194 protein-coding genes, 8 tRNA genes and 1 other RNA gene (2 of these 203 cut by a window edge) are annotated in these 230,686 nt (G+C 41.8%); 93 read left to right on the top strand and 110 right to left on the bottom strand.

Translation table 11 applies throughout. From position 1 onward, the window contains the following. Window positions 1-596, top strand: the 3' portion of a protein-coding gene (locus tag B9Y69_RS04335) for an HlyD family secretion protein (RefSeq protein ID WP_085471745.1). 364 nt of this gene lie to the left of the window's left edge; the window shows 596 of its 960 coding nt (coding positions 365-960); the start codon falls outside the window, past its left edge; its stop codon occupies window positions 594-596. 141 nt (window positions 597-737) lie between these two features. Then, the gene (locus B9Y69_RS04330; protein ID WP_085471744.1) at window positions 738-1,895 is read left to right on the top strand and encodes an ABC transporter permease; all 1,158 of its coding nucleotides are present in this window, start codon (window positions 738-740) and stop codon (window positions 1,893-1,895) included. Between the two features lie 11 nt (window positions 1,896-1,906). Here B9Y69_RS04330 and B9Y69_RS04325 read toward each other — a convergent pair whose 3' ends face one another. Beyond that, window positions 1,907-3,232, bottom strand: a complete 1,326-nt coding sequence (locus B9Y69_RS04325) for a hemolysin family protein (protein WP_085471743.1) — start codon at window positions 3,230-3,232, stop codon at window positions 1,907-1,909. Window positions 3,233-3,593: 361 nt separating this feature from the next. Between B9Y69_RS04325 and B9Y69_RS04320 the strand changes: the two genes are divergently transcribed. Further along, complete coding sequence (locus B9Y69_RS04320) at window positions 3,594-4,706, top strand: phosphotransferase enzyme family protein (RefSeq protein ID WP_085471742.1); 1,113 nt, start codon at window positions 3,594-3,596, stop codon at window positions 4,704-4,706. A 10-nt stretch (window positions 4,707-4,716) separates the two neighbouring features. Then, window positions 4,717-5,358, top strand: a complete 642-nt coding sequence (locus B9Y69_RS04315; RefSeq protein WP_085471741.1) for a carbohydrate-binding family 9-like protein — start codon at window positions 4,717-4,719, stop codon at window positions 5,356-5,358. Between the two features lie 13 nt (window positions 5,359-5,371). Here the strand turns inward: B9Y69_RS04315 and B9Y69_RS04310 are convergent, their stop codons facing one another. After that, window positions 5,372-6,274 carry a 1-aminocyclopropane-1-carboxylate deaminase/D-cysteine desulfhydrase gene (locus B9Y69_RS04310; RefSeq protein WP_085471740.1) on the bottom strand — a complete coding sequence of 301 codons (903 nt, stop codon included), beginning with the start codon at window positions 6,272-6,274 and terminating at the stop codon, window positions 5,372-5,374. 52 nt (window positions 6,275-6,326) lie between these two features. Between B9Y69_RS04310 and B9Y69_RS04305 the strand changes: the two genes are divergently transcribed. Beyond that, window positions 6,327-7,373, top strand: coding sequence for an RluA family pseudouridine synthase (locus B9Y69_RS04305; RefSeq protein ID WP_085471739.1), 1,047 nt, complete (start codon window positions 6,327-6,329; stop codon window positions 7,371-7,373). An 8-nt stretch (window positions 7,374-7,381) separates the two neighbouring features. Beyond that, window positions 7,382-8,239 (top strand): aminotransferase class IV, encoded by an 858-nt coding sequence (locus B9Y69_RS04300; RefSeq protein ID WP_085471738.1) that lies wholly within the window; start codon window positions 7,382-7,384, stop codon window positions 8,237-8,239. A 1,227-nt stretch (window positions 8,240-9,466) separates the two neighbouring features. Here B9Y69_RS04300 and B9Y69_RS04295 read toward each other — a convergent pair. Next, the gene (locus B9Y69_RS04295; protein ID WP_085471737.1) at window positions 9,467-10,351 is read right to left on the bottom strand and encodes a DMT family transporter; all 885 of its coding nucleotides are present in this window, start codon (window positions 10,349-10,351) and stop codon (window positions 9,467-9,469) included. Window positions 10,352-10,729: 378 nt separating this feature from the next. Between B9Y69_RS04295 and B9Y69_RS04290 the strand changes: the two genes are divergently transcribed. Next, a complete protein-coding gene (locus B9Y69_RS04290) occupies window positions 10,730-11,323 on the top strand; it encodes a hypothetical protein (RefSeq protein WP_085471736.1) in 594 nt (197 codons plus the stop codon). Between the two features lie 274 nt (window positions 11,324-11,597). Here B9Y69_RS04290 and B9Y69_RS04280 read toward each other — a convergent pair whose 3' ends face one another. The 5 genes from B9Y69_RS04280 to B9Y69_RS04260 all read right to left on the bottom strand — a co-directional run bounded on the left by B9Y69_RS04280 (window position 11,598) and on the right by B9Y69_RS04260 (window position 18,460). Further along, window positions 11,598-14,081 (bottom strand): S9 family peptidase, encoded by a 2,484-nt coding sequence (locus tag B9Y69_RS04280; protein ID WP_085471734.1) that lies wholly within the window; start codon window positions 14,079-14,081, stop codon window positions 11,598-11,600. Between the two features lie 101 nt (window positions 14,082-14,182). Continuing rightward, a complete protein-coding gene (locus B9Y69_RS04275) occupies window positions 14,183-14,593 on the bottom strand; it encodes a hypothetical protein (RefSeq protein WP_134432736.1) in 411 nt (136 codons plus the stop codon). Window positions 14,594-14,653: 60 nt separating this feature from the next. Continuing rightward, complete coding sequence (locus tag B9Y69_RS04270; protein ID WP_085471733.1) at window positions 14,654-16,165, bottom strand: SulP family inorganic anion transporter; 1,512 nt, start codon at window positions 16,163-16,165, stop codon at window positions 14,654-14,656. A 48-nt stretch (window positions 16,166-16,213) separates the two neighbouring features. Next, complete coding sequence (locus B9Y69_RS04265; protein ID WP_085471732.1) at window positions 16,214-17,524, bottom strand: ABC transporter permease; 1,311 nt, start codon at window positions 17,522-17,524, stop codon at window positions 16,214-16,216. A 12-nt stretch (window positions 17,525-17,536) separates the two neighbouring features. Next, the gene (locus B9Y69_RS04260; RefSeq protein ID WP_234991091.1) at window positions 17,537-18,460 is read right to left on the bottom strand and encodes an ABC transporter ATP-binding protein; all 924 of its coding nucleotides are present in this window, start codon (window positions 18,458-18,460) and stop codon (window positions 17,537-17,539) included. A gap of 106 nt (window positions 18,461-18,566) precedes the next feature. On the opposite strand from B9Y69_RS04260, the gene yihA reads away from it, so the two are divergent. From yihA to cmk, 5 genes are all read left to right on the top strand, one after another. Continuing rightward, on the top strand, window positions 18,567-19,187 hold the full coding sequence (gene yihA / locus B9Y69_RS04255; protein WP_085471731.1) for a ribosome biogenesis GTP-binding protein YihA/YsxC: 621 nt from the start codon (window positions 18,567-18,569) through the stop codon (window positions 19,185-19,187). Between the two features lie 3 nt (window positions 19,188-19,190). Next, window positions 19,191-20,045 carry a 4-hydroxybenzoate octaprenyltransferase gene (locus B9Y69_RS04250; protein ID WP_085471730.1) on the top strand — a complete coding sequence of 285 codons (855 nt, stop codon included), beginning with the start codon at window positions 19,191-19,193 and terminating at the stop codon, window positions 20,043-20,045. Between the two features lie 98 nt (window positions 20,046-20,143). Then, complete coding sequence (gene topA, locus B9Y69_RS04245; RefSeq protein WP_085471729.1) at window positions 20,144-22,528, top strand: type I DNA topoisomerase; 2,385 nt, start codon at window positions 20,144-20,146, stop codon at window positions 22,526-22,528. Window positions 22,529-22,605: 77 nt separating this feature from the next. After that, a complete protein-coding gene (locus B9Y69_RS04240; RefSeq protein WP_085471728.1) occupies window positions 22,606-23,019 on the top strand; it encodes a hypothetical protein in 414 nt (137 codons plus the stop codon). Next, window positions 23,019-23,702 (top strand): (d)CMP kinase, encoded by a 684-nt coding sequence (gene cmk, locus B9Y69_RS04235; RefSeq protein WP_085471727.1) that lies wholly within the window; start codon window positions 23,019-23,021, stop codon window positions 23,700-23,702. Before B9Y69_RS04240 ends, cmk begins: the two co-directional genes overlap by 1 nt. 5 nt (window positions 23,703-23,707) lie before the next feature. Here the strand turns inward: cmk and B9Y69_RS04230 are convergent, their stop codons facing one another. The 7 genes from B9Y69_RS04230 to B9Y69_RS04200 form a co-directional block, all read right to left on the bottom strand. Further along, window positions 23,708-25,084 (bottom strand): exonuclease domain-containing protein, encoded by a 1,377-nt coding sequence (locus tag B9Y69_RS04230; protein WP_085471726.1) that lies wholly within the window; start codon window positions 25,082-25,084, stop codon window positions 23,708-23,710. A 44-nt stretch (window positions 25,085-25,128) separates the two neighbouring features. Further along, window positions 25,129-25,860 carry a tRNA threonylcarbamoyladenosine dehydratase gene (locus B9Y69_RS04225; RefSeq protein WP_085471725.1) on the bottom strand — a complete coding sequence of 244 codons (732 nt, stop codon included), beginning with the start codon at window positions 25,858-25,860 and terminating at the stop codon, window positions 25,129-25,131. Next, window positions 25,857-26,519 carry a TatD family hydrolase gene (locus tag B9Y69_RS04220; protein ID WP_085471724.1) on the bottom strand — a complete coding sequence of 221 codons (663 nt, stop codon included), beginning with the start codon at window positions 26,517-26,519 and terminating at the stop codon, window positions 25,857-25,859. The genes B9Y69_RS04225 and B9Y69_RS04220 overlap by 4 nt, the downstream gene beginning before the upstream one ends. A gap of 208 nt (window positions 26,520-26,727) precedes the next feature. Next, entirely contained in the window at window positions 26,728-28,011 is a 1,284-nt protein-coding gene (locus B9Y69_RS04215) for an anthranilate synthase component I family protein (RefSeq protein ID WP_085471723.1), read from the bottom strand. A gap of 8 nt (window positions 28,012-28,019) precedes the next feature. Beyond that, window positions 28,020-29,291, bottom strand: a complete 1,272-nt coding sequence (locus tag B9Y69_RS04210) for an adenylosuccinate synthase (protein ID WP_085471722.1) — start codon at window positions 29,289-29,291, stop codon at window positions 28,020-28,022. A 130-nt stretch (window positions 29,292-29,421) separates the two neighbouring features. Further along, a complete protein-coding gene (locus tag B9Y69_RS04205; protein ID WP_085471721.1) occupies window positions 29,422-29,919 on the bottom strand; it encodes a Fur family transcriptional regulator in 498 nt (165 codons plus the stop codon). Between the two features lie 79 nt (window positions 29,920-29,998). Next, a complete protein-coding gene (locus B9Y69_RS04200) occupies window positions 29,999-32,206 on the bottom strand; it encodes a RelA/SpoT family protein (protein WP_085471720.1) in 2,208 nt (735 codons plus the stop codon). A gap of 190 nt (window positions 32,207-32,396) precedes the next feature. On the opposite strand from B9Y69_RS04200, the gene B9Y69_RS04195 reads away from it, so the two are divergent. From B9Y69_RS04195 to B9Y69_RS04175, 5 genes are all read left to right on the top strand, one after another. After that, window positions 32,397-32,999: a DUF4294 domain-containing protein gene (locus B9Y69_RS04195; RefSeq protein WP_234991089.1), complete on the top strand. Its 603-nt coding sequence runs from the start codon at window positions 32,397-32,399 to the stop codon at window positions 32,997-32,999. Between the two features lie 15 nt (window positions 33,000-33,014). Beyond that, window positions 33,015-33,506, top strand: coding sequence for a glutathione peroxidase (locus B9Y69_RS04190; protein ID WP_085471718.1), 492 nt, complete (start codon window positions 33,015-33,017; stop codon window positions 33,504-33,506). Between the two features lie 47 nt (window positions 33,507-33,553). Further along, complete coding sequence (gene bshB1 / locus B9Y69_RS04185; RefSeq protein ID WP_085471717.1) at window positions 33,554-34,276, top strand: bacillithiol biosynthesis deacetylase BshB1; 723 nt, start codon at window positions 33,554-33,556, stop codon at window positions 34,274-34,276. After that, window positions 34,276-34,668: an SMU1112c/YaeR family gloxylase I-like metalloprotein gene (gene gloA2, locus B9Y69_RS04180; protein WP_200811745.1), complete on the top strand. Its 393-nt coding sequence runs from the start codon at window positions 34,276-34,278 to the stop codon at window positions 34,666-34,668. Before bshB1 ends, gloA2 begins: the two co-directional genes overlap by 1 nt. 169 nt (window positions 34,669-34,837) lie before the next feature. Continuing rightward, complete coding sequence (locus B9Y69_RS04175; protein ID WP_085471716.1) at window positions 34,838-35,713, top strand: OmpA/MotB family protein; 876 nt, start codon at window positions 34,838-34,840, stop codon at window positions 35,711-35,713. A gap of 164 nt (window positions 35,714-35,877) precedes the next feature. On the opposite strand, the gene nhaA is transcribed toward B9Y69_RS04175, so the two are convergent. The 5 genes from nhaA to B9Y69_RS04150 form a co-directional block, all read right to left on the bottom strand. Then, window positions 35,878-37,053: a Na+/H+ antiporter NhaA gene (nhaA, locus tag B9Y69_RS04170; RefSeq protein ID WP_085471715.1), complete on the bottom strand. Its 1,176-nt coding sequence runs from the start codon at window positions 37,051-37,053 to the stop codon at window positions 35,878-35,880. Window positions 37,054-37,155: 102 nt separating this feature from the next. After that, window positions 37,156-38,622, bottom strand: a complete 1,467-nt coding sequence (locus B9Y69_RS04165) for a RagB/SusD family nutrient uptake outer membrane protein (RefSeq protein WP_085471998.1) — start codon at window positions 38,620-38,622, stop codon at window positions 37,156-37,158. An 18-nt stretch (window positions 38,623-38,640) separates the two neighbouring features. Further along, window positions 38,641-41,823 (bottom strand): SusC/RagA family TonB-linked outer membrane protein, encoded by a 3,183-nt coding sequence (locus B9Y69_RS04160; protein WP_085471714.1) that lies wholly within the window; start codon window positions 41,821-41,823, stop codon window positions 38,641-38,643. A gap of 159 nt (window positions 41,824-41,982) precedes the next feature. Next, on the bottom strand, window positions 41,983-43,029 hold the full coding sequence (locus B9Y69_RS04155) for a dipeptide epimerase (protein ID WP_234991087.1): 1,047 nt from the start codon (window positions 43,027-43,029) through the stop codon (window positions 41,983-41,985). A gap of 22 nt (window positions 43,030-43,051) precedes the next feature. Beyond that, window positions 43,052-44,278 carry a C40 family peptidase gene (locus B9Y69_RS04150; protein WP_234991085.1) on the bottom strand — a complete coding sequence of 409 codons (1,227 nt, stop codon included), beginning with the start codon at window positions 44,276-44,278 and terminating at the stop codon, window positions 43,052-43,054. Between the two features lie 295 nt (window positions 44,279-44,573). Here B9Y69_RS04150 and B9Y69_RS04145 point away from each other — a divergent pair, with 295 nt between their 5' ends. Together B9Y69_RS04145 and msrA are read left to right on the top strand one after the other, a co-directional pair. Beyond that, complete coding sequence (locus B9Y69_RS04145) at window positions 44,574-45,563, top strand: glycosylasparaginase (protein WP_394365777.1); 990 nt, start codon at window positions 44,574-44,576, stop codon at window positions 45,561-45,563. A gap of 92 nt (window positions 45,564-45,655) precedes the next feature. Beyond that, window positions 45,656-46,174 (top strand): peptide-methionine (S)-S-oxide reductase MsrA, encoded by a 519-nt coding sequence (gene msrA, locus B9Y69_RS04140; RefSeq protein WP_085471710.1) that lies wholly within the window; start codon window positions 45,656-45,658, stop codon window positions 46,172-46,174. A gap of 238 nt (window positions 46,175-46,412) precedes the next feature. On the opposite strand, the gene B9Y69_RS04135 is transcribed toward msrA, so the two are convergent. The 4 genes from B9Y69_RS04135 to B9Y69_RS04120 form a co-directional block, all read right to left on the bottom strand. Continuing rightward, complete coding sequence (locus B9Y69_RS04135; protein ID WP_085471709.1) at window positions 46,413-49,130, bottom strand: DNA gyrase/topoisomerase IV subunit A; 2,718 nt, start codon at window positions 49,128-49,130, stop codon at window positions 46,413-46,415. Window positions 49,131-49,414: 284 nt separating this feature from the next. Further along, window positions 49,415-50,413 carry a cytochrome-c peroxidase gene (locus B9Y69_RS04130; protein ID WP_085471708.1) on the bottom strand — a complete coding sequence of 333 codons (999 nt, stop codon included), beginning with the start codon at window positions 50,411-50,413 and terminating at the stop codon, window positions 49,415-49,417. A 5-nt stretch (window positions 50,414-50,418) separates the two neighbouring features. After that, window positions 50,419-53,001, bottom strand: coding sequence for a DUF5686 and carboxypeptidase-like regulatory domain-containing protein (locus B9Y69_RS04125; RefSeq protein ID WP_085471707.1), 2,583 nt, complete (start codon window positions 52,999-53,001; stop codon window positions 50,419-50,421). 167 nt (window positions 53,002-53,168) lie between these two features. Then, window positions 53,169-54,998 (bottom strand): RluA family pseudouridine synthase, encoded by a 1,830-nt coding sequence (locus B9Y69_RS04120; protein ID WP_234991083.1) that lies wholly within the window; start codon window positions 54,996-54,998, stop codon window positions 53,169-53,171. Between the two features lie 119 nt (window positions 54,999-55,117). On the opposite strand from B9Y69_RS04120, the gene B9Y69_RS04115 reads away from it, so the two are divergent. The 5 genes from B9Y69_RS04115 to B9Y69_RS04095 all read left to right on the top strand — a co-directional run bounded on the left by B9Y69_RS04115 (window position 55,118) and on the right by B9Y69_RS04095 (window position 58,737). Then, window positions 55,118-55,831: a hypothetical protein gene (locus B9Y69_RS04115; RefSeq protein WP_085471706.1), complete on the top strand. Its 714-nt coding sequence runs from the start codon at window positions 55,118-55,120 to the stop codon at window positions 55,829-55,831. Between the two features lie 89 nt (window positions 55,832-55,920). Continuing rightward, window positions 55,921-56,877: an aldo/keto reductase gene (locus B9Y69_RS04110; protein WP_085471996.1), complete on the top strand. Its 957-nt coding sequence runs from the start codon at window positions 55,921-55,923 to the stop codon at window positions 56,875-56,877. Window positions 56,878-56,894: 17 nt separating this feature from the next. Continuing rightward, a complete protein-coding gene (locus tag B9Y69_RS04105) occupies window positions 56,895-57,368 on the top strand; it encodes a Dps family protein (RefSeq protein WP_085471705.1) in 474 nt (157 codons plus the stop codon). 100 nt (window positions 57,369-57,468) lie between these two features. After that, window positions 57,469-57,888 carry a DoxX family protein gene (locus B9Y69_RS04100; RefSeq protein WP_085471704.1) on the top strand — a complete coding sequence of 140 codons (420 nt, stop codon included), beginning with the start codon at window positions 57,469-57,471 and terminating at the stop codon, window positions 57,886-57,888. Window positions 57,889-57,912: 24 nt separating this feature from the next. After that, window positions 57,913-58,737, top strand: a complete 825-nt coding sequence (locus B9Y69_RS04095) for a sulfurtransferase (RefSeq protein ID WP_085471703.1) — start codon at window positions 57,913-57,915, stop codon at window positions 58,735-58,737. 46 nt (window positions 58,738-58,783) lie between these two features. Here the strand turns inward: B9Y69_RS04095 and B9Y69_RS04090 are convergent, their stop codons facing one another. Genes B9Y69_RS04090 through B9Y69_RS04075 form a run of 4 tightly spaced genes read right to left on the bottom strand, consistent with a single transcriptional unit; the run spans window position 58,784 to window position 62,281 of the window. Continuing rightward, window positions 58,784-59,617, bottom strand: a complete 834-nt coding sequence (locus B9Y69_RS04090; protein ID WP_085471702.1) for a phosphate ABC transporter ATP-binding protein — start codon at window positions 59,615-59,617, stop codon at window positions 58,784-58,786. Continuing rightward, the gene (locus B9Y69_RS04085; protein ID WP_085471701.1) at window positions 59,572-60,426 is read right to left on the bottom strand and encodes a PstA family ABC transporter permease; all 855 of its coding nucleotides are present in this window, start codon (window positions 60,424-60,426) and stop codon (window positions 59,572-59,574) included. Before B9Y69_RS04085 ends, B9Y69_RS04090 begins: the two co-directional genes overlap by 46 nt. Next, the gene (gene pstC / locus B9Y69_RS04080; RefSeq protein WP_085471700.1) at window positions 60,423-61,313 is read right to left on the bottom strand and encodes a phosphate ABC transporter permease subunit PstC; all 891 of its coding nucleotides are present in this window, start codon (window positions 61,311-61,313) and stop codon (window positions 60,423-60,425) included. Before pstC ends, B9Y69_RS04085 begins: the two co-directional genes overlap by 4 nt. Continuing rightward, window positions 61,310-62,281 carry a PstS family phosphate ABC transporter substrate-binding protein gene (locus B9Y69_RS04075; protein ID WP_085471699.1) on the bottom strand — a complete coding sequence of 324 codons (972 nt, stop codon included), beginning with the start codon at window positions 62,279-62,281 and terminating at the stop codon, window positions 61,310-61,312. Before B9Y69_RS04075 ends, pstC begins: the two co-directional genes overlap by 4 nt. A 171-nt stretch (window positions 62,282-62,452) precedes the next feature. Between B9Y69_RS04075 and B9Y69_RS04070 the strand changes: the two genes are divergently transcribed. The 6 genes from B9Y69_RS04070 to B9Y69_RS04045 are packed head-to-tail and all read left to right on the top strand — an operon-like array spanning window position 62,453 to window position 68,783. After that, the gene (locus B9Y69_RS04070; protein ID WP_085471698.1) at window positions 62,453-64,549 is read left to right on the top strand and encodes a HEPN domain-containing protein; all 2,097 of its coding nucleotides are present in this window, start codon (window positions 62,453-62,455) and stop codon (window positions 64,547-64,549) included. A gap of 20 nt (window positions 64,550-64,569) precedes the next feature. Further along, window positions 64,570-65,337, top strand: coding sequence for a uroporphyrinogen-III C-methyltransferase (cobA, locus tag B9Y69_RS04065; protein ID WP_085471697.1), 768 nt, complete (start codon window positions 64,570-64,572; stop codon window positions 65,335-65,337). Next, window positions 65,334-65,915 (top strand): precorrin-2 dehydrogenase/sirohydrochlorin ferrochelatase family protein, encoded by a 582-nt coding sequence (locus B9Y69_RS04060; protein ID WP_085471696.1) that lies wholly within the window; start codon window positions 65,334-65,336, stop codon window positions 65,913-65,915. The genes cobA and B9Y69_RS04060 overlap by 4 nt, the downstream gene beginning before the upstream one ends. Further along, window positions 65,912-66,613 carry a phosphoadenylyl-sulfate reductase gene (locus B9Y69_RS04055; protein ID WP_085471695.1) on the top strand — a complete coding sequence of 234 codons (702 nt, stop codon included), beginning with the start codon at window positions 65,912-65,914 and terminating at the stop codon, window positions 66,611-66,613. The genes B9Y69_RS04060 and B9Y69_RS04055 overlap by 4 nt, the downstream gene beginning before the upstream one ends. A gap of 14 nt (window positions 66,614-66,627) precedes the next feature. Then, window positions 66,628-67,518, top strand: a complete 891-nt coding sequence (gene cysD / locus B9Y69_RS04050; RefSeq protein ID WP_085471694.1) for a sulfate adenylyltransferase subunit CysD — start codon at window positions 66,628-66,630, stop codon at window positions 67,516-67,518. Between the two features lie 14 nt (window positions 67,519-67,532). After that, window positions 67,533-68,783 carry a sulfate adenylyltransferase subunit 1 gene (locus B9Y69_RS04045; protein ID WP_085471693.1) on the top strand — a complete coding sequence of 417 codons (1,251 nt, stop codon included), beginning with the start codon at window positions 67,533-67,535 and terminating at the stop codon, window positions 68,781-68,783. A 300-nt stretch (window positions 68,784-69,083) separates the two neighbouring features. Here the strand turns inward: B9Y69_RS04045 and B9Y69_RS04040 are convergent, their stop codons facing one another. Next, a complete protein-coding gene (locus B9Y69_RS04040) occupies window positions 69,084-69,737 on the bottom strand; it encodes a hypothetical protein (RefSeq protein ID WP_085471692.1) in 654 nt (217 codons plus the stop codon). Between the two features lie 205 nt (window positions 69,738-69,942). Here B9Y69_RS04040 and gdhA point away from each other — a divergent pair, with 205 nt between their 5' ends. Together gdhA and B9Y69_RS04030 are read left to right on the top strand one after the other, a co-directional pair. After that, the gene (gene gdhA / locus B9Y69_RS04035) at window positions 69,943-71,277 is read left to right on the top strand and encodes an NADP-specific glutamate dehydrogenase (RefSeq protein WP_085471691.1); all 1,335 of its coding nucleotides are present in this window, start codon (window positions 69,943-69,945) and stop codon (window positions 71,275-71,277) included. A gap of 91 nt (window positions 71,278-71,368) precedes the next feature. After that, window positions 71,369-71,614 carry a hypothetical protein gene (locus B9Y69_RS04030; protein WP_085471690.1) on the top strand — a complete coding sequence of 82 codons (246 nt, stop codon included), beginning with the start codon at window positions 71,369-71,371 and terminating at the stop codon, window positions 71,612-71,614. A gap of 186 nt (window positions 71,615-71,800) precedes the next feature. On the opposite strand, the gene B9Y69_RS04025 is transcribed toward B9Y69_RS04030, so the two are convergent. After that, on the bottom strand, window positions 71,801-72,487 hold the full coding sequence (locus tag B9Y69_RS04025; protein ID WP_085471689.1) for an SIR2 family NAD-dependent protein deacylase: 687 nt from the start codon (window positions 72,485-72,487) through the stop codon (window positions 71,801-71,803). Window positions 72,488-72,723: 236 nt separating this feature from the next. Next, window positions 72,724-73,020, bottom strand: a complete 297-nt coding sequence (locus B9Y69_RS04020) for a YgaP-like transmembrane domain (RefSeq protein WP_085471688.1) — start codon at window positions 73,018-73,020, stop codon at window positions 72,724-72,726. A 96-nt stretch (window positions 73,021-73,116) separates the two neighbouring features. Between B9Y69_RS04020 and B9Y69_RS04015 the strand changes: the two genes are divergently transcribed. Continuing rightward, entirely contained in the window at window positions 73,117-73,959 is an 843-nt protein-coding gene (locus tag B9Y69_RS04015; protein WP_085471687.1) for an ATP cone domain-containing protein, read from the top strand. A 357-nt stretch (window positions 73,960-74,316) separates the two neighbouring features. On the opposite strand, the gene B9Y69_RS04005 is transcribed toward B9Y69_RS04015, so the two are convergent. The 8 genes from B9Y69_RS04005 to B9Y69_RS03970 form a co-directional block, all read right to left on the bottom strand. Then, window positions 74,317-75,693, bottom strand: coding sequence for a sigma-54-dependent transcriptional regulator (locus B9Y69_RS04005; RefSeq protein WP_085471995.1), 1,377 nt, complete (start codon window positions 75,691-75,693; stop codon window positions 74,317-74,319). A 161-nt stretch (window positions 75,694-75,854) separates the two neighbouring features. Further along, window positions 75,855-76,230, bottom strand: an RNA gene (rnpB, locus tag B9Y69_RS04000) — RNase P RNA component class A. 38 nt (window positions 76,231-76,268) lie between these two features. After that, window positions 76,269-76,907, bottom strand: a complete 639-nt coding sequence (locus B9Y69_RS03995) for an NAD(P)H-binding protein (RefSeq protein WP_085471685.1) — start codon at window positions 76,905-76,907, stop codon at window positions 76,269-76,271. Window positions 76,908-76,916: 9 nt separating this feature from the next. Then, on the bottom strand, window positions 76,917-77,960 hold the full coding sequence (locus tag B9Y69_RS03990) for a ferredoxin--NADP reductase (protein WP_085471684.1): 1,044 nt from the start codon (window positions 77,958-77,960) through the stop codon (window positions 76,917-76,919). A 114-nt stretch (window positions 77,961-78,074) separates the two neighbouring features. Beyond that, window positions 78,075-81,155, bottom strand: coding sequence for a translation initiation factor IF-2 (infB, locus tag B9Y69_RS03985; RefSeq protein ID WP_085471683.1), 3,081 nt, complete (start codon window positions 81,153-81,155; stop codon window positions 78,075-78,077). A 193-nt stretch (window positions 81,156-81,348) separates the two neighbouring features. Further along, the gene (gene nusA / locus B9Y69_RS03980; protein ID WP_085471682.1) at window positions 81,349-82,587 is read right to left on the bottom strand and encodes a transcription termination factor NusA; all 1,239 of its coding nucleotides are present in this window, start codon (window positions 82,585-82,587) and stop codon (window positions 81,349-81,351) included. A gap of 1 nt (window position 82,588) precedes the next feature. Next, complete coding sequence (gene rimP, locus B9Y69_RS03975) at window positions 82,589-83,053, bottom strand: ribosome assembly cofactor RimP (protein ID WP_085471681.1); 465 nt, start codon at window positions 83,051-83,053, stop codon at window positions 82,589-82,591. Between the two features lie 99 nt (window positions 83,054-83,152). Further along, on the bottom strand, window positions 83,153-83,926 hold the full coding sequence (locus B9Y69_RS03970) for an XRE family transcriptional regulator (protein ID WP_085471680.1): 774 nt from the start codon (window positions 83,924-83,926) through the stop codon (window positions 83,153-83,155). A gap of 113 nt (window positions 83,927-84,039) precedes the next feature. Between B9Y69_RS03970 and B9Y69_RS03965 the strand changes: the two genes are divergently transcribed. After that, window positions 84,040-84,366 (top strand): GIY-YIG nuclease family protein, encoded by a 327-nt coding sequence (locus tag B9Y69_RS03965; protein WP_085471679.1) that lies wholly within the window; start codon window positions 84,040-84,042, stop codon window positions 84,364-84,366. A 219-nt stretch (window positions 84,367-84,585) separates the two neighbouring features. Here the strand turns inward: B9Y69_RS03965 and B9Y69_RS03960 are convergent, their stop codons facing one another. Next, entirely contained in the window at window positions 84,586-87,618 is a 3,033-nt protein-coding gene (locus B9Y69_RS03960) for a peptidase MA family metallohydrolase (RefSeq protein WP_234991079.1), read from the bottom strand. Window positions 87,619-87,777: 159 nt separating this feature from the next. Then, window positions 87,778-89,958 carry a penicillin-binding protein 1A gene (locus B9Y69_RS03955; protein WP_394365775.1) on the bottom strand — a complete coding sequence of 727 codons (2,181 nt, stop codon included), beginning with the start codon at window positions 89,956-89,958 and terminating at the stop codon, window positions 87,778-87,780. A 358-nt stretch (window positions 89,959-90,316) separates the two neighbouring features. Between B9Y69_RS03955 and rpoN the strand changes: the two genes are divergently transcribed. After that, the gene (gene rpoN / locus B9Y69_RS03950; protein ID WP_085471676.1) at window positions 90,317-91,780 is read left to right on the top strand and encodes an RNA polymerase factor sigma-54; all 1,464 of its coding nucleotides are present in this window, start codon (window positions 90,317-90,319) and stop codon (window positions 91,778-91,780) included. A 147-nt stretch (window positions 91,781-91,927) separates the two neighbouring features. Beyond that, on the top strand, window positions 91,928-92,374 hold the full coding sequence (locus B9Y69_RS03945; protein WP_085471675.1) for an SRPBCC domain-containing protein: 447 nt from the start codon (window positions 91,928-91,930) through the stop codon (window positions 92,372-92,374). An 18-nt stretch (window positions 92,375-92,392) separates the two neighbouring features. Here B9Y69_RS03945 and dinB read toward each other — a convergent pair whose 3' ends face one another. Continuing rightward, a complete protein-coding gene (gene dinB / locus B9Y69_RS03940; protein ID WP_234991077.1) occupies window positions 92,393-93,442 on the bottom strand; it encodes a DNA polymerase IV in 1,050 nt (349 codons plus the stop codon). Window positions 93,443-93,594: 152 nt separating this feature from the next. Here dinB and B9Y69_RS03935 point away from each other — a divergent pair, with 152 nt between their 5' ends. After that, a complete protein-coding gene (locus B9Y69_RS03935) occupies window positions 93,595-94,818 on the top strand; it encodes a porin (RefSeq protein WP_085471994.1) in 1,224 nt (407 codons plus the stop codon). A 16-nt stretch (window positions 94,819-94,834) separates the two neighbouring features. Here B9Y69_RS03935 and B9Y69_RS03930 read toward each other — a convergent pair whose 3' ends face one another. Genes B9Y69_RS03930 through B9Y69_RS03920 form a run of 3 tightly spaced genes read right to left on the bottom strand, consistent with a single transcriptional unit; the run spans window position 94,835 to window position 98,491 of the window. After that, window positions 94,835-95,443: a LytS family sensor histidine kinase gene (locus B9Y69_RS03930; RefSeq protein WP_085471673.1), complete on the bottom strand. Its 609-nt coding sequence runs from the start codon at window positions 95,441-95,443 to the stop codon at window positions 94,835-94,837. Then, window positions 95,443-96,039 carry a DUF502 domain-containing protein gene (locus tag B9Y69_RS03925; RefSeq protein WP_085471672.1) on the bottom strand — a complete coding sequence of 199 codons (597 nt, stop codon included), beginning with the start codon at window positions 96,037-96,039 and terminating at the stop codon, window positions 95,443-95,445. The genes B9Y69_RS03930 and B9Y69_RS03925 overlap by 1 nt, the downstream gene beginning before the upstream one ends. Before the next feature lie 16 nt (window positions 96,040-96,055). After that, a complete protein-coding gene (locus B9Y69_RS03920) occupies window positions 96,056-98,491 on the bottom strand; it encodes a bifunctional UDP-N-acetylmuramoyl-tripeptide:D-alanyl-D-alanine ligase/alanine racemase (RefSeq protein ID WP_085471671.1) in 2,436 nt (811 codons plus the stop codon). A gap of 73 nt (window positions 98,492-98,564) precedes the next feature. Here B9Y69_RS03920 and B9Y69_RS03915 point away from each other — a divergent pair, with 73 nt between their 5' ends. From B9Y69_RS03915 to B9Y69_RS03900, 4 genes are all read left to right on the top strand, one after another. Further along, the gene (locus tag B9Y69_RS03915) at window positions 98,565-99,056 is read left to right on the top strand and encodes a regulatory protein RecX (RefSeq protein WP_085471670.1); all 492 of its coding nucleotides are present in this window, start codon (window positions 98,565-98,567) and stop codon (window positions 99,054-99,056) included. Window positions 99,057-99,135: 79 nt separating this feature from the next. Further along, window positions 99,136-99,873: a DUF6733 family protein gene (locus B9Y69_RS03910; RefSeq protein WP_200811744.1), complete on the top strand. Its 738-nt coding sequence runs from the start codon at window positions 99,136-99,138 to the stop codon at window positions 99,871-99,873. A gap of 126 nt (window positions 99,874-99,999) precedes the next feature. Next, window positions 100,000-100,072 (top strand) — tRNA-Gly (locus tag B9Y69_RS03905). Between the two features lie 5 nt (window positions 100,073-100,077). Further along, a tRNA-Leu gene (locus B9Y69_RS03900) sits at window positions 100,078-100,162 on the top strand. 78 nt (window positions 100,163-100,240) lie between these two features. Here B9Y69_RS03900 and B9Y69_RS03895 read toward each other — a convergent pair. Together B9Y69_RS03895 and B9Y69_RS03890 are read right to left on the bottom strand one after the other, a co-directional pair. Continuing rightward, the gene (locus B9Y69_RS03895) at window positions 100,241-100,786 is read right to left on the bottom strand and encodes an AAA family ATPase (RefSeq protein ID WP_085471669.1); all 546 of its coding nucleotides are present in this window, start codon (window positions 100,784-100,786) and stop codon (window positions 100,241-100,243) included. A gap of 132 nt (window positions 100,787-100,918) precedes the next feature. Next, window positions 100,919-101,530, bottom strand: coding sequence for a nitroreductase family protein (locus B9Y69_RS03890; RefSeq protein WP_200811743.1), 612 nt, complete (start codon window positions 101,528-101,530; stop codon window positions 100,919-100,921). A 132-nt stretch (window positions 101,531-101,662) separates the two neighbouring features. Between B9Y69_RS03890 and B9Y69_RS03885 the strand changes: the two genes are divergently transcribed. Then, the gene (locus tag B9Y69_RS03885) at window positions 101,663-101,986 is read left to right on the top strand and encodes a winged helix-turn-helix transcriptional regulator (protein ID WP_200811742.1); all 324 of its coding nucleotides are present in this window, start codon (window positions 101,663-101,665) and stop codon (window positions 101,984-101,986) included. 630 nt (window positions 101,987-102,616) lie between these two features. Here the strand turns inward: B9Y69_RS03885 and B9Y69_RS03880 are convergent. Beyond that, window positions 102,617-103,006: a VOC family protein gene (locus B9Y69_RS03880; RefSeq protein WP_085471991.1), complete on the bottom strand. Its 390-nt coding sequence runs from the start codon at window positions 103,004-103,006 to the stop codon at window positions 102,617-102,619. A gap of 399 nt (window positions 103,007-103,405) precedes the next feature. On the opposite strand from B9Y69_RS03880, the gene B9Y69_RS03875 reads away from it, so the two are divergent. Then, window positions 103,406-104,791 (top strand): NAD(P)-binding domain-containing protein, encoded by a 1,386-nt coding sequence (locus B9Y69_RS03875; RefSeq protein WP_085471667.1) that lies wholly within the window; start codon window positions 103,406-103,408, stop codon window positions 104,789-104,791. Between the two features lie 55 nt (window positions 104,792-104,846). On the opposite strand, the gene B9Y69_RS03870 is transcribed toward B9Y69_RS03875, so the two are convergent. Beyond that, window positions 104,847-105,212 (bottom strand): YkvA family protein, encoded by a 366-nt coding sequence (locus tag B9Y69_RS03870; protein ID WP_085471666.1) that lies wholly within the window; start codon window positions 105,210-105,212, stop codon window positions 104,847-104,849. Window positions 105,213-105,471: 259 nt separating this feature from the next. Here B9Y69_RS03870 and B9Y69_RS03865 point away from each other — a divergent pair, with 259 nt between their 5' ends. Then, window positions 105,472-106,356: a cation diffusion facilitator family transporter gene (locus B9Y69_RS03865; protein WP_085471665.1), complete on the top strand. Its 885-nt coding sequence runs from the start codon at window positions 105,472-105,474 to the stop codon at window positions 106,354-106,356. Between the two features lie 79 nt (window positions 106,357-106,435). Here the strand turns inward: B9Y69_RS03865 and B9Y69_RS03860 are convergent, their stop codons facing one another. Then, a complete protein-coding gene (locus B9Y69_RS03860) occupies window positions 106,436-106,951 on the bottom strand; it encodes an OmpA family protein (RefSeq protein ID WP_085471664.1) in 516 nt (171 codons plus the stop codon). Between the two features lie 57 nt (window positions 106,952-107,008). Further along, entirely contained in the window at window positions 107,009-109,210 is a 2,202-nt protein-coding gene (locus B9Y69_RS03855; RefSeq protein WP_234991075.1) for a glucoamylase family protein, read from the bottom strand. Between the two features lie 204 nt (window positions 109,211-109,414). Between B9Y69_RS03855 and B9Y69_RS03850 the strand changes: the two genes are divergently transcribed. The 3 genes from B9Y69_RS03850 to B9Y69_RS19180 all read left to right on the top strand — a co-directional run bounded on the left by B9Y69_RS03850 (window position 109,415) and on the right by B9Y69_RS19180 (window position 109,968). Next, a tRNA-Gly gene (locus B9Y69_RS03850) sits at window positions 109,415-109,487 on the top strand. A gap of 5 nt (window positions 109,488-109,492) precedes the next feature. Then, a tRNA-Leu gene (locus B9Y69_RS03845) sits at window positions 109,493-109,577 on the top strand. Window positions 109,578-109,794: 217 nt separating this feature from the next. Then, complete coding sequence (locus B9Y69_RS19180) at window positions 109,795-109,968, top strand: hypothetical protein (protein WP_159451807.1); 174 nt, start codon at window positions 109,795-109,797, stop codon at window positions 109,966-109,968. On the opposite strand, the gene B9Y69_RS03840 is transcribed toward B9Y69_RS19180, so the two are convergent. The 4 genes from B9Y69_RS03840 to B9Y69_RS03825 all read right to left on the bottom strand — a co-directional run bounded on the left by B9Y69_RS03840 (window position 109,965) and on the right by B9Y69_RS03825 (window position 114,931). Continuing rightward, the gene (locus B9Y69_RS03840) at window positions 109,965-110,351 is read right to left on the bottom strand and encodes a hypothetical protein (RefSeq protein WP_085471663.1); all 387 of its coding nucleotides are present in this window, start codon (window positions 110,349-110,351) and stop codon (window positions 109,965-109,967) included. The two genes, B9Y69_RS19180 and B9Y69_RS03840, sit on opposite strands and share 4 nt — an antisense overlap. A 143-nt stretch (window positions 110,352-110,494) precedes the next feature. Further along, window positions 110,495-112,225, bottom strand: coding sequence for a class I mannose-6-phosphate isomerase (locus B9Y69_RS03835; protein WP_085471662.1), 1,731 nt, complete (start codon window positions 112,223-112,225; stop codon window positions 110,495-110,497). A 21-nt stretch (window positions 112,226-112,246) separates the two neighbouring features. After that, window positions 112,247-113,581, bottom strand: coding sequence for a GH36-type glycosyl hydrolase domain-containing protein (locus B9Y69_RS03830; RefSeq protein ID WP_144036495.1), 1,335 nt, complete (start codon window positions 113,579-113,581; stop codon window positions 112,247-112,249). Between the two features lie 12 nt (window positions 113,582-113,593). Next, the gene (locus tag B9Y69_RS03825; RefSeq protein WP_085471660.1) at window positions 113,594-114,931 is read right to left on the bottom strand and encodes a sugar porter family MFS transporter; all 1,338 of its coding nucleotides are present in this window, start codon (window positions 114,929-114,931) and stop codon (window positions 113,594-113,596) included. Between the two features lie 109 nt (window positions 114,932-115,040). Here B9Y69_RS03825 and B9Y69_RS03820 point away from each other — a divergent pair, with 109 nt between their 5' ends. Next, complete coding sequence (locus B9Y69_RS03820; protein ID WP_085471659.1) at window positions 115,041-115,775, top strand: GntR family transcriptional regulator; 735 nt, start codon at window positions 115,041-115,043, stop codon at window positions 115,773-115,775. A 33-nt stretch (window positions 115,776-115,808) separates the two neighbouring features. Here B9Y69_RS03820 and B9Y69_RS03815 read toward each other — a convergent pair whose 3' ends face one another. After that, window positions 115,809-117,134, bottom strand: a complete 1,326-nt coding sequence (locus B9Y69_RS03815) for a GH36-type glycosyl hydrolase domain-containing protein (protein ID WP_234991073.1) — start codon at window positions 117,132-117,134, stop codon at window positions 115,809-115,811. 226 nt (window positions 117,135-117,360) lie between these two features. Between B9Y69_RS03815 and B9Y69_RS03810 the strand changes: the two genes are divergently transcribed. Next, entirely contained in the window at window positions 117,361-119,688 is a 2,328-nt protein-coding gene (locus tag B9Y69_RS03810) for a GH92 family glycosyl hydrolase (RefSeq protein WP_085471657.1), read from the top strand. An 11-nt stretch (window positions 119,689-119,699) separates the two neighbouring features. Here B9Y69_RS03810 and B9Y69_RS03805 read toward each other — a convergent pair. Both B9Y69_RS03805 and htpG read right to left on the bottom strand, forming a co-directional pair. After that, window positions 119,700-119,773, bottom strand: a tRNA-His gene (locus B9Y69_RS03805). A gap of 121 nt (window positions 119,774-119,894) precedes the next feature. Then, window positions 119,895-121,781, bottom strand: a complete 1,887-nt coding sequence (gene htpG / locus B9Y69_RS03800) for a molecular chaperone HtpG (protein WP_085471656.1) — start codon at window positions 121,779-121,781, stop codon at window positions 119,895-119,897. Window positions 121,782-122,031: 250 nt separating this feature from the next. On the opposite strand from htpG, the gene B9Y69_RS03795 reads away from it, so the two are divergent. Then, window positions 122,032-122,364, top strand: a complete 333-nt coding sequence (locus tag B9Y69_RS03795; RefSeq protein WP_085471655.1) for a hypothetical protein — start codon at window positions 122,032-122,034, stop codon at window positions 122,362-122,364. A gap of 9 nt (window positions 122,365-122,373) precedes the next feature. Here the strand turns inward: B9Y69_RS03795 and B9Y69_RS03790 are convergent, their stop codons facing one another. The 3 genes from B9Y69_RS03790 to B9Y69_RS03780 all read right to left on the bottom strand — a co-directional run bounded on the left by B9Y69_RS03790 (window position 122,374) and on the right by B9Y69_RS03780 (window position 125,770). Continuing rightward, window positions 122,374-124,158 (bottom strand): ABC transporter ATP-binding protein, encoded by a 1,785-nt coding sequence (locus B9Y69_RS03790; RefSeq protein WP_085471654.1) that lies wholly within the window; start codon window positions 124,156-124,158, stop codon window positions 122,374-122,376. A 3-nt stretch (window positions 124,159-124,161) separates the two neighbouring features. Beyond that, entirely contained in the window at window positions 124,162-125,235 is a 1,074-nt protein-coding gene (locus B9Y69_RS03785) for a lipase family protein (RefSeq protein WP_159451806.1), read from the bottom strand. Between the two features lie 145 nt (window positions 125,236-125,380). Beyond that, window positions 125,381-125,770, bottom strand: coding sequence for a hypothetical protein (locus B9Y69_RS03780; protein WP_144036494.1), 390 nt, complete (start codon window positions 125,768-125,770; stop codon window positions 125,381-125,383). Between the two features lie 250 nt (window positions 125,771-126,020). Here B9Y69_RS03780 and B9Y69_RS03775 point away from each other — a divergent pair, with 250 nt between their 5' ends. Then, window positions 126,021-127,634 carry a DUF4139 domain-containing protein gene (locus B9Y69_RS03775; protein ID WP_085471651.1) on the top strand — a complete coding sequence of 538 codons (1,614 nt, stop codon included), beginning with the start codon at window positions 126,021-126,023 and terminating at the stop codon, window positions 127,632-127,634. 2 nt (window positions 127,635-127,636) lie between these two features. Next, complete coding sequence (gene ygiD / locus B9Y69_RS03770; RefSeq protein ID WP_144036493.1) at window positions 127,637-128,518, top strand: 4,5-DOPA-extradiol-dioxygenase; 882 nt, start codon at window positions 127,637-127,639, stop codon at window positions 128,516-128,518. Window position 128,519: 1 nt separating this feature from the next. Here the strand turns inward: ygiD and B9Y69_RS03765 are convergent, their stop codons facing one another. Continuing rightward, entirely contained in the window at window positions 128,520-129,317 is a 798-nt protein-coding gene (locus tag B9Y69_RS03765; RefSeq protein ID WP_085471650.1) for a patatin-like phospholipase family protein, read from the bottom strand. A 180-nt stretch (window positions 129,318-129,497) separates the two neighbouring features. On the opposite strand from B9Y69_RS03765, the gene B9Y69_RS03760 reads away from it, so the two are divergent. Beyond that, entirely contained in the window at window positions 129,498-130,103 is a 606-nt protein-coding gene (locus B9Y69_RS03760; RefSeq protein WP_085471649.1) for a TetR/AcrR family transcriptional regulator, read from the top strand. A 2-nt stretch (window positions 130,104-130,105) separates the two neighbouring features. Then, the gene (locus tag B9Y69_RS03755; RefSeq protein WP_085471648.1) at window positions 130,106-130,738 is read left to right on the top strand and encodes a nitroreductase family protein; all 633 of its coding nucleotides are present in this window, start codon (window positions 130,106-130,108) and stop codon (window positions 130,736-130,738) included. A gap of 63 nt (window positions 130,739-130,801) precedes the next feature. On the opposite strand, the gene B9Y69_RS03750 is transcribed toward B9Y69_RS03755, so the two are convergent. Continuing rightward, window positions 130,802-132,259, bottom strand: coding sequence for an aminoacyl-histidine dipeptidase (locus B9Y69_RS03750; protein WP_085471647.1), 1,458 nt, complete (start codon window positions 132,257-132,259; stop codon window positions 130,802-130,804). 178 nt (window positions 132,260-132,437) lie between these two features. Between B9Y69_RS03750 and B9Y69_RS03745 the strand changes: the two genes are divergently transcribed. Continuing rightward, window positions 132,438-133,028: a sugar O-acetyltransferase gene (locus B9Y69_RS03745; protein ID WP_085471646.1), complete on the top strand. Its 591-nt coding sequence runs from the start codon at window positions 132,438-132,440 to the stop codon at window positions 133,026-133,028. A gap of 84 nt (window positions 133,029-133,112) precedes the next feature. Here B9Y69_RS03745 and B9Y69_RS03740 read toward each other — a convergent pair whose 3' ends face one another. The 3 genes from B9Y69_RS03740 to B9Y69_RS03730 are packed head-to-tail and all read right to left on the bottom strand — an operon-like array spanning window position 133,113 to window position 137,664. Continuing rightward, window positions 133,113-134,795: a sodium/sugar symporter gene (locus B9Y69_RS03740; RefSeq protein ID WP_085471645.1), complete on the bottom strand. Its 1,683-nt coding sequence runs from the start codon at window positions 134,793-134,795 to the stop codon at window positions 133,113-133,115. Window positions 134,796-134,844: 49 nt separating this feature from the next. Further along, complete coding sequence (gene xylA / locus B9Y69_RS03735) at window positions 134,845-136,173, bottom strand: xylose isomerase (RefSeq protein WP_085471644.1); 1,329 nt, start codon at window positions 136,171-136,173, stop codon at window positions 134,845-134,847. Between the two features lie 6 nt (window positions 136,174-136,179). Next, window positions 136,180-137,664, bottom strand: a complete 1,485-nt coding sequence (locus B9Y69_RS03730) for a xylulokinase (protein ID WP_085471643.1) — start codon at window positions 137,662-137,664, stop codon at window positions 136,180-136,182. An 80-nt stretch (window positions 137,665-137,744) separates the two neighbouring features. Between B9Y69_RS03730 and B9Y69_RS03725 the strand changes: the two genes are divergently transcribed. Then, window positions 137,745-138,776: a LacI family DNA-binding transcriptional regulator gene (locus B9Y69_RS03725; protein WP_234991070.1), complete on the top strand. Its 1,032-nt coding sequence runs from the start codon at window positions 137,745-137,747 to the stop codon at window positions 138,774-138,776. 1 nt (window position 138,777) lies between these two features. Here B9Y69_RS03725 and B9Y69_RS03720 read toward each other — a convergent pair whose 3' ends face one another. The 3 genes from B9Y69_RS03720 to B9Y69_RS03710 all read right to left on the bottom strand — a co-directional run bounded on the left by B9Y69_RS03720 (window position 138,778) and on the right by B9Y69_RS03710 (window position 142,541). Continuing rightward, the gene (locus B9Y69_RS03720) at window positions 138,778-139,035 is read right to left on the bottom strand and encodes a hypothetical protein (RefSeq protein WP_085471641.1); all 258 of its coding nucleotides are present in this window, start codon (window positions 139,033-139,035) and stop codon (window positions 138,778-138,780) included. Window positions 139,036-139,046: 11 nt separating this feature from the next. Continuing rightward, a complete protein-coding gene (locus B9Y69_RS03715; RefSeq protein WP_085471640.1) occupies window positions 139,047-141,203 on the bottom strand; it encodes a cation:proton antiporter in 2,157 nt (718 codons plus the stop codon). Between the two features lie 123 nt (window positions 141,204-141,326). Then, window positions 141,327-142,541 (bottom strand): ABC transporter permease, encoded by a 1,215-nt coding sequence (locus B9Y69_RS03710; RefSeq protein WP_085471639.1) that lies wholly within the window; start codon window positions 142,539-142,541, stop codon window positions 141,327-141,329. 87 nt (window positions 142,542-142,628) lie between these two features. Here B9Y69_RS03710 and fmt point away from each other — a divergent pair, with 87 nt between their 5' ends. Further along, a complete protein-coding gene (gene fmt / locus B9Y69_RS03705; protein WP_085471638.1) occupies window positions 142,629-143,546 on the top strand; it encodes a methionyl-tRNA formyltransferase in 918 nt (305 codons plus the stop codon). On the opposite strand, the gene B9Y69_RS03700 is transcribed toward fmt, so the two are convergent. Beyond that, window positions 143,547-143,762 (bottom strand): helix-turn-helix domain-containing protein, encoded by a 216-nt coding sequence (locus B9Y69_RS03700; protein ID WP_085471637.1) that lies wholly within the window; start codon window positions 143,760-143,762, stop codon window positions 143,547-143,549. A gap of 341 nt (window positions 143,763-144,103) precedes the next feature. Here B9Y69_RS03700 and B9Y69_RS03695 point away from each other — a divergent pair, with 341 nt between their 5' ends. Beyond that, entirely contained in the window at window positions 144,104-144,964 is an 861-nt protein-coding gene (locus B9Y69_RS03695) for a sigma-70 family RNA polymerase sigma factor (protein WP_085471636.1), read from the top strand. Window positions 144,965-145,099: 135 nt separating this feature from the next. On the opposite strand, the gene B9Y69_RS03690 is transcribed toward B9Y69_RS03695, so the two are convergent. Beyond that, window positions 145,100-147,955: a M16 family metallopeptidase gene (locus B9Y69_RS03690; protein ID WP_085471635.1), complete on the bottom strand. Its 2,856-nt coding sequence runs from the start codon at window positions 147,953-147,955 to the stop codon at window positions 145,100-145,102. 191 nt (window positions 147,956-148,146) lie between these two features. On the opposite strand from B9Y69_RS03690, the gene xerD reads away from it, so the two are divergent. The 3 genes from xerD to B9Y69_RS03675 all read left to right on the top strand — a co-directional run bounded on the left by xerD (window position 148,147) and on the right by B9Y69_RS03675 (window position 152,202). Then, a complete protein-coding gene (gene xerD / locus B9Y69_RS03685) occupies window positions 148,147-149,040 on the top strand; it encodes a site-specific tyrosine recombinase XerD (protein ID WP_085471634.1) in 894 nt (297 codons plus the stop codon). A 474-nt stretch (window positions 149,041-149,514) separates the two neighbouring features. Further along, window positions 149,515-151,569 carry a TonB-dependent receptor gene (locus tag B9Y69_RS03680; protein ID WP_159451805.1) on the top strand — a complete coding sequence of 685 codons (2,055 nt, stop codon included), beginning with the start codon at window positions 149,515-149,517 and terminating at the stop codon, window positions 151,567-151,569. Window positions 151,570-151,584: 15 nt separating this feature from the next. After that, window positions 151,585-152,202, top strand: a complete 618-nt coding sequence (locus B9Y69_RS03675) for a hypothetical protein (protein ID WP_085471632.1) — start codon at window positions 151,585-151,587, stop codon at window positions 152,200-152,202. Window positions 152,203-152,385: 183 nt separating this feature from the next. Here B9Y69_RS03675 and obgE read toward each other — a convergent pair whose 3' ends face one another. The 3 genes from obgE to B9Y69_RS03660 all read right to left on the bottom strand — a co-directional run bounded on the left by obgE (window position 152,386) and on the right by B9Y69_RS03660 (window position 154,128). Then, a complete protein-coding gene (obgE, locus tag B9Y69_RS03670; protein ID WP_085471631.1) occupies window positions 152,386-153,387 on the bottom strand; it encodes a GTPase ObgE in 1,002 nt (333 codons plus the stop codon). Window positions 153,388-153,411: 24 nt separating this feature from the next. Further along, window positions 153,412-153,981, bottom strand: coding sequence for an adenylate kinase (locus tag B9Y69_RS03665; protein WP_085471630.1), 570 nt, complete (start codon window positions 153,979-153,981; stop codon window positions 153,412-153,414). A 73-nt stretch (window positions 153,982-154,054) separates the two neighbouring features. Continuing rightward, a tRNA-Arg gene (locus tag B9Y69_RS03660) sits at window positions 154,055-154,128 on the bottom strand. 245 nt (window positions 154,129-154,373) lie between these two features. Between B9Y69_RS03660 and B9Y69_RS03655 the strand changes: the two genes are divergently transcribed. Continuing rightward, window positions 154,374-156,443 carry a M48 family metalloprotease gene (locus tag B9Y69_RS03655; protein ID WP_085471629.1) on the top strand — a complete coding sequence of 690 codons (2,070 nt, stop codon included), beginning with the start codon at window positions 154,374-154,376 and terminating at the stop codon, window positions 156,441-156,443. A gap of 192 nt (window positions 156,444-156,635) precedes the next feature. Here the strand turns inward: B9Y69_RS03655 and B9Y69_RS03650 are convergent, their stop codons facing one another. Together B9Y69_RS03650 and B9Y69_RS03645 are read right to left on the bottom strand one after the other, a co-directional pair. Then, on the bottom strand, window positions 156,636-157,364 hold the full coding sequence (locus tag B9Y69_RS03650) for a DUF3667 domain-containing protein (RefSeq protein ID WP_085471628.1): 729 nt from the start codon (window positions 157,362-157,364) through the stop codon (window positions 156,636-156,638). A 279-nt stretch (window positions 157,365-157,643) separates the two neighbouring features. Further along, window positions 157,644-157,717, bottom strand: a tRNA-Arg gene (locus B9Y69_RS03645). 162 nt (window positions 157,718-157,879) lie between these two features. On the opposite strand from B9Y69_RS03645, the gene B9Y69_RS03640 reads away from it, so the two are divergent. After that, window positions 157,880-158,710, top strand: coding sequence for an alpha/beta fold hydrolase (locus tag B9Y69_RS03640; RefSeq protein WP_085471627.1), 831 nt, complete (start codon window positions 157,880-157,882; stop codon window positions 158,708-158,710). A 33-nt stretch (window positions 158,711-158,743) separates the two neighbouring features. Here B9Y69_RS03640 and B9Y69_RS03635 read toward each other — a convergent pair whose 3' ends face one another. After that, complete coding sequence (locus tag B9Y69_RS03635; protein WP_085471626.1) at window positions 158,744-159,352, bottom strand: WbqC family protein; 609 nt, start codon at window positions 159,350-159,352, stop codon at window positions 158,744-158,746. Between the two features lie 76 nt (window positions 159,353-159,428). Between B9Y69_RS03635 and B9Y69_RS03630 the strand changes: the two genes are divergently transcribed. The 4 genes from B9Y69_RS03630 (at window position 159,429) to dapA (ending at window position 164,378) form a co-directional block, all read left to right on the top strand. After that, window positions 159,429-160,295 carry a lysophospholipid acyltransferase family protein gene (locus tag B9Y69_RS03630; RefSeq protein ID WP_085471625.1) on the top strand — a complete coding sequence of 289 codons (867 nt, stop codon included), beginning with the start codon at window positions 159,429-159,431 and terminating at the stop codon, window positions 160,293-160,295. After that, entirely contained in the window at window positions 160,292-161,323 is a 1,032-nt protein-coding gene (locus B9Y69_RS03625; RefSeq protein ID WP_085471624.1) for a glycosyltransferase family 2 protein, read from the top strand. The genes B9Y69_RS03630 and B9Y69_RS03625 overlap by 4 nt, the downstream gene beginning before the upstream one ends. Window positions 161,324-161,446: 123 nt before the next feature. Further along, window positions 161,447-163,471, top strand: coding sequence for an NAD-dependent DNA ligase LigA (gene ligA, locus B9Y69_RS03620; RefSeq protein WP_085471623.1), 2,025 nt, complete (start codon window positions 161,447-161,449; stop codon window positions 163,469-163,471). 25 nt (window positions 163,472-163,496) lie between these two features. After that, window positions 163,497-164,378 (top strand): 4-hydroxy-tetrahydrodipicolinate synthase, encoded by an 882-nt coding sequence (gene dapA / locus B9Y69_RS03615; RefSeq protein ID WP_085471622.1) that lies wholly within the window; start codon window positions 163,497-163,499, stop codon window positions 164,376-164,378. A 98-nt stretch (window positions 164,379-164,476) separates the two neighbouring features. On the opposite strand, the gene B9Y69_RS03610 is transcribed toward dapA, so the two are convergent. From B9Y69_RS03610 to B9Y69_RS03585, 6 genes are all read right to left on the bottom strand, one after another. Further along, window positions 164,477-165,223, bottom strand: a complete 747-nt coding sequence (locus B9Y69_RS03610) for a YoaK family protein (RefSeq protein WP_085471621.1) — start codon at window positions 165,221-165,223, stop codon at window positions 164,477-164,479. Next, entirely contained in the window at window positions 165,207-165,710 is a 504-nt protein-coding gene (locus tag B9Y69_RS03605; protein WP_085471620.1) for a hypothetical protein, read from the bottom strand. Before B9Y69_RS03605 ends, B9Y69_RS03610 begins: the two co-directional genes overlap by 17 nt. After that, window positions 165,697-166,212: a hypothetical protein gene (locus B9Y69_RS03600; RefSeq protein WP_085471619.1), complete on the bottom strand. Its 516-nt coding sequence runs from the start codon at window positions 166,210-166,212 to the stop codon at window positions 165,697-165,699. Before B9Y69_RS03600 ends, B9Y69_RS03605 begins: the two co-directional genes overlap by 14 nt. 130 nt (window positions 166,213-166,342) lie before the next feature. Then, window positions 166,343-167,662 (bottom strand): HAMP domain-containing sensor histidine kinase, encoded by a 1,320-nt coding sequence (locus tag B9Y69_RS03595; protein WP_159451804.1) that lies wholly within the window; start codon window positions 167,660-167,662, stop codon window positions 166,343-166,345. A gap of 40 nt (window positions 167,663-167,702) precedes the next feature. Then, the gene (locus B9Y69_RS03590; RefSeq protein WP_085471617.1) at window positions 167,703-168,410 is read right to left on the bottom strand and encodes a response regulator transcription factor; all 708 of its coding nucleotides are present in this window, start codon (window positions 168,408-168,410) and stop codon (window positions 167,703-167,705) included. Between the two features lie 2 nt (window positions 168,411-168,412). After that, complete coding sequence (locus B9Y69_RS03585; RefSeq protein WP_234991068.1) at window positions 168,413-169,093, bottom strand: carboxylesterase family protein; 681 nt, start codon at window positions 169,091-169,093, stop codon at window positions 168,413-168,415. Window positions 169,094-169,294: 201 nt separating this feature from the next. Here B9Y69_RS03585 and B9Y69_RS03580 point away from each other — a divergent pair, with 201 nt between their 5' ends. The 6 genes from B9Y69_RS03580 (at window position 169,295) to B9Y69_RS03555 (ending at window position 176,784) form a co-directional block, all read left to right on the top strand. Further along, window positions 169,295-169,699 (top strand): c-type cytochrome, encoded by a 405-nt coding sequence (locus tag B9Y69_RS03580; RefSeq protein ID WP_085471615.1) that lies wholly within the window; start codon window positions 169,295-169,297, stop codon window positions 169,697-169,699. A 248-nt stretch (window positions 169,700-169,947) separates the two neighbouring features. Beyond that, window positions 169,948-170,226 carry an Rdx family protein gene (locus B9Y69_RS03575; RefSeq protein WP_085471614.1) on the top strand — a complete coding sequence of 93 codons (279 nt, stop codon included), beginning with the start codon at window positions 169,948-169,950 and terminating at the stop codon, window positions 170,224-170,226. A gap of 12 nt (window positions 170,227-170,238) precedes the next feature. After that, window positions 170,239-171,465 carry a metallophosphoesterase family protein gene (locus B9Y69_RS03570; RefSeq protein WP_085471613.1) on the top strand — a complete coding sequence of 409 codons (1,227 nt, stop codon included), beginning with the start codon at window positions 170,239-170,241 and terminating at the stop codon, window positions 171,463-171,465. A gap of 1 nt (window position 171,466) precedes the next feature. Continuing rightward, window positions 171,467-174,502: an AAA family ATPase gene (locus tag B9Y69_RS03565; RefSeq protein ID WP_085471612.1), complete on the top strand. Its 3,036-nt coding sequence runs from the start codon at window positions 171,467-171,469 to the stop codon at window positions 174,500-174,502. A 66-nt stretch (window positions 174,503-174,568) separates the two neighbouring features. After that, on the top strand, window positions 174,569-176,068 hold the full coding sequence (gene putP, locus B9Y69_RS03560) for a sodium/proline symporter PutP (protein WP_085471611.1): 1,500 nt from the start codon (window positions 174,569-174,571) through the stop codon (window positions 176,066-176,068). 29 nt (window positions 176,069-176,097) lie between these two features. Next, complete coding sequence (locus B9Y69_RS03555; RefSeq protein WP_085471610.1) at window positions 176,098-176,784, top strand: 2-C-methyl-D-erythritol 4-phosphate cytidylyltransferase; 687 nt, start codon at window positions 176,098-176,100, stop codon at window positions 176,782-176,784. Window positions 176,785-177,018: 234 nt separating this feature from the next. Here B9Y69_RS03555 and B9Y69_RS03550 read toward each other — a convergent pair whose 3' ends face one another. The 9 genes from B9Y69_RS03550 to B9Y69_RS03505 all read right to left on the bottom strand — a co-directional run bounded on the left by B9Y69_RS03550 (window position 177,019) and on the right by B9Y69_RS03505 (window position 184,746). After that, window positions 177,019-178,047: an NAD(P)-dependent alcohol dehydrogenase gene (locus B9Y69_RS03550; RefSeq protein WP_085471609.1), complete on the bottom strand. Its 1,029-nt coding sequence runs from the start codon at window positions 178,045-178,047 to the stop codon at window positions 177,019-177,021. A 177-nt stretch (window positions 178,048-178,224) separates the two neighbouring features. After that, entirely contained in the window at window positions 178,225-178,989 is a 765-nt protein-coding gene (locus tag B9Y69_RS03545) for an MBL fold metallo-hydrolase (protein WP_085471608.1), read from the bottom strand. Window positions 178,990-178,991: 2 nt separating this feature from the next. After that, a complete protein-coding gene (locus B9Y69_RS03540) occupies window positions 178,992-179,258 on the bottom strand; it encodes a hypothetical protein (RefSeq protein ID WP_085471607.1) in 267 nt (88 codons plus the stop codon). Between the two features lie 58 nt (window positions 179,259-179,316). Beyond that, window positions 179,317-180,312 (bottom strand): glycosyltransferase, encoded by a 996-nt coding sequence (locus B9Y69_RS03535; protein ID WP_085471606.1) that lies wholly within the window; start codon window positions 180,310-180,312, stop codon window positions 179,317-179,319. After that, on the bottom strand, window positions 180,313-181,263 hold the full coding sequence (locus B9Y69_RS03530) for a glycosyltransferase family 2 protein (protein WP_085471605.1): 951 nt from the start codon (window positions 181,261-181,263) through the stop codon (window positions 180,313-180,315). A gap of 103 nt (window positions 181,264-181,366) precedes the next feature. After that, complete coding sequence (locus tag B9Y69_RS03525; RefSeq protein WP_085471604.1) at window positions 181,367-181,996, bottom strand: DUF4199 domain-containing protein; 630 nt, start codon at window positions 181,994-181,996, stop codon at window positions 181,367-181,369. Window positions 181,997-182,003: 7 nt separating this feature from the next. After that, window positions 182,004-182,672, bottom strand: coding sequence for a hypothetical protein (locus B9Y69_RS03520; protein ID WP_085471603.1), 669 nt, complete (start codon window positions 182,670-182,672; stop codon window positions 182,004-182,006). Between the two features lie 3 nt (window positions 182,673-182,675). Next, window positions 182,676-183,944 (bottom strand): dihydroorotase, encoded by a 1,269-nt coding sequence (locus tag B9Y69_RS03515; protein WP_085471602.1) that lies wholly within the window; start codon window positions 183,942-183,944, stop codon window positions 182,676-182,678. 232 nt (window positions 183,945-184,176) lie between these two features. Further along, the gene (locus B9Y69_RS03505; RefSeq protein ID WP_085471600.1) at window positions 184,177-184,746 is read right to left on the bottom strand and encodes a UbiX family flavin prenyltransferase; all 570 of its coding nucleotides are present in this window, start codon (window positions 184,744-184,746) and stop codon (window positions 184,177-184,179) included. Window positions 184,747-185,088: 342 nt separating this feature from the next. Between B9Y69_RS03505 and B9Y69_RS03500 the strand changes: the two genes are divergently transcribed. Beyond that, window positions 185,089-185,742, top strand: coding sequence for an ankyrin repeat domain-containing protein (locus tag B9Y69_RS03500; RefSeq protein ID WP_085471988.1), 654 nt, complete (start codon window positions 185,089-185,091; stop codon window positions 185,740-185,742). On the opposite strand, the gene B9Y69_RS03495 is transcribed toward B9Y69_RS03500, so the two are convergent. The 5 genes from B9Y69_RS03495 to B9Y69_RS03475 form a co-directional block, all read right to left on the bottom strand. Further along, on the bottom strand, window positions 185,739-187,016 hold the full coding sequence (locus tag B9Y69_RS03495; RefSeq protein ID WP_085471599.1) for a DUF2851 family protein: 1,278 nt from the start codon (window positions 187,014-187,016) through the stop codon (window positions 185,739-185,741). The two genes, B9Y69_RS03500 and B9Y69_RS03495, sit on opposite strands and share 4 nt — an antisense overlap. 28 nt (window positions 187,017-187,044) lie before the next feature. Further along, complete coding sequence (locus B9Y69_RS03490) at window positions 187,045-187,836, bottom strand: SDR family oxidoreductase (RefSeq protein ID WP_234991066.1); 792 nt, start codon at window positions 187,834-187,836, stop codon at window positions 187,045-187,047. 7 nt (window positions 187,837-187,843) lie between these two features. Then, window positions 187,844-189,718, bottom strand: a complete 1,875-nt coding sequence (locus tag B9Y69_RS03485; protein ID WP_085471986.1) for an Nramp family divalent metal transporter — start codon at window positions 189,716-189,718, stop codon at window positions 187,844-187,846. Between the two features lie 74 nt (window positions 189,719-189,792). After that, window positions 189,793-191,664 (bottom strand): RagB/SusD family nutrient uptake outer membrane protein, encoded by a 1,872-nt coding sequence (locus B9Y69_RS03480; protein WP_085471598.1) that lies wholly within the window; start codon window positions 191,662-191,664, stop codon window positions 189,793-189,795. A gap of 10 nt (window positions 191,665-191,674) precedes the next feature. Next, entirely contained in the window at window positions 191,675-194,905 is a 3,231-nt protein-coding gene (locus B9Y69_RS03475) for a SusC/RagA family TonB-linked outer membrane protein (protein WP_085471985.1), read from the bottom strand. 545 nt (window positions 194,906-195,450) lie between these two features. Here B9Y69_RS03475 and B9Y69_RS03470 point away from each other — a divergent pair. The 3 genes from B9Y69_RS03470 (at window position 195,451) to B9Y69_RS03460 (ending at window position 197,262) form a co-directional block, all read left to right on the top strand. Further along, window positions 195,451-195,993 (top strand): hypothetical protein, encoded by a 543-nt coding sequence (locus B9Y69_RS03470; protein ID WP_085471597.1) that lies wholly within the window; start codon window positions 195,451-195,453, stop codon window positions 195,991-195,993. Window positions 195,994-196,119: 126 nt separating this feature from the next. Further along, on the top strand, window positions 196,120-196,767 hold the full coding sequence (locus B9Y69_RS03465) for a hypothetical protein (RefSeq protein ID WP_085471596.1): 648 nt from the start codon (window positions 196,120-196,122) through the stop codon (window positions 196,765-196,767). A gap of 114 nt (window positions 196,768-196,881) precedes the next feature. Beyond that, window positions 196,882-197,262: a hypothetical protein gene (locus B9Y69_RS03460; protein WP_085471595.1), complete on the top strand. Its 381-nt coding sequence runs from the start codon at window positions 196,882-196,884 to the stop codon at window positions 197,260-197,262. A gap of 11 nt (window positions 197,263-197,273) precedes the next feature. Here the strand turns inward: B9Y69_RS03460 and ribD are convergent, their stop codons facing one another. After that, window positions 197,274-198,335 (bottom strand): bifunctional diaminohydroxyphosphoribosylaminopyrimidine deaminase/5-amino-6-(5-phosphoribosylamino)uracil reductase RibD, encoded by a 1,062-nt coding sequence (gene ribD / locus B9Y69_RS03455; RefSeq protein ID WP_085471984.1) that lies wholly within the window; start codon window positions 198,333-198,335, stop codon window positions 197,274-197,276. Between the two features lie 64 nt (window positions 198,336-198,399). On the opposite strand from ribD, the gene prmC reads away from it, so the two are divergent. Further along, the gene (prmC, locus tag B9Y69_RS03450) at window positions 198,400-199,260 is read left to right on the top strand and encodes a peptide chain release factor N(5)-glutamine methyltransferase (protein ID WP_085471594.1); all 861 of its coding nucleotides are present in this window, start codon (window positions 198,400-198,402) and stop codon (window positions 199,258-199,260) included. 139 nt (window positions 199,261-199,399) lie between these two features. Continuing rightward, a tRNA-Lys gene (locus B9Y69_RS03445) sits at window positions 199,400-199,472 on the top strand. A 284-nt stretch (window positions 199,473-199,756) separates the two neighbouring features. On the opposite strand, the gene B9Y69_RS03435 is transcribed toward B9Y69_RS03445, so the two are convergent. Both B9Y69_RS03435 and B9Y69_RS03430 read right to left on the bottom strand, forming a co-directional pair. Continuing rightward, window positions 199,757-199,969: a hypothetical protein gene (locus B9Y69_RS03435; protein WP_085471592.1), complete on the bottom strand. Its 213-nt coding sequence runs from the start codon at window positions 199,967-199,969 to the stop codon at window positions 199,757-199,759. Then, entirely contained in the window at window positions 199,959-200,798 is an 840-nt protein-coding gene (locus B9Y69_RS03430; RefSeq protein WP_085471591.1) for a class I SAM-dependent methyltransferase, read from the bottom strand. Before B9Y69_RS03430 ends, B9Y69_RS03435 begins: the two co-directional genes overlap by 11 nt. A 1,219-nt stretch (window positions 200,799-202,017) precedes the next feature. Between B9Y69_RS03430 and B9Y69_RS03425 the strand changes: the two genes are divergently transcribed. Both B9Y69_RS03425 and B9Y69_RS03420 read left to right on the top strand, forming a co-directional pair. Beyond that, complete coding sequence (locus B9Y69_RS03425; RefSeq protein WP_159451803.1) at window positions 202,018-202,797, top strand: tetratricopeptide repeat protein; 780 nt, start codon at window positions 202,018-202,020, stop codon at window positions 202,795-202,797. A 235-nt stretch (window positions 202,798-203,032) separates the two neighbouring features. After that, complete coding sequence (locus B9Y69_RS03420; RefSeq protein ID WP_085471589.1) at window positions 203,033-204,184, top strand: SIR2 family protein; 1,152 nt, start codon at window positions 203,033-203,035, stop codon at window positions 204,182-204,184. Between the two features lie 318 nt (window positions 204,185-204,502). On the opposite strand, the gene B9Y69_RS19270 is transcribed toward B9Y69_RS03420, so the two are convergent. Further along, entirely contained in the window at window positions 204,503-204,727 is a 225-nt protein-coding gene (locus B9Y69_RS19270; RefSeq protein ID WP_200811740.1) for a hypothetical protein, read from the bottom strand. A 53-nt stretch (window positions 204,728-204,780) separates the two neighbouring features. Beyond that, the gene (locus B9Y69_RS19265; protein ID WP_200811739.1) at window positions 204,781-205,413 is read right to left on the bottom strand and encodes a transposase; all 633 of its coding nucleotides are present in this window, start codon (window positions 205,411-205,413) and stop codon (window positions 204,781-204,783) included. Window positions 205,414-205,815: 402 nt separating this feature from the next. On the opposite strand from B9Y69_RS19265, the gene B9Y69_RS03410 reads away from it, so the two are divergent. The 9 genes from B9Y69_RS03410 (at window position 205,816) to B9Y69_RS03365 (ending at window position 215,033) form a co-directional block, all read left to right on the top strand. Continuing rightward, window positions 205,816-206,013: a helix-turn-helix transcriptional regulator gene (locus tag B9Y69_RS03410; protein ID WP_085471983.1), complete on the top strand. Its 198-nt coding sequence runs from the start codon at window positions 205,816-205,818 to the stop codon at window positions 206,011-206,013. Beyond that, window positions 206,010-208,502, top strand: a complete 2,493-nt coding sequence (locus tag B9Y69_RS03405; protein ID WP_085471588.1) for an N-6 DNA methylase — start codon at window positions 206,010-206,012, stop codon at window positions 208,500-208,502. Before B9Y69_RS03410 ends, B9Y69_RS03405 begins: the two co-directional genes overlap by 4 nt. A gap of 531 nt (window positions 208,503-209,033) precedes the next feature. Then, complete coding sequence (locus tag B9Y69_RS03400) at window positions 209,034-209,312, top strand: helix-turn-helix domain-containing protein (RefSeq protein ID WP_085471587.1); 279 nt, start codon at window positions 209,034-209,036, stop codon at window positions 209,310-209,312. A gap of 308 nt (window positions 209,313-209,620) precedes the next feature. Further along, complete coding sequence (locus tag B9Y69_RS03390; RefSeq protein ID WP_085471585.1) at window positions 209,621-210,175, top strand: BfmA/BtgA family mobilization protein; 555 nt, start codon at window positions 209,621-209,623, stop codon at window positions 210,173-210,175. Window positions 210,176-210,664: 489 nt separating this feature from the next. Then, a complete protein-coding gene (locus B9Y69_RS03385; RefSeq protein ID WP_085471584.1) occupies window positions 210,665-211,711 on the top strand; it encodes a TIR domain-containing protein in 1,047 nt (348 codons plus the stop codon). A 17-nt stretch (window positions 211,712-211,728) separates the two neighbouring features. Next, complete coding sequence (locus B9Y69_RS03380; RefSeq protein ID WP_085471583.1) at window positions 211,729-212,220, top strand: hypothetical protein; 492 nt, start codon at window positions 211,729-211,731, stop codon at window positions 212,218-212,220. 91 nt (window positions 212,221-212,311) lie between these two features. After that, window positions 212,312-213,403 (top strand): SIR2 family protein, encoded by a 1,092-nt coding sequence (locus B9Y69_RS03375; RefSeq protein WP_085471582.1) that lies wholly within the window; start codon window positions 212,312-212,314, stop codon window positions 213,401-213,403. Between the two features lie 558 nt (window positions 213,404-213,961). Next, entirely contained in the window at window positions 213,962-214,600 is a 639-nt protein-coding gene (locus B9Y69_RS03370) for a dihydrofolate reductase family protein (RefSeq protein WP_085471581.1), read from the top strand. 67 nt (window positions 214,601-214,667) lie between these two features. Next, window positions 214,668-215,033 (top strand): nuclear transport factor 2 family protein, encoded by a 366-nt coding sequence (locus B9Y69_RS03365; RefSeq protein WP_085471580.1) that lies wholly within the window; start codon window positions 214,668-214,670, stop codon window positions 215,031-215,033. 104 nt (window positions 215,034-215,137) lie between these two features. Here the strand turns inward: B9Y69_RS03365 and B9Y69_RS03360 are convergent, their stop codons facing one another. The 8 genes from B9Y69_RS03360 to B9Y69_RS03325 form a co-directional block, all read right to left on the bottom strand. Further along, window positions 215,138-216,310 carry a hypothetical protein gene (locus B9Y69_RS03360; protein WP_144036492.1) on the bottom strand — a complete coding sequence of 391 codons (1,173 nt, stop codon included), beginning with the start codon at window positions 216,308-216,310 and terminating at the stop codon, window positions 215,138-215,140. Between the two features lie 11 nt (window positions 216,311-216,321). Next, complete coding sequence (locus B9Y69_RS19450; RefSeq protein WP_159451802.1) at window positions 216,322-218,070, bottom strand: BACON domain-containing protein; 1,749 nt, start codon at window positions 218,068-218,070, stop codon at window positions 216,322-216,324. Window positions 218,071-218,120: 50 nt separating this feature from the next. Beyond that, window positions 218,121-219,911: a RagB/SusD family nutrient uptake outer membrane protein gene (locus B9Y69_RS03350; protein WP_085471577.1), complete on the bottom strand. Its 1,791-nt coding sequence runs from the start codon at window positions 219,909-219,911 to the stop codon at window positions 218,121-218,123. 13 nt (window positions 219,912-219,924) lie between these two features. Next, window positions 219,925-223,215 (bottom strand): SusC/RagA family TonB-linked outer membrane protein, encoded by a 3,291-nt coding sequence (locus B9Y69_RS03345; protein ID WP_085471576.1) that lies wholly within the window; start codon window positions 223,213-223,215, stop codon window positions 219,925-219,927. 28 nt (window positions 223,216-223,243) lie between these two features. Further along, on the bottom strand, window positions 223,244-224,281 hold the full coding sequence (locus B9Y69_RS03340; RefSeq protein ID WP_085471575.1) for a nucleoside hydrolase: 1,038 nt from the start codon (window positions 224,279-224,281) through the stop codon (window positions 223,244-223,246). A gap of 11 nt (window positions 224,282-224,292) precedes the next feature. Continuing rightward, window positions 224,293-225,297: a GRP family sugar transporter gene (locus tag B9Y69_RS03335; protein WP_085471574.1), complete on the bottom strand. Its 1,005-nt coding sequence runs from the start codon at window positions 225,295-225,297 to the stop codon at window positions 224,293-224,295. Window positions 225,298-225,325: 28 nt separating this feature from the next. Next, a complete protein-coding gene (gene rbsK, locus B9Y69_RS03330) occupies window positions 225,326-226,240 on the bottom strand; it encodes a ribokinase (RefSeq protein WP_085471573.1) in 915 nt (304 codons plus the stop codon). 269 nt (window positions 226,241-226,509) lie between these two features. After that, window positions 226,510-227,523 carry a LacI family DNA-binding transcriptional regulator gene (locus B9Y69_RS03325; protein WP_159451801.1) on the bottom strand — a complete coding sequence of 338 codons (1,014 nt, stop codon included), beginning with the start codon at window positions 227,521-227,523 and terminating at the stop codon, window positions 226,510-226,512. Between the two features lie 375 nt (window positions 227,524-227,898). On the opposite strand from B9Y69_RS03325, the gene B9Y69_RS03320 reads away from it, so the two are divergent. The 3 genes in view from B9Y69_RS03320 to B9Y69_RS03310 are tightly spaced (each overlapping or abutting the next) and all read left to right on the top strand, a layout consistent with a single transcriptional unit that may run on beyond the window. Further along, window positions 227,899-228,561 carry a MarR family winged helix-turn-helix transcriptional regulator gene (locus tag B9Y69_RS03320; protein ID WP_085471571.1) on the top strand — a complete coding sequence of 221 codons (663 nt, stop codon included), beginning with the start codon at window positions 227,899-227,901 and terminating at the stop codon, window positions 228,559-228,561. Beyond that, complete coding sequence (locus B9Y69_RS03315; protein WP_085471570.1) at window positions 228,558-230,039, top strand: phytoene desaturase family protein; 1,482 nt, start codon at window positions 228,558-228,560, stop codon at window positions 230,037-230,039. The genes B9Y69_RS03320 and B9Y69_RS03315 overlap by 4 nt, the downstream gene beginning before the upstream one ends. Further along, a protein-coding gene (locus B9Y69_RS03310) for a phytoene/squalene synthase family protein (protein ID WP_085471569.1) crosses the window boundary here: on the top strand, window positions 230,036-230,686 show its 5' portion. 186 nt of this gene lie beyond the right edge of the window; only the first 651 of its 837 coding nucleotides appear in the window; it begins with the start codon at window positions 230,036-230,038; its stop codon lies beyond the right edge, outside the window. The genes B9Y69_RS03315 and B9Y69_RS03310 overlap by 4 nt, the downstream gene beginning before the upstream one ends.

Genomic DNA, 230,686 nt, shown 5'->3' with positions numbered 1-230,686 from the left:
AACGATTGGATAACCTGTTGCGTGATAGCCTGATTCCGCAGCAGAAATACGATGAAACATACGCGAAATTCCAAGGTGCTAAAAATCAATATCTAGCAGCACAAGCTGAAATTGCTGAAGCTCGGAATGGGGCGCGCTTGGAGCAACAGATCATGGCATTGGGACAAAAGGAACGCGCGCAAGGAGCTGTAGCCGAGGTAAAGGTAGCCGCAGCAGAAAAATATGTCATTGCGCCACAGGATATGAGTATCGAATCGATTAACCTAAAAGTAGGCGAGTTGGCACTTGCGGGCTATCCGATTGTTAATGGATTTCTAGAAAACTCAACCTACTTCAGGTTTACCATTCCTGAAAATAAGATTTCCTCATTGCAAAAGGGGAGCGAGGTAACGTTGACAGCGCCATACTTTAATAATAAAGTAATCAAAGGTAAGGTTGTTGCTGTAAAAGCATTGAATTCATATGCTAATATTGCCACGGCATATCCAGACTATGATAATCAGTTGGCGCTCTTTGAGATCAAAGTCGTCCCACAGGATCCAACTGCCGCAAATGAACTATTAACAAAGACATTGGTTGTTTTGAGTAATAAGTAGTTGATAAATAGTAGTTGATAGATAGTAGATGGTAGAGCCACAAGATATTGTGGCTAGTTGAAAGTATCAGCAATAGACGTAAAATCAAAACTACAAACTATAAACTACATACCATGAACTATAAACTATAAACTTTATAATTTGAAAACACTTTTAGAACTTATTGGTCGCGAGTTTACCTTATTCTACAAGAACAAGGTTTTATTGGTACTTTTCTTAGGGGCTCCGATACTCTATGGTGTATTAATTGGCCATGTGTATCAGCAGGGCAAGGTTACCCAGATGCCTATCGTTGTTGTCAATGAAGATAATGGACCGATGAGCCAAACGTTTATCGACATGCTTCGAGATAATGAAAGTATCCGCGTGGCACAAATATTACCCTCTTTATTTTCTTCGAAAGACGTGGCGCTGACACATGAAGCAACAACCATTGTGCATATTCCGCGAGATTTTAGTTCGGGCATACAGCAAAACAGACTGCCAGAACTGACCCTTTTTGTCGATGGTTCGAACACGTTGACTTCCAATACCGCAATGATGGCCGTGAACGTATGTGCAATGACCATGAAAGCGGGTATTCAAATCCAATCACAAATGAAGAAGGGCGTACCTGCATACATTGCAACACAGCAGTATGAGCCTTTTAAGACCACCATTGTAAAGCAAAATATCAGGAGCGGAAACTATCTTTATTTCATGCTTCCAGGGGTATTGATAACGGTTCTACAACAGGTATTACTACTCGCTTTAGCACTCACGTTCTCTTCTGAATTCGAGAATAATACGTTTGGGAACCTCGTTGCCAAAATGCCGAATGTTTTCGGGCTTATTATCGTTAAAATTGTTCCTTACATGCTCATGTCAGTGGGTATAATCGCATTATACTGGGGATTTGGTAAATACTACAAAATGCCTTTGTATGCTGATTTTTGGTGGTTTACCTTATGTACTTTTGTATTTATTCTAGCCGTTTGCTTTATCGGTATATTGGTAAGTGCAGTATTACCATCGCAGCTAAAAGCAACCGAAGTATTAATGGTTATCGCAACACCGGCATTCATATTAAGCGGGTTTACTTGGCCGGCAAGCTTGATGCCCACTTGGGTACAGTGGATCGCTAATGTAATTCCATCCACACACTACCTGCGCATTTTTCGTCTCATGTTCATCCAACATGGAGAAAACTACCATACAGACAAAGCATTAATTGCATTATCAATCATAGCAATAGTTAGCTTTATCCTCGTCGTTATAGTATTGGCGTGGAAGATGAAGAAAGTAAAAGCTGAAAAATAAAAGAGACGCTATTAATCTTCGTTTTCTGTGATATTGTTACCTAAGGGATTTATCTTAGAAACCAAAACTTTATCTATACGGTGACCGTCGAGGTCAATAACTTCGATACGATAATTTTTGAAAACAATGGATTCTCCTTCAAGTGGTATATGATCGAGTGTTAAAAATACAAGCCCACCAACGGTTGTGACATTGGAGAGCTCATCCTCATCATCTTCATCCAAAGCAATATCAAAGTAGGTGAAAAAGTCAGAAATATGCATCCGACCGTCCACCAAAAATGTACCGTCTTCTCGCTTTGTAATCTGCGTTTCGCCCGTATTGCGATCGATATCCAAATCACCAAACAGTGCACGTACAATATCTTTAGTTGATACGATACCTTGTGGAATACCATATTCGTCTATTACCACCGCTAACTGTGACCTTGTATTTTTAAAGATATCCAATACGCTACTTGCGTAACTATTTTCGTTCACAAAGGGAACGGGTTCGATGAGATCTTCCAAGTTAATTGTTTTCTCGTCAATATAATGTTTAAGAAAGGTTTTTACATGCACAATACCTCGGACACGATCGAAACTACCATCTACCACCGGGAATTCAGTATGCTCTGAATTACGAATAATAGCTTTGTTTTCATCGATGGTATTTTGCAAATCCAAACTGTCGATATCAGAACGGTGAACCATAAGGTTACGCGCTTTTTTGTCTCCCAATAAAAGCAAACGATCCATAATATCATGCTCAAAATCTTCAATAACACCGCTATCGACACCTTCGTCAACAAGTGCTTTAATCTCTTCCTCGGTCACTGTGTTTTTAGAGACCTTAATATTTAACATCTTCACGATGGCATCGGTGGATGCGCTAAGTAACCAAACAAATGGTTTTACCAGTTTACTTAAGAAAAGCATAGGGGCAGCAACAAACATCGCATACTTCTCTGGAATTGCCATACCGATTCGCTTTGGAACAAGTTCTCCTATAACAAGCGAAAGATATGTAATGACTAAAACAACCAATAGCACCGAAATTTGTTGACTGTAAGGAGCCAAAAAACCAATCTGATTAAATTGTTCTGCAAGGAAAGAAGATAGCGTACCGCCACTAAAAAAACCAGTTAAAATACCAATAAGCGTAATTCCAATTTGAACGGTAGACAAAAACTGATTTGGATTTTCTTTTAATGCTAGAGCTGTTTTGGCCGCCTTGTTGTTTTTATCGGCCGCTGCTTGTAGCCGTGCTTTTCGACTTGAAACGATAGAAATCTCTGAAGCAGATAGAATACCATTTAAAATTATAAGAGCAAGAATTATGAGTATCTCAGTGAGCATATAGTTGAATTTGTCTCTCTAAACTTAAAAAAAAAGGATGTAAAACCAAAATTAATATCCGTAACGGTTCATCTACTGGTGTATACCTTATGGTTCTCCTGATGACAGACCTTGGATCTTTCATGATTTCGTGAAAACAAGCCTTTGGGCTTTGGTAAAGCGTTTTATCAAAACTAAACTAAGTTTAGTATAAATACACAATAAGAGCGCGATATGTAAATTAGTTGATACAAAAAAGCGATCCTCTTTCCACGAAAAGAAGTGCAAACGTTTGTCTTTATTGTAGGCTTTTCTTTTCCATAATATTTATAGATATTGGCTTTCTGTAAGCATAAATTATGTTAATTTTTGAAAGTTTCTAATGTTTGATTATAAAAATAATATTGAATTCGTAGCGGCAAACCAGTTTAGAATTAAGGGCGAAATCTTAAATATAGATCGCTTCGGATCGGGACATATAAATGATACTTTTTGTGTTCGCACAGATGCCTCTAATGGTAAAAGCTATTTATTACAACGCATAAATCATCATATTTTTTCCAATGTGGAGGGCTTGATGCACAATACGAAAATTGTGTTAGATCATCTAAAAGCAAAACTAGCACATCTTGGTACAGAGTATGTAGAAAAAAGTACGCTAACGCTGATTCCGACAATAGGGGATGGCCTTTATCATCAAGATGAAAAAGGTGATTACTGGCGCATGTTCTTGTTATTGGAGAACACCAAAAGTTATGATATTGTGGAGACCCCTCAACAGGCATTTTCTGGAGGACAGGCTTTCGGTCAATTTCAAAAAAGACTATCAGATCTGGATGCCCGTAATTTGGTAGAGATCCTTCCCAATTTTCATAACATTGATTTTCGGATGGATAATCTCCGAAAAGCGATTGCGGACAATAAAGCAGGTCGGGTAGATGCCGTCTCTGATATACTTGCCTATATTTTCGAACGTGAAGAGCGTATGCGTAATATACTCAAAATGGCTAACGCAGGCGAACTCCCATTACGTATCACCCATAATGACACCAAATTCAATAATGTTTTATTGGACCAGGATGACAATGTACAGTGTGTAATAGATTTAGATACGGTTATGCCCGGGTATGTGGCCTATGATTTTGGAGATGCAATCCGTACGATTATCAACTCCGCTGCTGAAGATGAGGAGGATGTAACAAAAGTGGTGTTAAATATCCCGCTGTTTCAAGCATATACAGAGGGGTATCTAAGCGAGGCAAGAGAATTCTTGACTGATGCAGAGATGAATTCGTTGCTTGACGGTGTGTTTTTGCTTCCTTTCATGCAAGCTGTACGTTTCTTGACCGACTATATCGACGGTGATACATACTATAAGATACATTATCCGGAACATAATTTGGTAAGAACAAAATCACAGCTTAAATTAGTGCAGGAATTAGAGCTTCATGAAGAAGAACTAGCCGCTATACTAACAGAAAATATTACTAAATAAGCACAGCTATATGTCTATATTACATGTTCCCCAAGTCGAAGTTCAGGTCCATAATTTTGATTATCATGCCTTACAGCAGCAGTTAACTGGACAGGAATGGCATGAAATAGGACATGTAAATTGGCCTGCGGAATATCCATATAAGCCCAAGGTAGCGTTTCAGATTGTACATAATGGATCATCCATCGTATTGCACTATGCCGTTGAAGAGGATTATGTGAAAGCGCAATACATCCGTCCAAATGAGGCCGTATGGGAAGATAGTTGTGTAGAGTTCTTTCTTTCTTTGGACAATAAAGAGACCTACTATAACATAGAGTTTAATGTATTAGGTACGGGACTGATTGGTTATGGACCAGGAGTAAAGAGTGAAAGAAATCGACTTACGCAGGAAGAGATTGAGCAGGTTTCGACAGCAACTTCAGTTGTGCAAAGATCGGGTGCAAAAAAGTGGAATATGATTATGGTTATTCCTGCCCTCGTGTTCAATAAGCAAGGGGACATAACTTTGTCTGGACTTCGTGCCTTTGGCAATTTCTACAAGTGCGGCGATGCATTGCCGCAGCCACATTTTATCTCGTGGAGCCCAATCGGACATCCTACACCCAATTTTCATCTCCCTGCATTTTTTGGGGAGCTGATCTTTGAATAGTCGAAAAGTTGAATTAAAATTTATCCTGCATACCCAAAAATCCTGTTAAGCCACCTGTGTGTACTAACAGGATTTTTGATTTTGGAGCAAAGTAACCTTGCTTTGCCAGATCATAGACCGCATAAAAAAGCTTACCAGTATAGGTCGGCTCTATTAAAATCCCCGTTTCTTGTGTAAATGTTTTAATGAAATCAATCAGTTCAGGTTTCGTTTTGGCGTATCCGCCGAAATGATAATCGGTATGGAGCGTAATATGGTCTGTTGTTATGCCCAACGCCGCAACCTCGTCGCGGATAAAATCACCTCCTTTTAATACAGGAACACCATGGAGCGCTGGTGCCTCTGCTGTAGGTGCTGTATCTAAACCTGAGCCTAAACCTAGCGAAAGTCCGGCCAAAGTAGCACCGGTGCCACAAGCGCAGAACAGGTGGGTATAATTGTCTTGAAGCTCCTCGATCAGTTCACTGACACCTTCTGCCGCAGCTCTGCTATAACCACCTTCATCAATAAAATAACTCGCTGGGTCTTCACCAAAGTGTTGCGCATAAAGTAGTTCTTTGTTTTTGTATGCTTCCCGATCCACAAAGTGCAGCTGCATACCAAAGGTACGACATAAGGTTAGAACTGTGTTGTGCACTTCCTCACCGCGCACAAAGGCATGCGTCTGAAAGCCGAATTTAGCACCAGCACAGGCTGTTGCTAATAAATGGTTCGACCACGCACCTCCGAAAGTGACAAGGGTCGTTTTTCCTTTTTGGTAAGCATCTTGAAGGGGATACTTTAACTTACGCCACTTATTTCCTGATATATAGGGGTGTATCATGTCGTCCCGTTTTACAAAAAAACGGAGATCTAACCCTTGGAATAAGGTCGTCACTATTTCTTCTTCAGGACTAAAAAAATCAAATCTCAGCATATTTACGTGACCAAAGTTAGTAGATTTTAAAGGATTTCAATACTTTTGTGTGATGGTAGAAGATTTAGATTTACAAGAACAGGACGAACAGGAGTTGTTTGAGCATTTACGTATCGAAGCAGATAAAGGACAAGCTTTGTTGCGCTTAGATAAGTTCCTGATGAACAGGGTGGAAAACACTTCCAGAAACCGGATTCAAAATGCAATTGAGGCGGACAACGTTCTTGTGAATGGTAAGATCGTAAAAGCAAGTTATAAAGTTAAACCGCTGGATGTGATCACGGTAGTGTTGCCGGATCCTCCACGTGATACAGAAGTTTACCCAGAGGATATCCCTTTGGATATTACGTATGAAGATGATGATCTGCTGATTGTGAATAAAGCGCCTGGAATGGTCGTTCATCCGGGATACAATAATTATACAGGAACATTGGTCAACGCATTGACCCATCACCTTAACCAGCTTCCAACGATGCCCGGTAATACTGGACGCCCTGGACTGGTTCACCGCATTGATAAGGATACATCGGGCTTACTTGTTATCGCTAAAAATGAATGGGCGATGACTTTTTTAGCTAAGCAGTTCTTTGAACACAGCTTAGAACGTAAGTATATTGCTTTGGTATGGGGCGATATTGCGGAGGATGGAACGATTAAAGGTTATATTGGTCGCAACCTAAAAGATCGTCGTATTATGGAGCTTTATCAGGAGCCTGAGCAGGGACGATGGGCCGTGACACACTACAAAGTGTTGGAACGTTTAGGTTATGTAACGCTATTGGAGTGCGAACTGGAGACGGGACGTACGCATCAAATTCGTGCAAGCTTAAAATCTATTGGACATCCGTTATTTTCTGATGAGGTTTATGGTGGGGATAAGATCTTGAAGGGGACTGTTTTTAATAAGTATAAACAGTTTGTCCAGAACTGTTTCGAGATTTTACCGAGACAGGCACTTCATGCGAAATCACTGGGATTTATACATCCTAAAACGAAAGAAAAGGTTTACTTTGAAGAACCGCTACCGGCTGATTTCCAGGCGGGGTTAGACAAATGGCGTTCTTATGCTGCTATACTGCCATCAGATTCTAATGGTTGATTTTATCTATGTCAGTAGTGTATATAAATTTTAACGGGAAGATTATTCCCGCAGATGAAAATATTGCCACGGCCGATAACAGAGCACTCCGTTATGGAGATGGTTTGTTTGAAACGATGCTGTGGAAGGATGGTGATATCCGCTTTTTGAAATTGCATGTCGAGCGTTTGCAGCAGGGTTTGCAATTGCTGCAATTTGAAGAGTTTAGTATATTCGATACTTTTTTTATTCGCTCGAAAGCGGAGGAGCTGATCCGTAAGAACAATATGGTAGGGCAGCAGGTTCGTGTCCGCTTTATTGTATACCGCGATGGCGGCGGATTGTATGCGCCAGATTCTAATAAACCGGTATATATCCTGCAGGTCGCTCGGATTCCTGCCTCTTTACGCGATAAAAAGGTGGGGTTGATTGTGGATCTGTTTACTGGTTTTAAGAAGCCATATAGCGATCTTTCGCACCTGAAGTCGAATAATGCGTTGGTGTATGTGATGGCGGGGATCTTCAAGAAGAAATTTGACTATGATGAGGTTTTCTTACTGAATCAAGAGGGGTATCTCTGTGAAGGTCTGATCTCTAATATCTTTGTTTACTACGAGAAGACGCTTTATACGCCGGCGCTTACGCAAGGTTGTGTCGATGGTGTGATGCGTAAAGTGGTGATGGAGATTGCGGAAGCGGAAGGTATACCGGTCGTGGAAGCACAAATCAGCCCAGAGATCATGAAGCAAGCGGATGAGATCTTCTGTACCAATGCAGCGCAAGGTGTCCAGTGGGTTATGGGCTATAAGCAGAAGCGTTACTTCAATAAGATATCACGAATATTGCAAGATAGACTGCAAACTTGGTCGCTGAACGAAGGGGGGTAGTACGCTGCTTCAATTAGCGTCAGTAGAAAACTTGCGCAGCTGTTATCATACCGACGCTAGGAGGTATCTACGCACTATTTCTATAACGAGTATAACGTGCTTAGTTCGTAGATTCCTCCTCGTACCTCGTTCGGAATGACGGAAAAGCGTATGCTTGCGCTCTCTACAAACATCATTGCATGTTGATCTCTTGGTCACTATATTGACAGTGTATGTACCACTTTTCGAAGCAGTATACCTATGCTAACGCTCTTATAGTTACCGTCATACCGACGGGCTGCAGCTATGTTAAGACTTTTATGGTTGTCGTCATACCGACGCTAGGAGATATCTACACACTATTTCTATAACGGGTAAAACGTGCTTAGTTCATAGATTCCTCCTCGTACCTCGTTCGGAATGACGGAAAAGCGTATGCTTGCGCTCTCTACAAACATCATTGCATGTTGATCTCTTTATCGCTATATTGACAGTGTATGTACCGCTTTTCGAAGCAGTGTACCTATGCTAAGACTCTCATGATTGTTGTGATACCGACGGGCTGTAGCTATGCTAAAGCTCTTATAGTTACCGTCATACCGACGCTAGGAGGTATCTAATCACTATGTATAATAGCCCTTGCTGGCGCGATCCTGTGGCTCGTGTCCAATATTGGATTATCTAAAAGGGCGACCTCAAGGGTACCGTGGGCATGAATAGACATACGTAGGGGCTGGGCTTGTCCCTGCCCTTGACTTTGGCTTGTTATTACCCGCCACACATGCTTGTTTTTTGGTTTCGAAAAATTTAATCACTATGTATAATAGCACTATTTAATTGTCGGTAAACTTACGGCTAATGCCTTTGAATTATACTATTGTTCTACAGTAGTGCTACGGAATCGGTACATTAATGTACGGGTTTAGTACATCTCCCGTAGTAGGACTTCAGTACCTTCGTCCTACTAAACTAGTACATCAATGGTACATTAATAGGCCTTCAATAGTACTTTAGCATGTAAGTTAGCTGCGCTGGTCTTTGCTGAACTAGGAACAAAGCAGTCACAGCAGGACTCGCTTGCTGGCGCGAGCCTAATATTAAACATATAAGTATAAAGGCACGAGCTAAAAGCCTGCCTACCGCAGGCAGGCTCGCGCCAGCGACGGCCTTTGGCTCGTGCCCCGTGTTAGTTAAATGCTTAGCGGAAAGCTCTAGTCACCGCTATGAAGTCAATCCCCCCTAATCCCCTTAGGAGCCAAACTTTTTCGTTCCGGCGACACACAAAACCACGCCAGCTGTAACAGCAATCATATCTGTACTCACCGTTTCGTGCAGGATAGTTGCCGCAAGTGTCATCGCAAAGAAAGGCTGTAATAATTGCAACTGCCCAACCTGTGCAATTCCACCTTGCGCCAGGCCACGATACCAAAAGATAAAACCGATAAACATACTGAACATGGACACGTAAGCCAATCCAATCCATGCAGGTGTACTCACCTGGGAGAGTGTTGTCGGCCAGTATAGCCCGATAAAAGGTAACAGAAATGGTAGCGCAAAGACCAATCCCCAAGAGATAACTTGCCAACCTTCCATCGATTTAGCCAATCTAGCTCCTTCGGCATAACCTAGTCCACATAACAAGATTGCTCCCAGCATTAACAGATCTCCGACAGGAGACACCGTCAGTCCTTCCCGAATAGCATATCCGACCACTAAAAGACTCCCCAAAATGGAAAATAACCAGAAGATGGGTTTTGGTCGTTCACCACCACGTAAGACGCCAAATGATGCCGTCACCAAGGGGAGGAGACCTACAAAGACAATTGAATGCGCGGAGGTCATATGTTGTAGAGCCAATGCACTCAACAGCGGGAAACCGATGACAGCGCCAATAGTAACTAAGGATAGCGGAATAATAGCCTGCTTGTTTGGACGTTTTATACCAAAGAATGTAAGTACAGCAAGCGCCAATAACCCGGCTACTGCTGCACGAATCAGCGTCACAAAAACGGGATCCAAATCCTGCACTGCAAGCTTTGTTGCCGGAAGGGAGCCGCTAAAAAGTACAACGCCAATGAAGCCATTAATCCAACCGCTTTTGTTGCCTTTCGATACAGTATTCGTCTTATCCATTATATTTTATTCAGGAATATTAGATAACAAATCTATATCTATAAACGCAACTATAACAGACTCAGTTTTTGTGATTTTAATGGTTACAGATTGGAGATTAGACAAATTAATGCAATAAGAAAATATGATCTTGTGTAAAATTTTATTTGTTTAATCTATATATTTTAAGAATTTAATTCTGATAAATTTTGTTTTTTGATTTCAAGCTACCTATATTTACCCATAAAGCGCCTCAAATACAATACCATAAAGATGCTAGAGTTTCTTTACATTCTCTGACGTCTTTCGATTAAGAAGTAAACTATAACCCCTCTTGCTTTTCACAGGAGTATCTTGAAAATCCTTAAAGGGTAAAGCAAGTTTTTTAAAGTGATTATTATGAAAAAATTATTATTTGTATTTTTTAGTCTTTTTTTATTGTTTTCTTGTTCATCAGAAGATGATAATTTAAAGGTTCAGCCAGAACAAGAGTTAAATGAAACAGAAGTAATAGCTATTTTATCAAGTTCTATGGACGAGTTAAAAAGTAGAAAAATTCTACTTTATGAAAGCAGTGATAAAATAGATATAAAAGAGCAGTACAAATTGAACTTAGAATATCTTAAAAGTAGAACAGGAGTTGATTTAGAATATAATGAAGAAGAGTTTGATAATATGCTGAGTATATTTCAAGGAGATTTAACATCTGATTTTAAAATCAATGAGGAAAAAGTAAAGAAATATAAAGATGAACTTTATAAAAGTGGTAAAAAAGAAGTTTATGACAAGTCTTTAAAGATTCTTAATATAGTATATGCGAATGATCCTTCTAACTCAATAATTTCACCTAGAATTTCATGGGGCTGTGGGCTTGCTATTGCATCTAATGTTGGCGCAACATTAGGGTTAACAGCTTGTGTAACAGGAGTAGGCTGTCCTCTTGCTGTAGCAATGAAAGCTCTAGCTTTAGTGGCGGTTGTAGAAGCTTGCTAATAATAGAGAATTTAGATATGAAAAAAAAACATTATATATATGTATATCTTATGTTTTGTTTGCTATTACAAATTGCTTTGGTTTATTTTTACGTGATTAAAAAAATTAACACGAAGGAATTAATTCTAATAGGATGTGTTAACACAGGTGTATTGTCTGTTTTTATCTTAAACATCAAACACTTTAATAAAAATTAAATATGTAGCCTCACCATTTGGTTACTTTAACAAAGAAAGACGCCTTTCGGCGTCTTTCTTTGTTAATCTAAATACTTCTACCGTTTCAGCGGTGTTTCTCTATTAATTTCAGTCATATCGACATCGTTATACTTCGAATCACCCAAAAGGTGCTCAGAGAAGTAATCCGCCATCTTCCAAAAGAAATACTCCGTCATATTCCCGAAAGCATGACGCTGTCCTGGGAGCAATAAGAAGTCGAAACGTTTATTCGCTTTAATCAAAGCATCTACCATACGGATCGAGTTTGCCGGGTGCACATTATTATCAATATCACCCGTTGCAATCAACAACTTACCTTTCAAGTTCTTTGCCAACTCGGTGTTTTTATCAATCTGGTACGAGAATGTTGTATCACCTTTCGCGCTTACTTTCTCCACCACACCGTGGTGACGCTCACTCCACCAACGATTGTAAATGTTGTTTTCATGGTTACCAGCACCTGAAACGGCTACTTTAAAGAAATCCGGGTACACCAACATTGCAGCAGTCGACATAAACCCACCGCCGGAGTGCCCCGTGATCCCCACACGATTTACATCCAAGAATGAATAACGATTTGCCAGCTGCTCCGCTGCAACTTTTTTATCTTCCAAGCCGTAATCACGTAAGTTACCATAACCATAGGTATGGTACCATTTAGAACGCGAAGGATGCCCACCGCGGTTACCTACTGTAATCACGACAAACCCCATTTGCGCTAAACGATCGATACGATCCATGCTGCGACCAAAAGATTTATTGACAGCCTCTGTCTGTGGTCCAGGATATACGTACTCTACAATAGGGTACACACGCGTAGAGTCGAAATCAAATGGCTTGTACATCACCCCATAAAGATCCGTAATTCCATCTCCAGCTTTTACTTTGAACGGTTCCGGGAACTTATATCCAGCAGCAAAAAGTTGACTTAAATCCGCTTCTTCAAGCTTCATGATTAGCTGTCCAGAGGCACTATATAGATCAGATTTTGGTGCGGTATTAACGCGAGAATAGTTATTTACAAAGTATTTTCCACTTTCACTAACCTCCACCTGGTGGTCAAAATTACCTTTATTCAATAGTTTAGGTTGCCCACCATTAATGGATAGACTATAATGGTGCAAGTAGTACGGATCCTCATTTAATTCCTTTGCATTCGCTGTAAAGGTAAACTGCTGCGTCGCTTTATCGTAGCCCGTAATCGCCTCACAGTTAAACTCTCCGTTGGTAAGCTGGCGTACTAATTTACCCTCTTTGCTATATAAGTAGAAATGTCCCCAGCCATCGCGCTGCGACCAATGTATAAACTGACTTTCATTATTTACGAAGTAAGGTTTTTTGATGTCCTGATAGACATTAGAGCGCTCTTCCACAACGGTACGCACATCACCATTGATCGATACGGCAACAATATCGATCCGCTTTAAGTCACGACTACCGCGTGTTACATAAAACTCCTGATTGTCACCCAACCAGTAGCTTATAAAGTGTTTTCCTTTATAGCTAGATTTATCTTGATCTTTCCCATAGATGGCTACCGTTTGATTCTTAAACGCGCCAATTGATACCTGCTTAGCGTTAAAGTTTGCCGCATTAAAGATATATAACTCCGCTTCTGTAGAGTCCGTCTCTCCAGGAACAAGATACTTATACGTCTCCAATGTAGGTCTCTTCTGTCCAACATTATTGATTACCCAAAGCGGGTTCAGGTGACGGTTATCTTTTCGCGTTAGTGCAAAGTATTTACCATCTGGAGACCAGCTTAAACGAACAGGCTGTCTTTTCTTACTTTCATCTTCGTCCTTATCGTTGCCCGTTGTCACACTATATTGATCGCCTCCCCAAGCATAATACTGCATGCCATCCTTGGTTACCTGATGTTCTACAATCGTGGAATCTTTATCATCTTTGATCGCTTTTTCTAAATTTGCGCGATCCATCCAATAGATGTTGTAATTTTTGGCAAAGAAAACCTTATTGGTATCCGGAGATACCGATGCCCAGTAGGGTTTATCCTTCTCTTTCAACGTATCAGCAATCTCGCGCAGTTGTTTGGTTGCAATCGTATACTCGAGAAAATAGGTCTTTTTCTTTATGCTATCTGCTTTGTTTTTAAGCTTTGCCAACTCATCTTTGCTCTTCACGGTATCTTTTGTGCTACGCACCTCAAAACGGACGTGTTTTTCATCATCCGTAAATTTCAAGTTCTCAACAGCCAAATGCTGCGCATCAAAAGGGTTTTTGACAATCCGCGTTACCTGTGCGGCCATATCGGCATTATCAAACAAGACATAGCGACTTTTTGCTAATGGATCTACAACATACCATTTTTTACCTGTAGAGGTTTGGTATTCGTACCAAAAGCGGTCACTATGGTTGATCCAGTTTGGTTTTACTTCAGTGGTGAAGATCATTGTACGTAATTTGGAAGGCGAAAATTTCGCTGCCAAATTGTAATTCGCTTTGACCGTAGGTTGTTCGGTCTGCGCCATGCTCCCAAGGCTCGCGCCCAATAGGAGTAAAGAGAGTAATTTACGCATGAATATGAGTCAATAATATGATGCGCTAAAGTACAGAAAAGCCCTCTTAGGGAGGGCTTAAAGATTGTAATAATTTAAGGACATTATCCTTTAAATACGGTTTATTTCATGTTTATTACTTGATCGACGATATAACGTGTGTTTCCTCGCCAAGGCAAAACACCATGGTACTCCTTGTAGTGGAGGTCAAAAAACTTCCCACTATTAACTTCCAACATGTGGAAGATACTATCATTCTCAACCGAAAAAACAAACTCGTTACTAGAAATGCCTACACCAGCTTTAGCACTCCCAAACCCTTCTTGAATAAGCTTTCCTTCGTAGGTTTTAAAGAGATTTCCCTTTTTTACGGCGTAGTTAAGATATCCCGATTTTACTCCTTCTCCAAATACAAAGAAGTATTTCCAATAAACAAAGGCGCCGATTCCCAGAAAAGCAATAATAAGAAACCAACTTAAGAATTTACGAAAGCCATTGGATTTCTTCACAAGAGGATCATTTGATGTTGTCATACACGTAATTTATATGTATTAAAGATATTGTCTTTTTGTGATAAAATAAAATTTTAGTTATTAAGCATTATTTACCGGCGGGTAAAAACGAAACTTGATCTCTGATTTCTCAATCAGACGTCTACCATCGTCGTTAACCGATTCAAGGTACACTGTCTTATTTATTTTATCATAACGATCCTGAACCTTTTTAAGCGCCTCAAGGGCAGACATATCTACAATGCGGCTTTCGGCAAAATGAATAATCACCCGATCCGGATCATCGTTGTAGTCAAATTTTTCTACAAAGGCAGAGGCAGAACCAAAGAAAAGTGGCCCATGAATGTGGTAGTGCTTCACGCCATTTACATCGGTTGTTTTTCGTGCACGTATCATTTTTGCGTTGTCCCAGGCAAAGACCAGCGCTGAAATAACAACACCGGCAAGTACAGCTAAAGCCAGGTTATGCAGAAGAACCGTAATAACGGCAACTAAAACACAAACGAATACATCCGATTTTGGCATTTTATTGAGGATACCAAAGGTGCCCCATTTGAAGGTTGTAATGGCGACCATCATCATAACACCAACGAGCGCTGCCATGGGAATGCGCTCAATGACAGAACTACCAAACAGAATAATAAAAAGGATGGTCAAAGAACCAATGATGGCACTTAATCGGGCACGAGAACCTGCATTCAGATTCACAAAAGTCTGCGCAATCATTGCACAGCCGCCCATCCCTGTAAACAGGCCATTCGCCATATTAGCGGCTCCTTGCGCTACACATTCGCGGTTTGAGTCGCCCCGCGTGTCGGTAATCTCATCCACAATAGTAAGCGTTAGCAAACTTTCAATAAGTCCGACACTCGCCATCACCAAGGCATAAGGGAAAATAATGTATAAGGTCTCTAAGTTGAAAGGAATTTGCGGGATATGGAAAGGTGGGAAGGAGCCATCAATCTGCGCGATATCACGGACAGATTTTGTTGGGATACCAAAAGCCATGACCAAGGCAAAAACAACAACGATAGCAATCAGGGATGCTGGTACAGCTTTCGTTATTTTTGGCGCAATAAAAACCACTAATATCGTAAGAGCCACCAGTCCCAACATAGACCATAATTGTTCACCTTGAAGCCAAACCATCTCTCCATTATTCAAAACTTTAAACTGATCAACCTGAGCCATAAATATAATAACAGCTAAACCATTAAGAAAGCCATACATTACTGGTTCCGGGATAAGGCGAACAAACTTACCCAGCTTAAATACGCCGACCAGTATCTGGATAATACCAGCCAATAGGACCGCTGCAAAGAGATACTCTACACCGTGGCTCGCAATCAAAGCAACCATAACCACCACAGTAGCTCCGGCACCGCCAGAAACCATACCAGGGCGACCGCCCAGCACAGCCGTAACCAACCCCATAATAAATGCGGCATAAAGACCAGTTAGGGGAGCTAAACCTGCGAAAATGGCAAAAGACAATGATTCTGGAATCATGGTCATCGCCACGGTTAACCCGGCTAATATTTCGTTTTTATAGTTTACTTTCTGCTTAAAGTCAAATAAAGGAATACCACGCATCTGCTGAAAAATCTTAAAGTAGGCAAAAGTGGTTATTTTAATCCAATTTTAGCTTTTATACCTAAACCATTTTATAAGTTCTTTAAAGCTGGCTTTTTTACCGTACATCAAAATACCCACACGATAAATGCGTGCAGCAATAAATGTGGTAACTAAGAATCCCGAAATCAGTAGAACAACGGATACTATAATTTGCCAAGTGGGCACCCCAAAAGGAATACGTACGAGCATGGCAATAGGAGAGGTGAACGGTATAAAGCTCAACCAGGTAGCAATAGTCCCATTAGGATCGTTTACCAGGACACCAAACGAAAGTATATAGGTGAGGAGTAGCGGCATTGTAATAGGCATCGTAAACTGTGAGGCCTCCGTTTCACTATCCACTGCCGATCCAACAGCAGCAAACAGTGCGCTATAAAGAAAATAGCCACCTAAGAAAAAGATGAAAAAGCAAGATAACAATAAAGGGAAATTAACAGAGTCGAGTGCTGTCATCATATCAAAACCCATCTCAGATTTAGTCAATGCATCTTGCTCAATCCCACTTTGGAGAAGTTCAGTCTGTACATTAGCACCATTAAAAATGAAAGCCGTAGCCACACTGGTTAAGGCTATGGATAAGATAATCCACAATAGGAACTGTGTAATACCGACAAGACCAATACCGATAATTTTTCCCATCATCAGTTGGAAAGGCTTTACAGAAGAAATAACAACTTCCACAATACGACTTGTTTTTTCTTCAATAATACCACGCATAACCTGTGCACCATACAAGAACAGGGACAAATACACCAGTACAGATAACGCCATTGCAATTCCCATCGCAACCTCAGTATGACTTTCTTTAGCATCTCCTGTATCACTGATCTCTTTCGCTGTTACCGTTATTTTATCATCAATATTTTGAATAGCCTCAATATCCAACCCCAATCTTGCATATTTATCGTTTCGGATAATATCTTTCAATTGATTTTTAACCTCACTCTGGGTTGTTATATTGGGCTTCCCTGCAGACAGAAGCTCGATGCGCTGGCTGCTGTAAAAATCTTGGGGAATAATAAGCAGGTTATTATTGTCCTCTCCATCCTTTAGTTCACCCATTTGCTCCGTTAAGCTCTTGGCTGATACTTTATAGGTGATATTCTTGTTGCTCTTTAGTTTACCACCAATATTGCCTTCAAGATCAATAATATAAACCGTCGCATGGGAATCTTCAAAACTCTTTTTTGTTAAGAAAAATATGCCGACATACATACCAATAAAGAAAAGCGGCACTAAGAAGGTTGTTAATAAGAACGATTTTTTCTTTACTCGACTCAGGTATTCTCGTTGTATGATTAATAGTATTTTATTCATTAGGATGGTTATTTATAGGATAGCGGCACTGGTCACTTGTTTAATAAAGATATCGTGCATAGAAGGGATTACTTCAGACACTTGTTTAATGTTAACCTGCGGTATCAAGGCCAATAATAAATCATTTAGGGATTGTTCATTATCCACATGAACCGTAAGCTCATAATCATCGAGTGCAGCTTTGTTTTCTACAATTTCGAATGCAGGAGGTAAAGTTAGCGTATCTACCACATCTAGATACTGATACGTCACGATATAGGTTTGATTTCGGTAGGAGCGTTTTATATCCTTAACCGAGCCATCCAGAATTTTCTTCGATTTATTGATAAGGGCTATATTATCGCATAACTCCTCTACCGATTCCATACGGTGGGTGGAGTAAATAATGGTCGCACCTTTTTTGTTCAATTCCAGAATTTCATCTTGGATGATTTGTGCATTGACGGGGTCAAAGCCAGAAAAAGGTTCGTCGAGGATAATCAATTCGGGATCATGCACCACGGTAGCAACAAATTGCACTTTTTGTTGCATCCCCTTGCTTAGATCTTCCACTTTCTTATCCCACCAATCTCCCATGTTAAGACGCTCGAACCAATAGTTGATCTTTTGAATAGCTTCTTGTTTTCGAAGTCCTTTAAGCTGGGATAGATAAAGTAACTGTTCCCCAATCTTCATTTTCTTATACAACCCACGCTCTTCCGGGAGGTAACCAATCCGCGCGATATGTTTAGGTTGTAAGAGTTCACCATCAAAATATACTTCCCCCTGGTCTGGCGCCGTAATTTGATTGATAATACGGATAAGGGAGGTTTTGCCGGCACCATTCGGTCCCAGCAGACCAAAGATACTTCCTTTGGGTATAGTTAAGCTCACATCATCTAAAGCACGATGGTTGCTGTATTGTTTAACGATATTCTTAACAGTTAGCATTGGCATCTTTATGTTTGTTTTAAAGAAAGGAAAAAAAAGGCGCTTCACGTAACAAAACGTATAAAATAATTGTTATTCGTGATAAGAAATAAGAATTCTTTAACTTTGCCGGATGCTTATTAAAACCGCAGAATTTGTTTGTAGTAATACCAGAGTCGATTTGCTTCCAGCACCGACCCTGCCTGAATATGCTTTTATTGGTCGTTCCAATGTCGGTAAATCGTCGTTAATCAATGCGATGACCCGCAAGAAAGGATTGGCAAAAACGTCTCAGAAGCCTGGTAAAACACAACTTATCAATCATTTCGTCATCAATAGTAATTGGTATCTGGTCGATTTACCGGGATATGGATTCGCGCAGACTTCTAAGAAGAATAGAGCCGATTGGGAACGCTTTATCCGAAAATATCTCAGACAACGAGAAAACCTTCAATGTGTGTTTGTGTTGATTGATAGTCGACATGAACCACAGAAAATTGATCTTGACTTCTGCTGTTGGCTGGGAGAAGAAGGAATTCCATTTATGCTTGTGTTTACTAAAGCAGATAAACAATCGGGTGTAAAATCCGATCAGAACATTGCACATTTTAGACGCGCATTACTCAAGTGGTTCGAGGAAATTCCACCACATTTCTTGACTTCGGCCGAAACAAAGATTGGCACAGAAGACATCTTGAAGACTATTGATGAAATCAATATCAATTTTGAACCACCTACACTTGTCGAAAGTTAATACATGAAGAAATATATGTCGCTGGTGCTATTTGCACACAGCGTTTTTGCATTGCCATTCGCTGTAATTGGCTTTTTCTTGGCCATACAAACTACCGATCAACCTTTTGAATGGCAAAAGCTACTGCTCATGCTGCTCTGTATGGTCACAGCGAGAAATGCAGCCATGGCATTTAATCGTTACTTAGATCGCGATATCGATGCGATAAATCCGCGTACAGCTATGCGTGACATCCCGGCAGGTAAGATTTCTGCGAATCGGGCCTTAGCATTCACGATCGTGAACTGCTTGATTTTTATGGCAGCAACATACTTTATTAATAGTCTTTGTTTTTATTTGTCACCGATCGCCTTGTTTGTCGTCTTGTTTTACAGCTATACCAAACGCTTTACGCCTTTATGCCATCTCGTATTGGGTGTAGGATTAGGGTTAGCACCTATTGGCGCCTATCTGGTGGTAACAAATGCCTTTCATATTATTCCGGTCTTCTATGGACTGGCAGTCATGTGTTGGTCGGGTGGATTTGATATTATATATGCGATGCAGGATGAAGAGTTTGACCGTGAAAACGGACTGAATTCCATTCCGGCTTATTTTGGAGGAAAACGAGCACTCCGTATTTCGGAGTTGTTGCATGTTGCATCTTTTATCTTTGTACTACTTCCTATCTTTTATATGCCGGTTAGTTGGTTTTATTATATAGGTGTAATTTTTTATGGTATGCTGCTTATTTATCAACATCGGATTGTAAGCCCTACAGATTTGAGCCGTGTAGACCGTGCTTTCATGACAACCAATGGAATAGCGTCAGTTATCTTCGCTTTATTCTATCTATTGGATATTATTTTTTTAGTATAGTTTCATCGTTAATTAATATAGTTTTTTAATAGTAAGTAATAAAAAGTATTGCCATTCCATTTATAAATACTTTTATTTGCAGAAATCATTCAATATAAATGGCAAAAAATTTACTGATAGTAGAGTCACCAGCAAAAGCAAAAACGATAGAAGGGTATTTAGGAAAAGACTTCCTAGTGAAGTCTAGTTATGGACATATTCGTGATTTAGTGAAAACTGATGACGCCATAGATACCGAAAATGATTTTAAACAAAAATATGAGGTGCCGTCCGATAAGAAGGCGGTAGTCAGTGAGTTAAAAAAACTAGCAAAAGAAGCGGAAACGGTTTGGTTAGCGTCCGATGAGGACCGCGAGGGGGAAGCAATCTCGTGGCACTTATATGAAACCTTAGGCCTGAAAGAGGATAAAACTAAACGCATCGTATTTCATGAGATCACGAAACCAGCGATATTAAAGGCTATTGAAGAACCGCGTACCATCGATTATAATCTGGTTAACGCGCAGCAGGCTCGTCGTGTATTGGATCGTTTGGTAGGCTTCGAGCTTTCTCCTGTACTTTGGAAAAAAGTTAAACCTTCCTTATCCGCAGGACGTGTACAATCTGTTGCCGTACGATTAATTGTAGAGCGCGAACGCGACATCAATAAATTTGAGGCGGATGCTTCTTTTAAAGTGGTTGCAATCTTTACTACGGGAAAAGGAAAAGAACAATTTAAAGCAGAATTACCACAGCGTTTTGATAAAAAAGAAGAGGCAGCTGAGTTTTTGAATGCGTGTATTAAAGCGATATTCGAAGTCAGCTCTCTAGAAAAGAAGCCTGCTAAACGGACGCCATCGGCACCGTTTACGACGTCTACCTTGCAACAAGAGGCCAGTAGAAAGTTAGGTTTCTCAGTTGCGCGAACCATGCAGGTTGCGCAGCGTTTATATGAAGCGGGACGGATTACCTATATGCGTACCGACTCGGTAAACTTAAGTGATACGGCCATTCAGGCGGCTGAGCAAGAGATTGTGGGCGCCTATGGAGAGAAATACCACAAACAACGTCGTTACAAGACCAAAGCTGCTGGTGCACAAGAGGCACACGAGGCTATTCGTCCGACCTATTTTTCGGAACATACCATCGATGGCGATAATGCAGAACGTCGCTTATATGAGTTGATATGGAAGCGTGCTATTGCTTCACAAATGAGTGAAGCAGAGTTTGAGAAGACGACGGCAAAAATCAATATATCAACACGTTCTGAAGATTTTGTAGCAACAGGTGAAGTGATGAAATTTGATGGATTCCTGAAAGTATATATGGAATCTACCGATGAAGAGTCAGAGCAGACATTTGATAATGACGGAGACAATGCGTTGTTACCTCCGTTAGAAAAAGGACAGCCGTTGTCGTTGAAGTCATTGCAAGCGACAGAACGTTTCTCACGTCCGCCAGCACGCTATACAGAGGCTTCTTTAGTGAAGAAACTAGAAGAATTGGGTATTGGTAGACCGTCTACCTATGCACCTACTATATCCACGATACAGAACCGCGGTTACGTGGTCAAGGAAGATCGTGATGGAAGGGAACGGAGCTATGTGACACTCACGGTAGAACAGGAAGCCGTTGTCGAACAAATAAAAACGGAAATCACCGGTGCCGAACGTTCAAAAATGTTCCCGACAGATATCGGTGTTTTAGTGAATGACTTTTTGGTAGAGCATTTTAACGATATCGTCGACTACCATTTTACGGCAAAGGTGGAGAAGGAGTTTGATGAGATTGCGCAAGGTGACAAGGAGTGGACAGATATGCTCAAAAACTTCTACGGACCATTTCACGATGGTATTCAAGACACGTTAGAACATGCAGATCGTGCTACGCACGAACGCGAGCTAGGTGTTGATCCCGAAACGGGCAAGCCTGTAAGTGTGCGTGTAGGTCGTTTTGGACCGCTCGTGCAGATTGGTGCAGCTGATGATGAAGAAAAACCTCGTTTTGCATCGCTTCGTAAAGGTCAAATGATTGAAACCATCACCTTTGAAGAGGCTATGGATTTGTTTAAGCTACCCAAAAAAGTAGGGGAGTTTGAAGAAAAAGAAATGACCGTCGCAATTGGTCGCTTTGGTCCTTACATTCGTCATGCCAGTGCTTTCTATTCCTTACCTAAAGGTTTAGATCCGATGGATGTGACGGAAGAAGAAGCGGTACAAATTATCAAAGAGAAACGTCAAAAGGATATTGAGAAAGTTATCCGTGTGTTTGATGAGAATCCAGAAGCACAGATCGAAAATGGCCGTTGGGGTCCCTTTATCCGTCTAGGAAAACAAAATATTAAGATCCCTAAAGGAACTGAAGTTGAAAAAATAACGTACGAGGATGTTTTGAAATGGGCAGATGCGGATCCAAAAGGAAAAGCAAAGGCGAAAGCAAAAACAGCATCAGCGACTAAAACAACAAAGAAAGCTCCGGCTAAAAAAGCGGCAAAGAAGAAATAAAGCAAGAACTTAAGCAATCCCTGGCGTTTTTGATGAATGAAAAACGCCAGGGATAATGCAATATAGTAAGAATAACCATGAAGAAAGATTTACCGGAGAACGTTGTGGAGGATATCTCGATTGCTGTAGTCTTGGAGAATGAGACACCAGCAGAGAAGATATGGAACGTTTATCTAGTTAATGAGAAAGGGGTGCCTTTAAAAAATGTATTCGTCACGTCTAAAGGATACGGCAAGAAGGATGAGCGAGAGGTGAAGACAACCACATTAAGACATTTTTTGGGTGATGTGGATGCGAATAGCAGCTTAAAAATTGAAGCGATCGATACACAGGTTTTTGGTTTGACCAATGAATACTGGCTGAGCTATTATATAGGCGAAACGATATATGATAAAAAGTATATCTTCCTTCCTGAGAGTATCGTAGATGAGAACCTGATTAAAGTACCGCTTGTCGATAAGGCAGGAATTGTGATTGGAGGAAGCAAGTAATGGCGCATAAGAATTTTATTATTGCGATTGATGGTTTTTCGTCGTGCGGTAAAAGCACGGTAGCAAAGGCTTTAGCGAAAGAGCTTAATTATATCTTTATTGATAGTGGGGCTATGTATCGGGCGGTTACGCTTTATTTTTTACGTCATGCTATTTCGCTTGATGATAAGCCTGCTATTGTAGAGGCATTGGCGAATATCCATATTGATTTTATACCGAGTACGGAAAAAACACAGATTTTACTGAATGGGGAAGATGTATCGGAAGAAATTCGCCAGATGCATGTGTCGAACATGGTTAGTGAGGTTAGTGCGATTAAGGAAGTCCGGACAGCGATGGTTGCACAACAGCAGCAGTTGGGAAAAACCAAGCATATCGTGATGGATGGCCGGGATATTGGTACAACTGTTTTTCCAGATGCAAATCTTAAGATATTTATGACAGCGAGCCCAAGCGTACGTGCAGAGCGTCGTTTTGCTGAACTTGCTGCAAAAGGTGAATCGACCACGATGGAAGAGGTTGTAGCGAACTTAGCACATCGTGACCATATTGATAGCACACGTGAAGAAAGTCCGCTTAGACAGGCTGAGGATGCTATTGTTTTGGACAACTCTGACCTTACACAGGAAGAGCAGCTTCGCTTCGTAATTGATGAGGTTCAGAAAGCGAAATTAAAAGGATAGAAGGTTTACTTTTGCAACATCCGCACCTTTTCCGGATTGGTTTCCGCATAACGCAATACTAACGTTTGCATATAGTGATTACTGATACATTTGTCTTTATAAGAAACTATATCTTCAACTTCAGTCCAATCATTCAGATCGTCAATAAAACCAAAAGCGAATAGCTTTTCTTCTTTAAAGTAGATGTAACTCTGCTCTTCGTCATGTCGGCCCGCATCGGTCAAAATAAAAGAACGTTGCTGCAAACGTAAATGTTCCAGAAGCGTGTAAATTGTTTGATTGTGGTCTTCAAGGTTCGGCATTTCGACCTCATCCTTATTTGTAACCAACACTTTATCTTTCCCTCCAGGAGAGTAATAGTTACACAAAGACGGAGATAGTTGATGTTCCTGCATCAGTTTAGCGAGGAAAATATTTGCTTCACCGGCCGTTTCGAAATACTGTAAACCTTGAACACCAGCTGTACTTTTTGTTATTGCTAGGTGCTCAAAGCCGCAGATATCCTGATAGTTAAAGAGAACAAACTTAGGTTCATATTTTTTTAATGCGTTGTTATAAATAGGCCAATGCTTTTTAATCAACTGGCACTCCATCAACAACGCCATCAGTTCCGTGCCCGATTCTTCAAAATCTATATGACACACTTCATTAATAAACTGTTGCCTGCGTAAGCTGCTGTTGTTACCACTGAAATGACTAAATACTCTTTTCTTGATATTTAGTGCTTTACCTACGTATACAATTTTTCCTTTTTGATTGCGGAGAATATATACCCCTGTTGTTTCGGGTAGTTTATCGAATTGTTCTTTTGGAATATGTGTCGGAAGGCGGTGTGCGGTATTTACCTGGAGGCTTTTTTGAATATGCCCCTCATCATCCTGAGCAAGTAACAGATCAAAAAGTTTAACGGTTGCTTCCACATCCCCCATAGCACGGTGCCTATCGGTAATTTCAATGTCTAAAGCACGACATAGGTTTCCTAAACTATAGGAGCGGTGTCCCGGTAATATCTTGCGTGATAACCTGACCGTACATAGCTTTTGTGCCTGCCAATCATAACCCGACTGCTTAAGCTCCTTATTTAGAAAAGAATAATCGAAATTAACGTTATGGGCAACAAATACCTTTCCCTGTAACAGGTGAAAAATATCTTCCGCTATCTCCTCAAAGCGGGGCGCGTCTTCCACCATTTCATTGCTTATTCCAGTAAGTGTTTGGATCGCATAGGGAATGTGCACATCTGGATTAATCAGCGTATGGTAGCGCTCTATTACTTTTTTGCCATTATGAATTAAAATAGCTACTTCCGTAATCTTAGCGCCGCCGGCATGACTTCCCGTTGTCTCAATATCGACAAGTGCAAAATGCTTTTGTTTATTCACATCACAATATTACTAAATTAATTAGTAACATCAAACACTTTTGATCACTTCACTGGTGTTCCCATTAGCTCCCGTATAGCAACCGAAGCGATGGCGCCCCCGAAAGCCGCTGGAAGATAGGACATGGTGCCGTAAGCCGACTTTTTGAAGTTACTACCATCGGTATAAAGAAGGGAGTTCTTATCTGGAAGTTCTGTTGAGAATGCTACTTTAACACCATTACGAATACCATGTTTGCGCAGTTTTTTTCGGATATGTTGTGCCAGCTTACAATTATAGGATTCACCGATGTCGGCGATTCGAATTTTAGTGGGGTCCACCTTTCCACCAGCCCCCATGGAGCTCACAAATGGAATGCCTGCATCTAACGCTAAACGGATAAAGAATAATTTGGGTGTAATACTGTCTATCGCTTCTACACAATAGTTGGGTTGGAGATCCAATAGACCAGGTATCTTTTCGGGGATAATGAAATCTTGGATTACCGTCAGCTCAAGCTCCGGATTAATGGCCAGTAGGCGCTCTCGCATAATTTCTGCTTTCGCTACGCCATGATTTGTTGATAAGGCTGGCAGTTGACGGTTTCTATTGGATGGGTCGACGGTATCACCATCGATAATCGTCATCTTGCCGACTCCTGCACGGCATATAAATTCTGCCGCAAAAGAGCCCACACCACCCAAGCCCAACACCATCACGTGTGAGTTGGCCAGTTTCTCTAAAGCATCTCTTCCTGTTAAAGCTTCTGTTCTTGACAACCAAGATAAATCTTTCATCTTCCTAGCGGATAGTTAAATATATCTACGAAATTTTTATAAACCTGTTCCTTCAATAGATTAAGGTCTATTTTTTGAACGCGGCAAAAATACGTATAAATATCTACTATTTTACTAGATTTGTCGTCCGTTTCTAAGAAAATTCGATCCAACGGTATTCCGGTAATAAGACCATCCTTTTTCGTTGTCAAAAGCGAGGCACCTAGACTCAGGTAATACCCTTCACCCAACAGCTGTTCGGCAAGTTCTATTTTTTTATCAAAGCCGTGAAAGAGAACGGGGACAGCTACTTTCTCCTCCCGCAGTATACGGATGCATTCTTGGTATGCACGAACACAATGTATGATTAATGGTTTGTTAAGGCAATTAGCTATAACAATCTGTTTTCTAAATACATGCTCTTGAATATGAAATTCGGTATCACATAGTTTATCTAGGCCACATTCACCGATCGCTAAAATATTTTGTTGTTTACCATATTGATGTAACACATCAAATTGCGCTTCATAATTCCTATCTACATACCACGGATGAATTCCGAGTGTGCAAGGTTGAGGAATAAGATAATTTTTGGAAACGATAATGTTAAGAAGAGAAAACTCTTCGGCCGTGTTCTCCTTATAATGGTGGGTATGTATATTTACGAATGGAGAACGCATACTCAAACTTAAAAAACTTTCTTCGAAAAAGCAAATGATGGTATGGTTGAAAGTTAAGGAGTTAGAGGGTTAAGGGGGTGAGAAGGTACGAGGTGAATGGAGGACCTCAACATTGTTATCGCTGGCGCGAGCTTGTAGCTCGTGTCCTTTTGTATAAAGTACTGGTTGAAAACTCGTGCTAGTAACTTCGGCAAGGTCGGGGGGATATTTACGACAACGATCCGCCTAAAACGTGTACAATAGCGGAAGCTTTCAGTAAGCACTCGTCGTACTCCTTTTCGGCAACAGCATCAATGGTAATGGCACCGCCCGTATGAAAAGAAAGATATTTACTGGTTTTATTATATAGAATAGAACGGATAACTACATTAAAGTCGAAATCACCATCCGGAGCAAAGTAACCGACAGCCCCGGAGTAAACACCGCGCATACTGTTCTCGTAGCGATCACAAAGCTGCATCGCACTGATTTTAGGCGCACCTGTCATCGATCCCGGTGGAAAGGTATTCTTTATTGTCTCTGCATCTGAAAGCGCCGGATTCTGCTCGCAAACAACCGTAGAGATCAACTGATGAACCTGCTTGAAGCTATGCACCTCCAGTTTACGCTGCGCATCAACTGTCCCCGGTATGGCACTTCGTGTGAGATCATTACGCACCAAATCTACGATCATCACATTCTCAGCTATCTCTTTCGGGTTTGAAGAAAGCTCCGCAATAAGACGTGCATCTTCAGCGGCATCTCGTCCACGAGGCGCTGTTCCTTTAATAGGCTGCGAAATAAGTGTCGATCCACGTTTTGCCAGAAAACGCTCCGGCGAAGCCGACAAAATATAGCGATCATCGAGCTTGAAAAACACGGAAAATGGCGTAGGAGAGGTCTCACTCAGCTTCTCGTACACAACAAGGGGGTCAAGATCTACATCTTCTGCATAAAACTCCTGACAGAGGTTTACTTCATAGATATCTCCTTGCTGTATATGCTGCTGCATTTGCGCGAAACTTTCCATATACTCCGTTTTGGACATCCGTTTTTGCAAACTCAACGCCCCCAAAGGAGAAGAAGATGGGAGCAAGGTGGAGAGAATCTTCTCGTAAACCAATTCAGGGGCCTCGCCCTGAATCTCTACCTGACCATTCGCAAAGCGCAGAACTGTTGCTGGTACAAAAAAAGAAGATAGCGGAAAACCTAGGCGATTCGGGAATGGCGTCTTCAGGTCTTCAATTTCATCCTTTAGGTCATACGAAAAAAAGCCAAGCATCCATGAATCTGAATGCTTGGCCTTAAATTTTTCCAGCGCTTTAAAGGTATCTGAAGACGTACTACTCGTGAAGGTAGCTACAGACTCCACCGCTAAAAACGCTTCAATTTTACTGTATTCATCGTTGTACCCGTTTGATTCAAAAAAACAAACCTCCGAAAACTGCGCTGCCCATTGCAGTGCTTGTTTCTTAAAAGTAGGTATTTCGACGTCAAAAATGGCTACAGCCATGGTTTTACTTACAATTCAATAGTTTGTACACGATCTGGACCTACCGAAAGATACTTAATAGGCACTTCTAATGCTTTCTCTAAGTATGCGATATAGTTTTTCAATGCAGTCGGGATTTCACCTGGTGTACGGATACCCGTTACATCCTGGTTCCAACCTTCCACTTCTTCCAAAACCGGCTCCGCTTGGTTTGTGATAATCTCATACGGCATATAATCGATAACCTCACCGTTATACTTGTAGTGCGTACATACGTAGATTTTTTCAAACGTATCCAACACATCTGCTTTCATCATAATAAGCTCGGTCACACCGTTCAACATAATTGCGTACTTCAACGCAGGAATATCAATCCAACCTGTACGACGAGCACGGCCCGTAGTCGCACCAAACTCATGACCTAACTGGCGTAATTGCTCACCTGTTTCATTATCAAGCTCCGTAGGGAATGGTCCACCGCCCACGCGTGTAGCGTAAGCTTTGAAGATACCATATACCTGACCAATTTTGTTAGGCGCAATGCCCAAACCTGTACAAGCACCTGCCGTTGTCGTGTTTGAAGAAGTTACAAAAGGATAAGAACCAAAATCCACATCCAATAATGTTCCTTGGGCACCTTCCGCTAAAACTTTTTTACCTTCTTTGAGGTAGTTGTTCACCAAGTGCTCTGCATCCACATGAGGGATCGCTTTGATAAACTCGATAGCTTGCAAGAAAGCGGCTTCCTTTTCTGAGAAATCTGGAACCTCACCATAGTGCGATAAAATCTCCAAATGCTTTGCTTTTAGCTTTTCGTAGCGCTCTTTGAAGTCAGGCAAAGTAGTATCACCAACACGCAGACCGTTACGACCTGTTTTATCCATGTAGGTCGGACCAATACCTTTTAACGTAGAACCGATCTTACCCGCACCCATCTTTGATTCCGAAGCCGCATCCAACAATTGGTGCGTAGGAAGGATCAAGTGTGCTTTACGCGCTAATACCAATTTACCTTTTCCTACCGGATCAAATCCAGCTGTCTTTAGGTTATCGAGCTCACGTTTCAAGATAATTGGGTCAATAACCACACCGCTACCGATCAGGTTCAAGGTACCCTCATTAAATATTCCTGACGGAATAGTGTTCAATACAAATTTTTTGTTGTCAAACTCTAATGTATGTCCGGCATTAGGACCTCCTTGGAAGCGCGCGATCAAATCATACTTAGGACAAAATACGTCAACGATTTTTCCTTTTCCTTCGTCGCCCCATTGTAGGCCTAGAAGCACATCAACTTGCATAATATTCGAGATATTGAGATTTAAAATTATATGATATATTTAAAGTCTTAAAAAGCACAAAGTTCAGAAGAAATCGAGTAGCTCGATTTTTTCTGAACAAAGGTAATACAATAATCGTTCGATTATTACATTAATTTGAAATTACCGTTTCTTTGTTTTCAGCACGCTTGGCCTCAGCTTCTTTCTTTTGGCAGGCTTCACAAACGCCATATAGATTTAAGGAGTGGTGCTTGATGTCGAATTTCAAAAGATCACCCATCAAACTTTGGATTTGGTTGATACGTGGGTCACAAAACTCAACAACAGTATTACATTCGATACAGATAACATGGTCATGCTGCTTAAATCCATATGATTTCTCAAACTGCGCCATATTACGCCCGAACTGGTGCTTCGTAACCAAATCGCAGGAAACCAAAAGCTCCAAGGTGTTGTAAACCGTCGCCCGGCTCACCCGATATTTTTTGTTTTTCATGTGGATATACAAAGATTCCACATCGAAGTGATCCGAACGGGAGTATATTTCCTCCAGAATAGCATAACGTTCTGGTGTCTTTCTTAGATTTTTATTCTCTAAGTAAGCTTCAAATATCTTTTTTACCGTTTGGTAGTTTTCTGCTAAATTCATATTCAATTTTACTAATCTACAAATTTATTAAATTCTTGCTTAAAAAACGACCGTTTTCAGAAGCATAACATTGTCGTGATTAATTCTCCGCATCATAACGCGTAACACTTGTTATCCCACTGATTTCCTTGAGGTTCTTCATGAGACTTTCCAACTGTTCCGTGTTGTTGACAAAGACCATAATATTTCCTTCAAAGATACCTTCGTTGCTCGTGATAGCCAAGGAGCGAATATTCACACTAAATTCTTGAGAAATCACGTTGGTGATTTTATTCACTAAGCCTACATCATCAATACCAATAATGCGCAATCCCGTTAAGAAAGATGCCGTACTCTGTTGTGAGGCCCACTTGGCCTTTAGGATACGGTAACCGTAGTTAGCCATCAATTTGGAAGCATTCGGACAACTGGTACGGTGTATCTTAATCCCATCGTTCACCGTCAAGAAGCCAAAAATGTCATCCCCAGGAATCGGGTTACAACAAGGCGCCAGCGTGTAGTCCACTTCTTGCAAATCGTCACCAATCAAAATGGTATCAACCTCCTTTTTATTGATTTTCTCTACAAGCCCCGAAATATGGGTAGAGAAGTGACTATTACCGTGCTCTGGCTGTTTCTCACTGGCGGCATATTCCCGTAAACTTCGGGTATCAATGATGCCTTTTGCGACATTATAGAACAAGTCCTGCGAACTTGGATATTTAAAGTGGTTCGCAATCTTGTTGATATTATCTGTGTTGTACGTTATTTTAAGCGATTTCAGCTTACGTTCTAAAATCTCTTTACCATCTTCAGCAACGCGTCGTTTTTCTTCTTTTAGGGAAGACCTGATTTTGGATTTTGCTTTCGCCGTAATTACAAAGTTGAGCCAATCTTCTTTTGGTGTTTGTTTGCTCGACGTAATAATCTCCACCTGATCTCCATTTTGGAGCGGATAACTTAATGGCACCAATTTATGGTTCACCTTAGCACCAATACAAGTTGCCCCAATATCCGAGTGTATCTCAAAAGCAAAATCTAGCGCAGTAGCACCGTTCGGCAGCTGCACCAACGTTCCTTTTGGTGTAAAAATAAAGATCTCGTCCGAGAAGAGGTTCATCTTGAAGTCGTCCACAAAATCGAGTGCACTTTGTTCTTGGCTACTCAACATATTACGTACTTTCTGAATCCACTGATCCAAACCACTATCTGAATTCGATTCTTTATACTTCCAGTGTGCCGCAAAACCTTTTTCCGCAATCTCATTCATCCGCTTAGTCCGAATTTGCACTTCTACCCATTGTCCACGAGGCCCCATCACGGTGGTATGCAAAGATTCATAACCATTTCCTTTAGGAGACGAAATCCAATCTCGTAATCGATCCGGGTTTGGGCGATAAAGATCTGTGATGATAGAATACACTTTCCAACATTCCGTTTTCTCACGCTCAGTAGGAGTGTCGATGATCACACGGATAGCAAAAAGATCGTAGACCTCTTCGAAAGGAATCGATTTTTTACGCATCTTATTCCAAATCGAATGAATCGATTTCGGACGACCGAAAACATCTGCTTTTATGCCTTGCTCTTCCAATATATCTTTTACCGGAGCGATAAAATCGGCAACAAATTTCTCCCGTTCCGCTTTCTTTTCATTCAGTTTCTTCGCGATAAATTTATACGTATCGGGATCTGTATACTTCATAGACAGATCTTCCAATTCAGATTTTATAGCATACAAACCTAGGCGATGCGCAAGAGGTGCATAGAGATAGCTGGTCTCGGAGGCTATTTTAAGCTGTTTATGACGTGCCATAAATTCCATCGTCCGCATATTGTGCAGGCGATCGGCTAGCTTAATTAAAATAACGCGCACATCATCAGCCAGGGTAAGGAGCATCTTTCGGAAATTTTCCGCCTGCATTGAACTATTCGGGTCAAATATCCCTGATATTTTAGTCAATCCATCGATAATGCGCGCTACTTTTTTACCAAACTGCGTCTCAATTTCCTGCAACGTGATCGGTGTATCTTCGACTACATCATGCAGTAAGGCACACACAATAGAGGTGGTACCTAAACCAATCTCTTCCGCTGCAATCTGTGCTACAGCTATAGGGTGGTAAATATAAGGCTCGCCCGACTTACGCCGCATATCTTTGTGGCATTCCAACGCCAGGTCAAAAGCCTTTCTGATTTCTTGTTTATCTCCGCGTTGTAATGTCGGCTTACAGGCCCTCAATAATGCGCGGTATCGCTTCCTTATTTCCTTGTTTTCCGCTTCAATGTCAATCACATATTCTCCCATAAACAGGCTCCAAAAAAAATTGCTTTTAAAGTTTTTGTTCCGTATATTTATTACTGTTTAAGTTGCTGTTACATAAACAGATGCTAATAACATATAAATATAGTGATTTTTTAGGAGATTATAAAACACCGTAAGGTAATTTATTTGCGTAATGAAGTGTAGGTTATTTTTTGCTGTATCAGCCTTTCTTATGCTACCCCTGTGTAGCGTAGGGCAAGATTTGCAGGTGCCGCATTATGGAGAAGGAGAGGGAAAAGTACTGGCTAAATACCTAACAAATCGCACGGAAACAGGGGAGGTTTTACCCTGGTTTTTAATCGAAGATATTGTAGTTGTTGCTCGCCGCACATTTAAGACCGAAGAGGACCGACAACGTTACTTGCGATTAGAACGCAACGTATTACGGGTTTTACCGTATGCGATTTACGCACAAAAGCGTTATGAGCAGTTAGACCGCGAATTGGCGTTGGTATCTTCTAAAAAAGAAGAGAAAAGATTGGTAGAGGCCTGCGAGAATGAGATTAAAAGTAAATTTAATGCCGAAATCAAGAATTTAAGCGTGTCGCAAGGAAAGATTTTGATTAAATTGATTCAGCGACAAACAGGCAACACCAGTTATGAGTTGGTAAAAGAAATGAAGGGAAGTATATCAGCTTTCTTCTACCAATCTGTAGCCAAGGTTTTTGGGCACAACCTAAAATCGGCCTACGATCCAAAAGAGGATTTTGAAATAGAAAATATTATTCGTGGCTATGAGAGGCTACGACCTATAAAAAATTTGTATAACAATTAAAAAGGAAGGATAATAATGCAAACGGTTTATGATTTTCATGCGCTTCAGTTTAATGGCGAAAAGAAATCGTTGCAGGACTATTCGGGCAAAGTATTATTGATTGTAAACACGGCCAGTCGCTGCTTTTTCACGAAGCAGTTTAAAGCTTTAGAAGCGCTGTATCAAAAATATAAAGATCAAGGTTTCGAAATACTAGCTTTCCCGTCCAACGATTTCCGTGGACAGGAACCCATGACGGGCTCACAACTAGAGACTTTCTGCCGAATACAGCAACAGGTGACTTTTCCTGTTTTCAGACGCGTCCATGTAATTGGACCTTACAGTGAACCTTTATACCAATACTTGTCTGAACGTTCGAAAAATGGACGATTCGACAAGAAACCTTTATGGAATTTTCATAAATACCTGATAAACAAAGAAGGAGAGGTGGTGGACTATTTTTATAGTACGACAAACCCGACGGCAAGTCGTCTTATGACAAAAATCGAACAATTGATTTCGGAATAAAACCTTCCTTTTATCATTACCTTTGCCTTAAGGTCAATAATATAAGTATGAAGTTAGATTTAATGGTAATGACGGTACATCCGGATGATGCCGAACTCGGCGCTGGTGGTACTGTTGCTAAATATGTAGCTGAAGGTAAGACAGTTGGAATTGTGGATTTGACACGTGGCGAGCTTGGCACGCGTGGTACCGCAGAGACGCGTGCGCAAGAAGCTGCTGCAGCGGCGGCAATTCTAGGTGTGCATGTGCGTGAAAATTTGGAACTTCGAGACGGTTTTTTCCAGAACGATGAAGAAAGCCAACACGCCATTATACGAAGTATTCGCAAATATAGACCGGAAGTGGTTATCACCAATGCGTTAGATGACAGACACCCAGATCACGGACGCGCAAGCAAGTTGGTGTATGATGCGTTGTTCTTGAGTGGGTTAAGACGTATCGAGACCTTTGATGAAACGGGTGCTCCGCAAGAGGCATTCCGTCCGCGCTTACAACTTCAACTGATCCAGGATAAATACATCCAACCGGATATCATCTTAGATATAACCGACTTTTGGGATATTAAAGAACGTTCGGTCTTAGCATATACCACTCAATTTAATGTGTCAGAAGACGATAAGGAACCGCAAACATATATTTCAAACCCCGACTTTATGGAGTCGACCCGGGGTCGTGCTGCGGAATTTGGGCGCAATATACAGGTTCGTTATGCGGAAGGATTTACATCCCGAAAATTACTTGGCGTTACCGATCTCTTTCACCTTATATAGTGGGCATACAGGTCAATAAAGTTCATCATATTGCTATAATCTGCAAGGATTATAGCAGATCTTTACATTACTATACAACCGTAATTGGACTGGAACTCGTGTCCGAAATTTATCGACAAGAACGCGATTCCTACAAAGCTGATTTGGCACTTAATGGTGCTTATATTATCGAGTTGTTTTCATTTCCCGATCCACCAGCGCGTGTTTCGCAGCCCGAAGCGTTGGGCTTAAGACATCTGGCATTTGAGGTCAATGACGTCGCTCGCACGGCGCAAGAGCTTCAAGACCTCGGGCAGGCATGCGAAGCAATACGTATTGATCCAGAGACCGGAAAGCGATTTTTCTTTACAGCAGACCCGGACGGTCTACCGATCGAATTTTACGAAAAGTAAGATTATGGATCGAGATTTCAAGGCATCTAGGCTGTTGCAAATGTCTTGGTCGTAACAGTGTCAAACAAACCTATTTCACGATTGTTTAACATTAATTAGCAGTTCTATCGCTTCGGCTTTAGACTTTACTTTCGTATCTTTAGCAGTAGATACATTTAAATGTGATGGTATGATAAACAAAAGAATGATTACCCTATCAGTCTTGGCATCGGGCTTGTTCTTAAGCAGTTGCGTAAGCAATAAGAAATATGTAGCCCTTCAAACGCAACACCAAGATTTAGCAACACTTTACCAAAAAGGACAGTTAGACCTAACGGAAAGTCGTGCACGCGTAAAGAGTTTAGAAGACCAGCTGGAGTTTGAGCGCAGAAATAACGCAACATTAAAGGATGCATTAACGACGCTTCAAAATACGTTGGATAAAAGTATTAGCCAAAATACTCAGGGCAATGTTAACATTTCCAAGTTGGTGGATGAGATTAACGCATCGAACAAGTATATCCAACACTTAGTGAACACCAAAAACAAAAGTGACTCCCTTAATGTGGTGTTAACAAACAATTTGACACGTTCGCTAAGCCGCGAAGAGCTTCGTGATGTGGATGTAAAAGTACTTAAAGGCGTTGTTTACATTTCACTATCAGATAATATGTTATATAAATCAGGTAGTTATGAAATCTCGGATAAAGCAGGGGAGACGCTGAGTAAGATTGCCAAGATTATCCAAGATTACAAGGATTATGAAGTGTTGATCGAAGGTAATACCGATTCAGATCCAATCTCGAAACCGAACATTCGTAACAACTGGGATTTAAGTACGCTTCGTGCCTCTTCTGTGGTGCAGGCCCTTCAAAACCAGTATGGTGTAGATCCTAAGCGCTTAACAGCGGGCGGTCGTGGTGAATACAATCCGATAGCAGAAAATAATACACCGGACGGTAAAGCACGAAACCGTCGTACACAGATTATTATCACACCTAAACTAGATCAGTTTATGGAGTTGATCGATAAAGCACCGGAGTCTTCGAAAGAAGAAACTTTGTAGCAAGTAGTTGGGTAGATTGTAGATGGTAGTTGGGTCGTCTGTAGAGACCCAAACGCCGAAGGCCGCAGCTAGATCTTATCCCAAATATAAAAAATGAACTGCCACGTCAAGCGATAAGCGCTACGACGTGGCAGTTTTAGTTAGTAGGCTTCAAAACCTACATGTTATTTACTCGTTTTCTTACTTAGACTGGCTAAGAACATATACCCGCATAGACCAGAAAGCAATGATCCGACCAACACGGCTAGTTTAGCTTCTTCGATGTGAACAGGATCTTGAAAGGACAGCAGAGAAACGAAAATGGACATCGTAAAACCAATACCGCCTAACATGCCAACCCCGACAATATGTTTCCAATTGGATAACTCGGGAAGCTTCGCTAACCCCGCCTTCACACACAGCCAACAGGTGGTAAATATACCAAGAGTTTTACCCACAAAGAGGCCGAGAATGATGCCTAGACCCATTGGTGAAGTCAATCCACCAACCATCTCTTCGTGAAAAGTAATATTGGTATTGGCGATAGCAAATAAAGGTACAATAATGAAGTTCACGGGTTTTACCAATAGGTGCTCCAATTTCTCCAGAGGTGATTCCTTGTCGTCCACGGTGGTGGGTAATGTCATCGCGACCAATACGCCCGCGATCGTTGCGTGGATTCCGGAGTGGTGCACAAAGTACCAAATAAATACCCCCGGAACTAAGTACATCCAAATTGCTTTTACACCAAATCGATTGAAGGCAATAAGCAGGGCCATTAGCGCTCCGGCATAGAGTAGGTACGTAAAGTGTAATTCGGTAGAGTAGAAGATGGCAATCACGAGAATAGCCAATAGATCGTCGACAATAGCAAGTGCTGCTAAAAAGACTTTTAGGCTGGCAGGCACACGCTTACCCAGCATATTGATTACCGCCAGGGCAAAGGCAATGTCAGTCGCCATTGGAATTCCCCAACCGTGATGTGTTTCTTGATCGAAGTTGAAAGCGGCATAGATCAAAGCAGGAACGACCGCACCACCAATCGCGGCAAGGATTGGTAGCGCCGCTTGTTTAGGAGAGGAAAGTTCACCTTCCACCAGCTCGCGTTTGATCTCCAGACCAACCAATAAAAAGAAAATGGCCATAAGCCCATCGTTTATCCAGGCCGCAATACTATAATGGAGATGGACGCTCTCATTCTCAAACCCTAGCTGTGTGGATAAGAGTTTATTGAATGACTCTGCCAAGGGACTATTGGCAATGGTCAACGAAATAATTAAGCAGGCGAATAGTAATATTCCGCCGCCAGTACTCGAGTTTAAGAATTCCTTAAAGCTTCGTAGATTAATTAGTTTAGCCATGGGAACGAAGATATTGAAAATAGTCGGTTTTAGCCGTATAAAAGGGTGTAAATCGGTCGAAAAGGAATAAAAAAGCCCCTCTTTGCAGAGGGGCTGTATCGGTTAATAACCTGGGTTTTGTTGTGCTTTTATTGCCGGGTTTGCATTGATTTCGTCTTGCGAAATTGGCAAAATAGTACGACTAAAAGATCTATTGATGGAGGTCTCGCGTGTAGGAACACTAATTCCTGCAAACGCATCATCAAACGTGATAGTCTTGTTCAAACGAAGCATATCGAAGTAACGAAGCCCTTCACCATAAAACTCTTTACTTTTTTCCGCTAGGATTAAAGCTTCCGTAACATTTGCAGCTGTAATTGCCGGTAGATTCGGCGATCGTTTATGAATTGCCTGCGCATACGTCGCTGCTTTTGTTGGATTTGGGGTCGATGCTTTCAACGCCGCTTCTGCTGCTATTAAATAGATTTCAGATAAACGAATGACCTTAATATTTACAGCCGTATAATTGGATGATCCTTTATCACCGCTGAAGGTCGTTGATCCTAAATATTTATAACACGATCCCATTCGCTGCGTAGACGACTCATCTCGTAACATCACACCCTTTCTAACATCAGCCGCATCTTGGTTCAGCGCATTCAAAAACGGCGTTGCTGCCAAGAAGTTTCCTAAAGCACCCGTCTGATGACTTCTACGCATAAAATAGAAACCGAGTGATGCACGAGCCAAATCTGCTTGGTTCTGTTCAATTACTAATTCATAAATAGATTCCGATCCAAATTGACTTTTCCATGAGTTCACCCATTGATCGTTCTCATAAAGGGTGTAAACCTTACTATTAATAATCTCTTCGGCAGCAGCCAATGCCTTATCGAAATCGCCCATCGTTAAGTATACACGTGCTTGAATAGCTTTATTGGTATAATAGTTTAAGTAACCTTCCCGTTTCGTCTTTGGCAGGCCCGCCTCAGCCGCAACTAAGTCCGTTAGAATCTGCTTGTAGTTTTCATCAACCGTGGCACGTAAAGGTTTTTCATTATACGCTAAAGTTTGAATAACATTGGGAACACCGTACGCATTTTTATCATCCGTATATGATTTCCCATATATGCGAACAAGATCAAAATAACTTAAGGCACGAATCGTCAGTGCTTCCGATTTTGCTAAATCAAAATTTTCTGTTGTTCCCTCTGCTTTTAATTTCTCAATGTTCTCTAATAAACTATTCGCTTGGTAAATAACACCATAGATACCCGTCCAAAAAGACGAAAAACTATTCGCCTGTGGGTTATGGTTAAAGGTATAGAATTGATCTAGACCACGGCCTTGCGAGAATAAAGTGACATCACCACCTTTTACATCCCCATAACATATAAAATTACGACCATAATACGATGAACTGGTCATCTGTCGTTGAATACCATTGATTACAATCTGGGCATCGTTAGCGGTCTTGACCGCTTTATCTGCATCGGTAGCATTTGTAGGCTCTACATCGAGAAAGCCTTTACACGAAAAGCTTGTGGCTAGTACTGCTGATGCTAAGAATATATTAAAATACTTTTTCATGTTCGTACGCATTTAAAATTAAAAACTAAACTCGACACCAAATGTATAGGTCTTCCCGTAAGGCATTTCCCAACCACGTGTTCCATATTGGTTTACCTCTGGATCGGCCATTTTATACTTGCTAGCTGTCAGCAGGTTTGTTCCATTAAAGAATACACGCGCGTTGGTAATCTTTGCCTTCTGCAAAAATTCCGTTGGTATGCGGTAGGACAAGTTGATGTTTTTCAAACGTATAAACGAAGCATCGTACAAATGGCGACTACTTTGTTGTATAGCATCGGTTAAGTCGTTACCGTCGATTTTTGGTTGTGTACCTTCAGTATTATTAGGTGACCACATATTGTCGTAGTATTGTTGCGAACGAATACGCTCCCAGTAGTAGCCATCATCGTTAACATCTTTTTCGGCACCATCGTATAATTTACCCCCAATTTTGTAATTGAAGTTAAATCCTAATGAAATACCTTTGTATTCAAAATCAGTATTTAAACCGCCAGCCACTTTTGGAATTGCGCTGCCAATGATTACACGGTCTGCTTTGGTATAAGCGTAGGTGGCATTGCGTCCGTTGTATTCAAAGTCTGAAACGGCATTGTTTGTATACCATACATTTTTACCATTCTCTTTATTTACGCCTGCCCATTCATAACCAAAGTAAGATAACACAGATTCACCCTCACGATAGATAAATTCAGCACGAGCATCACCTCCGGTAGGGTCGGACCAGTTAATATCTTCACCCGCATTTAGCTTCTTAACTTTGGACGTCAAAAATGCGCCATTGACACTTGCATTCCATCTGAATTTGTCATTGGAAATGATATCACCACCTATCGTAAGCTCTACACCACGATTATTGATAACACCCACATTTTGAAGAACGGAGGTAAAACCTGTTGTACCTGACGTTGGTACATCCTGTAATAAATCTTTGGAATCTCTATTAAAGTACTCCACCGACCCCGATAGTCTGTTATTAAATAGTCCAAATTCCAAAGCTACATCATAGGTATTACTTTTTTCCCAACGAAGATCTTTATTTCCAATTCCACCACGAATTATGGCACCAGGGTTTGCTTTGTAGTTGTTGTTAAAATACATCAACGTTCGCCATCCATTCAGATCGGTAGGCAGGGTTCCATTTACACCGTATGAAGCACGTACACGTAAGCTGCTGATTGCTGGAATTTCATCCTTAATGAAGTTTTCTTTGTGCAAGCTCCAGGCTCCAGAGACGGACCAGAATGTACCCCAACGGTTATTAGGGCTAAACCGTGATGAACCGTCACGACGCAACGAAGCGCCTAAGAAATATTTCTCATTGTAGTTATAGTCGATACGCCCCAATCCTGATAACAGATTGTTTCCCCACGAATAAGCCTCCGCTTTGAAGTTCGCTCCGGTACCGATTGCTGTTGAAGAACTTGAACCTAAGTTAACGCTATTACTATATTGGTAGTCCGTTGTATTCTTTTCCGCTTCAAAACCAGCTAAGACACTGATGTTATGTAGGTCAAAGCTCTTTGTATAATTCAACGTATTCGACGATACATATTTACGAATATTGGTACTCCATTTACTGGAAGACCCTTTATCCGTTAAACCATTAAAGTGTAATGCTGAGAAATATAAATCTTCTTTAACTTCACTGTTGTCAAACGAGAAAATAGTCTTCGCTGTTAAGCCACTAACAATTTCCCAAGACAAGGACTGAATCGCTGAAAGCTTTAATGTTTTACTATTGTTATCCCATTCATTATTATAATAGTCCGAATTATAGGCTAAACTTCCATATTGCGCCGTCCATGGGTTTCCGGTTTTATAATCCGTTGGCCAATAGAAAGGAAACAACAAGTTTCTTGCTTGAAAGAAGGGATTTGACCCCGTCGACCGGGTATCATTAAAACCTGTTTTTCTTGTGTTACCAATATTTAGGTTTACATCGTAATTCACGTTATTGAAAACCTTTTGCGAAAGATTAACGCGTCCCGATACACGATCGTAATCATTCATGATAGCACGACCTTTATCTTTTGTATAAGACAACGAGGTGAAGTACTTCGTAGTTTCTGTACCGCCACTAAGCGAAAGATCATTGGTTTGAAAAACTCCGGTTCGGAATAAATAATCTTCCCAATCAAAAAACTTACCTTCTCGATTTTCAATCCCATCGGTCATTCCCAAAATATTCACATTAGACATCCGAGCGACATCATCCACAGTAAAACGATACCCATGCTTATTAAAACGATTGTTAATTTGTCCTAATGCATAAGCACTCGCTTCAGCATCCGTATAATTTACGCCGGTGGCATTGTTTTTATTGGATGTCCGGTAATCATGGAATATCTGATATTCCATATTAATTTGTGCCTGAGGATCTGCAATTTCATAGTTATCGGTTGCCCATGATGGCGTGAAACCAATAGAAGAGCGTAAATTGATCGTAGGCTTTCCTACTTTACCACGCTTGGTCTGGATAACGACGACACCATTAGCCGCGCGAGAACCGTAAAGAGCGGAAGCTGCAGCGTCTTTCAATATCGTAATAGATTCAATATCCGACGGATTCAAGGTACTCATTACATTGGAGGTGGAATAAATTTGACCACTCATTTGCCCTACGTTTCCGGAAACTACAGGTACACCATCTATTACATATAGCGGCTCATTAGATGCATTCATCGATCCAATACCGCGAACGCGAATACTAGATGTGGATCCCGCTTGTCCAGAAGTACTCGTTATCTGCACACCCGCAACGCGTCCATTTAAAGCGTTTTCGAAGGATGTAACCGGTACATCCTTAGCATCCTTACCATAATTCACTGTAGCAGCCGAACCGGTAAATGTACTTTTCTTCGCGGTACCGTATGCAACAACCATCACCTCGTCAAGAGATTGGTCGTCGCTATTAAGCGTTACATTCAACGTTTTGCGCCCAGCGAGATTAATCTCTTGCCTTTGGTAGCCTACGGCAGAGATAACAAGCGTTGCATTCGGATTAGCATTCAAAGTGAACAAACCACTCTCATTCGTCGAGGTACCCATATTAGTACCCTGTATCGTAATTGTAACACCAGAGAGGGGATTTCCACTAGAATCCGTAATCTTGCCGGCGACGGCAGATTGTTGTGCATTGACCACTTGCAGCGCACTACAAGCCATGAGGCACATGGAGGTTAGTAAATGTTTATTCATAATTCGTTGGATTATTATATACTAATATAATTCTTAAATTCCATTTGTTAAAATAATGTTAAGCAAATACCGGTCTTACTGAAATAATGTTCAGCAAAAAACCGTTTTAGCTGAATAAGACATAAAAAAAACAGCCTTTGGAGCTGTTCAATATATTGTCTATGAAGTCTTTATAACACCAATTCCCGGTCTATCCGGAAGGATACAGTGCCCATTCACAACCTGCATACCATCGTAAATATCATTCCCAATAAGCAAAGCACCATCCAGATCGGCCCAATCCACTAAGGGCCCCAATTGTGCCGCTGCGGAAATCGCACAAGAGGTTTCTGTCATACAACCAAGCATCACTTTCATATCTAAAGCACGAGCGAGTTCTGCCATTTTTTTGGCTTCACGAAGTCCGGTACACTTCATCAATTTAATATTTATCCCCGTATAGACATCCTTAAGACTAAGAATATCGCTATAACGTTGACAGCCTTCATCTGCAATGGTTGGGATAGGAGAGTGCTCGGTTAGCCACGCCATATCGTCGATCTGCTCCTTAGGCATCGGTTGCTCTAAAAATACCACACCACGCTCAGTTAGCCAGTGTGTCATTTCCAAGGCTTGTTCTTTATTCTTCCATCCCTGGTTTACATCCGCACATAATGGCACATCTGTCACCGAGCGGATGGTATCTATAATCATTTTATCGGTTTCTAAACCCAATTTGACCTTCAAAATCTTAAACTGATCTGCTTCCGCCACTTTCTGACGAATCACTTCTTCGGTATCGATACCAATCGTATACGATGTCGGCGGAACGAGCGTTGGGTTTAATCCCCAAATCTTATAGATAGGCTGTCCCATCAATTTACCTAAAAGATCATGCAATGCGATATCAATACACGCTTTGGCCGCCGTGTTCTTATCGGCAATCTGGTCTACATACTGTAGAATATCCTCCGTTTGAAAAGGCGAATTAAAAGGCGATAAATTAACCTGATTTAAAAACTTGATGACGCTCTCTTGCGATTCCCCTAAATATGGCGGCATACTCGCTTCACCATATCCAATTACACCGTCATACTCCAATTCGATCAATACAACCGGTGTAGTGGTGCGACTAAAAGAAGCGACCGTAAAAACATGGCGCATTTCAAGCGTGTACGGTATGTACCGCAAGGTAAATTTCCCCATAGAGAGGCTTGTCCATTGCATTGTGCTCATTGTAAAATAAGTCTTATTTTGTGTAATATGTATTTTCTTTTACCAATTGTATCGCACCATCTGTGCTGCCTAAATAACGACGCGCAGCCACAACAGTTCGCGTTTGGAAATCATCGTAGTTTGCCGCATCCTTTAGCATACTATTTATACGTACGGTTCCAGCAGCATGAATAAATGTTCCGTTACCAATATAAAGCGCAACGTGAGTTACCCGTGCATTTGGTCTTTTATTTTTGCCTGCAGCAAAAAATAAAAGATCCGCAGGCTGCAAGTTCTGAAGTGCCTTTTTAGCATCAAAGTTTCCATCTTTATCTAAAATATCCACAGCATCACCATGCAAGACTTGCTGAGAGGCATCGCGTGGAATAACATAACCATTCATAAAGAAAGAAGTCTTTGTAAAACCGCTACAATCCACACCCTTTACTGAAGTACCTCCCCATAGGTATGGAAGCCCCAACATAGAGTTTGCACTTTCTAAGATATTTTGAGGTGTTGGACGACGCGTGTCTATCCATTTCTCAAGCCCTGTTGCTTCTTCTTTTACAAGGTATGCAATGCGCTGATCAGGGTAAGCAACCTTGTAAAAACCTGATTCTTCACCCAATATATGTAAAATATCGCCATACACTAAATCCGAAACCCGTTGACTCTGTTTGTTCGGTGCAGAATAGGAGCGCCCAAACTCCGCGGTATAGATTACTTTTTTACCTTTCTTCCAATCGGCTATACCAGCAGCATCTAATGCGACAATGGAGGAGGTAGGTACCCATGCAATATATCCTTCCGGCGTACGCACACGATAGTCTCCGCCGTCTTTCTGTAAAATATCAACTTGTGCGCCCAAAAGTACCTGGGTAGCCATCTCGGCGGCGTGGTCTGGCTTGGTGCGTAAGTTTGCAACAGATAGATTAACTACACCGTATACCTTAGAACCAACACTTTCATCCGGTAAAAGTTTTACTAGAAAATTTCCTTGAACATCATTTAAATCTTGTGACAACAACTGTTGTATTTCTTTATCAGATGTTTGTAAGGTATAGGTATTTGTAGAAACATCGCTTTGCGCAAGCTCTACCAGCTTAAGACGTTTATCCGGTGCATGTGACGCTTTTGTTTGTTCTATAATTTTTTGCACCCGGAAATAAGTTGTTGAATCAACTTGTGCCTGCGTAAAATAGGACCCCGAAAGAAGTGCACCGAGTAGGACTGTACGTGTGAAATAATTTGTTTTCATCATAATGTCTTAGGTATCTAAACATCAACTAGCTAATGGTGATCTATTGTAGGATGCGTTTTTGATTTTGTTCTTTGAAACACCTCGAACCAATCAGCATATTGCAAACATAAACATTTCCGCCGATTTCTATAGGTAAAAAATGATATAGTTTCATGTTCTGTAGGGATCCAGTGCACGTTTGATACGGTTCGGACATATCAATCAAATTTAAGTACTTACTAAAACGTTTTTTTTGTAATATTGTGCATATACCAATGATTTCATGAGTTCGAGAAGAGATTTTATAAAACACTCCATGTTGGGAGTAGCATCACTGCATGTTGCACCGCACATAACCCAAGGCAATAGCCTTGCAAAAGGCCGAAAACCAATCGTCATTTCTACATGGGATTTTGGTGTCGCAGCAAACAAAGCTGCCTGGGAGGTTTTACGTACAAACGGTCGTGCGTTAGATGCTGTAGAGCGTGGTGTTAAGGTGGCCGAGGTAGACTTAGGAAACCCAACCGTCGGGAAAGGTGGATATCCCGACCGCGATGGTCATGTAACACTCGACGCTTGCATTATGGATGACCAAGGAAACTGCGGTTCGGTTGCTGCATTGGAACACATTGCACATCCTATTTCCGTCGCGCGCTTGGTGATGGAGAAAACCCCGCATGTGATGCTGGTCGGAGAAGGTGCGTTGCAGTTTGCCTTAGAGCAGGGTTTTGAAAAAGAAAACCTCCTTATTCCGTCCTCGGAAGCGGCCTGGAAAGAGTGGCTAAAAGAGAAGAAATATAAACCAATAATGAACATTGAAAACCGTGACTTTAGAACGGAGCGACTCCCTGGTAATCAGTACAACCATGATACTATAGGCATGTTAGCACTCGATACAGACGGCAATCTATCTGGCGCTTGTACAACGAGTGGAATGGCCTTCAAAATGCGTGGACGGGTAGGAGATAGCCCAATAATTGGTGCAGGCTTATATGTTGACAATGAAGTTGGCGGGGCCACTTCTACAGGAGTCGGTGAGGAGGTTATCCGTACGGTGGGGAGTTTTTTGGTTGTCGAACTGATGCGACAAGGATACACTCCGGAGGCCGCCTGTAAGGAAGCTGTACAGCGCATCATTAAGAAAAAACCAGCCATTGCCAAGGAAATTCAGGTGGGCTTCTTAGCCTTAAACAAGAAAGGAGAATACGGGTCCTATGCACTCCAAAGTGGTTTTAGTTATGCCGTATGCACTGCAGAGAAGCAAGATCTATTAATAAAGGGAAAGCATATTTTTCCGGCGCCTTAATTGGAATTTGACCTTATACTGGTAAAAGGTGCGCTATGGATATGTATTTTTGTAGTAAGAAACACGAAATTAAAATAACAATTCAATAGAATATGAAGGCTACATTTGGTGGAGGTTGCTTTTGGTGTACCGAAGTAATATTCCAAAATACAAAAGGGGTAAACACGGTACTTCCCGGGTACATGGGAGGAAAGAATGACAACCCGACTTATAAAGAGGTTTGCAATGGCGACACAGAACATGTCGAAGTGGTACAATTAGATTTCGATCCGACATTAGTGGATTTTAAGGATCTGCTTGCTGTCTTTTTTAAAACACACGACCCGACAACCCTAAACAGACAGGGGAACGACGTTGGCACGCAATATCGCTCTGTGGTGTTCTTTCATGATGAACAACAACAGGAAGAAGCAACAAATTTTATCGCGGCATTATCGAAGGAAGGTGTGTTTGAAAACCCAATTGTGACAGCGGTCGAACCAGCGGTTACTTTTTGGGAAGCAGAAGACTATCACCACGATTACTTCAACCAAAATCCGGGGAACCCGTTCTGTGCAGCGGTCATTGCACCGAAACTCCACAAGTTTTTAAAGAGCAATGGTAGTTTGTAGTTTGGTAGTTTTTAGGACATGACAGAGTTTGGTAGTTGATAGCTTGGTGTTTCGTGGTATAAGAGTCCGAGCCACAAGCTCGACTAGCATGTATATCTAAAAAAAGAAGTCGTCATTGCGAGGAGTGTAGCGACGCGGCAATCTTCCTTAAAAATAGCGCATTTAAAGCCATTTGAAAAGATTGCCACAGCCTTCGTACCTTGACTTCGCAATGACGACCAACTAAGATCTTAACCAGTTAGAACAAAGACGTCTGTCCTTGGTCATCTAAATTTATATCCTCTGGATTTGTAATTTCTAAACTTACATCAGAAGAAGAAGTCGTTTCTACCGAATTTATTTCCTCTGTCCCTTCAGAAGCTAACGGTGTTTCCCCCGTATCCACGGCCTCCGCTGCTTCCTCCTTTGCATCGCCTCGCGCCAAATCTTTCTCCGTAGAAAGCAGGGTCACGGCTTTCACCGTATGAAAGGACAACCTATTACCTTGTGCCTTGATCCCCTTTACATCGATAATCTCATTAAGCGGCTGCTCCATCGATTCTGGTGTCTGCGATTTCCCTTTAAGAATATCAAGCTTCACGATTGGATTATCACCATTGCTAAGCAGTATCAGCGCGGAACCAGGTGCATCGCTGATAAAGGACATTCGTTTACCGATCGGCTGGTCATCAAACGTAAACCGTTTTACATAATATGTTCCCGTCTTGCCGTCCTTATGTACGGCTGCGTAAACTTGTTTCGGTGTATATTTCTCCATTTTGACCAAGGTCGTATCAAAATGGTTGCTTAGATCAAAAGAAGAAAACTCATACGAGCCATCTGGATAAACAAGAAGAATTTTATCTTCTGCATTAAACTCACCTAAATAAACCCCACGTTCATCTGCATTAAGGCGCTTCAGCACGTCATCGAACCAAATTTTACGTCCCGCAAGTGTAGATACACCAGCGCTCTTAAAGGTTACTTTCTTCAATGGGAATTTTGAAACAATATTCCCTTGTGAAGCACGCCCTTTAATCGCTATTTCAGCAAAATCAAGGTCGAAAGTAAGCTTTCTCAGCTTTGTATGTGGTTTCAATTGAATATTTACAACCTCCGCTTCACCGTTCGGATTTGCCGAAAAATGCAAAATCTTGGTCCCTTTGCCACCTTTACCGATATCATACTCCTTATCTCGTGTAACCGCTGTTACCGAAAAGCGTTTGATAAAGCTTGTGCCCGTATCCCCATCTTTATAGATGGCATTATACACCGTTCGGTCGTCACCTTTCTTAAATACGGCGACGTGAATAATATCTTTTCCGACAAATACTTTATCTTGAATCTTGGTGACTACATATTTACCATCAGCGCGGAAAACAATAATATCATCAATATCGGAACACTCCGACACAAACTCATCCTTACGCATGCCCGTTCCAATAAACCCTTCTTCACGGTTTACATATAATTTAGCATTCGCTAAGGCTACCTGTGCGGCTTCTACCTTATCAAAAATACGGATCTCCGTTTTGCGTTCACGCCCCTTCGCATATTTGCTGCGCAGATGCTCGAACCAATTGATCGTGAATTCCGTTAAATTCTTAAGATTACGTCGCACATCTTTAATATCGTCCTCTAACGCTTTCATCTGCTCGTCGGCCTTTTTCACATCGAAACGCGTGATACTACTCATTGGCTTGTCGATCAACCGTTTATAGTCTTCTGGTTGTATTTCGCGATAAAATTGCGGGAAGAAAGGTTCAAATAAGCGATTCAAGACCTGAACTACGGTATCAAAATCACCCGCATTTTCATAATCGTTATGCTTATACATACCCTCCTGAATAAAGATCTTCAACAAAGAGCTAAAGAAAATCTTCTCTTGTAACTCATGTAGTTTAATCTCTAATTCCAGCTTTAGAAGTGCTTTCGTTTGCTTGGTATTCTCGATTAAGATATCATTCACACTCATAAAGTGTGGTTTATTATCGATAATAACACAGGTATTAGGCGATATGGAGGTCTCACAGCCGGTAAAAGCAAATAGTGCGTCAATTGTCACATCAGGTGAAATCCCTGGTGCCAAGTGCACGATAATCTCTACTTTCTCGGCGGTATTGTCCTCGATCTTCTTGATCTTAATCTTTCCCTTATCATTGGCTGCAATCACACTATCGATAAGACTTCCAGTTGTTGTACCAAAAGGGATCTCTGTAATCGCTAAGGTTTTCTTATCTCGTTCTTCAATCTTTGCACGAACACGAATTTTGCCACCACGACGTCCTTCATTATAGTTTGTAACATCAGCGAAACCTCCCGTTGGAAAATCCGGCACAAGATTGGGACGCTCTCCTTTCAGAACCTGCACAGAGCCATCAATTAGCTCCACAAAATTATGCGGCATAATCTTGGTTGCCAAACCTACGGCAATACCTTCCGCACCTTGGGTAAGTAAAAGCGGAAATTTAACAGGTAAGGTAACGGGTTCTTTATTACGCCCGTCATAGCTTAATTGCCACTCGGTCGTATCTGGATTAAAGACGACCTCGTTTGCAAATTTAGACAAACGGCCCTCAATATAACGCGGTGCTGCCGCAGAGTCACCTGTAATAGGATCACCCCAGTTTCCTTGACAATCGATCAGTAAATCTTTTTGTCCAATTTGCACCATGGCATCCCCAATAGAAGCATCCCCGTGTGGGTGGTACTTCATGGTATTACCAATAACGTTGGCAGCTTTATTGTATCGTCCATCATCCATCTCTTTTAACGAGTGAAGGATACGGCGTTGTACAGGTTTGAAGCCATCGTTAATATGCGGTACAGCACGATCTAATATAACATAAGAGGCATAATCTAAAAACCAGTTTTCATACAACCCCGATAAAGGAATCGTCGTACTGTTGGATTCATGCTCTGCACCATTTAAATTTTCGTCGTGAGATTCTTCTGAAAAGTTTGTTTCTTCGCTCATTTACCCCAAAGGTTCTTTTGTATTTTACTATTTAGCACTGAAAGTAGGTAAAAATAATAAAATTCATGGATTTTACGAAGGCAATTTTGTCCACGATAAAGCAGGAGTGGACCTTTATTGTGGCTAGTTTAAGTCTATTTTTAACGTACTAATTCGAGCGTCACTACCGTAGGTACGCTTAGGTTCAGATGTTCCGATTCCGAAAGGACCTAAAAGATAACCAGGCGTACAAGCAAGCTAGCCAACAGCTGGTGCCCACATACCTGCAGCATAAATTTTGACTATCAATAGGAACTAGTAGAAATAAAGGCTTTGTCGGAAAGTGTCTTCAAAAAAGAGATAACGGAGCTTACTTCTGAATCCGTTAGCTTTTTACCCATACCGGGCGTATTGATTGGATCACCATGAAACCGAAGGAGCCCCCGTAGATCATCAAACCGTCCGTCATGCATATACGGAGCGGAGTACTGGATGTTGCGCAGTGTGGGCGACATAAAACGGTATCGGTCTTCTTCTTTATGTGAATGAATATACATACCTAGATCCGCTCCGGATCCAGCAACGACATGCCCTGTTTGCGTGGTAAAGAAAGGTGCGGAATGGCAGGATTGACAATGTTCTTGAAAAATAGTCCAACCTTTGCGCTCTTCGCCCGAAAAGAAAGCTTTGCCCAGCATCATTTCATCGTATCTTGTATTCCATGAATTAAGGGTTCGTAGGTATTGTGACAGAACCGATAATAGGTCTGATGCTTCGATTTTTTCTCTTTTCGTAATGCGCTGAAATTTTTCCTGATAGAGATGCTGATTATTCAGTCGATCGAGGATCAGGTCGATATCACTATTCAGCTCATTGGTATCCCGAATCGCGTTTAATATTGTTTCTTTTAAGGTCGTCGCTCTCCCGTCCTGAAAGAAATAAGACTTCCAGATCAGATTCGTTAAGACTGGTGAATTGCGTGATGTCTTATGTCCTAGATCACCCACGCTGTTGCTTTTCTGCAGATCGGCATAAGCGGCACCTTGTTGATGACAGGAAGCACATGATGTCTTTTGATGGCGCGATAATATAGGATCATTGAATAATATACGTCCAAGGGAAGCACCGTGAACCGTAATCTTTCCCGTATCTAGGGGCGCACCAAAATGGGAGGGAGCTTGTATCCTGATGGACGGGTCGTTTTTTAAGAGAAAAAAACGACCCGTCAACAATAATATTACGATACCAATAATAACGAGAATAACAATCTTTCCAGAACGTTGTGTCTGCGGTTTTTGCTGCATTACAATTAGAAGTCAAAGCGTATACGCGCGCGAATACCGTGTTTTGGTGCGTCTGGCTGATCTAAATAATTCAGACGACGTACATAGTCAACACGTAATATCTTAAACACGTTTGTTAAACCTACACTAGCTTCTACATAAGGCTTGCTACCGAAACCATATGTGATTTTTTCGTGGTCCGCATTCTCTTGGAACTGGAACACCTTGTCGTTATATACCGGATTGTTTTCGTTACGCAATCCACCATATATCGCTTTTACACTAAATACCTCTCGCCATTTTAATTTTTTGATCAAAGGCATCTTATTCAGCAAGAAACCATTCATATAGTATTGCACGTTTGCTGCCACAGAATGATCACTTACAAACTCCAAGAAGTTCATCAAGTTATAGGACCGCAGCTGGTACGCATAGGTCTGATTCGCACGATGAATATTTAAGAACGGAAAAGGAATATTACTTCCGGCAATATAGTTACCTTCGATATTTACATCTGCAAATCCAAGTTGCGAGAAGTAAAAACGTTTATCAGCACCTAGTGTAAAGTTGTGGTAGTCGTATTCCCCATCAAGTATCCCTTTAATGCCTCCCACATAATTCATGTAGAAAATAGGATACTTATTGTAAATCGGTGTCCGATATAACTTCCCTTGATAAAACTCCTCATGTGGAGCATACCGCAGGCTCAGTGATACCTCCGTCGTGTTCAACTCATTAAACAATTTATTATTACCATTTTCATCCAACATTTGGTACGTTAGAATTCCCGCAGGTTGCTGTTTCCATTTGGAAATCCCCAAGGTATAGGAGAAATTGTTCTGGAATTCACGTTTATATTCTAAACGGTAAATATCATTATACAAATACCGTTCGTTCTCACCACGCTTAAAGGATAATAAGAAGTTGTCTTCTTGCACAAATTCGAGATTCTGTCCCGGAATTTTGGTATCACGCATAAACGATGCACGTAAATAATGCTGTGGAAACGTATACACAGATTTATTATTCAAGGAATAGGTACCACTTAAGAAGTACTTCCACTTCTCATCTTTGAAACCATAAGCTCCATATCCTTCTGCATAGAAACGTTTGCTCAGACGGTCTGTTGTACGTCCTCCAACGCGTAGACGAAAACCTTCGACAGGGTTAAAACTGTAAAATGTATTTACGGGCCCCAACTCAAACGGTCCTAATTGCTTATAACCTGACAGGAGCAAAGCACTGATATCCATAAAGCGTTGAAACGAAGTCATCAACTGGAGGGTATCAATATTTTTGTAGATATTAAGCTCAGTCTTTGCCAGAGGAACAGGGCGATTAGCAGACCAAAACTCACTGGTTTGAGTTCCTTCTGTCTGTTCATAAACACGAACGACCGAAGGGCCTTTATAGATACTATCAGGGCGTGCAACACCTGTTTTAAAGTCTTCAAAGGTGACTGTTCGGTTACCTTTAATACCTGTACCTTTGTCTGTCAACGAAAAATCTAAGCCTAATGAACTTGTTCGTAAATAATAACGGTTATTAAGGTCCTGTTGAAAATCCAACTTCACATCCAAATCACGAACAAAGTTTAAATTGATATCATCCGATACACTTAGCTCAGCCTTCTTAACGGCATACTTACCGTCCAGCGTAATATATAGCTTTCCCTGAAACAGGAGATCTGCTTTATTGCGTGGAAAAAAACTAAGTTCAACCAAGTAAGGTTGCTCCGTTTTGATCGTATCCGTGATATAAAAACGGTAAAAAGTAGGTGAGGAGCCCGCGATAGGGCTTAAAAACTGATTCGTTACCAACTCAATATTACTCTCGTAAATATCAATATCCTGATACAACTTGTTAAAGTAGGCACTCAAGCCACTGTTATCGACAAACTTAGGGTCGAATTGTGCCTTTTGTTCCGCTTTTATCAGCTGTTTTGTTGTATTCGGTTTTTTACGGGTATAAAACTGTGAAAGACGTTCTTCGATATACGCTGGTAGGGTATAGCTACCTGAAGCAGCCCCTTCTTCAGCATCTTCTTTCTCAAATAGGAATTGATAATTTTTAAAAATCTTACGATTCTTAAACTTTTCTGACAAGTTGCTTAAACCCAACGATATTTTTTCATATTGTTGGTACTCCGCGTAGTCGTACGCTTCAATTCGGTTTTCATCCTTATGCTCGATAACCTTACGAATCAATTCAACGGCTGGGTTATTTTTATTGGAATATTTTGACCGTCTTGGAGACTTCACCGTAATGGTCTCAATGGTGTTTTCTTCAGGCACAAGATAAACGTTCATTTCTTGATACTGGTCAGATGTAATACTTAGGTCCTGCGATTCATAGCCGACATAAGAGAAACGAATTTTAGAAAAACGCGGATCTACCTTCAAGGAAAAATTACCATTATCATCCGTAGAGGCCGCACTCGTTCCCCCGATAACAGCTACCGTGGCATAACCAATCGGTTGCTTATTGGTCACATCCATAACCTTTCCTTTCAAGAAAATAGACTGTGCAAATGCTATATGAGACAGCAGGAGAAAAACAAAAGTTATCCCTAATTGTGTCGTTAATTTGATGTAGTAATGCTTTGACATAGCGTAATGTTTTAACCAAAAACAATCATACTGACTTTTAAACCTAAAAAGTTAATCTTTTAAAAAGTCGAACAAATGTACACATAGTTTAAAAAGAAAAGAAACCCTACACAAAGCTAATTTTGGAATGTGACTTTTTCTTGATTTTTCTAGAGACGAAAAGAAAATTAAAATGGGTCAGGAACGTTAAACGTGACTTCTTGGTTCGTGAGTGGATGTACAAACTTTATATAACCCGCGTGTAAATGTAGTCTATCAGCTCGCTTTCCATACAAATCATCACCTAAAATTGGGCAATTAAGACCTAAGCTATGTGCTGCGTGTACTCTGAGCTGATGTGTACGGCCTGTGTGCGGAAAAAAATGAATCCGTGTCTTGTGTTGCTCTATGCCAACTACACGATAGCTGGTATGTACCTCTTTACCATACTCATAGCACACCAGCTGACGCGGACGGTCATCGAGATCCACACGAAGAGGAAGTTTGATTTCCCCCATTGGGTTTGTCACGACACCATCCAATAGAGCCGTGTACCTTTTTTCGATCGTATGTTTTATAAACTGCTGCTGGATATAATGATGCGCAAACTTCGTTTTTGCCAAGACCAAGATACCTGATGTTGACATATCTAGACGATGTATGATAACGGGTCCTTCAATGGTGGGATTTCGAGCAAGAATCCGTGTGTAGACAGAATCTTGAATATGTATTCCTGGAACCGACAGGAATTCATTGGGTTTGTTCACCACGATGATGGCTTCATCTTCATAAATAATCGGAAGTTCCTTGTCTAATGCAGGGTTATCCAATAAAGGATTCGGATCCACATCGATGCCCGCTAACATATGTGTCAAAATTGGCTCACATTTACTTTTACAGGCAGGGTAGAAGCTCTTGTGTGTTCGAACGGCCGACGCCGGTGAACTTCCCCACCAAAATTCAGCAATCGAAATAGGTTGAAGTTGGTGGGCAAAAGCATACTGCAAAAGCTTAGGCGCAGCACATTCTCCTGCACCGGCCGGAGGAATGATATTTCCCGCCTCTTTAAAGATCTGCAATAAACTTTTATTCGTTCCATATCCATTTAAGAATTGGTATTCATCGAACAAACGTGCTTGTAGCTTAGCCGATTTGTCTTTGCGTTGCTGTTTTAATGCATCGATCTCCGCTTGCAAGTTTTCTATTTTTGCCTGTAACGCATGAAGGCTATTCTTCCAGGTTTCCTTTAAAACGGCATGCTCATGTTGATCTCTATAACTTTGTTTAATGAGGTCTTCGATAAGCAGTGCATAAGCTTCGTCGCTTATTGTTCCTAAAACTTGTTCCCTAGTTTCTTTACGCTTTGACTTCGCGACCTTCATCGCCTCACGGCTACGCTTTAATGCCAGCTCACTTTCTATAGTCAACTGCTCCAATTCAATCTTACTGTTAGGTAATACGGCCGCCGATTCCAACGTTGCTATTTGAAAATTCAAGGCATTAATAGTTTCTTCTTCCTGCAGAAAGAAACTATCTTTTGTTAGCATATCGAATACGGGGGGGACAAAATGGGTATGTGTATTTCGACCAGCCAGTTTACCAGAGCAGGCTGCTAGATAACCTAATGCTCCATCACTGGTCGCGACGACCAGGACACCGAACATTTTGCCGATCGGTGTGCCCTCCATCGGTGTAAGTCCGAAATTATGTACAAAATCTTCCTGCTGCTCGAGGTATGTCTGGAGTTCCGCGGCCGCCAATCGACTTAATGCATCGGGCTCATAAAAGAAAGGGAAATTAAAGCGTTCTGCCTTCCCAATTTCTGAAATATCGGCTTGAAAAGAATGAAAAAAAGTCGGTAATCCTGCCCCCATAATACTGTATCCATTTTTTGTGGAGACAAAAGTACGAAGAATAATAATTATTCTACCTTCTCCTGATCTATAGGCGGAAATTGCCATTTTTAGTAAAGACAGCCCCCTTAAATATTTCATCGTAGTAAAAAAAGCCTTTGCCATGTTAATACCATCGTTCGTCGAAATATTTTTTGTAAGCCACTGTATTTTTGTAGTTTCTGTGGATTTTAAAAGAAAATTACAACGATGAATTCGTGTAACCTTCCATTAAACTATCCACTATGCTTGACAAAAGATCGAACAAAAGACCAAAGAACACATTCACCTATATTAATCAATGCACTATATACATTGCATTGCTTTTATTCTCGAACCTAGCCGCTTCTGGCCAAAAAAAGGAAAACAACAAACCTCGTCTCCCTTTTGAAATCACCTCTTCCGTTGGTGGTGAACTCAACCGATTTTCGACGTTAAAAGGGTACCTCCGTGCAAACGATATGGAATCTCCAAACTTCAGGTTATTTCATATCGGGCTTGGCGTCGCCTACAACTTTAATCCGATCATAATCGGCATCTCCTTATCAGGCGGGAATCGAGGGGGATTTGCGCAACGGAATAGTTTGCAAAGTTATCGGAGAGCGTATATATCAACCAATAAGATTCAGCACCGTAGTTTTATCATTAGTCCCGAAATAGGTATTGGGTATCAAAGGTTTTCAACATATATGGTAAAAGATGGTGGTGAAGGTAACTTTCTGGACTTTATGGAAACACGATCGAATCAGGTGAAATTAAATAACCGCGGTACAGCATTGGACTTCGCACTAGGTTTAAAGCGCATAAAAAACGACCGCATCTATCCCTTTATCCGTCTCGGTTATCGGTACGGTCTACGATCCAATCGGTGGTCTGTAGAGAATGCCCATGTCTATGATGCACCAAGCGACCGCATAAACAATGTGTACCTACAGTTGTTATTTGGTCGTGGTCGATAACGAAGTTGAATCTTTATTTGTGACATTAAAATGGATGTCTTCAAACGATAAAGCCGTAACTTGTTATCGTTAACTTTAACATGATTAAGATGGAAAAACGAAGATTAGGAAGTACTGATTTAACCATTGCGCCGCTTGTTTTTGGAGGAAATGTTTTTGGTTGGACCTTAAATGAGCACGAGTCGTTTGAGATTTTGGATGCCTTTGTTGACTATGGATTCAATGCGATAGACACGGCCAATCAATATTCGTATTGGGTTCCAGGAAATACAGGAGGGGAATCTGAAACTATCATTGGACGATGGCTAAAAGACCGAGGTAATCGTGATAAGATTGTGCTGATGACGAAAGTGGGCGGCGCATTCGCTGGTAGTCCAACACCTAATACGACAGCGAAGCATATCCACGAACAAGTAGAATTATCCCTAAAGCGCTTACAGACAGATGTAATTGATGTTTATCAAACGCATTTTGACCAAGAAGAGACGCCCGTGGAGGAGACATTGCGTGCGTATGAGGATCTTGTCAAAGCTGGAAAGGTACGTTATATTGGAGCGTCTAATCTTTCGCCAACCAGGCTGTCGGAATCGTTGACACTTGCTGATGTACACGGTCTACCACGCTATATCTCTTTACAACCGGAATACAATTTATACAGCAGGTCGGGCTTTGAATCGAATTACCAGCAAATAGCTGAAGAAAATCAACTCGCCGTCATTCCATATTACGCCCTAGCGAGTGGCTTTCTGACAGGAAAATATGTACGGGAAACAGATTTTTCAAAGTCTCCTCGCGGAGAAGGAGTCAAAAGTAAATATTGGAACCCGAGGGGAGAGCGGATTATCAAGGCGCTTACTCACGTAGCGGAAATACAGCACACCAGTCCTTCGGCCGTAGCCTTGGCATGGCTATTGCATCAACCTACTATAGCGGCACCCATTGCAAGTGCGACCAAAACATTGCACCTAAAACCGTTCGTAGAAGCTGTTGACCTAAAACTAAATAGCGAAATTTTGGTTTTATTAAATGAAGCAAGTAAATATTAGTTTAAAACAATTTTATTATGAAAACAAGTATTGGTATTAAAGAGAATGACACACAGGCTGTGGCCGTAATATTAAACAAATTGTTGGCAGATGAACATGTTCTATACATTAAACTTCGAAATGCACATTGGAATATAGAAGGACCGGACTTCCATGCCCAACATCTTTTCTTTGAAAATATTTACAATGAAATTAGCACGTCGATCGATGATATTGCGGAACGTATTCGTGCTATAGGACATTATGCGGCAGGCACAATGAAAGAATTCTTAGCTTTGACACAACTTACGGAGATGCGTTATAAGAAAAATGATAGTCAAGGCTATATCAAGGAACTTTTAGAAGACTTTGAGTCCATTATCATCTATATCAGGAGCCAAATTGAGACTGTTGGAGATAAACACAAAGATGCTGGTACGGAAGATTTCTTGGTCGGTCTGATGGCAGGATATGAAAAGACTGCTTGGATGTTGCGCGCCCATACCAAATAAGGCTACACAGTAGAAACTCATAAAAACGGAAGCAAAACCTTCCGTTTTTTTTATATATTAGCTTTTGTCAAATTTCATTTTATTATCCACCATTTATACTATGAAAAATTTCTTTTTTTCTGTTAAAAAAGGTAGTTCTGCAAGTAATTTAGCGGCCTTGTTCTTGCGTCTAGGCTTTGGTATCCTGATGATACCCAAACATGGTTATGCAAAGTTGGTTGGCTTTCAAACGTTGAAATCGCAATTTCCAGACTTTATGGGGTTAGGAAGCACACTTTCGCTTTCTTTAGCTGTTTTTGCGGAGTTCTTTTGCTCTATTTTGTTGGTATTAGGATTATTTACGCGGCTGGCTTCCATACCTTTGATTGTCACGATGTTGGTCGCACTATCGGTTCATAACTGGGTTATTTTTGGTGAATATGAACTTGCGTCAGCTTTTCTTATCGGATATGTAGCTATACTCACTTTAGGTCCAGGTAAATACAGCCTAGATTACTTATTATTTAAACGCGGGCGTTAATCTTATTTGAACTTCTATCTATAGATGAATACAATTATTAGTACGCAGGACTTGATGGCCATCCGCCATCAAGATGATGTTATAATTATTGACGCTACGGGCGGAGCAAACACCTACCAACGATACCAAGAGGAGCATCTCGAAAAGGCTATTTTTGTCGACTTAGACTCCCAATTATCAGCTGTTGACGACCCTAAACTAGGCGGTAGGCATCCACTACCAAGCATCTTAGACTTTGGGCATCTCCTTACTCAACTGGGCATTACAAAACAATCTCGTGTAATTGTTTATGATAGATTAAGTGGTGCTAATGCTGCCTCTCGATTTTGGTGGATGATGCGCGCGATTGGTCACCCAAGTATCCAAGTACTTGATGGCGGTTTTCAAGCGGCTAAAGCGTCTGGTTATCCGCTCCAAACGGGAGTATTGCCCCCCGTTTCTCCAGCTAAAGAGCCGTATCCAGTACCTCATAACTGGCTTTTACCAACCATTAACATGCAAGAGGTTGAGCTCTTGACAACCGATACAGATAGTCTTATTATCGATGTCCGTGAAGCACATCGGTATGAAGGAATAGAGGAACCGATTGATCTGATCGCGGGACATATCCCTTCTGCGATTAACATCCCACTCGCAAATAACACCAATGAAAAGGGCTTATTTAAATCAACAAAAGAGTTGAAGGAGCTTTATGGTCCATACGTAAATGATCGCGCTACAGATAAAAAGGTGGTACATTGTGGTTCTGGCGTAAGTGCATGCCAGACTTTATTGGCCCTGGAAATTGCCGGTTTTGAACTGCCGCAGTTATACATCGGTTCATGGAGTGAATGGTCGCGCAATAAATAAAAAAAAGGAAGCAAGATGCCCCTCTGGCGCAGGGGGGCTTCAACAACTAACTAATAAATCCTTTTACATACTGTTGCGTAATCTCATTCTTCGGGTTTAAAAGCACATCCTCTGTCTTTCCGAACTCTACAATTTCGCCATTGTAGACAAAAATGATATAATCGGAGACCCGTCGTGCCTGTCTGAGGATATGCGTTACAAGTATGATCGTATAATCAGATTTCAGATCAATCAATAGATTTTCAATAGTTTGTGTAGATATTGGATCCAGCGCCGATGTGGATTCATCACCCAGAATAATCTCTGGCTTGACCGCTAAACCGCGCGCTAAGCACAACCGCTGTTGTTGTCCGATAGAAAGGCGTGTTGCGGAACTTTCCAATCGATCTTTAACCTCATCCCAAAGACCAACATTTCGCAACTGCGTTTCAACGATCCCCCGTAATACTGTTTTATTTCGTTCCCCATGAATGCGTGGACCGTAGGCTACGTTATCAAAGATCGACATCGGTAAAGGAAATGGTTTTTGGGACAATAGGCCCATTTTTTTACGGATATGTGTCACTTCCGCTCCCGGAGCGTAGATATCCTCTCCATTTACCAAAACAGAACCTTTTACAGTGACACCCTTATTGTCATCCACCAGGCGATTCAATGTCTTAAGGAGCGTCGTTTTACCACATCCAGAAGGACCGATAATAGAAGTCACCGAATTATTTGGAATCGAAAGGTTTATATTTTTCAGGATATGATTTCCTTCAATAAAAACATTCAAATCTTTTATCTCTATATGTGGGGTTGCGACCGGCACAACACCTGCAGAATTTAGCGCCGCTAAATTTTGTGTTTCTTCTGTTTTGATGCTAGGATGTGGGTACATATAACAATGAATAAAATGATAAAAGTTAAAACCAAGGCAGAAGCGTATGCACGCCCCTGTACTTCAGGAATAGGACTACTTAGTTGAAAGAAAATAGCCAGGGGCAAAGTGGCTGCAGGTTCGTCCAGATATTGGGGTAAATTGTCACTAAACCCTGTTGTAAGCAACACCCCAGCAACATCACCAATAGCACGGCCGAAGGCCAGTAAAATTGCAGTGAAGATGCCTGGACGAATATAACGCAGCATCATACGTGCCGTCTCCCAACGTGTGGTCCCCAAGGAGAAGGTGACATGCTTCAGGTCTATTGGTATGGTTTTTAGAAGCTCATCGATCGTTCGGACAACAATAGGAATCGTCAAAAGTGTAATGGTGATAACCCCGCCTAAAAGAGAAGCCCGGATACCCAACCACACCATAATACTAAATGCTATAGCGCCGTATACAATAGAAGGGATCCCAAATAACACATCGAAAAGCAACTTACACGTGCGTACCAAAAATGATCCACTTTTCGCATAAACATCGAGATAGATAGCGATTGGTATACCAATTAAGGTGGCTAGTGCCGTCGATAAAGAGGCTAGATATAAAGAACCCAGAATCGCATTTAAGATTCCTCCTTCTTTTCCAATATAGAAACCTCCCTTCGGACTTTCGGAAACCATCTGCCAGTTCAGATAGGGAAGCCCTTTGTAGAGAATTGTACCTACAATAAAAAATAAAGATCCGGTTATGATAATACCTGAACCTTGCATGGCGTATTTTGCCAGACGCTCTCTAAGGAGTCTCTTTTGGATATGTGTCATGCGGCTTTCTCCTCCAATCTGTTTAAAATGATACGTGATAATAGGTTAAACCCAAAGATGATGACAAACAGTAGTAGGGCGGCAAACATCAATGCGGAGTCATACAGCGGAATAGACATCATCTCGCCAAAGTTATTGGCGATCAAAGCTGGAAGGGGATATCCGGCATCAAAGAGCGATTTTGGTATCTGCGGAATATTTCCACACACCATCAATACAGCCACCGTCTCGCCAAAGGCACGCGAAATACCAAGAACAGCCGCTGCTATAAGGCCGGGCTTAGCTTTTTGTAAGACCACCTTAGTGATGGTTTCCCATTGCGTGGCCCCGAGCGAAAGAGATGCGTCCTTCAGCTCCTTTGGAATGGTCGATAAGACTTCCACCATGATACTTACCATAATCGGAAAAATCATAACAGCCAACACCAATCCACCTGCAAATACAGAGAACCCACTGCTGTCTATACCTAGAAATGGTGCTATATAATTTCCCAAAAGCGGAACAACAAAGAGCACACCCCAGACACCATATAATACGGGCGGAATAGCAGCCAGTACATTGACAAGCGGGAGCACCATGTTCCGTAATCGATCACTCGCATATTCAACGAGATAAATAGACGCTAATACACAAAGGGGTGTCGCCACAATCAGTGCGATCAGCGTGACCCACACGGTACCCAGAATGAAAGAAAGGAAACCAAATCGTCCTTTCATGGGGGACCACACGCTATCCGATAAAATATCGACTAAGGACTCAGCTTGCAAGAGCGGTGTCGATTTACCGACCAAGCCAGCTACAATAGCCACAATTACAGCCAGCGCAAGCACCAACAAAGTAATCGACGAAAAACGCGCAATCTTATCTTTTAAAAGTCTCCAGTTCACTGATCTAATTTTTTTAATTCTATATGTATTAGCGATTCCGAAAGCGGTACATACCCATTTTCCAGTAAATAGCCTTGTTGTTCTTTCTCCAAAACGAAGCGAATAAATGCCTGTAACAACTTCGTCTGTTTGTCTTTCCGTATCACAAAAGTCAAGTCACGTGCAGGCGGTGCTGGATAATTCCCTAAAGCTACAGCCTCAGTTAGTTGGTCCAGATGCCCATAAAAAGCTTCCGACTTATCAATCTTGCCGTCCGCATTCTGATCAATCGGAATCACCGCTAAATTTGTTGTCGGCATCTTTGTTTTCAAATCATACACATAGTTGATGTTGTTAAAGCCTATGCTGAGTTTTTTTTCCTTTATAGCTTGTGCTAATCCCGGGTCCCCAAAAATTCCAATACCTTTCAAATCCTCCTGTCGTTCTCCAAAGTACTTCGCCCAAGTCTCTGCCGCACCGGCGGCATCCGATCGCACATACACCTCAATAGGTTCATCGACAAAACGACTATCTATATCGCGCCATGATTTATATTTTTTATAAACAAACAGATCCGCTAATTCCTTTTGTGTAAATCCACGTGTCTTTATAAGCGAAATATTGGGATGATTACTATTTACGGTACCCAGAACAGCATCCTTCGCCACATGGATAGGCCATGCACCCTTTGCCACTTCTTGTGGATGCAGATCCCGGGAGACCAATCCAATATCGACCATATTGGTCAACACATCTGTAATTCCTTTTCCCGCACCACCTGCTGAAATATTGAAGCGCACATTGGGATGTATTTTTTTAAAATCCTCACTCCAAAGCACAACAATAGGGTACAAAGCAAAGGCTCCTGAAATAGAAATATTGCCCGAATATCCGGTCTTCTCATCGTACCCTTCTTTTACTTTAGGCGCACAAGAAAGTAAAGTGGAAATACACAAACAGCTGTATGTAAATAATTTAAATCTCTTCACGCGACAGTAGGTTCAATCTGTTTTATAAATATTTTCACAAATATATATTAAATTGATAGATTTTATATGTTTAGTAGATATTTATTTTATAACTTTGCTTACCGTTTATTGAAAAGAGTATAATATTACATTGACAAGCTTAACAGTTTGGCAATATTAGCACATTGTTTTATGCAAAGCTTTCGCACTGAATTAGAAAATCCTGTGGTAGAACAGGAAATTATTGAGCTAGAAAAGAAGATAAAGGCCTTTCAGGCAGGTCAAATTACGGACGAAAAATTCCGTTCATTGCGCTTAGCCCGTGGGGTATATGGACAACGTCAACCCGGGGTTCAAATGGTGCGTATCAAGCTTCCTTTTGGTAAAGTTACCTTTAAGCAGTTGCTGCGTATTGCGGACATTTCCGACGAGTACGCGAGCAAGAACTTACATTTAACTACACGCCAAGATATACAGATACATTATGTAAGCTTAGATAAAACCCCAGAGCTATGGGCAAAATTAGCACAGGATGATATTACTTTGCGGGAGGCTTGTGGAAATACCGTACGGAATGTCACAGCCTCTGCTACGGCCGGGATAGACCCGGAAGAGCCCTTTGATGTATCACCGTATGCGCACGCTACTTTCTCTTACTTTTTACGTAACCCCGTTTGTGCTGAAATGGGTAGAAAGTTCAAGATGTCTTTTTCATCCAGCGAACGCGATACCGCTTTTTCTTATATCCATGACCTTGGTTTTATTCCTAAAGTAAGAATTACAGATGGCCAGCCCCAGCGGGGTTTCAAGGTTTTACTGGGTGGCGGACTTGGTTCACAGCCATTTCTTGCTTATCCTGTACATGACTTCTTGCCCGAAGATGAGCTTATTCCATACATCGAATCTACACTTCGTGTCTTTGATCGTCATGGCGAGCGCAATAATAGAAACAAAGCCCGGTTTAAATATCTTATCGGAAAACTAGGGATTGAAGAAGTTCAACGTCTTATCGCAGCCGAAGCCATTGCAAATAAAGTAAAAACGTATCCAGTCGATACCAACGCCGTCGTATTGCCCGAACCGCCTCAATCTGCGGTCGTTGCGGAAGAACCCATCAACAATATCAACTATGAGATTTGGCGGGCGACAAATGTTTTCAAACAAAAGCAGGCAGCTTACTTTGGCGTCTATGTAAAAGTATTAACTGGCGATATCAGTACCGCAAAGGCACGTGTGCTGGTCAGTGGGCTAAAGGGGCATGTGGCGGATGATATCCGTATCACACAAAACCAAGGACTTCTTCTAAAGTTTGTCCGGGAAGAATCGTTGCCACATATATTTAACTTATTAACAGAGCTCGATCTGGCATCCCCCGGTTTTGAAAGCACTTCGGATGTCACAACATGCCCAGGAACAGACACCTGTAACCTTGGGATCTCCAACTCGACCGAAATGGCCCGCGTATTGGAGCGTTATATCCAGGAATTTCATACCGACTTCATTTACGAACAAAATTTGAAGATCAAGATTTCGGGCTGCATGAACTCTTGTGGTCAACATGGTCTGGCACATATCGGCTTTCATGGTAGTTCAGTTAAAGCGAATGGCAAAGTGCTTCCGGCCGCACAAGTGATGCTGGGGGGCGGTACCATTGGTGATGGGGAAGGAAGAGTCGCGGAACGTGTTATTAAGGTACCAACTAAGCGCGTACTGCAGGTCGTAGACCTAATCTTAACGGATTACAAAGCTTACAAAACAGAACAGGAAGATTTCCATGCCTATTACGATCGGCAGACCAAGGATTATTTTTATCGTTTACTAAAACCCTTGTCCGACTTAACCACACTCACCGAAGATGAATATATCGATTGGGGGCATCAAGAAACATTTGCGACAGCGATCGGTGTTGGTGAATGTGCCGGGGTCGTTATCGATTTGGTTGCCACCTTACTTTTTGAAGTAGAAGAAAAGATCGAATGGGCAAAAAAGGCACTGGAAAAGGAGCAATATGCGGACGCTATATACCACGCCTACAGCGCATTTGTATGGACAGCTAAAGCTTTACTACTAGATAAAGGCATTAACGCAAGCACACAGCAGGGTGTGATTACAGAGTTTGATAATCACTATACAGCGGATGGGACATTTTCGTTTCCAACTTCATTTTCAGAACGTGTGCTTCAAATCAATAAATACAGTCCGTCACCGGAATTTGCGAAAGCCTACCTCATACAGGCAACCGCTTTCTACTATGAAGGAGCCGAACGCAGAGATTCCCTAAAAGTCTAACGAATACGAGAAGAGAAATCATGGAAATCAAACCATTCATAACATTAGTTGGCGCAGGGCCAGGTGACCCTGACCTAATCACCATGAAAGGACTCAATGCCATTAAAGAAGCTGATGTAATCCTATATGACGCTCTGGTAAATGAGATCCTCTTGGAGCACGCAAAACCGAATTGTACGAAAATTTACGTTGGAAAGCGTGCCGAGCGGCTATCCACATCACAAGACTATATCAATCAGTTAATGGTAGATTATGCCCTGACACATGGGCATGTTGTCCGGCTAAAAGGTGGAGATCCCTTTGTTTTTGGACGTGGCGGTGAAGAAATTGATTTTGCGCGCCAATACAATATTCCGACAGCTGCTATTCCAGGCATATCATCCTCTGTAGGACTGACGGGATTACAGCAGATCCCGCTTACGTATCGCGGTATAAGCGAAAGTTTTTGGGTAATCACGGGCGCTACGTCAGACGGCCATCTATCGGAAGACCTACGTACGGCCGTACAAACCAATGCCACCGTCGTGGTGCTGATGGGCTACGCTAAGCTCGCAGAAATAGTCGCCCTGTATCAAGCACATGGTCGTGGAGACTTACCTATTGCATTGATACAGAATGGATCGCTATCTAACGAGAAAATAGCATTAGGTCATATAGACACTATACTAGAAGCTGCCGCAGAACGACGGATCGGCGTACCCGCAATCATCGTTTTAGGAGAGGTAGTCGCTAAACACCAGGACTTCAATCGGATAAAAGAAGAATTAGCTAGAACTATATTGTCATGAATGAGCTTTTCCCCATATATGTAAAAATGGCCCAAATAGAAACTCTGTTAGTGGGAGGTGGACCTGTTGCATTGGAAAAATTAACAGCTATTTATACCAATTCACCTGAAGCGAAAGTTCACATCGTGGCTACCGCGCTTACAAAAACTTTGCGCACTTTTATAAAAGGGAAATTGAACATTCGTATTTCGGAACGACCTTTCGACCCCTGTGATATTCTTGGGAAAGATCTTATTATTCTAGCTACGAATAATGAGGTGCTCAACAGTCAGATTCAAACATTGGCACAGCATCACCACATTTTACTCAATGTCGCAGATAAGCCTGCTTTATGCGATTTTTACCTGGGCTCGGTGGTTCAAAAAGGCAACCTGAAAATAGGCATCTCTACCAACGGTAAATCACCAACCATAGCGAAGCGTCTCAAGGAGTTTCTCCAAGACTTACTTCCCGAAGAGATCGATGAGACATTGCAGTTGATGTCTCAATACAGAAACCAGCTAAAGGGTGATTTTCAACACAAAGTTCAGGTATTGAATAAGCATACAGAAGACATATTGGGAAGGGGGGCTATATGATAATAACGGAGATAGAGCAAGCTATTGAAAATTTAACAGCGCTAGACATTTTACAATATGTCGACACACATTACGGTGACCGTGCTGTGTTCTCGACTTCTTTTGGCATCGAGGATCAAGTAATCACCCATCTATTAGGTGAAATCGGCAGTCGCGCACATCTTTTTACACTAGAGACGGGACGATTGTTTCCTGAAACCTATTATGTGTGGAATAGAACACTGGAGCGATACAATCTACCGATCAAGGCCTACTACCCAAATACAGAAGCCGTAGAGAAAATGGTGACAACAAAAGGACCTTCGAGTTTCTATGAATCGGTAGAAAATCGGAAGGAGTGTTGTTTTATCCGAAAAATAGAACCCCTTCAACGTGCTGTTCGCGGTTATGAGATCTGGATCACAGGCATTCGGGCGGCCCAATCGGCAAATCGTGAGGACATGAATATGGTGGAATGGGATGAAGGTAATAAAATAATAAAAATACATCCGCTGTTTCATTGGAGTCAAAGCGATGTGGAGGATTTCCTCCAAACAAATAATGTTCCCTACAATCCCTTGCACGATAGAGGTTTCCCGAGCATCGGGTGCCAGCCGTGTACACGTGCGATACAACCCGACGAGGATTTTCGTGCCGGTCGTTGGTGGTGGGAGGACAAAAGTAAAAAAGAGTGTGGTTTACATATCGTACAGAAATAAGAAGAAGAGAGAGAATGGATTACTTAGATCATTTAGAAGCTGAAGCTATATACATCTTGCGTGAAGTAGCCGCGCAGTTTGAGCATCCCGCTTTGTTATTTTCCGGCGGGAAAGATTCAATAACATTAGTGCATCTGGCACTAAAAGCATTTCGTCCTGGAAAATTTCCTTTTCCACTCGTACATATTGACACCGGGCATAACTTCCCAGAAACAATCGTCTTTCGGGACTGGTTGGTTGAACAAATAGGCGAGAAGCTGATCGTAGGTTATGTACAAGACAGTATAGACCAAGGTAAAGTGGTCGAACAACGGGGGAAAAACGCAAGCCGCAATGCGTTGCAAACAACCACTCTTTTAGATACTATTACACAGTATGGGTTTGATGCCTGTATTGGCGGTGCGCGACGCGATGAAGAAAAAGCGCGCGCCAAAGAACGTATTTTTTCGGTGCGTGACGAATTTGGTCAATGGGATCCCAAACGCCAAAGACCAGAATTATGGAATATCTTGAATGGAAAGATCCATAAAGGAGAGAATGTACGTGTATTTCCGATTTCCAACTGGACAGAATTAGATGTCTGGAATTATATTAAACGCGAGAAGATTGCACTTCCTTCCATTTACTTTAGTCATGAGCGTGAGGTTGTGCTACGTAACGGGCAATGGATGGCTACCGCGCCATTCTTACAGATTGACGAAGAGGATATTGTAGACCACAAATCCGTACGATTCCGAACAGTAGGGGATATGACCTGTACTGCCTCTGTAGATTCCGTAGCAACAGAATTAGACGATATTATCGCTGAAATAAAGGCGTCTACCGTGAGTGAACGCGGAGCAAGGCTAGACGATAAAGTCTCAGAAGCAGCCATGGAGGAACGCAAAAAACAAGGGTATTTCTAATTACAGGAGGAAACATGAACATTCTGAAATTTATTACGGCAGGATCCGTCGACGATGGTAAAAGTACATTGATTGGACGCCTATTATACGATACAAATTCTATTTTGGACGATCAGCTAGAAGCGATCAAAAATGCCAACCGAAAAAATAACGATGGCACAGTGGATCTAGCGATTTTAACAGATGGATTAAAAGCAGAGCGTGAGCAAGGGATAACCATTGATGTGGCTTATAAATATTTCCAGACAGAAAATCGCAAGTTTATTATTGCCGATGCACCCGGACATATTCAGTACACCCGAAACATGGTTACAGGCGCCTCAAATTCGGACCTAATCATCATCTTAATTGACGCACGAAAAGGTGTTATCGAGCAAACAAAACGACATTCCTTTCTAGCAAAACTATTGTCAATAAAAAAGGTATTGGTCTGTATCAATAAAATGGATATGGTTGATTATGACGAATCGGTCTATGAGAACATTAAAAAGGATTATACAGCACTCGCGGGACGTTTAGCGCTATCCGACGTCGATTTTATCCCTGTATCGGCTTTGCGTGGTGACAATATCGTCCATGAATCAGCGCATTTATCTTGGCACAAGGGACCGTCACTACTTACATATTTGGAAAATATAGTGATCGAAGAGCAACAAGAGACCGCTTCCTGGCGCTTTCCGGTACAATGGGTTGTGCGACCACAAACCGATGCACTACACGACTACCGTGGTTACGCTGGCCGCGTAATCGGAGCGGGGTTGCAGGTAGGGGAAGAGGTCGTCATTTTACCAAGCGGCACCCGTACTTCCATCAAGGCCATTGAGCTTAATCAAGAAAACCTGTTACAGGCAGAAAATGGTCAATCTATTATCTTACACTTGGCAGACGATGTAGACGTATCACGCGGAGATATTATAACCTCCGTAAATAACCAACCGCATGCCTCACGAGGTTTTAGCGCCAATATTTGTTGGTTTGATACCAGATCTCTTGACGATTCACAAGTTTATTTACTGCAAAACCATACCGCCACAACAAAGGTTAAAATTGCTGACATCGCGTACAAATACGATGTAAATACACAAGAGAAGATTTTTAATGACACACAAGTACATTTGAATGATATTGCGAGAATCAGCGTGCGCGCAGCAAATGATGTTGTCTTTGATCTAAGTTCAGATTTTCCGGAAAATGCGAGAGCCATATTGATTGACCCACGTACAAATCTAACTGTCGCAGCAGCATTGATTGAAACAGCGGAATAATTTAATACGCCTAACCATAACTTCATAATACCATCAAAAGCTACCTAAATTAGGTGGCTTTTTTAATTTATACAGCAGTGACAAAGCATCTAACCAAACCATGAATTATCAATACCAAAGCCAAGAAGGGGGTAAAACGCAAATATTCTATTTAACATAATATAAATTATAATACATTATTATTATAACGTTTTATATATGTATAATACTCACAATCTATATTTTACGCCGCTATATACGTGAATAGATTACTGAATCCTTATTTTTAACATAAGTTATTTGGGGCAAGCATTGTTTACGTTAGTCTTGTAAATCCAAAACAGCAAATTGCGTTCTGTAGTAATCCACTTTAAATGTATATACTGGATTTGGGAAGCTGGCGTATTTATCCTTGTTGGCCACATATAATGGATGCCGTGAAAATGATATATTAGAGGATCCCGAAGGAGAATAAAGCGCTTTTACTAAGACAGGTCTTCCAAAGATTGAATCGGGCAACAGAACTTCGCGTTTAGCCCTGATTTCAGGCGTAATCTTCAAACCTAATAAACCTTCATAAAACAACCTAAACGCATTGTTTTTACCAAACCCACTGGTACATAAAATTTGTTCAATTTGAGACTCCTTAATTTGATCAATCAGTTCATAATTTAGGATTTCCGGAACTAAATCCGTATCCAATGCAGTATGCCTCAATCGTCGACATTGCCGAATGGTATCACTAAGCGAGATGCGTCCGTGCTGTAAAAAAGACAATACATTTTCCAATACAATAGGTTTTGGCAATAGTTTCGGAAATGCATCGCTCAAAAGATTCCAGATGCTGTTTTTATTGCCATAGAAAAAAGGAATCTTAAAATCACCCGTATTATGCGGATGTATGGTCCCTAAGATTAGCAACCTACTATCCAGTTGGACCGGATAACGATCTAAATATTGATGATCTGTAAACATTAATACGGGTTAAATATTGTAAATCAACATCTTAAATATAGCTATTTTTAAGATAGTCTCCACTCCCTTCGTACAGGTCTCCCCTGTCTTAAAATCCAATTTTATTAATCAGAAGACATGTGTCACAAACTTATCATTATGAAAAGTGATTTTTTATTGATAAATTTGCAATACCATATATCATAAGAACAAAAATCAATAACGTATGTCCCTAAACTTTAAAAATTTCATCAAACATGTTGCGGATAAAAATCCTAATGAACCGGAATTCTTACAAGCTGTTGCCGAAGTAACGGAAGATTTAATTCCCTATATCAATGAAAGACACCCTACATGGAAAGATTTAAAGATTTTGGAACGTATTGTGGAACCAGAGCGTGTCATTAGTTTTCGCGTCACCTGGTTGGATGATAATAATGAAGTACAGGTAAACCGCGGATATCGCGTTCAGATGAACAGTGCTATAGGCCCATATAAAGGTGGTTTACGCTTTTCTCCTACCGTTAACTTAAGTATCCTGAAATTTTTAGCTTTTGAGCAAGTGTTCAAAAACAGCTTAACAGGAATTCCTTTAGGCGGTGGTAAAGGCGGTTCTGATTTTGACCCTAAAGGAAAATCAGACATGGAAATTATGCGCTTCTGCCAAAGTTTTATGACAGAACTATACCGCCATGTCGGTGCCGAAACAGACGTTCCTGCTGGTGATATTGGTGTTGGGGAGCGAGAAGTTGGTTATATGTTTGGTCAATATAAGCGTATCCAAAACAACTTTACTGGCGTACTGACAGGTAAAGGCAAAAACTGGGGCGGATCATATATTCGTCCAGAGGCTACGGGATATGGCTTACTTTACTTTGTTCAATGCATTTTAGAGAGCCTGGATGACGACTTTAACGGAAAGACAATCACGATTTCCGGCGCTGGAAACGTCGCCTATTACGCCGCTGAGAAGGCCATTCATTTAGGCGGAAAGGTTATCACCTTATCGAATAGTACTGGATGCGTACATGACCCTGATGGTTTTACCATTGAAAAACTTACCTACATCAATACTTTAGGTAGAAATATCTCCGATTACCCTAAGAAATTTAAATCAGCCTCTTTCTATGCCGACAAAAAACCTTGGCATTTCCCATGTGATATTGCACTTCCATGTGCTACACAGAATGAATTGGATGGCGATGACGCAAAGATCTTAATTAAGAACGGCTGTAAGTTTGTTGCCGAAGGCGCTAATATGCCTTCAACAGCTGATGCAATCAAAGCTTTCCACAAAGGAAAAGTATATTTTGCTCCCGGTAAAGCAGCAAATGCTGGCGGTGTAGCTGTATCAGGCCTCGAGATGTCCCAAAACTGGATCGGCCAACAGTGGCCATCAGAAAAGGTTGATGCCCAACTCAAAGGTATTATGGAGAATATCCACAAAACCTGTATTAAGTATGGCCGTGAAGAGGATGGTCATGTGAATTACTTAAAAGGAGCAAATATTGGTGGATTTATCAAAGTCGCTTCCGCTATGAAAGCACAAGGTTTGGTTTAAGCCGGTAGCATTAGGTATACTCCATTTTTTAACTTATTTTTGAAACAGTAGACTATAACGAATTTAGTCTACTGTTTTTTTTTATTATCCTATGCGTATTTTAGCTGAACTACCTCACCCCGACTGTAAGATTTCTATTTTTGGTATGAACCAAAAGTTTATAATCAAATTTGAACAAGGCACTTTAGAGCAGTCTTATAAAATTGCGGAAACCGATGTTATCGGAGGTGTTAATGGTGTATTTGAATTACTGGATGAAACCTTTATTAATGAAGTCATTAAACAGTTTGAACAGATGCGCGCATCTTTTATTTCTGCCTATAATAGATATGAATAAAAAGTTTATCAAAACCACGTAAACACCTCAAAAACAATTTATTAAAAATCAAAAACAAAGGATTCCGAATTTTATTCGGAATCCTTTGTTTAAACACATCAGTGACACGTCTTTTGCATAAACACAAATAACACATAAAACACATAAAAAACTGAACAAGAGCAACTTATGTTCTTATAAAGAATATTATTCGGCCAGTAAAACACGTAGTTCTTCGACTCCTTCTCCTGCATTCTTCGCAATACGCACTACATGGGAAGGAACGGAAATTTGATCTGCATTTGGATCTAATAAATAAACTTTACAGCCTGCATTGGTTTCTTGTAGTAACGTTGCCGCTGGGTAAACTTGCAAAGAAGTGCCTATGACCACAAAGATATCCGCCTCTGCTGTAATATCGATCGCTTTCTCTAGGTTCGGAACCGCCTCACCAAACCAAACAACGTGCGGGCGCAACTGTGAACCAAGCTCACAGCTATCTCCCATACGAATCTCATCCGTCTCCATGCGATACACAAAGCGAGGACTCAATGAAGATTGGGCTTTTCGAATCTCACCATGCAAATGCAAGACACACCTACTGCCAGCACGCTCATGAAGATCATCAATATTTTGTGTAATAACCTTTACATCGTACAGGGCTTCGAAATCTACTAGCGCTAAATGTGCAGCATTGGGCTGCGCTTCGACACATTGTTTTCGACGAAGATTATAAAACTCCAACACCAAGGCCGGATCTTTCTTCCACCCAGCAGGGGTAGCTACTTCTTCAATATTGTAACCTTCCCATAAGCCATCAGACCCTCGGAAAGTTTTTAATCCGCTCTCTGCGGAAATCCCTGCGCCAGTGAATACAACGAGTTTCTTTTTCATGTTTACGTATCGTTTATGAAAGTTATAAATGTCTTCCGTCAAAAACCTGCTTACACCTTCTTTCTTGCGATGCGAATATACATATAATTTTATCTCGTCTTTCCTGTCAACAATGTGCGACCCCGTCAACCATAAAGAGCCTACCCTTCACATCACACCCCAACGAAGTAATGCGCAAAAAAAACAGCCGAATACCTCCCGGCGTTCAGCTGTCGCATTACAAAACAAACACGAATCTATTTTACAAAATACCTATGTTCAATGACCGTTACCTTTTTGCGGTAGTCATTTTTACGTAACAATCCCTTGAGTAAACATTTGCCCATAACACCCCGTGCGACTAATGCTCCGCCAAGGAGCATACCCGTAATCGAAGCCGCCGGATGCCGTACGATATTGGTCAAACTATTACCCACCATTAAACTCCCCGCAAGCACCGAGACAACGCGCTCTGAGCGTTCAATCTCTCCAGCATCGCAGGCTACTTCTATCCTATTTTTGACGTTCTCCAGTGTCGTATCAACAATCCCCATAAAATTAATTTGAAATACTTTTTTTTAACTAAACAACAGCTAAAAGGACCAAAATGTTTTACTATTTTTAAAAAACATAACAAAAAATCAGATAACATGAGAGTTACAAAATATTCAGGTGAAATGGTTCCTTTTGATGTCGACAGCTTAAAAAAATCGCTCACACGATCTGGCGCAAGTAGCGCACAAGTTGAGCTAATATACCAAGATATCAGCCCTAAATTGCACGATGGAATCACTACGCGTGAACTTTACGAACTAGCCTTCGATTCACTAAAAAAACAACGCAACACCTACGCTGCCCGATACTCCCTCAAGAAGGCACTTCGGGACCTTGGGCCCGAAGGCTTTTATTTTGAACAATGGATCGGTAAACTATTTACCGATGATGGGTATCGCACCGTAACCGGACAGGTGATCCAGGGGCACGCAGTAACACATGAAATTGACGTTATCGCTGCTAAAGCAGATAGTCTCCTAGCAATTGAGTGTAAATTTAGAAATGATCCCGATGCTAAGATCTCGGTGACCACTCCAATGTACTTCATGTCACGTGTTAAGGATATTAAAGACAAAGATTTTGTATTCTTTAATGAGAATCGCCAGTTTACAGATGGCTGGCTTGTCACCAACGCGCACCTAACAAGCGACTCTAAAGATTTTGGAAGATACTACCACCTCAATTTACTTTCGTGGGATTACCCCGAAAAAACGAGTATTAAAGAGCGAGTAGACAACAAAGGTCTATATCCAATAACTTGCCTCACGACACTAAGCGATTTAGATAAAGGCCAGCTCCTTCGTCGCGGTTGTATCTTGGTAAAAGATCTGGTGAATGGTCCCGATTTTCTTCAACAAATCGAGCTGAAAAACGAAAAGAAAGAAGAAGTCCTACGGGAAGCGCAAGAGCTCGTAAACACACCTGTAGCGAGAGCTTAGAAATTTTTATCACACTGTTTTTCAGTAATTTTGATAGAAAAATAATTGTTCATAACTAAATTTCTTTTTTCAAGAAAAATTCACTATATTAACTTCGTTATAAATTTAAATTAGATTAGTTATGAAAAAAGTGTCGTTATTATTTTTATCAACGCTTCTTATTAACTTCGTACAGGCAAGCCAAAAACATATAGCAACTGCAGTACATAAAGAATCACCTGCCATGGTCATTGGTATTGGTGTTGTCTTGCTACTCGTTGTCATCATTGTGTTAGTGAGGAGACAGAAGAGAAGATTCAATGATTGATAAAACAAAAAAGGTTGTCGAATAGTTCGACAACCTTTTTTGTTTTATGATTATTCGGCTCTCTTCAGACCAAATTTTTCTATTTTATGATACAGGTGACTACGCTGTATGCCTATCTCGTCTGCTGTTTTTGACACATTCCAACCGTGTTTATCCAACTTGAATGTTATGTATATCTTCTCCGCATGATCTTTATAATCTTGGAACGATTCAAAACGATCTAAATCTAACGTTTCTTGACACTCACGATCTATACCGCTGTTCGTCGGCCCCGTTGGGTTAGCATACAACTGCACATCTTTATCCGTGATCTTCTTATCACTCAAAATCACAAGTCGTTCCACCATATTACGCAATTCGCGGATATTCCCACTCCATGGAAGCTTCTTCAAAGCTGCCATCGCATCTTTTGTTATCTCCTTGGTCGGTACATTATATTCGCTACAAATCTCTTCACAAAAACTAGAGGCAATTAAAGGAATATCGTCTTCTCTTTCTTTCAACGACGGCACATGTATCAAAATAACGCTCAAACGGTGGTACAAGTCCATCCTAAAATTACCCAACTCTATTTCCTTTAACAGGTCCTTATTGGTTGCCGCAATTACGCGCACATTAACTTCGATCTCTTTTTCGCCACCGACGCGTGTAATACGATTTTCCTGGAGCGCACGTAACACTTTTGCTTGCGCAGAAAGACTCATATCACCAATCTCATCTAAAAATAGTGTGCCGCCGTTCGCTTGTTCGAATTTACCGATACGCTGCTTCACCGCCGATGTAAAGGATCCCTTCTCGTGTCCAAAAAGCTCTGATTCAATCAACTCCGAAGGAATAGCCGCACAGTTGACTTCAATTAAGGATAAGCCTGACCTATTAGATTTATCATGAAGCCAACGAGCAACGAGTTCCTTACCCGAACCATTTTCTCCAGTCACCAAAACACGGGCTTCTGTTGGCGCAACACGATCGATGGTTTCCTTTACCAAATTAATACCAATCGACTCCCCTAATATTTCCTTGGTACGCTTTACCTTTTTCTTTAAAACTTTCGCTTCTTTGACCAAGGTTCCTTTTTCCAGCGCATTACGAACGGTAATTAAGAGCCGATTTAAATCTAACGGTTTTTCCAAGAAATCATAAGCCCCTCTTCTTGCTGCCTCCACCGCAGTCTCAATGGTACCATGTCCCGATATCATAATAAAAGGGGACTCCGAGATCTCCTGAGCAGCGGTCAGCACCTCCATCCCATCCATCTTATTCATCTTAATATCGCAGAGAACCAGATCTATCTTCTCTTTTTTGAGGATTTCCAGTGCGTCCACGCCATTGTCCACGTCAAGGACTTTATAATCTTCATACTCTAATATATCACGGAGCGAACTACGGATAGGACGTTCATCGTCGATAATCAGGATTGTTGCCATAAATTTTTTTCTTGGTGATAAAGTAACAAAATAGGAAAATAATGAGACAAAACATAAGAAAACGTAACAAGAAATATCCACAATTAAGATATACGTTACAGTTTCGTCAGCTACATTTTTTTGTTGAACGACCGCTAAGAGGTTCTCGTAAAAGAATAAAAAAAGAAGCAAACCTTGTAAGCCGGGTTCTGTATCCTTTGCAGGATTTCTATCATTTATCTAGGCTTGCATTCACACACAAGCTCCATCAACCTACCCATTGTATATGTTGCACGCAACAGAAGACGAGCAGCCTTCGAATTATACAACCTATTTGGTCTTTCAACACACGAGGTTTACCGTAATGCATGTTACCATACAAGACCGTGAGCTCTTACCTCACGTTTTCACCCTTACCATATTGCTATGGCGGTATATTCTCTGTGGCACTTTCTGTCACTTGCACCAGGCAAGTGCCTTCCCGTTAGGAAGCGTGTCGCTCTATGTTGCCCGGACTTTCCTCTCCTCTCAAAGAGCAGCGATAGAACCAGTTTGCTTCGCTACAAAAATAGTCTTTTTTTGATGGATTTTGGTTACTAGAAGATAAAATCCTTACGCTTCCAGATTAAGACACCAGGACTTTCAACCAAGCTAATATGAATCAACACCTTAGCTAAATCTGTTGTTGAAATAGGTGCATAGTCCCGAAATAAACCTATTTTGGAAAACGCAGCACTCGCTTTCCCCATAAACACCTCCACGGCGCGAGTGGATTCCGGGCGAAGAATTGCAGCGGGCTGCACGATACGAAGTTTAGGAAATCCTAATCCACGAACCATGTGATCGAGCTCTCCCTTCATTCTGCTATAAAAGAAGGGTGATGTTGCTTTGGAACCGATAGCCGAAAGCAACACAAAACAAGACACTCCTATATTACGACAATACGCAGCAAAATTAAGCTGATAATCATAGTCCACACGCCAGTGTGCCTCCTTCGAGCCCGCATCTTTTAGCGTGGTTCCCATACAGGAATACGCGATATCGGCTTCTTGAAAAGCATCGTTAAAAATATCGGGACTGGTAAAGTCTACAATGACCTCCTTTAGCTTAGCGTGTGGCGCAAAAAAAGGACGTCTAGTAAGTGCAATGACCGTATCAAAACGTTCATCAGCTAGCAAAGCTTGTATTAAAGCTTTTCCTGTCGCACCGGTAGCGCCTAAAACAACAGCTTTCATAGTTTTTCCTTAACGTACCTCAATAACTGTACCTTCTTCGATGGGATGCGACACACAAATCAAACATTGACCATTTTCCACTTCTCGATCTGTCAACACTTCATTATAATCCATACGCACCGCACCTGAAGTACATTGCGATACACAGGTACTGCACATACCTGACTTACAGGAATATGGTAATTTAATCTTATTCGCTAAACCAACATCCAACACCGTTTTATTATACGGAATGGTCAGGTTGTATTCTTCCCCTTGAAACCGGAGTTTAATATCATAAGAGGTCATATCCACAGGTTCCTCGTCCCGCTCGTCCTCATCCTCTTCTTCTTCAGGAAAATGAAACGTTTCTTTCCGAATATCAGCATCCGGGAATCCCATTCCCAATAATGTAAATCGGACAAGATCCATATAAAAAACCGGCCCACAGGTAAAGAAAAGCGTATTTCCATGTTCTGGCATACGTGCACACACCAATTCAATCAGAAAATCCCGATTTAAGCGGGCTTTCAATAAATTCTTTGTATTGGAAAAAATCCAAACAATCTCTAGGCGATCGGGGTACGCCTGTTGCCATTGTTGCAATTCATCATAAAAAACAGTCTGCGGAATTGAACTGTTGCTATAAATGAGTACGACCTTAGTATGTCGCTCTTTAACAAGAGCTGTTTTCAGAATTGAAAATAACGGCGTAACCCCCACTCCTGCTCCAAATAAAAAAACAGTCCGTTGTATGTCTTCCACAGGCTCATAATAGAAAAGCCCCTGCGGATCCATTACATCGATAACATCGCCCACTTTTGCTTCATGATGCAGGAGTCTTGAAATCTCTCCATTATCGACACGCTTCACCGTAATTGCAAGAGGTTCATCTACATCAGGCGAACTGCTAAAAGAATACGAACGACGAACCTCACGCTCGCCAAATGTAAAAGATAACGTTAAAAACTGACCGGCTTTATACGTCGGATATTCTCCGGTAAGATCCTTAAATGCAATGGTGACATTATTATTCGGTTGATATGTTATACTGGAAATCTCAAATTTGTGCATGTTCTAAAATTACTTTATTTCACCAAAAAAGTCAAATAGATAGCTTCTATAGGCCATAAAAAAACCTGACAACAAACTGTTGTCAGGTTATATCTTGAAAACGTAACGCTAAAATTAAAGTTTACGTTTAACTTCTACTTGTTCGTATGCTTCTACGATATCTCCAACTTCGATGTCGTTGAAACGGTCGATATTCAAACCACACTCGTAACCTTGCGCCACTTCTTTGACATCGTCTTTGAAACGTTTCAAAGAGGCTAGTTTACCGGTATGAATAACAACACCGTCACGAATCACGCGGATATCATTATTTCTGTTGATTTTACCTTCACGAACCATACATCCGGCAATGGTACCCACTTTCGAAATTTTGAATGTTTCGCGAATTTCAACTTCAGCAACGATTTTCTCTTCGAATTTCGGCGCCAACATACCTTCCATAGCTGATTTCAACTCTTCGATTGCATCGTAGATAATCGAGTACAGACGGATATCAATTTGTTCGTTCTCCGCAAGTTTACGTGCATTTTGTGTTGGACGTACTTGGAAACCGATAATGATCGCATCCGAAGCAGAAGCTAACAATACGTCGGATTCAGAAATCGCACCCACTGATTTGTGGATAATATTAACCTGAATTTCGTCTGTCGATAGCTTCAATAATGAATCGGATAATGCCTCGATAGAACCATCCACGTCACCCTTAACAATAACGTTAAGCTCTTTAAAGTTACCGATAGCCAAACGACGACCGATCTCATCCAAGGTAATGTGTTTCGTTGCACGCATACCTTGCTCACGCTGTAATTGTAGACGTTTGTTGGCTACTTGACGTGCTTCAGACTCGCTTTCTAATACATAAAGTTTATCACCAGCAGTCGGTGCCCCCGACATACCTAAGATCTGTACCGGAATAGATGGTCCTGCTTCTTTCACACGCTCACCGCGCTCATTGGTCAAAGCTTTCACTTTACCAGAGTGTGAACCAGCTAGGATTGCATCCCCAACGCGAAGCGTTCCACCTTGTACAAGTACTGTTGTCACAATACCACGACCTTTATCTAAAGCAGCCTCGATTACAGAACCTACAGCACGTTTCTTAGGATCCGCCTTTAATTCTAGTAATTCAGCTTCTAATAATACTTTTTCTAATAATAGATCAACGTTCTCACCAGTCTTCGCTGAAATCTCTTGCGCTTGGAATTTACCACCCCAATCTTCTACCAAGATATTCATCGCCGACAGTTGCTCCCGAATACGATCTGCATTCGCACCCGGTTTATCCACCTTAGTAAATGCAAATACAATCGGTGAACCTGCTGCTTGCGCATGGTTGATCGCTTCTTTTGTTTGTGGCATCACCGCGTCGTCCGCCGCAATAACAATAATAACGATATCCGTTACCTTCGCACCACGTGCACGCATCGCCGTAAAGGCTTCGTGACCCGGTGTATCCAAGAACGTAATTTTCTTTCCGTCATCCAGTTTTACAGCGTAAGCACCAATGTGCTGCGTAATACCACCGGCTTCACCTTTGGTTACATTAGCTTTACGGATATAATCCAGTAAAGATGTTTTACCGTGGTCAACGTGTCCCATCACCGTAACAATCGGCGCACGAGAGATTAACGTATCTTCGTTATCTGGTTCTTCAAGTTCTGTTACCTCCTCATCTTCTGGTTTGATAAACTCTACTTGGTAACCAAATTCATCAGCAACGATACTCAACGTTTCTGCGTCTAAGCGTTGGTTGATCGAAACGAACATACCTAAGCTCATACAGGTTGAGATTACTTGCGTAACCTGAACATCCATCAAGTTTGCCAATTCATTTGCGGTAACGAATTCCGTTACACGTAATATTTTGGATTGTGCCGCTTCCTCCAATGCTGCTTCTTCAGCGGAAAGCGCTATATCATCTCTCTTTTGGCGACGTAGTTTAGCACGTTGTGCAAACTTACCAGACTTACCTGCACCGCTTAAGCGCGCAAGTGTTGCCTTGATTTGGTCTTGGATTTCTTTGTCCGAAGGTTCTTCTTTCGGTGTGTTATCCGTTTGTCTACCTCTGCCTTTGAAGTCAGGGCGTCCTTTTCCGTGTGCGTGCTGCTGCCCGCCCGGTCTGTTCTGCTGGCCGCCTCTATTGAAACCACCACCGGTTCCGCCACCTCTATTACCGCCTTCTTGCGGTGTACGTTGCTGTCCATCAGTAGCTCCAGGGCTTACTGGTGTGTTCGGTTTGTTCGAACGCTTACGCTTGCGCTTGTTGTCGTTATTAGCATTAGACGATGATGCAACTGGTTTGCTAGATCGCTCTACTGGTAACTGGATCTTACCAATTACCTTTGGTCCAGCTAACGTTTCAGAGCGTGCGCGGATAACATCATCCTGAGGCTCTGGGGTTGCTGAACTTTTCTTTTCCTGAACAGGGTTGTTTACTACAGAAGGTTCTTTTTTCACTTCTATCTTGGGTTCTGGTTTAATATCCTCTTGAACAGGTGGCTTCACAGGCAACTGTTTAGGTTCTTCTTTTACTATATTTTCTTGTGTTTTCGCTTCAACAGCGGGCTCAACAGTTTTTTCTACAACAGGCGCTGGAGTCTCTACCTTCACTGTTTCTTTCACAGGCTCAGGAGCTGGCGCCGGCGTTGGTTCTGGTGTAACTTCAACCTTAGGAACCACCACTTCCGCCTTCACTTCTTCTTTCTTCTCTTGTGGTTTTTCCTCTACCTTTTTCTTACCACGGTTTAAACTGTCAAGATCAATTTTACCAACCACCTTCAAAGGACTACTCACTTCGTCATCCTTCTTCGGTTCTTCCGTTTTAGATTCCGCTGTAGGAAGTGGAGCCGCAACTACGGGCTCAGCCGCTGGTTTCTCAACCTTCGCGCTCTCCGTTGTTTCGGAAACACTTTCCTTAATATCTTCTAAAGCGTCAGTCGGATTTGCTCCACCTGTTCCAGCAGTAGACTCATCACGACGAATCTTGCCAATAACAATTTGCTTAGCTTCGTCTTTTACGATTTTGTCTCCTTGAAATTCTTTTAGAAGAACAGCATACATATCTGGAGCTAACTTAGTGCTCGGCTTTGAATCAACATCAAACCCTTTCTTCACCAAGAAATCAACAGCGGTACCTATTCCAATATTAAGTTCTTTTGCTGCCTTTAGCAAGTTTACGCTTTTTCCTTCTGTCATCTATTATTTACCTTCTAATATTTAGTACTACAAAAATATGTTTTTTTACACTGAAAAAACAATTAATGCGCAATTGTTTTTTCTTCATGTGTACGCCCCTGTCGTGATCAAAAAAACACATGCACCTTGTTTGTCGTTCTGTACACCAAATTTAATGCATGCGTTTTTCTGTAAACAAAACGCGTTTCGACGCTTATTCAAACTCAGCTTGTAAAACGCGGATGATATCCAATACGGTATCTTCCTCCAAGTCTGTACGTCTGATTAATTCTTCTGCTGTCAATGAAAGCACCGATTTTGCTGTGTCAAGACCTACGCGTTTCAGCTCGTCAATGATCCAGCTATCGATTTCATCGCCGAATTCTTCGATATCCACATCCTCCTCAACCTCATCGTTCTCACGGTACACATCAATCTCATAACCAGTTAGTTTACCAGCCAATTTGATATTATGCCCACCACGACCGATAGCCAAAGAAACCTGATCTGGCTTCAAGTAAACGGCTGCCGTATTGTTTTCATCATCAATTTTGATCGATGAAATACGCGCAGGACTCAAGGCACGGGTGATATATAAAGAGTGGTTTGAAGTAAAGTTAATTACGTCAATATTCTCATTACGTAACTCGCGAACGATACCGTGGATACGTGATCCTTTCATCCCCACACAAGCTCCTACCGGGTCGATACGGTCATCGTAAGATTCTACCGCTACCTTAGCACGCTCACCTGGTTCACGAACGATTTTCTTGATTGTAATCAAACCGTCAAAAATCTCTGGCACCTCTAGTTCGAACAAACGCTGCAAGAATTCAGGCGCTGTACGTGAGATAATGATCTTCGGATTGCTGTTCATCATATCCACCTTGTGCACTACGGCACGGATGCTATCACCTTTCTTGAAGTAATCCGCAGGGATCTGTTCTGTTTTCGGAAGAATAAGCTCATTGCCATCTTCATCCAACACCAAGATCTCTTTTTTCCAGATCTGATACACCTCCCCAATCACCAACTCACCTTCGCGGTCTTTGTATTTCTTGAAGACTTCGTCTTTCTCTAATTCCAATACTTTAGAGACCAATGTTTGACGAGCCGCTAAAATGGCACGGCGACCAAAACTCTCTAAGGTAATCTGCTCGATATAGTCGTCACCCACCTCCAAGTCTGGATCATACTGATGTGCTTCAGCTAGCTCGATCTCTAAGTCATCATCTTCCGAGAAACCATCTTCCATAACCACACGTGTTCTCCAGATCTCTAAGTCACCATTGTCCGGGTTCACGATAACATCAACGTTCTCATCTGTACCAAAGCGCTTCCGAATCATACTACGGAATACTTCTTCTAAAACCGTAATAACGGTTGGACGGTCGATATTTTTAAAATCTTTGAACTCCTGGAAGGAGTCTATCAAATTGATATTGCTGCTCATTTTACTTAAATGAAATTAACACCTTTGTTTCTTTTATATGTTCTAGCGGGATCTCTACTTCCTCGAGGGTTGCTTTTTTCCCTTTTTCTTTGCTCTTTTCTTCGATAACAATCGCATTGTTAGAAGCGGAAACCAATTTACCTTCTCGCTTGGTGCCATCTTCCATTTTTATACGAACACTACGTCCGATATTTTTCAGGAATTGGCGCTCCAATAACAAGGGCTGATCTAAACCAGGTGAAGAAACCTCTAAGCGATAAGCACTGTCGATTGCATTCTCTTCTTCTAAGTGAAAACCTACGTGACGGCTCACTTTCGCACAATCCTCAATAGCTATACCTTGATCTCCATCAAGCAAAATTTCTAACAAACCATTTCCGTGCATCTTAATGCGCACAATAAATAAATCCGCTCGATCGGCAATTTTCTCTTCTACCAGCTGTTTAACACGCTCTTCTATTTGCATAATTATCTTATAAAGAATTAAAAAAGGGGGCATAACATGCCCCCTCTTCTTCAGATAATACAAAGGTAAACATATTTTTTTAAACAAACAAATCTGCCCTTATTTATTATCTACAACCGAATTAATGGTCTTTTGCATCTGACTCATCATCGCTGTCAATGTCTCCATCGTTGGCTCCGGATTCGGCTCTGGCATCTCGGTACTTATATACGCTTTGGCTTTCCACACCTCAATGATGTCATTAGACTCCACCCAGTATGGATCGTAATTGCGGTTATCGGACACCAGCTTTAAACCCTTATCTTCTTTAAATTTGAAAGCTACACGTTTATATACAACACCATCCTCTTTGGAAACTATTATATAGGTCTGTCCAGCCTTTATATCATGCCAATTCTCTACATACTCCCCAATGATGATACTACCAGAAGGCAGTGGCAACATCGAGTCCCCCTTAATCTCAAAAGCACGATAGCTCCCTTGATTAAACATCGGCAATGAAAATTTCGGCAACTCCGCTACATATTCCGGATCACCGTATCCATTCAAATAACCGGCACTGGCTTTCACGGGTACCAGCTCAATGTTTTCCCTATCGTTTCCATCGACCGTTACACTCAATACACGAAGGTTGGATGCGTTGCTACGCGGTGTCGGTTTCCACTTCTCGTTAATCTCATCATTCGCCAATTCATCCATCGATAACTCATAAAACTCAGCGATCTTCTTTAATAACTCATATTTCGGTTCTGCACGATCCTCTTCATACGCGCCGACAGACGCGCGTTTTATCTCCAAGGCCTCCGCAAACTGTTGTTGGGTAAGTCCTTTCTTTTTTCTTAGATACTTAAGGTTTGATGCAATGTTTGACATAATTTTTCTAAATATTTTTGAAATACTAAATTAATTAGTAATATTGTGCCAATAAAATTAGTAAATATAATTGTGTTCACCAAATATATTAGCAGCATTTAATTCAAAACAACATGGAAAGAAATATCGTATATATACTGACAGACAGCAATCGTGCTTATTTAGAAGTAGGACAATGCACCGACATTGTGACACAAATTAATGTGATCAAAGATGCGAAATCTGCTTTATTTCCAAACGCCGCTAAGCTCACGAACTTAGTATATATCGAAGTTTTCCAAACCGCCGAACAAGCGCAAGCACGCGCTACGCAGCTACAGCAGTTTACACGCATGCAGCGCGAGAAGCTTATACGCTTAAAAAACCCTAACTGGCTCAACCTTTATCATGGTTTTATTCAGGAAAACAAACATCAACCAGCTTCTTTTGCGCAATGCTAAAAATGGGCACATATAAGAATTTACACTGCACCTCTTAACTCCTTTACCCGCTCTTGCTGGCGCGAGCCTGTGGCTCGTGTCCCTACTACATCATAAATACCTTAGGTTCGCCATGACCATAGAATAAAAAAAGTCGTTGTTTGCGCATTACACGAAACAACGACCTCAACAACCTTATCCTTTTAACTCACTAATCTAACTCACTATCCGAATGTTGGACTACCAACCCGGCGTAAAGTTTAATCCAAAGGTTCCAAATTTTGTGCGCGACTTCACAAAAGGCACCGCATAATACGGCTCCAGGATCATCGCTCCAAATAAATTCACCCGCAAAGAAATACCTGCACTAAATACGGGCACCTTGTAATTCTTGTCTGGCCCCATAATAAGATTGCCATTCGGATCATGCATCTCCTGACCATCTTTATCCAGCTGCGGCACTTGCGGTCTTTTATCTGTACTACCGACGATTTTATTTCCTTTATTCCATGCCAAGCCCGCATCAAAGAAAAGGTTCAAATCGGTAAACAAGAAATCAGACTTCACGGCAGCAAGCTTTTCAGGCCCGGTAAATGGCAACCTTAACTCTATATTTCCAACAGCCATACGTGACCCCATCAAATCGTTTATCGTCACATCTCCAATATTTTCGCCTGAGATATTATCATATCCACGTATCAAATAAGGATAACCGATATACAAACGATAAAGCTGCTGATCATCTTTTCCGGTACGCATATACGAATAGGCTCTAAAGGCCAAAGTCACAGGTTTAAATCTAAAATATTTACGCAAGTCTATATTGTATGCTGTCAGCGTATAATCACCAAAATATTGTTCCACACCCAATCTATAGCGGAATCCTTCAATCGGTGCTGCCATACCAAAAACAGAACGGTCACCAACAAAACCGGCATTCACTTGCTGCACAAAGAAAGAATTAAGGTTAGCGCCCAACATCTCTCCAGCTAGTTCATTTGATATCTTTTCTCGTGTAGCATAGTAAGAAGAACGCCCCTGGCTCCACCGATCAACGCGATAGCTATATCGGGCTAAAGCCGCCCCCATCTCCACACGATGATTTCTATTAAACGGATACGCTACAAATGCCTCCGCCTGTTGCTGGAAACTACGAATCAAGTAGGTATCCAGCACATACTCCTGCCCTTGCCCCGTTATGTCCCGTATATCATACATGCTAAACGAAGAGAGATACGGAATATGTGAAATCGCACCACCCCAGTTCCATCTGTTCTTTTGGTTTATATACGCTACCTGACCTCCGAAATCGTAGATCTCGCCGTTAATATTCAAGGTCGAATAGATCTGGTTGTAGCCTAAAATATCCGAGAATATTCCAAAGATCCCGCCAGACATTCCCGCGCCATAGCGGGAACCGACCGTCATACCGACACCTGAATTCGCTAGATAATCAAGTTTAAATTTAGAACGATATGGAACAGGATTAATCTGTCCATCCCCAATCCTTGCATACGAATTGAAATTCTGCAAATTTGTATTCACCACGTTCACCCCACGGTTAACATTGGGCGGCAACATTGCAGCAGTAAAGTCGCTCACGCTAGCATCGATACCTTTCGGTGTAAAATCTTCCGCTTTTGCTTTATAAATATTGTATTGATTTCCTTTGAAATATGAATAGACGATATCATCATGCTGCGAAATGCTCATCGCTGGAGAATACTCCGTAATACCACTAATCCCGGTAAAATAATCGGTAAGCTGCTCCACACCTTTTGTTGACACATTATAGCGGAACATATTACGATAACCATCCCCATTGGATAGGAAATAGATAAATTTATCACTGCCAGAGAAGTGTGGATTTAAATTATTTGCCCCTGGAAACACATCGATATTGGTTATAATCTTAGTCTCCAAATCAATAACGGCCAACCCCATCGGAATATCTACCGATCGAGAAGCACTTTCATAGGATACGCGATCGGTACTAAACACGATCTTCTTTCCATCGCCCGAAAAACTAGGCTGAAAATCAGAATACTTATCATGCGTCAGCTGCTGTAGTTCTTTCGTCTTAAGATTATAAATATAGATATCACTATGCCCATCCCGCAAGCCCGAAAAAGCCACCCGATCACCATCTGGCGCAAAGGTAATATTAGTAAACTCCACAATATCCCCCATAGCTTCGACAGAAAGCGTTTTCCCTGTCTCCACATCAATTGTCATGAGCTTATTCTTACCGGCACTAAAGACACTAAATGCAAAGCGCTTACTATCGGCCGAGAAATCTCCCGCCGACTCCAAGTAGCTAAATTCATCGATATCCTTGTTTGTCGTTCGGCTTCCTAGCTTTCGAATAATTCGTCCGGTTTTGGCATCCGCCAAAAAGAGGTCAATACTAAAGAGATCCTTCTCCGACATAAATGCAAGGAAGCGCCCATCTCTGGATATCGCCGGGGCAACATTCATACGTCCACCATTTTTAGCCGTGATCAACGCTTGTCCGATCGGATTCGAAACCGTGTCTTTCCCTAAGCTTTTAAAAGTCGACTCCATACTGTTACGCCATAGCGTAGACATGGTCTGTGCATCGTAACCAAAGACACGACGCATAGCCATTTCGTACCCATACTTTGCCGTCTCCATAAATAACGGCATAATCACCGTATCCCCATAGGTAGCACCCACATAGGCCCAAAAAGCCTGTCCGTAGCGATACGGAAAATAGCTGTACGATTGTTCTGTCAGTTGTTTGAGCGAGGGAATATCCTGTCGCGCATAGGCATCACGCATCCACATCGCTGTAAAAGCATCTTTCTTACCGATGGATAAATATTCCGCCATACCTTCCACCATCCAAAGCGGAATATTAGCTACACTTTCCAAGCGCGTGGTATCGCGCCCTTCCATCAGTATACGATACTGAAAAGCGTGGACCAACTCATGGCCAAGTACATGTCGCGTTTGCTGATTGATTTGCATCACCGGCATCACAACACGTTGCTTGAACGCCTCAGTCACCCCACCTGTCCCAACACCAATCTCACCTGAGATTGCCGTTGTCTGTTGGAATTCAGGGTGATTATTATAAATAATTAATGGATTTTTACGTAAAAAGGTATCTTGGAATACCTGCTGATGCATTTCATACCACACCTCTGCTTCTTTTGCCAAGCGGCTGGTCATGCTATCATTCTTAAGGTAGGAATACATTTCGAAGTGAGGCGTTTCCAAAACCTTAAAATTGAGCTTTTTATACCTCATCTTGTTTTGCCCAAAATACTGCCCCTGCACTAAATTTGGCAAGAGCGCTAGTAGAAAAACACCAAGAAGAGAATAGCAGTACTTCTTAAAAAAAACAGCGAGATTTACATCCATAATTGAAGATTAAATTTCACTAAAAATAGAAATTTTCAGCAAAATTTAAAACTCATTTTCAGATATTTCCGGTAAATTAGGTAAAGTTTCACTATCTAGTTCACCCATGGGCTCTTCCACCGTATCGGTACTATCCACTGTAGTTGATTCTTCGTAATAAACACTATGACAGGTATAGTTTTTAGTGATCTTAACTTTAGGATCAGGGAACGGCCCCATAGTCACCCCTAAATTCGGATGCTTATACAGTTCTTCCATAAACTTCCCGTAGATAGGCAATGCTGTCTTAGACCCTTCACCGCTGGCTGAATTCTTAAAGTGTATACTTTGTTCATCACAACCAACCCAGACGCCAGCAATCAGATCTTTAGTTACCCCCATATACCATCCGTCCACATAGTCAGAGGAAGTTCCCGTCTTCCCGCCGATTTGGTTATTGTTCTTAAACAAATCCCATTCCCACAGCGCTTGTGAAGTACCGCGAGGCTCTTCAATGGTACCGCGCAGCATATAACTCATCAACCACGCATTCTCCGGTGTTACGACCTGTTTTTGTTTCGGCTCAAATGAAGCAATCAATTTTCCCTCGCTATCGTAGATCTTTGATACCAAGATTGGGTCAATTGTTTTGCCTTCATTCATAAACACGGCATAGGCCTTTACCATCTCATATACCGTTACATCATTAGAGCCCAACCCTACAGAAGGAACAGACTCCAGGTGACTACCAATCCCTAAGCGGTGCGCCATCTCAACGACTTTATCCCAGCCCACATCACGCGTCACCTGCGTGGTTATGGTATTTAAAGAGCGTGCCATCGCCCAACGCAACGACATGGAACGATGTGAAAAATTCCAATCTGCATTTTTCGGCTCCCAAACCTCTTTTTCTCCCTTTTTATTGACGAAATCTATCCGTACCGGAATATCATCGTACGTATCACACGGCGACATCCCTTGTTCTAGCGCTGTTATATAAACAAAAGGCTTAAATGTAGAGCCTGCCTGCCGCTTCGCTTGATTTACGTGGTCAAATTTATAATGCTTGTGATTGATCCCACCAACCCACACTTTAATTGCCCCCGTGTTTGGATTCATTGCCATCATCCCCGTGTTTAACATCGTTAGATAGTGCTTCAACGAATCCATGGTCGACAATTCTTTCTCTTTTTCACCATCCCAGGTAAAGACAGTCATCTTCTTTGGACGGTTCAGCTCCCGGAACACAGAATCTTCGTTTTGATACTTCTTCATCAACTCGGCATAGATAGGCAATTTACGCACACGGTCCTCTAGGAAGTTAGGTATTACCGCACCACTCTTATCCCGCCAAGGAAGCTCACTGCCCCATGTATTATCCAACCGGCGCTGTAGATCCCTCATGTGCTCATCCGCCGCAGCCACTGCAATCTCTTGCATACGAGAATCGATCGTGGTATAAATTTTAAGTCCGGCTGTATAGATATTGATATTATTCTCTTCCGCCCATTTTTCGAGCCACCGCTCTACCGCGGTACGTAAATAGGAGTCATTGTTCCCTCCCGTTTCTTGTGTATTCGCATGTAAGTTCAACGGTTGCTTCGCAAAAGAAGCCATCTCCGCAGCGGTAATAAAACCTTCTTTTTGCATTTGGGATAATACAACATTCCGACGCTCCAACGATTTCTCGGGATTCCGAATCGGATTGTACAACGTTGTTCCTTTCAGCATGCCGACTAAAACAGCTGCTTCAGGCACCGTAAGGGCATTCGGAAGTTTATCAAAATAACGAACAGCGGCAGATTTTATACCATACGCGTTATTTCCAAAAGAAACCGTATTGAGGTACATGGTCAGGATTTCATCCTTACTATATTTAGATTCCAGCTTTGCAGCGGTCATCCACTCCTTAAATTTTGTGATTATAATCTTAACCCCCGGAATACGCCCCAGCAGCCCCTGCGCTTGTGTATAGCGCGTACGGTACAGGTTTTTTGCGAGCTGTTGTGTGATGGTGCTGGCCCCTCGTCGGTCTCCTTTTAAGGTAGAAACGGCACTTGAAAACAAACCAATAAAATCGACACCTTGATGTTTGTAAAAACGGACGTCTTCGGTAGCAATTAAAGCATCTATAATATTTTTCGAAATACTATCATAAGGCACAGGATCTCTATCTTCTTCAAAATAACGACCTATTAAGACGGAATCTGCGGTATATACTTCAGAGGCAACATTCAATGAGGGCATGATAATGTCTTGTTTGGTAGGTGAATACCCAAACAATCCCAAAAAGTTCAATTGAACAGCACAAATAAAAATAATTAGGCTATAAATAGCGATAACAAAAAATCGCAGGTATTTGTTTTTAACCCGTTTAAACATGGCGTAAAGATGGAAATTGTTTTCCAAAAAACCGTCATCCCACCGCAAAAAACAAGTATCAATAGTAAATATTAACTATATTTAACATTTGCTATAAAGCTCTTAAAACCTGTATGTAAAATCGGATTAAATTAGTGGAATGGGTATATATATGCGCACAAAAAACGTACCAGTTTAATAATTTAATTTATTTAAGTATTTTTACCTAGATAAGTAACTGAAGATGTTAAAACAGACTTTACAACAAAAGCTATTACAAAAGCTTTCGCCACAGCAAATACAGTTTATCAAACTCTTACAGGTACCCACGGTGTCTTTGGACGCCCGTATTAAAGAAGAGCTTGAAGAAAACCCTGCGCTCGAAGATGGAAGCCTTGCCAACATGAACGATCCCGTGGAGGAGTACCCCGACCGAGATCCGGATGAGCAATTCAATGAGGAGTCTGGCGAATTTGATGATGAGTTTACCGTCGACGAATATATCCAAGAGGATGATTACAACGATTACTCCAGCAATTACGGAAATGATGACGACGAAGATAAAAAGGAAATGCCCATCGCTGTGCAGGATTCTTTCTTCGAATCGCTACAGAACCAACTGGACCTCTTAGCCTTATCGGATCGCGACTACCAGATCGGACAACAGATTATCGGTAGCTTGGACGACGATGGTTACTTACGCCGGTCTACCCTCTCTTTGATTGATGACTTAGCCTTTTCGCAAAATGTCGACGTCAATGAAAATGAAGTGGAAGCCGTCCTGAAAGTTATACAAGACTTTGAACCATCGGGAATTGGGGCTCGTGACCTACAGGAATGCTTACTGATCCAATTACATCGAAAAGATACCGCAAATCCGATCATTAAACAGGCTATACGCATTGTAGAAAACTACCTGGAAGAGTTTACTAAAAAGCATTACGATAAAATTGAGAAGCAGCTGGGTATAGATTCTGCAGAGCTAAAGGATATTATCAATGAAATCTTAAAATTAAACCCTAAGCCGGGAGACTCTGGTGCTTCTGCGGGTAAGCAGCTGCATATCATTCCAGATTTTCATATCACGAATAATGACGGTGTCTTACACTTAACCTTAAACAGCCGAAATGCGCCCGAGCTGCGTGTATCACGTTCTTACCAGGAGATGTTTGAACATTATGAGAAAGCAGAGAAGAACGATAAAAAGATGAAAGAAGCGGTTCAGTTTGTCAAACAAAAACTGGATTCAGCAAAATGGTTTATCGATGCGATTAAGCAACGCCAGCAAACACTTTTAAAGACGATGAATGCCATTATGGAATACCAATATGAGTATTTCTTGACCGGCGACGAAAGACTTCTTAAACCGATGATCCTAAAGGATATAGCCGACCGTATCGAAATGGATATTTCAACGGTATCACGGGTAGCGAACTCTAAATATGTACAGACCGAGTTTGGAACCTTCTTACTGAAGTCATTCTTCTCAGAAGCTATCCAAACCGACTCCGGCGAAGAAGTATCAAACAAAGAGGTGAAAAAAATCCTAGAGGAATGTATCGCTAATGAAGATAAGCGTAAACCTCTGGCAGATGAAAAATTGACCGAAATCTTAAAAGAAAAAGGATATAGTATTGCGCGCCGAACGGTAGCGAAATATCGGGAAGCGATGAACATCCCTGTGGCTCGACTACGTAAAGAACTGTAGACAAGCGGCTTTACAACTTATTTCTTGTCATTTGGCAAGTCTTGGCTCCCTACTTCGCCGTATCTTAGCGGTGTAGAACCAGACGTACTGCCGTGCTCCGGCCTTCCATAGACTTGAGCATGGCAGTGCCTCATAAACCCAGACACAATGAAAAGAAAAAATTACAGTATCGAAATCGACGCCAGCGCAGCGCACGTCTTTGAGACCATGCTCGGCAAAACCACCTATAAGCAATGGACCGCGGAGTTCAATCCTACTTCCGATTTTGAAGGCCATTGGGAACTTGGAGAAAAAATTTCATTTATAGGCTACAACAAAGAAGGAGAAAAAGAAGGTATGCTCGGAAAGATTGCCGCATACACCCCAAATAAACATATCTCCATCCAATATATTGGTCTTATACATCAGAATACGGAAATCACCGAAGGCCCTATGGTCGAGGAATGGGTCGGACTATTTGAGAACTATACATTGACCGAAAACGATGGGGTAACGACCGTGGCTATTGAAGTGGATGTAAATGCCGAATTTGAAAATTATTTTGACAGCACCTGGCCGAAGGCATTGCAACGCCTTAAGGAGTTGTGTGAATAAACATCTACACCGATTAGTTTACTCGAACAAACGCAGCTGGGGGCTGCTGTATTTTTCAAGGTCTGTATCGTAGAAATTGGAGAGGGCAACCCCTAGCAAGCGCACCTTACTATCGTGTAGATCCACTTTGGCAAACAGCTCGCCTATAATGCGAGAAAGATCCTCTGCCGTATTGATATAGTAGGTCAATGTCTTACTGCGTGTCACCAACGTAAAGTCGGCATATTTAATCTTTAAAGTAACGGTCCTCCCCTCCTTGGACTTACCTGACAAACGTTTTTCCAACCTCATGCACAAGCTATTAAGCTCCTTCATCATATCTTCTGGCTCACGTAAATCTACGGCAAAAGTATCTTCAATACCGATAGACTTCGAAAGGCGATTCGGTTTAACGTCACGCTTGTCCTCCCCCCGCACCATCTGATAAAGAAAAGCACCTGACTTCCCAAATTTCCGTCGCAACTGCTCCTCACTAATTTGCTTGAGATCAAAACCGTTATGAATACCCATGCCCTTCATTTTTTGGGCAGTAACCTTACCGACGCCAAAAAACTTTTCTATGGGTAGTTGCTCCAAAAAAGGAAGCACTTTAGATGGCCCTATAAATGTTAGACCATTGGGTTTTTGGTAATCTGATGCAATTTTGGCAACAAACTTATTTACAGAAACTCCGGCTGAAGCGGTGAGGTCGAGTTCATTATAAATAGCATCCTTAATGGCTTTTGCGATATCGATGGCCGAACCTATCCCAAGCTTGTCCTCCGTGACATCGAGATAGGCCTCATCCAGGGATAGCGGTTCTATCAAATCCGTATAACGTTTAAAGATGCTCCGTATATGTAGGGATACTTCCTTATATGCATCAAAGCGCGGCACAGTAAAGATTATATCAGGGCACAGTTGCAGTGCTTGCCTGGAAGGCATAGCCGAACGCACACCAAACCGCCGTGCTTCATAGCTGGCCGTAGCAACGACACCGCGCCCATCCGGCGATCCGCCAACGGCAATAGGTTTGCCGCGCAACTCGGGGAAGTCACGTTGATCTACCGATGCATAAAAGGCATCCATATCTATGTGTATTATTTTCCGCTTGACTTCCATCGACAAACAAAGATAAGATTTTTAGCAAAATTTTGAAAGGGCTCACTTCTTTGTACTCTCTACTAATTTATTTATGTTTGCATTCGGTAAAAAACCGACTAAGCGCGTATAAACACGACATGAAAATAAAGTTACAGATATTTCTTGCCGCCTTGAGCTGCTCCACCCTAACCACAGCAAGTTTTGCCCAAGAGCGAGACGACCGAGCAACCATCCTAAATTTCAAAGGCATACAGTTCACCAGTAAAGATTCTTTGTTCTATACGAACTTTAGATTCCGTATGCAAAACAGATTAGGATTTAACAACGTGCTCGATGGCGAGGATAACGGTAAATTTGATGCGCGTATCCGCCGTTTGCGCATGCGGATGGATGGGTACATCTACACCCCTCGGATCTCCTATTCCGTACAGCTTGCTTTTACACGGTCGGACCAAGATTTCGATGATACCGGAGTCGCCAATATCGTTCGCGATGCGGTGCTTTTCTATAACTTCAGTGATGATTTTTACATATCATTTGGACAAAACAAACTTCCTGGAAACCGTCAGCGTGTTAACTCATCCGGGCAATTACAGTTTGCAGACCGTTCATTAGTCAACACCAACTTTACCCTTGATCGGGACTTCGGTTTTAGCTTGAACCTAAGTAAGAAAATAGGCAACATGCCATTCAACGCCAAGGCGGCTATCTCTACGGGCGAAGGGCGTCCGGTACAGTCTACCGATAAAGGATTAGCTTATACTGGACGTATAGAGTTTCTGCCACTGGGACAGTTTACAAATGGTGGTGACTATTCGGAAGGTGATATTGAGCGCGAAGAGCGCCCAAAAATTTCAATCGGCGGTGGATATAGTTACAACGATAATACCACACGTGAAGGCGGACAAACGGGACGTTTCGTTGAAAACCCATTTACACTCAAGACGTCTTTTGCGGATATGATATTTAAATACATGGGTTTTGCTTACCAAGCTGAGTATATGCGCAGAGATGTTGCGAATCCTTTAAATACAGTGGATGACCAGCTCAATCAACACGATGGCTCAGATCCCGAAGAGGCCTATGCTTTCAAGGGTTGGGGGATAAACCAGCAAACATCCTATTTGCTGAATAAAGGTTATGAAGTAGCGGCTCGATATACCTACCTAAAGCCACACCAACAGATCAGGTCTTATGAGGATCAGATCGACCTGATGGAAGTCGGATTGACAAAATATTTAAAAGCACACCGCTTGAAGTTTCAGCTAAATGCGAATTACACCGTTAAGAACGGTGATTTTGGCAATAATTTCCAACGAAATTCTTGGGGAGGAACTTTCCAAGTAGAATTGGGGATCTAATATCTTCAATAACAGTTTACAACTTAATCAACAGCGTCGCCTTAAAGGTGGCGCTGTTGCTGTTACAAATAAGGCTATACCCTTGCGGGTAAAAGTAGGTCAGCCGTGCCTTTAAAAGATCAATTGTTTCCGTATGCTCTTGCGAGGTCAACCGGTGGTTGGCACGATTGCTTACTTCCAACTGAAGCGACTCACCCAGCGTCTTTACCTTAATCTTTACCGGACGTTCCGCCATACGGTTATAGCCGTATTGAATTGCGTTTATAACCAGCGGAAACAAAAGCAGCGCGGGAACTTCCAACCCCTTGTTATCAATCAACTCTTCAAATTCTATATACACTTCTTCATCAGCAACATGCTGAATTAAACGAAGGTATACCTTCAGCAGAGAAACTTCATCCTGAACCGCATGTTTTTCATCCCTATGGAGCAGTGAAACCTGCTGCATATACTGTAACAACTCGGTATCATTAGCCGTCGACCTGCTATCACAAGCAAAAAAAAGTCGCATCAAGTTGTCTTCCACCTGGCAGCACTTAAAAGACAAGGCAGCACCATACTCCAGCGCTTGATCTACCCCTTCCTCCTTATCCTTCCGCCATAAACGATCCAAGAAATTTGCCATTAGTCTATTCCGCTTACCCCACCAGAAACGACCAACTTCATCGCATCCGTAGCCGACATTTTCAATTTCTCCACATGGATTGCCTTCACCACAACAACCTGACCTGCTACTGAGTAAGAATACGGGAAATAAACAACTACTTCATCAGTCAATCCGATCTTGCTGAGGTCCCGTTGCGTTAAGAAACCAACTTTCTTGAGTCCCGTTTCGTTAACCAAGACCAATACCGGTTCATTAAATTTCTTGGCATCCCCCACAAAAGCTTCCGTAAAATCTTTAATAGAAGAGTATAGCGTATTAAACAATGGAATTTTATTGATCGTCCGCTGAAACCAGGCACGAATAGGCGCCGTGACCAAGTTCGTAAAAATAGCTCCTACGATAATCAGCGTCACCAGAATAGTTAAAATTCCAATTCCAGGGATATAAAGCGGATGACCTTCTTCATCTTGCAGAAAGTGCGTCGTTAAATTCAGCGCATTATCGAGCGAGGCAAAAATCCAGCCGATGAGAAATATGGCACCGGCAACAGGAACAACAACCAAGGTTCCCTTGATAAAGTAATAAAACAGCTTTTGTGCTACCTTTTTAATCATTTTCTTCTCAAAAAAATTATTCGTAAAAATACACTCTTTTTACTCGTGATGAAATACCAACCAACAATTCGTAGGGGATCGTTCCAATGACCGAAGCGGCTTTTCCTAAATCGGGAAACACCAAGACCTCTTCTTCTTCAAAAACAGACACATCCGTCACATCGAGCATGCACATATCCATACATATATTCCCGATTGTAGGGACAAGCTGACCGTTAATCATCATCTCACCGACCCCATTTCCAAACCTGCGGTTATAGCCGTCAGCGTAACCAATCTTTACCGTTGCGATACGGCTCTTACGATGCAATACCCCTTTTCGATCGTAACCAATCGTCTCCCCAGCCTCCAGTTCTTTGATCTGCGTTATCGTTGTCTTAAGTTGCCCCACTGTCTCCAGATCCAATGTAGCTTGATCCAAATCCATGCCATAGAGCCCAATGCCTAAACGAACCATATCCAAATACGCAGAAGGCCATCTAATTATTGCTGAGGTATTAGCGATGTGTCGCATAAAGGGATACTTTAATTCTGCTTGCAACAAATCAGCCCCCGCATTCAACAGTTCTATCTGTTGCCGCGTGAAGGTGTCCTGATTGGAATCGCCAGAAGCAACCAAGTGCGAGAAAACGCTAGCCACACGAACTTCACTAACGACGCTTAGTACAGCGATTACTTCGGGGAGCTCCGTCGGCAAGAAACCCAACCGGTGCATACCCGTATCAATTTTGATATGGATCGGATAACTACTTACCTTTTTTGTTTTCAGAAAATCTACGAAAGCCCGCAAAATCCGGAAGCTATAAATCTCGGGTTCCAACCGATTAGCAACGACAGCCTCAAAAGCCTGTTCATCGGGACTTAACACCATTATAGGCAGCTCGATACCGTTTTGCCGTAACTCCACCCCTTCATCAGCAAAAGCGACAGTAAGATAATCGACCTTATTAAACTGGAGCAAATTGGCCACCTCAAAACTGCCGCTACCGTACGAAAAAGCCTTCACCATGGCCATCAGCTTAACTTCCGGAGGCAATAGTGATCGATATTGTTTCAAGTTATGCTCAATGGCATGTAAATTTATTTCAAGTACGGTTTCATGCGTCTTTGCAGCGAGAAGTTGACTCACATCTTCCAGATGGAAGGCTCGACTCCCTTTCACTAAAATAGATTCATCTGCAAACCCCAACGCATCCAATCCTGCGATTAAGTCCGCCGTAGATGCATACAGAAGAACATCCGTTTGTACGGCACCCTCCAAGAATTCCAGATCTTCCCCGACCAAAATTAGACGGTACAGCGATTGCCCCCGCAATACCTTCGTAAGTTTTTCTTTAACCTTCGCTCCCATTCCTTCCATTTCAGAAAGTATCAGCGTACGTTTCTCGTGCTGCTGTTGCTGGTTGAGGAAATCTAAAGCGATTTGTAAAGATGCCAGGTCGTTGGAATAGGAATCATCTATGATCGAGCAATTATTTTTCCCTTTGCGAAGCTGCAACCGCATTTCAAGAGGTTTGAGCTTTGCTATGCGTGCAGTAATATCCGCAATCGGATACCCCAGATACAATAATGTCGTCACGCAAATCAATGCATTCTCAATCGAAGCACGATCCGTAAACGGAATATAAACAATGCCCTGCTGTTGCTGGAATGAAATAGTGACCCAAGTTTGGCCGAGCTCTTTATGCTCTTGCACGGACGATAACTGAACAATATCGTCCATCTCATAGCCAAAAGTAAAATTAGCCACGTTAGGGTTCAAAAAATCGCGTATGTTATATTTCCCCGGAGAGATAACAACCTTACTGGCACTAAAGAGCTTTACCTTCTCTCTGGCCTTCTCTTCTTTGGAAGAAAAGCCACTGGCATGCGCCTGTCCAATATTAGTCAAGACACCAATGTCTGGGCGAATCATGACCTGTTGGTTGTCCATTTCATTAGGCAGGCTAATTCCCGCCTCAATGATTGCATAATCGTAGTCATCATTCAAATCCCACAAAGCAAGCGCTACACCCAATTGTGAGTTATAGCTTTTCGGACTTTGATATATTTTTTTGTCGACCCCCAGCAACTCCGTCAACCACTCCTTTACGACAGTTTTACCATTACTTCCTGTAATACCTATTACTGGCTTCGTAAATTTCGAACGCACGTGCGCGGCCAGCTTTTGCATCGCTCCTAGCACATTATCGACAACAAAGAAATTAGCCTCGCTGTATTTATTGCCTACCCAAGAGGTTTCGGAAATAACAAAATTGCGAACCCCTTTAGCATATGCATCGCCTATAAAGCGATGTCCGTCACGTACAGCTTGCAAAGCAAAGAAAATGCTTCCCACTGGATCAATAACTTTACGGCTATCGTAAACCAAGTGTGTAATAATACTATCTTTGTTAGCAAGAATTAGCTGCTTCGGTTCGAGGATCTGCTCCACGACATCTATAGTGTACATAAGGATTTGTTCTTGTAAACGAAGTTCATCATTTTTTCAATAAATAGCTTAATAAGTTTTAAACAATTACGGGATGGAATACGGAGAGAGACATAAAAAAACATTTAGCCGATCACAGGCAAAGCTGAAAGCGGAAGCCTTTTGTGCATACCAAGAGCGTGCACAGCAGGAATTGCGCGACAAGCTTTATGAATGGGGATTACATGCGGATGAGGTGGAGGAGATTATTTCAGAACTAATCGTCGATAATTTTTTAAATGAAGAGCGATTTGCTATCGCCTATGTTTCCGGCAAGTTTAGAATGAAAGGCTGGGGTAAAATTAAGATCAAACAAGGCTTAAAACATAAAAATGTGTCAGAAAAAATCATAAAAACAGCATTAAGCCACATAACACAAGAGGAATATCAAGAAAAATTAACAGAAACAATAAAAAAGAAGATAAAAACAGATGGAGAGCCAAAAAACATAGCACAAAAATCAAAACTTATACGATTTTTACAATCAAAAGGCTTTGAGAGTGACTTAATTTTTAACAAAACAACAGATATATTGAAAAAATACTAATAAAAAAGAAAAATAAATTATTTATTTCATACCATTTAACTACATTTGATTATTAATCAACCAATAAAAGTTAAATTTTATGAAAAAAAATCTACAAACACTGAAAATCGTTATGATTTTCGCATTAACAATTAGTTTTAACTTTTCTTTTTCCCAAGAAGACAAAACATCCTATAGTATAGGACTAACCAGCGACCAATTTTTCGGTTTTGCCCCCAATGTAACGGTAGAATATAAACTAAACGACAAAATTGGCGTCTCTGCTTATGGTGTGTTCTGGAGCGGAGGCACTGGTGCCGCTTGGGGCAACTGGACCGAGTTTGGTGGTGGCGTTAATTTGTACCTAGCGGAAGGGATTACCTTAAACCCTAACCTTGGATTTACCTTTGGAAACCTACTCTCCAAAGGTGCTGCTGATGGTCAGCTGGGCGGTATTGCGGGAGACGGCATCGTGCCGAATCTATTTTTTAATGTCGATGTACCTAAATTAGAAAGTGAAGTATATGTTGGCTATTATGCTCCATTGCGCAATGAAGCCCCCGCAAATGGATCAACGTTAGCATATCTACATTATTGGGCTAATGCCGGCTATAAAGTAAGTACGTCTTTTTCTTTCGGTGCTCATTTTGAACATCTCAAAAGAACGAAGGATGATATCGGCGGAAAATTAGACTACTACCAGTGGCTGGGCCCATATATCCAGCTAAATGTTCCGAAGATTGTAGGTTTCTTGCGCCTTTCCGCGGGTCCGGAGGTAAAAAATGGCCTACAAGCCAAGGACTCCTTCTATAAGCTGTCCACTGGCTTCACTTTTTAAAAAAATAAACAAAAAATAATTCGCTGTAAAACAGCACCTAAAAGCGCTAGAATGGTAATCTAGCGCTTTAAACGCATATTTTATTTTGAGGTAAACTAGATTTCTTCTATATTTGCAGCACGTCAAGCGAAAGTAGCTCAGTTGGTAGAGCACAACCTTGCCAAGGTTGGGGTCGCGAGTTCGAATCTCGTCTTTCGCTCAGTTGCCTAGGTGGTGGAACTGGTAGACACGCAGGACTTAAAATCCTGTTCCCGTTAAGGGAGTGCGGGTTCGATTCCCGCCCTAGGTACGTAAAAAAACCGTTTCTATTTTAAATAGGAACGGTCTTTCTGTTTTGGAGAAAAAAACAGATCATCAAAAAGAAAAATTATCCAATATTACGCAGCACAAAATCACATCGCTCCTCCACATTGCCTTTAGGAACTTCAATTATTTCGTATCCATATTCCAAATAGGTTTCTTTCATTTTTTCAAAGGTATAAATCGCTTCTTCCCACGTTTGTTTCCTTTCCGTGTCTGTCTCATAAATATCTTCCCAAGGTGGAAGCATAAATACTTTGCTATGGTAAGGACATGACTTAACTAACGTAATCAACTCTTCTGCAATAGGGATATTTTCCATATTCATGTAACAGACAGTGTCCAAAATCCCTCTATCGAAAAAAACAATTTCAGAATGTTCATCGCGTACAATACGATGATAGGTTTCTAAAGAAGCCTTTAACATTAACACCGAATAATAGGCCTTGTTTTTCCACGGCAATCCTTCTCCGTCTCCCAGCATTTGTTCTTTAATAATTTGCCTTGCATCTTCCGGAACAGCAATGAAACCTTTATTTTCAAGAGCTTTCAGCAATGTAGTTTTCCCTACCCCAGGCCCACCAGTAATCACAAATAGTTTGTTTTCTTTCATATTATTTCACGTTTACCAGCCTTCAGTTACCTCCATTTCTTAGAACACAGTTACAAGCTCCATGAAGCGTTGCAATAATTATACAATGTTTAGGAACAGTATCCAAGGTTCCTAAACATTTTTATTTTCTGGCTATATCGATGCTATTACATCATCTAAAGCGAAACGGGATTTGGGCAAATTACCAGGGTGAGCCCAATCATCTGCATCAGCATAACCTACAGTGACAGCAAAAAGCGGTGCATATCCATCTTGTGACAATATCTCTTTATACATTTTTAGGTTTATTCCCTCCATTGGTGTAGCATCGAGTCCCATGTGGGCACAAGCACTTAAAAAATAACCTAGCGAAAGGTAAACTTGACTTTGCATCCATGCTTTTACGTTTGCCCTTCCATTTGCTTTGACCAGAGGCTCATAGAAACCGCTTACCCAAGCTTCGGGAAGAATAGAGAGATTGCGTTTCTCGAAATGTTCTATATCTTCCATCACATGAAACACAACCAAAAGGTTTACCTTGTTGATTGAATTTTCATTCATATAAGATTGTGCGGCTAATTTGCTTTTTGTTTCAGGATCCGTGACGAATGTAAATTTCCAAGGCTGACTGTTGATAGAGGATGGACTTAACGTAAGGATTTGTTTTAATTCTTCAATTTGTTCGACCGAGATCTTTTTCGTCGGGTCGTAATTTTTGGTCGCATATCTGCGTTTAGCAAGGTCTAAAAAACTCATATTTTCCATATTTAATTAACTATACTTTTTATAGTTGCAAAACTATGTATAGTTCAATATATTTGCAATAACGGTCAAAAATGATAGTAACAGATGTACAGTATAGATGATAAACAATATCCTTGTTCTACCAGCTTAACAATGAAATACATAGGTGGAAAATGGAAGTCAGTAATCTTGATCCATTTAGTTGAAAAAAAGCGCTATAGCGAACTGAGAAAGCTGTGTAAAGTAATCACAGAACGCACATTGAGCCTACAACTAAAAGAGATGGAGGAAGATGGTCTGGTAACAAGAACGGTGCATACCAGCAAACCTCCTTTGAAAGTAGATTACGAACTGACAGAATTTGGTAGAACACTTATTCCCTTACTCCAATCCATCGCCGCGTGGGGCAAAGAAACTGCAGAAAAGAATAATCGGATAAAAATACACTCTCCAGAGACTCCTTGTCAGGAAGGTTGAGATAAGGTACACATTGACGCAAACCGTGCCTACTTTTATCGAGCGCTGCCCGTCAATACCTTTTGCATACTTCTATAATTCTTATTGCGTGAAAACCAGAAATAAATGTGCACCTAACAGCGCTTGTTTATAAAAAAAGCAACGTATCGGCGGAACTCTCTGTAGCATCGCCGTATGCAATGGCAGCATCCCGAGCAGAAATAGGCTTACCGTCGGTAGACAATACAGCAAAGTGTTGCGGCATTAACTTAAAGACGTCAGTGCTACGCTATCTTGCTACGGCAAGAACGTGTCGACAACAGTCTTGTAAGCAAAGACGGTCGGAATAGAGGAAATAACGATAGACTATAACACGTAGTATACCCTCTTTGAGGCGTCGTCGATCTGTAAAACACCAAATCGTTCTGACTTTGTCGCATCGCGTGACTGCAATGCTACAAAAAGTTGCGGAACCATGACTATGTGCTGCGGAAATAGTCCAATAACTGGAGGCTATGCTGTAAAGTACACACGCGGTGACACCCAGAACAACGTCGATGCTATAAAGAGGTGCGGCGATATGGCGCAAAAGACCACCTTTGCCCAAGATTTATGGCACTAGGGCACTTTAATCTAAGTTTGGAGCTCACGTTATTCTTCCTCCTTCAGATCTTCCTGCAGAGCAATCCGGTTGCCTTCTGAATCTTTGAACTCCGCAACAAACCCAAGATCACCATTCGAGGTTTTCGGATAAAGCACCTCGCCACCGTGAGCAAGCGCTAAGGTCATTGTTTCATCAATAGATTCCGTGTAGAAGTAAATTATCATACCATCCACGGTAGGCTTATACACCTCCCCTTTTGCCAATGCGCCGGAAATACCTTCCCGCTCGGGCAACAATGGAAATAAAGCCATCTCATTGTGATCGATAACAATGCGCTCAAAATCAAACCCAAAGACAGCTTGGTAAAACACGATCGCCCGATCCATATCAACAACAGGGATTTCAAAATAAACAACAGGATTAGTCTTTCTATTCATATAGGATATCATTATTCAAACGTCAATCGAATCAGTCTCTGCGCTTTAAGGCGTTAATCACCACCAATAGACAGGTAAATATCCGACAAAAAAAGCATTTTAAACGCCATACAAGCTATAAAATTAGCTTTTACGGTCTATTTTTACTATCTTGCTACATTGGCGGAGAACAAAAGTCTTTTACTTTAAGATTTTATCAATTCGTACAAATAGCATTCAGCCTATTTACTACCGCAAAATCGGACATTACAATGTCCCTCTTTTGGAGATTGCACAACAGGGAGACCTGTACGCCTTCTCGTCGTTTTACTCCCTTTTGGAGAGTACCTTGAATCAAGTTAAGATTCGAATTTACAGCAGTTAAACGCGTATGGCTTTGCCATGCGGTAAATTATAATTATGTCAGCATTAAAAGTTGGAATTATTGGCGCGGGCCCTAGTGGACTCGCCATGTTAAGAGCATTTGAGTCGGAACAAAAAAAGGGAAATCCCGTTCCGGAAATCAAATGTTATGAAAAACAAGACAATTGGGGCGGAATGTGGAACTACACCTGGCGTACCGGTGTCGGACAATATGGGGAGCCTTTGCATGGCAGTATGTACAAATACCTTTGGTCCAACGGACCCAAGGAATGTTTAGAGTTCGCGGACTACACCTTTAGTGAGCACTTTGACCAAGCGATCTCTTCGTACCCACCGCGCGAGGTGCTCTTCGATTACATCGAGGGACGCATAAAACAAAGTAACGCACGCGAGTATATACAATTTAATACGGTTGCTCGCTGGGTAGACTACTTACCAGAAAGTAAACAGTTCAGGGTGGTGTTTGATAATTTAAAGAAAAATGAAACATTCGAAGAGCTATTTGATTACCTGGTGGTAGCAACGGGCCACTTCTCGACACCCAACATGCCTTACTTTGAAGGAATAGATAGCTTCCCGGGTGCCGTAATGCACGCGCATGATTTCCGTGGAGCCGATCAATTTAAAGACCAGAAACTACTCTTAATTGGAAGTAGCTATTCTGCCGAAGATATCGGTGTGCAGTGCTACAAACACGGCAGTGCGGGTGTCACCATCTCCTATCGTTCTAATCCCATCGGCATGAAATGGCCTGAAGGCATGGAAGAAAAACCTTTAGTGACGCATTTTGAAGGCAATGAAGCATTCTTTAAAGATGGAACGAGTGAAAGTTATGATGCAGTAATCCTGTGTACAGGCTACCAGCATAAATTCCCCTTTCTGCCCGATAACCTGCGGTTGAAAACAAAAAACTGCCTGTATCCGGATGGCCTTTACAAAGGTGTAGTCTCGCAAGCCAATGAGCAGCTCTTATTTTTGGGTATGCAAGACCAGTATTATACGTTTAATATGTTTGACACACAAGCTTGGTTTGTTCGCGACTATATCTTAGATCGTATCCAGTTGCCCGATCACGCGGAAAGAGCGCAGGATATTGCGCACTGGATGGCTACAGAAGCGGCTACAACAACGGGAGATGAACACATCGACTTCCAAACTTCGTACATCAGGGATCTTATGCGCTATACCGACTATCCACCATTTAACTTGGATCAGGTTGCGACTATGTTTAAAAGCTGGCTGAAGGATAAGGAAGATAACATTCTCTCCTACCGCGATAAAGTGTATACCTCGGTCATGGATAATACAAAAGCCGAAAAACACCATACCTCTTGGATGAAAGAACTCGACGATAGTCTGGAGCGTTACCTCGGGGAAGAAACGCTAGCCGATGCGCAAGCGCCACATCCCGCAAACGCCTAGTCCTATTCTACGTGCAACAAAGCCCTCAAGTGATCACTTGAGGGCTTTCTATTGCTTAGGTGGTTTTACCTTTATTTAATAACGTGTAACGTTTCATCTCGTCCGACAGTTTTGAAATGGCATATCCAACAATCGTTACATCATCCAGCCAGCCTAACAAAGGCACAACATCCGGGATGGCGTCTAGTGGTGAAACCACATAGAGAATAGTCCCCACGATAACCGACATGTTCCATTTATTCATTTTATAACGCCCTGCCAGCGTATCTTTACACATCACAACCAGTAATTTAAAATCATCCATCTTATCATCTAGACGAGCGGCCTTACTATCTGCTTGGTTTAAATCGTTTTGCGTTATTTTTTTTGTCCTAAACAATTCGAACAACAACAAAGCTCGATCTAAAGAAACTTTTTTCATGCTATACAATTATGTTAATCCATGTTAAGACTTTCGTTTACTAGGTAAAGTTTAATAGCCCCACCTAGGCGGTAACGAAAACCTCCAAAGGAACAAATATACAGGAAATGAACCAAACCCGATGATGGGAGAAGAAAGGTACGCGATAATGCTACTTTTTGAAGACAAAACTCTAATTTTGTGATGAATTTAAGGCGCCACACGAATGGCGCTATCTGAAGTTGAAATTATTTTGCGTAACAACATAAAGTTTTGAGGGATGTCCAACGAAGAATCAGCAATTAAAACGACATACTACAGTATCTTTACCAGCTTTACATTAGCTATTGTAAAATGGTTAGGTGGTATTTTCGGTAATTCCTATGCCTTGATTGCCGACGCTATTGAGTCTACGGCAGACATCTTTTCGTCCTTTTTGGTGTTGCTCGGCCTCAAATATGCCAAGCGACCAGCAGACTCCTCACATCCTTACGGGCATGGTAGAATCGAGCCGCTTGTCACCTTTATTGTCGTAATTTTCTTAGTATTATCTGCCTTCGTAATCGCGAGCGAGAGTATAAAAAATATCCGTACCCCACATGAGCTACCGAAGGCATGGACACTTATTATCCTGGGGGGTATCATTATCTGGAAGGAAATCTCTTTCCGCATTATTATGCGGAAAAGTAAGCTGTTGAACAGCACCTCACTCAAAGCGGAAGCATGGCACCAACGGAGTGATGCGATCACTTCTGTTGCGGCATTCATTGGTATTGCTATTGCGATCTTTTGTGGCGAGGGCTATGAAAGTGCAGACGATTGGGCCGCACTCTTCGCGTCAGGATTTATCTTATACAATTGTTACGGTATATTTCGTCCAGCTTTAGCCGAGATTATGGACGAACATCGCTACGAAGAACTGGAAGAGGAAGTGCGCCAGAAATCGCGTAACGTAGCGGGTGTGCTGTTGATTGAAAAATGTTATATACGAAAGATAGGTATGCATTTTCAAATCGACCTACATGCTGTCGTCGATCCCAACCTAACTGTACGAGAAGGACATGAGATTGCCCACGCATTAAAAGATTACCTGATCGAGAATCTGGCCAATATCGGAAATGTCTTTGTGCATATTGAGCCTTTCGAAGAGAAAGCAATCTCATAATAAGACCCAACAAAAAAGGAGCTTTTAGTAAAAGCTCCTTTTTTGTTGGGTATCACTGCCTGGACGACAGATATACTATTTAGTTCAAAATAATAACCTCTACACGGCGATTTTTCTGACGACCTTCTGGCGTTTTATTATCCGCTACAGGTTTTGTTTGCCCCAATCCCTTTGTTGATATGCGCGTTCCCGAAACACCCGAATCTTCCAAGAATTTCTTGACAGATGCAGCTCTTTTATCGGAAAGCCATTGATTATACTCTGGCGTACCCGTAGCGTCGGTATGACCATCTACACGCACTTTCTTACTTCCTTCATTTTTCATAATCTTAGCCAATTTACTAAGTTCTACTTTGGCTTTATCTGTCAGATAAGACGAATTTGTTGGAAATAAAAGATCAGAAGATAATGTAAATTTAATCCCCTCATCGGTGCGCGACGCATCCTCAAATTCTGTTTTTACATTTTTAAGTCCATCGTCCGTTCCGTCTTTTGTAACAACAGCACCTGGATTCACCATAATGGCCTGTTGTTTACAGGATGTAAAACCAATAGCTGCAGCAAAAAATAGTATAAAAAAACCGTTATGTTTCATGAATTGTGAATTAGTTGATTACGTAAAGATAAGAATTTCCAAGATTTAATCCCCCTTCTAGTTGCCTTTTCCTTCCTCTGGGAACAATTCAGCGCGCAACTTCTTCATTTCAGGAATCTCCGCATACAAGCGCCAAATTAATCCACTCCGTGCATTTTCTATCATTACAGCGAGTGAAGCTTGGTTTGTTGCGAAATATTCGTCAGAAACATCGTTGTTACGCAGATCCAACCACGCGCGAAAACCGTACTCTGTAAAAAAATTGTCACCAAAATTTTCATAGAGGGCCAGCAGCGAACGCTTACCTTCCTCCGGCATCAGAAATATAGATGAAGGGCCAATTGCTGGATTGATACGATATGTACCGATACTATCATTAAACTGATAAAATCCCCAAATATCTGAATTTGTAGACCCGACTCCCGTTTCATTATCCCTTCGCTTACGTACTTTGATATAACTTCGAATGGCCTCTTCGTATTGAATCGCCGGATCCCGCAATATTTGTGGGTTAATCGTAAAGAAAGGTTTATAGACATTCAGCAGACTGCCTTTTTGGTAACCAAAAATAAGTCTTTCCCCATATAGCAGGGTATCCTTAAAAATGGAGACCCTTTGGCTTAGCTTAGCGCTCAAACTATCTTGTTGTAAGATAAAAGCGGGTACAGGTAGAATTCCAGGTAGGGCAATTGTCGAATCTTGAAAAATACCATGCATTGCACCTCTATCAATCGGCGCCATCTTCACCCCATTTTCGTATGCGGAGACCGGTAGTTTATATTTCGGCGCCCCCATGCCAAGCATGTAGGCATTGATGGATTCATTTATGCCGCCAAGGGACGGATACTTATTTAGCGTATCTACGGCAGAAAGGCGCTCAACGAGTACATCTGTCGTGCCAATCGCGACGGCCTTATCCCATTGCACACTTTCCCAAAGCTTCGTGATCCGGTTCCGTAGATCCACTTCCAATTCATTATCTTTTGAAAAATACTGACGCGCAACCAAAAGCGCCTCTATCATAGAGGAGGTTGCCAGGACGTCATAAGAGGCCTGCTGTCCGCTGCGGTATTCGGGCAGTCCTGAACGCCCATCAAAGTAAGCCGGAAAAAAGCCATATCTATTCTGTCCTTTCATAAGAAAGTACACCATCCGTGATATCCGATTTAACGCCACTTGCCGATTGATCACATTCTTTTCTATACCGACCAATAGGCTGAGGACTGAATTACCGCTTTCTTTCACGGATACAACCGCTTTATCTTTCGAACGAAACGGTACATACATCCCACTATTAATGTCATAGTTCTCCACAAAATAATTGATATGGGCGGTCTGCACTAAATCGAGCAGTTCTTCTTGGTTCATTTTTGTCGTTTTCACTTCACGAACTTCCGAAAATGGAGATTCTAAATAGTTAAAATCGACCCATGCGATCTTATAATAATATGTCTTATTCAGATCGTCTACGTAATCCAAGCAGCTCTGCATAAAGATGGGACGTATTGCCACTGGTTTAAAATCCTTATTATCCTCTGAGCGATAGATCTTGATGTAGCGAATGGAGGGCGTAAGCGGCAGTTGCCATTGTAGACGTACTTGTCGATCAAATGCTTTAATAGATGATAAGATCGCTGGTGAAGTGAGCTTCACATTGGAACTATTCTTCGGCAAAAATTCTACCTGATCGATAAAAATATGGTGGTTCGCGTCACTCACCTGGTTCTGGAAAAGACTTATCGCGGTGATCGCTTCGTCAAAATATAGGTTTTTAAAGCTCGAGATAGGAATTTTTACATTCAGCCACATGTTGTAATCAAAATCCTCGATATAAGAACTGAGATCTAACAACGTGGTTTGTGAAGCCTTTTGCGTAATAGCGATCTTAGGAAGATCTTTTTTCTTGGTATTCTCGGAGTCAATGTAAATCTTAAGGATCAAAAAATCTGAATTATCGACTTGATAGTTGAATTTTTGTCTACTGTATCTTAAATCAACGCGCCACTGCCCTTCCGCAGCAGATCTATAACGTAAAGAAAGGGAATTCCCTGGTGTAAAGAAAAGCGTGTCAGACACAAGCAAATGTTTGTTTAGGTTCTCTACCCATGAACTGCCCTCGTATTGCACCTGACTCTTCGCGTATACCCCACTGACCAAGCTATTATCAAAGATAACTTCGGGGTAGGTGTCCGCTTTAATGATGCCTGGAGACATCACAAATAGATATATAAAGACCAAATAGGATAAAAATCGCATCATACTCATATTGACTTACGACAAAATTAAGCAATTATTGAACCAATAGTACAAAAAAGTCAGTTTTTACAAAAAACTTACGCAATGTGTTGATGAGGCTCAATAAAAATATCAGCCACATTCTTAACGATTTAGCATGATAAGCATAAAAAAAGCATAAAATAATTTCCAAGATTAGATTTTCTATCTATCTTTGCAGCACGTCAAGCGAAAGTAGCTCAGTTGGTAGAGCACAACCTTGCCAAGGTTGGGGTCGCGAGTTCGAATCTCGTCTTTCGCTCAGTTGCCTAGGTGGTGGAACTGGTAGACACGCAGGACTTAAAATCCTGTTCCCGTTAAGGGAGTGCGGGTTCGATTCCCGCCCTAGGTACGAAATGAAACCGTTTCTGTTATTATAGAAACGGTTTTTCTTTTTTTAGCGTCTTCCGATACCTCAAAAAGCACCTACTCCATCCAAATGGAATAACTTTAGATCAGTAACGTTACCCTTGTAAACCCGTTTATTGGCGGCTACGACATGAATTTGAGCTTCTAGATCTATCAAGAGTGTACAGGAAATCTATTTCATTTTATTTGTACCTTTAATTATGAATGAAAATCAACTAGCCGTATTAATATTTGCAATCGCTTCAATTATTGCAGGCATTTTGCTAAAACGATGGGGAGAAAAATCAATGTGGTATTCTCCTTTAATTGGCATCGGTGTTTTCGTTATCATTTTACTGCTTATTGATATCTACCGGCAGACCGCACTGGATTAGGTAGCTGGGGATAAATGAAGTACGGACTTAACGATATACTCACTCTTGTTAACCGAAGTCTCCATCAGTAGTTTTGAATCCTTTATATCGAATTTGAACGATGAATTTCTACTATCATTACTTAGGTGTATCGAATCCTTTGCTATGTTATAACTCCCATCTCCCTCGCTTGATTTATAAGAGCCGTCAGGCAAGAACTGAATCTCAATGCCTTTTACCGAATCTATCCTACCACTAAGATTGTCATATTTGGTATTGTGGAAATTTACATAAACCGTTTCTTCCGCAATAAGATTCCACTTTTTGTGTAAAGGATTTTCTTGACCATCAAACGAAAGAAGAAAGAAGCTCAATGCAGCTAGTAAACAGAAATATAACCTCATAGACGGAAAGTTTAATTTATCATCACCTGTTGCAAATATAGGGATTCGGTCCTATGATTTTACACCGTAAAATTAGTCCAAATGTAAAAAATATTCCGGTCTAGCCACCAAATTGTCCTAAACCGGAATAGAAACAGAACACACTATACGCGTACAAAAGCTTTCAAGGTCGTGCACATTTTACCTGCTGACAAACCGTAGGGTCTAATGGTATATGCACCGAGCTGTGCAGGAACAATGAAAGTCTCTGCATAATGCACGATAAAGGGCGAAAAGCGTCCTTCCTCACTTTCTACAATAACCTCTTCCCCTTCTACTAAGTTGATGACCTGAACGCCACCTAACGTATCGTGCTTAACAGTGGTGGTAAAGCGATGACGGCGGGTCTCAATAAATTCATTTGCATGCAAACCCGTCTTCTCCTCCACCCAACCATCACCTTGCGCGATTGGCACGACCGCATTCACCAACTGTGCCATCGTATAATCCGTATCACGCGACCAATCGATAACCTGAAGACCACGCTCGACGTTAATAGGTCGCGGCTTACCATTTAATCCCAAGCGTTCCCAGTCCCACATTTTAAAAGTAAAATGATTCGGTGTCGCGCTAATCTCCAAAACCACCCCCTCAGGTCCCGAACAATGCACGGTGCCTGCCGGAATCAAGAAATGATCATGCTTTGCGGCAGGCAAACGATTCGAATATTTCGCGGCATCAAAAACCAGCTCCCCACGGGCAGCGGCCCGTAGGTCGGCCGACATTTGATCGCGGTCAATGTCGTTGCGTAAGCCCAAATATACCGTAGCATCTGGTTTAGCCTCCATCATATAGTAACTCTCGTCCTGCGTATAATTCATCCCAAACTGTTTACGGATAAAGTCAGTTGTAGGATGAACCTGAAAGCTGAGGTATCCCCCACCCATGGTATCTAGAAAGTCAAAACGAATCGGAAAATCTTTACCGAATCGAGACTCCACAACCTCCCCCAGTAGCGCACGACTCTCCAACAATACCACATTGATAGATGGCAGCTCAAAACGCACCCCATTAACAGTAAAGAACAAACTGTTTTCTTCCGGAACACAGTCGAAACACCAACCATAGTTCACCTCCTCCTTATCTAGATCAAACACCTCCTTCATCCATTGCCCACCCCAGGGCGCCGGTGCAAAATACGGCACCACGCGAAAAGGCTGACTAACGGTTTTTTGAATGCCCGACATAAACGTATCGGCATCGATAAGTTTCGGTTGATGGGGAATGTGCGTATCTAGCCAATAAGAAACCTTGGCAAATAGCTGTTCTTTGTGTGCGTCACAGACCAGCCAATCGTTGAAGTAAGCTCGTTTATGTTGACTGGAGAAGGCCTCTTTATGGTTATCAATCCCCAACGCTGTAACACGTTCACGGCGCATACGTTCCTGATGTTCCCAACGTGCCAAATCGGCAAAAACTAAGCATGCCGTATCCGGGACAATCAACGAGGCTCCTGCTCCTACGACAACCGTAATCCCGGCAGACTGCGCGACAAGGCGCTTGGCCGCAGCGAGCTTATCGCTATCAAAAAAATCCACTAAAGTCAGTGCAGTACGGTAACCAAAAATAGGATCGTCCGTAACAAACCGCTGCGTTAATGCGCGGACGTCATCTTCACTTTTATACAAATCACGCATCCGTATGAACAAACTCGGACGCAATGTGTCTAGGGCTGTTTCAATTTCAGCTTCATGTATGCCGACATAAGTTTCGATTGCCAAAACAGGATGCACAGACAGCTCTTCGGAAAAGGAGGAAACGATATCGTCCCAGCCGCAACGCATAAAGCCTGAAAGCGCTGTCGCAGGATATTTATCGTAATTAGATATACGCATGATAAAGGTACTTGATTAAAATTATTGTTTACTTTTATTACTATCTGCTTGTTCATGAAGCATCTCTATGCTTTTCCAAAGGACACCGGCGGCCCCTCTAAAGCTGGCTGATCCAGCGGGCTTGCCATCACGGGTCCACCACTCATAGAATCCCTTATGATCCAATACCAGATCGACCATGGGCGCCAAGGCTTCATAGGCCTCCTCGTACATCCCAACCCGGATTAGTTGCTGCACCATACGCCCCCCAAACCAAGTCCAATCGCCTCCATTTTGGTAGCTATATTCACCCAACCCCTTATTCTCAAAAGTTCCATTCGGATAGGGCGGATAAACGGTTAGTCCGATTGATGGTGCACCCGATTTTTTAACATTGTCCTGCATCCGAAGATAGGCTTCACGGATTTCCTTTTTCGTCAGAAAACCAGCCTCGATGGCCGTAAATGTTCCGCCATGGTAGTATATCTCTTCTTCATCGAATGTATTTGGAAATGGTGACCCTTTATCCAGATAGATATGTGGACGGTATTTCTGTCGTTTTTTATCCCACAAATATTTACGCGTATTCTTCGTAATATCATGGCCCACTTTCGTCCAATACACCTGTCGTGAACGATCATCGATCAAGTCCAAATAATTGTTGATGGCAATGACGAACATCGCATTATCATAGATATCGATAGCCGGGTGCGAGGAGCTATCCAATGCAACGCCCCATTCGTGCTCCGGTTGCACATCTCCCCAATCCACCGTCGTTGCCCCCCAAAGGAGGCCGTATTTGGCGTTAAAGCGATCATCGAGCAAGTATTGGAGCGCATCATGCATGCGATCGGCGACCGTCCTATCTCCCACCTTTATGTGCAAGAACGCACGATCACCGGTCGCCTGAATGTATTTATGTACCGCTTGTATCAACGAAGTTTCCTGATCGGTTTCGACGGTATTTTTGTGCGACCTATAATCGGGTTCATAGGGTGATGTTTGATATACATAGCCCGCGCCAGCACGCGCCGCTGGAATATAGCCATCTGGAATATTTCCATCCGGTTGCTGAAACTTAAAAAACATCAACAAAGCTTCCCGTGTGCGCTCCTGACCATTCACCTTGGTAGAAAGTTCAACAAAAGAGTTCAAGTCCCTAATCCATACCTCACCGTAGCCATCACCTGCCGTAAAACCAGACTGAACAAGCTTCTCTGCCATCTGGGTAACCTGTGTTAATTTGCTGGAAGATCTGATACTCTGCTGTAGGGTATCCGACATCCGCGCCTGCCCTTGCACAGCCGAGCTTATCGTGGCCACAGCTAAGGCTGTCCATAGAAAATTTTTGTACTTCATAATGTCTATTTGTTTCATAAGGTGATTGTCTTATTCTTGGTTTATCTTTCGTCGATGCTTCACTTGCCAGTGTTGTTCAATCTCTTCTAAGGTTTTTCCCTTGGTTTCCGGAAGCAACATGTACACAGTCACAAATGCTATTGCACAAAACAGGGCAAACAACCAAAAGGTAAACATGCTTCCTAAGCGATCTAACAGCACGGGCGTCAATTGACCAACCAGCGTATCTGCGCCCCACATCACGAGGATACTAAGTGTCATGGCGCGTGTTCGGATCGCTGTAGGAAAGATCTCTGACGCAACGACAAACTTCAATGGCCCGATGGACATCGCAAAAAAGAACATAAAGCACAAAATGGACGCAATGAGAAAATTACTGTACAACGTCATATCTTGCCCCAAGAACCAGCCACTTAACAAAAGGCTTGCTGTGGCGCCCGCCGTCCCCAAAAGATATAACGGGCGCCTTCCCCAGGAATCTACCTTCCAAATCGCGAAACATGTAAAAACCACATTCGCTAAACCAAAAAATACTTGGGCATGGAAGGAGTTACTTATCGATAGTCCCGATTCGATCAGAATACTGGGACCAAAATATACGATGGCGTTGATGCCGCTTAATTGTGAAAACAAAGGCAACAAAAGCCCGAGCAACAAAGCCGTGCGGTACATCGGAGCAAACAGCGACGCCTGTGTCGTAGCTTGGACTTCCGGTTCCCTTTGTTCGGCTTCAATCTGTAAACGCTTATAACAAGCTAATGCTTGATCGTATCGCCCTTTATTCATTAACCAACGTGGGCTTTCCGGCACAAAGAACAATCCCACCCCCAATAAGAAAGAAGGTACGGCTCCCGCCAAAAACATCGTGCGCCAAGTCTCCCCTAAGATGAGCAGGTTGTTGTTTACGATAAGGGCATTACTCAAGTATGCGCACAAAATACCGATCGTGATCGCCAGTTGGTAAAGTGTTACCATGCGACCGCGATACTTGTATGGCGAGATCTCCGCAATGTAAAGAGGAACGACTATCGAAGCGATCCCGACACCGACGCCCCCGATCCAACGATTTAACAGGACTACTTCGAAATTATTACCATAGCTACAACCGAAAGCAGAAATCAAAAAAAGCACAGCAGCGATCAACAAGGTGGGCTTACGACCAAAGCGATTACTCCACGCACCGGCGAAAAGCACACCGATAATACAGCCAACCAGTGCAGAGGACACAAAAAAACCTTCTTGAACCGGAGTCAACTGAAAACTATCCCGAATTAAGGGAATCGTGCCCGAAATAACGGCCATATCAAAACCGAAAAGAAAACCTCCCAAGGATACTGTAGCGATAATAAGTTTGAAAAGCGTATTCATACGTTATAATTGGATCATAATTTTATATGTACATACATATAGACAAACATAGGTTCTTTTTTTTAAAATATCCAAAAAAAATCCTATTTTAGTTACGAAATAAAATCAGATGAATCTTCAAATCGATCATAACAGTCCAATACCTCTACATATACAAGCTGAAATGTTGTTGCGCGACATCATTAAGCAAACGGATTATGTAAATGGCAAACTGCTTCCCAATGAAGTGGAGCTGGCACAGCACTTAAAGATATCGCGTACGACCCTTCGCTTAGCTATCAATAAATTGGTTTTTGAGGGACTTTTGACACGTAAAAAAGGTATCGGCACGAAGGTGGTAACGACTAAGTTCAGTTCGAAATCAAAAAATTGGCTCAGTTTTTCACAGGAAATGAAAAACAGAGGCATGGAGGTCAGGAATTTTGAGCTTCATATAAGTTGGGTGGTGCCTGAAGCACATATTGCACAATTTTTTGCCATCAAAGAAGATCAAAAAGTATTGAAGCTAGAGCGCTTACGTGGTGAGGCTGACGACCCTTTTGTTTATTTTATATCGTACTTTAATCCTTCCATTGGACTGACGGGAGAAGAGGACTTTAAACGGCCCTTATATGAAATTTTAGAGCATGAATATCAAGTTTTCGCGGATCTTTCACAAGAAGAGATCGATGCAAAACCAGCGGACAAATTTATTGCAAGTAAACTTGAAATCGGGCAAGGGGCTCCTATCTTATCGAGGAAGCGTTTTGTATACGATCGTGACGGACACCCCATCGAATATAATTTAGGCTTCTATCGTGCCGAAAGCTTCACCTATACCGTGGAGAGTCGAAGAGATTACTAAAAATAAAAAAGGGACTGATGTCCCTTTTTTATTTTATTTCACCTCGCTGGCCCAATCGTTGAACATTGCGATCGACGTACTTAGCACCCCAGCAGCACCTTTAAATTTCCCGGATCCACTGGGTATATCACCTTTACCGTACCATTCATGAAAACCTTGATTCTTGATGACCCGTTCAATCATTGGACGCACTTCTGTATATGCCTCCTTAACAAAGCCATGCTTTATTAATTGCTGAATCATACGCCCTCCAAACCAAGTCCAATCGCCTCCATTCTGATACGCATAGGGATCCGACATCCAGCCCCGGAAGAAACCTTTGGGATATGTTGGGTAAAGTGTTAAGCCTATACTCGGCATCCCCGAAAGCCTCACATTCTCTACCATTTGCTTATTCACTACAGCAATTTCAGCCTTCGATAAGAGGCCGGCCTCAATCGCCACGGCGGTACCACCATGGTAGTGAATCTCATTTTCATCAAAACCTGCAGGAAGTGGTGAACCATTGGGGTAAAGGTGTGGAATAAACTTTTGTTTCTGCTTATCCCAAAGATGCTTCCGTGTATTTCTCGCGATCTCGTCCTTCCACTTCGCCCATTCTTTACTTTTAGGGTGTTTTTTTGCAAAATCAGCCATGTATTGTAAAGCAATGATCAGCATAGCATTGTCATACACATCAATTGCTTCATGCGAAAGGCTGTTCCAATCACAGCCAAAATCATCATGCGGCTGCACATCTCCCCAATCGGCGGTCATAGCGCCCCACAGCAGGCCATATTTCGTGTTGAAACGTTCTTTCCGCAGGTAATCCAACATCCACTCGATACGTGCCATAACTGTTTTGTCGCCAATCTTTTCCTCAAGAATGCTATAGTCGCCCGTCTTCTGGATGTATTTACCAAGCAGCTGAATAAGCGATGTTTCTTGATCGGTCTCCACCGTATTCTTAAAGCCAACATGCTCTGGTGCCGTTTCCGCATAATAAGGTGTGTCATCGTTCCATGTAAAGTCTTTCTTCACCACATACCCATCCACCATCTCTCCATTGGCTTGCTGCAACGCAAAGAATAACAAAATAGCACCACGCACTTCCGAAGAGGAGCGCTCCTCGAGTGCCGTTTCAATAAAGGTATTGAGATCTCTTGCCCAGATTTGAGAATATCCGCTTCCGGCATTAAAACCTTCCTTAATCACCGAACGTGCCAGGCGATCTACCTCAACAAAGCGCTGGTCATTCAAAATCTCCTGTGCCAAACGTTTGTTTTCTGGTATCTGCTGCGATTTGCAAGCAGTAAGCCCCATCAGAAGCATAAAACCACAGACAAGAACAGCATTTTTTCTCTCTTGAAATAATGTCACTATATAAGTTGATTTATAATTTGTATGTACATACAAGTTTAAGACTAAATTTTATATATTGCACTATCTAACATAATTTTTACAAGAAAAGTTGCTGTTGCAGCGTATGACAAATGAACTCTACGCGACCAAAAACTGCAGCGTAATGGACCATTATAAACAATAATGTATATACATACAATACTTGAAAGATCTTAATTTGCAATAAAACAATATTTTTTTCACCATGAAGAACCTCTATTTATTACTTTTACTATGTATCGCGTCCTCCATTTCTGTAAACGCACAAGAGGCAGACTACACCTCTTTTGTACGCCCGAATATCGGTTCTGCACATAGTCGTTACTTTTTTTATACACCGGCGGCGCTGCCATTTGGTATGGCCAAGCTGGCACCAAGTACGAATGGAAGCTACGGAAACAAGTCTGGATGGGAAGCAGTAGGATATGACGATAGGCACCAATCCATCGAAGGTTTCGCGAATTTCCATGAATTCCAAATTGGAGGACTCCTATTTGCACCGACCGTAGGAAAACTACAAACCAAACCCGGAACACTCGAAGATCCCTATAGTGGATATAGATCGATGTTCGATAAGAAAGACGAATATGCCACCGCTGGATACTACCGCGTAAAGCTTCAGGAATATGATGTCGTGGCGGAGTTAACGGCAACAGAAAGGGTTGGATACCACCGGTACACCTTCCCGAAAACAGATTCCGCGCATATTATCTTCGATATCGGCCATCAGTTGGGTGAAAGTGGGCCGGTGCGAGATGCCGAAGTCTTTTTTGCGAACAACAGTGTCTGGGGATACGTAATAACGCAGCCTGTGTATGTACAAAAGTACCAAGAGGGCGCTGATATACGAATGTACTTTTATGCAGAACTAGACAAATCACCAACAGCGGTAGGCGTTTTCAATGACCAAAAGGCAATCGCTGGTCAACAGCATATAAAAGGAGCCGGTTCCGGATTATACCTGACCTTTACTACAGCAGCGAACGAAGCTATCACCATAAAGACAGGGCTTTCGTATACATCGATTGAGAATGCGAAGGACAATCTGGCTCATGAAGGACGTTCGAAGAATTTCGACCAAGCGAGAACAGCGGCAACCCAAAAATGGAATAGTATGTTGGGGCGCATCCAAGTTGAAGGAGGTAAAACGTCGGATAAAACGAAGTTCTATACCGGCCTTTATCATGCTCTTTTAGGGCGTGGACTGGCGAGTGACGTGAATGGAAGTTATCCCAAAAATGATGGCACCATAGGTCAGATTACACGCAAAAATGGCATTCCAGTCCATCACCACTATAACACCGATGCCATCTGGGGCGCTTTCTGGAACCTGACTCAACTCTGGGCTATTGCCTATCCCGAGTATTACAACGAATGGATACAAAGCCAACTCCTGGTCTACCGCGACGCAGGCTGGCTGGGAGATGGTATTGCGAACAGTAAATTTGTATCTGGCGTCGGCACAAATTTCACCGGACTAGCTATCGCCGCTGGGTATAATGTCGGTATCCGGAACTACGATATCGAGGAAGCCTATGCCGCAGTACGTAAGAATGAGCTGGAAGGACGAGACCGTATTCCGGGTGCCGGAAAACTTGATGTGGCGATGTTTGTCAGGAACGGATATGTACCGTTTGTGCCGGACGAAACAGGTGCACCGGAGCTGATGACGCAAGGCTCTCCCTTTGGTGCTTCGCATACCTTAGAATATGCGTTCTCCGCTTCCGCTGCCGCGCAATTTGCCCGTGCGTTGAATAAGCAAGCTGATTATAAACAATTCGTATCCTTGTCAACAGGATGGAGAACACTCTATGACGCAAAAACAGGCTTTATCCGCCCGAAGGACACCAGGGGTGCATTCTTAGATAAATTCAATCCTTTCCAATCGTGGCGGGGTTTCCAGGAGGGTAATGCATGGCAGTATACTTTTTATGTGCCACATGAGCCCGAAGAACTGGTAAAACGTGTCGGTCACCGCAACTTCGTGCATCGTTTGGACAGTATATTTACTGTGTCGCAGAAAAATGTATTTGGGGGCGGTACACATATTGATGCTTTTGCGGGGATTGAAGGGCTCTATAACCACGGGAACCAACCGAACCTACATATCTCCTGGCTATTTAATTTTGCAGATCGGCCCGACCTCAGTCAAAAGTGGGTTCGTGCAATCTGTGATGAATTCTATGGTACCGATGGAGTCCATGGTTATGGCTATGGACAGGATGAGGACCAAGGGCAACTTGGAGCTTGGTATGTACTGGCGAGTATGGGTTTATTTGATGTAAAAGGATTAACCGCAGCGGATCCAAGTTTTCAAATCGGGACGCCACTGTTCGATAAGATAACCATTAGTCTACCAAAGGACATTCGTCCACGACCGTTTGTCATTTCAATAACTAACCCACAAGAAAATGGAATCTATATCGATAAGGTTCAAATCAATGGGCGTCCGCAAAAAATGCTGAGCCTACCCTTTCGCGAACTGTCACATGGTGGCAAACTAGAGGTAACGAAAAAAGCTTCTCATTTCTGAGAAGCTTTTCGGGTAAGTAATGGGGCTCGAACCCACGACCCCTAGAACCACAATCTAGTGCTCTAACCAACTGAGCTATACCTACCGTGTTTGTTTGATGATACAAAAGTAGAACTTTTACCGATATACTCCAAATATTTCTAGCATAAAAAATCCTCATTACACGTATCGTAATGAGGATTAGCTATTTATTTTTCTTCGATATATTAGATCATCTCGACACTACGCTTCACGAAGGACGTTAAATCGGCTCCGGTAAGCAATCCGCGCGATAATAATGCTAGATCGAATGCTTGTTTTGCTAGTTTTTCACCTTCTTCTTCCGAACTTTCGATGATACGTTTCACCAACGGATGGTTGCCATTAACGGTTACCTTGTAATTGTCCGGAAGCGTACCATAAAAGCCCATACCGCCACCTGTCTTCGCCATATCTTTCATCCGACGCATAAATTCATCTAATGTTACCGATACCGGAAGATCAGAAGCCGCTAAAGCATCGACCTCGACTTTCATATCCTGGCGCGAAATCGCTTTCTCGAAAATGCCTGAAGCCTTGGTAACTTCATCTTCGGAAAGCTGCAAGTCAATCTTTTCATCTTTCTGAATCAATTTGTCTACCACATCTGCATCTACCCGCTTCGCCTGAATCTTCTCTCCTCCTTTTTGCTCTACATATGCCGCGAAATGGGTGTCCAAAGGACCGTCAAGCACTAAAACATCATATCCTTTTGCTTGAACCGAAGAAATAAAGCCATCTTGCTGTGCCACATCACTCGCATAGAGGTAAACAATATTACCGTCTTTGTCCACTTGAATATCCTTTACCTTCTCGTAATATTCCTTCAAGGTATAGCTCTCTCCCGCTGTATTCTTCAACAAGCAGAAATCATTGGCTTTCTCTGCGAACTTTTCATCGCTTAGCATACCATATTTAATGAAAAGATTGATATCATTCCATTTATCTTCGAAACCTTTACGATCCGCTTTAAAGATCTCATTTAACTTATCTGCTACTTTCTTCGTGATATAGTTATTGATCTTCTTCACATTGCTATCTGCCTGCAAGAACGAACGCGAAACGTTCAATGGAATATCCGGTGAGTCGATCACCCCTTGCAACAGCATCAAGAATTCTGGAACGATATCTTTCACCTCATCGGTAATAAATACCTGACGGGAATACAACTGAATCTTGTTGCGTTGGATTTCCATCTCATTCTTCACTTTCGGAAAATACAAGATCCCCGTTAAGTTAAACGGATAGTCTACATTCAGGTGAATCCAGAACAAAGGTTCGTCCATCGAGAGTGGATACAATTCACGATAGAATGCCAGGTAATCTTCATCTTTCAGCTCGCTTGGCGCCTTCGTCCATGCGGGGTTGGTGTTGTTGATAATACGATCAACCTCTACCGATACATATTTCGGTTTACCTTCTTCATCCTCGCCATCAGGTTGCGATTCATTTTTGGTACCAAAACGAACTGGCACAGGCAAGAAGCGCGCATATTTATTCAATATATCACCCAAACGGCCTTCACTTAAGAATTCAAGCGACTCTTCATTAACGTGTAAAATAACATCTGTACCACGTTCTGTACGTGTTCCTGCCGTAATTTCGTAAGAGGTACTACCATCGCATGTCCAGTGTGCAGGCTCTGCTCCTTCTTGAAACGATAAAGACTCAATCTCCACGCGATCCGCCACCATAAATGCAGAATAGAAGCCTAAACCGAAACGTCCGATAATTTCGTTCGCATCGTTTGCCTCTTTGAACTTCTCCATAAACTCAGTAGCCCCTGAGAAAGCGATCTGGTTGATATACTTTTTGATCTCCTCAGCGGTCATCCCGATACCGCGATCTGTAATCGTAATAGTCTTTGCCTTTTCATCAAACTTCACATCCACGATCAAATAACCCAATTCCCCTTTAAACTGTCCTAAAGCGGAAAGGCGCTTAATTTTCTGTGAAGCATCTACCGCATTGGAAACAAGCTCACGAAGGAAAATCTCGTTGTCTGAGTATAAGAATTTTTTAATAACCGGAAAGATATTCTCCGTGTGGATTGAAATACTACCTTTTTCTTGCATATATCTAATCTTTTATGTTTTTAATTTTAAATAACGGCATCACTGCCTCTCTTCTATTATCAAGGAATATTCCAAGAAAGATTTTAGGACAAGTTGACAGCGTTCTGATCTAAAGGCGTTACAATTTGACACCTTACGGACAAAAAAACGGCATTTATGTACCTTTTTAAACAGGGTGACAAACCAAGAGTCAGGGTTATTTGTTATTATTGTAGAACGTCCTGATAAAGGCAACAAAACAATATAAGCTATGATTAAAACAGAAAAAACGCTGGTTGAGGTATTAGAGGTTTTACGTGGACGCGGCTATGTCGAGGATTTTAATTTACTTGAAGTGCGCGACTCTTACATTAAGAATGGGGAAAAAGTAGACATGAGCGATATCGTGATTGACAAGATATACCGTTTTTCCGGCCAGAACGATGTCGATGATGAAGCGATCTTATACGCTATGCGTAACACAAAAGATGGCGCTAAAGGAGTTTTCGTCAATGGATATGGAATTTATTCAGACGATGATGCCGATGCCATTATTGATCAGATAACAATCCATGAGGACGACTCGGATGATTGGACGCTCTAACATGGCGTCCTAATTTTCTTTCATCGACTCGGTAATCTTATGGATATTTAGACTATTTGCCATGGCACTAAATATTTTGTGATAGGTGCCTTGCTTATCGTAAAGCTGTTCGTGTGTACCGTCCTCTACCACTCGACCTTTTTCCATGACAATAATATGTTCCGCGTCAATAATCTGAGAGATACTGTGGGACACAATGATTACCGTGCGACCACGTTTGATGGCATCTAAACTGTTTTTTATCTGCTCGGTCGCAATCGCATCCAGATTAGCGGTCGGCTCATCTAAGAATATAATAGGTGGATTTTTAAGAAACATCCGGGCAATGGCGATACGTTGTTGCTGTCCGCCAGACAATAGATGCGCTTCGGAGTCATAGCCATTCGGTAGATCCATCACCTGTTCGTGAATGTATGCTTTCTTCGCCGCATCCATAATCTCCTCGCGTGTGGCTTCGACTTTTCCATAACGGATATTATCTGCTATACTTCCTTTAAAAATGTGATTGCGCTGTAACACCAAACCAATATTCTTCCGTAAAAATTCGGTACAATAATCTTTAAGGTCTACGCCATCAAGGAATATCTGGCCTGCTGTAGGTTCATAAAACTTGTCTAACAGATTTATCACGGTGCTCTTCCCGGCGCCAGAAAGCCCGACCAATGCGGTATTCACATTGGGCTCGATTTTCATGCTTACATTGGAAAGCGCTTTTACCCCATTGGGATAGACAAAATCCACATTACGCATTTCTATTAACCCGACCAATTCATCCGGTTTGTAAGTGCCACTTTGCTCTTTTTGATCTTCTGCTTCTAAAATACCAAAGAAACTTTCCGAATAGATCAATGCATCGTTTACTTCATCATAAATGCGGTGCAATTGACGAATGGGCGCCGAAACGTTATTGAAGAGCATGATATGAAACATGATAGCACCTAGGGTCATCTGTTCCGTCAACACGAAGTAAGCGGTCAGCACGATCACGATGACGACACCGATTTGCTCAATAAAGCTCTTAATGCTATCAAAGAGAAAGCTGGTCTTACGGGTGGCCATCTGATTTTCGGTCATATCGTATTGAATCTGACGATGGCGCTCCGCTTCGATATCTTCGCGAACAAAAGACTTAATTACATTAATAGAATCGATAAGATTAATGATCTGGTTGCTTTTATTTTCTCTGTAGCTCCGCATATTACGCCGGAAGCCCGATAATTTTTTAGCTTGTAATTGTGACACGTAGAAATATATCGGAATAATGAGCAACCCGACTAAACCGACATAGAAGTTCGCAATAAACATACAGACCAAGGCTACAATGGCATTGGTAAACAACGGCAGGATATCGATAAAGAAATTTTGCACCAACCGTGTGAGGCTGCTGATGCCCGCATCAATCCGTGTCTGTAGCTTTCCTGACTCATTGGTTGTCGAGGTATAAAAAGCCATCTTATAGGTAAGAATCTTTTCTACGATGGCTTGCGAAAAGTCGCGCGCAATCATAATCCGTAGCTTTTCACCATAAAATTTCTGACCAAATTGTACAGCCGTATATATAATTTCTTTTGCCAATAATATCCCTGCAATGACACTTAACAGATAAAACCCTTGCTCCAACGGCTTTTTTTCGACCAATAATACGCTGATCGTATCCACCGTATACTTTAAGATAAAAGCGTTGACCTGCGCGGCGAATGACCCCACCAAGGTTAACACTAAGGTGTAGGCTATGAGGCTTCTATAAGGCTTTGCAAAAGGTACAATCTTCTTAAATAGAGCGGATATCGTCATCGTTTATCGTTGTTTGTCTAAATATCTTTCGGTCAATTCAAAATAGGGTACTATGCCATGGTGCAGCATGAGGTCCACTTTATCCTTATCCTTACGTTTAAATTTCTCGTAATATGCCGCATCTGGATACAGTACGATCGGGAGTCCTGTACGGACGTAGTTATTGCTTGGCGAATAACTGGGTTCCTTGAAATTTGGCAGGTATTTTTTGATCTGCTTGGCCACCTCTTTTCCAAGAAATCGCTGATAGGTACTCACTGTTTTCTCGGATGGATTCTTCATCTTCTTGTAATAGGAACGCATAAAAATTCGCTTGAAGAAGCTCTGTTTCTTTATAAAACCTTCGACCAGCGGAACGGGACTTTCTTCAGGAAGGTCGCCCAAAGTCTGCACCGAAAAAGGCATTTGGGGTACCCAATCTTCCGTATTCACCACACTAAAGGCCCACCCTCCTTGCGTCATCTTCTCATAAGCGTATGCGAAATAGAGATTCCCTGGCTTAGGCGGAGCACTGCAGTATGTCTTTATACGTATATCCTGCGGTAAAGTACCTTCACGCTGTAAAGCATAAAGATAGGCGGTCACTAGGTAACTTATCCCTCCTCCCTGACTGTGGCCGGTAATGATAAAATCGCGCACGCCGGCCTGGTAACAGGAGTCGATCTTTGGAACCATATCACGGGTAAGGTAGGCCGTGCTCACCAAGTAGCCGACATGAACCGCTGCTTTGGTATTCTCGCACAGCGTATAGTTAAACGTAAATCCGGTGTCTATTTCAAGCTTCCCGGTTGCTGGCACCATCGCCGCATAGATATTGGCCAACCAACTGTCTGTATCTAACGTTGAGCCTCGTGTACACAAAACCGCGGTCTTGCCATCCTTCATCCACAGCTCCCAGAGGTTTGACAGCCCCATCACTTTGCTCTTATATTGTAATACCGAATGCTGTGGATATGGGATTAATTTTGCTTTCGCTGGCGTTTCTGAGGACCCTACAATAATACGGAGTATCTCCTCGTATTCCTGTATATCGAAACCGGGTTGTAACTTCTGACCCTGAACATATAAACTGCTCATACAGCATACAAGGGCCCATACAAATAACTTTAATTTCATGTGATTAACTAATTCTCTGTTCGTGCTGCCTTCCAGATTGATGGTATGGAAATGCCTACGTATTATTAAACCTTAATTATTGTTTGTTGTTTTTCTGACGCATAATTTATGTTAAGCTTTCTTTACTTTCGATATAACATTGGCCATATCGAGCTAATAAATCGGAGCTTGAAAAGTATTTCATTTGCGCCTCTCTAAAAAAATAGTTGGCTGCTTGTACCTCGACCTGACGCACAAAAACATCAAATTTCTTATAGATCGCGTTTTTTTCTTGCGGATCGATGAGGCTGTTCCGTACAATCCAGCTGAACTGTTCATCATCTATCGCAAAGTGTACTTGGTTTTTAGTCCCGATGGAATAGCAAATCAATGGTGTTTCCAGTTGATTCATAAATAGGGCGAAGGCAGTCTTTTGTCCTTTTAACTCAATAATATAGGCTTGAAAATCTATGGCTCCAATTTGTTGGTTATCTAAAAAGATGAGTTTTCTAAACATAATTAGCCGCGGATTGGATTTCTTAAAAATACGGCAATATTTCTTTAAAATCAAGAGGTGGATTAGGAAAATATACTGTAGCAAAACAGTAAAATAAGGTAAGATAAATTTTGTTCCTAAATACATAATACCTCCTCTCCGATTAATCCTTTTTCAATAAAAACAGTCCATACACAAACAACTCGTAAAGAAAATGTATTTGTTTACATATGGAATTACGGCGATATATACATCAAGATCTTAAACAAAAATGATGAAGAACTCTTTCTTACTCTTCTGTAGCCTCCTGGCCGCTCAGGTCTCGTTCGCACAGAAAACTAATAGTACAAAGGCAGAATTAAAAGACGTTACTGTTTTTACCAATGCTGCAGAAATGAACCACACCGCCTCGGTACAACTGCCTACTGGCACGAGTGAAATTGTGTTTACGCATGTCGCCAATAGTATAGATGAAAATAGCATCCAGGTAGGCACGAATGGTTCGGTGACCGTTCTTTCCGTACGCCCCGCACTGAATTACTTGGAGACAGATGTAAAAACGGCACAATATATCGAAGTCGAAGGCAATTATAAAAAAGCAACATCTACCTTAAAAAGCCTTCAAAATCAAAAAATAACCGAAGAAAGCCTATTAAAGCTTCTGGAACAAAATCAAAAGATCGGTGGCGACAACAGCAGCACCTCTGTGGCGGAACTGATGAAGATGACCGAATATTACAAGCCTAAATATTTAGAAGTAAAAAACAATATCACCGCGCTGGAAGAAAAGATTGAGGCACAGCAGGCGATTGTCAACAAAGCCCTCATTCAATTCAACGAGGTTAAAGGACAAACATCAGGTACGGGCGGACAGCTTATCATGCAGGTGATGACCAATCAAGCGGGTACACAACCGTTTCAAATATCCTATATGGCTAACAATGCAGGTTGGAATGCTTCGTATGACTTACGTGCAAACGATACCAAGAGCCCTTTACAGATTGTTTATAAAGCGAACGTCTTACAACAAACTGGTGTAGACTGGAATCAAGTAAAACTTCGTCTGTCGACCAGCAATCCTACTCAAGGTGGCATTGCACCAACGCTAACACCTTGGCTCTTATACTTTAATAATCCGAATAATATACGCATTAGAGGTGTTGCGTCGCCACAGGCAAATATGCTGATGGATGAGGTTGTGGTGACAGGTGCCGTTGCCAAAGAAGCAAAATTATCCAGTAAAGCCCTTGGAAACTACGTGCAACAAACAGAAAACCAACTCAGCACTACTTTTGATGTGGATATCCCATATACGATTGCATCCAATGGGAAGCAACATAGTGTGAGTCTAAAAGAGTATGCACAGCCAGCTAACTACGAATACTTTGTAGCACCACGGGTGCAGCAGGATGTTTTCTTGGTTGCGGAATTAACAGATTATGAAAAATTAAACTTAATTCCCGGACAAGCCAACGTGATGTTTGAGAATATGCTGGTGGGCAAAACGTATATCAATCCTTACACCAACAACGACACGCTCAAATTAAGCATGGGCCGCGATAAGATGATAGCTGTTAAACGTGAACGCATGAATGATCTGTCGCAAAGTAAAATTCTAGGCAGCAGCAAGCGTCAATCTATTGTTTACGAAATCTCGATTAAGAACAATAAAAAATCTGGTGTTGATCTTACTGTGCAAGACCAATTCCCGATATCGACCGATAAAACAATCGAAGTTACGGTGGACGAGACCAGCGGAGCATCTATCGATAAGGAAACGGGGATTGTTACCTGGAATGTCAATATTGCACCCGGATCTACAAAAAAGCTTAAATTTGGCTATACGGTGAAATATCCAAAAGACAAACAAGTTACGATCTATTAAAGATGAACAGAAAACAATTTATTATAGCAGCCTCCGCAATTCCATTTGCTGGGGCTGCTATGCCTTTACATAAACTAAACCGCTTTTTAAGCGAAGATGAGTCTACCGCAAAAATGCCGGTCCTGTTCTTAGGACATGGGAATCCCATGAATGCCATCGAAGAAAACGAATTTGTGACTTCGTTTCGAAAGCTAGGTCAAGAAATTGCCAAACCTACTGCGATTCTGGTCATCTCCGCACATTGGGAGACACGAGGCACCTTGGTGACTGCTATGGATAACCCACCCACGATACATGATTTTGGGGGCTTTCCACAAGCATTATTTGATGTGCAATATCCGGCCCCGGGAAGTCCAGAGTTGGCTAAAGCGACCCAACAATTGATAACCCAGACGGAAGTGCATCTCGATGATAAATGGGGGTTGGATCACGGCTCTTGGTCGGTCGTAAAACACCTTTACCCCAACGCTGATGTGCCGATTATTCAAATGAGTATCGATTATACGCAACCTGCATCCTATCATTATGCCTTAGCGCAAGAGCTTTCGAGATTACGGCATAAAGGTGTCCTTATTATTGGTAGCGGCAACATGGTTCATAATCTCCGGATGGTATCGTGGCAACACCTGAACACCACTTACGGATTTGACTGGGCTCTGGAGGCCAATACTAAAATGAAAGAATTTATTGCCGATGGTAACCATCAGGCACTCATAAACTTTCGCCAACAAGGTAAAGAATTTGATCTGGCTATTCCGACGCCTGAACATTACCTGCCTCTTTTATATAGCCTCGCCTTGCAAGAGAAGAACGAAGCAATCGAAATTTTTAACGATAGCCCTGTTGGAGGCTCCCTCACGATGACATCAATAAAAATTGGTTAAATTATACTATTTGGGGCTGAGCGAACACACGCTTAGCCTCTTTATATCCAATCTCTATAAGCTCATGCGCCCGATGGAAATCCCAGATACCAGCCGCATCGTGCGAAATATCAATCAAATAATCGGGTTGGTTGCGGTCGATGGTCAAAGAAATCAAACGCCTCCGCATGGCAAAATAAGATTCTTGAAGAATCTCCATCGCATTCAATTTACTGGGGATTATCCTCGGCTCCGTATAAGCGCCTTCTAAATTTACAGCAACAATAAGATTCTCTTTATTCGAAACGTGATTCACAGGCAACGGATTGAGGACGCCCCCATCGACTAAAAAGGTATTATCGCGCGCTACCCCAAGAAAAACACCGGGGATCGCGATCGAAGCCCGAATAGCATCATACAAGCTTCCTTTTTCAAACAAAACCTCACGCTCATGCGCCAGGTCTGTCGCCACTGCCACATAACGTTGCGGTAAATCCTCTATATCGATATCGGAGAAGATATCTTGCAGCGTGTTCAAAACGCGCGTCCCCCGAAGTAAGCCCTGCCTAGAGTTTGAAAAGTCCATCAAGCGAAATACTTGAGTCTTCGTGAGTTGTTGCATCCAATCGGCCAGTCGATAGACGCCCCCACAAGCAAATGCACCACCTATTAAGGAGCCAATCGAGCAGCCGATAATTTCATCCACCTCGTAGCCCTCCTCCTCCAAATACCGAATAACCCCGATCTGCGTTAGACCACGGGCGCCACCACTCCCTAGCACTAAGGATACTTTTTTCTTACTTTTCTTGTCTTTAACCATATTCAATCGCGTTCAAACATAACAATCACCCCACTTACCTCCCTTGCATGCATATTGCTTTATAAATATACTAATAGGACCGCAAATGTCAAGAAAATGTATTTTTTAAAGTCTCCTCTTTTCCGGAAAAAATAATGTCCTTACTTTTGCTAACAGTGTTAACTAGATGTTCAAACAAACATGGGTTTAAGCGAAAGAAAAGCACGACAACAGGAGGAATTAAGAGATCAAATCATTGCGCAATCATGGGCTATCATTGAACGTGAAGGTTGGCAGGCACTTTCTATCCGACGGATTGCCGAAGCGATTGAATACAGTGTTCCTGTTATTTACAAGTACTTTGAAAACAAAGAGGCGATCCTAGAATATTTCACCAAGGAAGGCTTCCGTGCATTGACGGCACAGCTACGCACCTCGGTTACGGATGTAGACACCTCGGTTACACAGTTAACCCAGTTAGCCCATGCCTACTGGCATTTTGCGGCGCAACAGACCGAGCACTATAAGATTATGTTTGGGCTGGGTATTCCAACATGTGAAACGATTAACAGCGTGGCAGAAATGCGCGATATGTCGATGCTCATGTTAGAGGTTATTGAGGCGGTCGTGGTTGCAAATGATAATCAAGAAGTAGATAAAATGCTGAAAATGAAAACCCTTTGGTCAACATTACATGGTTTTATCGCTATTGAATTATTATCACATAATAGCATATCAAAAGAACCTACAGCAACCTTTACGGACGCTGTAGACAGTTTTATATTTACATTAATTAACAAAAAATAAAAATGAGTCTAGTAGAAGATTTACAGTGGCGATACGCAACAAAAAAGATGAATGGTCAAGCTGTTGCGCAAGAAAAAATTGATTACATCGTAGAAGCAGCGCGCTTAGCACCAACTTCTTCGGGTTTACACCCTTTTAGAATTATTGAAATTTCAAATCCGGAATTAAAAGCGAAGATTCAACCTGTTGCTTACAACCAAAGTCAGATTGTAGATGCTTCGCACCTGCTTGTTTTTGCGGCATACGACGAATACACAAAAGAGCGTGTTGATGCTGTTTTTGCGCAACAAGAAGTAGAGCGTGGATTGCCAGCAGGTTTCGCTAACGACTACAAAAATATGTTGTGGGGAAGTTTCGAAAAGCAGTCGAAAGACCAACATTTCCAACATGCAGCACGTCAAGCTTACATTGGCTTCGGTCTGGCGATTGCTGCGGCGGCTGAATTACATATTGATGCGACACCAATGGAAGGTTTCGTAAACGATGAGGTGGATGCCTTATTGGGTCTTGACAAATTAGGGCTTAAATCTGTTACGATTTTAGCATTAGGTTACCGCGACGTTGAAAACGACTGGTTAGTGAATATGAAAAAAGTACGTATCCCTAAAGAAGACTTTGTTATCAACTTAAGCTAGTTACTATTTACTATATATTGAAACAAAAGCGAAGCCCCATTCTTAGGAATGGGGCTTTCGTATTTATTTTTTAGGAATATCTTTCAAGATCTCCAGTAGAAATTTCCAAAACTTCTGTACCGACGAGATCGAAGCGCGTTCTTGCGGTGAGTGCGCTCCCAAAATTGTAGGACCAAAAGAAATCATGTCCATTTCCGGATAGTTCGTACCTAAAATACCGCACTCTAATCCGGCATGACAAGCCACTACATCTGGGCTTTCATTAAACAAACGTTCGTATGTCGATGTTAGCGTCGCCAGTATTGGAGAATTAGCATTAGGTGTCCAGCCTGGGTAATCCCCAGAAAAAGAGACCGTCGCTCCCATTAACTCAAATGTAGCTTTAAGAGCGGTCGCTAAATCCATTTTTGAGGATTCTACCGAAGAGCGTGTCAGACATTTTATACTTACTTTACCATCGCCTACCTCAACGCGAGCCACATTATTGGATGTCTCTACTAAATCAGCGAAGTCCGCGCTCATCCGGTAAACACCGTTCGGCGCCGCATAAAGCGCACGCAACAAAGCATACTGCACCGCCACAGGTATCACGATAGTCGGCGTTTCGATCGCTTCAACCACAATTTCTAATCCCGCATCTACTGTTTTGAACTCTGTCTTAATCACCTCAGTCAATTGCGTAACTGTCGCCATCAATTCGGTTTTGTTTTCCGCAGGAACCGTCACCACCGCGGTCGCCTCCCGAGGAATTGCATTCCGCAGGCCACCGCCATGGATGGTAGCCACACGTACGTTGTGAAGCTGCGACTCAAACAAAATTCGGTTTAATATCTTATTCGCATTCCCCAAACCTTTGTGTATCTCAATCCCTGAATGTCCGCCATGTAAACCTTTGACCGTAATTTGATAACCAATAACATCCGCATCTACATCCTCTGATACATATTTTAATTCCGCTGTCACGTCAATCCCTCCGGCACAACCAATATCAATTTCTGTATCTTCCTCCGTATCGAGATTCAAGAGGATATCTCCGGTCAACACACCGCCCTGTAATCCCTTTGCACCGGTCATCCCTGTTTCTTCATCGATTGTAAACAAAGCCTCAATAGCCGGGTGAGCGATATCAGTGGACGCAAGAATTGCCATAATAGCGGCAACACCAACTCCATTATCGGCTCCCAACGTTGTTCCTTCTGCTTTAACCCAATCTCCATCAACAAACATGGCGATACCTTGTGTGTCAAAATCAAACACGGTATCGTTATTTTTTTGATGCACCATATCTAAATGCGATTGCAGCACCACCCCTTTACGATCTTCCATACCTGGTGTCGCGGGTTTTCTTATTATAACATTACCGACAGCGTCCTTTTCGGTCTTTAAGTTTAATGTCTTTCCAAAATCCAACATAAATTGAATCACCCGTTCCTCTTTTTTTGAGGCACGTGGCACGGCATTTAAGGCATTAAAGTGTGTCCAAACAGCTGTTGGCTCTAATTGATCTATCTTTAAATTCATAGCTTACTCCATTTCTACAAATTTAACAAATCTTACTCGCCTTTGCCCATCGTGAGCAGGATATAAATCGTTTACATTTCATTTTACAAGATCTGGCCCACTTGACTTACCGAGCGAGGCTTCTATTTTCTTTATCGCGCATACAAGACGTAAACATGAATTTATGTATGTTTGAAGGATGAAATCGGACAAGGAAAAAATGACAATGGGTGAGCCTTATATCCCTATGGGGCGTGAATTATTTGATCAGCGACAACATGCCAAAGAACAACTATTTCTGTATAACAACCTCGCTCCTTCTAAAATAAAAGCTCGAAATCAGCTCCTTAAAGGCCTATTCAAAGAAACAGGAAGTCGATTTTTTATTGAACCTCCGTTCCGTTGCGATTACGGATATAATATTCGATTGGGGGAAAATTTTTACGCCAATTACAACCTCACGATTCTCGATTCTGCGCCCGTTCATTTTGGAGATGATGTTCTGATAGGTCCAAACGTATCATTGTTTACGGCCTCACACCCGATCCACCCTGAACCACGTGTTGCAGGTTGGGAATTCGCTAAGCCTATCACCATTGGCGATCGCGTTTGGATCGGTGGCCATACCGTTATTAATCCGGGTGTAACTATTGGTGAGAATACGGTGATTGGCGCGGGATCGGTGGTTACAAAGGATATACCAGCCAACGTTGTTGCTGTTGGAAACCCTTGCCGCGTATTACGAGAAATTACCGAAGCAGATCGCGCGCCTGTGGGTGGACAGCAATAAGACAAAAAAATCGACAGGCTCAACATGACTACTTTTGTCATATGGAGCCTGTCGATTTACCAACAACTAACTACCCCCTATTTCCTACCAATAAATAATATATAATGCAGCTGTTATAAATACCACTAGCAAAGCACCAGCAACGAAGCCAGGATGTGCCTTAAACATTTTGGTATCTACTTCCAGACCATTTGGCACGACACCACGTGCGTTCTCAACACGACTAATCAGATACATTCCGACAATACATATCAAGAACACAAAACCCATTCGATCTAAGAACGGAATCTCATACACGCCACTTGCTGGATTCAAGACAGAAAAGCCTGTTGAACTCAAGAAAGAAAGATCGACAAAACCTGGCATAAATTTAAAAAGAACAGAAAGTAGGAAACCACCTATCGTTGCAAAGAGCGCTGCATTGGATGTTGTTTTCTTCCAGAAGAAGCCCAAGATAAACATCGCAAAAATACCCGGAGAAACAAATCCAGTGTACTCCTGGATATATTGGAAGCCCCCCTTCTTATCGATACCCAAATGTGGCGCAATAAGTACCGCTAATATCATAGATACGATAATCACAATCTTACCGATATTAACAAGATTGCGCTCGCTAGCATCTTTCCTAAACACCTTTTGGTAAATATCCAGGGTAAAGATCGTTGCGATACTATTCGCCTTTCCGGCAAGAGAAGCCACGACAGCAGCTGTCAACGCCGCAAAAGAAAGCCCTTTCAATCCTGCAGGAAGCAAGTTCAATAAGACAGGATAAGCACGATCGGGATTGACCTCACCGCCTTGCAACATCTCTGCTTGAAAGAGACCGTCTTTCCATAATACATACGCAGCAATACCCGGAAGTACAACAATAATTGGCATTAAAAGCTTTAAGAATGCAGCGAACAAAAGTCCATTACGCGCAGTCTTTAAATCAGCTCCTAAAGCGCGTTGCGTAATATACTGATTACAGCCCCAGTAATTTAAGTTGACGATCCACATACCACCGATCAGGACAGACAGGCCTGGAAGGTCTAAATAGTTTTCATTATCCTGTTTAAGGATCATATGAAAGTGTTCTGAAGCTTTATCGACCATGATACCATAACCATTTAGAATTCCATTACCACCGTAATGCTCAGATACCAGGTTAAAAGCAAGATACGTTGTTGCCAAACCGCCTAAAATGAGAAAGAACACTTGAATAACATCGGTATAACCGATTACTTTCATTCCTCCCAACGTGATGATAACTGCAAAAATAGCAATCAGATACATACACATCTCCAGGCTAAATCCTGAAATACTACTGACGGCTAATGCACCTAAGTAGAGAATCGATGTAAGATTGACTACCACATATAACATAAGCCAAAAAACAGCCATAATCATCGCGACGGTACTGTTGTAGCGCTTATGCAAGAACTGAGGCATGGTGAAAATCTTATTCTTAAGGTACACCGGAATAAAGAAAACAGCAACAATTATAAGTGTAATTGCTGCCATCCACTCATACGTAGCAATAGCAAGCCCCATTTTAAAGCCCGATCCACTCATCCCTATAAATTGCTCGGCAGAAATATTAGATGCAATCAGAGAAGCACCGATGGCCCACCATGTCAATGACCCTTCGGCAAGAAAATAATCTTTGGAGTCACCACCGACGACCTTCGATCGTTTTTTGTAATACACCCAAATACCATAAGAGGCCACGACAACAAAATAGAATAGAAAAACCAGATAATCTGGCGTGGATAAAACATTGTTCATAGTTGGTTTAAGTTGATCTTTGTGCTAAAGTAGTAAATGATTAGAAATATTAAATGAATCTATTAATTAAATTTTCCAAAAACTCTTGTTTTCCGCTTTTCAACGTTGGTTCCCCTGCTTGAATAGCCCATGCACGGAGGTCCTCTAAGGATAAGATTCCAGCCTCAAAATCGGCTCCTTTTCCGGAATCAAAACTGCTATAACGTTGCTTACGGAACTCCCGATACTCCGATTGTTGTAATATATTATCCGCAATGACCAAGGCCCGCGCAAAATTGTCCATTCCGCCGATATGCGCATAGAACAGATCGGCAGGATCCGTAGAGTTACGACGTATCTTCGCATCGAAGTTCACCCCTCCACCACGCAATCCACCTGCTTCCAAAATAATCAAAAGTGACTCTGTCAACTCGTTAAGATCTGTCGGGAATTGATCCGTATCCCAACCATTTTGGTAATCCCCGCGATTGGCATCGATCGATCCCAATAGGTTTGCATCGGCTGCAACCTGCAATTCGTGTTGAAAAGTATGGCCCGCAAGGGTTGCATGATTTACTTCTAGGTTTAACTTAAAGTCATCCAACAGATCAAATTGACGTAAGAAACCGATCACCGTCGCTGCGTCGTAATCGTATTGGTGCTTCGTCGGTTCACATGGTTTTGGTTCAATAAAGAAGGTCCCTTTAAAGCCACGTGCACGTGCATAATCTTTCGCCATATGTAAGAAACGCGCCAAATGTTCTTGCTCCCGCTTCATATTGGTGTTCAACAAAGACATATAGCCTTCCCGGCCACCCCAAAAAACATAATTCTCACCGCCTAAGGCTATAGTTGCATCCAAAGCCGCCTGAACCTGTGCGCCAGCATGTGATAACACGTGAAAGTCAGGGTTGGTCGCGGCACCATTCATATAGCGATGATGACTAAACAGATTTGCCGTTCCCCATAGGAGTTTGATACCACTATCGGCTTGTTTCTGCTTTGCATAATCTACAATAGCCTGTAAGCGGCGCTCATTCTCCTGGATATCGTCACCATAATCGACCAAGTCCACATCATGAAAACAGTAATATGGAAACTGCATTTTGGTCATAAACTCAAAAGCGGCATCCATTTTATCTTTCGCGCGCGCAATCGGATCTGTTTTCTGATCCCATGCAAAAAAATGTGTCGGTCCTCCAAAAGGATCGCTACCATTGGCATTAAAGGAATGCCAATATGCGCAAGCAAATTTAAAATGATCTTCCATTCGCTTTCCCGCCACCACGCGATCAGCATCATACCATCTAAAAGCTAATGGATTAGTTGACGCTACGCCTTCGTATTTAATTTGATCAATTCCCTTAAAATAGATCTGTTCACCCAATAAAACCTGCATAAAATATTAGTTTGATAATTTATAATCTAAAATTAATTTCCATTCTTGGTATAAAGCTTCATACACATCTGCATTGGAGCTGACCTCCACCGCTAATACTTTTTTCAAGCCGTTAAAAGCTTCTTCTTGATCGGAAAACACCTGCGCACCAATTCCTGCACCTAAAGCCGCCCCGACACTTCCATCATTATTATATAATTCCACAGGGATCCCTGTAACATCAACAAAAGCAGACCGAAACAACGGACTCAAAAAAAGGTTGGTATGTCCGGCACGAATTACAGTGGGCGACAAACCGTTCTCTCGAAGGATATCAAGTCCGTAGCGAAACGAAAAAGCAATCCCTTCTTGGGCTGCTCGCCACAAATGAGCTGGTGTATGGCGCACAAAGTCTAGGTGCTCCATGGATCCACCTAGTGTGCGGTTTCCCAACATTCGTTCGGCACCATTTCCAAAGGGCAGCATCCGTAAACCATCAGCACCGATAGCAACCTCTCCTGCCTGCGCATTCATGGTCGCATAGTCCACCTCAATCCCTGTAATCTTACGGATCCAACTGTTCTGAATCCCTGTTCCATTAATACAGAGCAGCACCCCCACATTAACCGCTGATTTGCTATGATTTACATGTGCAAATGTATTGACGCGTGAAGCTTTATCGTAAATCAAGTGGTCATCCACGGCATATATAACGCCGGATGTGCCACCGGTTGCAGCAACCTCGCCAGGCTTACGTACATTTAGCGATAAAGCGTTGTTGGGTTGGTCTCCGGCTTTATAGGTCACGACGACATGCGCACCGAAGCCAAGCGCTTGAGCAACGTCTTTCGTTACGTATCCATAATTCGAAAAAACGGGATTAATAGTAGGAACCAATGCTTCGTCTACCCCGTAGTAGGACAATAGTTCGGTCGATAATCTATTCTGTTCAAAATTCCACAGCACACCTTCCGAGAGGGCGCTTGGATTTGTCGTGATATGTCCCGTAAAACACATGCTCAAGAAATCCCCCGGCAACATAAACTTATAGATCTGTGCATATAGAGCCGGCTCATTTTCCTTTACCCACGCTAGTTTAGAGGCTGTAAAATTTCCTGGGGAATTGAGGTGACTATGCAAAAAGCCTGTTGGCTCCAGTTCCGTCATCGCTTTATTGCCTGTCTCAACGGCACGACTGTCGCACCAGATAATAGCGTCACGGAGCACTTTATGATCTTTGTCGACGACGACTAAGCCGTGCATTTGATAGGCAATACCAATGGCTTGTATATCCTTTGGATTGTAGGTTTGGGACGCGTTTACCTTGCGAATCGCTTCTTGGGTATACGACCACCACAGGTTTGGATTTTGCTCAGCCCAATCGGGCTTCAGACTAATAATTTCCGCCTCTTTCTCTGGATATGTTGCCGAAGCCAAGCATAACTGTGTTTCCGCATCTACAACAGACACTTTAACCGATGAGGTCCCTAAATCAATTCCCAATAATAGCATAGATAATGGTAAGGTTTTTTTGTGTTAGCGCAACCGCTTGCATAAAAGTATTTATATTTATTTATATTTACAAAAACTTTTTGGAATTACTTCTAACCGTGGCTAAAAAAACAACCATTTATGATATCGCTAAAGAGCTGAATATCACCGTGTCAACAGTATCTCGTGCATTAAATAACATTTCTTCGATCAGTGACTCGACTAGAGAGGCTGTGGTGGCTATGGCAAAGAAGATGAACTACCGCCCCAATAAGGTGGCCTCTTCTTTAACCTCCGGGAAAACCTATATTATCGGTGTTATCGTGCCGAGCGCACAAATTCATTTCTTTGCCACGGTGGTTCATGCGTTAGAAAAATATCTAAAGCGGTTTGGATATAGCATCATATTGTATCAATCAAATGAATCGTTGGAGTCTGAGCAAAGAGGTGTCGATACCCTTCTGGAAGCCCAGGTAGACGGTATTATAGCATCGTTATCCTTGGAGACCGATGAGGTGTCCCATTTTGAAAAAGTGAAGGAAGAAGGTAAACCGCTATTAATTTTTGACCGTACGCACGACTTATTACGATCGCCATCCGTTACGATCGATGATGAATATGCCGGTTATATGGCGACCAAGCATCTTATTGATCAAGGTTATCGAAAAATAGCCTATATAACGACCACACATCAAATAAAGATATTCCAAGAACGCTATGCAGGCTACCAGCGTGCAATTAAAGAGGCCAAGTTAAAATTACGTCCCGAGTTTATCATCCTCGGCGACCTGAGTGTAGACGGTGGCTTTATCGGCACGAATCAATTGTTACAAGAGAAAGATCGTCCTGATGCCATAATAGGTGGAGATGATTTTGTTGCCCTAGGCATAATAAAAGCCCTGCACAAACATGAAATAACACCGCCTACTATCGGCGTAATCGGATTTGCCAATCAAAGCTTCTCCGAACATATTATCCCCAGCTTAACGACCATTGACCAACAAGCGGTGCAGATGGGAAATGAATGTGCCAAACTGTTTCTCAAGCTTTTGGATAAAAGCAAAGCAATAGCACCGGATGAGCAGGTGGTATTGACTCCGCTCCTTTTGGAACGTGAGTCAACAAAAAAATAAATTAAAGCAACAGCACTTTCCACGCCATCGGTATGTCGTTGGCCGCGATACGTTCTTTTGCTTTTATCTCTAAATGTGTTGTCCGTGTCGATACATCACCAATAAAGGCATTCAATAATTCCTGAATTTCAGGTATGCTCCGAATCGCATCAACCTCTTGATCGCTTGGTATATCGTCGATCGACGTTAATCGAGACAAATCACTGGCATCTAAGATAACCGATTCGCGGATAAATGAAGGGATCTTATTATAGTCCATTACGACTTTTATTATTTTTCTTTATTAAACATGTTTCCAATCTCTCGACTAATCTTTCTAAAGATCGGTGCCATTTGCACATTCTCGTAATCGTCAATATGTTGGTTCTCTACACGGCTTGGGAAGATCAAGATTAAGTTCTGATTTTGATAGTATCGACCGACACGACGTGCCAAGCCGTCCAAAGAGTCGCGGTAGGAAACTTCGCCGTAACGCGCAGATACAAAGACGAGCAATGAATCGGTGTTACTAAAGGTTGCTAAACCATAAATGTTATCCCAGTCTTCGTAGTTACTAAAACCTGCAGGCACACTCGATTTCAGCTGATCCAGCAGCGTTTCAATCGCACGTTGTGTGCGGGTACCGCACACATACATAACAGGTAAAGAAAGCTCTTGTCCTAAACGCAGAATTTTTTCCATCCAATAGACAAACCCTGTCTCTGACTCTGCCAGTGGCGGAACAAAAACTGTAATTGATTTGTGGGAAAGGAAAGGTTTATCCAGGCGACACATGAACAAGTTTGTATTGGTACGGTTCAGAATACTCTCCGCCTTCTCTCCTACAATCTTCTCAATAAACGAAGTGGCACTCGGCCAGCCCAGAATAATACAATCTGCAAATAGCTCTTTCGAGGTACGACCAATACCACTTCCGATGTTGTGGTCTAATGTCGTCAAGATCTCGACTTCCGTTTCTGAGCCAGACGCATATCGAACCATACTGTCCAGATTTTTACGCGCATTGAGCGTATTTCGTTCTGCTTCTTCATTATCGGGTACTACACTGAGAATATGCAGCGGATGGTGAGATTTCTTCGATTTAATGAGCGTAGCAAAGTCTAATATAGGCTCCATATTCGCTAGATTGGCAATAGGAATCAAGATCTGCTCTTCATGCTCTTCGACATGCTCTTTATGTGTATCGTGTTGATGTCCCTCCATCACAATTTTCTTCGATGCATTTTCGGTCACAATCGAAGCAATAATACAGGTAACGAGAATCAAAACAATGGTACCATTTAATACATTTTCATCGATAATCTCCTTTTCATACCCGACCATAATAATAGCGAGCGTTGCAGCGGCATGCGCATTACTCAGTCCAAAGATAAGGTTACGTTGATTCTTGGTATACTTAAAGACCAACTGAGTGGCTGTTGCAGCAAGGAATTTACCGGTTACGGCAACCAATGTCAGCGTACCGGCAATAATAAGGGCCATCGGCCCTTTGGTGAGTACGCTCACATCTACAATCATCCCCACAGAAATCAGGAAAAAGGGGATGAAAATCGCATTTCCGATAAACTCAATACGATTCATCAAAGCGGATGAATGCGGGATAAGCTTATTTAGCGCCAGTCCCGCCACAAAGGCTCCGATAATAGGCTCCAGGCCGGCAAGTTCCGAGAGGAAGGCCGCAAAGAAAACGACGGCAAGTACAAAGATATAATGTGCTGTTTTTTCGGCCTCGATCCGTTGGAAAAACCATTTGGCGATACGCGGGATAACACCAAACATAATAAACAAGAATATGGTAAAGGATACCCCCAGGGTAACCCAAAATTCCTGGTTAAGCGCTCCCTGCGAAGCACCGGTTACCACGGCTAGAATAATCAATACCGCTGTATCGGTCAAAATTGTTCCACCTATCGTAATCGCTACTGCTTCATGCTTAGAAATACCATAACTGTTTACAATCGGATAGGTTACCAAGGTATGCGTTGCAAACATACTCGCAATCAAAATGCTGGGTAAAAAATCGTAGTTCAGCAAGTAATAACACACCGGAAAACCAATCATAATTGGAATAATAAACGTAAAGAATCCAAAGAGTAAACTTTTATTCTTTGTTTTCTTAAATTCATTCATATCCAACTCTAATCCAGCAATAAACATAATATAGAGTAAACCAATGGTGGAGAACAAATCTATCGCATCTACACCGCTGCCTTCTAGTGTAACTTTATCTATTTTGCTCAACCAATTTAAGCCATGAGGCCCCAAGAGTACGCCAAACAAAATCAATCCGATAATACCCGGTACTTTGATGGGTCTAAGGATGATGGGAGAAATAAGAATAATAGTTAAGATCACCGTAAAAACCAATACAGGATTGGTTATTGGTGTTGAGAAAGCTTCGGAAATGTGATGCAGTAATTTATCCATACGCAAATATTACAGTTTAATGTTTGACTTGTATACGGCTAGTAAATTACTAAAATTTAGCCCCAAATCCTAATCTAGGGCTTCGTTTGCCCAATATTGTGACATTGCCACAGGGAGAAAACACTATTTAAACTGAATAGTTTTGACAGGAGAAATTCGACTAATCAACATGGATGGAATAAACAGTGTCAACAAACCAATAATCATGACAGCCAGGTTTAAGCCTAGCACTTCATACCACATGATGGACATTGGCACATAGTCAATATAGTATGTCGCTGGGTCGAGCGTAAAAAAATGGGTGTATGATTGGAAAACATAGAGTGACAAGGCTATAATATTCCCAATAAGCAATCCATATCCAATCAAATACATGGAGTTAAAGAAGAAAACACGGCGTATGCCCGCATTATTATAACCTAATGCTTTGAGGATCCCTATCATCGAAGAGCGTTCTAAGATACTAATCAGCAAGGATGATATCATATTAATTGCGGCTACCACGACCATAAGCACGAATATGATGTTATCGTTCATATCCAACATGCTCAGCCAGTTGAAAATATCGGGCATCTGTTCAATAATATTGGTCGCATGGAGACGCAGCGGGAGTTCGTCGTTCAGCACCTGTGTTACCCGTTCTAACGAATCGAATGATGATATCCGGATTTCATAGGCACCAACCTCATCGGTAGCTAGGTCATTTAATCGTCGGATCAAATCCAACGAACCGATAACATATGTTTTATCGAGTTCCTCCGAGTTCGTCGCATAAATTCCTTTCACGGTAAAAGGACGTTTACGGATCGGCTCTTGAATAAAGAACATAACGAATTTATCCCCGACCTTTAAATGCAAACGTTTCGCAAGCATCTCCGAAATAAGAATCTGGGTATTGGGATCTTGGGCAAAATTCAAGGTGTCGCCCTCTTTGATGTTTCTTGCGAGGTATTTTTGATTATACGACGCACCAATTCCTTTCAATAACACCCCTTCAACCTCACCTTTCACATTCATAATCCCTGCTTTGGTGGCAAAAGGACTTATATTGACAATATTAGGGATTTTTTTTATCTCGTTAAGCTGCGCATCAGATAAGCTGATTGGGGTATTCTCAAAGGAGCTGTTCAGATCATTTTTTGAAACGATAATATCACCGAAAAATCCTCTTTGCTTTTCAATAATCTCGGTCTTAAAGCCAGTCAGGATCGCTACCGAAAGTATAATGGCGGTAATAGCCAAGGCTAAGGCACCAATAGTGACACGTACAATCAATTTGGAGAAAGTTCGTTGCCCTGTAATAGTAATCCGCTTCGCTAAAAAGTAAGGAAAATTCAAGCTGAAAATTAATTTGTACCTTCGCAAAGTTAATAATTTTTGTCACTTACCACTATTTCTAAGAAAATAGAATATTCTACTGAACGTATGCGTATAATCTTCATGGGTACTCCCGATTTTGCTGTTGCTTCATTACAAGCTTTATTAAACGATGGCGCTCATGTTGTCGCTGTAGTAACTACACCAGACAAACCAGCAGGCCGAGGACAAAAGATGCATGAATCTGCTGTTAAAGTCTTTGCAAAAGCACACGATATACCTGTCTTACAGCCTGTAAAACTACGTGATCCATTATTTGTGCAAGAACTTCGCGACCTAAAAGCAGACTTACAAGTTGTCGTTGCCTTCCGGATGCTACCTGAGCTCGTGTGGTCCATGCCACCTAAAGGAACCATCAATGTGCATGCCTCACTCCTTCCGCAATACCGCGGTGCAGCCCCAATAAACCATGCCATTATTAACGGCGAAGAGAAAACGGGGGTCACCACCTTCTTGTTGCAGCACGAAATTGATACTGGAAATATTCTCTTCAGCGAAGAGGTGGACATTTTGGCAGATGACAATGCGGGTATCGTGCATGACAAGTTAATGGCAGCTGGTGCGCGGACGTTGTTAAAAACGGTCAAAGGATTGGAAGCAGGTACAATAACCCCTATACCGCAAGCAGATATCCCTGTAGAAACCCTACACCATGCGCCCAAAATATTTAAGGAGGATTGTGAAATCAACTGGAATCAACCGACTGAAAAGGTGTATAATTTTATCCGAGGCTTAAGCCCGTACCCAAGTGCATACACGCATTTGGATCAGAAGGTCCTTAAGATTTATGAAACGGAGAAATCGGAGAAAATAGAAGGATTAGCGCCTGGTGCATACCACACAGACCATAAGAATTATTTAGCATTTGCGACGGCAAATGGCTCCATACGCATCAAATCACTCCAAATCGAAGGAAAAAGACGTATGCAGATCGACGAGTTCCTTCGCGGATATCGATTCGACTAGTTATTCGCCTTCAGCTGGCACGTATTCCAGCAGATCCCCCGGTTGGCAGTCCAAGGCTTTACAGAGCGCATCCAATGTGCTCATACGGATAGCCTTGGATTTTTGATTCTTTATAATCGAAAGATTCGAGAGCGTAATACCCACTTTCTGGCTCAGTTCGTTCAACGAAATTTTCTTCTTTGACATGAGGCTATCGAGATGGATTTTAATTGGCATATCAGTTATTTATTTAAAAATTTAAACAATTAAAAAGATAACAATCATTTTACGTAATTGTTTTATTGACATTCAAAAAAAATCATTTGAAAGTCAAAACACTAACGATAAACCAGTTACCCTGTGTAACTTTTTGAATAATAAGCAAACAAAACAGGATTCATCGAGTTATCACTAATAAACTATGAGAAATTGGAATAATTTTTGCTGTATACAGATAGCTAAACTTCTTTTCTTAACTACCTCATACTGAGTAATTAATTTACATCCACATGAAGGTATTTTCGTAGAAATTTACTATTTTTGCAGACATTTCAAAAGAAAGGTATTTAATACATTAAATGAGACAGCTCAAAATTACACAATCCATTACCAATCGTGAGTCACAGTCGTTAGACAAGTACTTGCACGAGATTGGTAAAGTCGACTTAATTACCGCGGAAGAAGAAGTAATCTTGGCACAACGCATTCGCGAAGGAGACCAAGTTGCTTTAGAAAAATTGACAAAAACCAACTTGAGGTTCGTTGTTTCTGTTGCTAAGCAGTACCAAAATCAGGGCCTTACCTTAGGCGATTTGATTAATGAGGGCAATTTAGGCCTAATTAAAGCAGCAAAACGTTTCGATGAGACAAAAGGTTTTAAATTTATCTCTTACGCTGTATGGTGGATTCGTCAGTCAATTTTGCAGGCTATTGCTGAACAATCGCGTATCGTACGTTTACCCCTAAACCAAGTGGGGTCCTTGAGTAAAATCAGCAAGGCTTTTTCAAAATTAGAACAGGAATACGAGCGTGAGCCTTCTCCTGAAGAATTAGCTGACATCTTGGAAACTACGGTTGACAAAGTGTCAGACACACTAAGTAATTCAGGAAGACATGTATCTATGGATGCTCCATTTGTTCAAGGGGAAGAAAATACCCTGTTGGATGTTTTGGAAAATAGCGATCCAGATACAGATAGCTTACTTATCGACGAATCACTATCTGAAGAAATTAAGCGCTCTTTGGCGACTTTGACGGAACGTGAGCGTGAAATTATCGTATTGTTCTTCGGTCTAGGCACCAACCACCAATTATCATTAGAGGAAATCGGTGAAAAATTTAGCCTGACGAGAGAACGTGTACGCCAAATTAAAGACAAAGCTCTTCAACGTTTACGCCACACTTCGCGTAGCAAAATATTAAAATCTTATTTAGGCTAGTAAGCTAGCCGGAAAATGTAAAAGCGCAGTTGAATAAACTGCGCTTTTTTTTGTCTTGATATTATATTCTTATAAAGAAGTAGAGACACGAAACCAAAAGGTATAAAATGTGCCTCTACGTTTTTTATTTTATTACTATTTAACCTCGTCCGGTAGAAGGATAAACTTAAACAAATGTTCTTCGTTCAAATAACGGTTGGCAACATCTTTCACCGACTCTACCGTCACTTTATCCAAATCCTTTAGGTAACGTGTAATATACGTTGGATCCTCATTCCGCTGGTAGGCGCTGGAGATCTGACTCAACCAGAATTTGTTTTCCTTCACCGAAAGCTCCAACTGACGGCGTTGTTCGATCTTGAATTTCTCCAAATCAGTGGCAGAAGGACCGTTCTTCTTCACCTTATTGATTTCATCCATGGTAGAATTCATTAAACCCTTGTATTTCTCTACCCCTGTACCAAAAGAAACAGTCATACTAAATCTGTTTTTCGGATACTTAGATGTTGTCGCTCTGGCAGATGTACCATAGACACCACTTTCCTCTTCACGCAAGCGTTCAATAAGTTTAATGGACAAGACGCTTTCTAAAGCATTTAAATTCAAGTTCTCGACTTCGCCGAATTTATAATCGCCATAGTAAGTCAAAACAGCCATTGCTTTTTGATCCTGCCCCTTATGTACTACTTTTTCAAAGCCTTTATTTGGCTCATAAATACCCAGATCTTTTGCTTGCTCATTACGTTTTAAGCTAGGCAAAGAAGCGATGTATTGCTCCAAGTATGGCTTAATTTCCTCTTCTGTAAATGACCCTACAATGGTAAAGACAAAATCTGAAGCATCAGCGAAACGCTCTTTGAAGATGGCTAAAGCACGTTGCTGATCAATTTTCTCCACGCCTTCGTTAGAGATTGGAACACGACGAATGTTACCGCTATACAGGCTTTCCATAACATTCTTACTGAAAACGAAGTTTGGATTACTTTCTCTATTCACGATCATCGACTTCGCCTTAGTAATGGTACTTTTAAAGACATCATCTTCAATACGTGGCGCTGTAAAATAACCATTGATCAGTTCAAAAGCAGTCTTCAATCCCTCTTTATCTGAATAACCAGAAAGGCCTTCTGTTCTTTCGCTCAAATATGGGTTGATGTTCACGTTCTTGCCTGTCATATACTTCTGCAATTCGATCGTATTCAACTGACCTACCCCACTGCTGTTCACTAAATCACCTGCTTGTGCGGCCGAGTAATAATCTTGGTCACTGTACAACGAAGTACCACCGGGACTGAATGCACTGATTAAGATCTCATCATTCTTGAATGTCGTTGGCTTTAAAATTACCTTAACGCCATTACTCAAAACCAATTCTTTGGCTTCAATCGCAGGAATCGCCTTGGTTGAAGTAATAGTACCTTTAGCCGGCACCTTCGCCAGTAAAGGCAGATCAGATACTTTATCAACGTAAGCGGTAATATTCTCACGCTCTACTTCGTTAAACCACGTATTTACCTGTTGTTCCGTTGGCAGACTCGCTTTTTCATTATCTGGAGCCATAATGATGATATCACGATTTACATCCAGATAGAATTCTTTCCCTACTGCCTCTACTTCTTGGCGTGTTAAAGTCGGCAACAATTGTTTATTTAATTGATAACTATCCTCGTTACTTAATGCGGGACTACCTTCCAAGAAGTTATTTAGGTAACTATTTACATAATTATCCGATTTTTTCTTACTACGCTCGATATAGGATGTTTCATTCCCTTTATTAAACGCAGCTACCGTACGTTTAAATTCGGTCTCTGTAAAGCCATATTTTTGAACTCGCTCTAATTCGCGAACCAATGCCTTAAAGCCCAATTCAAATTCCTTCGGTTTTGCAACAAAAAAAGCATTATACGCATCTAGACCGCCAAGGAACCCACCGATACCAACACTAGCTTGTAAGAATGGTGGCGTTGCCGATTGACCTAACTCCCCTAAACGTGCACTCAACATGCTGTTATATACCGCTTTCAGCAACCCTCTACGTAAATCACTCACCGTCTTCACCTTCTCTTCAGGATGCTTGATCGTAATCTGCCCCATCGTGTAGGTCATCTCTGGATCGGTAACGGCTAAAAACTGATTTTTATTCAGCAAAGGAACAGTCAGTTCTGTACGTTTTTGTGGATTAGCAGGCATTTTCAAATCAGAAAATAAACGCACCACCTCTTTTTCCATCTGTGCCACATCAATATCACCTACGATAATCAAGGCTTGAAGGTCTGGACGGTACCATTGTTGATGGAAATTACGCAACTCCGAATAAGGGAAGTTTTTAATACTTTCTTCTGTACCGATCGGCAGACGATTAGCATACAATGAGTTGTTCAACATCACCGGCAAAAACTTATCCCGCATACGTTGCTGTGCACCACGGCCGCCACGCATCTCTTCTAAGATAATACCACGCTCTTTATCAATCTCCTCGTCTGTTAATAATGCGTCCTGTGCCCAGTCGCGCATAACCTGAAGTCCGTTTTTCAATAAATCGGCATCATCCGAAGGGATCGGCAACTGATAAACCGTTTGGTCAAAACCTGTATAAGCATTCAGGTCACTTCCGAAACGGACACCTGCTTTCTGTAAATAATCTACCAATGCATTTTTAGGAAAATGTTTCAACCCATTGAAGTTCATATGCTCTAAAAAGTGCGCTAACCCCAATTGTTGCTCCGTTTCCAATACTGACCCAACTTTATTTGCCAAGTACATCGTTACACGGTCCTTAGGCTCCACATTCTTACGGATGTAATACTGAAAGCCATTCTTTAATTTGCCTGTCTTAACTTCCTGATCGAAAGGCAAAACTTTGTTCCAGGATGCAGTATCCTGAACAAGAATTGTTCGTGCTTCATACGTCATACTCGTCGGCGACGCCTTCACGGCACCAAGCGCCGTAGGCAATAAAAATGCTAATGCAATAGGTTTTATAATTTTCATCTAGAATTATATCTATAATTATCGGCGTAAACCTACGAAAATTCCATAATATAACTTATCAACAAACAATAATTTTACATAACAAGACTTGACAAGAAATAAAGTGCTACAAAAAAGAATTCAACGCCTAAAGTATAAGGGAGTCCCGATTAATAATTGCAGATAAGGACATATTTATTTAAGTTTATACGATGAATTGGGATATTGCGAAAAAGGACTTTAAACGCTACTTACAATTGGAGCGCGGGCTATCCAATAACTCCATCGAGGCGTATCTAAATGACGTAAATAAATTAGAAAGCTACTGTACCTATACGCAATTGCCACTTGATGCTATTCAAACTCGGAACCTACAGCAGTTCCTCCTATTTATAAATGACTTTCATATATCACCGTATACACAGGCAAGGTTACTTTCGGGACTAAAGACATTTTTTGCTTTCCTCCAGATTGAATACCTCATAACCACAAACCCTGCTGAACATATAGAAGCACCTCGATTAAACCGTAAAGTACCAAGTGTCCTCAATATTCAGGAAATCGATGCCCTTATTGGCGCCATAGATCTTTCTACTGCAGAAGGCATGCGCAACAAAACGATATTGGAATTACTTTACGGTTGTGGCCTCCGTGTATCGGAACTTGTTAATCTAAAAATATCAAACTTATTTTTAGATGTCGAATTTATTAAGGTCGAAGGCAAGGGCAACAAAGAGCGATTGATTCCAATCGGACAACAAGCCATTAAATACCTGAAAATATACCTTAATGAGGTGCGCGCAAAAGGTCCTATCAAAGCCGGTTTTGAAGATATTGTGTTCCTCAATCGTCGTGGCGCACAATTATCCCGCGTTATGGTGTTTCTTATTATTAAAGACTTAGCCAAGAAGATTGGCCTCACAAAAACCATAAGCCCACACACCTTTCGACATTCTTTTGCCTCACACCTGGTTGAAGGTGGAGCCGACCTTCGTGCGGTTCAAGATATGCTGGGACATGAAAGCATTACCACAACAGAAATATACACACACATTGACCGCGATTACCTGCAATCTATTATCACCCAATATCACCCGCGATCTTAAATGCAACTTTGTTTAATTTAATTTGCAATAGTGTTGCATTTAGAATATCTTTGTGCCATTGATGTTCCGCAAGGCTTGTATTTATATCGTCCTATTCTTTTCGCTAAGTAGTATTTTCTTAGCAGCGGGCTTGCAGTACACGCATAATACCAATCACAACCACTGTGATTCGAGTTGCGATAACGAAAAGCAGACCACAGACGACGGATGTTCACTATGTTGGTTCGTCGCGCATCAATTAGCCCTAGACACCCATTATGCTGTCGTTTCTATTACGGCGCAATCACATTTAATATTTACCGAGGACAAGCTGGAGCCGCACTTTCCACTGACCTCACCCCTAGTTGTTCAAAACGGAAACAAGGACCCGCCTTGCCTTTTTATATAAACGATCCATTATTTATATAAAAATTCAATATCCATTTGATGCAAAAAAAATGCTTCGGGCTATTGCTTTCGCTAGGAATTTCAGTGATGGCAAGTAACGCTCAATCTACAACAACCAAAGCGGAGGAAATCAAGCTTAAGGGGGTTGTCGTTACCGGCAAACAACGCGCTTCCTTAACAGCCAGTTCGCTTGTGTTGCGAAACCAAAATATACAAGAAAACAAAGGTAAAGTCTTAGCAGATGTTTTAAGTGACATGGCCGGAGTCTCTACAATTTCCATGGGCAATACCATTGTGAAACCGGTTATCAATGGCCTCCATAGCAATCGGATTCTATTGCTCAATAACGGTATTCGACACGAAGGACAGCAATGGGGTGCTGAACATGCTCCAGAGCTAGATCCATTTTCGGCGGATCGTATGGAGGTGGTCAAGGGTGCACAAGGTGTTCGTTATGGTGCTGATGCACTTGCTGGCGTAGTTTTACTTAGCCCACGTCCTATTGAAACGGAAAACCCGATAACCGGGAACATCGATCTTATTGGTCAAAGTAATGGTCGAGGGTTGACAATGAACGGTCGTCTAGAAGGAGGAATAAAAAAGATACCTCATCTAGGTTGGCGCATTCAGGCATCAGGCAAAAAAGTGGGTAATTATAAATCTGCCGACTACTATCTTGGCAATACGGGAGCCCGCGAGTTTAACTTTTCAGGAAGCTTGAACTATCGTTTTAAAACCAATGAAGTGGAGGTTTACTACAGTCACTTCGGGACGGAGCTGGGGATCTTTGCTGGCGCACATATCGGAACAGTGGAAGACATCCTTCCTCGGATAGCACATGGCCGTCCGTTTGAAACATATGATTTCACCTATGCTATCGCAGCACCAAGACAACGGGTGGATCACGACTTAGCCAAGTTCCGTTGGAGACGGCAGCTTTCCGACAGCAACTCGTTGGAGCTCTTATATGGTTTTCAACGCAATCATCGTCGAGAATATGACAAACGTCGCATTGAAAGTGATGATACCCCCATGGCAGATATGATCTTGACCACGCAAAATGTGGAAGCCGTACTTAAAATATCGGATATGGCACTCGGCGTACAGGCGAATATTCAAGTGAACAATAACCAGTCGGGCACGGGAACAACACCTATCATTCCTAATTTCGACAATTTCAATATAGGCGCCTTTGCGACGAGACAGTTTTCGCTGCGCAACGTACTAGCAGAATTTGGCGGGCGCTATGATTTTAAACATCTGGATGCTGCAGGATACCGTTACGATTACAAAAATCAGCTTGAAAATGGGGTCGTCAATCAATACCTCATGACAGACCAACGTCGTTTTCATAATGTATCCGGTACGACAGGAATTTTGTATCCTGTTTCCGAGAAACTTACTTGGAAGAGCAACCTGGGTTTAGCTTGGCGCGCTCCATCGGCCAATGAGTTATATAGCGATGGGGTTCATCATGGCAGTGGCACCTATGAAGTGGGAGACAAATCGCTAAAGAGCGAAAAGGGATTGAAGTGGGCCAATAGTTTACTCTGGAATACCCAAGCCCTTCAGGTCACGCTCGATATCTATGGTCAATTGGTCTACGATTATATTTATGCCCAGCCAAATCCGGACTCTGTTCGGCAAACCATTCGTGGGACTTTTCCGCTCTTTGCGTATGCGCAGCATGATGCCTTCTTCTACGGTGCAGATCTTTCGTTAGATTACCAGTTTTCACCGGCTCTTTCTTATCAGGTTAACGGCTCTTTGGTTCGCGCTAAAAATATCGACGCCAACACGTACTTGCCTTACATACCTGCAGATAGAATACGCCATGGTCTGCAATGGAATTTTCCTTTGGGAGCTTTACCGGTCAATTATTTGAAGGTTATGCATCGCTTCGTTGCCAAACAAGATCGCTATGAAGTTGGTTCCGATTATGCCACCCCTCCACCTGCGTATCATTTGGTGGATGCCATGGTGAGCACAAATGTTCCCTTAACGAACAGAAAAAATATAAACATACTCCTTCGGGTGGACAATCTACTCAACACCGAATATAAGGATTACATGGATCGTTTCCGCTATTATGCACATCAAATGGGTAGAAACATTAATTTAAGAATATCTTATCAGTTTTAACACACGTACATTATCATGAAAAAATTTAATACAATCCTACTTTTACTTGCCGTTCTATTTGTTGCACAATCTTGTTCTAAAGATGATCCTACAGCGGAGATTGACCAGGAGGAAGTTGGGGGAGCTAAACTCATCTTCACCGAGGTGGAGCGTGAAGCACACGGTGACCACTACCACTATAATGATATCCCGAATGCTGAAGTAGAAACGGTAGCATTTACGGGAAGCAATCTTGCTCCTGCCGTAGGCGCTCACCTTCATTTGGAACCGGGTAAAACGTACCGTTTGTCTTTAGTGGCGACAGACTTTATGGGCAGAGAGACGCAACAAACCTTTGTACAACGTGCAGCAGAGCACCAAGCCTTTATTCTAGGTGCGCCAACTGGAAGCTTAACGTATGTATATGCGGATCGCGATGCGGATAACAAGAAAATAAATGTAGGCGTAACGGGATACCTGACCATTGAAAAGGAAACTTCTACTTTTGTGTTCCGCTATGTTATGCGCCACTTGAATACCGGAGTTAAAGATCGTATCACGGCTGCAGATTGGAATAACACCAACTTCACGCAGTTTACAGGTGCAAATGACTTAGACCTTAAAGTGGAAGCTCACTTGACAGCAGGTCACTAGGTTTAGTTGGTAGTTGGTAGTTGGTAGTTGGTGGTTAGTGGTTGGTAGTTGGTGGTTGGTGGTTGGTGAGTCATTAGGGACTTGTAGCTCTACAAACTATGAACGACGAACTACCAAACTACAAACAAAAAAAAGAGAGACGCTATATAAGCGTCTCTCTTTTTTATCTAACAAGTCTAATAACTAATCCGCATTAATAGCTTGCCAGATCATATCTTTCATCTGCGTGATATTCTTTCCCGCTACCGATGAAATAAATATCGAAGGTATGCCTTTAGGTAAAGTCAAAGCCATCTCAGCCTCCAACTCATCATCCAACATATCAGACTTCGTAATTGCTAAGAGTCGCGGTTTGTCGATCAACTCTGGATTATAGGCCGTCAGCTCACTCAACAAAATATTATATTCCTCTTCAATACTTCGGCCCGTATCGGCAGGTACCATAAAGAGTAAAACAGAGTTACGCTCAATATGTCTTAGGAAACGATATCCTAAACCTTTGCCCTCCGAAGCACCTTCAATGATTCCCGGGATATCAGCCATCACGAATGACTTATTATCACGGTAACGCACAATACCTAAGTTAGGTACTAACGTCGTGAACGGATAATCGGCAATCTCCGGTTTCGCGGCCGAAACAACAGAAAGCAAGGTCGATTTACCCGCATTCGGGAAACCTACTAAACCAACATCGGCAAGAACCTTCAATTCCAGGATGATCCATTGCTCTTTACCAGGTATCCCAGGTTGTGAGTAACGCGGTGTTTGCTGTGTTGGCGACTTAAAGTGCCAGTTTCCCAAACCACCCATACCACCTGGTGTCAGAATCTTTGTTTCACCATCTTCGGTAATATCAAATAAAACCTCTCCTGTTTCCGCATCGCGCGCAATTGTGCCTAGCGGAACTTCCAAGATTTCATCCTTACCATTTGCACCACTCCGCAATGCACTACCTCCTGGATCACCATTGGCCGCAATAATATGCTTCCGGTATTTCAAGTGTAGCAACGTCCAGTGTTGCGTGGATCCTTTCAAAATGATATGTCCACCCCGGCCACCATCACCACCATCCGGACCACCTTTCGCCGTGTGTTTATCACGGTGCAAATGGGCCGAACCCGAGCCACCGTGCCCCGAGCGGCAGCAGACCTTTACATAATCAACAAAATTCGAGCCTTGGGCCATATCTATTCTTTACCTTTTTTAATATTAATATTGGTCGATAATCGCCGTCAAAGAACCAAAGATCTCTTCGATATCACCGATACCATTAACCTTTGCTAATTTTCCTTGCGCATCGTAGTACGGCAATACGTGAATCGTTTTGCTGAAGTACTCTTCAATACGTTTTTTCAATTTATCAGCTGCATCATCCGCACGACCCGAGATCTCTTGTCTCTTGGCAATACGTTGTGTCAGCTCTTCTTCCGTTACATCTAGCGCGACTACCCCTGTGATCTTTTCATCGATCGACGCCAAGAAAGCATCCAATGCCTCCGCTTGCGCCACCGTTCTTGGAAAACCGTCAAAAATAAAACCTTTTGCTTGTGGATTCTTTTTAATTTCTTCCTCCAGCATCGCAATGGTGATAGAATCCGGCACTAAATTACCGTCTGCAATAATTTGACTTACTTGTTGTCCAAGGTTAGTTTGATCTTTTATATGGGCACGAAACAGGTCTCCAGTAGAAATATGTACCAATTGGTATTTTTCGATTAATTTCTCTGATTGAGTACCTTTTCCAGCTCCTGGAGGCCCAAATAAAACTAGGTTAAGCATAAGTTTACGCGTTTTATGTTCGAAAAAAAAAGCCTAATCCATCTTGTGAGAATTAGGCTTCGCTGTAACTAAGTGCGCTCAAAGGGAGTCGAACCCCTAACCTCCTGATCCGTAGTCAGGTGCTCTATCCAATTAAGCTATGAGCGCGGCAACCATCACATTTTGACTTATAGCCCCATCTGTTTTGGTGATGCAAATATAGGGAAATCTTAGTGCCCTGCAAACTTTTTTTTACTTTTTTGTCGCAAAAAAAACGAATCTGTTGCACGATGTCCCGCAGAGCGATAGCCTAATCGTGTGGTTTGTATCAATTTATCGATTATTATTAAATCTCAATAAACATTTCAATTTCTCTATAAAAAACTATACTTTCATCCTTATTAACTCATTTTATGAAAGCAACCGTATCTGCGAACTTTAAAAAGTACGCAAAAAAGACTATTGTATCCATAGCAGTTTTTGCTGTTACCTATCTTTTTCTCTTATTCTTTGCTGTTGGGGTTACCTTCTTATTTGGCTGGTTAGGCATACAATTGTTCCTACTTTACCCGTCTTTTTATACCGGGATAGCTTGCTTAGGACTTATGGCAACAGGACTCACCGTTTTATTTTTTCTGATCAAATTTGTATTTGCCTCCAACAAAATTGACACCAGCCATCTCACTGAAATAACGCAGGAAGAAGAACCCGCTCTATTTGCAACCATTTACTATGTAGCCCGCACCGTGGAGACCAACCTTCCCAAACGGGTCTTTCTATCTTCGGATGTCAATGCCGCTGTTTTCTATAATTCTAATTTTTGGAGCATGTTTCTTCCGGTTCCAAAAAACCTACAAATTGGCGTTGGTTTAATCAATTCTACGACGCAGCAGGAGTTAATAGCCATCCTTGCGCACGAGTTCGGTCACTTCTCTCAACGCAGTATGAAGGTTGGTACCTACGTGTACCAAGCGAATCAAGTTATCTACAATATGCTTTATCGAAACGAGTCGCTGGACAATACGTTTCAATCGTGGGCCAACGCAACGGGGTATGCTGCGCCATTTATAGCGATTTCTATCTTTATCATCAAACAGATACAGCGTATTCTCAAAAAACTCTATACCTACCTAAATCTAAACTACATGGCTCTTTCTCGAGAGATGGAATTCCATGCAGATGAGATTGCTGCACATGTGGCCGGCTCACAAGCTCTTGCCGACTCGCTGTTGCGTATAAACTTTGCAAGCAGCGCATTAGAATCAGTCTTAGCGTTTTACGATCAAAAAACAAAAGAGAATATTAAAAGCGAAAATATATATCCCGAGCATCAATTTGTGATGAATACTTTCGCTGAACGCCACCAATACCTTATTGAAAATGGATTACCAAAAATAGATTTGACAACGATTCGAAAATACAATAAGTCTAAATTGAATCTTGAAAATCAATGGGCATCCCACCCTTCGGATGAAGAACGGATCCATGCGTTGTCGCAATTAAATATTAGCAAAGATAAGGTTGCCTCAGATCACGCTATCCTACTGCTATCAAAAGATGCACAAATCACAAAAGCAATATCAGACAAGCTCTTTTCAACGATAACCTATGAAAGTACACCTAGCGCTTTATCTTTGAGCCTGTTTAAAGAGAGTTTTACGGCCGAGTTCCGCAAACATCAATTCGATCCGATGTTCAATGATTTTTATGACAACAACGAACCAATTCTAACGGATATAGCAGACAATAATGAAAAAGAAACAGACCTTACCTTCGAGGATCTGTTTTCCAACCAAAAAATGGACATGCTGTATACGTACGCCTCGGCACAAAGTGATAAATTTATGGTAGAAGCTATTGTAGAAGGCAATATCGATTTAAAAACATTTGATTACGATGGAATAAAGTATAACAAAAAGGATGCTCCTCAAGTACTCGAGCAGATAAACCACGAAGTAACGACCTTGCAGGATCAGATAAAAGAGAGTAATAAACAGGTTTATAGCTACTTCTTAAACTTAGCCATTTATCAAAACAGGAAAGATGAGTTCCTTCAACACTACCAAGAATATGCGAATGCACATGAAAAACATCAGGAGCAACTGCGTTTACACAACCAACTCTGTGAAGGCACACAGTTTATTTTTGTAACGACTCCATTTGAAGAGATCAGTGATAAATTGAAAGCTTTACAAGAACCGGTATCTCTGCTCCGAAAAAAATTAACACATGTACTGGAACAGCCTGACCTTCGGTTGCAATTTTCTGCTGAAGCGCTCCCCTCGATCCAGAAGTTTATCGATAACGAATTGGTCTACTTTGAAGCCAATGAATATATCTCCGAAAATCTGGAAGTGCTGTTTACGAACATCAATGAGTACAGAGTGATCATTGATAATACGTACTTCATAAGCAAAAAGAATTATCTACAGTTCATGATTGACCTCGAAAAAAGTATGGAAATTTTGACTCCCGTAAAGTAAAAAACTCTTATTCCTTTTTCACCTTCTGACAATAGATCTATTATACTTCATTTCTGACTTTTGCTGATCATTTCTCTTTTATATATCTTTTAAGTTTATCCAATCATATTCAAGATGTGATTGGATAAACCTTACCACCACCTATTACCACGCAAACCGTCTTGGGTATACTGACTGCCAAATGCTTATACCTTATTTCAAGATTACGGTATCAATGATCACCGTAGCCAGCATGACAATAAATATAAAGGTGAGCATTCCTAAAACATAAGAAGCAAATGCTTTCAAGTATTTCATGATTTTTTTACCACCAAAAAAATCACCTATGGCCCAAGTCGAATAAATTAAGCCTACTATCCCTCCTACTTTCATGGTCTTAATACCTATTAAACCTTCGGCAATTCCGAAAAATGCATAAATCAACATCCCTATGCCCAATACAAAACAGAGTAGGATTAAAATTTCAAAAAAGTTATAGTTAGCTTTTCTAAAAAACAATTTGAGCCAAAACACCATAAAGACACCTACGAGCATGTTCGTATAGCCATAATTAGACTGCAACCACTTGAAAACGGCAATTGACACAGGCATCTTGCTTACATCTTCTGTCCCGTTAAAATTTATGTAAGCATCCTCAAAATGGAATATCTTGTACGCTATCGCATAAATTAATGAAGTAATGATGATGAATATAACAGGCTTTACGAGCCGGCTTCTATTCTCGACGAGATAGCTCTTTACATTTTGGCCAGGGTTAACGATAAGTTCTTTTATGGTGTATAGTATACCACGTTCGAAATGGAGTACGTGTTCAATTTCATGAAGAATATAGTGCCCATCAATTCTCTTTAACTTGGTTGGTTGCCCACATTTTGGACAATAGTTAAGATCGACTTCAGTTTTACAGTTCGTGCAGTTCATTGTTTATTAAATACTTCTTATCGGTTGATTGCTTGTCTGAGAATCAGCTTCCCCTCACCCTATAAGGAGAAGGAGCTTACTGGAAATACAGTGTAAAAGTTAGCTTAATTAATGTTTGTTAGTTTGGCGCTAAAGTACAAAAAAAATCTCCTGCTACAACCGCCAACGTCTAGGTATAATTTCGGGTTCCTCTTGGTCTTAATCTAGGAATTGAACACAAGCTTACGAAGGGGTTTGTATAGGACTAAAACAAAAAAGCCACCTGATGGTGGCTTTCTGTGCGCTCAAAGGGAGTCGAACCCCTAACCTCCTGATCCGTAGTCAGGTGCTCTATCCAATTAAGCTATGAGCGCGGCTTTTACCGACAAACAACCGTTGTTGTTTTTGGTGATGCAAATATCGGCACTTTTTCCGTTTTTCCAAATTATTTCTGCAAAAAAAGTGCTTTTATAGCCATATTTTCGCTATATTGCTGATTCAAAAACAATTACATTTAAACGAAAAATTCATTAAAAATGGCAGAACGTTTAATCAAAAGCAACAAGCTTCGCGTGGCAGACATTAGTCTACATTACTACATCAAAAAAGCAACGGCCACCGAAAAAAAAACGATAATCTTCTTACATGGTTTTCCCTTTAATAAAAACATGTGGCGCCAACAGCTTAGTCAGGTCGCAGACGATACGACCGCGATAGCATTGGATATCCGTGGACATGGAAACAGCACCAGCGGCCACGGTTTTTTCTCGGTCGATCTATTTGCTAAAGACCTAAAAGAGTTTATCGAAAAATTGGGGCTGGAAAAGGTGGTTCTATGTGGCATTTCCATGGGTGGGTATATCGCACTACGCGCATATCAACTCTACCCCGAGAAAATTAGTGGCTTAATCCTCGCCGACACACATAGCAAAGCAGATGACGACAGCGGAAAACAAAAACGGTTCGATAGTATACAGGCCGTGCTGACTCATGGAAGGCGCCCGTTTGCAATTGGCTTTATCGAGAAAGTTTTTGCACCAAACAGCTTAGATAGCAAACCTGAAGCGGTCGAATTGATAAAAAGTAGCATCCGACGTAATAGTATACGTACTATTTGTGCGACCCTTCTTGCCTTAGCCTCCCGGACGGATACATCGGCAGTCTTACCGACCATCGATTGTCCGACTCTTATCATACGAGGTGAGCTGGATCGTATAACGGCCAAAGAAGACATGCAAGCCCTTGCCTCTGCGATCAAAAATAGCAACTATATAGAAATGGCCAATTGCGGTCATTTGCCCAATCTTGAAGCCCCGGAAGAGTTTAACAAGTTGTTACTCCACTTTCTGTTAGAGATAAACGCATAAAAAAGGGGACTTAGTCCCCTTTTTTATGCGTTTCTATAAATAACTACCGCTCTGTGGTCCTTGGTTAAACAACAAATCGACCGCACTCAAATCGGGAATAAAACCTTGTTTTTCTTCAAAAACCTGGTAATAGGGTTTCTGATCGGGCCAAGCATTTCCTTTTTTAGGGTGTACGCTATTGCGCAGATCAATTACATCATCAGCGGTATAATAGCTCCCCGTAAATTCAAGCGTACGCTTCAACTTAAAGCATTTCAAGAAAAGCTCAAGCTGCTCCATATTGAAATCCAGCAAAAAGTTATGTTTTTGATTGTAGAATTTCACAAAATCATCTTCATAGTACTCAAAATAAGCCGAACTACGGTACGCTGCTTGTAAGCTCAACCAGTGCAGGCGTTGCCAATCGTGATCATAATTGATCCTTGTATCCTTAATCGGCCCATGCTCTTTCCGACCATGTAACACCGGTACGAAAAGCTCCAATACACCGTTTGCCGTCGCAATGCGTGCACGTGTCCGATACGTTTGTTTCGGGTAATTCTCATGCTTCTCCACGAGCAGCGGCAACGCATGCTCTTTGATGGTATGAAAGTACGATATCGGTGGTAAATAAAATGCAGGCAAAAGCAACTTTGATTCCATGTAATTTGACTATTTTTGAACAAAAATAATTAAATTAGGCATATTAATACAATACTCGAGGAATTTGACCGTATCCATGAGACAAAAACTGATAGCTACTTTACTACATATCATATCGTTACTTCCTTTTTGGATTTTATATGGGATATCTGACCTCCTATTCGTGCTTTTGTTTTATGTGATAAAGTACCGCAAAGGAGTGGTTATGGAGAACCTCCGGAAAGCATTTCCCGAGAAAACGGAAGTGGAACGAAGACAAATAGCCAAACGCTTTTACCGTTTCTTCCCAGACTTGATCGTCGAGTCGATCAAGATGAAAAGTATTAAAGCCAGCACGGTTATCAAACGAATCGAACTGCTGAACCCAGAGGAAGTGTACAAACACTTTAAAAAAGGAAAAGGTGTAATTGGTGTTACCGCGCATTATGGCAATTGGGAATTAGGGATCCATCGTCTTTCCTTGATGACAGATTACCCTCGTCTGGTCATCTACAAGCCGCTGAACGACAAAAATTTCAACGAAGTATACAACGCGCTACGTAGTCGATTTGGCGCAACCATGGTTCCCATGAAGCAAATCCTACGTCATATGATCCGATTAAAGGGTACGCCTCACATCAGCATGTTTGTAGCCGATCAAACGCCTACTTATCAAGACTCTGATTATTTTATGGAATTCCTAAATCAGGACACCTTGGTATACACCGGAACAGAACGCATCGCTCGATTGACCAAGAACCCAATTGTTTATTGTCATATCGGGAGAAAGGCTAAAAGAGGCTACTATTATTGTAAATTCACTACATTAGTAGAAGACCCTACCGAGTACGAGGAGCACGAAATCACCGCGCTACACAATAGATTTACGGAGCAGCGCATCAGAGAACAACCGGAATACTGGTTATGGTCACACAGACGTTGGAAAAGAAAGCGAAGAAAATGAGAGAAACACCCAAAGTCGCTGTTGTCATCTTAAATTGGAACGGTCGGTTTTTCTTAGAGAAATTCCTACCGTCAGTTTATAACAGCACGTATACTAATATAGATTTTATCCTAGGCGACAATGCGTCAACAGATGATTCTGTTGCCTTCGTAAAAGAGAATTTTCCATCCATACGCATCATCAGCAACAGTCAGAATTTGGGCTTTGCCGGTGGTTATAATGAAGTCCTAAAACAGGTGGATGCCAGCTACTACGTCCTACTCAATTCGGATGTAGAGGTCACACCTACCTGGATTGAACCCGTGATCGCTTACATGGAAGAAAACCCCGATATAGCAGCGGCACAACCTAAGATCCGCGCTTACCATGCAAAAAGCAACTTTGAGCACGCCGGTGCAGCGGGTGGGTATATCGATAAATTTGGTTATCCCTTCTGTCGGGGACGCCTGTTCAACGAGGTAGAAACAGATGAAGGGCAATACGACGATAATCGAGAAGTTTTCTGGGCTACGGGCGCGGCCTTGTTTATCCGTTCTGAGGCCTGGCATGCTGCGGGTGGATTTGACGCAGATTTCTTTGCGCATATGGAAGAAATTGACCTCTGTTGGCGTCTGAAGCGCATGGGGCACCGTATAGGTTACGTCGGGCAGTCGACGGTCTTTCACGTTGGGGGCGGAACGCTAAATACGAGCAATCCCAAAAAGACCTACCTAAATTTTCGCAACAACTTGGTGATGGTTCAAAAGAACTATCCCTTCTTTAAGGCTACATGGATTATTTTTATCCGTTTGTGGTTAGACTTGGTCGCATTGCTTAAATTTTTGGCCGATCGAAAACCCAAAGACGCCTGGGCGATAAGTCGAGCACATCAATATTTCTTCTTAAATATTTTCAAAAACGCAAAAAAACGTAAGCGATACCCGGTCAAGGAGAACAAAACTGGTATATTCAAAAAGTCCATCGTATGGAATTTTTATGTGAATAAAATCCGAAAATTCTCGCAATTGGATGCAGAAAATTTCCAGTAAACAAAGCTGCATCGAATATTAGTTTTCTATCAGGTAATTTGAGCTTTCGGGAGTTTGCGGAAGTAAACAAAATGTTGGTTTTTAATTTAATTAAGGCCTTTTTATTTTGTAATTTCGCTCTCTATGTTACCAGATATTCAGGAAAAAATACAAAAACTTACACAGGAGCTCAACGCCTATAACTATCAATATTATGTCTTAGCGAACTCCGTTATTTCAGACTATGACTTTGATATCAAGCTAAAAGAGTTAGAGGCGCTAGAGCAACAATACCCTGAATATAAGGATCCCAATTCGCCCACACAAAAAGTAGGTGGCGATCTTACGCAGAAATTCAATACCGTTCAACATCGTTGGCCCATGCTTTCCTTGGGCAATACCTATAATGAACAAGAGCTACGTGATTTTGATGAACGTGTACGTAAGATCGTTGGCGACAACGTTCAATATGTCTGCGAGTTAAAGTTCGATGGTCTTTCGATATCGATTACCTATGAGAATGGAAAACTCGTGCGTGCGGTCACCCGGGGCGATGGTACACAGGGCGATGATGTAACCAATAATGTGAAGACGATACGCAGTGTGCCACATCAGTTACATGCCTCCTCTTTTCCTGACCAGTTTGAAATTCGCGGTGAGATCTTCATGCACCATGCTGCTTTTGCACGTCTGAATAAGCAGCGCGAGGAAGCTGGCGAACAAGTGTATGCCAATCCACGTAACTTTGCTTCTGGAACGATTAAACTACAAGACCCTAAGGAAGTCGCTAAAAGACCTTTAGACTGCTTCCTCTATTTCTTGTATGCCGAGAATAGAAACCGCTTGTTTGAAAGCCATTGGGATAGTTTAGCTGCCGTAAAGCGTTGGGGTTTCCAAATATCGGAACACAGCAAATTGTGTAGCAGCATAGACGAAATTCTTGCTTTTATCGATTATTGGGATACAGCAAGGCATCAACTGAGCTACGATATCGATGGTATCGTAATCAAAGTGAATGATTACGCACAACAAGAGGAACTCGGCTTTACGGCCAAATCACCACGTTGGGCGATTTCCTATAAATTTAAAGCCGAGCGTGTAGAAACGACGCTGGAGAGTGTGACCTATCAGGTGGGGCGTACCGGTGCGGTTACACCAGTAGCCAACCTAACCCCTGTTTTGCTGGCCGGAACCACCGTCAAACGTGCGTCTTTACATAATGCGAATGAAATAGCACGTCTAGATCTCCATGCCGGGGATACGGTATTTGTCGAAAAAGGAGGCGAAATTATCCCGAAGGTCATCGCGGTCAATCTAGAGAAACGCATCGAAGGAGCATCCCCTATCTTATATCCTACACACTGCCCGGAATGTAATACCGCTTTGGTCAGACAGGAAGGAGAAGCCGTACATTACTGTCCGAATGAAGATGGCTGCAGGCCACAAATAGTAGGTAAACTACAGCACTTTATTGGTCGCAAAATGATGGATATTCAAGGCATGGGCGACGAGACCATAGAAACGTTCTACGATTTAGGCTTATTGCGTAAAATATCAGACATCTATACCCTGAAAGATCACCGTAGTGCGTTAACACAGATTGAACGTTTTGGCGAAAAATCGATCGAGAATATGCTAGCGGGCATCGAACAGTCATTAGAGAAACCTTTCGAGAAGGTTCTTTTTGGGTTGGGCATCCGTCATGTCGGCGAAACTATAGCCAAAAAACTGGCTGCGCATTTCAAGAATATCGATGCTATGGGTGAAGCTTCTCTCGAAGATATGGCTGCTGTTCCCGATATTGGTGGACGTATTGCGGAGAGTATACACGCTTACCTGCACAACCCCGAGCACCAGGAAGAAATTGCGCGTTTAAAAGCAGCGGGTCTACCATTTGCGATTATCGAAAAAGAGCAGGTTTTTGCGGGCGACAGCCTGACGGGAAAGACATTCTTGATCTCCGGTGTTTTTGCAGACTTTTCCCGCGAAGAATTGGCGGAACTCATAGAATCCCATGGTGGGAAGATGGTTTCCTCTATCTCTGCTAAGCTTAACTACCTGGTAGCAGGAGACAAAATGGGGCCTTCCAAACTAGCAAAAGCTGAAAAACTACAGGTACCCATTATCTCAGATAAAGAGGTTTTAGCGATGATTAATCAATCAAATTAAAATTATATAGTAAACAACACAAAACATGAATGAGCTTCGAGGAGCTGGTGTAGCTTTAATTACACCTTTTAACACAGACGGAACAGTGGATTTTGAATCTTTGGCAAAACTAATTGATTTTCAAATCAAAAAGGGCATGAATTACTTGGTTGTATTGGGTACAACAGGTGAGACTGCTACTTTAACGGCTGAAGAACGAAAGCGTATCTGGGCGTTTACCTCGGAGCACGTTGCTGGCAGACTGCCTTTGGTGGCCGGTATAGGTGGTAACAACACCATGGAAATCGTTGCGCAAGTAAAAGCATTTGATATTTCAGGATACTGCGCTATTCTTTCGGTGTCGCCGTACTACAATAAACCCACACAAGAAGGCATCTACCAGCACTATAAAGCTGTTGCAGAAGCGAGTCCGCTTCCCCTTATCTTGTACAATGTACCGGGACGTACCGGCAGCAACATGTCGGCCGCAACAACGGTTCGTCTAGCGAAAGATTTTACAAATATTGTGGCAACGAAAGAGGCATCTGGTAGTTTTGCGCAATTCAGTGAAATTATGCGCGATAAACCGGCTGACTTTTTACTGATATCAGGTGATGATCCTGCCACCTTACCGATGATGGCTTTGGGTGCAGTAGGAATCATATCCGTGGTAGGCAACGCCTATCCCGCAGAAGTAGCGGAACTAACGCGGCTTTGTGCCACGAATGATTATGTCGCTGCACGTCCGCTTCACAACAGTTTACTACACATTACAGATTTATGTTTTGTTGAAGCAAACCCGTGTGGTATAAAATGTATCCTGCTAGAGAAAGGCATTATCGCGGCGGATGCGCTACGTTTACCGCTCCTCCCAGTTAGCGAAGCTACGCGTACAGCAATTCGTCAAGAAGTGGCACAGCTCAACTAAAGGCTATATATCTACGTATAACGGCTATGTTTGAATAAGCTAGTGATCTAACTTATTCAAACATAGCCGCTTTTTTTTAGCCTTCGCAACCGTATTGCCTAAGATGCGAATGCTCGTTTCCGATGTGCGAAAAGCTGCTTAACGCGTGCTAACTTATAAAAATCATATAACGCGATGATAAGCAATACAAAACAAGCGACATAAAAAGTGAAGTTATGGTAGTATACATAACAAATCCCACTCAATAAACCTCCCGCAAAATAAGCACCCAGAATAGATAACAAGAGGTGAAACTTGTCCACTAGGGCTTTGTTTGATCGGTTAGCCTGTATCGTAAACATAGAAACTAAAATCGCTAAATCGGTGGTCAATCCTGTAAGGTGCGTCGTTTTGACCACCGAATTCGAGATACTTGCCGTTAATCCATTCTGTAGCCCCATCGCAAATAACAACGCTCCGACCAAAAACTCCGTTTCCTGTAGGCTGTCACCATAAAAGAAATCAAGATACAACCCCACGAAAAGTACACAGAGGAGCTCCAGTATGACAGGGATAGCATGCGATACATACTGCCCCATGCGACTTTTGCCGTGAATAATCAAGAGGTTGGATAAGAGACTTCCCGAAAAAAACAAAAGGATCCAAAGCAAGACAACAGCGGCCTGGTACCAGTTCCCTTTTGCTATTTCTTGCGGCAAAACGGCATAATACCCCGTAATATTCGAGGTAAATGCAAAAAATACACAAACTGAAATCACATTCACCATCCCCGCAGAGAATGCGGTAAGAGCGCCCAGCTTGATATTATCACTATTGGTTCTATGGTTGCTATACTTTCTTAGCATATTCTTCCCTATCTGCTATACGTTCCAAAACTATCTTAATAACACCTTTTACCTGAAGATCAAGGTTTAGATGCAACACCATACTATTCTCGTCGATACGTTGTATCTGAAAACTTTCCAATGGCTTCCCATCGCGACGCAATTCCAGAATATGTCCCCTTCCTTTAATATACCACTCCATCTCATCGCGAATCACCCCTCCATCTGGGTGTATCACCCGGTTACCATCAAACTTCCATACTCCATGATGAAACTCCTCCAATTCCTGCAATATTTCATCACGAAGTCCTTTAGACAACATAGCCACCGTCAAATTCTGATGAGGTGCATTATCTTTTTCCAAATGCCACTCTTTTTCCTGCCAAACCCCTTGAATCAAACGTTCCGGATTTTCAGCATACATGATGATGCCCACACTCACAAAAAGCAAGGAAGCAACCAAAAGATAGGTGAGCTTAATGAGCAGATCTCGGCTAATACGTAACATTCCATCCCTTTCTAAAAAACAAGTGGTCTACCTTATCTAACTCACCTTCATGCGTATTCACCGTGTCAATATGCACTAGTTTTTGGGTTTCTATCCTTATGTTCCGGTATACCGCACGCATAACTTCCTGGGTCTTATCCGTTTTCGAAAAAGTATATGCATAAGGCATAACCACCTCATCAATACGTCCCCCTTTCAGGTAATTTCGAATATATCGATCCTGTGAACCGTAGATAACGTCAGCATATAGATCCACTAACTTGTGCTCAAACCGGGCGCGCAGAAGCTGGCACGCTTTAAGAAAGTCCGAGCTTTGGACCTTCGCCAGGTAATCATCTTTAGAAAATCCCAATAGCTCACTGATCGAGTCGCTGATTGACTGGCCACAAACCAGCACTACATCCACGGGCTCGTCCGCGCTTTGTGCGAGATAATCAAAAACAATCTGTAAAGAACCGACCGTGAAGTCTGTCGGTATAAGGACGCGTTTTGTCTTAGCCATAATCTTTTGTTCTCCTTCAAAAGTATAGCTGCGACATAGCAATGAAATTAAGCTGTCATTAGTTTTCCATTAGAGTTTGCAGCAGGTTATTAAACTGAGATTAAAAACATAATTTCAGATTAAAACTACATTAAAACATCTTTAATGTCGGAATTTCAATCCGTACCGTCGTTCCAGACCCCAGCTCTGAAGTAACCGTAATCTGCCCATCATGCATCAAGACAATATTCCGCGCAAGCGGTAACCCGATCCCATAGCCTGAATAATTAGTGGTATTCGATCCTCGAAAATAAGGGTCATAGATATGATCCAGTTCTTGCGCAGGTATCCCAATACCTTCATCCTTAATAAAAATCAAAACACTCCCCTCCACGGCCCCTAGCGCCACATATGCCATGTGATTAGGCGAGTACTTACAAGCATTGGAAATAAGGTTCGTAATAGCAAGCTGCAGCAAGGCTGCTGAACCATTCACCTTTAACCGGATACTATCATCGGGCAACATCGTAAAATCTGTCTTTACCCGAAAATGTTCATTGATGGCCTTTACCGTCAGGTCCGCATCCATTATAATCTGGTCGATCCGTACAGGTTTAAAATTTAAGCTATTGTTCTCATACCCGGTACGTGCCAATAGCAATAAGGCACTTGTCTTCTTCTCCAGGTTTTCGGCGGCATCGATAATCTTGGTCATCGCCTTTTGGTACTCTTCGATCGTGCGTTCCTTTGAAAGGGCCAGATCGGCAATACCAATAATAGAGGTCAGCGGTGTGTTTAACTCATGCGAAGCATTGCTAATAAAGTTCTTTTGTGTCTCAAACGACGTTTCTATCCGTCGTAACATCCGATTAAAAGTTCGTGAAAGCTTATTCAAGACACCATTATCCTTCGTTTCAGAGAGACGTAGGTGTAAATTTTCGGAACCAATATTTTCAACTTCTTGAATAATAGCGTTGATTGGCTTCAGGAATGACCGTTTAACCAACAAGGAAACCACCACCACAAATAGCACACCCAGCACCAAACTGATAAAGAGCAGGTTTCGAAGATAGATTAAATGATGGGTGTAAAAATAGTTCTCAGCAGATACACCAATAATATATGTACTTCCCTCTTTTTGATACTTTTTAGTCGAAAAGAACGTATTCTTATCCTTAAAGTTCACCGGCCCCTCCTGGTCTACCTGCTTCCAGAGGTTCATATCAAAACCATCATTTTTGACAACACGCCCTTGCGCATCCAACGCTATAAAATAGTCTTGTTGGTTATCGAGGCTTTCCACGTAATTCAAGGATCGGTCATTGATTGCCTGATCGCCATTTAGAAAACGCTCAGCCGCAAGATTTCGACGTAGATCAAGACGTTTATAGAAATCTGAAAATGCAAAGTTGGTGACGGAGTAGAAAATAAAAATGGCAAAAGAAATAGTATAAACTATTAAAATTGCCATCAGCGAATACAGGGTTTTGTTGTAGTTCCTCATCTAGACTTTAATCATCAATTTTTAGGACATATCCCATACCGATCACCGTATGTATAATCTTGGTGGTCGTTATGCGTTCTATTTTACGGCGCAGATAGTTAACATATACATCGACCACATTGGATCCGATATCGAAGTTTATCCCCCATATCTTATCCAGCAGCTCGTTTCGGCTAAATACTTTCTTCGGCATCTGTACAAAAAGCAATAACAGCTTGTACTCTGTGGATGTCAGGTTCAGCTCCTGCCCATCGCAGAATGCCACTTTTTTGAAATCATCAATTTCCAAAAACTTATACCCATAACGCTTACCGTCGTTATTGTTTTGGGTATACTTGGTAATCTCTTCCCGTCGCCGAATAAGCGTACGAATTCGTGCTTTCAACTCAATCAGTTTAAAAGGTTTGGAAAGGTAATCGTCCGCACCACTATCCAAGCCCAAAACCACATTCTCCGGGCTACCAAGGGCGGTCAACATCAGGATTGGCAAGTCTGTATACCCCATGGTTCGTAGGTTCTTACAAATCTCGAGTCCGTTCACCTCCGGCAGCAAAACATCCAAAACCAGCAGGTCATAGCTATTCCCTTGCAATAAGAACAACAATTCACTGTACCGGCTGACGTGCGAAACTGTATAACCATCTTCCTCTAAACCTTGAATAACAAAGTCTGCCACATTTTTTTCATCTTCAACAAGAAGTATTTTTTTCGGCATGATTAGTTCCCTTTACGGTGTTGAAACATCCATTCATACATTTCATCGTTATGGAACAAACGCTCCACACTCCCATGTGTGCCCCCTGGTATGATGGTTAGCTTTACATTGGCATCGGGATTTGCCTTACGGATAGCATTATATATTTTCTTGGATTCGGAAGCGGGCACAGCACGATCCGCACTACCATGTTGTATCCATACCGGTACGGTAGAAAGATTTTCCGCATATTTCAACGTTCCACCACCACAGATAGCGACAGCGGCAGCGACACATTCGGGATGTTTACCAACGAAATCCATCGTTCCATACCCGCCCATACTCATGCCACATACATACACCCGCTCTGGGTCTACATTGTAGTTTGCCAATGTATAATCCAGTACCTCCTTCACCTTATCCGGATCCCAACCATTATTGGTCTGTGGCGCCACAATAATGGATGAAGGAATATCTAAGCCGCGGTTCTTTGCATACAGGACACCGTAGCGCTTAACTCTGTTCAAATCCTTTCCCGAAAGACTTCTGCCATGCAGGAAAATCAGCAGCGGGCTCTTTATCTCTGCATTATAATTCTCGGTATCCACCAGAAAGTCATAGGCTGTCTTTCCTTTTACAGCATCCTGTTGCGCACAGACTGCCCCACCAAAGAGGAATAAAATAACCGTCAAATATTTTATCATAAACATAATGTCTTATAGCAAGTTAAATTGTTTCAGATTGTTGATTTGTGGAATTATGCAAAGCTGTATTTGCCTAAGAAGCCAATTCCATAGCTAACGAAAATACAAATTCTCGTGAATTAACTTTTTTCCGGAAAAGTCTATGACTTTATTGTGACAATCCGTTTTTTTCCTTATACTTGGGTAAGAAGAGATAAAATCATGAGAACAAAACAATTAAGCGTCCTTATTGGCTGTGCAATCGCTATTATTACGATTACGGCGTTTACCACCACCAATCAACAACAGGGACCAAAACCGACAAATTTAAAGGTACTGCCTAAAAATATAAGTAACGAAGAGCTGGAAAAGACAATGAAAGCTTTTAATGTGGCACTAGGTGTTAAATGTGGCCATTGTCATGCACCGAAGTCCAATGGTGAAAAGGGGCTTGATTTTGCTAGCGATAGTAAAAAAGAAAAAGAGATTGCCCGCGGCATGATGCGCATGACCAAAAAAATAAACAAACAATACTTTAAATACCGAAACGAAGAGGGCGCACTGAAACAGATCGACTGTGAAACCTGCCATAATGGTAAACCGGAAGCAAAAATCGTATTGCGCTAAAGAACATATAAAGTAAAGCTTCATGTCGACTTTGGAGACATCGAAGAACTTTACAAACCCCACACCTATACAGGAGAACTACGGACTGATAGTCCGTAGATTCCTCCTCCTGTCTGGTTCGGAATGACAAAAAAGCATTTCCCTCCTCGCTTTGCCACTGCTTAAGAACCTTTAGCCGGACGGCTTCCAATTTAGCGATAACGCTAAAATCCCTTTAATTTCTCCCCGATGAATGTTATATTTATTCGATGAAATCAACAGTACACATCGAATATTGTCCAAAATGCGGATGGATGCTTCGTGCGGCCTACATGGCACAAGAGCTGCTCACTACATTTACCACAGATATACATGGCGTTACGTTGATTCCTAGTGAGGTTAGTGGTCGTTACCGCATATCCATCGATGAACAAGAGATATGGGACCGGAAACGGGAAGGAAGCTTTCCCGAGATCAAGGAGCTCAAGCAGCGCGTCCGCGATATTGTAGCTCCGGAAAAGGAACTTGGACACAGCGACAAAAAATAGCAGGGAAGATTTATGAAGATATTACATACGGCAGATTGGCATCTAGGGAAGCGACTTGATTATTTTTCGCGACTGGATGAACAACGCGCAGTACTGGAAGAAATCTGTACGATTGCAGACCTTCAGCAGGTAGATGCGGTATTGGTGGCGGGGGACCTTTTCGACACCTTTAACCCACCCGTAGAAGCGGTAGAGTTACTGTACAAAACCGTGCGCAAGTTGTCCAAAAATGGTACGCGTCCGGTAATTGCCATTGCTGGAAATCACGATAGCGCCGACCGAATAGACGCTCCTGACCCGTTGGCTCGGGAATGTGGCATTATCTTTATTGGCTACCCACAAGCGGAAATCCCTCTCTTTCAGATTGAAGATGGTTTTACTGTCACGAAGAGCGATAAAGGTTTTATTGAAATTACGCTACCGGCCTACCATTACCCGCTACGGGTTTTGCATACGCCCTTTGCCAACGAACTACGATTAAAACAGTTCTTAGGTTTAGCGAATAAAGAACAGGGCTTAAACGAGGCCTTACAACAAAATTGGAAGCAAATTGCCGACCGTTATTGCGATAAAGAAGGTGTAAATTTGCTAACGGCCCACTTGTATATGCTTAAGCGCGGTGGACAACAAGTTGAAGAGCCAGAAGGTGAAAAGCCCATCAAGGTGGGTAATGCAGATATCGTGTATTCGGACGGTATTCCGGATGCCATTCAGTATACTGCGCTAGGTCACCTTCATCGTTTTCAAGAAATGGGCGGTCACCGTTCGCCTGTTGTCTATGCCAGCAGTCCTTTGGCCTATTCTTTTTCAGAAGCTGGTCAGGAAAAATTTGTGGTGCTCGTAGATGCCAAGCCTGCACAACAAGTCAAGTACACCCCCATTCTATTAACTTCGGGGCGTCCTTTATGTCGCATGCGCTTTGAAGACCTTGATACGGCGGTAAGCTGGCTACAAGAAAACCCCAACACCTTAGTGGAACTCACTTTAGTAAGCGATGAATTCATAAGCTCCCAAGACCTCAAACGAATACATGAGTCACATGATGGAATAATTCACATTATACCTATTGTAAAACAACAACAAAACGACGCACAAACACGTACAAAAATAAATCTGGAACAGCAGGTAGACCAGCTCTTTAAGGATTATTTCACCTATCGATTGGGGCAAACCCCCAATGCCGAGATTATGACGTTACTGCAAGAGGTTATGAACAGCACAAACGAAACGGAGGGCTAGCATGTTACCATTATATTTAAGCGTCGAAGGATTATACTCCTACCAGAAAAAGCAAGAAATCGATTTCACGCAACTGACCGAAGCCGGCTTATTCGGTATTTTTGGACATGTAGGCTCTGGAAAATCATCGATTCTGGAAGCAATAGGTTTTGTCTTGTACGGTGAGACAGAGCGCCTGAACAAACAGGAGAAACGCACTTATAATATGTTAAACCTCAAGTCGTACGCCGCCTGTATCGTCTTTGAGTTTCTTAATTTTGAAAACCGTAAGTTTCGCTTTGTCGCGCAATGGAAGCGAAAGAAGCGATTTGAGGAAACCAGCACCTTAGAGCGTTTTGCTTACGAATGGCAAGATACAGGTTGGTTGCCAATGGATTCTGCCGATGGCGGGCTCGTTACCAACCTGACCTATGCAAACTTCCGCCGTACCATCATTATTCCGCAAGGTCAGTTCAAAGAATTTCTAGAGCTAAAAGGGAAAGATCGATCGGATATGATGAAAGAGATCTTTAACCTAAATAGATTTGACCTGGGGCCAAAAACGGCTCTTTTACAACGCGCCAACAACAGTAAGATCGAGCATGTCAAAGGCGCCCTTTCAGGCTTTGAGACCGTCAGCGCAGAGATACTGGCGCATAAGCTGGCTGATCTAAAAGACGCACAAGAGCTGCTGAGCACAACCAAAACAGCAACGTTAGCCCTAGAAGAGCAATGTGCTTGGCTCATTCAAGGCAAACAGAACAGGACTGCTCTAGCGGCAAAAAAACAAGAATTAAATGTTCTGCATGGCGATAAGCCACGTATAGAACAATTAGATAAGGAACTGCGCACCTACGAAACCACCAATCAAGTATTTCGAGAGATCCTTAATGTAGCGCTCCGTCTCAACAAGGATAAGGAGCAGCTCACATATAAGATTGAACAGCTGTCCGTCAAAAAGAAAGACACACTGGAGCGTCTCGAAGAAAAGGAACAACAGTGGCTCGCTATTGCCGAAGACTTCAATAAGCTCGAGATATTCCGTGCTGAGCTGGAAGACCTAAAGCTCCTGATCAGCAATGCTCAAAATCGTGAGAAACTGACCATCCTCACCAAGCGCCTGAACGACGGAAAACCTTTCCTGGAAAAAGAACAGAAAGTAGAGCATCAGCTCTCCGCACAAATAACCAGTAAAGAGGAAAATCTGGAAGAACTAAAGACCGCTAAGGTCGATACTGCAGAACTTTTAGCATTGGAAAACTGGTACCAAGCGAACGATAGCAACCAGGCACAGATTACCGATATCCAACAACGAATAGACAAATATCAAACAGATATAGAAGAGATTAAAAAGATATTTGCGGACAAAAACTTCACCTCAGAAAATTGGGAAGAGCAGCTTGCCGAACAGGAGCGCACGCAAGAAGCTGCCCTAACCGAGCTACGCAAAACGGAGACACATCTAAAGGTACAACTGAAGTTGGCTGAGTTTGCAGACAACCTGCATGCGGGACACAGCTGCCCATTATGTGGCTCACTGGCGCACCCCGACCCTATGGTTGCCCACGGACTGGAAGAAAAAGAACAAGAGCTCGAGCAACAAAAGGCAGAGATCAAGCAGCGTATCCTCGCCTGGAAAGAAAACTCCATAGCCCTAAACCGCGCCGCAACGCGACTAAAGGATATGCTGACACAACAGCAACAATGGTCAGCAAGTCTTTTAGATGCCCAAAAGAAACAATCTTACCATTTGAATCAATTTCAATGGCGTGATTTTTCAGCAACGGATAAGTCTGCCTTCCTGCAATATAAAAACAAGAGCAAACTTGCCGAGGACAGTATCAAACAAGTGGAGCAAGAAATAAAGACGCTCCGCCAACAACTGACAGCGACCCAAGGTAAAGTCGAGAAATACAAAGTTTCCCTCAGCGAATTTGAGCAAGAGATTACTGTGCTCAACAGTTTGACGCATCAAAACATAGCGCAATTGCGTGCCTTGAAAGCGGCAGACTTCACCGAGAACAGTCCACAATCGTTAGCAGATCTGCAAGAAAAAACGGGTAGTAAGATTAAGTTCTTAGAACAGAGCCACCGAACACTCAGCGAGGAGCTGAATCTACTCAAAACAGCTTTAGCCACCGTTAATGCGGAGCGCGGTATTGCCAAAGAGCAATTTCAACAACTGGCGCAGCAGCTTAACCAAAAGCAATCCGAAATATCCTCGCTCCTTGAGGAGTATGGATTTAACGATACCATGCAGGTGCAACAGATCCTTCAAAAGAATCTAAACAGCGAGGCGATACGTCAAACAATTCAAGAGTTTGTCATGCAATTGCACCTTATCCAGAATAAAATAGCAGAACTGGAGCAGTTGATTACAGACGACCAGTATAATGAGCAGGTTTTTGAAGAAAAAACGCAGTTGTTACGACTGAAACAGCAAGAGCTAGAAATGCAAATCCGCTTAACGGGTGCACTGGAAAAAGAATGCGCTCACCTACAGGTAGAAGTTGCCAAAAAAGAAAAACTGGTAGAAGAGTACGAAAAGCTAAACGTCCGCAAAGCAAACCTCACCACCCTTGAAAACCTGTTCCGTGGTTCGGGTTTTGTCAATTATGTATCCAGTATACATCTACAACGTTTGTGCGAAATTGCCAATATCCGTTTCCGTCGCTTAACAAAAAACAGCTTAAGCCTTACCGTCAACGAATCGAATGAATTTGAAGTTATAGATTACCTAAACAACGGTTACCAACGATCAGTCAAGACCTTATCTGGCGGACAAAGTTTTCAAGCCTCCCTATGCTTAGCCTTGGCTTTGGCGGAAAACATACAAGCCTTAAATAGAGCCGATCGTAACTTTTTCTTTATCGACGAAGGTTTTGGTACTCAAGATATAGAAAGTATTAATGCCGTATTTGAAACCCTCCAATACCTACATCGCGAAAATCGTATCGTCGGTATTATCTCCCACGTCGAAGAACTAAAAGAACGCATCCCACGTTCTATTACGGTAACCAACGACACAGAACACGGCAGTCAGATTAAATATAACTAATACGAAAATAGGGATGATCTTTTAGAAAACATTCCCTATTTTCGCTACAAATAAACTCCAGAAATAATGAACGTCTACGAACTAATCTCTATAGGTCTTTATATGTTACTGATGATTCTCATTGGTGTTTATTCCTATCGAAAATCAACGAGTAACTCTGATGAATTCCTGATTGGAGGCCGTAAGATGGGCGCTGCCGTGACCGCACTCTCCGCTGGCGCTGCCGATATGAGTGGCTGGCTGTTAATGGGTCTACCCGGCGCTATGTATATTTCTGGTTTATCTGCGTCGTGGATTGCGATCGGGTTGACAATCGGTGCTTTTCTAAACTATATCTTGGTCGCCCCACGTTTACGGGCCTATACCGAGGTAGCAAGTAACTCTATTACCATACCTGTCTTTTTAGAAAACAGATTTAAAGACAAGTCCCAGGTTTTAAAGATTACCTCTAGTCTTTTTATCTTAATTTTCTTTACGCTGTACACCTCTGCAGGTATGGTCTCTGGGGGACGTTTATTTGAATCTGCCTTTGGTATCGATTACCATACCGGCCTTTTGGCAACCAGCTTTGTAGTTGTACTCTATACCTTCCTAGGCGGTTTCCTTGCCGTTAGCTTAACGGATTTCGTACAAGGTACCATTATGGTCCTGGCGCTCGTTATCGTGCCTATAGTACTCTTTACCGAATTAGGTGGCGTAGCACAGACATTCGAAATTATTGCCACTAAAGATCCGATCTACCTGCAACTCTTTCAGGGTACCACTGCCATCAGTATCATTTCCTTGCTCGCTTGGGGATTGGGTTACTTTGGTCAACCGCATATTTTGGTTCGATTTATGGCGATCGATAAAATTGGAGACCTGACTAAAGCGCGTCGTATCGGTATCACTTGGATGATCTTCACTGTTGGTGGCGCCCTATTAGTTGGGTTAGTCGGTATCGCTTACCTCTATCAATTTGATCCCGAGCGCATGCAGTTGTTCGACGGATCAAAAGAACATGCGGAAACGATCTTTATACACTTATCACGGATCCTGTTTCATCCCTTGATTGGTGGCTTCTTACTTTCCGCGATCTTAGCGGCTGTGATGAGTACCATATCGTCTCAATTGCTTGTTACCTCCAGCTCGTTGACGGAAGATATCTACCGTGCCTTTATCAATAAGAATGCATCGGGTAAAAATTTACTGATAATGAGTCGCCTTTCCGTACTCATCGTGGCTGCCATAGCCTACATTTTATCCATCTCCCCGCAAGACAGTATATTGAACTTAGTGGGAAACGCTTGGGCGGGATTCGGTGCAGCCTTCGGTCCGGTAATTTTACTTAGCCTATTGTGGCGCAAATCCACCAAATGGGGCGCCCTATCGGGGATGCTAATTGGTGGTGTCACGGTCTTGTTGTGGGTATATGTACCGCACGACTATAAGGAGGTATATGAAATTATTCCAGGCTTTGTATTGGCTTTACTCACGAATATCCTGGTCTCCTTGCTTACACAACAAACCGACCCTACCATCGATGCAGAATTCGATGAAGTGGATCGCTTGGTACAAAAGGGTTAATTTGAGCAATTACTCGTAGCTTTGTAACCATGCAAAAGAAATATGCCATCATCGTTGCCGGCGGCACAGGAAGCCGAATGGGAAACAACCTTCCGAAACAGTTTCAGCTGCTTGCGGAACGCCCTATATTGATGCATACCTTAGCAAAATTTTCTGATAGTGCAGATGCTCCTGAGTTAATCGTTGTACTTAACAGTAGCATGATAAACTACTGGTATGATGAATGTAAGAAATATTCATTTACAGTAAAACATCACATTGTGGAGGGGGGCGAAACACGTTTCCAAAGTGTTCAGAATGGGGTTAACTATATCGCAGAAATGGAGCCCGCCGCTGATAGCCTGGTTGCCATCCACGATGCCGCACGCCCCTTGATTTCATCGGAATTAATAGATGAAGCCTACACAAAGACAGCAGTTTTAGGAGCTACAGTCGTTGCGCTTGCCAGCACAAATTCGGTACGTTACGGCACCGAAGCATCCAATAAAGCCGTCGACCGTTCGCAAGTGTGGATCGTCCAAACACCACAAACATTTCGATGGTCCATCCTGTCAGAAGCATTCACGCAAGAAGAGCAACCGTTTTTTACCGATGACGCGAGCGTTGTCGAGCAGCTGGATATCCCTATCCATATTGTTCCCGGCGAACAACAGAACATCAAGATTACCTACCCCGAAGATCTAAAGATCGCTGAGATGTTGATCGCTCGAGAGTGAGGAAGAGGTGAAGGTGTAAAGAAGTAAAGGGGGTTAAGACGGTAAAGCAGTAAAGATCTACCAACTACCAACTAAAATCACCAACAAAGCCTTGTGGCTCTACAAACTACAATCTACGCACTACGAACTACAATATCTACCAACTAAACAAAAAAAGGGATCCAAGCCTTGCCTGAATCCCTACCAACCATTTTACGTTGGTGACTAACCAGAATTATTACAAAAAGTATCTTTTTACGGAACGAGCACTGCACGTCCTTTTATTTTTCCTTTAGCAAGCTTATCATACACCTCCACGGCTTGTTCCATCGGGTATTTCTCGATATCAATTTTGATTTTCCCCTGACGCGCCAAAGCGATGACTTCTAGGAGTTCTGTTCGTGCGCCCCAATACGGTGTACTGATTCGCGTACCGTATGGCACAGCGGCAGCATGGAAATCCAGGTGTCCACCGCCTAAACCTACAATCGTCAGGTCACCATCTAAGCCAACCACTTGGTGACCAATAGTTACCGTTGGACCAACGCCAACAAAATCGAGCACTACAGCAGCCTTCTTTATGCCTGTGATTGCTTTGATTTGACTTACGACATCTTTATCCGTCGTATTAACCACATAATCCGCCCCATGTTTCTTGGCTAAATCTAATTTATCACTCGATATATCGCCAGCAATAATTGTTGCTGCTGTAGTGGCCTTAAGAATTTGTAAAGCAACATGCCCCAAACCACCGATTCCGAACACCACCACAAATGCATCTGAAGTCAGTTTATCTTTGGAGCGACGAATCGCAGCATACGGAGTTAAAGCGGCATCAGTTAGCGGAGCCGCGATGACAGGATCTAGATCGCCAATGGGCGCCAATAACCTCGACGAAGGAACCAACATATATTCGGCCATTCCACCGTCAAGCCCTAACCCACCGCCAAACGCGTTTTCACTTTGGTGATCGCAATAATTTTCTCTCGACTCCTGACAAGGCTTGCAATGGCCACATCCCCACGGACCATAGACCAACACAGCCTCCCCTTTCTTTAAGCCCTTAACGCCATCTCCCATCGCTTCAATCCATCCCGCGTTTTCATGCCCCAACGTAAAGGTTGCCGGATTCGGCCCTAAAATACCATCGTGAATAATATGTAAATCAGAATGACAAACACCCGCACCACCAATTCTTAGAAGAACCTCGTCTCCTTTTGGTGTTGGTTTTTCGACTTCTTCAATGCGTACATCATTTGTACCGTGGAATCTTACTGCTTTCATTTTAAATCGTTTTTAATTAACTACCTCAACTATTATAATAACGTCTATCCGACGAAAAACAGTATAAATTACCGTTAAAGGCAGTAATTATTTCTAGTAGCAACTAAACTAAAAACAGAAGAAAAGAGGAATTGTTTTCTTTAAAAGAAATAAAATAAAAATTCAAGATAAAAACACTTACAAATCGAGCACAAGCTGATCATAAGCGACATAAATCCCTTCGGGTAAGGATTCTTCGATTTCGGTATGTGTTCCAAAGCGATGGCTGATATGCGTCAAATAGGTACGCTTAGCTTTCACTTCCCCCGCAAAAGCAATAGCTTCATCACGTGTAAAATGTGAAATATGCGGTTCATGTTGTAAGGCATTCACCACCAGCACCTCCACGCCTTCCAATAAAGCCATAGTCTCCGCAGATACGGTCTTAGCATCGGTAATATAAGCGAATGTACCGATCCGGAACCCCATTACCTGCATCCGATAATGCAACACCTCAAACGGCATGATTTCCTGATTTCCAATAACAAAAGAAACACCAGGTTCAATCTCCCTTAGCTCTAATTGGGGCACTCCAGGATACTTAAAAAGGGTAAAGGCATAATAAAACTCTCGCTTCAAGGCATCATGTGTTTCTGGTGTACCATAAATAGGAATCACCTCCTTTTGCACATAATTAAAGGCACGCACATCATCCAAGCCAGCGATATGATCTTTGTGGGAATGTGTCATCAATACAGCATCCAGGTGCTTTACACCGGCACGTAACATCTGGTACCGAAAATCAGGTCCCGTATCCACCACAAGGACAGTGTCATCAAACTCGATCAACACCGAAGTGCGCAACCGTTTATCGCGGGAATCCGTCGACGTACATACGTGACAAGAGCAAGCAATAACCGGAACCCCTTGCGAAGTACCTGTACCTAAAAAAGTAACCTTCAAAACTATTCCTCTAATTTTTTAACAACCTTGTAGAACTCTCGTTTTTTATCATCCAGCAAGCTTAGATCAATCTCCATTTCTTGCAACAGCTGAATCAGGGAATGTATCCGGACCTCTAAGGTCGAAAACTTATTCACCATAATCACCTTTGTATTCTGTATCAAACAAGCACCCGTCCGAAATGATCCTTTCTCATAGCGTAGCTTATAGCCCAGATCATTAAATATATCCTCCAGCTTGCCTAAATTATATTGCGTAAATGAAATCACGTTTCTTATTTTTTGAACAAAATATAAAACTTTACACGATTATAAAAATCCTGTCTATTTATCTTTTCAACACTATTTTTTCCCATGCATTGGTTAAGAACCCCGTACCGTAGGCAATCAATTGTGTATAAGCAGCTACGACAGCTAACAGCGCCACATCAAGGCGTTTCGTAGTTGTCCATGCGTGCAAGAACAAGCCCATCGTATACAAGGTCAAAAATAACCCACCCATGGAAGCCAAGCTGTTCACTACGATGCATGCACCATGCGTAGCCACGTTAATTAAAACAAGCAGCAAGAGCCCGACCAATCCGAGCACAAAAACAGCGGGCAGGGCATGCACAGGCTTCAGCTCCTTTGGAAATAATTTAAAGATATCGATCCGTCCTTTTCCAAACGCATTCGTTTGCTTGTAGAATTGTTGAAAATTAGCCCTTCGTTTATGATATACATACGCTTCCGGAATTAGACCAACCCGAAAGCCTGATTCAATAATCCGAATACTAAATTCAATATCCTCCGACCGTCTAGAAAGCTTAAATCCTTTCGTCTGTTCATACACGGCACGTGATATCCCCATATTAAAGCTTCGCGGATGAAACTGTCCGACATGCTTCTTATTTCCTCGGATACCGCCTGTGGTGAACGGGCTCGTCATAGAATACGAAATAGCCTTTTGAATCGGCGTAAAAGATTCATGTGCCGCATCCGGCCCGCCGAATGCATCCCAGTTATCACGCTTAAGCCCATTGACCACCTGAAGTAAATAATCTTCCGGCACCAAAATATCGGAATCAAATACGATGAAGAAATCTCCCTTAGCACGCGCGAAACCATAATTGCGGGCAAAGCCTTGCCCTTCATTCGGTTTTACATAATACTGCACATCCAACCGATCCTGATAGCTCTTTACGATATCTGCAGCGGGCGCCGTGGATCCATCTTCCACAATAATAACCTCAAAATCAGTATACACCTGCAGCGTCAAAGAATCCAACAATTCTTTAATCTCCTGCGGTCTATTATAGAGCGGAATGATTATAGAAAAGAACATCTATATCACTTTGGCTATATGGTACTTATTTCTATCCGCTGAATTCCGGGATACCAACTCGGCAATAAAACCTGTCAGAAACAGTTGCGTACCAATTAAGATCGCCACCAAAGAAAGGTAGAATAACGGTTGATCGGTCACATTACGATATGGTGTACCATTGGCAATGCTCATCAATTTTTCAAAGATCAGAAATAAGGTAATGAAGAAACCGATGACAAAGCTTATCGAGCCGATCGCCCCAAAGAAGTGCATCGGACGCTTACCAAATTTACCAACAAAAAAGATCGACATTAAGTCCAAGAACCCCTTTACAAAGCGGCCGGCACCGAATTTCGTCGTTCCGTACTTACGCGGATAATGCTGTACAATTTGCTCTTGGATATTCGTAAATCCAGCCCATTTGGCCAACACAGGGATATAACGGTGCATTTCACCATATACCTCAATACTCTTCACAACATCCTTCTTATATGCCTTCAGTCCACAGTTGAAATCATGTAGGTTATGAATACCGGACATGCTGCGTGTTGCCGCATTAAACAATTTAGTCGGGATCGTTTTCGTCAACGGATCATAACGCTTCTGTTTCCAGCCCGACACCAAGTCTGCCCCTTTGTTCATCACCCGATCATATAATTCCGGAATTTCATCCGGGCTATCCTGTAGATCGGCATCCATGGTAATCACGACATCTCCCTCGGCGATATTAAAGCCCACATTCAATGCCGCAGATTTACCGTAATTACGTCTGAATTTAACGGCGCTAATCTGTTCGTGTTGTGTTTTGAGCTTTTCGATAACCGACCAAGAAGTATCCGTACTTCCGTCGTCAACCAACACAATCTCGTATGAAAAATTATGCTGATTCATCACACGGCGAATCCAATCTGTTAATTCTGGTAAAGACTCCTCTTCATTGTATAAAGGAATGACAACCGATATATCCATATATAGTATTAAAAAACAAGATTGTCACTGGTAGGTATTGCATCACCTCCATTTCGGAAGATCCACCACCCCGTGACAATCCTATCTACATTATTTATCTGTATTAAATATTTTCTTGCTCTATCGAGGTCGTCCCATCGACATTACGCTTCACTTTTAAGAAAGCAGGCTTTTCACGTTTCAAAATTGCAGCTAATATCAGTGCAAAAACGAAATACATGATCAAATTTACGCCTAATCCCTTTAGGGTTTGTCCCACAGAAAATGTACGCAATTCGTCTCTTGTTTTCTCGAGGTCCGCCACTTGTTTATCGATCAGGTCCTCTCCTGCTCCCATGCTTTCCATTGTTTCGATCGTCAGGTTGATCGTCTTATCAAAAACCACTTGCTGTGGTTCAGGAACGATCACATTAAATACTGCAGAACCGATACTGGAGATGATAACAGCAATAGCAAGCATCGTAAAGATTCCTTTAAGCGCCTGACTGAAAGTCCAGAAGCCACCAGCTACCGTACGCAGTAGCACCGAAAAATATGCTGTTAACGCAATCATAACAACCAAACTGGTACCACCGGCAATCATCGAGATCATTTTAAAATCCGAACTGCTTACAAGCAGGTACATCGATACAATGCTCACCACAAGGGAAATAATCCCTAAATAAACACCATACTTAATACCTTCTTTTTTAACAGCTTCTGCTGCGAACTCCTCGTTAAAATCCTGATTCATAAATTAGTTATTTATTAAAGTTTACAATAATTTGGTATGTAGCTAAATCTAAAGCACGGTTTTGCGATGCTTTTACAAATTCATCAAACTGTGCGTCTGTAGGTTTTTGCTCATTAAAGAAACTCATAACCGGGTAAAACAACTCCTTCATATCATCATTAAAAGACAGACTCTCCGCCACCTTACTAATTTCCGGATATGTGCTGTCTACCAATATCTGGTTAGCGATAACCGTTTCATAAATATTATACTCGTCTTGGAACTCATCCTCTTCAACCAGCAAAAATTCCTTCAAGTAATCATCCAATGACGGTTCGATTTCATCATCAGCGCACTCTCGAAGATACAAAAAGATATTTAACAATTCGGTACCGCGATCGATCGTATCCTCCTCAATAGCTTCCCACTCTGGAGAATCGAGGTAATCCTCTTCCAACTTCTGCACATCTTCAGCAAAGAAGTTAATCATTAACAAATCAAAGTATATTTCGCGTAGTTCCTCAAATTGCTGGTGATCGTCAAACACCGCGTCAAGAGCTGCTACTTTATCGACAAAAGGTTTATCCAACTCGAAAGCTTTCGCTAATTCGGTAGAGAATGCCGCGCCATCAATTTGCTCTGTTTTGGCATAAGCCTGAATTCCTGCATTAAATGCTAACTTTACTTTACCTTCCATAACTTATTTATTTTCTATCAGTTGATTATTATTGACAACAGCGAGAACCTTTCCCGTCAGCTCTTGACCCATCACTGGGCTGTTGGCAGATTTTGATTTATTTGAAGCCGCATTGAACACCCACTTCTCCGTCGTACTGAACACTACTAGATTAGCTGGTTCACCGACTGTTAGTGTAGGCACCTCACGTTTTAGTACAGCACGCGGACCAATAACAAGCTTCGACACAATCTCTTCGTCCGTTAACCCCGCACGCAGCAAGAAAGGTAATACGGTCTGAAAACCGATAATACCATCTTTCGCTATATGGAATTCTACATCTTTAAACTCGATTTCCTGTGGTGTATGTTGCGATACCACCGCATCGATCGTTCCATCACGTAGCCCTTTCAACAACGCTTTTACATCCTTTTTAGTACGCAACGGAGGATTTACTTTATAGTTGCTATCAAAGGTGACCACCTCATCGTCCGTGAACACTAAATTATGTGCTGCCACATCACAGGTAACCTGGATACCTTTTGCTTTCGCCTTTTTGATAAGCTCCAGAGATTCAGTAGTTGAAATAGTCGTGAAGTGAATAGGCGCTTCATTATACTCGGCTAGGAAAAGATCCCGCGACACCATTAATGATTCCGCAAGATTCGGTTTCCCTTTCATACCCAGGTATGTGCTCATCACCCCTTCATTCATCTGATTTCCGCCCGCAATAGATTCATCCTCCGCAAAAGAGATAATCAACCCATCAAAACCTTTCGCATACAGCAAGGCACGTCCCATTAATCCCGCTTGTTGTACACTGTGGTTACCATCACAAAAAGCAACCGCGCCTACCGTTTTCATATCATACAGCTCAGCCAGCTCTTTACCTTCACGTTTCTTACTCACCGAACCCACTGGGTATACATTAACTAGATTCCCTTTCGCCGCATTCACCACCAATGCCACTTCCGAACGGCTTTGTAGTGCCGGATTGGTGTTTGGATGAATAGCAACCTCCGTAAAGCCTCCCGCTGCTGCCGCGCGCGTTCCAGTAGAGATATCCTCCTTAGTTTCCAAACCAGGCTCGCCAAAGTTACTGTTCAAATCAAAGAAACCTGCCGAAACAACAGCGTTCTTTGCATCGACCACCTGAACGTCCTTACCTTTCGGGGTGATGCTTTTAGCGATCTCACGGATACTGCCGTTCTCAATCAGCATGTCAACAATTTGTCCATCATGTTGATGCCCTGGCAAAACCAGTTTGGCCGCAGAAATCAATATATCACTCATGTATATTATATAAATATTTTAAAAACAATGAATTACAATCTATTATACCCTTATCAAGGAAGTTAAAATGATAAGATGGAGCTGTGTTATTACGAAACAGGTTCTGCTTTTTTTCTAGCGAAAAATCAATACTATATTGAACACAAGCAACCAATTTGGAGAACTGTCTCATTAAAGTACAAATTTAGAAAAATTTACCTTTTCTCACAAGTGTTTAATTTAGATTAAACCGCTACTCGCCCCACTTAAAGCTATCGACGTGGATATCACAAAGAGAAAGCACCCGATCCACCACCGTAGCCGCTAAATCCTCAAAGCTTTGGGGTAGACTGTAGAAGGACGGACTGGCCGGACAGATGATCCCTCCTGCTTGTGTTACCAATTGCATATTATTTATATGAATGGTACTTAACGGTGTTTCGCGCGTCACCATAATCAGCTTGCGCCTTTCTTTCAAGATCACATCGGCCGCACGTGTCGTTAAGTCCGAAGAAACCCCATGGGCAATTCGTGCCAGTGTTCCCATCGAAGCAGGCACCACGATCATCGCTTCATAATTAGCCGATCCCGATGCGAAAGGTGCCATAAAATCATTCTTGGAGTAAAAAGTAAAGGGATAATCTTTATACGATTCGTTCTGCAGTTCGAATTTCCACACATCTTTAGCATTGTCAGACATCACGACCGCAACATCCTGAACCTGGTCGGAAAGAAGCATTAACTTATCCAACAACACCTTTGCATATATCGATCCGCTAGCACCCGTAACGGAAACTACGATTTTCTTTTTCTTCTGTACCATATTATACAGGCAAAGCTACTAAAACAGGGCCGAATTAAGGTGTAAAAAAAATAAGGGCCGAATAGAATATCCGACCCTACATCTACCTATGAAAAACATGCCCTTGGGGAGGGCATAACAAAAATAACTTAATTATTAGGATAACCAAATTCTTTTAAGATATTTTTAATTCTTTGTAGTCTATAAACTACACTTATGTCGAAGAAAAATGACATCGTCCATATAAAAAAAAGAATACTGCTATTGAAAATCAAGCGCTTAACTTGTCCACAAATCAAATATTATTAACAATAATAAAAGTTACCGTATTTTTTTATTTAATTCGTGACAAAGATTATGCTGATGAGCTTACTTAAGTTAGAAGAATACATAGAAACGGGAAATCATCATGACCTAGAGATATTATTGGTTAATGCACCCGAGTTATTACGGGAAAAGACAAGCCATGATATTTCGCCGCTACTGCTCGCTTGTTATTACCACAAAGAGCAAGTCATAAAGACCATCCTAAACCACCTGACGACTATTACCGTGCACGAAGCATGCGCGATTGGACTGACGCAACAGGTTGAACTTATGGTACAACAAAAGCCAGACGTAATCGATGAACTATCATCGCACGGTTTTACCCCGCTTGGAATCGCTACTCATTTTGGACAGGAACAGGTGGTTCGTCTTCTTTTGGCGAAACATGCGGATCCAAACATCTCTTCACAGAACGGTTACCATGTTTATCCACTCCATACGGCCATTACCGGTAAGTTTGATACCATCAGTAAAATGCTCGTAGAAGGCGGAGCCGCTGTCAATGTAGTACAAAGCTCTCGTATTACACCTTTGCACCTTGCTGCACAACAAGGAAATATCGAAATGATTATTTTACTGTTGGAGAATGGCGCCGATATCAGTATCAAGACCGACACCGGACTTTATGCAAGTGATCTGGCACAAGAAAAAGGATTTAAAGAGATTGCCGAAATCTTAAAGGTCGTTTAGCGCCTAAATAAAGAAGTCCCGATAGCACAGCGCAAACATTGTTTGTGCGTGCAATAGTGCTGATATACCTGCAATGCCGCTTGCGAATCGGCGGCATTGTGTATGGGTACACCTAGTGCATCAAATGAAGTAGTCACCTTATTTTTCTCTGCCGGCAAATGTGTAAGCCAACCCAATGCTTTGAGACGAAGCGCCTCCTCCCCAACTAGAAGGGCGTAGCTATACATTACCGGAATAAAAGCATTTATAAGAATGTGCGAGGCAAAAGTCTCCGTTAAACCTACGCGATGTACCTTTGTCTCCTTCGCAAATAGAAAATGACTTTGCCAATAAAGATTTACCTTTATTTTTTCGAATAACGAAAATATGTCCTTAGGCTGTTCCGCCGATTTAATCCGTTGAAACCAATATGGAGTTTCTCCATACAGTGCCGCCAGTTGGGCCATACGGATCGTTGGAAAATTAAAAGGACGCATCCGGAGGAACTTCCACTGGAAATGATCGTTATCCGTTAGGTTGTGTAACACCTGCAAATACCCATACTCACGCTGTAACGACAGCAGGTAGCTATCATCCTTAGCCCCTCTCAGCATACCCGCCATTCCAAAAAAATAAGCTTCCAATTTCAGGGGTTCCTGGTGGTATCGTTTCACCAAGTTAAAATTGAGGGCACGTCCAAAATCAAAAAAGGTATCCGCATTGACCTTCATCCCAAAAGCCCGACATACCATAACAAACAACACCCGTTCCCAATCGCCCTGCATCTCCTTGCTTAACGTTTGAATATCGGCCGCCCTTGTTTCGAGGCGCTCCGAGAGTGCGCGATCCAACATCTGTATCCGATAAGGCATTTCTACCGCAGGAAGATGCCGCGCACATGGAATCCAATCGAACCCTTTCATGATATCAGCATACGTATCCAGTAAATGACCATCCACATGCTCCTTTAGGACAAGCGTTGGAATAATCGTACCATCCGCCCGAGTAACGGGCATCGGTTTTTTATACACGACATGCAAGATCACATTATTATAAGCCGGATCCCGATCATGCTGATGACGACGCCAATCTGCGCTGTCCACATGAATTTCAACATGCCCATGCCAATCATAATCATCGATCAGGATATGGCTATGCATAAAATCGGGCCCTGCATTTCTGTTATGCCAACCGGTATGTAATATTTTGATTTTTTCGCCTGTCTGGCTACGTAATTCGAATTGGTTAAAAAGCCTTAATTGCCAGACGAAGTGTAACAACTCTTCTGCAATCATGCTTAAAGATACGAAAAACGTGGCGCCCCTACAACAGCCCTACACTTGCTCCTCCATCCAACGGGATGGCTGCACCGTTTAAAAATGCAGCATAATCGGACGCTAAAAAAGCAACTAAATAGCCATACTCCATCGGATCTCCGAGTCTTTTTACCGGTATCTTAGCAATACGCTCTGCTTTCACCGCATCAAAAGAAACACCGCCCTGTTCTGCCTGCATCTCCATCAGACTGTTTAACCGATCGGTATCAAAAAAGCCGGTAAGCACCGCATTTACGGTAATCCCATCCGGTGCCAGTTCTGTAGAAAGCGATTTTGCCCAGCTCAGGAGCGCTGTACGCATGGTGTTGGAAAGAATCAACATGGGGCTAGGCTCTTTCACCGTCATGGACGATACATTGATAATCCGTCCCCACCCCTGCTGCCGCATATGCGGAATCGCCAACACTGTGGTCCATACCGCATTTTGGAAAAGCAAGTCGAATGCTTGCTGATAGTCGCTTTCTGCCTTGCTAAGCACACCACCTGCCTTCGGTCCCTGCGTATTATTAATTAAGATATCTATATCGTTATGCGCAAAGAAATCTTCAACCGTAGCCTTATAGCCCGCAGGATCTGCAAAGTCCGTCACCAAGTATTGATGCTGCTGCCCCAATGTGGTATCCAACTTAAACAATGTATCCTTCAATTTTTCCTCATTACGCGCCATGAGTGTAACATCCGCGCCACACGCCGCCAAAACCAAGGCTATCGCTTTTCCGATCCCGGAGCTACTCCCCCCAACTAATGCCTTTTTACCTTTTAATGAAATATCCATCATACTATCTTTATTGCGCTATTAAAACCGGAATTTTAACAGCATGTCTTAATTTATTAACTGTTTCTCCAAATACAATATCCTTCCATCCCTTATGCCCATGACTCCCCACGATCAAGAGATCCGCCTGATATTTATGGCATAAATCTTTGATCGCTTTCACCCGATTATTGTAGCCCAGCTCATAACTCACCTCATATCCTCTTGCTACAAAATAGTCCGCATACTGCTTCAATTGCGCCATATCTCCACGTGTCTCGTAATCATCACTTTGATGCCCGATATATTTCACCGCTGCGCTCTCTACAATATGGGTCAGCACCAACTTACTTCGTTGCGCAGGAAGACGCAGCGCTTGGCTGACCACCTTTTCATCAGACTGCGAGAAATCCAGCGCCAGTACCACCGTATTAAATGCCGGTGCTTCATAAAAAACCAAATCTTCAAAAGCCCGGTGCACATCCGCTTTCACGGCCCTTCGTTTCAGGAGCCACGGATAAATCAACGTCATGACCAATAAAACCAGGAGCCCAAAGGCTCCGGCTAAAATAAGGCCATCCAACAGGACACTGGGTGAACTTTTCAACCACCCTTTAGCCTCTTCGTATACCAATTTAAAATTCAACACCGCAATAATTGCAGCAATGAGCCAACTGATTGATTTCTTGAAAAAGCCGATCGCAAATTCGCCCATCTTTTCTTTATCACTTACAAAGTGAATCAAGGGGATAACGGCAAAAGCAAGCTGCATACTCAGCAACACCTGCGAGAAGATAAGCATCTGTCCCACCTCCTTATCGCCATAGATTAGAATCACGATCACCGCCGGGATAATCGCCAGCAAGCGGGTGATCAAGCGTCGGAGCAGCGGACTGATCCGCAAACGGAGGTAACCTTCCATCACAATCTGTCCGGCAAGCGTTCCCGTAATCGTGGAGCTTTGTCCGGCCAAGATCAAAGCAATGGCAAACAATTTAGGAGCCCAAGCGGATCCCAAGGTGGTTCCCAACAGGTGGTAAGCATCTTGCAGTTCGGCCACATCGTGCATTCCCCGTTTATGAAAAACCGCCGCCGCCAAAATAAGGATTGCCGCATTGACAAAAAAAGCCAGATTCAATGCGATGGCACTATCAAAGAAATTATACTTCAAGGCTTTTCGGATCGACGGGGAATCCTTATTAATCTTACGGGTTTGCACCAAGGCAGAGTGGAGATACAAATTGTGCGGCATCACCGTTGCGCCAATAATACCGATAGCGATATAAAGCGCGGCATTATTGGGCAGTGAAGGAATAAAACCTTTCGCCACTTCGCCCAGGTCGGGTTGTGCAAAAAACATCTCTACCAAGAAACACAGGCCAATAACGGTAACCGTCCCAACAATAAAAAGCTCCAACTTACGCATCCCCAACCGTTGCAGGTACAACAAGAGAAACGTATCCACAAAGCTGATCAGCACGCCCCATATAATATCGATCCCGAACAAGAGGTTCAATCCAATTGCCATTCCCAACACCTCCGCCAAATCACAAGCAGCAATCGCAAGTTCGGCCAGCACATACAGCACAAAATTCATCCGCTTGGGATAGATCTCCCGATTACATTGCGCCAAATCCTTTCCCCGCACAATCCCCAATCGGGTGCATAAGCTTTGCAATAAGAGCGCCATCAGATTGCTCATCAACAACACCCACAGCAGTGTATAGCCAAACTGGCTCCCGCCCGCCAGGTCCGTTGCCCAATTCCCCGGATCCATGTATCCGACACTAATCAAGTACGCGGGACCAAAGAAGCTCAGCATGCGCCTGAACTTCGATTTTCCTTTATGCACTTCTACACTTTCATGTACGTCGTCGAGGGATTTATGCGGTTGATTTTCTTGCATGAAGAAAATTAGCATATATCTGAGTAACATCAAAAAAAAAGCGAGATAAAAATCTCGCTTTCTCATTACACCCATTAATATCCCGGGTTTTGGGTAAGCTTGGTATTTCGATTCATCTCGTCCCTATTGAACGAAGAAAAATACATCTTATCTAACCAAACCCTGTTTTCAATCCCCGGGTCAATCGTATTCACCGTATAGTTATACGTATAATTGTCTTTATCATATTTATACACAGAAACCTGTTTCCCGGGCTTCAGCGTACCAAAAATACTTATGATGGTTGCTTTACGTCCGATCGTCTGTCCGGCTATCATCCATCTGCGCGCATCAAAGAAGCGATGCTCTTCATACGCCAACTCCACGCGGCGCTCATTTCTATAGCGTTCCTTCAGCGCCTCACCACTATCCGTAATAGCTGGCATACCCGCACGATACCGTACCTTATTCAACCACGTCTTTGCCTCCGCCTCTTCGCCCAACTCCAAACAAGCTTCTACATAGTTCAACACCGCTTCCGTGTAGCGCAAAACCGGCCATGGAATCCGTTGTCTCGTATTTTGATCCACAATCGCAGGATCCATATCGACAAACTTCTTGTAGTAATACCCGGTATACGACCCGTTCCAATCTTCCACCGGACTATTTCGGGTATCCAAACCATACTGTATTGTTTTGGTTCCCGAACCATTTCCAATTTCATACTGTCCTGTTTGAATCTGGTTATAAGGATCCCGGTTCTTCACATCATCGGTACGTGGTTTCCAGCCGGCGCCATCGTGCAGAATAGTCGCATAAAAACGTGGATCCCGATTTTCATAGGGAGCTGCTTTCTGGGCAGCATTGTTCCAGCTAAACTTAGTGCCATCAGTCAACTCATAGTCATCCACCAACAACTGCGTTGGCGTATTTCCCGCCCAGTTGTGGTAACCGTTCGGACCATTATCACGCCCGACCCAGCCACCACGTTCATCTTTTAGATCAATAAAGAAACGGCCTAAGATAAGATCCCTTTTACCGTCTGCATCAGCCACTTTACTACCGCCACCCATCGCAATGGCATTGTAATTCGCTTGACCAGCGGTAGCAGAAACCGGTCCTGTGAGGTCCAATTTATAAGCGTGCTCTGCATGATCCAACACCAATTTAGCAGCATCCTTTGCCTTTTGCCAACGTTCGCTACGGCTGCCCGAAGGATAGCCGATATATTCCGCCTTCGCATAAGCGGCAATCGTTGGGGACTTCGCCTTTGCCGTTGCATTATCATACAGGTCACTGGCGGCATACGTTAGCACCCGCGCTTTCAGTGCCAATGCGGCCACCTCGTTCGCACGCCCATCCACCTTGGCCATACCTTTAAGGAGCAACGCGGCCGAATCGCAGTCGTTAACGATAAAATCAACACATGCAGCATAAGTCCCCCGTTCCTTTGTATAATCCGTTTCGCCCAGCTTATACACTTGGTTTACCAAAGGTACAGCGCCATAGAAACGTACCAATTGCTGGTAGTAATATGCCCTCAGGAAATACGCTTCCCCCAGCAGCTGCGCAGCACGCGTCGGATTATCAAACTTAGGATTGCGTAAGTTTCCGATTGCAATATTGGTGGCACGGATACGTGTATAAAGATTACCATACTGATATGTGTCCATAATGTAGCCTTGCTCGGCCGGATTAGAACGACTTTCCGTTACCGTATTTATATTTCTTCCCGGGTGTGTAAACAACGCTTCATCCGTCATGGAAGCCATCTGTTGCTCATAGAAACCACCGACCCCAAAGCCATTGTATATGTCAAAAACGAAAGCCTGTGACAACGCAGCATCCTTCCATACCGCTTCATCCGAAGCCTCTCCCAACGGTCGGGTGCTTACAAAATCATCGTTGCAGGAAATCGCAAGCATGCCTATGCTTGCCATACAGATCATATATTTGAGTTTGTTCATGTTTTAAATTTTAGAATGAAACCATAACCCCAGCGTTGATTAACCGCGCTTGTGGGTAATATTGTCCCAGTTGGTTTGTCGACTCCGGATCATACACCTTTACCTTACTCCATGTCAATAGATTAAGTCCACTGACATACAGTCTGAGGTTACTTATCTTTATCTTTTCCAGCACATGACTAGGCAAGTTGTAACCGAGCTCCACATTCTTCAAGCGCAGGTAATTGGTACTCCGTAACCAGTACGTATTGTTGTAGGAATAATATTGGTCACTACGGTCGGTAATCCGTGGATGCTCACTGCTCGGGTTATCGATTGTCCATCTGTTTTCGTAAAAGTCGTGCAAGTAGTTACCAATAGCACCCGATTCATCCGTTCCCACACGCAGCTCGCCACCAGTCGCCCCTTGGAACAAGACACTCAGATCAAAGTTTTTGTATGTAAGACCTAAATTGACACCTCCTTGGAATGTTGGGTCTGTATTTTTATTACGACGCACCCGATCTTCTGGGGTGATCTTTCCATCGCCATCATAATCTTGGTACTTCATATCTCCCGGACGCAGATTATTTGTAATGGCACTATAGTCTAATGTATTGGCTGCTATTTCTGCCTGATCTTTAAATACACCATCGTAGATGTAGTACAGTCCCGCATTAATTGCACGTCCCGTACTCTGCTGCCAAGCTGGTGATCCCGGTGCTTCATCCCAGAAGATAATCTTATTCTTAGCATAGCCACCATTTACCGAAACACTGTAGCCCACTTCGCCCACCTTATCGCGCCATCCCACATTAAACTCCCATCCCGAGTTATCTACCTTACCAATATTTTCAGCCGGTAAAGTCATGCCCGTACTTTGTGGGATCGAGGCATTTCGGCGCCATAGGATGCTATTTCTGCTGTTCTTAAATATATCAAACTCCGCATTCATCTTTCCGCCAAAAAACTGGAAGTCAAAACCGAGGTTGTAGTTATTCGCCACCTCCCACGTGATGAAGTTATTAGGCACGCGTTTTTCAAACAACGATTTGACCATCTCTCCACCTACGATATAAGATCCAAAAGCATACGTCGAAAAATATTGGTATTCCTGCAGTGCGCCATCGTAATACACATTGTCATTACCCATCTGTCCATAGGAAGCACGGATCTTGAAGTAATTGACAAAAGGCACATTATTTTTCCAGAAATTCTCTTCCGAAACCAGGTATCCGAGCATCACCCCAGGAAAGAAACCATAGCGGCTATCTTCCGGGAACATATAAGAACCGTCGTAGCGCCATAAGAACTCCGCCATATATTTACTCTTGTAATTATAGCCTACACGGCCAAAGTAATTTAACCGGGCACGTTCCCAGGCACCGCCATTATTATCCTTTTCAGCGTCGCCACCAGCAAATAAATAATCGATATTATCCGACAGGAAATACCTTCTGAAAGCACTTAAATAGTCGTTACGAATCGTTTCCCGGTTCACCCCTGCCAATAAGCTCAGGCTGTGATCTCCAATCTTTTTGTCGTAGCTCAAGACACCACCCAATAAAATATTGAGCTGATCTTCATCGCCCTGTGTCAAGCGTGGCTCAGCAGGTCCCCGAATACCACGTACCAACTTAGGGGTCACCCCATCATCTTCGTAGGCCCCTTGCCAAGTATAAAGATACCAAGGCGTCTGCCATAGCTTGGTCTTTTTCATATACTTATCCACCGATGCCGTCAAAGAAAGCTTCAGTCCTTCGACCCACGGATTTGTAATATCCACCTGCCCGTTGGTCTGCAAGTAATAGCGTTTATCTCTGTTATAGCCTGTTTGATCCGTTGTAATCACCACCGGATTCTCTCCATGCTCAATATCCGGTCCCGGCATACCATTTGGCCAGAAAGCCGGCATTGTTGGGTTTCCACGCATCAGCATCCGGAAGATCGTCCCTGCCGATTTGGTCGAATAATTACGGTCCTCCTGCCGTCCCAACACCCCAAACTGTGTTTTAATATACGGGCTGATATTGGCATCCAGATTAATGCGGAAATCATATTGACTATAGCCTGTCGCCGATTTTTTATAGTAGCCATCCTGATCCTGGTACCCCAACGACAAGAGGTAGCGCACATCCTCCGAGCCGCCATCGATCTGTAGGTTATGCCGTTGTTGTGGCGACCAATTTTTCAACGCTGCTTTGTACCAATCGGTATTCGGGTGCCCCCACGGATCCGAGCCATCTTTAAAGAGCGTGACATCCTCCCGCGTAAACGGTGCCGTTATAGTTGTTCCATTCGGACGTACATACTTATCTTCTGTACCAAATCCTTTTAGCGCATTGGCCCACTCATTCACCGGCAGCTTATAAATCTCCAATTCATTACGCATCTCACTATACTCCACGGCATCCGCCAGTTTCGGAATTACGGTCGGTTGCGAGAACCCTTGGTTAAAATTATAGGACAGCTTCGGTTTACCACTTTTGCCTCGTTTTGTCGTGACAAGAATAACCCCATTTGCGGCACGTGCACCATAGATGGCGGCCGACGCATCTTTCAGCACCGATATGTTTTCAATATCCGCTGGATTTAGGCGTTCAAAACCACCTTGTCGCGCTGGGATCCCATCAATAACAATCAACGGACCGCTATCCCCCAGTGTATTTGTACCTCTGATCTTGATGCTGGATCCATCGTATCCCGGTTCCCCTCCACCATTTGTGGCGATCACCCCCGGCACGCGGCCCGCAATAGCATTCGAAACATTGACTGAAGGCGACTTCTGCAACTCCGCCCCCTTTACGGCAACCACAGATCCCACTACGTTTTCCCTCTTCTGAACGCCGTATCCCACCACGACAACCTCATCAATATTGGCATTGCTATCCGTAAGCGCGACATCGATTACCGATTGATTGTTTACCGGAAGCGTCACCAAATCCTTCCCGATCATATTAAAAGAGAGGCTTCCATTGGCAGGAACCCGTTGCAACAAATACTGCCCATTCTCATCGGTTGTTGTCGCCATATTGGTGCCGACAATCTGTACTGTTACCCCCGCCACGGGCGCATTTGTTAGCGCATCACGAATAGTTCCCTTTACCGTAATTCCATCTTGCGGAATGCCGTTGTGAACCGTTAGCACCGTTGCGGCATAGGCACTATTCCCGAACGAGGAATAGCCTGTACACGCCAACACAGCGCTACCGATCCAAAAGAGTTTCTTCAACTCCTTCTTGTAATGTCGATTTGTACGCATAAGCATTTTTAATTTGGTTTAGAATTAATTAATTATAGCTGAATAGTATTTGCGCTAAAAGATCAAATACACCTGTGATACCGGTCTAAAAGGAGACTTCTGTTTTGAAAAGGGCATAGGATTTCCCTGGCAAAAAATATCATTTTTTTACCTGCAGCTACACCATCGAGCATAGCTATCCCACTAGAAACGCTATCTGCAAAAAACGAAGGGGCAACCAGAGAACATAACATCCTCGGTTATTCCGTGCGTGCAGATATTGTTTAAATCAAAACAATCTCCTAAAAATAAAAATTAGGTATTAAGGTTTATTTGATGCGTTAAGTACGATTCCTTTTGTTGTTCTCATGTTTACTTTGTGTCTGGTTTATAGTTTTATGTTGCTCATGGGCAAAATACAGTGTAATCTCTCCGTTCAAGAAATGTGGCTCATACCTCATAGTGTATGAATAACACTGTGTTAGTGTAACAAACATAAATAAAAAAACTTAAAATGCAAATTTTATATAACAATTAATATTTTATCTTTTTTCGGTATTAGTGGTATGAAGCAAAAAGGAAGAGTTACCCCTTTCACGCAGTATTTAATTGACGGAATAAGGGTAGCACGTTTGGAGCAAAATATATCCGGTCGAAAACTCTCTTTAGAAATCACGGGAAGCAACCCGACACGGATTGGCAGCATCGAGAACGAATATACCAATGACCGATACAGTCCGGAGTTATTGCAGCGCGCCATCGACTACCTCCATATGCGGGTGGAGGATCTCTTTCCGGCGGATATCCTGGCGCAGGACACCTTGCAGGAAAAGACAAAAATACCGATCCTGCGCAACATGAGTATCCGCGGTGCCCTACTCTCGCTCCTGGAGGAAGGCTATTTTCATACCCCCCGTTTGCGTTCAGAAATTACGGCACACTACAACAGTTTTCTGGGTCCGACCTTAACACGCAAAGACAGCGACTTCTCCGCTCAGCTGGAGCAGATGTATAACGAAGGCTTGCTGCACAAAGTCGAACCGGTGACCGATTGGGGCGAAAAACTAATCCGCTTTGTAACGAAGCGAATAGAAAGCAGGAACAGCTAATTATTTTACAACTATAAATGATATCTTTACTCAAGCTAACTAACTAGGAGCATACGAATCGGTGTAAGTGATGTCTTTACCTTGTTCCTCCTCCTAAACCAATTAACTTGATATTAGTATTCATTTATGACGGAAATTGTCATACCTATTCTTTCTTATGAAATTAATACAACGGTGCGTCAGTACCGGGAAGAGAAGCATTTCACGCAGGAGGAGTTTGCTTTTCTCATCGGGCGCACGGTTACGGAGGTCATGGATTGTGAGGACCTCACGAAAGGAGAAAGCTACGACCTGAACTTCCTCAATCTGTTTGCGCGTATTTTGGCAAAATCGCCACGTGACTTCCTCCTGAACCTCCATTCGCCTACGCCATTGGTTAAAGTCAAGGCAACGCAAAGCAGCTCGCAGAAGCATACCACCTACAAAGGTATCCTAACAGCTAAAGGCGTTCCGATCCGGCAGGATCATTATCATATTGCACACACAGCAACCCCTCCTATCCCCGCAGCAGATAGCGAACAGGTTTTACAGGTACTGGAAGCATGGTTATTGGAAGGCTTCTTCCGTCCCGGCGTGACCGGACTATTTCTCTATGAGACCTGCCTACAACACCTTGCTGCTGGCGATCAACGGATCCCTAGGGACTTCCGTCCGCAGCACCTGATCGATGCTTTAGCCGTACTGAGCGGTCGCCGCAAAAGGCCTAAATTGTTACCGATGCGCCGAGCGCCCAAGACCGAAGAAAAGTGGATTCTCTACCAAGAAGACTGCTAACCCCATCGTTACCTGTTATTTATACCGCTTCTAGATTTTACACAAAAACGTTAAAATGCTTTTAAAAGTCGATCCGTTTCGATAACTTAGTTATTAATTATAAACGCCAACATTATGCACAGTAAAACAGAATACCTGATATGGGATAAGATTGTCCATAGTGCTAAAACACGTGTCGACATTTCTACTATAGGTGTACGCGCTTCAAAAATCCATCCTGAAATTATGGATCAGCTGATTCTTCACATGATTGCGGGTTTTGCTTCCGGAGAAGATCATTACACTATTGCAACGAGCCTACACAATGAGCTGCGCCATATTGGCATCGAAGTACATGAGGATACCATCGATGAAATCATTGCCGATAAGCATGTGGTCTTCAGTGCAGAGATTTATGCGGCTTACCTCACCTTCTCGATGTTGGAAGATGGTCATACCGAGCATGAGGTATTGGGTTACATTACCGAGCTTCTGGATCGTCCGACCGTCTATTAAACCCCGGCTTGTTACCGGTTCGCTTCGTTGTAGTACCACTTTAAGGTATCGTTTCCTACCTTTTCCGAATATGTAGATAAGGCTGAAAGCGAAGGGCTTGCTATGCCTGCTCCCCACGTTTCTGGTCCGACGAAAACACGGGCTTCATCCCATACACCGGCATCGATAAACAGCTGTAGTGTCTGTGCTCCGCCTTCAATAAGGATGGACTGCACATCCATCAGGTAAAGTTGATATAGAATATTCTGCGGTAGGTAAAGATCAAAATTTTCAAGTTCAATATGTTTGATATGGCCCTTCCAATCCGTTCGCTTCGCATTGAAGACAATCGTTTCGGCTTCAGCATTATAAATAGCGGCATGATCAGGCACCTTCAAGTGCTTATCGATAAGGATACGCTTGGGATTCAAGCCATGCCATAAGCGCGCCGTAAGCTCCGGATTATCGACCAGTGCCGTTGTTGTACCCACTAAAATAGCGTCCTCCTCGGCGCGCCATTTGTGCACAAGCTGCTTGCTGGCCTTATTGGTTATCCACCGTTGTTCCCCTCCTTTTGGTGAGAAATAACCATCGGCCGTTTCTGCCCATTTCAAGATTACATAGGGACGCTGCGCCCGAATACGTGTAAAGAAGCGACGATTCAGAAAACGACACGCTTCCTCCAGCACCCCAACCAAGACCGGAATTCCTGCCTCTTGTAACTTCCGGATGCCTGCTCCATTGACGCGCGCATAAGGATCAAGACAGCCGATTACCACCTCACGAAAGCCGTGGTGCACCAACATATCGGCACATGGAGGTGTTTTTCCGTGATGCGCACAGGGCTCTAAACTGACATAGATCGTTGATTCCGCAAAGAGCAAAGCCGCCTGATCGGGCCCATAGGCTTGTATCACCGCACGTACCGCATTCACTTCGGCATGTGGACCACCATAGGGCGAAGTATACCCCTCTCCTATGATTTTTCCTTGGTGTACAATCACTGCACCTACCATCGGATTTGGACTCACCGTACCCGCTCCCAGGACCGCGAGGTCCAGACAACGTTGCATATATTTCTCTGCCGCTTGCATCATACAAACTTAGTATTTCAGAAAGAATTAATAAAGTCTTTCCCGCTTATTGTATGTTTGTAGTATGAAAAATTACAGAGCAATAGCAGATACATACCGGGATGACCTCCAATCCTACTACGATCAAGACGAAAGCCGTCAGCTGTTCCTCTTGGCTTTTTCTCATATCACGGGCATGAAAAGCGCACAATTTGGCCTGATGCAGCAGAGCACACCAAACAGCGCCATGACGGAGCAGTTTCTATCTATCCTTGCCGAGCTTGCTACCGGGCGGCCGATCCAACATATCTTAGGCAAGGCTGATTTCTATGGCGAATCTTTCTATGTCAATGCACATACGCTGATCCCTCGTCCGGAGACCGAGGAGCTAGTGGATTTGATTATCCGCAATCACCCGGACAGTGGACTTCGTGTGCTGGATGTTGGTACAGGTTCTGGCTGTATTGCCATCTCGTTGGCGAAGCACCTATCCGGGTCCACTGTATCGGCTATTGATATTTCAGCGGATGCTGTTGCTGTAGCACGCAGAAACGCAGATCACCTGGAGGTGGATGTGCAGTTTGTAATTGCAGACATCTTGGAATGGGACTTAATCCTACAAGCGGATCAGCAGTTTGATATCATCGTAAGCAACCCGCCCTATATCACCCCGAAGGAACAAGCGGAGATGCACCCAAATGTATTGCGCCATGAACCGCATACCGCTCTTTTTGTGGAGGAGCACAATCCGTTGTTGTTTTATAACGCTATTGCCGACCTGGCGAAGGTTCATCTGGCTGTTGGCGGGGTGCTATACTTCGAGATCAATCAATATTTAGGTCCCGAAACGGTGGATTTGCTCCAAAAGAAGGGCTTTACATCTGTGGAATTGCTGCAAGACATCAATGGAGCGGACCGAATGATCCGTGCGAGCATAAAAAATTAACATTTTTTTAATCTGAAAAACAGTGTTTTAAAGGCCTACAGCAAAAATAATCGCTGATATAGTTTGCACCTATAAACATTTTTTCTACCTTTGCATCACTCCAAACAACGAAGGATACTTCGAAAAGTGGAAGGGTAAAGATTCCGTAGCTCAGCTGGTAGAGCAATACACTTTTAATGTATGGGTCCTGGGTTCGAATCCCAGCGGGATCACAAAAAAGCAACTTCAAAAGAGTTGCTTTTTTTGTTTTTAATCCCATGGGATGAGAACCTGGGTTCGATTCGTGAAGGCTCAGGGTTGTGCTTGTGGATTGAGCGGCTGAGCAAACTTTCTCGCTCAGGGCTGTGTACGGGCATTGCGGGGCTGAGCAAATCCCAGCGGTATCACAAAAAAGCAACTTCAAAAGGGTTGATTTTTGTGTTTTTAATCCCCTGGGATGAGAACCTCGGTTCGCTTTCCAGTTTAGACCGTGTTTCATTGTAAAATTTAGCGATCATTACCTGCTGTTATTTTTCTTTCTTCCCCTTTTCATCGTACTGTAATTACACGCTTTGTTTTCTCTGTATTCAATTTTATGTTCAGATAGAAGCTGTACAATTATTTCGTTTGTTTCATCTTCGTTAAACCCCATTTTTTCTCCGAGATCAATTTCATTGAGTTGACCGTCATTTTCTATTAATGCTTTGTAATATTTTTCTTTATTTTCCATAATTATATCTTTTTTGCACAGCGATCATCATGTGTGGACTAAAGGGTAAAAGATAGCTATCGTTTTCAGTAACTTGAATAAGTTCCATTAATGTTCTTCGCTTTTTGTTATTCAGCATATTGGCAAAGTATTCTTTATCCAACCATGCCATACCTTCAACCGCATAAGTATTTAAATAGGTTAAGCCTTGATTTATAAATTCATCTTTTAGCTGTTCTGGCTTATGATAAAATGCTTCTGCTAAAAGCCAAGGGAAATCATCGGGCGGATTGTGCATACCCCATACTAATTCTTCTTTGCACATTTCAAAAAATGGTTTTTTGTGAATTAAGCCATTTAAAAGACCAACCAATGTTGATGCCGTATAATTGATGGCAAAACCCAAAATAATCCCATCATTCTTTAAAATACGTTTAGCTTCGGAAATGGCTAAATCTCTATCCTCCTTTTTTTGCAGATGATAAAGAGGGCCATGCAGTATTATTAGGTCAGCATAATCATTTGGAAATTCCAATTTTCGACCTTCTCCCAAGTGCACAGAAAATTTGTTCTTTAATCTATTCGCTCTGTTTTGGGCTATTTGTATATGTTTTGAAACTGGCTCTACCAAATGAACGTGATGTCCTTTTTTAGCAAGCCATTCCGAATACTTTCCCGTACCACCGCCAATGTCTATTATTTTTGAAGATGAAGTTGGTATATATTTTTCTACGAGTGATTTAATTCTTTCAAATTCAAATACTCCCATTCCTCTGTCAAGTCGAGTTTCTTCGGATGCTCTATTGTAAAATAGCTCTATATCTCTACTTATTAACTGTTTACTATTCATTTTTATTCATCGTGTCACCACATTTTGAAATGTTGAATACACTGCAAAAGTGATAATGCAATCGATTTGATAATCGTTTGTTTTGTTTAAGATTAAGAAATAAGTCGATAGGATTATCTGTGCATTAAAAACCAAAAGATTTCAATGCATTAATCACTCTGTTTTTAGAGTTGTCTTTCGAGTAAGACCAGATAATATGTTAGATATAGTATAACAGACCACAAAGATAGAAATTTTGGATTAATGTTTAATGGTGAATTCGTGCTAATTCACTCCTCATGTACCAAATGCTTTAAATCGGGATCATTCTTGATGCGTTCCATCTCGCTTTTGACAATATGCACGACGTCCGGGCTGTGCCCCTCTCCCTTTCTCACATATCGTTTTAAAACTTTCAATAAAATGTACGCTACGCTCGCTGTATCAATTCCCCATTTCTCCTACAAAAAGATATTCTGCAGGCTTATGAGTCAGATAGTATTCGCATAAATATCTACCAACTTATAAGGTAATGAGATAATTCGGTCGTTGTTTCCTTTGCTTTGGTGAATACGTATAACCTTATCAGATGATTGGATATCTTTTATTTTGAGGTTTAGTAGTTTTCACTAAGGCGTAGTCCGCGGCTATGTATAGTCGTTAATATGGCTTTATGTTTAATTTTTTCGATATTATCTAATAATGGTCTGACCTCTTTTTTGGAAAAGAATTTTGGCAATTGCGAGACTGATCGCTTTGGTACAGGTAATTCAATTTAAGCTTTTTATCCAATAACAACTCGTACAGCTTTTTAATAGCGTCGACCAATCCCTTTTAATAGGATACGCTGATCTGTTCACGGTTTACCTTTTCGTTGATAAATGATTCAATATGCGGCAAGGGCACATCTTTCAGAAATTCATATTGTGATACGTGCTTTAGAAATAAACTGGCATAGTCACAATATGACCTAATCGTATTGCCCGCGTATCGTTGCGTATTTGGCTTTTTCAAATGGACGGACTATTCTTTCGCTAGTTCATAACCTTAAAACAAATACTGTGGCAATTTTGTTTCGCCACCCGTGACAGAAACAAATATACAGACCTCATAATCATTTTTTTTATGATTTAATTCGAATTTTAGACGTATTTCGAATACAGATGTGAATTTGCGAAATAGTTTGTATATTGATTTCGCAAATAAATTGTTATTTGATATGTCTTCCAAAATTGCACAAATGAACAAAATCTCTATATTAATATTTTTACTCTTTATTTCAAGTTTCACTTTTGCTCAATCAGCAGAAGAACTAAATCTAAAATCTAAAGAATTAATCCAAGAAAAAAAAATTGAAGAAGCACTTCCTTTAGTGAAAAAATCTGCTGAATTGGGAAATCCAGAAGCCCAATATAATTATGCTATCTTCTTACAGGAAGGAATTGGAATTCAAAAAAATGAACAAGAAGCTATTAACTGGCATTCAAAATCATCTGATAACGGATTTAATGATGGACATTATGCTATGATGATGGCATATGGAAATGGTCAAGGAATTGAACAAAACTCTGAAAAAGCTTTTGAATACGCACTAAGATGCGCAAATAACAATGACGCAACATGTATGTGGAATGTCGTGAATTGTTATTTAACTGGAAACGGAGTAATAGCTGATATAGCAAAATTTAAAGAATGGATTATTAAATTAGCAAAACTTCAAAATCCTGAAAATCTTTCTCAAAGTGGAAATATTACGTCTGCGAGATGGGAAATTGCTAACTTTTATAAAAAAGGGGAATATTTCGAAAAAGATATTTATCAAAGTTATTTATGGTATTTAATCTACAATGAATACAAAGTTGACTTTAGTATTTTAAAACAAGAAGAAGTTATTAAAGAAATAAAAGAACTTGAAAAAAGCCTAACGAAATCTCAAATCGAAAAAGCTCCAAAAGATGCTGAAAACCTTTTAGGAAGAAAACTAAATAATATAGGTGAACTTTATAAAAACTCGCTCTAAAGCAAGCATATCATATAACACCTGCGTGGCAAAATGCGGAGTTAAGTGCTAAAATTTAAATTTCGGATTTCTATTCCGCAAAAGTCAATTGTATTGAATTTTTCTTAAATCTAATACAATTGACTTTTACTTACTTTTAGGAAAAATTGAAGATTTTCGCGTCAATTTCCGCCATTGATGCGAAGCCACTAAACATTAGTGACAATTGTAATACCAAAATAAATCTAAACAATAAATGAATAAAACAGTATATGTTCTAGGAGCAGGATTTTCTATGGATGCTGGAGCACCTTCTCAAGCAAATCTTGTAAAAGCAATTTATGATTTAAAAGGAAATAAAAAATATTCTTCCAAACGACTTTCTTTCATAAATAAATGGATTGAAGAATTCGATAACTTTTTGAAAAATGGTCTATGTGTAAGTGATGAAGAAAGATTTTATTACACATTAGAAGATGTATATACTCCTATAGATAAATGTATTTCTGAAAATGCCTCATTTAGAGGACATACAATAAAATACCTACAAGAGCTAAGAGATAATCTAAATAGATTAATAACGTTAGCAATAAGAGAATCAATAGATAAAAGTAGTAATTCTAAAAAACCAATTGACGATTTTGCAAATTTTATTGTTAATACTTCACGAGGTAGATTGGAAAATGAAAAGGAAGATAAAATCTCAATCATAACAACGAATTGGGATATAATGTTGGATAACAAAATTTATGAGTTATTATTTAGCGAAGCTAAAAAAGCTAAAAAAGACTTTATTGGAGTAGTTGATTATTGTTGTTATCTAAGTTCACTTGATGAACATGATAACAGCGTAAAACCAGGATTATATGCTTTAGGAAAAGGCGGATATAATGTCAAAATTTTAAAATTACACGGTTCACTTAATTGGATGCAATGTCCAAAATGTCAAAGACTCTATGTGAAATTTTACAGGAGATTTAATGGCGGTTATGTTTTCAATAAAAAATATTGTAGACATTGTGAAAGAAATTTCAAACAGAACAAAGACATTTCGAATAAACTTGAAATGAATTTAATTATGCCTACTTTTCTAAAAAACCTGAACAATATACAAAACAAGTTGATATGGCAAAATGCAGGCATAGAATTATCTGAAGCAGATAAAATAGTATTTATCGGATATTCATTGCCGCAGGCAGATTTTGAGTTTAAACAACTACTGAGTAGAATGATTAAAAATGAAGCGAAAATTGAAGTTTACCTAATTGAAAATGATAATCCTGAAAAATATAAAGGCAATCTAAAATATTTAACAGCAGGATATCGCTATCAAAACTTTTTTAGCAAAAGAGAATTGAAAATAGAATATTCGGGGGTCAAAGGGTTTGTAAAAAATAATTGCCGCTAACAAGCGGTAACTGTTACACAACTCCAATTTCACAGTAAAATACAGAATACATGACCCCGTTTAAGACCTTTTAAGCGAGGTCTTTTGTTTTTGTACCTGATCAGAAGTGAGTTTTCAAAGTGTCCTATCAACTAAATTGAGCTCTGGTTGTGCTTGTTTTTATGTGAAAATATAAGTCTTTAATTAAGGCTATAATGTGAGGAGTCTTGCGTAAAAATTTCAGATACTTTTTGAGATTAGAGCTCAAAGCTGCCATCAAAACATGCTTATTCGCGTGTGACCTACTTCGGCTATTTATACGTTTCATATTATAGTGGTTTATGAGTAGCCCCCAAACAGGGTTGACTGTGCTTGAGCACGCTTAACCAACCTGCGGTGATAGGCTTTAGGCTGGATCAGCTTTTCATGCATCTTATCATATAAGGGATTGTGAATGCTTTCTTCTAGTTTCTTAAAACTGCTTACTTTACCACAATAGTCGACTGGCAAAGGACATTCATACTCCACAATCCTTTTCGCTACTACGATAACTCTTCTTCTCATAACCTTTACTGCCTGTTGTGATACCTTTGAATGGTAAAAAGTCCTGTTACTGCCTACTTGGATACATTCGTGTCGATTTTCAGTTTTACTAAAAAAAAACTTTCGCGCTCAGGCTTATACTGTCCAAAGTTTGGGATCCAAGCATCTAAATTATGTTCATCGCAATATTGGAAACTACTGACACTGCGGTAAACTGTGTCAACCGAAACTTCACCTATTGCTATATCATTGTGTCGTAAATTATCAATCGTTTGGTCCATAATATCTGCAAAGATTGTACGGTCCTTACTCCCCGATGTACTCGCGCAAGCACCCCTAATAACTTTACCACAAACCATCCCATTAATTATGCACATACGCGAAATCTCTTGAAAAAGTCCGAAGAAGACTTCTTTGCCTAAAAGTGAACATGTGCGACTGATGGTGGAATGCCATAGTAATTCTTCATTGAAATCGTAACCCAAAAACAGGTGGACATCCAAGCAATTGCTACAGTAACGAATCAAAGTGCGATCGTTCTTGATATTAGTCAAATAACCAACTAGCAAAATCTTAAAGAAAACAACAGGATTAATCCTTTCTTGTCCTTCGCGTCCATAATACAGCTGAGTGGACTTGTAAAAAATGTAAGTCTTATGCTTGATAACTTTACGATAAAAAATATCCTCAGGAACTAGACGATCCAAGCTTAGCTCTTAAAACAATTGTGGTAAAAATATTTTTTTCCTTGCATACCATAATTTACAAATTTTTTCTCTAATATCAGTTGTGCAACAAACACAAAGTGTTGCCAAAAGCTGGGCTGAAAGTCTTCGATTTGGCATTTGAGCACGGTGCAACGTTTGTTCTTCGAATGAGCTTTTGTGTTACACATCCCCGCCTTCGGTAATACTCGAACCGCTGTGCGACATACTGAAAAATCCAATGTTCGGTTATGCATATTTGTTTTTTCTGACACAAAAATCCAACCCTTAAAAACCAAAAGAGCCTAACCTTTCCCAACCCACGACAATACACTGAATATTTACACGGTAAAATAGTGAGTTTTTACTATCTTCGACAGCAAATAAACGAAACTAAAGTCTCAAATAAACCGAATTAAGGAAGTTTTAAAGGACAAAGGGATTTCGAAAACTTGGCTTGTTAAACAAACAAGGAAGAGTTACAACACGATTAACGAATATGCGCGTAACGTAAGGCAGCCAAGTCTGGAAGATTTGTACACAATTGCTGAAATTCTAAATGTTGAAGTGAAAGATTTACTAATAGAAAGAAAAAATAAATGATTGATATAATTGACAAAGACTCCATTTTCTACGAGAACATTACTCGGGGTATCGACAACAAACTAATATGTTTCAGCGAAGACGGAAACAAGATAATTTATAACTGTTCAAGGACTTATTCTACCAGTTTCAAAAACCCCGAAGAAAAAGTAAGAGCATCATATTTTGTTGAACTTGTCTTAGACTACCAATATCCAAAGGAAAAAATAGATATTGAAGTTAAAGTTGAAAGAAGAACACCTGATGACCGTGCCGATATTGTAGTTTATGAAGATGAAGAACTAAAAGCACCATATTTAATAGTAGAAACTAAAAAAGACGGCATTTCGGATTCTGAATTTACCCAAGCAATCGAGCAAGCATTTGGCAATGCAAACAGTAAACGAGCACAATATGCTATCGTTGTTGCAGGAAATACGAAAACAGCTTTTAATGTAGCGGGTTTTAATTCAAGTGAACGAGAGAAAAACGTAATAGCTGATATTCCGATTAAATACGGCAAAGCACCAAAATACAAATTCACAAAAGGTGATAAAAGTAAAGATTTAAAAATTGCTTATCGAGAAGATTTAATTAGTGCCTTGAAAAAATCTCATAGTAGTGTATGGCAAGGTGGTAAACTTGCACCAACTACAGCATTTGACGAAGTTTCCAAACTGCTTTTTTGTAAATTAAAAGACGAAAAAAAGACAAAGAAAAACGAGCATTATAAGTTTCAAATTGGCTCACACGAAACACCTAACGAAGTAGCTGACAGAGTTCAAAAAATTTATGAACAAGCCAAAACAGATGACCCACAAGTTTTTAAAGAACGAATAAACTTGTCTTCTGAAATTATTTACAATGTTGTTGAACACTTACAAGGTTTAACTCTAAGTAAAACAGACCTTGACACAAAAGGTGTAGCCTTTGAAATTTTCATGAAGGATTTTTTTATTGGCAAAATGGGGCAATTCTTTACACCTCGTCCTGTAGTCCAATTCTGTGTTAAAATGATGGAACCCAAACAATCTTTGAGAGTTATTGACCCATCTTGTGGAAGTGGTGGATTCCTACTCTATGCAATGGATGAAGTAAGACAATATGCCGAAGAAAACTATGATGATTTGGAAGCATTTACACATTGGCACTCTTTCGCTGAAAAAAAGCTATTTGGAATAGAAATCAATGACCAAATAGCAAGGGTTTGTAAAATGAATATGATTATTCACGATGATGGACATACGAATGTTATTGGGCATGATGCGTTAGACGGTTTGGACAAAATGCAAAAACTCAATAGTGAATTTAAAGAGAACTCATTTGATTTAATACTTTCAAATCCACCATTTGGAGCTACTATAAAGTCTAAGGAAGTTAAATATATTAAATCTTTTGATTTAGGTAAAAATGGTACTTCTGAGAGAAAAACTCAAAAGAGCGAAATTCTATTCATTGAAAGGTGCGTACAATTAGCAAAAAAGGGAACGGGCAAAATTGCAATAGTTGTTCCCGAAGGCATCATGACAAATAGTTCTCTTCAATATGTTAGAGATTACATACTAGAACATTGTGAACTTCTTGCTTCTGTCTCGCTACCTGAATCTGCATTTAGCCATTTTGGAGCAGGTATAAAATCTTCTCTACTTTTTCTTAGAAGAAAAAAAGACAAGGAAAAACTTGGGGATTACACTGTTTTTATGGCAGTCGCAAAACAAGTTGGTATTAGTTCAACAGGACGAGAAGAAGAAAATGAGCTTTACTCTGATAAATCAGAAAGCATTTATAACCAATGGAAACTTTATTCAAAAAATAAAAGTATTTATAAAAACACAGATAACTGTTATACCATTAAATTGTCTGAAATAAACAAAGAAGGTCCTTTAAATGCAATACGTTACATATGGAAACCTACTTTTAAAAATAAAGTAGGAAAAATTACCGACATAGCAGACATTGTTAGCGATAAGATTACACCAACTTCAGAAGACAATGAATTTTCAAATTTTGCTCTTATCAGAATGGATGAACTTCAAAACAATCCAGTTAGAATTGATAATGTCATTTATTGCTTAGGTAGTGAAATTGAAGGGAGTTTGAAAATTGTAAAACCAGGGGATATTTTACTAGCAAGGCTTGGTCCGAGTATGCTCAACAGAAAAATTGTTGTAGTTCCCCCAATTCCCCAAGTAGTAGACTACATTGTTGCTTCACCAGAATTTATCGTGATTAGACCTAAAGACCTAAAAGATTCATTTTATATAACGGGAGTATTAAGAACCGACTTAATGCTAAAGTATATGTATTCTAAAACTCGTGGCGGAACACCAAGTAGATACAGACTTAATGAAGATGACTTTAAAGAGCTTGACTTCCCAATTGTTGGGGATAAGGCAAGAGAAACGAAATCGACAAACTTCTCAAAGGCTTTAACAGACTACCACAAAGCTATTCAGGATGCGGAAAAAAAATTATTACAATCTCATACAATTATAGAAAACGATTTATAATACCAGTGCTTAAGGACATACACATTTGCAATTCGCTCAATCCAACAACGCAATCAAAAATTGCAAAAGAGTATGTCTTTGCCATCACTGACAGACAGAAAAAAAGTACGATCGCACAACATGGGTAACTGTTGCACAACCTCAATTTTATAGCAAAACACAAGATATCCGACCTCGTTTAAGCCTTTTAAGCGAGGTTTATTGTTTTTTATCCAGATAAGTTGATGTTTTCCCGATGCCTTATATCAGCATACGGGACTAGTCACATGAGCAAGCAGAAGTTGAGCATAGCTCGACTTTTCTTGTTTTATGCCCTGTAAAGGACATTCAAAGTATCCTCCGGGGATCCTATTATTATTTAGCGCCGTTTATGACAGTATTTTTAGTATACTTAATAGTATACCATTTACAAACCGATTACCTCTTTAGGTCAAATAGTACCCTTCATACTCATTTTGGACAATTCTACCCTTTTATAGCATAGGTTAGTTTAACTGGTGCAATGTAGCATCAGGTTTAATACTAATCATTATGGAAATAAATCTAGTAACAAAGGAAGATTTAATTGTCTTCAAAGCAGAAATGTTAGTCGCTATTCGCGAAGCATTAACAAAAGCATCTGAGGATGGTCTATCAAAAAAACAGTGGTTCCGCAGTGCTGATGTTAGAAGAATGCTCGGCATTTCCCCTGGTACATTACAAACCCTACGGATCAATGGCAAATTGCCGTATCGTAAAATCGGAGGAAGTATGTTTTATCACGCCAGTGATATTGAAAAAATGTTGAAGGAGGGACAGCAGTATGGCTAATAAAAAAGAATTAAGCAAGAACCTATTTGAACATTTTTCAAAACGGTTATTAGAAGATAAAAGACTACTGCAATCTCATATTGCCTTACTATCTGCACTATTTTATTATCAGGATAAAAAACATTCTTTAGGCTTTTTTCAAGGTAGTCGCAGTAAACTGATGCGACATTCGCATATCCGCTCAACGGCTACTTATCATAAACGTTTATCGGATCTAGTGAGATATGGATACCTAGAGTATACTCCATCATGGCATCCAACTAAGGCGAGTACCTTCCGCTTTGTAATCATTGATAAAACAGATACTGATGTCAAGGATTGATGAAAACAGGAAATCAGTCCGGTTTTCAAGCCAGACGGATAGCAAGCTAACCTTGCTTGCTAGCAAGCTTGCACGCACGAAACGTGATTTAATTGTGCAGATGATAGATTACTTCTACAAAAGCAAGAAAGATCCGATTGATCTAAACGATGAACTATTAAAAAAAGAGCTATCTAGCGGAGTGAGTCGTATCCTAGCTTTTATCCGAAAGCAAGAGAGCGATCTATTAGTTCCCATCTTTCAAATGAATGATGAGGCTAGTAACCTTCTTAAGGTAGATGTAAGCTTGAGTAATAAAATTCTAGAGAATCAATCTAGACTCGGCACATTACTACTCGAACAGAAGAAAGGGCTTTTGGCTCAGGGTATAGTATTAGAGAGTCTAGTGAAAGGCTTATCAAGCAATCAGCAATTAAAAATACGATTCCGAGAAATTTTGGAGTATTATATCGCGGAAAGGGAAATGCTGGGCTGGCCAGCATCAACTCAAAAGAAGGAAGAGCTTGCTAAAAAGGTACGACTAGCCTTAGAGAAACTTTAGGACGATTTACATCACCTTTAATTCCATTATTATGCAATTACGCTTTTATGTTTTCATATAAAAGCGTAATTGTATCCTTACATCCCTACATATATCCCTGTAAATAGACCTAATTGTACAGCTATGTATATAAATATTACAACATCCGAAACGGGTGATAACAAGAGCTTACCAAAAAATCTTATCATCTTCTTTCATTAAACAACTATGTTAGCAAAAACATATAGATTAATAAATTACGGATTCCCGTAATGGGATTTAAATCTTTCCTAAGATATTAGCGTAAAAATAGCAACTGATAAGAAAATGTTAATAAAAAGAGAAGATGTTACAGTCTTCAAAATTTTTACCCATAAACAACGTTGTATAGATTCTTTAAGGTTTTACGCGGTAAATATCTGCGACAAAGTAACTCATTTCACAACTAGAACTTAGCAAAACCGTCAGAATGCTACAACCATACTTACCAAAAAATTATCACTAAATTAAATGGAAGAAAAAAAACAAGAGAAACAAATTGACTCCAATAAATATTCAAAATCTGAAAGTCCATTTGTATTTATCAGCCACGATACTCGAGATGCTGAAATAGCGGAGGCATTTAGTAAATTATTAAAAAGTGTTAGTGCTGGAATGTTAAAATCGTTTCGTTCTTCTGATAATAAAGGAACTCAAGGTATTGAATTTGGTATTGAGTGGTATCCAAAAATCATCGAAAGCCTTCAAGACTCATCTGATGTAGTATGTCTTTTAACTGACTTTAGTATTGATAGACCTTGGATATTATTTGAAGCTGGAATGGCAAAAGGGAAGCTAAACACGCCAATTCTTGGTATTGCTATTGGGGTTCCACTTACTAGTGTTAGTACAGGTCCTTTTGCTCAGTTTCAAAATTGTGACGATGATAATAGCTCTTTAACAAAATTGGTTAAACAATTAGTCCGCAAGCTACCAAATTCAGAGCCTGATGAAGATGTCATAAAACAGCAAGTTGAGATTTTCAAAATAAAAACGCAGAATATTATTGCAAAAAGACTTGAGAAAACACAAAACAATGAAGAAACAAAACCACTAGATAACAATGAAAGTGCTAGACTATTTGAGGAAGTAAAATTGATGTTCAAAGAGCTACCAACCAGAATAGAAAATGTTTCGACCAAAAGAACAATAAATTCTCGTAGACATTTGCATCCAGCTATGGTTGAAGAATTAATTCATTATTCTTTGTCTCGACAAATAGACACTAAGTACATATTACAAATTGTTCTCGCTCCTTTTAGAATTGATTTTCCTTGGATATATGATAGTGGTTTAGCTTTAATCGATAAAATCACAAAAGTTAAAGACTTTAAATCTACAAAGGCTTTTAGAGAATTTGTAGAGTTATTAGATTTTACTCTTGATACCCCAATATTCAGGGAGTCTTTTAGAGACGAATATGAATACCGTTATTTTAGAGAGGTTCCTTATGTTGTCGAAAGTTTTTTTAAAGAAATAGAATATAGAAAAGTACAAAGTGGAGATGAAAATTTATAAATAATTACAATTTAAAAATGGACTATAACATCCTACTACCATTAATACCATTTTTTATTGGTATTTTATTAAAAACCCTTTTAGATTTTAATTTAGCTATTTCTCTTGTAAAATTTTTTAGTTGGTTTCCAGTAAGATGGTTATTTAGAACAAAACCAATAGTTATTTCCGGAAAATGGGTACAAATTTGGGATAATGACAATTCTGCTAAATATACTGATCTCGCAGGAAGAAGAAGCGATTTAGAGATCAAACAATTAGGCAAATATTTATATGGTGAATTTAGAGTTAATAACAATGAACAATATTACATATTCGGTGAAATTATAGGATCAAACATTGTTGGTAAATGGGGAGAAAAAAATAATGAATTAGGATATTATGGAGCCTTTGAAATGCGTATAAATGACGCACAAAATATTAAAGGTATATGGTTAGGACATTCAAATTCCCAGCCTCATACTATCAACTCTAACAATTGGATTTGGAACAAAAATAACTACCGTTAATATATCTTTGCCGAAATGACGGTTTAAGGATTAAATTTAGATCTTAATATGCTAAGACCAAGGCATTAGCTGTAAGCTCAAAAAAGATACAATGACCAAAACAACATTCATATTAGGAGCAGGATTTTCCTGTGAAGCAGGGGCTCCTTCACAGGAAAAAATAGTAGAGAAAATTTTCGAAATTTACAATACGGTTCCACATGAGTTCGAAGAGAATTCCTTTCATAATTTTAGAGAATTCCTTTCAAATACTCTAAACATTCCAGAGTCATTGCAAACTCAAGTTCCGTTGGAAGATTTATTCACTCCTATAGATAGAGCTATTCTGGACAATATTTCTTTTAGAGACCTCTCTACTCGCGAACTAAAAAAGATTAGAAGAACTATATATTATTTAATTAGTAAAACTTTACAGGTAACATTAAAAACTTCTAACAAAAAATATATTGATAAATTTGCAGAATATATTGTTTCTCAATGTTCCCCAAGAGCAAACAGAGCATATAGAGGCCATGATAGGGTAAGTATACTAAGCACAAATTGGGATATTTTACTCGACAATTCAATAAAACGGATATTAGATAAAGATCATCAAGAGCCAAAAGGTGTTGTTGACTATTGTTGTTATATAAGTTCATATAAAGAAGATGACGATACTATTAAGCCAGGATTGGAAATACTAGGAAGTGGAGGATTTAATGTTAAATTGTTAAAATTACATGGATCTCTTAATTGGCTGCAATGTCCTAGATGCCAAAGATTATATGTAGATTTTTATAGGAAAATATCAATTGACCATTATTCCAATTGCAGGCATTGTGATAAAAATTTTGGAAAAAAAAGATCTCACAGCTTAACATCGAATCTCATTATGCCAACTTTTCTTAAAGATCTATCAAATCCTCAGTATAAACTAATATGGCAAAATGCTGGAATTGAACTCTCAGAATCAAATAATATTATTTTTATCGGATACTCTTTACCTTCTGCTGATTTTGAAATGAGACAATTACTATCTAGAATGATTAGAGATGATGCTAAAATTACAGTGGTAGATTATGGAGATGAAAGTTTGGAGAATATAAAGAACATGAAACTGAGATATGAAACTTTTTTTGGAAATCGTCAAATTGAATTTTATTTAAAAGGTACTAAAAGTTTTATAGAAAATGAATATCCGTAAGCTATTTCAGAAAAAGTATAATAAACAAATGTAAGTCATACTACAAGAAAACCTTTACATCTAATAATTTTATAACGGTATACGTATTGTACTTAAGAGAACCCCAACACAGCCCTTCAGCTTTCGAAACCAGTAAGATCCTTAAATCTTTACTCGTATTCACAGTAGATATGTTGTTTGTTTATTCAAAAGGCCTAAATAATGCCTTCTGATAATCACTGATAATTAAAAAAAAGCTCTCTCATCCCGAAACTTTATACTAAAGATTTTGATTTTATCCTTTAAGTCCTCTTTTGAAACATTGGACAATCAGTAGTGAAATTAATAATATAAGCCCCCTCGTAATAGCGTACTTAGCGAAGAATTTATTAAAATCTTTAATAGACACAGAACTTCGCTCCTACTTCGACGGAAAGAAAACTTTACATCACTTCCTATTTTTTCAATACTTTCTGCACCAGCGCAATAAGAATTTCCGTACATTTAAAATCAATATGCGAGGGCAATAAAAAGCGTAACCCTAGCGTCTTAAACAATAACCGACCATAAACACAAAGAATGAGCAAGATAATATTTGATAGCGGAATATCCCTAGACGGCTTTTTTGCAGGAGACAACAGAGGCCCGGAAAACCCCATGGGAGGTGTTTCGGCAAAAATACATTCCTGGATGTTCAATCAAAAAGCATTCTGGGCGTATCTTGGGGTCGAAGGCGGCAAGGAAGATACCCTAGATGGTACGTATATCAGAGAAACCATTGCGCGCACGGGCGCCTTCATCATGGGTAAACGCATGTTTGAGGAAGGCGAGGCAAGTTGGCCAAATGACCTATACAAAGCAGATGTTTACGTGCTAACGCATGAAGTACGAGAACCTTGGGTGCAAGAAGGCAGTACAACCTTTTATTTTATCAACGATGGCATCGAGAGTGCACTCGACAAAGCCATAAAATCCGCAAAAGGAAAAGACGTCAGAATACAAGGTGGCGCAAACACAATCCAGCAGTTTTTGAATGCCGGACTGGTAGACGAATTTTTCATACATATTGCTCCCGTGTTCTTAGGCAGTGGCATTAGACTCTTTGAGGGGATTGATAAAGATATCTATGATATTAAAATCATGGAAGTTTTACCCTCCGATTTCACAACGCACTTACGGTATAAACTGACAAAAAAGAGCGCCTCGCCCACAAAATGAGTTCAATGCTCCCGTCATTAAACCAACGTCCACTAGCATCCAACAAAACACCTCCAAAAACCAAACGATGATAACGAAAAACGATATTCTAGCGCTAGAAAACCAACTTTACGACGCAATGAAAAGCAGTAACGTCGAAGCACTGGACAAACTGCTGCATAAGGATCTACTATTTATCGTTCCCAGCGGAGAAACCATCACCAAGGAAATGGATTTAGAAACCTACCGTTCTGGAATGCTCAAAATAGATGCACTGACACCAGCAATTGAAGCACTAAATATCATAGACGATCTTGCCATCGTTACCGTACAAATCAAGCTCAACGGAAATTACGGTGGGCAAGCCTTCGAAGCCCAATACAAGTATATCCGGTTTTGGAAAAAATTCGCTGACGGAATAAAAGTCGTGGGTGGAAGCGGCAGTTCAGCCTAACCCATAATGGCCAGCCAATCGATAAGGCCAGAGAAGCCCTCAAAAGAAGAAGTCCCAATAAAAAAACAGCCCCCAATTAAAATTGAGGGCTGTTTAGCAGAATATTACTTCTTAGCGTCATCAAAAACAAAAATATTCTGATAATGCTTCGTATCCTGCTGCGTAATTCCACGCGACGTATAGCCAAGATACAACTTACCCTTATACACCTTGATACCTTCCGATTCCATCGCCCCCAATTCGGTCATCCCAATACTCTTTAACGCATTTCGATCAGAGATAACGGCCACCTGCGTCCGTTCCTCCACGATATTACCGTTAAAATCAAAAATAGTAACATACGATTGAGACACATCGTCGGTAAAAAAGCTACCAAACAAATTATAATTAGACTGCCCTTCGACATAATACAATTTATCCTTATGAACATCGAACCCCTGCCAGTCGTAATAAGTCGCATTAGCATTTCCATAGCCCGTTTTACGGAACTTCATCTTGGCAACCGGTGTCAGCTTCGTCAAATCCCGACAGTAGACAGTATAGCTCTTCTTATTCAAGGAAGATGGGTTATTCGTTTCAAAACCGTCCGTGCTTTCCACCACCGTGTTCGTCATCGTCGCCTGCCTCGCCTCACTCAACTTAAACACCATAAAGCAACGAAATGCATTATTGGTCGGATCCGCATAATTAATCGTCAGTAAATCATTCTCGGCATCAATGCAAGGATGCATATCCGTATACCCTTTGCCAATATAATAATACTCATCACACTCATTCGTCTTCACCGTCTTTCCCTTGACATACTTAACACGGCCGATCAACTTTTCATTCCAGTATTCCCCCGCATTGTTGGCGCTCCCATACGCACCGATCCACACATACCGATCCGACCCGACCTCCTCCATCGCTGTATTGGTACCGTGTCCAAAGTAACTCAGCTTCATAAAGTCTGTGTTCGCGGTCAATATCGAAGTGTTTTTATTTACGGCAGACTTCACTAGATTAATCTGATGCTTTACAGCGCTCTCCCCACTCTGCGTATACCAGATCGAACCGTCGCTATCAAAATTAAACCCCTGCATCGCATTATTTCCCAGCAAAGCAGTATTTCGGCTATAGATATTTGCTGCCGCATCAAAAGCAGAAATATTGGTGGTCGACTTCTTATCGGTCTGGTCCACCGCAGGTTTTACTATTTCGGGAAGCGGAAATTTGGAGCAGCCCGCTAAGCTCCAAACACTCGCTAAACCTAACATATATTTTACTACTGTTTTCATATTCCTCAACATTAATACTGTTCAACTTTAATATCATCTACCCAAATACGATAATGTGCACTTCCCGAATACGGATATGTGCGTATCACCACCCTGGTGTTCTTTGTCGCACCACTCACCTTCACCTGATGTTGGGTCGGTATCGTGGTCTGGTACAAAGGCCCCTTCGTAACCGGATCTACATTTGACTTCATGGTCACCGACGCTTGCTTATCGCTATCAATGACTCCCGTCGCTCCTGCATCTGTTATTTTGCCGTCCCCTTCGATCTGTATATAGTGCTTCAGAAAATCTTCCCCCCAATTGTGGTAGGGTTCAAAATAAGCAGCGGTATTTGTTGTAATCAAAATATTGGCAGGAACATCGCCTAGTTTATCCAGCTTTGCCGTCCTCAAATTACCCGTAGCCGAAGCGGATGCCAGACGGATTCCTCCAGTAAATGGAAACGCATTTTCACCATTCCAACCCGCATAATCTGCTGCTGTTAGATTTTTACCGTACTTAGCCCCATCCCAGTAAGCATCCCATAACACCGGAGCGCCCGTTGGACCCAAGTTGCCCGCAAAGGCGTTCGCCAGATTGTTGTTCCATGAGTTGGTGCGTATATCCGTACCTTTAATCACATCAGAGCGCGGGTCCATCCCTGCACGGATATCAGCTTCGATAGGCTGAACCCCAAATGCTTGATAGATCGGAGATCCGCCCCACCAGAAATCATCAAAATCTTTGTAGAGCACCACATTGCTTCCCAAAACCTCTTCCCGTGGTGTAGAAAACTGAAAATAACTCACATCTGAATCTACATTATTGGAGTTAACCGTTTTATGCACAATCCGAAACCAATACGTAGTATTTGGCGTTAAAGCGGCAAAGGCAAATCGATTAAAATCAAAGAAGTAAGATCCTGTCCCAATGCTAGTCGAGCTCAACCAGTTTACCTGATTGGCATAGCGGCGGATAGCCGGACCATATTGACTGGTTGCCAATTCCAGTTCGAACGTACGGGAAACACCTGAATTTTTAATGTATTTACCCCAATCCAATACTGCCATCCGTGGTAAAACCTTAACAAGCGTTACGGTTGGACTTTCCAGTGGATCTAATCCCCCATCTACTTTTACCCGGCTCTTTACGATGAAGCTATTCTTCAGTCCACGACTGGCCACCTCCAGATTTATCTTGATCTGGATCTCTCCGGTCTGTGTAGGCACTCCGACCAAAGGGATATTAATCGTCGCATTTCCAGCTACTAAATTTGTGGACTGCGGCTCTCCTATCTTTAATCCTTTGCTACCGGGGCCTTCCAGCTCAAACTTCAGGTCAACTTGATCCGAAGATGCTCCCTTTTGGTAAGGCAGCTGCAACATTTGACCATCTACCGCCTGGTTGATCAGAAAACTAGAGGCAACAATAGGTTTGTCGAACACCAAGTTTCCTTCGTCCTGCGTAATTAAAACATCGAAACTTTTTCCCCCTTGTGTGATGTTCACCTTACCCTCGCGCGCGTTCCCTGTATTTTGCTGGACTTGGATCTGCACCTGCTGTTCCGACGCCCCATTCCCTTCTCCAGAAGCAGGGCTCACGGTGATCCAATCCGTACTGGATGAAGCCGACCAGGAACCGGATGACTTTATGGCAAAGTCATTGCTGTTTGCCAGGTACTCAAAGTTCAACCCATCGGATTGACGTTGAAAAAGGTTTAGGAGCTCATCCTTGGAACATGAGCTCAACCCGCAAAGTCCGATTAGCAACCAGACCATGCATCTATTTATTGAATAATTAATACTTTTCATTGCTTCCTGCCTGAGATTTACCATTCATTGTTTTGACCTAAATTGGGATTGATATTAATGGCCGCTTGCGGTATCGGGTAATAGTACATCTTGTCCAACCATATCCTATCTAACTTATACACCAAATTATTATCCGAATTAATCCCGTACGTCGTTGCCGCATCCCCCGCCTTAGCGGTGATTTGCACATACGTAACACCTGGTTCTGTCGCCGTCGGGCGCGGACTGCTCGTCGAGTAAAAACAGATATCATTCTTTCCATCGCCACTCATATCAAAAGGCTTACCGAGTTCGGGAATATATATACCTGCCATCTCGACCGTCAACTTCTGCCCTAGCTTCCATCGCATCAGATCGTCGCGTCTTACATCTTCCATCAGCATTTCAACCGCCCGCTCTCTACGCACTTCCAAAATCCATTTATCGGATACCCCTTCATAATAGTTTTGCAGGTACGGGTCGGCCACGGATGGCTCTTTCCCATTAACACCCGAGCGCTCCCGGAGCAAACGGATACTCTTGTTCCACTCTTCGGTATGCATTTCTCCCAGCTCTGCCTTCGCTTCGGCATAGTTCAAAAGAATTTCTGCAAAGCGGAATACAGACAGTGAGTTTTGACTACTGGTGTTGCTTTCAAAGGCATCATCGTCCATGTTCCATTTGATAATTCGATAATAGGTCAGCTGCGACCCCAAGCCCGGAAATACCTTGGCAAAATCGTTGGTCTCTGTGCCCGCTACTTTCTTCCGGTATGCCGGTGTGATAATAGACTGCTGTAAGCGATAATCCCGGTTTTTAAATTCCTCAGAAAAGACCTTCTTATTGTAGTTTGGGAGGTCCGTATAGCGCGAACCATCCAGGTTCAAGTACATATTGACAAAAGCTTTGGTAACCGAATTTCGCTGCCCCGCTGTTCCCGATGAAAAAAACCAAGAGGCATCATGTACCCTATTTTCCTCGATATTCATCTCATTGGAAAGGATCACTTCCTTATACTGCGGAGCCAGGCTTTTAAAAACTTTCTTGTAATTAGTACTTTCCTCTCCCACAGTCCCCAACAGGCCAAAAGGACTCTTGTTCATCAGCTCCTGCGATGCCGCGAGACTCGCTTGCAACCATTTCTCCGAATCCGCCAATCCGTGGTATTTCCGGAACGTACCCTCAAACAGGCAAATCCTAGATTTTAAAGCCAATGCCACATACCGGTTGATGACATTCTTATTGACATACTTATCTTCCTGGGAGCAGTGGAGTATCGCAAAATCCAGATCCTCCAGCACATGTTGCATCACCATCTCCCGCGGATCGCGCCCCTTGTATAACTGCGCCTCATCATTAGGGTCTATCGGTTCGCCATACCAAGGCACATCCCCAAATAGCTTGACCTTATCCCAATAAAACCAAGCGCGCCAAAAGCGGCCCACCCCTTCATAGTGCTTTACCAAGGCGTCATTGTTTAACTTAGCGGCCGATTTCTGTAGGTTGACCAAAAAGTAATTGACATTGTAAAGTTGTTCCCACGTACCTGCCGTCCAGTTGTTGGTCGTCAACGCATTAAACCCCGGTTTCAAAAAAGCTTCCGTCTGTGTGGTCACACTGATATCACTGTATTGATCCCCTCGAGTGAGATTCTCTACGGACGGGAGATAACGGGTTAAAAAACCATTTGCATAGGTTTTCAAAGCACTTTCTGAATCGAAATACGTCTCTGCCGAAATCGAACGAATCGGTTCCTGATTCAGATTTTTTTGACAGGATAAGAATAATATCGCAACACTTAACCCTAACATATTTTTATTAAAATTCATCTCTCTTTATCTTTTAAAATGAAATATTCAACCCTACGGTATAGCTTTTTGTCATGGGATACCCATAGCCCTGACCATCTGTTCCAGTTACCGCACTATAGTCGGAGTCCCCTGCTGTAATCTGTTCCGGGTCATAGTTCGGTGCATGCTTCTTCAGTGGAGACCAAAAGAATAGATTCTCGCCAGAAAGGTAAACGCGCATCTGCCCGACACCATATTTCTTTAACACATCTGCCGGAATGGTATAATCTACCGTTAGATTCTTAAGTCTGGTATACCGTGCATTTTGAATGTAACGATCATTTGCAGCACGCAATGTACCACGTCCCGATGCCGCGAGGGAACCCCGCAACCGTGGCCAATAGGCGTTGGGATCTGGATTTTCTTCGGTCCAGCGGTCTGCATTTTGCCAAGGCAAGGAATAACCATAGGTCCGATTATACTGTCCCCAGAAGTAGCCCGATTCACCGGCTGGATACCAGTAGCGCTGCATAATTCCCTGGAAGAAAGCTGAAACCCCAATTCCTTTGTAGCGCGCACCAAGGTTGATTCCAAAATGATAGCGCGGTGAGGAATTACCTATTTTGTATAAGTCACCATGATTCTGAAGGGTGTTGTTACCGTTGTCCACTTCTCCACTACCATCCAAATCGGCAAATTTCAAATCTCCCGCATTCCAGCTGACATTATCACCACTCCAAAATGTCTTAGACTGCGCCGTTACGCCCCAAGCCTGCGCCTCTTCGTCCGTAGCAAATAGCCCTTCAACATGATACCCCCAAATTTCACCAAGCTCCATCCCTTCGTAGTACGCATTAGAATATAACGTCGGTAAGGTATTCGTCTTACTCGTGTATTTAGTAATAATGGACTTACTATCCCATAAAGCCAGCTTCACATGGTAGTTAAAGTTTTCGCCATTCAAATTAAACTTGTCCTTATAGCCCAATGCCAATTCGAAACCACGGGTGCGCATATCGGCATTATTGCCCTTAGGTGATGTATAACCCGCCACTGCCGGAATTTCGGCGCCTACGACAAACATATTGGTGGTATTCTTCTCATAGATGTCCGCAACAAAGTTTAACCGGCCCTGAAACAAATCGATATCCAAACCTAAATCTGTGGTTGAAGCCTTCTCCCAGGTCAATGTTCGTGGAATGGGTGACGGAGCCGAAGTATTGGACTCCTTCGTACCGTTAGTCAGCACGCCCGTAGATTTCGAAATAGCCATCATCTCCATATACAGGTACGGATCTACGTTTCCATTACCTGCCGATCCGATCGAAAAGCGCCATTTCAGATTATCTAACCACGAGATGCCTTTCATAAACGATTCCTGAGACATGCGCCACCCCACCGAGGCCGACGGAAAGAAGCCCCATTGTTGATTGGATGGAAACTTTGAACTTCCATCGTAGCGACCACTAGCCTCTAAAAGGTACTTGCTTTTGTAATTATAGCTCACACGGTAAAAAGCACCGTTAAAACCCCAGGCATAACTTCCCAAATCCTGCAGCGTCAAATTGGTTCCATCCATCAATGAAAAGTTCGGTTGATCCGGTTTCAACAACCCATCTTTCATCATCTGAATGGAGTAGTACTTCTTATTTTCAATATTCCAACCCGCCAAAACATCCAAATAATGATCGGCGGATAGCTGTGGTGTATAATTGACTGTAGCATTGGCGACATGGTATTCCGTTTCGTAATCGCGTTGATCCAGGTAGCTTAGCAATGGGTAGTTGATCTGCAAACCGGGCCCGTTCGAATAGCTTACGGGATTGCTCACATCATAGCGTTTAGAATGGTTGTACAGGTAGGTATAATCTCCCTTTAGCTGCAATACTTTATCGATCAGGTTTACAGTCAGAAAAGTGGTGTTTTTGAGATCAAATTTAAAGTTATCCCGGTAATTGTTTCCATCGGCCATCGCTGCATATCCGGTATACACAGCCGTAGCCGTCCAGGTACCATCGGGGTTCTTGACCTTGGTCAACGGATACCCCTGATGTTCGATGTTTCGTGGGATCGTTAAGGAACTTGGGTTCCCAAAAGGTTGATGATAGGTTCTACGGATAAAATCTGTATTGTTTTCCAGCCGTATCTTTTTACCGATATTGATTCCTCCCTTTGCCCTGAGATTGATCTGCTTGAATTTCTCATCTCCAATACGATAAATACCACCTTGCTCAAAATAGCGAGAGGAAACAATAAAATCCGAAACCTCTCCGCCCCCCGATAGATTCAGGTTATGCTGCATGCCATAGGTGGCTTTATTATAAAACTCATTATGCCAATTGGTCTCCCCATAATACTGATACAAGCCATTTTTATCGATATCCCAATCCAAATAACTGTTCTCGGGATCATTCTTGCGCTTTTTAAACTCATCTTCCCACGCTTGGCTCCACGGAAAGAAGTTATTGATGCCCGTTGGCAAGGCATGTCGATACGCGACATGTGCCTCTTTAAAATTGTCGTACCAAACTTGAGGATCCGTTTCAAATTTTGGTCTTACGGTTTCCTGATAAACATTGAAGCTTGGGCTATAATTGATGCTTACCTTATCCCGCTTGGCTTTTTTAGTGGTCACCAAAACAACCCCAAATGCACCGCGCGCACCATAAACCGCTGTAGACGAAGCATCCTTCAAAACGGATATATTTTCGATATCCTCGGGATTGATTGCCGTTAAATCGGCTTCAACCCCATCTACCAGCGTCAATGCAGAACCACCAGCGCCAATCGATTGGGTATTTCCACGGATATTAATCGTGGCACTACGGCTCGGCTTACCATCCACCATACTGATGTTCACACCGGGAATCTGCCCCTGTAGGGAGCGCAACACATAGGCATTGGGTCTATTGTGCACCTCGTCTCCCGATAAGGTCGAAACAGCGCCGACGACATTCTTTCGCAACTGGGTTCCATAGCCGACCACAACGACCTCATCCAGGGTATGGTCGCGAACCTGCAAGACCACCCGCAACTCTTCGGTATTTTTCACTTCCACGCTTGCTTGGTCATACCCAACCGCAGTAAAATGCAAGATGCTTCCTACCCCGGGTGATTTTACCGAAAATCGTCCTTGAGCATCGGTATACACCACTTCCAAACCATCCCCTACACGGACAGTAACATTCGCTAATGGCTCATTCGCTGCATTGACGACCTGCCCTCGAATCTCTTTTTGCTCCATCATAATTCGTGCAGAACTATCGGAAGCGAGGGCTATTTGTGGCCAAATAAATGGCATGGCAAGCCCAATCAAAATTGGTTTTACAATTTTTGGTCCCATAATTTTATATTGTGTTAATACGCTTCGCTTATTGTTGTCTCTTTACGGTTGGTGTTTTTAATAATTGGATCAGTGCATCCTTTAAGGCATCCACTTGATTGTCGGGCAAGCCTAGAATGACATGTTTACCCTGTTTTCCTTCCTCATAAAACATAAATCCCTTATCATCGATTGTAATTTTCCCTAAAGCGGACTTCTGCCACACCGGGCTGTTGGGATTAAACACGTAAAAAACGGAGGTGAGATCCCAGGTTGGTCGATCATAAGGATATGGTCTATATCTTTTATAACTATCGACCAGTGGATGATGTCTCGCCCACTGGTAATCGGTCTCTATATTTTTGCCGGGGTAGATCACTTTCTTCCCAATTTCAAATGGCGATACAACGATCTGTCCCGGCCAGTTGGCAAATAGAAATTGCGCCGACGGAATATCGTGAATGACATTAAACTCGGCCCGCTTTTTTTCCCCGAATGAACCCGCCATGAGAGAGAGAAGTTTCACTTTCTTTTGAACCAATTCACGTCCAGACAATTTTGAATATTGATCGGCCTCGGTCTGTAGCAATCGCGCTAGGTTCGTCGAAAACCCGATGGAAATAATAGTGACCGATTGATCTTTCTGCGCAGCCAACAATTTACGATACAATATATGTGCTTCAGGCAGAGCTGCATGATTCTTCACGCTATAGCGGTACCGCATAGAATCTTGGTTCATTTCCACCATATTCCTGCTGTAATCGACATAGTCATCAATATGCACACCATCTTCAATACGACCGATCGGCACCGATCCGTATCCATACCACGTATTGAGCATATCGATCAGCCGCGTCGAATAAGCCGAGCTCTTATTATTCATGATCCCCAATACCTTGGCGCGCTTTTGATCGGCATATTTATACAAAATATCAATAGCCATGACATCATCAATATCATTTCCCATATCGGTATCCAGAATGACCAATGCAGGACTTTCCTTTTTAAGGTGTTGCGCAGAAGCTGTTATACATATCGTACCGAACAGCAAACTGAAGCCAAGCGCTAAAAATTTAATTCTTTTCATGGGTTTAACAGTTATAAGCCTGCGTATATGATTGCCGCTAGGCCGAGTATAAAAAATAAAAACATGGCGCTCAGCATCGCTTTGGTTCCACGCGGACCACCACTAAATTCTTTCCACACAAAGACACCCCACAATGCGGCCACTAAGGTCGCCCCCTGTCCCAAGCCATACGAAATGGCTGCACCGGCTTTTCCTGCCGCAATAAGATTTAAAGCATTCCCCAAGCCCCATATCATACCCCCAATAATCCCTGTCAAATGATTACCCAGACTACCGCTAAAATAGGCCCGGTAACTGGTTGCTTCTCCAACAAACGGCTTTTTCATGATGTAGCTATTAAAAATAAAATTGCTCAGGAAGACGCCAATGGCAAAAACAAAAAAGGCTGTATAAGGTGTCATTTTTCCCACTTCTGGATTCACGAAATTTTGTAAGTCCATCGAGGCGGCCACAAACCGATAAAAGAATGCCATTAAAACACCGGCAACAATAGACAGGATAATACCACGATTTGAATGATTCTGAGCACTCGTGTTTGCTTTCAATTGATAGGCACGGGCATTGATCAAAATAGCGATGACGATGAGCACAACGCCGAACGCCAGATAATAGGGATTACCACTTTGTGCGCCTGAATAATTTACAATTACCCCCAATACCAAAGCTATTCCGATTCCCACAGGAAATGCGACCGACATCCCTGCAATCGCGATGGAAGCAGATAACAGGATATTGGCCGCATTGAAAATAATACCGCCCAATAAAGCCCGGAGAAGATTAGTGGAAGAAACTTGTTTTAGGTCGGCCACGAAAGATCTTCCCTCCGCCCCTATACTTCCTAAGGTAAAGGCTGAAATAATAGAAAACAGCAATATACCCAGCACATAATCCCAATAGAAAAGTTCAAATCGCCAATTCTTACTCGCTAATTTCTGGGTGTTCCCCCACGATCCCCAGCAGAGCATGGTCACGATACAGAGTACCACAGCTAATACATATTCTTTTACTATAAACATGGTTAATTGGTTATTTGGTTATCAAATCTTAAAAGTCAATACTTAATTCATGGAGAAAGGGAGCTGAGGATTGTGCTCCATTACGTGTGACGGAAATGCCAGCCGCGTGATTTGCCAAAGCGATAGCTTGATGTAAGCTATAACCTTTACTCAAAAATGCAACAAAAGCACCATTAAAGACATCACCAGCAGCTGTCGTATCTACCGCGACAATCTTTTCTGCAGCAAAGGCATGTTGGTTATTTTCCTGAAACAAGAGTACGCCCTTGCTCCCCATGGTGACCAGCACAATGGCAGGCCCTTTAGCCGCGAGCAACGAGGCGGCCTTACCTGCGGTTTCTGCATCTGTAACCTCTGTCTGGGTCAACGTAGAAATCTCATGCTCATTGGGCGTGATGATATCCACGAACTGCAATATATCTGCCGCTAACTCGGCGGCCGGCGCAGGGTTCAGAACAACCAGCGCACCGCGCGATTTTGCATACTGTGCCATTTGGCGAACTGTTTCCAAGGGGATTTCCAGCTGCATCAACACAATGGCATCGGCGTCAATTAATGCATCAAGCTTACTGTAATCATCAACATGCAGTGCATTGTTAGCCCCCGAGGCTACCACAATTGTATTTTCGGCCTTTTGATCTACCGTAATCAAAGCTATCCCAGAACTAAGTTTTGCATCATACTCGATATGGGTCACATCAATGCCCTCTTCTTGCAGATGAGCAACCGCCTCTTTTCCAAAAAGATCATTCCCTACACGTCCTACAAAACTTACATTCGCGCCCAACCTCGCAGCAGCTACGGCTTGATTCGCCCCCTTGCCGCCTGGATTCATCAAAAATTCCCCACCTAACACCGTCTCGCCTGGTTTTGGAAAATTCGAGGTCTTAACAACCATATCCGTATTGGAACTGCCGATCACAATGATTTTTTTTTGTTTCATTATTTATTATGGTAAAATGGTATCTAATAATTGGTTACCTTTTGCGATAACGTTGTCGCTAATATAAAAACAAAATACTATATATAGCAAACACAACCCTGATATTTAATAATTTAATAACAACAAAAATCGCGTAACGATCACACCAAACACCCTCATTTTAAACCAAAAAAGCCCTTTAAAAGGCTTTAATCTGTTTTAAAATAATCTTTAAAAATGTTTAATTATATTATTTATTAGATAACAAAAAGTTTACAGCGTATTGATTATCAAGGAATATATTGTACTGATTTCCGCGCAATAAGCTTTGCTTCCAGTACAATATTCGTCGGAGCAGACGCTTGGTTGGCCCCCATTTGATCCAGCAACATCTTTATGGCCAGCTGCGTGATCTCTGTAATAGGGTGAGAAACAGATGTAATTGGAACAGACAGAAAATCTAAATAGGATGAATTATCGATAGACACGACAGAAATATCTTCTGGAATCGACATCCCCTCTTCTCGTATCGCTTTCAGTGCACCAAGCAATATGGTATCACTAAGTGCCATAATTGCGGTGGGCTTTTGCGATTGTTTCAGAAGTATTTTTGTTTCCAGATATCCTTCATCCGTCGTAAAGCTGCCTCCTTTCAAATAGGAATAACCGATATTATGTTTCTTTAGTGCCTCCAAATAACCTTTTACTCGGTATTGATTGGAAATGGTCTGCACATCTCCTTGGATACAAGCGATCAGTGTATGTCCATGCTCCACCAAGTGTTCCATCAATTTAAACGCTGAATCAAAATGATCGGTTGCTACATAGGGGATTTTGCTTTCTTCAAAAAAGCGGTCAATAAATACGGTGGGCACTCCGCCCTTCTCTAGGAGTTCATAGTTCTTCCGCCCACCCACGGGAATCGCTAAGATACCTTCAATATTTTGCGTCAAGAAGGTCTTGATTAATTTGCGTTCCTCTTCGGGGTCATTCGCACAGTCGCTCATCAACACCACATATCCTTGGGCGTACAGTAATTTACTGACCGTACTGGCGACCAAAGAAAAGAACGGATTATTAAGTGTAGGAACAATCAGGCCAATGGTACGACTCTTATTCAATCGCAGGGTTTTTGCCGCCATATTGGGGATGTACCCTTGCTTCTTGGCTTCGGCAAGGACCGCAGCCTGCGTAGCTTCAGAAATACGGTATTTCTCTGCTGTACCATTCAGCACCCTAGAAACAGTTGTTAAGGATAAGCCCGTTTCCTGAGCAACGGTCTTTATAGTTACGTTTCCTTGCATGGCCATATGTTTTCTTGAGATTTACTGAACGTGATAGCGTTACCCGACTAGGGATACAAATCAAAAATAATAAATTCCACGTACTATTTAGGATTGATTTTTTGCAAGATGAATGAGATGATGAAAGAGGCTACTCTTATCAGTTGTGATTTTTTCCATTATGTTTAAAAACTATTGTGCCAGCCATATGAAATACGGACGACAATCTTACGATTTTCAGGAAGGTAGTATCGTTTGTATCGCCCCCAACAGATATATACACTACCGACCTTATCAATAGTCTTACAGTACAAAAAAACAAGCACCTAAAGCATTTGGTTTAAAAATATACTTTTTTAACAAAATATAGTATATTTACACACCAACTCAGTGTGTATGAAATATGATATTTTAAAAAATGTTGTCAATCTGCTTGAAGAATTTGAGGCAAATATTTCTCAAGACAGAACATATCCTAATGATATCGAAGGCTTTAAAAGATGGATAGTCGACAACTATAAAGATGAGGAGAGAAATAAGGAACCTAATTGGGAAGGAAAAGAAAAGGGACGTAGTGCGGAAAGTGTCATCAATACTTTAATTGTCCATATGAATAGATATGCTAAGAGTTATTCCAAATCGGCAATATTCGGTTCAGAATTCTCTACGCAGGAGGATTTTATCTACCTCATTAACTTAAAAGCTTTCGGCGAAATGACTAAAATGGAATTGATAAAAAGGAACGTACACGAAAAACCAGCAGGAATGCAAGTTATTAACCGCCTAATTGCTCAAGGTTGGGTAAATCAAACTGATTCTGACACAGACAAAAGAAGTAAAGTTTTAAAAATCAGCAACAAGGGAATGCAGATTTTAGAAAGGCAAATGGATAAAATAAGAAAAGCAACTGAAATAGTTACAGGAGATTTAACCCATAACGAAAAAATGGATTTAATCAGGTTGCTGAACAAACTCAATGATTTTCATCAACAGATCTACGATAAAAATATTGACCCAGAATATTTATTGAACGATGTTTTAAAAGATAGAAAGGGATGAAGAAAAGAATAGCCGTTATTGGTTCCGGTTTTTCGGGATTATCCACAAGTGCTTATTTGGCAAAAGCGGGTAATGAAGTTTCTGTATTTGAAAAACACGATCGACCAGGGGGAAGAGCAAGACAATTTTCTACCGCACAAGGTTATGTCTTTGATATGGGACCAAGTTGGTACTGGATGCCGGATATTATTGAAAGCTTTTTTGCTGATTTCGGTCATAAAAGTTCTGATTTCTTTGAGCTGATTACATTAAATCCGCAGTTTGAAATAATTTTTTCACAAGATAAAATTAGTGTCCCTAAGAATCTAGAAGAACTTAAACTCTTGTTCGAACAAATTGAAAAGGGCGCAGGCTTGCAATTAGAAAAATTTATGAAGTCGGCTAAATTCAAGTATGAAGTTGGAATGCAGGATTTTGTGAACAAGCCTTGCCATAATTGGTTTGAGTTCATTTCTCCAAAAATAGCAAAAAGTGCATTGAAATTAGATTTGTTGACTAACTTCAGAAACTATGTCGCAAAATACTTTAAGAATGAAAAATTAAGAACATTGATGGAGTTTCCTGTAATTTTTCTGGGTGCATCTCCAAAAAATATTCCCGCATTGTATAGTTTGATGAATTACGGAGGTTATGTGCTAGGAACACATTACCCAAATGGCGGTTTTTATCAATTGGTGTTGGCGATGAAAAAAGTAGCCGAAAACCAGGGTGCTGTTTTTCATTTTAACAAAACCGTTGAAAGTATAAATACACAAAATGGCAAGGTAAGGTCTTTAACCATCAATGGCGAAATCTATGAGTTTGATGCTGTCATAGCTTCTTCAGATTATCACCATACGGAAACACTCCTAAATAAAGAGTATAGAAATTATTCGGAGGCATACTGGCAAAACAAAACATTTGCGCCATCAAGTTTGATCTATTATTTAGGTATCAAGCAATCTATTCCCAACCTCAAGCATCATACACTTTTCTTTGAGAATGATCTGGACGAACATATTGATTGCATCTACGGAGTGAAGAAATGGCCGGGGAAACCACTGTTTTATGCCTGTTGTCCATCAAAGACAGATAATACCGTTGCCCCCAAGGGTAAAGAAAACCTGTTTTTGTTGATGCCTTTAGCTATCGGAATCAACGATGAGGAGTTTGTCCGGGAACAATATTTAACGGAAATGCTTGCAAGAATTGAGAAACATACAGGTGTAACCGGTTTACGATCCATGATTGAATACAAAAGAAGTTACTGTGTTAGCGATTTTGTTTCCGATTACAATGCGTATGGGGGGAATGCTTACGGATTGGCAAACACGCTCGGTCAAACTGCGGTTTTAAAACCTAAAATAAAAAGCAAGAGATTGAAAAACTTATTCTATACCGGCCAATTGACCGTTCCTGGCCCCGGCGTTCCACCTTCCATCATATCTGGAAAAATTGTAGCGAATGAAATAATCAAACTTAAACACGAAGAGCTATGAAAAAGTTATTCGATGAACTATCGCACTCGGTAAGTAAGATAACAACGCAAAAATATAGTACGAGTTTTTCCTTGGGAATTTTAGCGTTGAAACCGTCTATTCGTTCTGCAATATATGCAATATATGGTTATGTGAGATTAGCAGATGAAATCGTAGACAGTTTTCACGGGTACGACAAAGAGAAACTATTGAATCGGTTAAAAGCTGAAACCCACGCTGCCCTGCATGAAGGGATTTCGCTCAATCCTATTCTACAATCGTTTCAGGAAACAGTAAATCAGTATAAAATTGACAAAAGTCTAATTGAACAGTTTTTACATAGTATGGAGATGGATTTGCAGAAAATAGAGTACAATTCAGAGCTATACGAAGAATATATTTTTGGTTCAGCGGAGGTAGTTGGGCTGATGTGTCTGCAAGTTTTTACAGATGGGAATATGGAAAAGTATAGTGAGTTGAAGCCTTACGCAATGAAACTGGGATCAGCTTTTCAGAAAGTTAATTTTTTAAGGGATCTAAAAGATGACTATCAGATTTTGGGCAGGACTTATTTTCCGAATATTGATATGTGCATATTTGATAATTGTGTGAAATGTGAAATTGAAAAGGAAATAGAAAAAGAGTTCAAGGAGGCTTTAATCGGGATT

It is taken from the genome of Sphingobacterium psychroaquaticum (genome assembly GCF_900177625.1).
GTDB lineage: Bacteria > Bacteroidota > Bacteroidia > Sphingobacteriales > Sphingobacteriaceae > Sphingobacterium > Sphingobacterium psychroaquaticum.
This window is presented reverse-complemented; position numbering and strand designations above follow the sequence as displayed.

Coding starts and splice junctions, on each gene's coding strand:
- B9Y69_RS03965 (WP_085471679.1), top strand. CDS start 84,040: ATGGAAAGAAATATCGTATATATACTGACAGACAGCAATCGTGCTTAT.
- B9Y69_RS03345 (WP_085471576.1), bottom strand. CDS start 223,215: ATGGGACCAAAAATTGTAAAACCAATTTTGATTGGGCTTGCCATGCCA.
- B9Y69_RS03430 (WP_085471591.1), bottom strand. CDS start 200,798: ATGAATAGTAAACAGTTAATAAGTAGAGATATAGAGCTATTTTACAAT.
- B9Y69_RS03740 (WP_085471645.1), bottom strand. CDS start 134,795: ATGAACAATGTTTTATCCACGCCAGATTATCTGGTTTTTCTATTCTAT.
- yihA (WP_085471731.1), top strand. CDS start 18,567: ATGCTTATTAAAACCGCAGAATTTGTTTGTAGTAATACCAGAGTCGAT.
- B9Y69_RS03835 (WP_085471662.1), bottom strand. CDS start 112,225: ATGCGTATATCTAATTACGATAAATATCCTGCGACAGCGCTTTCAGGC.
- B9Y69_RS04220 (WP_085471724.1), bottom strand. CDS start 26,519: ATGCGTTCTCCATTCGTAAATATACATACCCACCATTATAAGGAGAAC.
- B9Y69_RS03890 (WP_200811743.1), bottom strand. CDS start 101,530: ATGGAAAATATGAGTTTTTTAGACCTTGCTAAACGCAGATATGCGACC.
- B9Y69_RS04315 (WP_085471741.1), top strand. CDS start 4,717: ATGTCTATATTACATGTTCCCCAAGTCGAAGTTCAGGTCCATAATTTT.
- B9Y69_RS03665 (WP_085471630.1), bottom strand. CDS start 153,981: ATGCTTAACCTAGTTTTATTTGGGCCTCCAGGAGCTGGAAAAGGTACT.
- B9Y69_RS03435 (WP_085471592.1), bottom strand. CDS start 199,969: ATGGAAAATAAAGAAAAATATTACAAAGCATTAATAGAAAATGACGGT.
- B9Y69_RS04115 (WP_085471706.1), top strand. CDS start 55,118: ATGCTTGACAAAAGATCGAACAAAAGACCAAAGAACACATTCACCTAT.
- B9Y69_RS04215 (WP_085471723.1), bottom strand. CDS start 28,011: ATGGCTGTAGCCATTTTTGACGTCGAAATACCTACTTTTAAGAAACAA.
- B9Y69_RS04085 (WP_085471701.1), bottom strand. CDS start 60,426: ATGACACATATCCAAAAGAGACTCCTTAGAGAGCGTCTGGCAAAATAC.
- B9Y69_RS04045 (WP_085471693.1), top strand. CDS start 67,533: ATGAACATTCTGAAATTTATTACGGCAGGATCCGTCGACGATGGTAAA.
- B9Y69_RS03320 (WP_085471571.1), top strand. CDS start 227,899: ATGAAATATGATATTTTAAAAAATGTTGTCAATCTGCTTGAAGAATTT.
- B9Y69_RS03635 (WP_085471626.1), bottom strand. CDS start 159,352: ATGGAATCAAAGTTGCTTTTGCCTGCATTTTATTTACCACCGATATCG.
- B9Y69_RS03605 (WP_085471620.1), bottom strand. CDS start 165,710: ATGTTACGTATTAGCCGAGATCTGCTCATTAAGCTCACCTATCTTTTG.
- B9Y69_RS03955 (WP_394365775.1), bottom strand. CDS start 89,958: ATGCCCTCATTGAATGTTGCCTCTGAAGTATATACCGCAGATTCCGTC.
- B9Y69_RS03365 (WP_085471580.1), top strand. CDS start 214,668: ATGATAACGAAAAACGATATTCTAGCGCTAGAAAACCAACTTTACGAC.
- B9Y69_RS04240 (WP_085471728.1), top strand. CDS start 22,606: ATGAAGAAAGATTTACCGGAGAACGTTGTGGAGGATATCTCGATTGCT.
- B9Y69_RS04175 (WP_085471716.1), top strand. CDS start 34,838: ATGATAAACAAAAGAATGATTACCCTATCAGTCTTGGCATCGGGCTTG.
- nusA (WP_085471682.1), bottom strand. CDS start 82,587: ATGAGCAGCAATATCAATTTGATAGACTCCTTCCAGGAGTTCAAAGAT.
- B9Y69_RS04260 (WP_234991091.1), bottom strand. CDS start 18,460: ATGCCAATGCTAACTGTTAAGAATATCGTTAAACAATACAGCAACCAT.
- topA (WP_085471729.1), top strand. CDS start 20,144: ATGGCAAAAAATTTACTGATAGTAGAGTCACCAGCAAAAGCAAAAACG.
- B9Y69_RS04225 (WP_085471725.1), bottom strand. CDS start 25,860: ATGAAAGATTTATCTTGGTTGTCAAGAACAGAAGCTTTAACAGGAAGA.
- B9Y69_RS03990 (WP_085471684.1), bottom strand. CDS start 77,960: ATGCACAAATTTGAGATTTCCAGTATAACATATCAACCGAATAATAAT.
- B9Y69_RS03680 (WP_159451805.1), top strand. CDS start 149,515: ATGGCAAGTAACGCTCAATCTACAACAACCAAAGCGGAGGAAATCAAG.
- B9Y69_RS03405 (WP_085471588.1), top strand. CDS start 206,010: ATGATTGATATAATTGACAAAGACTCCATTTTCTACGAGAACATTACT.
- B9Y69_RS04030 (WP_085471690.1), top strand. CDS start 71,369: ATGCGTATTTTAGCTGAACTACCTCACCCCGACTGTAAGATTTCTATT.
- B9Y69_RS04125 (WP_085471707.1), bottom strand. CDS start 53,001: ATGTCAAAGCATTACTACATCAAATTAACGACACAATTAGGGATAACT.
- B9Y69_RS03580 (WP_085471615.1), top strand. CDS start 169,295: ATGAGAACAAAACAATTAAGCGTCCTTATTGGCTGTGCAATCGCTATT.
- B9Y69_RS03515 (WP_085471602.1), bottom strand. CDS start 183,944: ATGAGTGATATATTGATTTCTGCGGCCAAACTGGTTTTGCCAGGGCAT.
- B9Y69_RS03360 (WP_144036492.1), bottom strand. CDS start 216,310: ATGAAAACAGTAGTAAAATATATGTTAGGTTTAGCGAGTGTTTGGAGC.
- B9Y69_RS03575 (WP_085471614.1), top strand. CDS start 169,948: ATGAAATCAACAGTACACATCGAATATTGTCCAAAATGCGGATGGATG.
- B9Y69_RS03920 (WP_085471671.1), bottom strand. CDS start 98,491: ATGTACACTATAGATGTCGTGGAGCAGATCCTCGAACCGAAGCAGCTA.
- B9Y69_RS03460 (WP_085471595.1), top strand. CDS start 196,882: ATGCACAGTAAAACAGAATACCTGATATGGGATAAGATTGTCCATAGT.
- B9Y69_RS04020 (WP_085471688.1), bottom strand. CDS start 73,020: ATGGGGATTGTTGATACGACACTGGAGAACGTCAAAAATAGGATAGAA.
- B9Y69_RS03790 (WP_085471654.1), bottom strand. CDS start 124,158: ATGACGATATCCGCTCTATTTAAGAAGATTGTACCTTTTGCAAAGCCT.
- B9Y69_RS03640 (WP_085471627.1), top strand. CDS start 157,880: ATGGCAGAACGTTTAATCAAAAGCAACAAGCTTCGCGTGGCAGACATT.
- B9Y69_RS03525 (WP_085471604.1), bottom strand. CDS start 181,996: ATGAATCAGGATTTTAACGAGGAGTTCGCAGCAGAAGCTGTTAAAAAA.
- ribD (WP_085471984.1), bottom strand. CDS start 198,335: ATGCAAGCGGCAGAGAAATATATGCAACGTTGTCTGGACCTCGCGGTC.
- B9Y69_RS03385 (WP_085471584.1), top strand. CDS start 210,665: ATGGAAGAAAAAAAACAAGAGAAACAAATTGACTCCAATAAATATTCA.
- B9Y69_RS04005 (WP_085471995.1), bottom strand. CDS start 75,693: ATGGCAACAATCCTGATTATCGACGATGAACGTCCTATCCGTAGTTCG.
- B9Y69_RS04195 (WP_234991089.1), top strand. CDS start 32,397: ATGCTACCCCTGTGTAGCGTAGGGCAAGATTTGCAGGTGCCGCATTAT.
- B9Y69_RS03340 (WP_085471575.1), bottom strand. CDS start 224,281: ATGAAAAGAATTAAATTTTTAGCGCTTGGCTTCAGTTTGCTGTTCGGT.
- gdhA (WP_085471691.1), top strand. CDS start 69,943: ATGTCCCTAAACTTTAAAAATTTCATCAAACATGTTGCGGATAAAAAT.
- B9Y69_RS04280 (WP_085471734.1), bottom strand. CDS start 14,081: ATGCGTAAATTACTCTCTTTACTCCTATTGGGCGCGAGCCTTGGGAGC.
- B9Y69_RS03855 (WP_234991075.1), bottom strand. CDS start 109,210: ATGATGCGATTTTTATCCTATTTGGTCTTTATATATCTATTTGTGATG.
- cmk (WP_085471727.1), top strand. CDS start 23,019: ATGGCGCATAAGAATTTTATTATTGCGATTGATGGTTTTTCGTCGTGC.
- B9Y69_RS04110 (WP_085471996.1), top strand. CDS start 55,921: ATGGAAAAACGAAGATTAGGAAGTACTGATTTAACCATTGCGCCGCTT.
- B9Y69_RS03335 (WP_085471574.1), bottom strand. CDS start 225,297: ATGTTTATAGTAAAAGAATATGTATTAGCTGTGGTACTCTGTATCGTG.
- fmt (WP_085471638.1), top strand. CDS start 142,629: ATGCGTATAATCTTCATGGGTACTCCCGATTTTGCTGTTGCTTCATTA.
- B9Y69_RS03325 (WP_159451801.1), bottom strand. CDS start 227,523: ATGCAAGGAAACGTAACTATAAAGACCGTTGCTCAGGAAACGGGCTTA.
- B9Y69_RS03820 (WP_085471659.1), top strand. CDS start 115,041: ATGAATCTTCAAATCGATCATAACAGTCCAATACCTCTACATATACAA.
- B9Y69_RS04190 (WP_085471718.1), top strand. CDS start 33,015: ATGCAAACGGTTTATGATTTTCATGCGCTTCAGTTTAATGGCGAAAAG.
- obgE (WP_085471631.1), bottom strand. CDS start 153,387: ATGGCCCAAGGCTCGAATTTTGTTGATTATGTAAAGGTCTGCTGCCGC.
- B9Y69_RS04135 (WP_085471709.1), bottom strand. CDS start 49,130: ATGAGCGAAGAAACAAACTTTTCAGAAGAATCTCACGACGAAAATTTA.
- B9Y69_RS03350 (WP_085471577.1), bottom strand. CDS start 219,911: ATGAATTTTAATAAAAATATGTTAGGGTTAAGTGTTGCGATATTATTC.
- rbsK (WP_085471573.1), bottom strand. CDS start 226,240: ATGAAACAAAAAAAAATCATTGTGATCGGCAGTTCCAATACGGATATG.
- prmC (WP_085471594.1), top strand. CDS start 198,400: ATGAAAAATTACAGAGCAATAGCAGATACATACCGGGATGACCTCCAA.
- B9Y69_RS03765 (WP_085471650.1), bottom strand. CDS start 129,317: ATGGTTAAAGACAAGAAAAGTAAGAAAAAAGTATCCTTAGTGCTAGGG.
- B9Y69_RS04205 (WP_085471721.1), bottom strand. CDS start 29,919: ATGAATTTAGCAGAAAACTACCAAACGGTAAAAAAGATATTTGAAGCT.
- B9Y69_RS03475 (WP_085471985.1), bottom strand. CDS start 194,905: ATGCGTACAAATCGACATTACAAGAAGGAGTTGAAGAAACTCTTTTGG.
- B9Y69_RS03650 (WP_085471628.1), bottom strand. CDS start 157,364: ATGAACTGCACGAACTGTAAAACTGAAGTCGATCTTAACTATTGTCCA.
- dapA (WP_085471622.1), top strand. CDS start 163,497: ATGAATGAGCTTCGAGGAGCTGGTGTAGCTTTAATTACACCTTTTAAC.
- B9Y69_RS03700 (WP_085471637.1), bottom strand. CDS start 143,762: ATGCCAATTAAAATCCATCTCGATAGCCTCATGTCAAAGAAGAAAATT.
- nhaA (WP_085471715.1), bottom strand. CDS start 37,053: ATGGCTAAACTAATTAATCTACGAAGCTTTAAGGAATTCTTAAACTCG.
- B9Y69_RS04210 (WP_085471722.1), bottom strand. CDS start 29,291: ATGCAAGTTGATGTGCTTCTAGGCCTACAATGGGGCGACGAAGGAAAA.
- B9Y69_RS03720 (WP_085471641.1), bottom strand. CDS start 139,035: ATGGACTATAATAAGATCCCTTCATTTATCCGCGAATCGGTTATCTTA.
- B9Y69_RS03590 (WP_085471617.1), bottom strand. CDS start 168,410: ATGCCGAAAAAAATACTTCTTGTTGAAGATGAAAAAAATGTGGCAGAC.
- B9Y69_RS03870 (WP_085471666.1), bottom strand. CDS start 105,212: ATGAAAAAAGTTTCTTTAGATCGAGCTTTGTTGTTGTTCGAATTGTTT.
- putP (WP_085471611.1), top strand. CDS start 174,569: ATGAACGTCTACGAACTAATCTCTATAGGTCTTTATATGTTACTGATG.
- B9Y69_RS03490 (WP_234991066.1), bottom strand. CDS start 187,836: ATGATGGATATTTCATTAAAAGGTAAAAAGGCATTAGTTGGGGGGAGT.
- B9Y69_RS04040 (WP_085471692.1), bottom strand. CDS start 69,737: ATGTTTACAGATCATCAATATTTAGATCGTTATCCGGTCCAACTGGAT.
- B9Y69_RS03520 (WP_085471603.1), bottom strand. CDS start 182,672: ATGGAAGGTAAAGTAAAGTTAGCATTTAATGCAGGAATTCAGGCTTAT.
- ygiD (WP_144036493.1), top strand. CDS start 127,637: ATGAACAGAAAACAATTTATTATAGCAGCCTCCGCAATTCCATTTGCT.
- B9Y69_RS04025 (WP_085471689.1), bottom strand. CDS start 72,487: ATGAAAAAGAAACTCGTTGTATTCACTGGCGCAGGGATTTCCGCAGAG.
- B9Y69_RS03595 (WP_159451804.1), bottom strand. CDS start 167,662: ATGGCAATTTTAATAGTTTATACTATTTCTTTTGCCATTTTTATTTTC.
- B9Y69_RS04130 (WP_085471708.1), bottom strand. CDS start 50,413: ATGCAGCAAAAACCGCAGACACAACGTTCTGGAAAGATTGTTATTCTC.
- B9Y69_RS03935 (WP_085471994.1), top strand. CDS start 93,595: ATGAAAATAAAGTTACAGATATTTCTTGCCGCCTTGAGCTGCTCCACC.
- B9Y69_RS03555 (WP_085471610.1), top strand. CDS start 176,098: ATGCAAAAGAAATATGCCATCATCGTTGCCGGCGGCACAGGAAGCCGA.
- B9Y69_RS04305 (WP_085471739.1), top strand. CDS start 6,327: ATGGTAGAAGATTTAGATTTACAAGAACAGGACGAACAGGAGTTGTTT.
- B9Y69_RS03780 (WP_144036494.1), bottom strand. CDS start 125,770: ATGTTTAGAAAACTCATCTTTTTAGATAACCAACAAATTGGAGCCATA.
- B9Y69_RS03610 (WP_085471621.1), bottom strand. CDS start 165,223: ATGCTAAGAAAGTATAGCAACCATAGAACCAATAGTGATAATATCAAG.
- B9Y69_RS03420 (WP_085471589.1), top strand. CDS start 203,033: ATGAATAAAACAGTATATGTTCTAGGAGCAGGATTTTCTATGGATGCT.
- B9Y69_RS03530 (WP_085471605.1), bottom strand. CDS start 181,263: ATGGATATATCGGTTGTCATTCCTTTATACAATGAAGAGGAGTCTTTA.
- B9Y69_RS03715 (WP_085471640.1), bottom strand. CDS start 141,203: ATGGATAAATTACTGCATCACATTTCCGAAGCTTTCTCAACACCAATA.
- B9Y69_RS03565 (WP_085471612.1), top strand. CDS start 171,467: ATGTTACCATTATATTTAAGCGTCGAAGGATTATACTCCTACCAGAAA.
- B9Y69_RS04300 (WP_085471738.1), top strand. CDS start 7,382: ATGTCAGTAGTGTATATAAATTTTAACGGGAAGATTATTCCCGCAGAT.
- B9Y69_RS04090 (WP_085471702.1), bottom strand. CDS start 59,617: ATGTACCCACATCCTAGCATCAAAACAGAAGAAACACAAAATTTAGCG.
- B9Y69_RS04070 (WP_085471698.1), top strand. CDS start 62,453: ATGCAAAGCTTTCGCACTGAATTAGAAAATCCTGTGGTAGAACAGGAA.
- B9Y69_RS19270 (WP_200811740.1), bottom strand. CDS start 204,727: ATGAGAAGAAGAGTTATCGTAGTAGCGAAAAGGATTGTGGAGTATGAA.
- B9Y69_RS03865 (WP_085471665.1), top strand. CDS start 105,472: ATGTCCAACGAAGAATCAGCAATTAAAACGACATACTACAGTATCTTT.
- B9Y69_RS03930 (WP_085471673.1), bottom strand. CDS start 95,443: ATGGCAAATTTCTTGGATCGTTTATGGCGGAAGGATAAGGAGGAAGGG.
- xerD (WP_085471634.1), top strand. CDS start 148,147: ATGAATTGGGATATTGCGAAAAAGGACTTTAAACGCTACTTACAATTG.
- B9Y69_RS03465 (WP_085471596.1), top strand. CDS start 196,120: ATGACGGAAATTGTCATACCTATTCTTTCTTATGAAATTAATACAACG.
- B9Y69_RS04120 (WP_234991083.1), bottom strand. CDS start 54,998: ATGGCAAAGGCTTTTTTTACTACGATGAAATATTTAAGGGGGCTGTCT.
- msrA (WP_085471710.1), top strand. CDS start 45,656: ATGAAGGCTACATTTGGTGGAGGTTGCTTTTGGTGTACCGAAGTAATA.
- B9Y69_RS04100 (WP_085471704.1), top strand. CDS start 57,469: ATGAAAAATTTCTTTTTTTCTGTTAAAAAAGGTAGTTCTGCAAGTAAT.
- B9Y69_RS03745 (WP_085471646.1), top strand. CDS start 132,438: ATGAAATCGGACAAGGAAAAAATGACAATGGGTGAGCCTTATATCCCT.
- B9Y69_RS03785 (WP_159451806.1), bottom strand. CDS start 125,235: ATGAGCAGTTTATATGTTCAGGGTCAGAAGTTACAACCCGGTTTCGAT.
- B9Y69_RS03505 (WP_085471600.1), bottom strand. CDS start 184,746: ATGGTACAGAAGAAAAAGAAAATCGTAGTTTCCGTTACGGGTGCTAGC.
- B9Y69_RS03630 (WP_085471625.1), top strand. CDS start 159,429: ATGAGACAAAAACTGATAGCTACTTTACTACATATCATATCGTTACTT.
- B9Y69_RS03860 (WP_085471664.1), bottom strand. CDS start 106,951: ATGAAACATAACGGTTTTTTTATACTATTTTTTGCTGCAGCTATTGGT.
- B9Y69_RS03880 (WP_085471991.1), bottom strand. CDS start 103,006: ATGAATAGAAAGACTAATCCTGTTGTTTATTTTGAAATCCCTGTTGTT.
- B9Y69_RS03370 (WP_085471581.1), top strand. CDS start 213,962: ATGAGCAAGATAATATTTGATAGCGGAATATCCCTAGACGGCTTTTTT.
- B9Y69_RS04270 (WP_085471733.1), bottom strand. CDS start 16,165: ATGCGTGGTATTCCTTTATTTGACTTTAAGCAGAAAGTAAACTATAAA.
- B9Y69_RS03625 (WP_085471624.1), top strand. CDS start 160,292: ATGAGAGAAACACCCAAAGTCGCTGTTGTCATCTTAAATTGGAACGGT.
- B9Y69_RS03840 (WP_085471663.1), bottom strand. CDS start 110,351: ATGAGGTTATATTTCTGTTTACTAGCTGCATTGAGCTTCTTTCTTCTT.
- B9Y69_RS04295 (WP_085471737.1), bottom strand. CDS start 10,351: ATGGATAAGACGAATACTGTATCGAAAGGCAACAAAAGCGGTTGGATT.
- rpoN (WP_085471676.1), top strand. CDS start 90,317: ATGTTAAAACAGACTTTACAACAAAAGCTATTACAAAAGCTTTCGCCA.
- B9Y69_RS04265 (WP_085471732.1), bottom strand. CDS start 17,524: ATGAATAAAATACTATTAATCATACAACGAGAATACCTGAGTCGAGTA.
- B9Y69_RS03390 (WP_085471585.1), top strand. CDS start 209,621: ATGTCAAGGATTGATGAAAACAGGAAATCAGTCCGGTTTTCAAGCCAG.
- B9Y69_RS03775 (WP_085471651.1), top strand. CDS start 126,021: ATGATGAAGAACTCTTTCTTACTCTTCTGTAGCCTCCTGGCCGCTCAG.
- B9Y69_RS03380 (WP_085471583.1), top strand. CDS start 211,729: ATGGACTATAACATCCTACTACCATTAATACCATTTTTTATTGGTATT.
- B9Y69_RS04325 (WP_085471743.1), bottom strand. CDS start 3,232: ATGCTCACTGAGATACTCATAATTCTTGCTCTTATAATTTTAAATGGT.
- B9Y69_RS03485 (WP_085471986.1), bottom strand. CDS start 189,718: ATGCAAGAAAATCAACCGCATAAATCCCTCGACGACGTACATGAAAGT.
- B9Y69_RS03600 (WP_085471619.1), bottom strand. CDS start 166,212: ATGGCTAAGACAAAACGCGTCCTTATACCGACAGACTTCACGGTCGGT.
- B9Y69_RS03895 (WP_085471669.1), bottom strand. CDS start 100,786: ATGAAAGAAAACAAACTATTTGTGATTACTGGTGGGCCTGGGGTAGGG.
- B9Y69_RS03875 (WP_085471667.1), top strand. CDS start 103,406: ATGTCAGCATTAAAAGTTGGAATTATTGGCGCGGGCCCTAGTGGACTC.
- B9Y69_RS03570 (WP_085471613.1), top strand. CDS start 170,239: ATGAAGATATTACATACGGCAGATTGGCATCTAGGGAAGCGACTTGAT.
- B9Y69_RS03755 (WP_085471648.1), top strand. CDS start 130,106: ATGAGTCTAGTAGAAGATTTACAGTGGCGATACGCAACAAAAAAGATG.
- B9Y69_RS03910 (WP_200811744.1), top strand. CDS start 99,136: ATGAAAAAAAATCTACAAACACTGAAAATCGTTATGATTTTCGCATTA.
- B9Y69_RS03915 (WP_085471670.1), top strand. CDS start 98,565: ATGGAATACGGAGAGAGACATAAAAAAACATTTAGCCGATCACAGGCA.
- htpG (WP_085471656.1), bottom strand. CDS start 121,781: ATGCAAGAAAAAGGTAGTATTTCAATCCACACGGAGAATATCTTTCCG.
- bshB1 (WP_085471717.1), top strand. CDS start 33,554: ATGAAGTTAGATTTAATGGTAATGACGGTACATCCGGATGATGCCGAA.
- cobA (WP_085471697.1), top strand. CDS start 64,570: ATGGAAATCAAACCATTCATAACATTAGTTGGCGCAGGGCCAGGTGAC.
- B9Y69_RS04015 (WP_085471687.1), top strand. CDS start 73,117: ATGAGAGTTACAAAATATTCAGGTGAAATGGTTCCTTTTGATGTCGAC.
- B9Y69_RS03760 (WP_085471649.1), top strand. CDS start 129,498: ATGGGTTTAAGCGAAAGAAAAGCACGACAACAGGAGGAATTAAGAGAT.
- B9Y69_RS19450 (WP_159451802.1), bottom strand. CDS start 218,070: ATGGTCTGGTTGCTAATCGGACTTTGCGGGTTGAGCTCATGTTCCAAG.
- B9Y69_RS04055 (WP_085471695.1), top strand. CDS start 65,912: ATGATAATAACGGAGATAGAGCAAGCTATTGAAAATTTAACAGCGCTA.
- B9Y69_RS04290 (WP_085471736.1), top strand. CDS start 10,730: ATGAAAAAATTATTATTTGTATTTTTTAGTCTTTTTTTATTGTTTTCT.
- B9Y69_RS03480 (WP_085471598.1), bottom strand. CDS start 191,664: ATGAACAAACTCAAATATATGATCTGTATGGCAAGCATAGGCATGCTT.
- B9Y69_RS04105 (WP_085471705.1), top strand. CDS start 56,895: ATGAAAACAAGTATTGGTATTAAAGAGAATGACACACAGGCTGTGGCC.
- B9Y69_RS03690 (WP_085471635.1), bottom strand. CDS start 147,955: ATGAAAATTATAAAACCTATTGCATTAGCATTTTTATTGCCTACGGCG.
- B9Y69_RS03995 (WP_085471685.1), bottom strand. CDS start 76,907: ATGAAAGCTGTTGTTTTAGGCGCTACCGGTGCGACAGGAAAAGCTTTA.
- xylA (WP_085471644.1), bottom strand. CDS start 136,173: ATGCAGGTTTTATTGGGTGAACAGATCTATTTTAAGGGAATTGATCAA.
- B9Y69_RS03500 (WP_085471988.1), top strand. CDS start 185,089: ATGAGCTTACTTAAGTTAGAAGAATACATAGAAACGGGAAATCATCAT.
- B9Y69_RS04165 (WP_085471998.1), bottom strand. CDS start 38,622: ATGAAAAAGTATTTTAATATATTCTTAGCATCAGCAGTACTAGCCACA.
- B9Y69_RS03925 (WP_085471672.1), bottom strand. CDS start 96,039: ATGATTAAAAAGGTAGCACAAAAGCTGTTTTATTACTTTATCAAGGGA.
- B9Y69_RS03695 (WP_085471636.1), top strand. CDS start 144,104: ATGAGACAGCTCAAAATTACACAATCCATTACCAATCGTGAGTCACAG.
- B9Y69_RS03795 (WP_085471655.1), top strand. CDS start 122,032: ATGATTAAAACAGAAAAAACGCTGGTTGAGGTATTAGAGGTTTTACGT.
- B9Y69_RS19180 (WP_159451807.1), top strand. CDS start 109,795: ATGAATGAAAATCAACTAGCCGTATTAATATTTGCAATCGCTTCAATT.
- B9Y69_RS04155 (WP_234991087.1), bottom strand. CDS start 43,029: ATGCAATGGACAAGCCTCTCTATGGGGAAATTTACCTTGCGGTACATA.
- B9Y69_RS03810 (WP_085471657.1), top strand. CDS start 117,361: ATGAAGAACCTCTATTTATTACTTTTACTATGTATCGCGTCCTCCATT.
- B9Y69_RS03550 (WP_085471609.1), bottom strand. CDS start 178,047: ATGAAAGCAGTAAGATTCCACGGTACAAATGATGTACGCATTGAAGAA.
- B9Y69_RS03825 (WP_085471660.1), bottom strand. CDS start 114,931: ATGAATACGCTTTTCAAACTTATTATCGCTACAGTATCCTTGGGAGGT.
- dinB (WP_234991077.1), bottom strand. CDS start 93,442: ATGGATGCCTTTTATGCATCGGTAGATCAACGTGACTTCCCCGAGTTG.
- B9Y69_RS03970 (WP_085471680.1), bottom strand. CDS start 83,926: ATGTCAAACATTGCATCAAACCTTAAGTATCTAAGAAAAAAGAAAGGA.
- B9Y69_RS04275 (WP_134432736.1), bottom strand. CDS start 14,593: ATGACAACATCAAATGATCCTCTTGTGAAGAAATCCAATGGCTTTCGT.
- B9Y69_RS03400 (WP_085471587.1), top strand. CDS start 209,034: ATGGAAATAAATCTAGTAACAAAGGAAGATTTAATTGTCTTCAAAGCA.
- B9Y69_RS03960 (WP_234991079.1), bottom strand. CDS start 87,618: ATGAGGTATAAAAAGCTCAATTTTAAGGTTTTGGAAACGCCTCACTTC.
- B9Y69_RS03470 (WP_085471597.1), top strand. CDS start 195,451: ATGAAGCAAAAAGGAAGAGTTACCCCTTTCACGCAGTATTTAATTGAC.
- B9Y69_RS03375 (WP_085471582.1), top strand. CDS start 212,312: ATGACCAAAACAACATTCATATTAGGAGCAGGATTTTCCTGTGAAGCA.
- B9Y69_RS03830 (WP_144036495.1), bottom strand. CDS start 113,581: ATGAAACAAATAGACATTATGAAGTACAAAAATTTTCTATGGACAGCC.
- B9Y69_RS04145 (WP_394365777.1), top strand. CDS start 44,574: ATGTTGGGAGTAGCATCACTGCATGTTGCACCGCACATAACCCAAGGC.
- B9Y69_RS03585 (WP_234991068.1), bottom strand. CDS start 169,093: ATGATAAAATATTTGACGGTTATTTTATTCCTCTTTGGTGGGGCAGTC.
- B9Y69_RS04310 (WP_085471740.1), bottom strand. CDS start 6,274: ATGCTGAGATTTGATTTTTTTAGTCCTGAAGAAGAAATAGTGACGACC.
- ligA (WP_085471623.1), top strand. CDS start 161,447: ATGTTACCAGATATTCAGGAAAAAATACAAAAACTTACACAGGAGCTC.
- cysD (WP_085471694.1), top strand. CDS start 66,628: ATGGATTACTTAGATCATTTAGAAGCTGAAGCTATATACATCTTGCGT.
- rimP (WP_085471681.1), bottom strand. CDS start 83,053: ATGCAAATAGAAGAGCGTGTTAAACAGCTGGTAGAAGAGAAAATTGCC.
- B9Y69_RS04250 (WP_085471730.1), top strand. CDS start 19,191: ATGAAGAAATATATGTCGCTGGTGCTATTTGCACACAGCGTTTTTGCA.
- B9Y69_RS04095 (WP_085471703.1), top strand. CDS start 57,913: ATGAATACAATTATTAGTACGCAGGACTTGATGGCCATCCGCCATCAA.
- B9Y69_RS03315 (WP_085471570.1), top strand. CDS start 228,558: ATGAAGAAAAGAATAGCCGTTATTGGTTCCGGTTTTTCGGGATTATCC.
- B9Y69_RS03425 (WP_159451803.1), top strand. CDS start 202,018: ATGAACAAAATCTCTATATTAATATTTTTACTCTTTATTTCAAGTTTC.
- B9Y69_RS03675 (WP_085471632.1), top strand. CDS start 151,585: ATGAAAAAATTTAATACAATCCTACTTTTACTTGCCGTTCTATTTGTT.
- B9Y69_RS03535 (WP_085471606.1), bottom strand. CDS start 180,312: ATGTTCTTTTCTATAATCATTCCGCTCTATAATAGACCGCAGGAGATT.
- B9Y69_RS03655 (WP_085471629.1), top strand. CDS start 154,374: ATGAAAGCAACCGTATCTGCGAACTTTAAAAAGTACGCAAAAAAGACT.
- B9Y69_RS04150 (WP_234991085.1), bottom strand. CDS start 44,278: ATGATGAAAACAAATTATTTCACACGTACAGTCCTACTCGGTGCACTT.
- B9Y69_RS03750 (WP_085471647.1), bottom strand. CDS start 132,259: ATGAATTTAAAGATAGATCAATTAGAGCCAACAGCTGTTTGGACACAC.
- B9Y69_RS04060 (WP_085471696.1), top strand. CDS start 65,334: ATGAATGAGCTTTTCCCCATATATGTAAAAATGGCCCAAATAGAAACT.
- B9Y69_RS04200 (WP_085471720.1), bottom strand. CDS start 32,206: ATGGGAGAATATGTGATTGACATTGAAGCGGAAAACAAGGAAATAAGG.
- B9Y69_RS03495 (WP_085471599.1), bottom strand. CDS start 187,016: ATGATTGCAGAAGAGTTGTTACACTTCGTCTGGCAATTAAGGCTTTTT.
- B9Y69_RS03730 (WP_085471643.1), bottom strand. CDS start 137,664: ATGCTATTATTGGGAATTGATTTAGGGACCTCATCGGTTAAAGTGTCT.
- B9Y69_RS03945 (WP_085471675.1), top strand. CDS start 91,928: ATGAAAAGAAAAAATTACAGTATCGAAATCGACGCCAGCGCAGCGCAC.
- B9Y69_RS04320 (WP_085471742.1), top strand. CDS start 3,594: ATGTTTGATTATAAAAATAATATTGAATTCGTAGCGGCAAACCAGTTT.
- infB (WP_085471683.1), bottom strand. CDS start 81,155: ATGACAGAAGGAAAAAGCGTAAACTTGCTAAAGGCAGCAAAAGAACTT.
- B9Y69_RS03885 (WP_200811742.1), top strand. CDS start 101,663: ATGAAATACATAGGTGGAAAATGGAAGTCAGTAATCTTGATCCATTTA.
- B9Y69_RS04160 (WP_085471714.1), bottom strand. CDS start 41,823: ATGAATAAACATTTACTAACCTCCATGTGCCTCATGGCTTGTAGTGCG.